The 216,648-nt window shown below is 52.7% G+C and carries 192 protein-coding genes, 4 pseudogenes and 1 other annotated feature (1 of these 197 cut by a window edge); of the genes and pseudogenes, 71 read left to right on the top strand and 125 right to left on the bottom strand.

From position 1 onward, the window contains the following. Positions 1 to 117 precede the first annotated feature (117 nt). The 6 genes from BMX45_RS11465 to BMX45_RS11440 all read left to right on the top strand — a co-directional run bounded on the left by BMX45_RS11465 (position 118) and on the right by BMX45_RS11440 (position 9,023). A complete protein-coding gene (locus tag BMX45_RS11465; RefSeq protein ID WP_090909789.1) occupies positions 118 to 969 on the top strand; it encodes a lipoate--protein ligase family protein in 852 nt (283 codons plus the stop codon). A gap of 776 nt (positions 970 to 1,745) precedes the next feature. Continuing rightward, on the top strand, positions 1,746 to 3,371 hold the full coding sequence (locus BMX45_RS11460; RefSeq protein WP_090909991.1) for a PhoX family protein: 1,626 nt from the start codon (positions 1,746 to 1,748) through the stop codon (positions 3,369 to 3,371). Positions 3,372 to 3,395: 24 nt separating this feature from the next. Then, positions 3,396 to 3,617 (top strand): twin-arginine translocase TatA/TatE family subunit, encoded by a 222-nt coding sequence (tatA, locus tag BMX45_RS11455; RefSeq protein WP_090909788.1) that lies wholly within the window; start codon positions 3,396 to 3,398, stop codon positions 3,615 to 3,617. After that, complete coding sequence (tatC, locus tag BMX45_RS11450; RefSeq protein WP_090909787.1) at positions 3,574 to 4,347, top strand: twin-arginine translocase subunit TatC; 774 nt, start codon at positions 3,574 to 3,576, stop codon at positions 4,345 to 4,347. Before tatA ends, tatC begins: the two co-directional genes overlap by 44 nt. 362 nt (positions 4,348 to 4,709) lie before the next feature. Then, positions 4,710 to 6,287, top strand: a complete 1,578-nt coding sequence (locus BMX45_RS11445) for an amidase (RefSeq protein ID WP_090909786.1) — start codon at positions 4,710 to 4,712, stop codon at positions 6,285 to 6,287. Positions 6,288 to 6,725: 438 nt separating this feature from the next. Next, complete coding sequence (locus tag BMX45_RS11440; protein ID WP_090909785.1) at positions 6,726 to 9,023, top strand: helix-turn-helix domain-containing protein; 2,298 nt, start codon at positions 6,726 to 6,728, stop codon at positions 9,021 to 9,023. 187 nt (positions 9,024 to 9,210) lie between these two features. Here the strand turns inward: BMX45_RS11440 and BMX45_RS11435 are convergent, their stop codons facing one another. The 8 genes from BMX45_RS11435 to BMX45_RS11400 form a co-directional block, all read right to left on the bottom strand. Continuing rightward, on the bottom strand, positions 9,211 to 10,257 hold the full coding sequence (locus BMX45_RS11435) for a glycoside hydrolase family 18 protein (protein ID WP_090909784.1): 1,047 nt from the start codon (positions 10,255 to 10,257) through the stop codon (positions 9,211 to 9,213). Continuing rightward, a complete protein-coding gene (locus tag BMX45_RS11430; protein WP_090909783.1) occupies positions 10,257 to 12,896 on the bottom strand; it encodes a transglutaminase domain-containing protein in 2,640 nt (879 codons plus the stop codon). The genes BMX45_RS11435 and BMX45_RS11430 overlap by 1 nt, the downstream gene beginning before the upstream one ends. A gap of 7 nt (positions 12,897 to 12,903) precedes the next feature. Next, entirely contained in the window at positions 12,904 to 13,929 is a 1,026-nt protein-coding gene (locus tag BMX45_RS11425; protein WP_090909782.1) for a carbohydrate-binding family 9-like protein, read from the bottom strand. A 65-nt stretch (positions 13,930 to 13,994) separates the two neighbouring features. Further along, positions 13,995 to 15,281: an alpha-L-fucosidase gene (locus BMX45_RS11420; RefSeq protein WP_090909781.1), complete on the bottom strand. Its 1,287-nt coding sequence runs from the start codon at positions 15,279 to 15,281 to the stop codon at positions 13,995 to 13,997. A 63-nt stretch (positions 15,282 to 15,344) separates the two neighbouring features. Next, positions 15,345 to 16,730: an alpha-L-fucosidase gene (locus BMX45_RS11415; protein ID WP_090909780.1), complete on the bottom strand. Its 1,386-nt coding sequence runs from the start codon at positions 16,728 to 16,730 to the stop codon at positions 15,345 to 15,347. Positions 16,731 to 16,874: 144 nt separating this feature from the next. Beyond that, a complete protein-coding gene (locus tag BMX45_RS11410) occupies positions 16,875 to 18,482 on the bottom strand; it encodes an extracellular solute-binding protein (protein WP_090909779.1) in 1,608 nt (535 codons plus the stop codon). Between the two features lie 43 nt (positions 18,483 to 18,525). Next, positions 18,526 to 19,434 carry a carbohydrate ABC transporter permease gene (locus BMX45_RS11405; RefSeq protein ID WP_009593009.1) on the bottom strand — a complete coding sequence of 303 codons (909 nt, stop codon included), beginning with the start codon at positions 19,432 to 19,434 and terminating at the stop codon, positions 18,526 to 18,528. A 15-nt stretch (positions 19,435 to 19,449) separates the two neighbouring features. Next, on the bottom strand, positions 19,450 to 20,421 hold the full coding sequence (locus tag BMX45_RS11400) for an ABC transporter permease (protein ID WP_009593016.1): 972 nt from the start codon (positions 20,419 to 20,421) through the stop codon (positions 19,450 to 19,452). A gap of 421 nt (positions 20,422 to 20,842) precedes the next feature. On the opposite strand from BMX45_RS11400, the gene BMX45_RS11395 reads away from it, so the two are divergent. Then, on the top strand, positions 20,843 to 21,877 hold the full coding sequence (locus tag BMX45_RS11395) for a glycoside hydrolase family 18 protein (RefSeq protein ID WP_090909778.1): 1,035 nt from the start codon (positions 20,843 to 20,845) through the stop codon (positions 21,875 to 21,877). 385 nt (positions 21,878 to 22,262) lie between these two features. Here the strand turns inward: BMX45_RS11395 and BMX45_RS11390 are convergent, their stop codons facing one another. Together BMX45_RS11390 and BMX45_RS11385 are read right to left on the bottom strand one after the other, a co-directional pair. Beyond that, positions 22,263 to 22,481 carry a DUF378 domain-containing protein gene (locus BMX45_RS11390; RefSeq protein WP_053491019.1) on the bottom strand — a complete coding sequence of 73 codons (219 nt, stop codon included), beginning with the start codon at positions 22,479 to 22,481 and terminating at the stop codon, positions 22,263 to 22,265. A gap of 169 nt (positions 22,482 to 22,650) precedes the next feature. Further along, positions 22,651 to 23,547, bottom strand: a complete 897-nt coding sequence (locus BMX45_RS11385) for a LysR family transcriptional regulator (RefSeq protein WP_036659317.1) — start codon at positions 23,545 to 23,547, stop codon at positions 22,651 to 22,653. A 158-nt stretch (positions 23,548 to 23,705) separates the two neighbouring features. Here BMX45_RS11385 and BMX45_RS11380 point away from each other — a divergent pair, with 158 nt between their 5' ends. Then, complete coding sequence (locus BMX45_RS11380) at positions 23,706 to 24,749, top strand: YeiH family protein (RefSeq protein ID WP_090909777.1); 1,044 nt, start codon at positions 23,706 to 23,708, stop codon at positions 24,747 to 24,749. 292 nt (positions 24,750 to 25,041) lie between these two features. Beyond that, the gene (locus BMX45_RS11375) at positions 25,042 to 26,511 is read left to right on the top strand and encodes an alpha-amylase (RefSeq protein ID WP_090909776.1); all 1,470 of its coding nucleotides are present in this window, start codon (positions 25,042 to 25,044) and stop codon (positions 26,509 to 26,511) included. Positions 26,512 to 26,644: 133 nt separating this feature from the next. On the opposite strand, the gene BMX45_RS11370 is transcribed toward BMX45_RS11375, so the two are convergent. Further along, on the bottom strand, positions 26,645 to 27,544 hold the full coding sequence (locus BMX45_RS11370) for an ABC transporter permease subunit (protein WP_015737878.1): 900 nt from the start codon (positions 27,542 to 27,544) through the stop codon (positions 26,645 to 26,647). A gap of 19 nt (positions 27,545 to 27,563) precedes the next feature. Next, positions 27,564 to 28,472, bottom strand: coding sequence for an ABC transporter permease subunit (locus BMX45_RS11365; protein WP_009593013.1), 909 nt, complete (start codon positions 28,470 to 28,472; stop codon positions 27,564 to 27,566). A 264-nt stretch (positions 28,473 to 28,736) separates the two neighbouring features. Here BMX45_RS11365 and BMX45_RS11360 point away from each other — a divergent pair, with 264 nt between their 5' ends. Then, positions 28,737 to 29,213 (top strand): glutathione peroxidase, encoded by a 477-nt coding sequence (locus BMX45_RS11360; RefSeq protein WP_009592987.1) that lies wholly within the window; start codon positions 28,737 to 28,739, stop codon positions 29,211 to 29,213. Between the two features lie 181 nt (positions 29,214 to 29,394). Here BMX45_RS11360 and BMX45_RS11355 read toward each other — a convergent pair whose 3' ends face one another. After that, positions 29,395 to 31,371 carry a glycoside hydrolase family 127 protein gene (locus BMX45_RS11355; RefSeq protein WP_090909775.1) on the bottom strand — a complete coding sequence of 659 codons (1,977 nt, stop codon included), beginning with the start codon at positions 31,369 to 31,371 and terminating at the stop codon, positions 29,395 to 29,397. A 139-nt stretch (positions 31,372 to 31,510) separates the two neighbouring features. Here BMX45_RS11355 and BMX45_RS11350 point away from each other — a divergent pair, with 139 nt between their 5' ends. Then, on the top strand, positions 31,511 to 32,335 hold the full coding sequence (locus BMX45_RS11350) for a helix-turn-helix transcriptional regulator (RefSeq protein WP_090909774.1): 825 nt from the start codon (positions 31,511 to 31,513) through the stop codon (positions 32,333 to 32,335). Positions 32,336 to 32,521: 186 nt separating this feature from the next. On the opposite strand, the gene BMX45_RS11345 is transcribed toward BMX45_RS11350, so the two are convergent. From BMX45_RS11345 to BMX45_RS11330, 4 genes are all read right to left on the bottom strand, one after another. Beyond that, positions 32,522 to 32,923: a VOC family protein gene (locus BMX45_RS11345; protein WP_090909773.1), complete on the bottom strand. Its 402-nt coding sequence runs from the start codon at positions 32,921 to 32,923 to the stop codon at positions 32,522 to 32,524. A gap of 29 nt (positions 32,924 to 32,952) precedes the next feature. Further along, the gene (locus BMX45_RS11340) at positions 32,953 to 33,450 is read right to left on the bottom strand and encodes an SRPBCC family protein (RefSeq protein ID WP_090909772.1); all 498 of its coding nucleotides are present in this window, start codon (positions 33,448 to 33,450) and stop codon (positions 32,953 to 32,955) included. A 98-nt stretch (positions 33,451 to 33,548) separates the two neighbouring features. Next, positions 33,549 to 33,893, bottom strand: a complete 345-nt coding sequence (locus BMX45_RS11335) for an ArsR/SmtB family transcription factor (protein WP_015737884.1) — start codon at positions 33,891 to 33,893, stop codon at positions 33,549 to 33,551. 158 nt (positions 33,894 to 34,051) lie between these two features. After that, positions 34,052 to 34,792, bottom strand: a complete 741-nt coding sequence (locus BMX45_RS11330; protein WP_090909771.1) for an HAD family hydrolase — start codon at positions 34,790 to 34,792, stop codon at positions 34,052 to 34,054. A 212-nt stretch (positions 34,793 to 35,004) separates the two neighbouring features. Here BMX45_RS11330 and BMX45_RS11325 point away from each other — a divergent pair, with 212 nt between their 5' ends. Then, positions 35,005 to 35,886, top strand: a complete 882-nt coding sequence (locus tag BMX45_RS11325) for a class I SAM-dependent methyltransferase (RefSeq protein ID WP_090909770.1) — start codon at positions 35,005 to 35,007, stop codon at positions 35,884 to 35,886. 129 nt (positions 35,887 to 36,015) lie between these two features. On the opposite strand, the gene BMX45_RS11320 is transcribed toward BMX45_RS11325, so the two are convergent. From BMX45_RS11320 to BMX45_RS11270, 11 genes are all read right to left on the bottom strand, one after another. Further along, entirely contained in the window at positions 36,016 to 37,050 is a 1,035-nt protein-coding gene (locus tag BMX45_RS11320) for a CdaR family transcriptional regulator (RefSeq protein ID WP_090909769.1), read from the bottom strand. Between the two features lie 184 nt (positions 37,051 to 37,234). Further along, the gene (locus tag BMX45_RS11315) at positions 37,235 to 38,383 is read right to left on the bottom strand and encodes a glycerate kinase family protein (protein WP_090909768.1); all 1,149 of its coding nucleotides are present in this window, start codon (positions 38,381 to 38,383) and stop codon (positions 37,235 to 37,237) included. Between the two features lie 48 nt (positions 38,384 to 38,431). Then, positions 38,432 to 39,727, bottom strand: a complete 1,296-nt coding sequence (locus BMX45_RS11310) for a GntP family permease (RefSeq protein ID WP_090909767.1) — start codon at positions 39,725 to 39,727, stop codon at positions 38,432 to 38,434. 208 nt (positions 39,728 to 39,935) lie between these two features. Then, on the bottom strand, positions 39,936 to 41,474 hold the full coding sequence (locus BMX45_RS11305) for a solute symporter family protein (protein WP_090909766.1): 1,539 nt from the start codon (positions 41,472 to 41,474) through the stop codon (positions 39,936 to 39,938). Between the two features lie 135 nt (positions 41,475 to 41,609). Beyond that, positions 41,610 to 43,121: a solute symporter family protein gene (locus BMX45_RS11300; protein WP_090909765.1), complete on the bottom strand. Its 1,512-nt coding sequence runs from the start codon at positions 43,119 to 43,121 to the stop codon at positions 41,610 to 41,612. A 5-nt stretch (positions 43,122 to 43,126) separates the two neighbouring features. Then, the gene (locus BMX45_RS11295; protein WP_009593006.1) at positions 43,127 to 43,426 is read right to left on the bottom strand and encodes a DUF485 domain-containing protein; all 300 of its coding nucleotides are present in this window, start codon (positions 43,424 to 43,426) and stop codon (positions 43,127 to 43,129) included. A 195-nt stretch (positions 43,427 to 43,621) separates the two neighbouring features. After that, a complete protein-coding gene (locus BMX45_RS11290) occupies positions 43,622 to 44,416 on the bottom strand; it encodes a LytR/AlgR family response regulator transcription factor (protein ID WP_090909764.1) in 795 nt (264 codons plus the stop codon). Further along, positions 44,403 to 46,169, bottom strand: a complete 1,767-nt coding sequence (locus BMX45_RS11285) for a LytS/YhcK type 5TM receptor domain-containing protein (protein WP_090909763.1) — start codon at positions 46,167 to 46,169, stop codon at positions 44,403 to 44,405. The genes BMX45_RS11290 and BMX45_RS11285 overlap by 14 nt, the downstream gene beginning before the upstream one ends. A 428-nt stretch (positions 46,170 to 46,597) precedes the next feature. Next, positions 46,598 to 47,044: a threonine/serine exporter family protein gene (locus tag BMX45_RS11280; RefSeq protein ID WP_090909762.1), complete on the bottom strand. Its 447-nt coding sequence runs from the start codon at positions 47,042 to 47,044 to the stop codon at positions 46,598 to 46,600. 23 nt (positions 47,045 to 47,067) lie between these two features. Further along, positions 47,068 to 47,823, bottom strand: a complete 756-nt coding sequence (locus BMX45_RS11275; protein WP_090909761.1) for a threonine/serine exporter family protein — start codon at positions 47,821 to 47,823, stop codon at positions 47,068 to 47,070. Between the two features lie 197 nt (positions 47,824 to 48,020). Next, the gene (locus BMX45_RS11270; RefSeq protein WP_090909760.1) at positions 48,021 to 49,004 is read right to left on the bottom strand and encodes an aldo/keto reductase; all 984 of its coding nucleotides are present in this window, start codon (positions 49,002 to 49,004) and stop codon (positions 48,021 to 48,023) included. A 219-nt stretch (positions 49,005 to 49,223) separates the two neighbouring features. Between BMX45_RS11270 and BMX45_RS11265 the strand changes: the two genes are divergently transcribed. From BMX45_RS11265 to BMX45_RS11245, 5 genes are all read left to right on the top strand, one after another. After that, positions 49,224 to 49,748: a PadR family transcriptional regulator gene (locus tag BMX45_RS11265; RefSeq protein ID WP_090909759.1), complete on the top strand. Its 525-nt coding sequence runs from the start codon at positions 49,224 to 49,226 to the stop codon at positions 49,746 to 49,748. A gap of 87 nt (positions 49,749 to 49,835) precedes the next feature. Beyond that, complete coding sequence (locus BMX45_RS11260; protein WP_090909758.1) at positions 49,836 to 50,561, top strand: ABC transporter ATP-binding protein; 726 nt, start codon at positions 49,836 to 49,838, stop codon at positions 50,559 to 50,561. A gap of 24 nt (positions 50,562 to 50,585) precedes the next feature. Continuing rightward, entirely contained in the window at positions 50,586 to 51,356 is a 771-nt protein-coding gene (locus BMX45_RS11255) for an ABC transporter permease (RefSeq protein ID WP_090909757.1), read from the top strand. Between the two features lie 330 nt (positions 51,357 to 51,686). Next, positions 51,687 to 52,988, top strand: coding sequence for a serine--tRNA ligase (gene serS / locus BMX45_RS11250; RefSeq protein ID WP_090909756.1), 1,302 nt, complete (start codon positions 51,687 to 51,689; stop codon positions 52,986 to 52,988). 788 nt (positions 52,989 to 53,776) lie between these two features. Continuing rightward, entirely contained in the window at positions 53,777 to 54,814 is a 1,038-nt protein-coding gene (locus tag BMX45_RS11245; protein WP_036659353.1) for an LLM class flavin-dependent oxidoreductase, read from the top strand. A 70-nt stretch (positions 54,815 to 54,884) separates the two neighbouring features. Here the strand turns inward: BMX45_RS11245 and BMX45_RS11240 are convergent, their stop codons facing one another. From BMX45_RS11240 to uxaC, 15 genes are all read right to left on the bottom strand, one after another. Continuing rightward, the gene (locus BMX45_RS11240; protein WP_015737901.1) at positions 54,885 to 55,643 is read right to left on the bottom strand and encodes an SDR family NAD(P)-dependent oxidoreductase; all 759 of its coding nucleotides are present in this window, start codon (positions 55,641 to 55,643) and stop codon (positions 54,885 to 54,887) included. A 106-nt stretch (positions 55,644 to 55,749) separates the two neighbouring features. Continuing rightward, positions 55,750 to 56,502, bottom strand: coding sequence for an SDR family NAD(P)-dependent oxidoreductase (locus BMX45_RS11235; RefSeq protein WP_090909755.1), 753 nt, complete (start codon positions 56,500 to 56,502; stop codon positions 55,750 to 55,752). Between the two features lie 29 nt (positions 56,503 to 56,531). Continuing rightward, positions 56,532 to 56,984, bottom strand: a complete 453-nt coding sequence (locus BMX45_RS11230; protein ID WP_254778037.1) for a MarR family winged helix-turn-helix transcriptional regulator — start codon at positions 56,982 to 56,984, stop codon at positions 56,532 to 56,534. Between the two features lie 436 nt (positions 56,985 to 57,420). Beyond that, positions 57,421 to 58,062 (bottom strand): NAD(P)/FAD-dependent oxidoreductase, encoded by a 642-nt coding sequence (locus BMX45_RS11225; protein ID WP_015737906.1) that lies wholly within the window; start codon positions 58,060 to 58,062, stop codon positions 57,421 to 57,423. 83 nt (positions 58,063 to 58,145) lie between these two features. After that, entirely contained in the window at positions 58,146 to 60,578 is a 2,433-nt protein-coding gene (locus BMX45_RS11220) for a heavy metal translocating P-type ATPase (protein ID WP_090909753.1), read from the bottom strand. A 36-nt stretch (positions 60,579 to 60,614) separates the two neighbouring features. Then, positions 60,615 to 60,815 (bottom strand): cation transporter, encoded by a 201-nt coding sequence (locus BMX45_RS11215; RefSeq protein ID WP_015737908.1) that lies wholly within the window; start codon positions 60,813 to 60,815, stop codon positions 60,615 to 60,617. Positions 60,816 to 61,100: 285 nt separating this feature from the next. Beyond that, positions 61,101 to 61,424, bottom strand: coding sequence for a metal-sensitive transcriptional regulator (locus BMX45_RS11210; protein WP_009592707.1), 324 nt, complete (start codon positions 61,422 to 61,424; stop codon positions 61,101 to 61,103). A gap of 245 nt (positions 61,425 to 61,669) precedes the next feature. Then, a complete protein-coding gene (locus BMX45_RS11205) occupies positions 61,670 to 63,748 on the bottom strand; it encodes an alpha-glucuronidase family glycosyl hydrolase (RefSeq protein ID WP_090909752.1) in 2,079 nt (692 codons plus the stop codon). A gap of 193 nt (positions 63,749 to 63,941) precedes the next feature. Beyond that, on the bottom strand, positions 63,942 to 64,958 hold the full coding sequence (locus BMX45_RS11200; protein ID WP_090909751.1) for an endo-1,4-beta-xylanase: 1,017 nt from the start codon (positions 64,956 to 64,958) through the stop codon (positions 63,942 to 63,944). 163 nt (positions 64,959 to 65,121) lie between these two features. Then, positions 65,122 to 66,057, bottom strand: coding sequence for a carbohydrate ABC transporter permease (locus tag BMX45_RS11195; protein ID WP_090909750.1), 936 nt, complete (start codon positions 66,055 to 66,057; stop codon positions 65,122 to 65,124). Between the two features lie 52 nt (positions 66,058 to 66,109). After that, entirely contained in the window at positions 66,110 to 66,973 is an 864-nt protein-coding gene (locus BMX45_RS11190) for an ABC transporter permease (protein WP_254778053.1), read from the bottom strand. Between the two features lie 269 nt (positions 66,974 to 67,242). Next, positions 67,243 to 68,928: an ABC transporter substrate-binding protein gene (locus BMX45_RS11185; protein WP_090909748.1), complete on the bottom strand. Its 1,686-nt coding sequence runs from the start codon at positions 68,926 to 68,928 to the stop codon at positions 67,243 to 67,245. Positions 68,929 to 69,163: 235 nt separating this feature from the next. Continuing rightward, positions 69,164 to 70,906 (bottom strand): sensor histidine kinase, encoded by a 1,743-nt coding sequence (locus tag BMX45_RS11180; protein ID WP_090909747.1) that lies wholly within the window; start codon positions 70,904 to 70,906, stop codon positions 69,164 to 69,166. Beyond that, positions 70,903 to 72,504, bottom strand: coding sequence for a response regulator transcription factor (locus BMX45_RS11175; protein ID WP_090909746.1), 1,602 nt, complete (start codon positions 72,502 to 72,504; stop codon positions 70,903 to 70,905). The genes BMX45_RS11180 and BMX45_RS11175 overlap by 4 nt, the downstream gene beginning before the upstream one ends. Before the next feature lie 112 nt (positions 72,505 to 72,616). Next, complete coding sequence (gene uxaC, locus BMX45_RS11170) at positions 72,617 to 74,020, bottom strand: glucuronate isomerase (protein ID WP_090909745.1); 1,404 nt, start codon at positions 74,018 to 74,020, stop codon at positions 72,617 to 72,619. An 87-nt stretch (positions 74,021 to 74,107) separates the two neighbouring features. On the opposite strand from uxaC, the gene BMX45_RS11165 reads away from it, so the two are divergent. From BMX45_RS11165 to BMX45_RS11155, 3 genes are all read left to right on the top strand, one after another. Further along, on the top strand, positions 74,108 to 74,785 hold the full coding sequence (locus tag BMX45_RS11165) for a GntR family transcriptional regulator (protein ID WP_009592701.1): 678 nt from the start codon (positions 74,108 to 74,110) through the stop codon (positions 74,783 to 74,785). An 89-nt stretch (positions 74,786 to 74,874) separates the two neighbouring features. Then, positions 74,875 to 75,972: a mannonate dehydratase gene (uxuA, locus tag BMX45_RS11160; protein WP_090909744.1), complete on the top strand. Its 1,098-nt coding sequence runs from the start codon at positions 74,875 to 74,877 to the stop codon at positions 75,970 to 75,972. Then, positions 75,969 to 76,904, top strand: coding sequence for an SDR family oxidoreductase (locus BMX45_RS11155; RefSeq protein ID WP_090909743.1), 936 nt, complete (start codon positions 75,969 to 75,971; stop codon positions 76,902 to 76,904). The genes uxuA and BMX45_RS11155 overlap by 4 nt, the downstream gene beginning before the upstream one ends. 12 nt (positions 76,905 to 76,916) lie before the next feature. On the opposite strand, the gene BMX45_RS32105 is transcribed toward BMX45_RS11155, so the two are convergent. From BMX45_RS32105 to BMX45_RS11135, 5 genes are all read right to left on the bottom strand, one after another. Then, positions 76,917 to 77,048, bottom strand: coding sequence for a hypothetical protein (locus BMX45_RS32105; RefSeq protein ID WP_302847888.1), 132 nt, complete (start codon positions 77,046 to 77,048; stop codon positions 76,917 to 76,919). A 31-nt stretch (positions 77,049 to 77,079) separates the two neighbouring features. After that, positions 77,080 to 78,396, bottom strand: a complete 1,317-nt coding sequence (locus BMX45_RS11150) for a 6-phospho-beta-glucosidase (RefSeq protein WP_090909742.1) — start codon at positions 78,394 to 78,396, stop codon at positions 77,080 to 77,082. 75 nt (positions 78,397 to 78,471) lie between these two features. After that, positions 78,472 to 79,455, bottom strand: coding sequence for an N-acetylglucosamine kinase (locus BMX45_RS11145; RefSeq protein WP_090909741.1), 984 nt, complete (start codon positions 79,453 to 79,455; stop codon positions 78,472 to 78,474). 109 nt (positions 79,456 to 79,564) lie between these two features. Next, the gene (locus BMX45_RS11140) at positions 79,565 to 80,461 is read right to left on the bottom strand and encodes an AraC family transcriptional regulator (RefSeq protein ID WP_090909740.1); all 897 of its coding nucleotides are present in this window, start codon (positions 80,459 to 80,461) and stop codon (positions 79,565 to 79,567) included. Between the two features lie 220 nt (positions 80,462 to 80,681). Then, positions 80,682 to 81,758: a branched-chain amino acid aminotransferase gene (locus BMX45_RS11135; RefSeq protein ID WP_090909739.1), complete on the bottom strand. Its 1,077-nt coding sequence runs from the start codon at positions 81,756 to 81,758 to the stop codon at positions 80,682 to 80,684. A 123-nt stretch (positions 81,759 to 81,881) separates the two neighbouring features. Here BMX45_RS11135 and BMX45_RS11130 point away from each other — a divergent pair, with 123 nt between their 5' ends. After that, positions 81,882 to 82,772, top strand: a complete 891-nt coding sequence (locus BMX45_RS11130) for a LysR family transcriptional regulator (protein WP_090909738.1) — start codon at positions 81,882 to 81,884, stop codon at positions 82,770 to 82,772. A gap of 60 nt (positions 82,773 to 82,832) precedes the next feature. Here BMX45_RS11130 and BMX45_RS11125 read toward each other — a convergent pair whose 3' ends face one another. From BMX45_RS11125 to rlmN, 7 genes are all read right to left on the bottom strand, one after another. After that, positions 82,833 to 83,651: a GNAT family N-acetyltransferase gene (locus BMX45_RS11125; protein ID WP_090909737.1), complete on the bottom strand. Its 819-nt coding sequence runs from the start codon at positions 83,649 to 83,651 to the stop codon at positions 82,833 to 82,835. Continuing rightward, positions 83,590 to 83,850, bottom strand: coding sequence for a hypothetical protein (locus BMX45_RS31595; RefSeq protein WP_217648113.1), 261 nt, complete (start codon positions 83,848 to 83,850; stop codon positions 83,590 to 83,592). The genes BMX45_RS11125 and BMX45_RS31595 overlap by 62 nt, the downstream gene beginning before the upstream one ends. Before the next feature lie 254 nt (positions 83,851 to 84,104). Next, positions 84,105 to 84,641, bottom strand: a complete 537-nt coding sequence (locus BMX45_RS11120) for a GNAT family N-acetyltransferase (RefSeq protein ID WP_090909736.1) — start codon at positions 84,639 to 84,641, stop codon at positions 84,105 to 84,107. A 297-nt stretch (positions 84,642 to 84,938) separates the two neighbouring features. Next, the gene (gene mphI, locus BMX45_RS11115; RefSeq protein WP_090909735.1) at positions 84,939 to 85,880 is read right to left on the bottom strand and encodes a macrolide 2'-phosphotransferase MphI; all 942 of its coding nucleotides are present in this window, start codon (positions 85,878 to 85,880) and stop codon (positions 84,939 to 84,941) included. 505 nt (positions 85,881 to 86,385) lie between these two features. Next, positions 86,386 to 86,679, bottom strand: coding sequence for a DUF6509 family protein (locus tag BMX45_RS11110; protein ID WP_090909734.1), 294 nt, complete (start codon positions 86,677 to 86,679; stop codon positions 86,386 to 86,388). Between the two features lie 122 nt (positions 86,680 to 86,801). Next, a complete protein-coding gene (locus tag BMX45_RS11105; protein ID WP_090909733.1) occupies positions 86,802 to 87,272 on the bottom strand; it encodes a DUF3052 domain-containing protein in 471 nt (156 codons plus the stop codon). Positions 87,273 to 87,422: 150 nt separating this feature from the next. Further along, complete coding sequence (rlmN, locus tag BMX45_RS11100; RefSeq protein ID WP_090909732.1) at positions 87,423 to 88,484, bottom strand: dual-specificity RNA methyltransferase RlmN; 1,062 nt, start codon at positions 88,482 to 88,484, stop codon at positions 87,423 to 87,425. 314 nt (positions 88,485 to 88,798) lie between these two features. On the opposite strand from rlmN, the gene BMX45_RS11095 reads away from it, so the two are divergent. Together BMX45_RS11095 and BMX45_RS11090 are read left to right on the top strand one after the other, a co-directional pair. Further along, entirely contained in the window at positions 88,799 to 90,280 is a 1,482-nt protein-coding gene (locus BMX45_RS11095; protein WP_090909731.1) for an FAD-dependent oxidoreductase, read from the top strand. A gap of 59 nt (positions 90,281 to 90,339) precedes the next feature. Further along, complete coding sequence (locus BMX45_RS11090; protein ID WP_090909730.1) at positions 90,340 to 90,945, top strand: TetR/AcrR family transcriptional regulator; 606 nt, start codon at positions 90,340 to 90,342, stop codon at positions 90,943 to 90,945. Positions 90,946 to 91,034: 89 nt separating this feature from the next. Here BMX45_RS11090 and BMX45_RS11085 read toward each other — a convergent pair whose 3' ends face one another. After that, complete coding sequence (locus BMX45_RS11085) at positions 91,035 to 91,994, bottom strand: metallophosphoesterase family protein (RefSeq protein ID WP_090909729.1); 960 nt, start codon at positions 91,992 to 91,994, stop codon at positions 91,035 to 91,037. 192 nt (positions 91,995 to 92,186) lie between these two features. Between BMX45_RS11085 and BMX45_RS11080 the strand changes: the two genes are divergently transcribed. Genes BMX45_RS11080 through BMX45_RS11070 form a run of 3 tightly spaced genes read left to right on the top strand, consistent with a single transcriptional unit; the run spans position 92,187 to position 94,674 of the window. Beyond that, a complete protein-coding gene (locus BMX45_RS11080) occupies positions 92,187 to 92,957 on the top strand; it encodes a DeoR/GlpR family DNA-binding transcription regulator (protein WP_090909728.1) in 771 nt (256 codons plus the stop codon). Positions 92,958 to 92,960: 3 nt separating this feature from the next. After that, positions 92,961 to 93,812 (top strand): DMT family transporter, encoded by an 852-nt coding sequence (locus tag BMX45_RS11075; RefSeq protein ID WP_090909727.1) that lies wholly within the window; start codon positions 92,961 to 92,963, stop codon positions 93,810 to 93,812. Positions 93,813 to 93,870: 58 nt separating this feature from the next. Continuing rightward, entirely contained in the window at positions 93,871 to 94,674 is an 804-nt protein-coding gene (locus BMX45_RS11070; protein WP_090909726.1) for an alkaline phosphatase family protein, read from the top strand. A gap of 21 nt (positions 94,675 to 94,695) precedes the next feature. Here the strand turns inward: BMX45_RS11070 and BMX45_RS11065 are convergent, their stop codons facing one another. Both BMX45_RS11065 and BMX45_RS11060 read right to left on the bottom strand, forming a co-directional pair. Beyond that, a complete protein-coding gene (locus BMX45_RS11065) occupies positions 94,696 to 95,226 on the bottom strand; it encodes a cysteine hydrolase family protein (RefSeq protein ID WP_090909725.1) in 531 nt (176 codons plus the stop codon). A 203-nt stretch (positions 95,227 to 95,429) separates the two neighbouring features. Next, positions 95,430 to 95,906, bottom strand: a complete 477-nt coding sequence (locus tag BMX45_RS11060; RefSeq protein ID WP_090909724.1) for a MarR family winged helix-turn-helix transcriptional regulator — start codon at positions 95,904 to 95,906, stop codon at positions 95,430 to 95,432. Positions 95,907 to 96,401: 495 nt separating this feature from the next. Here BMX45_RS11060 and BMX45_RS11055 point away from each other — a divergent pair, with 495 nt between their 5' ends. The 5 genes from BMX45_RS11055 to BMX45_RS11035 all read left to right on the top strand — a co-directional run bounded on the left by BMX45_RS11055 (position 96,402) and on the right by BMX45_RS11035 (position 103,958). Beyond that, on the top strand, positions 96,402 to 97,496 hold the full coding sequence (locus BMX45_RS11055; protein WP_090909723.1) for a GntR family transcriptional regulator: 1,095 nt from the start codon (positions 96,402 to 96,404) through the stop codon (positions 97,494 to 97,496). 35 nt (positions 97,497 to 97,531) lie between these two features. Continuing rightward, complete coding sequence (locus BMX45_RS11050) at positions 97,532 to 99,724, top strand: GH92 family glycosyl hydrolase (protein ID WP_090909722.1); 2,193 nt, start codon at positions 97,532 to 97,534, stop codon at positions 99,722 to 99,724. 227 nt (positions 99,725 to 99,951) lie between these two features. Continuing rightward, on the top strand, positions 99,952 to 101,616 hold the full coding sequence (locus tag BMX45_RS11045) for a spore germination protein (RefSeq protein WP_090909721.1): 1,665 nt from the start codon (positions 99,952 to 99,954) through the stop codon (positions 101,614 to 101,616). 30 nt (positions 101,617 to 101,646) lie between these two features. After that, the gene (locus BMX45_RS11040) at positions 101,647 to 102,756 is read left to right on the top strand and encodes a spore germination protein (protein WP_090909720.1); all 1,110 of its coding nucleotides are present in this window, start codon (positions 101,647 to 101,649) and stop codon (positions 102,754 to 102,756) included. Positions 102,757 to 102,773: 17 nt separating this feature from the next. Further along, the gene (locus BMX45_RS11035; RefSeq protein WP_254778036.1) at positions 102,774 to 103,958 is read left to right on the top strand and encodes a Ger(x)C family spore germination protein; all 1,185 of its coding nucleotides are present in this window, start codon (positions 102,774 to 102,776) and stop codon (positions 103,956 to 103,958) included. 45 nt (positions 103,959 to 104,003) lie between these two features. On the opposite strand, the gene BMX45_RS11030 is transcribed toward BMX45_RS11035, so the two are convergent. Continuing rightward, on the bottom strand, positions 104,004 to 105,419 hold the full coding sequence (locus BMX45_RS11030) for a hypothetical protein (RefSeq protein ID WP_090909718.1): 1,416 nt from the start codon (positions 105,417 to 105,419) through the stop codon (positions 104,004 to 104,006). Between BMX45_RS11030 and BMX45_RS32225 the strand changes: the two genes are divergently transcribed. Continuing rightward, complete coding sequence (locus tag BMX45_RS32225; RefSeq protein WP_090909990.1) at positions 105,408 to 105,782, top strand: DUF418 domain-containing protein; 375 nt, start codon at positions 105,408 to 105,410, stop codon at positions 105,780 to 105,782. The genes BMX45_RS11030 and BMX45_RS32225 overlap by 12 nt on opposite strands. A 98-nt stretch (positions 105,783 to 105,880) precedes the next feature. Here the strand turns inward: BMX45_RS32225 and BMX45_RS11020 are convergent, their stop codons facing one another. Next, entirely contained in the window at positions 105,881 to 107,233 is a 1,353-nt protein-coding gene (locus BMX45_RS11020) for an aminotransferase-like domain-containing protein (RefSeq protein WP_090909717.1), read from the bottom strand. A 130-nt stretch (positions 107,234 to 107,363) separates the two neighbouring features. Between BMX45_RS11020 and BMX45_RS11015 the strand changes: the two genes are divergently transcribed. Together BMX45_RS11015 and BMX45_RS11010 are read left to right on the top strand one after the other, a co-directional pair. Beyond that, positions 107,364 to 108,620, top strand: a complete 1,257-nt coding sequence (locus BMX45_RS11015) for an MFS transporter (RefSeq protein WP_090909716.1) — start codon at positions 107,364 to 107,366, stop codon at positions 108,618 to 108,620. 13 nt (positions 108,621 to 108,633) lie between these two features. Beyond that, a complete protein-coding gene (locus tag BMX45_RS11010; protein ID WP_090909715.1) occupies positions 108,634 to 109,239 on the top strand; it encodes a DJ-1/PfpI family protein in 606 nt (201 codons plus the stop codon). 72 nt (positions 109,240 to 109,311) lie between these two features. Here the strand turns inward: BMX45_RS11010 and BMX45_RS11005 are convergent, their stop codons facing one another. Both BMX45_RS11005 and BMX45_RS11000 read right to left on the bottom strand, forming a co-directional pair. Continuing rightward, entirely contained in the window at positions 109,312 to 110,118 is an 807-nt protein-coding gene (locus tag BMX45_RS11005) for a phosphotransferase family protein (RefSeq protein WP_254778035.1), read from the bottom strand. Positions 110,119 to 110,141: 23 nt separating this feature from the next. Beyond that, positions 110,142 to 110,546, bottom strand: a complete 405-nt coding sequence (locus BMX45_RS11000) for an SgcJ/EcaC family oxidoreductase (RefSeq protein WP_090909713.1) — start codon at positions 110,544 to 110,546, stop codon at positions 110,142 to 110,144. Between the two features lie 231 nt (positions 110,547 to 110,777). Between BMX45_RS11000 and BMX45_RS10995 the strand changes: the two genes are divergently transcribed. After that, positions 110,778 to 111,608, top strand: coding sequence for a MerR family transcriptional regulator (locus tag BMX45_RS10995; RefSeq protein ID WP_254778034.1), 831 nt, complete (start codon positions 110,778 to 110,780; stop codon positions 111,606 to 111,608). Between the two features lie 199 nt (positions 111,609 to 111,807). After that, a complete protein-coding gene (locus BMX45_RS10990) occupies positions 111,808 to 112,572 on the top strand; it encodes an SDR family oxidoreductase (RefSeq protein WP_090909711.1) in 765 nt (254 codons plus the stop codon). Between the two features lie 119 nt (positions 112,573 to 112,691). Here BMX45_RS10990 and BMX45_RS10985 read toward each other — a convergent pair. Then, positions 112,692 to 114,262 (bottom strand): annotated as a pseudogene (locus BMX45_RS10985) (sigma-70 family RNA polymerase sigma factor). Positions 114,263 to 114,332: 70 nt separating this feature from the next. Beyond that, positions 114,333 to 115,304: a hypothetical protein gene (locus BMX45_RS10980; RefSeq protein WP_090909710.1), complete on the bottom strand. Its 972-nt coding sequence runs from the start codon at positions 115,302 to 115,304 to the stop codon at positions 114,333 to 114,335. Between the two features lie 120 nt (positions 115,305 to 115,424). After that, positions 115,425 to 115,700, top strand: a binding site (T-box leader). Positions 115,701 to 115,750: 50 nt separating this feature from the next. Here BMX45_RS10980 and trpS point away from each other — a divergent pair. Next, positions 115,751 to 116,734: a tryptophan--tRNA ligase gene (trpS, locus tag BMX45_RS10975; protein ID WP_090909709.1), complete on the top strand. Its 984-nt coding sequence runs from the start codon at positions 115,751 to 115,753 to the stop codon at positions 116,732 to 116,734. Between the two features lie 73 nt (positions 116,735 to 116,807). Here the strand turns inward: trpS and BMX45_RS10970 are convergent, their stop codons facing one another. The 6 genes from BMX45_RS10970 to BMX45_RS10945 form a co-directional block, all read right to left on the bottom strand. Further along, on the bottom strand, positions 116,808 to 117,959 hold the full coding sequence (locus tag BMX45_RS10970) for an ABC transporter permease (RefSeq protein WP_090909708.1): 1,152 nt from the start codon (positions 117,957 to 117,959) through the stop codon (positions 116,808 to 116,810). After that, positions 117,959 to 119,077 (bottom strand): ABC transporter permease, encoded by a 1,119-nt coding sequence (locus tag BMX45_RS10965; RefSeq protein WP_090909707.1) that lies wholly within the window; start codon positions 119,075 to 119,077, stop codon positions 117,959 to 117,961. The genes BMX45_RS10970 and BMX45_RS10965 overlap by 1 nt, the downstream gene beginning before the upstream one ends. Positions 119,078 to 119,106: 29 nt before the next feature. Then, a complete protein-coding gene (locus BMX45_RS10960) occupies positions 119,107 to 120,042 on the bottom strand; it encodes an ABC transporter ATP-binding protein (RefSeq protein WP_090909706.1) in 936 nt (311 codons plus the stop codon). 208 nt (positions 120,043 to 120,250) lie between these two features. Next, positions 120,251 to 121,324, bottom strand: a complete 1,074-nt coding sequence (locus tag BMX45_RS10955) for a sensor histidine kinase (RefSeq protein ID WP_175495095.1) — start codon at positions 121,322 to 121,324, stop codon at positions 120,251 to 120,253. 47 nt (positions 121,325 to 121,371) lie between these two features. Further along, entirely contained in the window at positions 121,372 to 122,025 is a 654-nt protein-coding gene (locus BMX45_RS10950; protein WP_090909704.1) for a response regulator transcription factor, read from the bottom strand. A gap of 203 nt (positions 122,026 to 122,228) precedes the next feature. After that, positions 122,229 to 123,404: a YhgE/Pip domain-containing protein gene (locus BMX45_RS10945; RefSeq protein WP_090909703.1), complete on the bottom strand. Its 1,176-nt coding sequence runs from the start codon at positions 123,402 to 123,404 to the stop codon at positions 122,229 to 122,231. A 167-nt stretch (positions 123,405 to 123,571) separates the two neighbouring features. Here BMX45_RS10945 and BMX45_RS10940 point away from each other — a divergent pair, with 167 nt between their 5' ends. Next, positions 123,572 to 124,183, top strand: coding sequence for a TetR/AcrR family transcriptional regulator (locus BMX45_RS10940; RefSeq protein WP_090909702.1), 612 nt, complete (start codon positions 123,572 to 123,574; stop codon positions 124,181 to 124,183). Between the two features lie 78 nt (positions 124,184 to 124,261). On the opposite strand, the gene BMX45_RS10935 is transcribed toward BMX45_RS10940, so the two are convergent. After that, the gene (locus tag BMX45_RS10935) at positions 124,262 to 125,311 is read right to left on the bottom strand and encodes an NAD(P)/FAD-dependent oxidoreductase (protein ID WP_090909701.1); all 1,050 of its coding nucleotides are present in this window, start codon (positions 125,309 to 125,311) and stop codon (positions 124,262 to 124,264) included. A gap of 324 nt (positions 125,312 to 125,635) precedes the next feature. On the opposite strand from BMX45_RS10935, the gene BMX45_RS10930 reads away from it, so the two are divergent. Next, positions 125,636 to 126,511: an ABC transporter ATP-binding protein gene (locus BMX45_RS10930; RefSeq protein WP_090909700.1), complete on the top strand. Its 876-nt coding sequence runs from the start codon at positions 125,636 to 125,638 to the stop codon at positions 126,509 to 126,511. A 335-nt stretch (positions 126,512 to 126,846) separates the two neighbouring features. Here BMX45_RS10930 and BMX45_RS10925 read toward each other — a convergent pair whose 3' ends face one another. Both BMX45_RS10925 and BMX45_RS10920 read right to left on the bottom strand, forming a co-directional pair. Next, the gene (locus tag BMX45_RS10925) at positions 126,847 to 128,397 is read right to left on the bottom strand and encodes a BCCT family transporter (RefSeq protein ID WP_090909699.1); all 1,551 of its coding nucleotides are present in this window, start codon (positions 128,395 to 128,397) and stop codon (positions 126,847 to 126,849) included. A 127-nt stretch (positions 128,398 to 128,524) separates the two neighbouring features. Further along, positions 128,525 to 128,866, bottom strand: a complete 342-nt coding sequence (locus BMX45_RS10920) for a winged helix-turn-helix transcriptional regulator (RefSeq protein ID WP_090909698.1) — start codon at positions 128,864 to 128,866, stop codon at positions 128,525 to 128,527. A 123-nt stretch (positions 128,867 to 128,989) separates the two neighbouring features. Here BMX45_RS10920 and BMX45_RS10915 point away from each other — a divergent pair, with 123 nt between their 5' ends. Beyond that, positions 128,990 to 129,394 (top strand): YybH family protein, encoded by a 405-nt coding sequence (locus tag BMX45_RS10915; RefSeq protein WP_090909697.1) that lies wholly within the window; start codon positions 128,990 to 128,992, stop codon positions 129,392 to 129,394. Positions 129,395 to 129,480: 86 nt separating this feature from the next. Here BMX45_RS10915 and BMX45_RS10910 read toward each other — a convergent pair whose 3' ends face one another. From BMX45_RS10910 to BMX45_RS10890, 5 genes are all read right to left on the bottom strand, one after another. Further along, entirely contained in the window at positions 129,481 to 130,458 is a 978-nt protein-coding gene (locus BMX45_RS10910; protein ID WP_090909696.1) for a ring-cleaving dioxygenase, read from the bottom strand. A gap of 221 nt (positions 130,459 to 130,679) precedes the next feature. Continuing rightward, positions 130,680 to 131,198, bottom strand: a complete 519-nt coding sequence (gene def, locus BMX45_RS10905) for a peptide deformylase (RefSeq protein ID WP_090909695.1) — start codon at positions 131,196 to 131,198, stop codon at positions 130,680 to 130,682. Positions 131,199 to 131,202: 4 nt separating this feature from the next. Further along, positions 131,203 to 131,445 carry a helix-turn-helix domain-containing protein gene (locus BMX45_RS10900; protein WP_036659432.1) on the bottom strand — a complete coding sequence of 81 codons (243 nt, stop codon included), beginning with the start codon at positions 131,443 to 131,445 and terminating at the stop codon, positions 131,203 to 131,205. 152 nt (positions 131,446 to 131,597) lie between these two features. Further along, the gene (locus BMX45_RS10895; protein ID WP_090909694.1) at positions 131,598 to 132,548 is read right to left on the bottom strand and encodes a DMT family transporter; all 951 of its coding nucleotides are present in this window, start codon (positions 132,546 to 132,548) and stop codon (positions 131,598 to 131,600) included. Positions 132,549 to 132,818: 270 nt separating this feature from the next. Continuing rightward, complete coding sequence (locus BMX45_RS10890) at positions 132,819 to 134,330, bottom strand: copper amine oxidase N-terminal domain-containing protein (protein WP_254778033.1); 1,512 nt, start codon at positions 134,328 to 134,330, stop codon at positions 132,819 to 132,821. Between the two features lie 223 nt (positions 134,331 to 134,553). Between BMX45_RS10890 and BMX45_RS10885 the strand changes: the two genes are divergently transcribed. The 4 genes from BMX45_RS10885 to BMX45_RS10870 all read left to right on the top strand — a co-directional run bounded on the left by BMX45_RS10885 (position 134,554) and on the right by BMX45_RS10870 (position 139,041). Beyond that, positions 134,554 to 135,243 (top strand): response regulator transcription factor, encoded by a 690-nt coding sequence (locus BMX45_RS10885; protein ID WP_090909692.1) that lies wholly within the window; start codon positions 134,554 to 134,556, stop codon positions 135,241 to 135,243. Further along, entirely contained in the window at positions 135,240 to 136,244 is a 1,005-nt protein-coding gene (locus BMX45_RS10880; protein ID WP_090909691.1) for a sensor histidine kinase, read from the top strand. Before BMX45_RS10885 ends, BMX45_RS10880 begins: the two co-directional genes overlap by 4 nt. Positions 136,245 to 136,343: 99 nt before the next feature. Further along, a complete protein-coding gene (locus tag BMX45_RS10875; protein ID WP_090909690.1) occupies positions 136,344 to 137,105 on the top strand; it encodes an ABC transporter ATP-binding protein in 762 nt (253 codons plus the stop codon). Next, positions 137,095 to 139,041, top strand: coding sequence for an FtsX-like permease family protein (locus BMX45_RS10870; protein WP_090909689.1), 1,947 nt, complete (start codon positions 137,095 to 137,097; stop codon positions 139,039 to 139,041). The genes BMX45_RS10875 and BMX45_RS10870 overlap by 11 nt, the downstream gene beginning before the upstream one ends. A gap of 79 nt (positions 139,042 to 139,120) precedes the next feature. Here the strand turns inward: BMX45_RS10870 and BMX45_RS10865 are convergent, their stop codons facing one another. From BMX45_RS10865 to BMX45_RS31590, 8 genes are all read right to left on the bottom strand, one after another. Beyond that, complete coding sequence (locus tag BMX45_RS10865; RefSeq protein WP_090909688.1) at positions 139,121 to 139,606, bottom strand: DinB family protein; 486 nt, start codon at positions 139,604 to 139,606, stop codon at positions 139,121 to 139,123. A 138-nt stretch (positions 139,607 to 139,744) separates the two neighbouring features. Beyond that, a complete protein-coding gene (locus BMX45_RS10860; RefSeq protein ID WP_090909687.1) occupies positions 139,745 to 140,146 on the bottom strand; it encodes a hypothetical protein in 402 nt (133 codons plus the stop codon). A gap of 120 nt (positions 140,147 to 140,266) precedes the next feature. Then, the gene (locus BMX45_RS10855; RefSeq protein WP_090909686.1) at positions 140,267 to 141,499 is read right to left on the bottom strand and encodes an MFS transporter; all 1,233 of its coding nucleotides are present in this window, start codon (positions 141,497 to 141,499) and stop codon (positions 140,267 to 140,269) included. Continuing rightward, a complete protein-coding gene (locus BMX45_RS10850; protein ID WP_090909685.1) occupies positions 141,492 to 141,920 on the bottom strand; it encodes a MarR family winged helix-turn-helix transcriptional regulator in 429 nt (142 codons plus the stop codon). Before BMX45_RS10850 ends, BMX45_RS10855 begins: the two co-directional genes overlap by 8 nt. A gap of 308 nt (positions 141,921 to 142,228) precedes the next feature. Beyond that, the gene (locus BMX45_RS10845) at positions 142,229 to 143,563 is read right to left on the bottom strand and encodes a D-arabinono-1,4-lactone oxidase (RefSeq protein ID WP_090909684.1); all 1,335 of its coding nucleotides are present in this window, start codon (positions 143,561 to 143,563) and stop codon (positions 142,229 to 142,231) included. Then, the gene (locus tag BMX45_RS10840) at positions 143,560 to 144,747 is read right to left on the bottom strand and encodes an amino acid deaminase/aldolase (protein WP_090909683.1); all 1,188 of its coding nucleotides are present in this window, start codon (positions 144,745 to 144,747) and stop codon (positions 143,560 to 143,562) included. Before BMX45_RS10840 ends, BMX45_RS10845 begins: the two co-directional genes overlap by 4 nt. A 134-nt stretch (positions 144,748 to 144,881) precedes the next feature. Further along, the gene (locus BMX45_RS10835) at positions 144,882 to 146,150 is read right to left on the bottom strand and encodes a BclA C-terminal domain-containing protein (protein WP_254778032.1); all 1,269 of its coding nucleotides are present in this window, start codon (positions 146,148 to 146,150) and stop codon (positions 144,882 to 144,884) included. Positions 146,151 to 146,584: 434 nt separating this feature from the next. Continuing rightward, positions 146,585 to 146,800 carry a hypothetical protein gene (locus BMX45_RS31590; protein ID WP_217648112.1) on the bottom strand — a complete coding sequence of 72 codons (216 nt, stop codon included), beginning with the start codon at positions 146,798 to 146,800 and terminating at the stop codon, positions 146,585 to 146,587. Positions 146,801 to 146,820: 20 nt separating this feature from the next. Between BMX45_RS31590 and BMX45_RS10825 the strand changes: the two genes are divergently transcribed. Further along, positions 146,821 to 147,309, top strand: coding sequence for an RNA polymerase sigma factor (locus BMX45_RS10825; protein WP_090909682.1), 489 nt, complete (start codon positions 146,821 to 146,823; stop codon positions 147,307 to 147,309). Then, positions 147,306 to 148,010 (top strand): zf-HC2 domain-containing protein, encoded by a 705-nt coding sequence (locus BMX45_RS10820; protein WP_090909681.1) that lies wholly within the window; start codon positions 147,306 to 147,308, stop codon positions 148,008 to 148,010. The genes BMX45_RS10825 and BMX45_RS10820 overlap by 4 nt, the downstream gene beginning before the upstream one ends. Positions 148,011 to 148,074: 64 nt before the next feature. Here BMX45_RS10820 and BMX45_RS10815 read toward each other — a convergent pair whose 3' ends face one another. The 5 genes from BMX45_RS10815 to BMX45_RS10795 form a co-directional block, all read right to left on the bottom strand. Continuing rightward, positions 148,075 to 148,506: a hypothetical protein gene (locus BMX45_RS10815; protein ID WP_254778052.1), complete on the bottom strand. Its 432-nt coding sequence runs from the start codon at positions 148,504 to 148,506 to the stop codon at positions 148,075 to 148,077. A 101-nt stretch (positions 148,507 to 148,607) separates the two neighbouring features. Continuing rightward, positions 148,608 to 149,669: an LLM class flavin-dependent oxidoreductase gene (locus BMX45_RS10810; protein WP_090909679.1), complete on the bottom strand. Its 1,062-nt coding sequence runs from the start codon at positions 149,667 to 149,669 to the stop codon at positions 148,608 to 148,610. Positions 149,670 to 149,929: 260 nt separating this feature from the next. Beyond that, a complete protein-coding gene (locus BMX45_RS10805) occupies positions 149,930 to 150,439 on the bottom strand; it encodes an SRPBCC domain-containing protein (protein WP_090909678.1) in 510 nt (169 codons plus the stop codon). Positions 150,440 to 150,468: 29 nt separating this feature from the next. Next, positions 150,469 to 150,798 carry an ArsR/SmtB family transcription factor gene (locus BMX45_RS10800; RefSeq protein ID WP_090909677.1) on the bottom strand — a complete coding sequence of 110 codons (330 nt, stop codon included), beginning with the start codon at positions 150,796 to 150,798 and terminating at the stop codon, positions 150,469 to 150,471. A gap of 272 nt (positions 150,799 to 151,070) precedes the next feature. Continuing rightward, entirely contained in the window at positions 151,071 to 151,427 is a 357-nt protein-coding gene (locus BMX45_RS10795) for a nucleotide excision repair endonuclease (RefSeq protein ID WP_090909676.1), read from the bottom strand. Positions 151,428 to 151,589: 162 nt separating this feature from the next. On the opposite strand from BMX45_RS10795, the gene BMX45_RS10790 reads away from it, so the two are divergent. Together BMX45_RS10790 and BMX45_RS10780 are read left to right on the top strand one after the other, a co-directional pair. Beyond that, entirely contained in the window at positions 151,590 to 151,901 is a 312-nt protein-coding gene (locus tag BMX45_RS10790) for a hypothetical protein (RefSeq protein ID WP_009591136.1), read from the top strand. Between the two features lie 660 nt (positions 151,902 to 152,561). Continuing rightward, complete coding sequence (locus BMX45_RS10780; RefSeq protein ID WP_090909675.1) at positions 152,562 to 153,767, top strand: MFS transporter; 1,206 nt, start codon at positions 152,562 to 152,564, stop codon at positions 153,765 to 153,767. A gap of 118 nt (positions 153,768 to 153,885) precedes the next feature. Here the strand turns inward: BMX45_RS10780 and greA are convergent, their stop codons facing one another. The 5 genes from greA to BMX45_RS10755 form a co-directional block, all read right to left on the bottom strand. Then, entirely contained in the window at positions 153,886 to 154,362 is a 477-nt protein-coding gene (gene greA / locus BMX45_RS10775; protein ID WP_036671773.1) for a transcription elongation factor GreA, read from the bottom strand. A gap of 240 nt (positions 154,363 to 154,602) precedes the next feature. Then, positions 154,603 to 155,772, bottom strand: a complete 1,170-nt coding sequence (locus BMX45_RS10770) for a mannitol-1-phosphate 5-dehydrogenase (RefSeq protein ID WP_090909674.1) — start codon at positions 155,770 to 155,772, stop codon at positions 154,603 to 154,605. Further along, on the bottom strand, positions 155,769 to 156,209 hold the full coding sequence (locus tag BMX45_RS10765; RefSeq protein ID WP_009591149.1) for a PTS mannitol transporter subunit IIA: 441 nt from the start codon (positions 156,207 to 156,209) through the stop codon (positions 155,769 to 155,771). Before BMX45_RS10765 ends, BMX45_RS10770 begins: the two co-directional genes overlap by 4 nt. A gap of 16 nt (positions 156,210 to 156,225) precedes the next feature. Next, positions 156,226 to 158,310 (bottom strand): BglG family transcription antiterminator, encoded by a 2,085-nt coding sequence (locus BMX45_RS10760; RefSeq protein WP_254778031.1) that lies wholly within the window; start codon positions 158,308 to 158,310, stop codon positions 156,226 to 156,228. 57 nt (positions 158,311 to 158,367) lie between these two features. Further along, the gene (locus tag BMX45_RS10755; RefSeq protein WP_090909672.1) at positions 158,368 to 159,801 is read right to left on the bottom strand and encodes a PTS mannitol transporter subunit IIBC; all 1,434 of its coding nucleotides are present in this window, start codon (positions 159,799 to 159,801) and stop codon (positions 158,368 to 158,370) included. Between the two features lie 369 nt (positions 159,802 to 160,170). Between BMX45_RS10755 and BMX45_RS10750 the strand changes: the two genes are divergently transcribed. Together BMX45_RS10750 and BMX45_RS10745 are read left to right on the top strand one after the other, a co-directional pair. Continuing rightward, on the top strand, positions 160,171 to 160,620 hold the full coding sequence (locus BMX45_RS10750) for a hypothetical protein (RefSeq protein WP_090909671.1): 450 nt from the start codon (positions 160,171 to 160,173) through the stop codon (positions 160,618 to 160,620). Positions 160,621 to 160,757: 137 nt separating this feature from the next. Further along, positions 160,758 to 161,000, top strand: a complete 243-nt coding sequence (locus BMX45_RS10745; RefSeq protein WP_254778051.1) for a hypothetical protein — start codon at positions 160,758 to 160,760, stop codon at positions 160,998 to 161,000. Between the two features lie 105 nt (positions 161,001 to 161,105). Here the strand turns inward: BMX45_RS10745 and BMX45_RS10740 are convergent, their stop codons facing one another. Continuing rightward, positions 161,106 to 162,728, bottom strand: coding sequence for a glycoside hydrolase family 9 protein (locus tag BMX45_RS10740; protein WP_368087166.1), 1,623 nt, complete (start codon positions 162,726 to 162,728; stop codon positions 161,106 to 161,108). 200 nt (positions 162,729 to 162,928) lie between these two features. Further along, entirely contained in the window at positions 162,929 to 163,618 is a 690-nt protein-coding gene (locus tag BMX45_RS10735; protein ID WP_090909668.1) for an FHA domain-containing protein, read from the bottom strand. A 203-nt stretch (positions 163,619 to 163,821) separates the two neighbouring features. Here BMX45_RS10735 and BMX45_RS10730 point away from each other — a divergent pair, with 203 nt between their 5' ends. From BMX45_RS10730 to BMX45_RS10715, 4 genes are all read left to right on the top strand, one after another. Further along, positions 163,822 to 164,808 (top strand): glycerophosphodiester phosphodiesterase family protein, encoded by a 987-nt coding sequence (locus BMX45_RS10730; protein ID WP_090909667.1) that lies wholly within the window; start codon positions 163,822 to 163,824, stop codon positions 164,806 to 164,808. Positions 164,809 to 165,032: 224 nt separating this feature from the next. After that, on the top strand, positions 165,033 to 165,773 hold the full coding sequence (locus BMX45_RS10725) for a hypothetical protein (RefSeq protein WP_090909666.1): 741 nt from the start codon (positions 165,033 to 165,035) through the stop codon (positions 165,771 to 165,773). Positions 165,774 to 165,814: 41 nt separating this feature from the next. Continuing rightward, positions 165,815 to 167,095: a polysaccharide deacetylase family protein gene (locus tag BMX45_RS10720; protein WP_090909665.1), complete on the top strand. Its 1,281-nt coding sequence runs from the start codon at positions 165,815 to 165,817 to the stop codon at positions 167,093 to 167,095. Positions 167,096 to 167,276: 181 nt separating this feature from the next. Next, positions 167,277 to 168,005, top strand: coding sequence for a hypothetical protein (locus BMX45_RS10715; RefSeq protein ID WP_090909664.1), 729 nt, complete (start codon positions 167,277 to 167,279; stop codon positions 168,003 to 168,005). A 26-nt stretch (positions 168,006 to 168,031) separates the two neighbouring features. Here BMX45_RS10715 and BMX45_RS10710 read toward each other — a convergent pair whose 3' ends face one another. From BMX45_RS10710 to BMX45_RS10700, 3 genes are all read right to left on the bottom strand, one after another. Beyond that, complete coding sequence (locus BMX45_RS10710; RefSeq protein ID WP_090909663.1) at positions 168,032 to 168,745, bottom strand: sulfite exporter TauE/SafE family protein; 714 nt, start codon at positions 168,743 to 168,745, stop codon at positions 168,032 to 168,034. Positions 168,746 to 168,947: 202 nt separating this feature from the next. After that, a complete protein-coding gene (locus tag BMX45_RS10705; RefSeq protein WP_009591139.1) occupies positions 168,948 to 169,289 on the bottom strand; it encodes a zinc ribbon domain-containing protein YjdM in 342 nt (113 codons plus the stop codon). 84 nt (positions 169,290 to 169,373) lie between these two features. Then, complete coding sequence (locus BMX45_RS10700) at positions 169,374 to 169,967, bottom strand: TetR/AcrR family transcriptional regulator (protein ID WP_090909662.1); 594 nt, start codon at positions 169,965 to 169,967, stop codon at positions 169,374 to 169,376. 162 nt (positions 169,968 to 170,129) lie between these two features. On the opposite strand from BMX45_RS10700, the gene BMX45_RS10695 reads away from it, so the two are divergent. Together BMX45_RS10695 and BMX45_RS10690 are read left to right on the top strand one after the other, a co-directional pair. Then, complete coding sequence (locus BMX45_RS10695; protein ID WP_090909661.1) at positions 170,130 to 171,017, top strand: ABC transporter ATP-binding protein; 888 nt, start codon at positions 170,130 to 170,132, stop codon at positions 171,015 to 171,017. A 20-nt stretch (positions 171,018 to 171,037) separates the two neighbouring features. Further along, positions 171,038 to 171,823, top strand: a complete 786-nt coding sequence (locus BMX45_RS10690) for an ABC transporter permease subunit (protein ID WP_254778030.1) — start codon at positions 171,038 to 171,040, stop codon at positions 171,821 to 171,823. A 95-nt stretch (positions 171,824 to 171,918) separates the two neighbouring features. Here BMX45_RS10690 and BMX45_RS10685 read toward each other — a convergent pair whose 3' ends face one another. Together BMX45_RS10685 and BMX45_RS10680 are read right to left on the bottom strand one after the other, a co-directional pair. After that, complete coding sequence (locus tag BMX45_RS10685; protein WP_009591229.1) at positions 171,919 to 172,935, bottom strand: SDR family oxidoreductase; 1,017 nt, start codon at positions 172,933 to 172,935, stop codon at positions 171,919 to 171,921. 273 nt (positions 172,936 to 173,208) lie between these two features. Continuing rightward, entirely contained in the window at positions 173,209 to 173,709 is a 501-nt protein-coding gene (locus BMX45_RS10680) for a cupin domain-containing protein (protein ID WP_090909659.1), read from the bottom strand. A 263-nt stretch (positions 173,710 to 173,972) separates the two neighbouring features. Between BMX45_RS10680 and BMX45_RS10675 the strand changes: the two genes are divergently transcribed. Beyond that, positions 173,973 to 176,381, top strand: coding sequence for an S-layer homology domain-containing protein (locus BMX45_RS10675; RefSeq protein ID WP_090909658.1), 2,409 nt, complete (start codon positions 173,973 to 173,975; stop codon positions 176,379 to 176,381). Positions 176,382 to 176,386: 5 nt separating this feature from the next. After that, positions 176,387 to 177,265 (top strand): GNAT family N-acetyltransferase, encoded by an 879-nt coding sequence (locus BMX45_RS10670; protein WP_090909657.1) that lies wholly within the window; start codon positions 176,387 to 176,389, stop codon positions 177,263 to 177,265. A 40-nt stretch (positions 177,266 to 177,305) separates the two neighbouring features. On the opposite strand, the gene BMX45_RS10665 is transcribed toward BMX45_RS10670, so the two are convergent. The 4 genes and pseudogenes from BMX45_RS10665 to BMX45_RS10650 all read right to left on the bottom strand — a co-directional run bounded on the left by BMX45_RS10665 (position 177,306) and on the right by BMX45_RS10650 (position 180,481). Continuing rightward, on the bottom strand, positions 177,306 to 177,848 hold the full coding sequence (locus BMX45_RS10665; protein ID WP_090909656.1) for a DinB family protein: 543 nt from the start codon (positions 177,846 to 177,848) through the stop codon (positions 177,306 to 177,308). A gap of 61 nt (positions 177,849 to 177,909) precedes the next feature. Continuing rightward, positions 177,910 to 178,857 carry a helix-turn-helix transcriptional regulator gene (locus BMX45_RS10660; RefSeq protein WP_090909655.1) on the bottom strand — a complete coding sequence of 316 codons (948 nt, stop codon included), beginning with the start codon at positions 178,855 to 178,857 and terminating at the stop codon, positions 177,910 to 177,912. A 23-nt stretch (positions 178,858 to 178,880) separates the two neighbouring features. Beyond that, positions 178,881 to 179,629 (bottom strand): annotated as a pseudogene (locus BMX45_RS10655) (class I SAM-dependent methyltransferase). Positions 179,630 to 179,944: 315 nt separating this feature from the next. Next, a complete protein-coding gene (locus BMX45_RS10650) occupies positions 179,945 to 180,481 on the bottom strand; it encodes a C40 family peptidase (RefSeq protein WP_090909654.1) in 537 nt (178 codons plus the stop codon). Positions 180,482 to 180,588: 107 nt separating this feature from the next. Between BMX45_RS10650 and BMX45_RS10645 the strand changes: the two genes are divergently transcribed. The 4 genes and pseudogenes from BMX45_RS10645 to BMX45_RS10630 all read left to right on the top strand — a co-directional run bounded on the left by BMX45_RS10645 (position 180,589) and on the right by BMX45_RS10630 (position 185,766). Next, entirely contained in the window at positions 180,589 to 181,503 is a 915-nt protein-coding gene (locus BMX45_RS10645) for a phosphatidate cytidylyltransferase (RefSeq protein ID WP_090909653.1), read from the top strand. A gap of 618 nt (positions 181,504 to 182,121) precedes the next feature. Beyond that, positions 182,122 to 183,474, top strand: coding sequence for a glycosyltransferase family 2 protein (locus tag BMX45_RS10640; protein WP_090909652.1), 1,353 nt, complete (start codon positions 182,122 to 182,124; stop codon positions 183,472 to 183,474). 30 nt (positions 183,475 to 183,504) lie between these two features. Continuing rightward, positions 183,505 to 184,596 carry an acyltransferase gene (locus BMX45_RS10635; RefSeq protein ID WP_090909651.1) on the top strand — a complete coding sequence of 364 codons (1,092 nt, stop codon included), beginning with the start codon at positions 183,505 to 183,507 and terminating at the stop codon, positions 184,594 to 184,596. 6 nt (positions 184,597 to 184,602) lie between these two features. Further along, a pseudogene (locus tag BMX45_RS10630) lies at positions 184,603 to 185,766 on the top strand (glycoside hydrolase family 18 protein). A gap of 196 nt (positions 185,767 to 185,962) precedes the next feature. Here the strand turns inward: BMX45_RS10630 and BMX45_RS10625 are convergent. The 3 genes from BMX45_RS10625 to BMX45_RS31765 are packed head-to-tail and all read right to left on the bottom strand — an operon-like array spanning position 185,963 to position 187,292. Beyond that, positions 185,963 to 186,490, bottom strand: a complete 528-nt coding sequence (locus tag BMX45_RS10625; RefSeq protein ID WP_090909650.1) for a DinB family protein — start codon at positions 186,488 to 186,490, stop codon at positions 185,963 to 185,965. A gap of 46 nt (positions 186,491 to 186,536) precedes the next feature. Beyond that, positions 186,537 to 186,998: a hypothetical protein gene (locus tag BMX45_RS31770; RefSeq protein WP_254778029.1), complete on the bottom strand. Its 462-nt coding sequence runs from the start codon at positions 186,996 to 186,998 to the stop codon at positions 186,537 to 186,539. 9 nt (positions 186,999 to 187,007) lie between these two features. After that, positions 187,008 to 187,292: a VanZ family protein gene (locus tag BMX45_RS31765; protein ID WP_254778050.1), complete on the bottom strand. Its 285-nt coding sequence runs from the start codon at positions 187,290 to 187,292 to the stop codon at positions 187,008 to 187,010. Positions 187,293 to 187,954: 662 nt separating this feature from the next. On the opposite strand from BMX45_RS31765, the gene BMX45_RS10615 reads away from it, so the two are divergent. Together BMX45_RS10615 and BMX45_RS10610 are read left to right on the top strand one after the other, a co-directional pair. Beyond that, positions 187,955 to 188,356: a MerR family transcriptional regulator gene (locus BMX45_RS10615; RefSeq protein ID WP_090909649.1), complete on the top strand. Its 402-nt coding sequence runs from the start codon at positions 187,955 to 187,957 to the stop codon at positions 188,354 to 188,356. Between the two features lie 11 nt (positions 188,357 to 188,367). Continuing rightward, on the top strand, positions 188,368 to 189,216 hold the full coding sequence (locus tag BMX45_RS10610; RefSeq protein WP_090909648.1) for an SDR family NAD(P)-dependent oxidoreductase: 849 nt from the start codon (positions 188,368 to 188,370) through the stop codon (positions 189,214 to 189,216). A 49-nt stretch (positions 189,217 to 189,265) separates the two neighbouring features. Here BMX45_RS10610 and BMX45_RS10605 read toward each other — a convergent pair whose 3' ends face one another. From BMX45_RS10605 to BMX45_RS10590, 4 genes are all read right to left on the bottom strand, one after another. Beyond that, positions 189,266 to 190,255, bottom strand: a complete 990-nt coding sequence (locus BMX45_RS10605) for an aminoglycoside phosphotransferase family protein (protein WP_090909647.1) — start codon at positions 190,253 to 190,255, stop codon at positions 189,266 to 189,268. Between the two features lie 309 nt (positions 190,256 to 190,564). Continuing rightward, positions 190,565 to 192,043 carry a protein adenylyltransferase SelO gene (locus tag BMX45_RS10600; RefSeq protein WP_090909646.1) on the bottom strand — a complete coding sequence of 493 codons (1,479 nt, stop codon included), beginning with the start codon at positions 192,041 to 192,043 and terminating at the stop codon, positions 190,565 to 190,567. Positions 192,044 to 192,219: 176 nt separating this feature from the next. Continuing rightward, positions 192,220 to 192,960 carry a Bax inhibitor-1/YccA family protein gene (locus BMX45_RS10595; RefSeq protein WP_009591137.1) on the bottom strand — a complete coding sequence of 247 codons (741 nt, stop codon included), beginning with the start codon at positions 192,958 to 192,960 and terminating at the stop codon, positions 192,220 to 192,222. Between the two features lie 210 nt (positions 192,961 to 193,170). Continuing rightward, the gene (locus BMX45_RS10590) at positions 193,171 to 194,043 is read right to left on the bottom strand and encodes an SMI1/KNR4 family protein (protein ID WP_090909645.1); all 873 of its coding nucleotides are present in this window, start codon (positions 194,041 to 194,043) and stop codon (positions 193,171 to 193,173) included. A gap of 212 nt (positions 194,044 to 194,255) precedes the next feature. On the opposite strand from BMX45_RS10590, the pseudogene BMX45_RS10585 reads away from it, so the two are divergent. Then, positions 194,256 to 194,563, top strand: a pseudogene (locus BMX45_RS10585) (VOC family protein). Between the two features lie 85 nt (positions 194,564 to 194,648). On the opposite strand, the gene BMX45_RS10580 reads toward BMX45_RS10585, so the two are convergent. Beyond that, a complete protein-coding gene (locus tag BMX45_RS10580) occupies positions 194,649 to 196,748 on the bottom strand; it encodes a TerD family protein (RefSeq protein WP_090909644.1) in 2,100 nt (699 codons plus the stop codon). Positions 196,749 to 197,196: 448 nt separating this feature from the next. Here BMX45_RS10580 and BMX45_RS10575 point away from each other — a divergent pair, with 448 nt between their 5' ends. After that, complete coding sequence (locus BMX45_RS10575) at positions 197,197 to 197,592, top strand: hypothetical protein (RefSeq protein WP_254778028.1); 396 nt, start codon at positions 197,197 to 197,199, stop codon at positions 197,590 to 197,592. Between the two features lie 14 nt (positions 197,593 to 197,606). Here BMX45_RS10575 and BMX45_RS10570 read toward each other — a convergent pair whose 3' ends face one another. Continuing rightward, on the bottom strand, positions 197,607 to 198,686 hold the full coding sequence (locus BMX45_RS10570; RefSeq protein WP_090909987.1) for an ankyrin repeat domain-containing protein: 1,080 nt from the start codon (positions 198,684 to 198,686) through the stop codon (positions 197,607 to 197,609). A gap of 178 nt (positions 198,687 to 198,864) precedes the next feature. Beyond that, the gene (locus BMX45_RS10565) at positions 198,865 to 199,602 is read right to left on the bottom strand and encodes a hypothetical protein (protein ID WP_090909643.1); all 738 of its coding nucleotides are present in this window, start codon (positions 199,600 to 199,602) and stop codon (positions 198,865 to 198,867) included. 198 nt (positions 199,603 to 199,800) lie between these two features. On the opposite strand from BMX45_RS10565, the gene BMX45_RS10560 reads away from it, so the two are divergent. From BMX45_RS10560 to BMX45_RS10540, 5 genes are all read left to right on the top strand, one after another. Continuing rightward, entirely contained in the window at positions 199,801 to 200,937 is a 1,137-nt protein-coding gene (locus BMX45_RS10560; protein WP_090909642.1) for a DUF418 domain-containing protein, read from the top strand. A 19-nt stretch (positions 200,938 to 200,956) separates the two neighbouring features. After that, entirely contained in the window at positions 200,957 to 202,078 is a 1,122-nt protein-coding gene (locus BMX45_RS10555; RefSeq protein WP_090909641.1) for a sensor histidine kinase, read from the top strand. After that, positions 202,075 to 202,680 carry a response regulator transcription factor gene (locus tag BMX45_RS10550; RefSeq protein ID WP_090909640.1) on the top strand — a complete coding sequence of 202 codons (606 nt, stop codon included), beginning with the start codon at positions 202,075 to 202,077 and terminating at the stop codon, positions 202,678 to 202,680. Before BMX45_RS10555 ends, BMX45_RS10550 begins: the two co-directional genes overlap by 4 nt. Before the next feature lie 34 nt (positions 202,681 to 202,714). Then, positions 202,715 to 203,257, top strand: coding sequence for a hypothetical protein (locus BMX45_RS10545; protein ID WP_090909639.1), 543 nt, complete (start codon positions 202,715 to 202,717; stop codon positions 203,255 to 203,257). A gap of 160 nt (positions 203,258 to 203,417) precedes the next feature. After that, on the top strand, positions 203,418 to 204,923 hold the full coding sequence (locus tag BMX45_RS10540) for an alpha/beta hydrolase family protein (RefSeq protein ID WP_090909638.1): 1,506 nt from the start codon (positions 203,418 to 203,420) through the stop codon (positions 204,921 to 204,923). 36 nt (positions 204,924 to 204,959) lie between these two features. Here BMX45_RS10540 and BMX45_RS31760 read toward each other — a convergent pair whose 3' ends face one another. From BMX45_RS31760 to BMX45_RS10505, 8 genes are all read right to left on the bottom strand, one after another. Continuing rightward, positions 204,960 to 205,112: a hypothetical protein gene (locus BMX45_RS31760; protein WP_254778027.1), complete on the bottom strand. Its 153-nt coding sequence runs from the start codon at positions 205,110 to 205,112 to the stop codon at positions 204,960 to 204,962. A 137-nt stretch (positions 205,113 to 205,249) separates the two neighbouring features. After that, positions 205,250 to 205,426, bottom strand: a complete 177-nt coding sequence (locus BMX45_RS31755) for a hypothetical protein (RefSeq protein WP_254778026.1) — start codon at positions 205,424 to 205,426, stop codon at positions 205,250 to 205,252. Positions 205,427 to 205,461: 35 nt separating this feature from the next. Continuing rightward, a complete protein-coding gene (locus BMX45_RS10530) occupies positions 205,462 to 208,596 on the bottom strand; it encodes a hybrid sensor histidine kinase/response regulator (RefSeq protein WP_090909637.1) in 3,135 nt (1,044 codons plus the stop codon). A gap of 369 nt (positions 208,597 to 208,965) precedes the next feature. Next, complete coding sequence (locus tag BMX45_RS10525; protein ID WP_090909636.1) at positions 208,966 to 211,746, bottom strand: endo-beta-N-acetylglucosaminidase; 2,781 nt, start codon at positions 211,744 to 211,746, stop codon at positions 208,966 to 208,968. Positions 211,747 to 211,875: 129 nt separating this feature from the next. Continuing rightward, a complete protein-coding gene (locus BMX45_RS10520) occupies positions 211,876 to 213,399 on the bottom strand; it encodes an ABC transporter substrate-binding protein (RefSeq protein WP_090909635.1) in 1,524 nt (507 codons plus the stop codon). A gap of 117 nt (positions 213,400 to 213,516) precedes the next feature. Then, the gene (locus BMX45_RS10515; RefSeq protein ID WP_090909634.1) at positions 213,517 to 214,464 is read right to left on the bottom strand and encodes a carbohydrate ABC transporter permease; all 948 of its coding nucleotides are present in this window, start codon (positions 214,462 to 214,464) and stop codon (positions 213,517 to 213,519) included. Positions 214,465 to 214,485: 21 nt separating this feature from the next. After that, on the bottom strand, positions 214,486 to 215,415 hold the full coding sequence (locus BMX45_RS10510; RefSeq protein ID WP_090909633.1) for an ABC transporter permease: 930 nt from the start codon (positions 215,413 to 215,415) through the stop codon (positions 214,486 to 214,488). 273 nt (positions 215,416 to 215,688) lie between these two features. Further along, on the bottom strand, positions 215,689 to 216,648 hold the 3' portion of the coding sequence (locus BMX45_RS10505) for a response regulator transcription factor (protein ID WP_090909632.1). The gene runs 591 nt beyond the window's last position; the window shows 960 of its 1,551 coding nt (coding positions 592-1,551); its start codon lies beyond the right edge, outside the window — the gene reads right to left on this strand; its stop codon occupies positions 215,689 to 215,691.

The raw sequence follows: 216,648 nt of genomic DNA, 5'->3' as shown, positions 1-216,648 counted from the left end.
TTAGAGGAAGTTTTTCTTGCGATATCAGGAAGAACCTGAATTTGTGGTATGCTGTTCATGGAAAAAGATTTGATCGGGCTTTATTTACCCTATCCCTATTAAGGAGGCGCAACAAGCGTGAACATTCCGCTGATACTACCTGAAGACCAACCCGTCCTGCTGCTCGACCGGACCGATAATTTATCGCACCAGGACGTGCTGTATCATTTTGCGCTGGACGAGCTTTTATGCAGGCTGACCGGAGAGGGCGGGCCCGCCATCTGCCATCTGTGGCGGCATCCGCGCGCCTTTGTCATGGGCGTGCGCGACAGCCGCCTGCCCCAGGCGCTGCAAGGAGAGGCCCACCTTCGTTACCTCGGCTATGACACCGCCGTTCGCCATTCGGGCGGTGCCGCAGTGCCCTTGGACGCGGGCGTGGTGAACCTCTCCCTCATCCTTCCGTTTTCCTCCGCCGGACCGGCGCCTGATTTCCATCAAGACTTTGAAGTTATGGTGGAGCTGATCCGGGAAGCCCTCCGCGGTACGGGCCAAAACGTCGATACCGGCGAAATTGCCGGCGCCTTCTGCCCCGGTACGTTTGATCTCAGCATCGGCGGCCTCAAATTTTGCGGCATTGCCCAGCGGCGGCAGCGGAAAGCCTTCATTATCCAGGCTTTTATCATTGCCGAAGGTTCGGGCAGCGAACGCGCCCGGCTGGTTCGTTCCTTCTATGATATCGCCGCCGTAGGAGCAGATCCCAAGCAATATCCTTTAGTAGAAGCTGACAGCACGGCGAGCCTTGAGGAACTGACCAACATCGGCATCGGCTTCGACGCGGTGCATCAATTCACGGCAGCCGTTAAAGGGGTCATTCGAGGATGGCAGGCAGGCAAGGATTTGGCCGAAGCGGCTTCCAGGTTTACGATGCCTGGGGCTGAAGATATCCGCATTATGGCTGAACAGATGCATCAGCGGTATAACCTTAATTAATCATAATAAAGAACTATATAGGCTGATTAATCAGTCTATATAGTTCTTTATACTGAAAGGGGAATCCCCTTCTTATTATATCTTGATCCGCACTTAGCGTGGATCCTACGTCCTCAAAATGTTGCACCAGTTCAATATGATCCCGTACCTATAAACTCCGTTTGTATTATTACAGTACTGCCGGGAGCATGCAACAGTTCTTGCAGATATCCAAGAGACGAATAAGCAAACCTAATGGACACTAGATCCGTTATTTCGAAAAAACAGCAACTTTCCCCGTACTTCCGGACTCAGAATCCGCTATCTACTATAAATACCATGAAATACCATGATTAACAGCCATGTTCTATGCAATAACGGATCTGGTGTCCTCATTTAACCCCAAACCAACCAATCGAGATGTAATAGCGGAACCTCTGTCCTCAAATCATTACAACAGTCAACAAGCTCATTCAGCGCCTGGTATTCTGCGGACAAACAAACCTCACCCTATCGATACAATACGTCCATCCATTCGCGTCCTTCGATTCACTCTATCCGTTCGACACAGTAGGTTAATCGAATTCACCCTAAAGCCCAAATAACTGAATCTGTTCATTTTGGCACCATCAATTGGCAGCTAGGCCAAGTTCTTAAAACTAGAATCGTGTACCATACCTAGATTACTTTATTTTTACATTTCCACCATTCACCGATGATATTCCCATAACATTTCCCCTATAAACTTGTCCTGATGGCAATTTATACATTAGGGGTGGATAAGCTTGAGTAAAACGATGGACCGCAAAACGTTTCTGTCTTATCTGGGTACGGGCGCAACCGCATTGGCAGCTGCTTCCGCAGGCTTAGGCGTGCTGGAAGGAAAGGCTTCCGCCATGTCCGGAACCGCAAATCATCTGTTCGGATTCAAAACGAATCGGGTCAGCGGCTACTTCGAGCCAATCGAACCAACCAAAGCAGACCAGCTCGTCCTGCCTAAAAATTTTAAATATGATGTCATTGCGGCATTCGATGACGTAATCAATCCGGCTGGCGAAAAATTCGGCTCCGGGTGCGATTACAACGCATTTTTCCCGCTCAAGGGCTCCAATGTCCGCGGGCTCCTGGTCAACAATCATGAGTATTCCACCATCTTCTCGATCGGACCTGTGAAGGACGGGAAAATGACGGCGGATCAAATCCATAAAAACCTGTATTACCAAGGCATGTCGGTCATTGAGGTATACCGCGACGAGAAGGGCGTTTGGAAAATGGACACCACCTCCACCCATGCCCGCCGCATCAACGGCTTCAGCAAATTCGATATCACCGGCCCGGCCAAGGGCATCCCTGCCCTGAAGGGCGCCACGACGGCGACCGGCACGTTTGCCAACTGCTCCGGCGGCGTAACGCTGTGGAACACGGTTTTGTCCTGCGAAGAGAATTTCGAAGACACGGCGGCAGTCTCGAACCTGCCGGATACGCATTACGGCTGGGTCGTCGAGGTGGACCCGTTCGATAAATCCTTCTTGAAAAAGCATACCGCCCTCGGCAGATTCAATCATGAGAACACCGCCATGGGCCTTGCCGCAGACGGCAGGATCGTTGTCTATATGGGCGACGACAAGAAGGATGCCTGCGTCTATAAATTCATCAGCAAGCACAAATACGATAAAAGCAAAGGGCGCGCTAACTCTGCGCTTCTGGAAGACGGAACCCTGTACGTTGCCAACCTGAAATCGGGTAAGTGGCAGCCGGTCACCCTTGAAGCTGTAAACAAGGCCACTACAGAGGATAAAGAGCTCCAAGCCAAATTCAAGTCCCAAGGCGACGTGGTCACTTATTGCCAGGAAGCTGCGCGTCTTGTCGGCGGGACGCCGACGGACCGTCCGGAAGACATCGAAATCTCGCCGTTCGATAACACCGTGTTTGTCTGCCATACGAACAACGACAATCACGGCAACATCCATGGTCATATTACTCGTATCTTTGAAGCAGGCAACGATCTGGCCGCCATGGAGTTCGATTTCGAGATTTTTGCTGCCGGCGGACGCCAATCCGGATTCAGCTCACCTGACAACCTGGCGTTCGACTCGAACGGCGACCTGTGGGTCGTGACGGACATCTCCAGCAGCAGTCAGAACAAAGGCGTTCATAAATCCTTTATGAACAACGGACTGTTCGTGATTCCGACAAGCGGGCCGGAACAAGGAGTTGCGCTGCAATTCGCTTCCGGGCCGGTAGAGTCCGAGCTAACAGGCCCTTTCTTCACTCCCGACGAGCAGACGCTCTTCCTGTCCGTTCAACACCCGGGCGAGAATACGGAAGACCTCAGCAAACCAACCAGTACATGGCCTCACCGCTCCGGCGAAAAGATGGCACGCTGCGCGGTCGTGGCGATTAGCGGCTTCAAACTGGAATAATACCAATCGAAAGGAGCGAGGATCATGCCGTTTGGCAACATTGGAATCGGTGGTTTAATTCTTATTTTGATTATCGCACTCATCATATTCGGTCCCTCCAAGCTTCCCGAGCTCGGTCGCGCTTTCGGGCGAACTTTAAGCGAATTTAAGGGCGCAACCCGCGGCTTGATGAACGGAGACGACGAGAATGGGAAAAAAGACGATGCTCCGCAGACTGCTGCAGCGGTCGATAAGCAGCACGGCTAATCCGAACGACCAAAGCGCGATCGAGCATCTGGAGGAAATGCGGAAGCGCCTGATCCGCACGCTGATTGCGTTTCTGGTCGCAATGGTGGCCGCCTTCATCTACGTCGAGAAGATCTATCACTGGCTGGTACGCGGGATGGATGAGCAGCTCGTTCTGCTCGGTCCCTCCGAAGTGATGTGGGTGTATATGATCATTGCGGGCGTGGTGGCCGTCACCGTCACGCTTCCCATTGCCGCTTACCAAATATGGCGTTTCGTGCAGCCGGCGCTGCCGGACGGAACCCACCGCTCCGCCATGCTGCTCATTCCCGTCATCAGCGTGTTATTCATTACCGGCATCTGCTTCGGATACTTCGTGCTGTTCCCGATGGTGCTGCAGTTCATGCAGCGCATGGCCGAAGGGATATTCCAAACGATGTATACCGCGCAAAAATACTTCACGTTCATGATTCATATGACCGTACCGTTCGGATTTCTGTTCGAAATGCCCGCCATCGTCGTTTTTCTGACGAAGCTCGGCATCGTGAATCCCCACCGGCTGGCCAAGATGCGCAAATCAGCCTACTTCCTGCTCTGCATCGTGGCCGTGACCATTACGCCGCCGGATATCATGTCCGATCTGATCGTGATCGTCCCGCTGTTCCTGCTGTACGAAATCAGCGTTTCGATCTCCAGATTCATCTATCGCAAGCAGCTGCAGCTCGCTCAAGCGGAGGGCAGCGCAACCTAATCCACGTCCGTTTCCCCCGAAGTTGGACGGAACCTTCAAGAACCCGTGACTAGACAGCCTAAGCAAGCAGGTTGTCGTGACCACGGGTTCTATTTTGTGTAAGATTATCTTACATTATTTTTTATCGAAATCTCATAAAATGATTGACTCCTTCAAAAAAAACCATTAACTTTACTAATTAACAAAGAATTCAACACTACTTTGTCATTAAAATGTTATGGATCAGGAGGTGAAATGTTCTAAACCACTTAGAGATTGTCATATTTATGTTATCAATACTTACATTATAGCAATTCAGTTCCTTGATATTCTCTAAGATCGCATGGGAGATGCGAAAAAACGACGGATGGGGGAAATGATGAATGATGAAAAGACAAACCAAGATATTCAAACGCGTGTTGTCCATGGCGCTCCTGCTTGGATTGGCCATGAACAGCATAACCGCTGCGGCAGCTGAACGGTTTGCCTATGAGGAAATTACATTGAAGGAGCTTGAAAAGGGTTACGCGGAAGGAACGTTCAAGACCGAAGAGGTTGTGAAGGCCTACCTCGACCGGATCGGCGTCTATGAATCCAATTACAATGCGTTCACCATGATGAATGCGGGCGCGCTTCAGGAAGCCCGCGAGGTTGACCGGCGCCGGGCGGCCGGCGAGAAGCTCGGCCCCCTTGCAGGTGTGCCGATTGTCATCAAGGAAGCCGTCGACGTCGCCGGCTTCCCGTCCACCTTCGGCTGGGCCCCGCTTAGCAAAGAACTCGGCGGAATCGAGCTGATTCCGGAGAAGGACGCCCCCGTCGTTGCCCGCTTGAAGGCGGCAGGCGCCATTATATTGGGCAAGACCAATATCCCGGCATTCAGCTCCGACGGTACGCGCGCCAGCTCCAGCTGGGCTGGCGACACCTATAACGCCATCGACCGGAAGCTGGTCCCGGGCGCCAGCAGCTCCGGCACGGCGATGTCCATATCGGGCAACTTTGCCGTGCTCGGCATTGCCGAAGAAACCGGCGGATCGATCCAGAATCCGGCGGCGGCCCAAGCGCTGGTCGGCATCAAGCCAACCTTCGGATTGGTGCCGAATGCCGGGGTCGTGCCTCTCGCCGGAAGCACCAGGGACGTTGTCGGCCCGCATGCCCGTACGGTTCACGACGCCGCCGTCATGCTGGACATCATCGCAGGCTATACAGCCGAAGATGCCAAGACTGTTGCATCGATCGGCAACATTCCCAAGAAAGGCTACACCTCCAAGCTGAATCCGTTGGCCCTCAAGAACAAACGCATCGGTCTCTATGGCCCGGGGTGGCTTGGCGAAGAGCTGACGGCGGAGACCCAGAAACTATATGACCGGGCCGTGAAGGAACTGGAGAGTCAGGGAGCCATCGTGGTTACCGATCCGTTCGCCGATACGGAATTCGCCGAATTCGCCAAATCGTCAGGCTCCATCGGCATTGAATCGATCGTGTACGATATGGAGCAGTATCTGAAGCGCCTGGGTCCGAATGCCGCCATTCAGTCGGTGGATGAACTGATCGAGAAGACGGGCGAGACCCCATCGGCGCTCGCCAGGTACCCGGAAGCCTTGAAAAATCCTAGTGTCGTCCCTGATCTCTCAAAATTCACGGAAATCCGAACGAAGTATCTCCATATTTTTAACGACGTGCTGGATCAACACAAGCTGGATGCACTCGTCTTCCCTCAGATGTATAAGGAAACGCCGCTGCTTCACAGCGAAGACAAAATCGCCGACACTACCGTTCCCGAGATCAACATCGCGGGCGTTCCTCTCGTCACGGTGCCGGCTGGATATTACAAGAGCGGTTCTCCGTTCTCCATCGCCTTTGTCGGCAAAATGTGGAGCGAAGCCGACTTGCTCGGCATGGCCTACGACTACGAGCAGGCAACGAAGCATCGCGTCGCCCCAACGCTTGTCGCCAAGCCTTAATACCTGCCTGATCAGCATAGCCCAAATCAACCGGAGCCACAGCGGCTCCGGTTTTTTCAAGCAACTTAGGCAATGATAAGACATGCGCGTCCATAGAAGCCCGGCAACGGCCTATAAACATCCAATATCTTCGTTAATTACATTGCGATTTCGAATTTTTGGCATGTTTCCAATTAATTTTAGTCATGATCCATTGATTTATTAGTCAAGTTCTCCTAGTATTTTCATTAGGAACATCCGGCGGCTAATCGTGAAAGCTACAGCCTTGCCTTTATTTATGATAGCGCTATCAGACAATAGAAAAGATCAAACGTCTATCGACGTACCTTTGCAGATGATAGACTTATGCCCAGAGGCGTTTTTCTTGCGATTATCGAATGGTTCGGCTTCGCTGTAATTTTATCATTCCATAATCTTAAAATACCGGGAGGTGCAGATATGAAATGGAATCACTTCAAGTCCAAGCTTCTGCTTAAATACACACTGTCCTACATATCCATTTTCCTGATACCTCTTGTTATATTAACCATCATCATTTACCACAATGCCGTGGATACGCTCCGTTCCGAGATCGAGCAGACCAACGTCAATCAACTGACCCAAGCCAAAACCGTCATCGACGAACGCATGAAGGAATTGCAGGACATCGCATTTCGAATTGCCTACGACGAGCAGCTGACCCGCTATTGGACCCACCATCCGTACTACAGCCGGGAATCCATCGGGGCCTTGGTCAAATACAAAGCCACTAGCTCCATCATCGATGAACTATTCCTCTTCTTCCGCGGAGATAACAGCATTTACTCGTCTCAAGGCTTTGAGAACCTGAACGTCTTTACCGACCGCTACAAATTCAACAGCTGGAACGAAACAGAGATGGTCCGGGATTTAAACTCCGTCCAGATCCCGACCATGCGTCCGGCGGAACAGGTCGTGCAAGGGACCAAAACCCAGAATTCCATGCTGGCATACCTTGTGCCGATTGCACCCAACAATACGCCGGCTCACGGCACCGTCATGTACTTCATCCACGAATCCAATCTGACGGGATTGATCGACTCCATCCTCAGCGATTATCATGGGATGACTTATATTTTCGATAATTACGGACAAGTGCTGGCTGCCAATTACAAAGGCGAGACCATTACCGAGCAGGAGGTCAACGCGCTGTTCTCGCTTGAGCCGGGAACGCACAGCCTTTCGTTGAACCAAGAGCCCCATTCGGTTGTGTCCGTCAAATCCGACACGGGCTGGACTTATGTCACCGCGATGCCAAGCAACCAATTTTTCGGCCGCATCGTGCATATTCGCACTTTTATCGTCCTGGTATTCTCCTTCGTGGTGATGATGGGCACCATTCTGGCGATCATGCTGGCCCGCAGGCAATACCATCCGATTTCGGATTTGATGGAGTTCATTCGCTTGAAGAATGATCCCGAACCGTCCACCCCCAGCAACGAGCTGGAATGGATCAAGAAGACGCTGCATGATTACAGCCAGCGCGTCGACCTTCAAGAGCCCTATGCCCGAAATCATATACTGCTCATGCTGCTGAAGCACGGACATACCGGGGAGTTCCCCGCCGAGTATACGGAGAAGCTGGGCATCCGCTTCAGCCGATCCCACTATTTTGTCGTGACCATGGGCTGGGAGTCGCATGCCCTTCCCATCGGCGACAATCCGGAACGGCGGCCTGTCATGCAGCTGATGAATGATGTGGAGCTGACCGCTTTTTCCGCCTATGCTTATGGCGTGGAGCTGCCGCAGCCCGATCAGCTGGCCCTCATCGTCGGATTCGATGCGGAAACCGGCCATGAAGCGAGCCTTAACGCTCGCATGGAGCCCATTGCCCTGGCGCTGCAATCGATCGCGGCCGAGCACACGGGCGTCTCTCCGGCGATCGGGGTAGGCAACCGCTACAGCTATCCGGAACAGCTGAATCAGTCCTTCATCGAGGCAACGACTGCACTGGAAGCATCCATGCTGCATGGACAGGGGAGCAGCACCTTCTTTAACGCTCTTTCAGGCTCCGGTGCGCAGGATTCCTCCTTCTGGGTCCCTAAGGATGTGCTGCTGAAACTGGTACAAAGCTTGAAACAGGGCAGCTACGACGTGGCGGTTCAGATGGTTTCCACCGCATTGAATAACCTGAAGGCGGAAATGCCGTCCGTACCGCTGCTGCGCTGCATATGCTTTGATATTCTGAACACGATGCTGAAGACGGCTTCGGAGCTGGGCATCCATCATGTGGTCAACCAGTTGCCGCGCGTTACTTCCTATGACTCGCTGGAGGATTTGGAGAAGAAGCTGGCAGGCCTTGCCGCCGAAATCTGCGCCCATGTCGAGGCGAAGAGCGAGACGGAAGAAAGCTCCCTGATGGACGAAATCGTCGCTTACATCGATGCCAATTTCACGGATTATGACCTGAGTCTCGGCACGATTTCGTCCAAGTTCTCCATCTCCTCCTCGTATTTCAGCCGCTCCTTCAAAGAGAAGATCGGCATGAACTTTACGCAGTACATCTGGCAGAAGCGGATGGACGAGGTCATCCGGCAGCTGCTGCACACATCCGACCCGTTAAAGGATATCATTACGCGGGTCGGTTACCTGGATACACCGAACTTCATCCGCAAATTCAAGAAAGAGACGGGTTACACGCCGGGTCAATACCGCAAAATGCACAGTCCCAACGCCGCCGATTCCACGGACGACGACGACGAGGAGTGCATCGGGTAACGGTTTCGGATGTCGGCGTCGAGATGTGCATCGGAGAACGGGTTCAGACGATTGTATCAAGGAATGCGTCGAGTAACGGTTTCGCCGGATAAATGAAAACCTCCCTTGGGCCCTAGGGTCCAAGGGAGGTTTTCATATGTTTTAAGGCGTTATCAGCCAGCCAGCCATCGCGCAGCGCCGGCATCTTCTATTTCCCGGCCGGGATGCTCTGAAGTCCTTGATGCATGGCTGTCAGCAGGCGACGGGTCGGGTCGCATCCGTATTCCCAGAACATGATCCCGGCCAAACCTTGCTCCTTCACGTATTGGCATTTGCACCGAATCGATTCCTCATCGTCATAAGAAATCAGGCTGGAGCCGTTAAACAGATACGGCGCACAAGCCTCCTCATCCCAATAACGGATGTAGCCGTTCTTGTTGATGTACTCGGCAGCCAGCTCCGCGAACGCCGGACCATAACCGCCCGTGCTGCCGGCCATTTGGTGAAGGCCGTTGTTCCGGTCCGGCACTTCATTCCATACGCGGGAATAGAATGCGGCACCGATGACGATCTTCTCCTTCGGGACGCCGGCTTGGACGAACAGGTTCACGGAAGCGTCCGTGCTGATTCGGAACAGATCGCCGGTAGGCGTGTACAGATTCGTATGATGTCCGGTCAGGATCTGAAACCCGCCGCGCATGTCATAGGTCATCAACTGGACAAAATCCAGGTACTGCTGAACCTCCGCCATCTCCGTGCCGTCCACATAGTACTGGTCGGCCCCTGCAGCTATCGTAAGGAGGTAGTGACGCCCGTCTTGCGAGCCCTTGGCATCAAGAGCCTCCCGGATCGTCTTGAGCAGCAGGGTAAAGTTCCGTTTATCGTCCTTACTTGACGCTATGCCGGCCTCCCCGTAGCAAGGATATTCCCAGTCCAGATCGATCCCGTCAAAAGGGTATTCCTCCAGCACCCGTATGGCGGATGCGGCCATGCAAGCCCTTCCCCCTTCAGTTGAGGCGGCTTCCGAGAAACCGCCCGCACTCCAGCCGCCAACGGACAGCAGCACCGTAAGATCCGGGTGATCCCGTTTGATGTTCCGGACAACCTCGCCATTCTTCAGATGCTCGCTCGTGATCTCATCGTTCTTGACATGGCCGAAGGCCACGTTCAGATGCGTCAATTTCGCCAAATCCTCATGCGTCATGTCGGGAAGAGCCGAATCGACGGCGTATCCCGCCGCAATGTACTTCGTCATTACACTTCACTCCGATCCATTCTAGGGTGTGATATCGCGGCTGCAATCTGCAGCGCTTCTTTCCCGGTGCCGATCTTGTATCCCGAAGCCGCATAACGGATCTGGTCCTGGCCGTCCAGGACGAACAAATGAGGGTAACCGGCTTCATGCGCGGCAGGATCCGGGATGAAGCCCGATAAGGAAGCATAACCGGAATCCCGCACGAATACCGTGCGCGCCGGCAGCTTGGGATAGCCAGCCGGATCAAAGGAAGCCGTCCATTCCGCATCTCCGATTGCCAGCACGATCGGCAATCCCAGCTTGTCGAGCGGCTCAGCCAGCTCGCTCAGCTCGCGAAGCAGATGCTTGGTCGGCTCCCGCTCCGGTTCGATCCAGGCAGCGATGGCTCCCTCTGATCCCAACAGCCCCTTCAGAACGGCCCCGGTTCCATCCAGCCGGGTCAAAACGCCGCCCGTCTCGAGCTTGCCCAGCACGGGAATGTCGACCGCCGTTTCCCGATAAGTCAGCGCTACCTCCACGGTATCATCCGCTCGCACGGTAAAGTACGTGAAGCGCACGCTTACCGTTCCGTCCTTCAGCCGGACGCCCGAAGTCAAGCGGTAAGAACCCGGCTCCACCTCATACGGCCCATCGTAAACATCGGTCATGCCATAAGGGTATACCAGCGTCTTGTACACGCCATCTTCCAAGCGGGCGAAGGTAAAATTCTCGGCATAGGATGCGGCCGGCGCGTCCTTCGAAACCTCCGTATCCCTGAGGAGCTGCAGCATCCCCCAGCTCGATCCCTCCTGGTTCGGATGGGAAGCCAGACGGAATACGGCATCTTCCCAACCGCCATCACCTAGGAACTGCGGCTTCTGCTCGCTCGGATGCAGCCGGGCAGGAATTCCCAGACTGCGGCATACCGCCACGAACAGGATATCCAGCGACTGCTGGTCTCCTTTCATCAGGCTGTACGTGCCGGCCGGATTCCCCTTGCCCTTCAAGTTGGGAAGATCTTCATGATACGCATAGCCTTGCTCCAAATGGCCGGCAAGCTTCGATGGATTTTTCCTGAACGCTTCTGCCTCCGCGGCCGTAAAGGCATGGTCGAATACGCGTCGATACGGAACCAGCATTTCATAAGAGACCCGCGGGCACAGGATGTACTTCACGAAGGTATCCTCATCCCACGATCCGCGCCGGGAGATCGCGCCTATCAGATGATCATCCAGCGTTTGGCGGAAGGTATCAATCAAATCCTTTTCGTTCAGCGACTCCAGCAGCCGCAGCGGCCACTCGCCATATTCGCCCGATCGCTCCTCCAGGAAAGCGGCGATTTCGCGGCTGTTGCCCCTGGCCTTTTGCAGAACGTCCCACACCCGTGCGGGTGGCAGCCCTAGCGTCTTGGCCACCGCGAATGCCTTTTCCTCGCTCAGGAATGTCCCCTCGTAGTCGGTCCGGATCTTTGACCCTTCCTCCAGACGGCGGTTATGAGCCCGGATCATCTCTTCTGACAGCGCCGACGCGGCATCTCCTTCTCCTTCGGGCGGAGGAACCATATCGAAATCCACGATTCCTGCCGGCTGTTCGGATGAAGCAAGCACAAGCTCAATACGTTCGTTATCGTGGGCCTTATATAAGGTTTCGCTCCACTTGCCTTCGCTGACCGCTCGAATCAAGAGATCGCCATAACCCGTCTTGAAGGAGGCCGCTCCCCGTTCATCCGTCCTGATCTCGGCAATGGGATAAAATTCAGCCATATTGTACAGCTCAAACCGGACGCTTGCACCGGATACGGGCTCTCCCTGCTCGTTCCTCACGATCACGTCAAGGGTTCGGGCCGGCGCATAGTTCTCCAGCAAATTGATTTCCGTAAATCCCTTCTCATTCAGGGTAATATCCTCCGGCCCCGGGTAATCGGCAAAAATTCGCGTATTGATCAGCATGGCCCTGCGCGCCGGCGGACTGAACCACCCTTGGTTCAACCGGACTTCCGGTTCGCATGCCCCGATGTAATACCACTGGCCGTCCGCCCATGCTTCCACCCAGGCATGATTGCTGTCGCAATGGGCCCAGCGCGGCGTATACACCTGACGCGCGGGAATCCCGATGCTTCGCAGCGCGGCCACCGCCAGCGTAGACTCCTCGCCGCAGCGTCCGCGCGCATTCCGGATCATCGTCAGCGGCGAAATCGTTCGCAGATCGCTGCCGATGTAGGTAGCCTTCTCATGACACCAGTAATTGGCCTCCAGAATGGCGTCTGCCATCGATAACCGCGCGGTCCGTTCGGCCAGCTCGTTGTAAAGGATACCGCGGAAATCCTCAATATTTTCCGTATTGACCCGATATGGAAGCACAAAATGCAGGAACAGATGATCCGGCACACGCTCGCCCCAAGGCACGCGCTTACGGATGTCCAAGGCTTGGCGCACATGGCTTAAGAACAATGCACCATCGTAGTCGGCCAAGTCGTTCACCGGCATGTAAGCAAACAAATATTTCAAGGCCCAAGTCTCTTCTTCCGTCAGTTCCTGCTCAAATACGTGAAACAGCTGATCCTTGCGGGCCTCCGCAAAAACGATCTTCTCCTGAAACTTCTGCTCGATCCGCTCCAGCGTTTGCGAATCCAGCGAGAACACCATGGTTTGGCTGGTCATCCTCCACTCACTCCCTCCATAGCTTTCCGTCTTCCCGAATGCAGATCAGAGCCGTGCCGTCGGAAGAAGGCGCGCTCATCTGGAACAGGCTGCGGGTCGTTTCAATCACGGGTTGGATGCTCCACGAATCCTCGCCCATGAGCTCCTTCATTTCCCGCGCAAATTCACCGTGGGCTTCATAGTGATTACGCTGCCGGTAATAGAGCCTGCGCAGCTCCCATTTGATCCGCTCGTCTTCCGGGAGCGTGAATGCTTGATGCCCCTCCTCGCCGTCGGCGAATACGACATAACCCCACAGCTCCGGGTAATGCATATTGATGATGCCCATGGGCGACCACACCCAGTTGTCCTCCGGAAAAGGCTTGCCCGTCTCCGGATTCACCACCTTGCGATACTCCCCGCCTTGCACTTCGGTCTGCCATTCGACGCGCGAGAAGTTGACGCGCCAGAACTCGCCCGGCAACGGCGGGCGGCCGCCTTCGGCGCATTCCTTCAGACTGGTCCAAGGAATCGCGACCTCCACGCTCCATTTCCGGTTATCGGCGCCAGGTCGATTCAACTCCCCATCGATAAACACCGCTGTCTTGAGACCGCTGATATCCCAGCCGTTAACCGGCGGCCCGCCATCCCGGTACGGTTTCACCAGCAGCAGGTCCCATACCGTATTCAGTGCATTGATCTCGAATTCGTAATATTGATGGCTGTCCCCGTCCGGATCAATGAATATTTCAAAGTCATTATCATAGAAAATAACCGAATCGCGTTCCGTCAAGGTCGCCCAAATCTGATCCTCGATCAGCTCGGCGGCAAAATAAAAATAGTCGTCATCCCACAGCATTTTAACCCGGGTCCGTTTGGCCGGCTTCGGGCGTAGATCCCCTTCGATATCAACGAAATCGTCGGTCCATTCCGCCGCATCCCAGAATGCCTTATCCACGCGACCGTCCAGCACGAGCGGCTGCCCCGCACGCCTGCATATGTAATGCTTGGGAGCATACTCAATCCTCGGCTCCGGCACTCCACTTCTGTTCATGTCATTCTCTCCGCTTCGTGAGGGAGGCTAAGCGCCTATCAAGCGTTTATCTCCCCGTGATATGGTTAGTTATGGGTGACGACGGCTCCCGAGCCGCCGTACATCTCCAGCTCTTCGTCAAACTCCAGCTTAAGGACCGTCACCTGCTCATGCGTATCTTCCGGCGTCATCTTGATCCACGTCGTCCCCGGGATGTTGAACCAAGGCACGCCTCCATGGATTTCATGTTCAAGCTCTTTGCCTGAATGCAGCACGGTGATTTTCTTGATCGGATTGCACAGTCCCTTGATGCACACATTCTCCTTCGGGTCGTCATAAACAAATAAATACAATGTCTTTCGATCCTCGGAGATCGTGCTTCCTCCCAGATAATAGCGGGTCATAATGCCTTCGCCCGTTCCGAATACGGCCTCCTCATGAGTTCGGATCCAAGCTCCCAGCCCAAACAGAATGTCCTCCTGCCTTGGATCGATGGTGCCGTCCTCGCGGGGACCGATATCCAAGAGCATGTTGCCGCCCATGGAGATGCAGTCGCAGAACATCCGAATGATCTGGTTTAATGATTTGTATTTATGGTCTGTCGGCACGTAGCCCCATGAGGTGTTGATCGTGGTGCAGAATTCCCACGGTCCCTCCGGTCTCGTGATCGGAATGCCCTGTTCCGGCGTTTTATAATCGCCGTGGCCCTGAAGCCGCGAGTTGATGATGATATCCGGATTGAAGGATTGCAGATAATGCTTGAACTCCGGCAGATTCCACTGCTCGGCGCTGCGTTCCCAATCGCCGTCGAACCACAGCAGATCCACCTTCCCGTAATTCGTCAGGATTTCCCGCAGCTGATTGTTGTTGAACTCCAGGAATTTCTTCCACTTCTCCTGATCCTGAACGCCGTCCACGGGACTGGTGTGCGGATTGACGCCGCTGAGATCCTCCGGCACCCTGCCTCCTTCGAACACGCTCGGATAATCCGGATGCGACCAGTCGATCAGGGAGAAATACATGCCCAGGTGAATCCCCTTCTCCCTGATCGCTTCCGCATACTCCCGCACGATGTCCCGATTGGCCGGCGTCCGCTTGACCACATTGAGATCGCTGTACTGCGTATCCCACAGGGCGACGCCGTCATGGTGCTTCGTTGTCAGCACGGCATAACGGGCGCCGGATTTCTCGATCAAGTCCGCCCACTTCTCCGCATTGAATTTCGATGCCGTAAAACCGTCCAGCTGCTTCATGTACTCGTCGTACGTAATCCTCCCGTTATAGAAGGACCAGGATTCCGAGACCCCGTCCACGGCATAGATGCCGTAGTGAATGAAGATCCCCAGCTTGGCTTCTTCGAACCATTTCTGCATATCTGTCCACACCTCTTCTTGAAGTCGTTATACGTGAGAGAAATCGTTTATGCAGTCCGCCTCTTACCGAAACCGCAATACATGCGCGATCGGTGCCGTTCCCTGACGCTCCTGATCCGGAAGACGGACCGCGACACCATCGTCCGTGCGGCGATAATCCAGTGCCTCCTGACCCCCGACCAGATCAACGCGGCCGAACGCCTTCTGAATCGGAATGAACAGCTCCTCAGGGACGGCTTCTTGCTCATTTCGATACAGATAGAGCGCATAGGTCGTATCGTCTTTTTGGGTAAACTGGACCGCACCGGAGGAATACGGCTCGCAGACACGCGTTCCATAGATGGCCTCTCCGTAGACCTTCAGCCACGCGCCCATGCCCTTCATTCTTGAAATGGCCGTCTCGGACAGTCTTCCGTCCGGCTGCGGGCCTATGTTCAGCGCGAGATTTCCGCCTTTGGCCACGATCTCGACCAGCAGATGGATGAGCTGCCGAACCGATTTGTAACGATCTTCGTAACGGAAAGAGAAGGAGGTTCCCATCGTGATGCAGCTTTCCCAAGGCACGTGAAGAGCACGTTCAGGAAGGGTCTGCTCCGGCGTGATCAGATTCTCGTAAGGCCCGCCGACCGTCCGGTCCGCCGAGAGGAGCCAAGGCTGGATTTTGCGCGCCTTCTCCACCGCTTCGCCCAATCGGATATTCTGGTCCCGGTAATCGTTCACCCAGCCTGCATCGAGCCACAGCACATCAATCCGGCCGTAACGGGTCATCAATTCCATGATCTGCTCATGGGTAAACTGGACGAACTGTTCCCACAGCCACGGATATTTCTTCGGATCGTAGCTGGGTCCGCGAGACGTAAAGCTCCCCGCTTCCATTCCCGGTGCCCAGTAGTACGGCGTATGCCAATCGGCCTTGGAGAAATAGGCGGAAATGCCGAGCCCCTTGGCACGGAAGGCATCAAACAGCTCCTTCGTAATATCGGCGTATTTGTGCGTATGGAACGGACAGTCCGGCCCCGTGACGCGGTAGTCGGTGGTATGCGTATCCCACATGCAGAACCCGTCATGGTGCTTGGTCGTAAAATTCAAATATTTGAAGCCGTTCTCCGCTGCCAGGTCAGCCCACAGATCAGGCTGAAACCGAAGCGGGTTGAACGTCTTGTTCAGATCGAAATACTGCCGTTTAAGCTCCTCCGCATCGATATCCCAATCAATGCCATCGCGCGACCAGTCCGCGTCCTTATCGCTCAGCGCCCATGATTCGACCAGGCCCAACTGCGAATACGGCCCCCAATGCATCATCAGGCCCAGCTTCTGGTCCTTGAACCATTCCAGGCGCTCCAGGAGCAGCGGATCCTCCGGCTTGACCCACTTGTCCTCGCTGCTGAAATTATGTACGCCCTGCTCCACTACCGCTTGCTCTTCCTCTACCAGCTTGTTCTCCGACATGGTGCACCTCCATATTTCATTTGTGATAACGGTACTAGGAAGACCGTTTGAATAGACTTGCCTGCCCCTTAAAAACAATAGCCAACCCCCGGTCAAGAATCGACCGGGATACGTTGGCACTTTGTTGTTCAACTATGCATCTGATTATTGCTCGGCGTTCCAGCGGTCGTATGCGCCTTGATACAGCTCGACGAGACGGTCGCTGCCCATTTTCTTGACTTGTGCAACATACTTATCCCAGTTCTCAAGCGGCTCTTGGCCTGTCACGAATTTGGCTTCCATCTGTTTCACGTAGGTTTCCAAATCGGACAACAGCGCGGTAGCTTCGCTTTGCTCTTCATTCGTCAAGTAGACGTTAGGGAACGGCGATTTACCGATCGGCACAAGCTTTTCTTGGTTCTGCTGGTCGATCCACTCATCGAATTCGGTGCGAAGACCTTTCGTAACTTCCGGATCATTGACGCCAGGCGTCAGAATGCCGAAGTTCGGCGTGATTTTGCCGCGATATTCCTCACGGTCGCCGCCGCCTGGTACTGGGAGCCATTCCTTCACGCGGTTTGCCTCATCCTTGAATTTCCACAGGGTGCCTTCAGGTCCTTGGTTAAACAGCGTTGCGCCTTCATAGCTGTATAGGTAATCGATCCAGCGCATGGTGGCTTCCGGATTCGGGTTGCTGCTTGAAATGGCGAATGTGCCTCTTGCCGACATGCCAGGATGCATGCCATATACCGGAGAATCGGCGATTTCACTCTTCACCGGCGTCATGAGCGGATGCTCGCTGCTAGGCTCGCCGCCCAGGGTGAAGTACGCATGATAATCGTTAAACAAGGCCAGCTGGTTGTTTTCTCCCTTGGCTTTTTTCTGATCGCCCGTTTGCGAGAAAGTTTCATGATCCAGCAATTCTTCCTTCCACAGACGGTTCATGAACGTCAGGTAGCCCTTGTAGCCTTCTTCTTGGTAAGGATAGTGTACTTTCCCGTCCTTGTCGGAGTAGATGCCTTCGTTGTACATGCCCCAGAAGCCGAAGAAGTACATGCGCAGGTCATCCAGCTTCACCGAAGTCAGCGGAATCTCGTCCTGCTTACCGTTTCCGTTAGGATCTTCTTCCTTGACGCGCTTCAAGAACGTATATAATTCCTCGGTAGTCTTAGGTTCGGACATGTTTAACGCTTTTAGGAACTTGCCGTTGTACCACATCGGGCCTCTGTACCATACGGCGGCCTTGTCGACGAACGGCAGCGCATACATATGCCCGTCCGGGGTCGTAAAGGACTTGCGGACATCCGGATTCTCATCCAATATCTTTTTGATGTTTGGTGCATAGCCTTCGTCAATGTACTTCTCCAGCGGAATGAGGATGCCTTGGCTGCCGTAGGTTACCTGCTCAGCAGGCTTCAGATCAGCCGCGTAAAACATATCAGGCAAATCACCGCTCGCGAACACCAGATTCTTTTTCGTTTCAAAGCTGTCGATCGGCGAAAGCTGATACTCCAGCTTGATGCCCGATAATTTCTCCATTTCTTGCAGGACCGGCATCGTGTTCCAGTCCGCCACACCTGCGTCCTGTGACATGACCTTCAGCGTGATCGGTTCATCCACAATCGGAAATCCTTCTTTTTTGACACCTTCCGCGTTCGGCGTCCCGGGAGACGCCGTCCCTCCTTCTCCTTTGGAGGAACCGCAAGCAGCCAACAGTGATGCCGAGAGGGTGAGGCAGAGTAAAATGGATGATGCTTTACGAAGCTTTTTCATGACAACAACTCCCCTTTTTTGGTGTGGATTGTATGGTTTAAGATCAGCCCTTAACGGAACCAATCATAACACCCTGCACAAAGTAACGCTGAAGAAACGGATAGATAGCAATAACTGGCAGTGTTGCAACGATAATGACGGCATATTTGACCAGTGCGGCAATTTCCGCCTTGGTATTCATCGCCGCTGCCGAGGAGGCGTCGATCGCCCCGCCTCCCTGCGCCGCCATTTCCTGAAGCACCAGGATTTGACGCAGGAAGAGCTGCAGCGGATACTTCGCCGCATCGTTCAGATAAATCATCGCGCTGAAATAGCTGTTCCAGTGACCGACTCCGTAGAAGAGGGCCATGACCGCAATAATCGGCATCGAAAGCGGCAGAACGATTTTGATGAACAGCCGGAAGTTGGTACACCCGTCGATATGGGCCGCTTCCTGCAGCTCCTTCGGAATGGTGGATTGAAAGAATGTCCGAGACACGATAATATTCCAGATCGATGCTGCTCCGGGAAGAATCAGCGCCCACATGCTGTTCACCATGCCGAGATCCTTCACAAGCAGGTAGCTCGGAACCAGCCCGCCGCCAAAGAACATCGTAACCAGGAATATCGCCATGAAGAATCCTCTGCCCACAAAGTCCGACCGGCTGAGCGCATAGGCTGCCGGCAGCGTGACAATGAGGTTCACAATCGTGCCGATCACCGTATAAATAATCGTGTTCTTGTAGCCGATCCATATATTGGCGTTCTCAAAGACGCGGGCATATCCGTCGAAGGTGATCCCTTTCGGGATCAGCCACATTTCGCCTGAGCTTACGTACTTCGGATCGCTGATGGAGGCACTGACAATGTACAGCAGCGGGTACAGTACGATGATCAGTGCAATCGTCAGATAAATGTAGTTGCATAGCAGGAATATTTTATCCCCTTTGCTTTCCTTAACTGCGGATGACATGTGTTTCCCCTCCTTCTACCACAGGCTGTTTTCACTGGTGCGGCGTGCAATTTGGTTCACCGCGATCAGCAGTATCGCATTAATTACCGAGTTGAACAATCCGACGGCCGTGGAGAAGCTGTACTGGGCATCGACCAGACCGGACCGGTAGACGAAGGTCGAGATGACATCGGAAGAACTCATGTTCAGCGGATTTTGCAGCAGCAGGATTTTCTCGAATCCAACCCCTAAAATGCTGCCCATATTCAGAATCAACAGGATGGTGATCGTAGGTACGATCGCCGGAATATTGATGTGCAGAATGCGCTTGAAACGGCTCGCACCGTCCACGACGGCTGCCTCGTGCAGCTGCGGATCGACGCCCGACAATGCGGCTAGATAGATGATGGTACCCCAGCCCGCACTCTGCCACACGCCGGACAGCACGTATACGGTCTTAAACCACGCAGGGTCCGTCAAGAATTGCGGCGGCTGGAACCCGAGCATTTCCACAAAATTAACGATCATGCCCGACGAAGGGGACAAGAAGGTAATGATCATGCCGGACATAACGACGACGGATATAAAATGCGGCGCATACGTGACGGTCTGTACCGTACGCTTGAAGAATGAATCCTTCACTTCATTGAAGGCTAATGCCAGAATGATGGGAAGCGGGAAGCCGATCGCCAGCTCATACAAGCTGATGCTGAGGGTATTCCAGAGCAAGTCCCAGAAGTAATACGAGTTAAAGAAGCGTTCAAAATGGTCGAATCCGACCCACGGACTTCCCGTTATTCCCAATGTCGGGATGAAGTTTTTGAAGGCGATCTGGATCCCGTACATCGGGCCATAATGGAAAATGACAAAATACAGAAATGCCGGAGCTATAAACAGATACAGCTCCCAGTTTCGAATCATCCTCCTCCATAATGTATTTTTTTTACGATTCGGAATCGTATTCACCGATAAGTTTGGCGACAGGGCGGACTTACCACTTTGCTGCATCGGTTTCTCCCTCCTTCTCTAATGAAAAATCCGGCCATTTTTTCGGAAAAGCACCCCTGTTCAATGTATAAGAAAGAGCCTTCCTGACCACTCCTTAGCGTGCGGCTTTCGCCTGCTCCACAAATGTTAACGCTTACATCCCAAGTGTATGGATCGCGGCATCATCCGTAAATATGTCATTTTCAATTGTCCGGTTGCAACGGCACCATCCATTGGTATGACGGGCTTTTCACGTCCTTCCGAGTCTTGTCATTGTCGTTTTCGGGCAGGAAAACATGTGGTTTTTGACCCCTTCCCCTACGGTAAATTGTCATCTTCGCTAACGGGATGATCCTTGACAGATGTCATATCTGACCGTAAGTTGGAAAAATAAACCGTAAAAGCAAAACTGACATATTCTAAAAGAAATGAGGTATTACGCATGCAGCCATCATCCTGGATTTTAGCCGGCTACGCAGGGCGCAAAGTCTTATCCGAGATCACGGCCGAAGATGCCCGGCGGCTCACTCACTTGAACATCGCTTTTGCCCATATCCAAGAAGACAAGATTACGTATACCGACACGAACACCATTCACGAGATCCAACGCTTGAAAGCCGTCAATCCCGAATTAACCATCCTGTTGTCCGTTGGCGGCTGGGGCTCCGACGGATTCTCGAGAGCGGCAGCCACGTCAGAAGGTAGACACAGCGTGTGCGAATCGGCGATCAAGCTGCTGCAAGAGTTTCCCTTCGACGGCATTGACCTGGACTGGGAGTATCCATGCTACTCGATCGCCGGAACGGCGGCATCGCCAAACGACAAGGAAAACTTTACGCTGCTGCTGAAGGAGCTCCGGGAAACGCTGGATCAGTACGGGAGGGGCGAGACACACTACCTGTTGACCATCGCGGCCGGAGCCGATCAATATTATATCGACGGCACCGAAATCAATGACATCCACCCCTATCTCGACTTCATTCAGCTGATGACGTACGACATGCGCGGCGGATTCCAGACGCTGACGGGCCACCACACCAACCTGTACACCTCCACCGGCGATCTGTTCCGAATCAGCGTCGACGCATCGGTCCGTCTGTTTACCCTAGCCGGTGTGCCGCGCGAAAAAATCGTGATCGGGGCTGCATTCTACTCCAGGAAGTGGAACGATGTGCCGGACGTGAACAACGGATACCTCCAGGTCGCCCCCTCCCCCGGAGGTTACGGCCCGACCTATACCCAGCTCGCTGCCGAGTATTTTAGCAATCCTTCCTATAAGCGGTACTGGGACGATGAAGCCAAAGCGCCTTATTTGTTCGACGGCAGCAGCTTCATCACTTACGACGACGCCGAATCCCTGACCCATAAATGCAAATACATACAGGAGCAGGGGCTGGCCGGCATCATGTTCTGGGAATACAGCTGCGATGCGACGCATAGCCTGGTGGATGCCTTGTACAAAGCATTGCGCTCTTAAGCGAGGCTGAGCTAGCACGAGCTGCAGCAGATTCACTCCCTTCATCATGTCTTAGAATAGCTGATGATAGACGAGACTCACGTTATTTTATATAACATGCAGTTGACTTCATCTTCTTGCGCTGTAATGACTTGGCTTCATTCTATGGGTTCCTTCCGGATCCCGTAAATATGTCGTTTTTATCTATAACTATAGAGTACGAAAACCCTTATTTATACTGGGAAATTCATACTGCATATGTTGATTTTGCACCTCACATAAGCATGCCGCCACATGGACAGTTTCGAGTTTTGGACATCAAAAAAAGCCGGTCCCCAATAGGAACCGGCTTTTTGGCTTATGCAGACACGATCTTTTACGTTATGTTCATGTCACTAAATATAACCTACTTAGCTGTTGAACGATCGTCATTCGTAACATCACCGAAGAAGCGGATCGAGTACAGTGCACACAGACCGACAATCGTATAGATGATGCGGGAGCCTGCAGAGCTCTGCCCACCAAACAATGCAGCGACCAGGTCGTATTGAAACAGACCCACGAGCAGCCAGTTGATGCCTCCGATAATCAATAACAGCAATGCGATGGTATTAAATGTTCTCATCGTTTAACCCTCCTTACGCCCTTTTTTTCATGTCATTTCTTATATGGTTTATTCAAAAAGATTCTGGTAACTATTTTTAACAAACAATTGCATTTATAATCATAACCGGACAAAAAAACATCCCTAAGCGGGATGTCCTTGATACTCGATTCGAAATTGCCTCCTTCCCCTACACTTCCTTAGGAAACCCGCGCTGTTGACGCAGAAGCTCCAGAAAGATCTCAACGGCCTTGGTATGATAAGGCGTCTTCTGCGTAACCCATGAGAACTGGCGCGCCACCGGCTTGCCATCCGGTACCAGCATATGCAGCGTTCCAAGTCGAATCTCCTTGCGCACCGCCCACCTCGACAACAGCGTGACGCCAAGGCCTGCCTCCACGGATTCCTTGATCAGCTGGGTGCTTCCGAACTCCACGATATGCTTAGGATGAACATGATACCGGGAGAACATCCGCTCCGTTGCCTCGCGGGTGCCCGAACCGGCTTCCCTGACAATCCAGGTCTCATCCGCCAGCTCGGACAGCGGTACCTCCTGCAGATGGTCGTACCGCCCGTCACGGGGGACCATCACCACCATTTCATCCTCCGCGAAAGCCTCGATAAGCAGCTTCTCATCCTGATAGTCGCCCTCGACGATCCCGATATCCGCCTCATGTCGCAATATCATCTCCGCCACCTCCTTGGTGTTCCCGATCGTAATCGACGGGCGGATCAAGGGATAACGCTCCCTCATATAAGCGATCAAATGCGGCAGCATGTACTCCCCGAAGGTATAGCTGGAGCCGATGGACAGATGGCCGCTTGCCCGATGCATCAAATCGTCCACAAGGGCGTTCATGCGGGTGTACAGGCCCAAAATGTCCTTCGCATGATGGTATACGATCTCTCCCGCTTTCGTAAGCCGGACGTATTTATTGGTTCTCTCCAGCAGCTTGGTGCCAACGGAACGCTCCAACGCCTGGATATACTGGCTTACCGCCGGCTGTGTCATAAGCAGTTCCTCGGCCGCGCGGGTAAAATTCCCCTTGTCTACGACGGCTACGAATACTTCCAGTGCTTGATCCACGCTTTTAGCCCCCTTCAATTCTAGATCCACAAATGGTTATGCGTTATATTACCATAATTAATTACTTATGATGATTATCATAATGATTTATTTTTCTTATTCTAAGCAATGGGATACGATGGGTTCAGACCAACCGAACGAATCGGAGGTTATGTCTTATGGCTGAACCCGCATATTCCAAATCTCAAGAGCATGTCCATCGTCTGGTTCGATGGACGCAGCATTCGCTGCCCGCCACTGCTGGCGGCGTAGCCTTTACCTTTGTCATCGCCCTTATCGGTTACGGATTAGCCAGCGTGCCGGGCCTTGGCTATCTTGGCCAGCTTGCCTGGGCAATTCTGATCGCCGCTGTATACCGGCAGCTGCGCGGTTACCCGGAGAGACTGCGCACCGGGATCCAATTCACGGCCAAGCGTCTGCTGCGCCTAGCGATCATTCTATATGGCTTAAAGCTGAATATCGGCGTCGTATTCCAGCAAGGCTTGGGGTTAATGCTGAGAGATGTCATCAGCGTCGTGTTTGCGATCGGGCTTACGCTGCTGATTGCCAAATGGCTGAAGGCCGATATGTCCCTGTCCCTTCTGCTCGGTATTGGAACCGGTGTATGCGGCGCGGCGGCCATCGCCGCCGTGTCTCCGATCGTGAAAGCCAAGGAAAAGGACACCGCGCTTGGAGCAGGGCTTATCGCCTTTCTTGGAACCATCGTCGCGATCGGTTACACCCTCGTCCAGCCGCTGCTTCCTTTAACCGACACCCAATATGGCGTTTGGTCGGGCGTAAGTCTTCACGAAATCGCCCATGTGGCACTCGCAGCCGCGCCGGCAGGCGAAGAAGCCCTTGCGATCAGTCTGCTTGCCAAGCTTGGCCGCGTATTTCTGCTCGTGCCGCTCAGCATCGTGCTAATGGTCTGGATGAAGCGGACCGGACGTTTGCAGAGCCAAACGCGGATGGAGTTTCCCTGGTTCCTGCTTGGCTTCATCGCAGCGAGCTTGCTGGGAAGCTGGGAATTTACCGGACAACCGATCATTCCCCTGCCGATCAAGGATACGATATCCCAGGCAGCCTCCTTCATCCTTGCCATGGCGATGGTGGGACTTGGCCTGAATGTCCACTTGAAGGACATACGCGGCGCCTGGCGGCCGCTGCTGGCCATGGCCATTACCACCGTGCTGCTGATCCTGCTGACTTATGCCATGGCATAAGCAATCAGGTGACGGCCCAGCGCACGAAACGAAAAGCCATTCCCTGCTCGCGGGGATGGCTTTTTGGCGGTGAATGCCTCCAATCCCTTTCCATCCTTCGGGCTTTGGATTCAGACCGACTCAGGTTTTTCAGCATGGCCAGCCCCGTCTTTTTCTTTCCATTTTTGGGCAAAACTAAAAGGGCGGGATCTGCCCGATCCGAGGGGAGAGTTTAGCTCCCCCGCTTTCTTGGGTATTTGAGCTTAGTATGCAGTCATCTTGCAGAGCGATCAGGATAGAGGAGATGGAAGTAATGCAGCGAAATCATACGATTATGCAATTCTTCGAATGGCATGTGGCAGCCGACGGCTCCCACTGGAACCGGCTCAAGAACGCAGCGCCGGAGCTGAGCAAGGCAGGGATCGACGCGGTTTGGATTCCTCCGGCGACAAAGGCATCGTCCGCCGAGGACAATGGTTACGGCGTTTACGACCTGTATGATCTGGGAGAATTCGATCAGAAGGGAACGGTTCGCACGAAGTACGGAACCAAGCAGGAATTGACCGATGCCATCGCGGCCTGTCAGAAGAACGGAATCGCGGTTTATGTGGATCTGGTGATGAACCATAAGGCGGGCGCCGATGAGACCGAGCGTTTCCGGGTGGTACAGGTCGACGAGATGGATCGGACCAAGGATATATCGAAGCCGTTCGAGATTGAAGGATGGACCAAATTCACGTTCCCCGGCCGGGGGGACCAATACTCTGCCTTCCAATGGAACTTCACTCATTTCAACGGGACCGATTACGACGAAATCAACAAACGTTCCGGCATCTACCGCATCGTCGGCGAGAATAAATCGTGGAGCGACAAGGTGGACAATGAGTTCGGCAATTACGACTACCTGATGTTTGCCAACATTGATTACAGCCATCCGGATGTGCGCAAGGAAATGATTGCATGGGGAAAATGGCTGGTGGATACGCTGCAATGCAGCGGATTCCGGCTGGATGCGATCAAGCACATCAATCATGACTTCATCAAAGAATTTGCGGCAGCCATGAAAAAAAAGCGCGGCGATGATTTTTACATCGTGGGGGAGTTCTGGAACCCCGAGCTTCAGGACTGCCGGAATTTCCTGGATACCGTGGATTATAAAATCGATCTGTTCGACGTGTCTCTTCACTATAAACTCCAAGCGGCTTCGAAAGCCGGCCGCTCCTTCGATCTACGGACGATTTTCGACGATACGCTCGTGCAATCGCATCCGATGAATGCCGTTACGTTTGTGGACAATCACGATTCGCAGCCGCAGGAATCGCTGGAATCCTGGGTCGAGGATTGGTTCAAGCAGAGCGCTTATGCGTTGATCCTGCTGCGGAAGGACGGTTATCCTTCGGTCTTCTACGGCGATTATTACGGAATCGGCGGCGAGAACCCCATTCCCGGCAAACGGGAAGCGATTGATCCGCTGCTCTATGCCAGGGCGAATCGGGCGTACGGCGAGCAGGATGATTATTTTGACCACCCGAATACGATAGGCTGGGTCCGCCGCGGCATTCCGGAAATCGAATGTTCCGGCTGCGCGGTGGTCATCGCCAACGGGGAAGCCGGGGATAAGCGAATGTTTGTCGGCGAGCATCGCGCCGGAGAGGTATGGGTGGATCTGACCCGCACCCGGAAGGATCGCGTAACGATCGGCGAGGACGGCTTCGGGCTATTCCCGGTGAACGGCGGCAGCGTGTCCGTCTGGGCTCACCCGGATATCCCCGTAGAAGCGTGACAAACCGCATCAGGCATGGACATAAAAAGACCGGAAGAAATCGGCTTCCGCAGAAGCTTGCCTCCTTATGGGAAGCAGCTGCATAAGCTTTCATTCTTCCGGTTTTTTGGCGTTAACAGCCAGAGCCCTTCAATCAGCCCTTAACCTGAAAACGGCGGCGCAAACCCTCGCCTAACAGGTTGAACGTGATGATCAGCAGCATCATGGCAAACGCCGGATAGACCACGAATTGGAACTTCCCAAGCCAGATGTCTGCCCGATGCTTGGACAGAATCGTTGCCCAGTTATACCCGGTCTCCACGAATTCCATGACGTAATAATTAACTTCCTTCCACTCATGACCAAGGAAGATGTTCACGATCGCAAGCTGGCCGAGCAGGAGCATGACCTTTCCCATATCCAAACAGAAGTTGACGATCACTTCGGGGAACATGACCGGGATATAGTAATTCTTCGTCAAGGTCCTCGTGCGAAGACCTAAAGCGGTTCCAGCCTCCATATAGGGCTCGCTTGCCATCTTATGGGCCTGCTGCTGAATCGTGATGGCCACCCGCCCGGCTTCGACGCTAGCCAGAATCAGAATGGCCCAGCCCATCCGCTGCTGGGAGAAGAGAAAGAACGGAAGCGCAAGCAGCAGCGCGGATGCGAAGACCGGCGGCAAATAGGAGCACAACTGGTTCCAAAAGGTGATGAGCCGGTGGGTGAACCCCTTTTTCTTGCGGGCAATCAATCCCAGGGGCACCCCGATCGCATATCGGACAGCCGTAATGGCGAGCACCAGCAGGATCGTATCCTTGGCGGTCACAACCAGCTTGCTCAGGTTATCGACCCCTCGCTTGTCCGATCCAAGCCAATTCTTCGAGGAAGGCTTATAGGGCGGAAGGGTCAGCTTCTGCTTCCCGTCCTTCATGACCCATCTGGAGGGTTCCTTCTTCAAATCCTTATCAATGAAGGGCATATAAGGCCCCGCCAGCATAACGAAAACAAAGAAAGCAAGCAAAATACTGCCTATCCATAAAGGGAAATTCTTCAAGACGGCTCACCTCGTATCTTTATCGTGGATCAAAGTACTTGCGTGCCGAATGACTGATCCATTGGACGATCATGAACAGCACCATGAAGGAAAATGCGATATAAATAATGACACCCGGTTCATAATTGCCGCCGGTGCCGCTGAACGTATTGAAATCCAGTGCCAGAAACAATCTCCACGCCGCCCCTGGATAGTTGCGGTAATATTCCACCACGAGCAGGTTGGACAAGATGAAGACAAGCAGGCCCGGAAGATGGGTCAGGATGGTCGCGATGCCGTTGCGCAGCATATGTTTGTAGACAACCTTACGGTCGCTGAGACCTTTGGCTTTAGCCAGCAGTATGTACATCTTGCCTTCCTGTGCGAGCAGCGAGGCCGACGTGATTCGGGCAATGAAGAAAATCGGGTAAATCGAGACAAGCAGCGAAGGCAGCACGAAGGCCTCCCAGCCGTCTACCGCAAAATAACGGATGGCCGGAACATGCTTAATGAGCACCCATTGGGCGATCAGCATCAGGAAAAAATCCGGAATGGACTGGAACAGCCATGTCGTCCAGTGCCCCAGCGCGCTAAATTTGGTCTTGGATAATTTGTAGTCCAGGACTCCCTTCAGAATGCCGAACACGAATCCTATGAATAAAGCGGATACAATAACGAGCAGGCTTTTGCCGACAGCTCCGAAAGCAGCCGCTTCCGAAGACTGGCCGTTATATCGCGATTCCCCCAGCGTCCCGTTCTGAATCGCCGCTGCAAAATAATCCCGGATATGCGTTACATACTCACCCAGATCAAAGGAATAATTTGTCACCCATAAATTGCTGTCCAGCGACAGATTCAGATCCCTTGGCACCAGGACGATGAGGACGATGAACATAAAAGCCAGCAGGCTGGTCACCGTCGTTTTGAGCATTTGCGTTTTTAATCTCATACCGTCCTCCCACACATGATTTCAGTAGTACCCCTCTTGGTTCATTCGATTAAGCACTTATTCTACTACTATCATACATCTCCTAAATAAGTCCAGATGAAAATACAAAATTTTACTTTTGATATTTCCGCATCAGGTATTGAAATTCATATATGGCCATGTACCCGCACGCATAAACTGGATGTCGCCCTATCAAATTGCAATCCGCCGTAAAAGGATATACTCTGAACTTAATACATCTCATTGGAGGAGGTTTCTACGGCGATGTCGATCTATGAATATGAAGTAAAAACGATACGCGGCGAATCCCAAACGCTGGAATCTTATAAAGGCGACGTCATGCTGATCGTCAATACGGCGACCAAATGCGGCTTTGCCCCTCAATTCGACGGTCTGGAGAAGCTGCACCAAACCTACCGCGACCAGGGATTGGCCGTTCTCGGCTTCCCCAGCAGCCAATTCATGAATCAAGAGCTGGAGGAGGATGCTGCGATCGAAGAGGCCTGCAAGCTCAATCACGGCGTCACCTTCCCGCTGTTTTCCAAGATCGATGTGAACGGCACGAACGCTCATCCGCTTTACAAATATCTGACCAGCGAAGCCCCCGGCGCACTGGGCATCAAGGCGATCAAATGGAACTTCACCAAATTTCTGGTGGACCGCAGCGGCAAGGTGATCAAGCGCTTTGCCCCGACGGATACCCCAGAGAAGATGGAAGAGGATATCAAGAAGCTGTTGTAAACCGATGCAGGACAGGATCCATTCTCCGTTTGCTTGTCACCTAAAAAAGGGCTTGCCCGAGGTCCATCGACCTTTGGGCAAGCCCTTTATGTTATGATGCTTGGCATCGTCATGGTTATGGTATGCAGCATTATCCGGCTGTGCATCCAATCGCTATCCGGATAGGCCGTCTGTACGATCTTTATACCATGTGCGGCTGCTCGCGCACCCAGACGGCCATTTCATTCTCGCCGCGGTTGCCCCATAAATAATAGGGAATAGCCTTTAATAAGGCGGGAAGCATCTTTTTGGGAGAAGAACGATACAACTGCTCATCGCCCCAATCGTCAGACTCTTCAAGCCACCCGGCCCCTTCAATGACAACCGCTCCGCCGAGAAGATTCGGATCAAATCGCGAACGAAGCTCCGGATCGCCCGCGAGCGATAGCGAGGATACAGGCACTCCATGATCGACGCTTTCCAGGCAGTATACGAGCGGCCCGCGCTGAATCGCGGCCTTGCCGGCATTCCCCCGTATATTCGGATTGGCTCTGACCTGATGGATCTCCATGGAGAATGCCAACTCCACGATGTCTCCCGGCGCCCATACTCTCTTCACGCAGGCATAGCCGTCTTGAGTAATATCCTCCACGTTCATTTCTTGCCCGTTCACGCGCAAGCCGGCTTTGCCGCGCGACCAATCCGGAATGCGAAGCGCCACCGTCCACTCGACAGCCTGCTCAGGCTGAAGCGTAAACGTAACCTCCCCGTCCCATGGCAGCGCGCTGTTCTGCATTACCTTCACAGGCACGTCCCCGAACCGCACCTCCGCTTCGCCGCCGATGTACAGATGGGCATACAGCGTATCGTCATTCATCGTATACACGTATTCGCCCAGCGATGACAGCAGCCTTGCCACGTTCGGCGGGCAGCAGGCGCAGGCGAACCACCCCGGCCGAACCGGCTTCACATGGGCCTTGCCCGGATTATGGCGGCAGGCCGCAGGCCATACCTCAAGCGGGTTTACATAGAAGAAATGCCGCCCGTCCTGAGCCATGCTGCCAATGACCGTGTTAAACAGCGCGCGCTCCATCACGTCCGCATACTCCGATTTGGGCGACAGCTGCAGCATGCGCTGGGCAAAAAAGATCAGCCCAATGGATGCGCAGGTTTCCGAGTATACGGTATCGTTCGGCAGATCATAATCCGTCGTAAACGCCTCGCCGTGATGAGTGGACCCGATCCCTCCGGTAATGTACATCTGTTTATGGACCATGTTGCGCCACAAAGTATCGCAAGCCTCAAGCAGGGCCGGGTCCTTCGTTCTGGCGGCCAGATCCGCCATCGCCGTGTACATATATACGGCCCGGACCGAGTGCCCGACAGCCTCCTTCTGCTCCCTAACGGGCAGATGGCTCTGATGATAAGCCAAATGCGGGGCGTGCAGCACCGAGCGATAGAAGGATTTCTTCCCGCGCTGTTCCCACTCCTGGAGGAAGAAGTGGGGTTCCGTCCCGCGCTCATCGATGAAATATTGGCTCAGGCTCAAATATCTCGGCTCTTGAGTCACCTCATACAATTTCACCAGGGCCAGCTCAATCTCCTGATGGCCGTCAAACCCATGGATTTTCCCATCTTCGGGTCCAAAAACGGTATCGATATGATCCGCCAAGCGGCACACCACGTCCAGCAGCTTCCGCTTGCCCGTCGCCCTGTAGTGAGCAACTCCGGCTTCAATCATATGACCGGCACAGTACAGCTCATGGCAGTCCGTCAGATTGGTCCAGCGTTTCTCCGGCTCCTTCACCGTAAAATACGTATTCAGATAGCCATCCGGCTGCTGGGCGTCGGCAACCAGATCAATCAGCTCATCCACCTGTTCTTCCAGCTTCGGATCCCGATGAGTGGCCAGCGAATAAGCCGCGGCCTCAAGCCATTTGGCGACATCGCTGTCCTGAAACACCATGCCCCCGTATTCACCCTCGTCCCTGCCGGCAGCAATGCGAAAATTGGATACGCCATGGCTCGGCTCAATGCCCGGAATTCGATCATGCAGGGCCTCGTATTGGTAGGGAATCACCACTTCCCTTACCCGTTCTATGTAACTCGACCAGAAAGGGTCGGTCAGTTTCACTTGCTTAAGAGGTACGGCAGCTGAACGCGTAGTAAGAGTCATCATCTCGGATATACACTCCTTTTGGGGTTCGAATAGGATAAAGCCTCGACACTTCCCATTCTACGTTCTATGATAGGATGAAAACGATAACAGAATCGACCTAATTTCTTATACGATTTCACACTTCCTTGGAGGTGTTACCATGTCGGAACAAAGCGTGCTTTCCTTCCCTTCGCTGCCGCTGCCCTACTTCCTTGAATCCGGTAAAACGCACTACATGCCCGGCGAATCGCATCCGAACCGGAGAAACCTTGGCGTCTTCGACCTCATCCTCGTTCAACGCGGCTGCTTGTTTCTGGGCGAGGAGGACCTGCAGTGGGCACTGCGTGCCGGGGATATGGCCGTATTGATGCCGGACGCGCACCACTACGCTGTACAAGGATGCCGGGAGGAAACCTCCTTTTATTGGCTGCATTTTCAATCGGCGGCAACGAGCACAACCGATCATGCGTCGATCTCACACAATATCAAGCTGCCCAGGCAAGGCCATATCCCTTATCCGGAGCAAGCCTATCAGCTGTTCGATTCCTTGCACCTTCAGGCCACGGAGCCGAGATCTGCGGCATTTTGGCGCGAACAGACCCTGTTTATCGAGCTGCTGGAGCTGCTGGATCCGTCGCGGTCCGATCAGGAGCAATCACGGGTGCGCAAAGTCGCGGAGCAAGTGGAATCCTATATCAAAATGCATTACCGCGAACCCATCAGCAACGCACGTTTATCGTCTGACCTGCATTTCCACTACAACTACCTGACGCGCTGCATGAAGGCATCGCACGGCTTGACGCCAACGGAATACCTGCTGCAGTACCGCCTGGACCAGGCGAAGCGGCTGCTCCTGACCACCCAGTGGTCCATGGCTCGGATTGCGGAGCATGTGGGATTTCAATACCCGCCCTATTTCTCCCGCCGCTTCTCCGCCCGTTTCGGCCTGTCGCCGCTGCAATTCCGAAAGCAGTATACGGAATAAGCAGCATAAGCAGCGACATGGGTTTGGGGACTGTGTATCGCTATATTTTTCCGTCTGGGTTGACGGTGAGGGACAGCACGGCTATTGATCGAGAGCATCGAGCTGCGCAATGCCTTCCTTACAGCGCAGCGCAAAAAGGGACAGGCCCCTTCCGGGCCCGTCCCTAGATTAATCAACTGCTCAAGGCTACGCTTCGCTTGGCAGATTAAGCTGCCAGGATACGCCGAACTTGTCCGCGATCCAGCCGAACTTTTGGCTGAATCCATAGTTATCCAGCGGCATCATCGCACCTCCGCCATCGATCAAAGCACCGTACACCTTCTCGATCTCGGCTTCGGATTCGCAAGTCAGATAGATGGAGAAGGAAGGCGTGAACGTAAACTCATGCTTCACGTTGCTGTCGATGCACATGAACGTTTGTCCCTTCAACGAAAAGGCCGCATGCATGACGCTTCCCTCGGCTTCCGGCTGATTGGGTCCATAACGGGTAATGCTGATGATTTCGGAATCCTCAATAATGGAAATGTAATGGTTCATGGCTTCTTCTGCGTTGCCCTGAAACATTAAAAACGGGGTCACACTCTTCATCGATAACGCACGCTCCCTTATTCATCGCTTTAAGATGGGTAGTTTATCGTTCCTGTCTCTAACAGCTGCTTCAGCCCCTCAAACATATAACCCCAACCATGCTCGGTTTGGTCATGGTATTCGGTCAGCGCTTTTTCAATATCCTCTGCGGTCCAGTCTTCCTCATGCGGGACAACGATCTCCTGGGAGAACGTCATTTCGCATCCCGCTTCCACTGCTTTGAACTCCACCGTAATGCGGTCCACGGTGTCGCTGAACTGGGGCATCTTGAAGGTGAGCACCAGCTTGCGCGGCCGGTCTATGACCAGATACTCTCCAATGGCCCGGTACTCCTTGCCTTCCCTCACGTCAACAATCTCCCAGCTTCCGCCCACGCGCGGATCGTTGCGGGCGATTTTGTTCGTTGTTTCCATCGTAAACAACCATTTCCTCATCATGTCGGGATTTAACCAGGCATCAAATACTCTTTCCGGTGCTGCCTCAAATTGGCGTTTCATGATCAGCGTGGTAGTGAAGGCGTTATCCAATGTTAATCATCCTTCTCTTATCAAAAGTGGTATTGCGTCTATTTCCCTACGTTACTCATCGTTGTCCAGGATGTTCAGCGGTATTCCTAAGGATTCTTCTAGTGCTCCTCCCTCTTCGCTTTGTTCAGCTCGCGTTCAAGCGCATCAAATTGCCGGTTCCAGAATCGTTCGTAGAATTGCAGCCATTCCATCGCTCTTGACATGACGTTCGGATTCAGACGACAGGTATGCGTCCGTCCATGGATGGACCGTTCGAGCAGGCCGGAGCGCTCCAGTACCTTGATATGCTTGGAGGCTGCCGCAAGCGACATGTCAAACGGTTCAGCCAGCTCAGATACCGTCCGTTCCTGCGATGCGATCATGCGCACCATCTCTCTTCGGGTCGGGTCAGCCAGAGCATGGAAGATGTGATCCAGTTGTTCTTCATTATTTTGTTCAACCATATGGTTAACTATAATAGGCGAATCACACAAAGTCAACCATCCGGTTGAATATAGAACAAAAAAAGCCAAGCCCTTCGTTTAAAGAGCTTGACCATAGCCTTTCAAATAATGCTGCAGCAGTCCGCTTGGGCAGCAGATCAGGGGGACCGCCCATTTTTTTATCCGATAATCTCTTCCAACAGCCGCTTGAGCTCTTCGTAACTCGCAACGGTATGCTGCGGCCGATGCTCCGATTCCGGCCCGACGCTCCGGTGATTGAACCAAATTACATGCCAGCCTGCAGCCAGGGCTCCGACCACGTCATTGCGCCATGAATCCCCGACGTAATAAGAGTTCTCCGGCTTCGTCCCGGTCTGCCTGTTCACATGGTGGAAGATCCGCGGATCGGGCTTGTCCCAGCCGACGGCACCGGATACGAACAGCCGATCCTCCGGTATCAGGCCCCCCAGCTTCATCGCCGCGATTTTGTTCATCTGGTGTTCGGCCGGGCCATTGGTAATCAGGCCTACGACATGCCCGGCATCCGCCAGTTTCATCAGAAGCTCCCGGGCGCCCTCAAACATCGTGATGTTATACTGCAGGTCCAGGTAAGTCTGCTGTACCGCTTCGGCCTCCTCAAGAGTCAGTCGCACGCCGAATTCGGCCAATGCTAACTGGAACCGGCGTCTGCGCATATCCTCGACCGCATCCCCGTAAGCTGCCGTTCCTGCTCCTCCCAGCTCGACGGACAGCTTGTCGCTGTAATAGCGCATCCGATGGTAGGCGGCTTCATAAGGAAACGCCTCATCGGGACTGGCACTCTCCTGCACGGCCTCGCGAAAAGGCGCCAGATGGTCATACAATGTATCATCCACATCGAAGAAGATCCCCTTCGGTGCTGTTGGTGTCTTCATGTTCATCCCTCTTCCTCATTCGATTCCTCTATTGTACCCGCATCGGCACTACCCGGGTCAAGCCCGTCTGTCAATAAGTTCCTTTCCTATGATATGATGGCATTACAGCGGCAGAAAACGGCGATTGGAGCCTTCCTCCGTAATTGCGCAAGCCAAGAAAGCACCTTTTGTTATGCCTGATGCCTGATTCATTTACCCGGATAAGGAGATGAGTAACGATGACCAAGGATATGACCGAAGTGTGGAGCAAGGATTTTGTTCCGGAGGGAAACCGTGCCAGCAACGTGGATCGTTTTACCGGCTTTGAGGATACCTACGACCAGCATCGCCCCGAAGCCCCCCAGGAGGTTGTCGCCCTGCTGACAGGGTATTTGGAACGCAAGCCCTCTGTCGTCGTCGACTTGGGATGCGGAACGGGGCTTTCCTCCTTTGCATGGAAAGACGCGGCGGATCAAGTCATCGGGGTTGAGCCGAATGATGATATGCGGGGCAAAGCCGTCGCCAAATTGCAAACGCTGGAACAGGAAGCACGCAGCAGCGGCGCGGATATCGCCGACATCAAGTTCGTCTCCGGCTATTCCAACCAATTGGCGCTGAAGGATCAGTCCGCCGACATCATCACCTGTTCCCAATCCTTTCACTGGATGGACCCGGCCAGCACATTGAAGGAGGTTTCCCGCGTTCTGCGTGACGAAGGGATATTCGCGGTATATGATTGCGATTGGCCGCCGAGCCTGACCTGGAAGGTGGAGCAAGCCTATCATGAGCTGATTGAACGGGCAGAGGCCATCATCGACGACCATGTGGAGTCTCAGGACCAGGCCTATAAAGGAAATAAGAACGAGCATCTGAAGCATATCCGGGAAAGCGGGCTGTTCCGGTTCTCCAAAGAGATCGTGTTCCACCATATGGAGCCGTTCACCGCCGACCGGTATACCGGCCTTGCCGTCAGCCAAGGCGGCATCCAAACCGTATTCAAGCTAAAACCAAACGAATTGAACGACAACATCGCGCAGTTCCATGCGCTGGTCGAGGAGCATTTCCAGGGGCGGACGCTTCCCGTGATGCTCAGCTACCGCATGCGGCTTGGCATTAAATAAACAGAAGGGGCAGCCCAAGGTCTATCGACACTTGGAACTGCCCTTTTGAACGTGAAGAGCGAAGAATACGGGGTGGTAATCATCCACAAAAGATTGTGGAGATAAAAGCCGCCCATGCTTGAGCAGCCATCACCTTCTCCACATCAACCCGCACAGCAATTCGAACAGATCCAGCACATGGCGCGGATTTTTGCCGGTCAGCTGCTTGATCCGGTTTAAGCGGTAGTTCAAGGTGTTCCGGTGAATGTTGAGTCTTTTGACCGTGTTGTTATGATCACCGTTCTCGGCAATGTAGACCTGAAGCGTCTCTATCAGATCCAGCTTGTCTCCGCCCTGCTCCAGCAACGAATACAGCGAGGCATGAGCATCATCCGAAGTATGGGACAGGCCGATCAGAAACTTTAAATCCTTATAAAAATTCACTTTGCGATGGGGATCGATGTTCATTCCCAGCTCCAGGGCGGATACCGCCTGCTCCAGCGATGTAGATGCAAGTTCCTCCTGCTCCCCGATCCCCATGCGAAGGACTTCGTCCAGGTCGATCAGCTTGTCCAGAAGATTCCCGAATCTTAAGACATCCGTCATGAAAAATACGGTTTTGTCATTCTCCAAGTTCCAGCTTTGGGGGTACGCTTGCTGCAAATGGCGGAACGCCTTCTCGCCCATCGAGCTCTGCACTAACAGCACCCGGCATTTGCGCGTCAGGTCAAGCCCATAGGCTTCAGCACGCTCCATAAAAGGCTCATCATAAGGAGTCTTGCGATAGGATAACTCATGATAGAACTTCTCCCGGTTTTGACGTTGGTTTAACATCGCTTTGTTCTGCCGCTCCTGCTCGATCAATAACACAACGGTCACCTGGAGCAAATTGCTGAGCGGTCTCACCTCATCCGGATGACCTGTAATGCCAACAACGCCGATCACCTCATCATCCACCACAATGGGTTCGTTCACACCGGGCTTCATGCCGCCCCCGGCTTCATAAACCTCATAGATCCGTCCGGTTTGTATGGCTTTCTGTGCACCTGTGTGCAGCGTGCCGATCCGCGCGGGGTCCCCGCTGCCCATAATAATTCCGTTCTCATCCATCACGTTAATGTTGTAAGGAATGACGCGCATCATTTCTCTTGCGATATTTTCCGCCAAAGGTCGTGATAGTTTCATGCATGATGCCCCTCCTAACATGTCTGTCATGTGTTACCAATATGATGACATGGAAGACTCCATAGGAAAAATATCTTTTCCTATAGTGTGCACATCCGGCTGCCGATCCATATCCCGCCCGCAGAGAAAAAAGAAGCCGCCCCGGCAGGCCAGCTCCCTTGCATCCTCTTTAAGAAGGGTATGATTACTTGTTCAAAGAAGCCATGAGACGGACGATATTCTCGGATGTTCTCTCCACGTTCTGCACGCCGTTCGCCAGCGCCTCCGACAGCGTGGCAGCACCCGGCATGATGCCGAAAATCGCGTCCATTCCTTGATCATACAGCACATCGATCCCGTCACCAACCCGGCCGGCCAGAGCAACGACAGGCTTGCCATGCTTCTTCGCCACCCTCGCGACACCCAGCGGAGTTTTGCCATACTGCGTCTGGAAGTCCATTCCACCTTCGCCGGTCCACACCATATCCGCCTGACGTACTTTCTCTTCAAGTCCCGTATAGTCAACGACCATATCGATCCCTTTCTTCAGTGTCCCGTTCAGGAAGACCATCAGCCCGCCGCCAAGACCACCGGCCGCGCCGGCGCCTGGATAGTCTATGATATCCTTGCCCAGCTCTTGCTTCATTACCCCGGCGTAATTCCGGAGATTTCTGTCCAGCTGCTCGATCATCTCCGGCGTAGCGCCCTTCTGCGGTCCGAATACATGAGAGGCTCCCGTTTCGCCGCAGAGCGGGTTCGTCACGTCGCAGGCCACTTCGACCTCGACATCTTGAAGCCGCGGATCAAAGCCACTTAAGTCCAAGCGCGCAAGACGACCCAGCTCCCCTCCGCCAAAAGCAAGCTCCTTCCCTTCCGCATCCAGCAGCTTGCCGCCGAGCGCCTGAACCACCCCGGCACCGCCGTCATTCGTCGCGCTGCCGCCGATCCCGATCAGCAGCCGGCATACGCCGTGGTCAAGGCAAGCCTTGATCAGCTCGCCCGTCCCGTAGGTGGTGGTCACCAGCGGATTCCGCTGTGCGATCGGGACCAGATGAATTCCGCTGGCGCTGGCCATTTCCAGTACCCCGGTGCTGCCATCGCCTGAAATGCCGTAGGATGCGTCCACCTGATCGCCCAACGGACCCGTCACGGTGACGGTATGGACCGTACCGCCCGTAGCATCCACAAGGGATTGCATCGTACCTTCACCGCCGTCAGCCATGGGCACATGGATACACGTCACATTCGGGTTTCCCTTCTTGATGCCGCGTTCCATCGCTTCGCAGACTTCCTTGGCGGTCATGCTCTCTTTAAATGAATCGGGCGCGAGTACTATAACATAATCCTGCTTCATGGTTATCCCCTGCCTATTCTTATATATTTCACTCCATGGTACGATCTCTTAAAATATAAATCCGTACAATATCGTAGCGACAATGGCCATGGTCAATCCGACAATGCTTTCGTAAGGAATCAGCTTCATCCGTTCTTTAATGCTCATCTTCACCGATTCCGCGGTGACGTGGAAGAAGTTTCCGTGCGGCAAATGGTCAATGACCGTTGCCCCGGTGTGGACCATAACGGCTGCGGCGAGCGGTGCCGTTCCCATGGACAGGATGGCTTCACCAAACGAACCTGCGGCCACAATGGACGCCGTCGATGTGGATGCGGTTGCCGCTCCCATCAGAATACCGGCGAGAGGCGCCAGGAACGTACCCGATACGCCCATGACCTCAATGCCCTGCACCACAACGGCACTCAGATCGGATTTGGAGATAATTCCGGCAATGGCGCCGGCACCGATCAGGATAATCGCCGTACCCGTCATTTTATTCAGACCGGAGGTGGTATAGGCAATGATGTTCTTCGTCTGCCGCATGGCAATCAAACCGATGATGCCGGCAACCGGCAGAATGATCATGGAGTCAATCTTGATGGCCTGAAGTGCTTCGATGCCCAGTATGCTGCCCACCGGGTTCAGTGCGAGCAAGACAATGGCTACGACAGGGGCAACCATTGCCCGCCCGAAGCTCGGCTTGTCCTTCCTGCCCGTTTCCTCCGTCACTTGGTCGCTATCCGACACCATGACCCCTTTGTTCGTCAGCATCTGGGCCACGATGATCGTGACGATCAATCCGGCAACGGCCGGCAAAAAACCGTTAATCATGACTTGGGCAAGGTCGACGTCGAATCCCTTGGCTACTGCAATCGTATTCGGGTTCGGGGAGATGATGTTTCCCGCTTTGCCTCCCCCGACAAGCGCGAGCAGCAGGGCGGTTTTGGAAATGCCGATCTTCTTGCCGACGGACAAGGCAATCGGTGCCACGATAATAATGGCAACGGTTATGAATACCCCGACCGCCGTAATGATCATCGTTGCCAGAGCGATGGATAGAAGCGCTTTCTTCTCGCCCAGCTTGGCAACAATCGTCTCGGCAATGCGTTCGGCGGCCCCCGATTCGATCAAGATCCCGGCCAGCACGCCTGCGGCCAAGACCCGAACGACAGCCCCCATGACACTGTTAGTGCCCTCGATAATATACTGCACGGTCAGATCAATGGTAGCTCCGCCCAGCAGACCTCCAATGACAGCGCCTCCAAACAAGGCATAGACCGGGTTCACCTTTCTAAAAATCAAGACAATAGCGATAATCAGTCCGACAACGGCTCCGCCCCAATGTATAACTGTCCCATCCATGTTGTGAATGCCTCCTTAAGCAATATAGCTTGTGAACAATGATGTAATCAGGTCTTATGAAGCTATGATTGCGCTTACAGGATACAGTATAACCGGAATGTCGCATTCAATCCTATTGACGCCATAACGGTATTTATTGTGCACTTGCACAATGAACGGTACAGGGAAACGATCGTGGCCCAAACTAAAATTCATAGGTAATTAGCAGTTATCCCCATTCGCGGGAACGGTTTTCACCCGGCGCGACATGGGCAACGGCCTGCATATGCTCGAAATGGCCGCTCGAACCCCGTTTACGCGATAGCAGGGTGCCGACGATGCCGCCGGCGAACCCAATCGGAATGGAGACGATGCCCGGATGCTTAAGCGGGAAGATCGCTTCCGCTCGAATCCAGCCTGCCACTGGATCCATTACATTGGGCCCGACAGCCATGAGCAGCAAAGAAGACGAGAGGCCGGCCGTAATGCTCGATATGGCGCCTAGCGTATTAAATTTTCGCCAAAATAGCGTGAACAGCAGCACCGGCAGGTTAGCCGAGGCGGCAACCGCGAAAGCAAACGACACAAGGAACGCCACGTTTAGCGTCTGCGCCCCGAGCGCAAGCACGATCGAAGCCGCGCCAACGACGATGGCCGAAAGCTTGGCCACCCTCATCTGCTGCGCCTCGGTCGCCCGTCCGCTGCGGAAGATGCTGCTGTAGACGTCATGGGCAAACGCCGAGGAGGCCGTGAGCACAAGCCCGGAGATCACGGCCAGTATCGTTGCGAAGGCAACAGCGGATACAAAGGCCATTAAGAATTCGCCGCCCAGCTCGCTTGCGAGCAGCGGGGCCGCCAGCTCCACCCGGTCGGACAATATGGACCAATCAACGAAGGCAGCCGCTCCAAAGCCAAGAAAAATCGTCATGGCGTAAAAGACGCCGATCGTAAACGTCGCCGTTCTGACCGAAGCACGGACCGTACGCGGGTCCCTTACCGTGTAAAAGCGCGCAATAATATGCGGCAGTCCCGCAGTCCCTAACACCAGCGCCATATTAAACGACAGCATGTCCAGCGGGTGGTCAAACATGTTGCCCGCCATCAGAAACCGCTCCTGCAATGGGGTAGCCCTCTTCATGGATTCGAATAAACCGAGCAGATCCCAATCGAACCTTGCCAGCACGATGAGGCTCACGATAAAGGTGCTGCTCACCAGCAAAATGGATTTAACGATCTGCACCCAGGAAGTCGCGAGCATGCCGCCAAACGTGACGTAGACGGTCATTAAGCCGCCGACCAGCACGATGGCGAGCGACGTCTCCAGCCCGAACAGCAAATGGACGAGCCACCCGGCGCCGACGAGCTGGGCGATCATATAGAAGACGGTGATCATCATGTTATTGACCGCGATGCATCCGCGCAGCCGTTTCTCGCCGAACCGGACCGCCACCGCATCCGCCATCGTATACCTGCCCAGGTTATGAAGGGGCTCGGCTATGATGTACTGCACGATCACATAGGAGGCAAGGAAGCCTATCGAATAGAAGAAGCCGTCGAAGCCGTACACCGCAATGGAGCCCGCGATGCCAAGGAAGGACGCCGCGCTCATATAGTCGCCGGAAATGGCTAGGCCGTTCTGCAGCCCGCTGAGACGGTTGCCTGCGGCATAGAAATCGTTCGTGCTTGTTGTCCGCCTGGCGGCATAATACGTAATCATTAACGTGCCGACCACAATCGCCAGAAAAAAAACGATGCCGGATATGTTCACTTGCCTGCCTCCTTCCGCCATGGCCCCAAAATGTTGTTGCTTTTTATTTTACGATAAAATGGCAAAAAAAGGGCGACTTCCTTCGCTGTTAACCAGCGGAGTTCACCCTTTTTTCATAAGAAACCGTTGTTGGATTTACGCGCCCGTATTCGCTTTAACCAGCACTTCGGCATACTTCGCCTCATCCTTGGAAGAGGAGAGCAGCGTGCCGACATAGGCTGCCAGGAAACCAAGCGGAATGGAGACGATGCCCGGGTTGCTCATCGGGAAGATCGGATCGCCTACCAAAATCGCTTTGCCGGCCGGATCCCATATATTCGGGCTAAGGGCCACGAGAATCACCGTGCTGATCAAACCCGTCAGCATCCCTGTCACCGCGCCCGTCGTATTGAATCTCTTCCAGAACACGGTGAACAGAATGACCGGCAAATTCGCGCTGGCTGCAACGGCGAAGGCTAACGAGACCAGAAACGCCACGTTCATCTTCTGCGCGAACAACGCTAGCAGGATCGAGATGACGGATACGCCGATTGAAGCGTACCGTGCCATCTTCAGCTGCTCCTTCTCGGACGATTCGCCGCGGCGCACAATTTGGCCGTAGAAATCATGGGCGAAGGCCGATGCGGCGGACAGCACAAGCCCCGTCACTACCGCAAGGATCGTCGCGAAGGCAACCGCCGAGATGAGTGCGAACAAGAAGTCGCCGCCGATCGCTTTGGCCAGGAGCGGCGCAGCCATGTTGCCCGCTTTATCGACCTCGGTAATATCGGCCGCGCCTACGAAAGCGGCTGCCCCGAACCCGAGAAAGATCGTCATCACATAGAAGATGCCGATAATCCAGGTGGCGTACACCACGGAGCTGCGCGCCGTCTTCGCATCCTTAACGGTAAAGAAGCGGGTCAAAATATGCGGCAGACCTGCCGTGCCGAGTACCAGGGCAAGGTTGAGGGACAGCGTCTCGAGCGGGATTTTGTATTTATTCCCCGGGTTCAGGAAGGCCTCCTGCAGCGGGGTAGCCGTCTTCATATGGTGGAACATCTGGATCAGGCTGAAATCGAATTTGGCGAATACGATCAGCGAGATGATGAACGTGCCGGCCATGAGCAGCACGGCTTTCGAGATTTGAACCCAGCTTGTCGCATGCATGCCCCCGAAAACAACGTAGATGGTCATGAGCACGCCTACAATCAATACGGACGTGACATAGTCCAGGCCTAACAACAGCTTAATCAGCGCGCCCGCTCCAACCAGCTGCGCAATCATGTAGAAGATGGAGATGGAAATCGTGTTCAACGCTGCCACGCCCCGCACCTTCTTGTCGGAGAAACGGGCGGCAATCATGTCCGCCACCGTATACTTGCCGAGGTTCCGCAGCGGCTCGGCGACAAGGTACAGCACCACCAGGTAAGCCACGAGGAAACCGATGCTGTAGAAGAAGCCGTCAAAGCCGACTAACGCGATAGAGCCTGCAATCCCGAGGAAGGAGGCCGCAGACATATAGTCGCCGGCAATGGCTGTCCCGTTCTGCCAGCCCTTGAGTCCTCCGCCTGCCGTATAGAAATCGCTCGTGTTGGTCGTTTTCTTGGCAGCGTAATACGTAATGATCAGCGTAAGCAGTACAATTCCGCAAAACAACGCAATAGCCATGTCGATTACGCCCCCATATCCTTTTTGATATCGTCTACCATTCGGTCAAACTGGGCCGCCTTGCGGGAGTAGAGAATGCACAGAACCCATGTCATGACGAATTGGGCGAAGGCAAATACCCATGCCCACGTGATCGGGCCGATCGCCGGGTGATTCAACACGTCGGTGTACGAAGTAAGGATCGGCAGCGCAAAATAAAACAGAAGAAAAAAGACGGTCATCGGAATAATGAACCGTTTCTTGCGGGAGAGCAGCGTTTTGAATTTTTCGGAATGCCATACTTCGGTATAGCTTTTTTCTTCCATTGCCTTTCCCTCCATTAACGATCAGGATCTAGTGCGTCTTCCATCAATGAAAGCGCTTTAGAATGATTATATACGGGAGGATTGCCATCGACCACAGCTCCTGCGCGAAACGTCCGACAGGGTGCGCGAAAGGGCGGATATGCCGCCCGAACCGGGAGGCAGCCGCCATACTTGAGCGCTATTCTTCGTCCTTACTCAAGCCTCCCTAAGCAACCGGAACAAATCCCGTGCAGCCTCCCGGGACAATGGAATCATCGACCGCTGCTCATCCTTCAGCACGATGTTGTAAGCCCCGTTCTGCCAAGGGGAGAGCTCCGCGATCCAGTTCACGTTAACCAGGTAACTGCGATGAGGGCGAAAGAATGAGTAACCCGCAAGCTTCTCCTCCAGCTCCTGCAGGGTGCTTTTGCTCGTAATCCGCTGGCCTTCCGCCGTCCATACGCGAATGACGCGATCCTCGCGCACCGCGTACAGGATCGTCTCGGGATCAACCAGCACATGTTTATCCCCATCGTCGAACAGAAGTTTGCCGCGCATGCTGCGGGCGGCAGCCTCCATGGATGAATAGGGAGCAACCTGAAGAGCATCTTGAGCCTCCTGTTTCGGGAAGGCGTTCCCTTCCTGAATCCTGCTTCGAATTCGCTGCAGGGTTTCCTTCAATCGCATATGGCTGTAAGGCTTCAGCAGGTAATCGATCGCGTTCAGGCCAAACGCTTCAACGGCATACTCGTCGTAGGCCGTCGTAAACACAATCAAGGGCGAGATCGGGGAGGCCTTCAGCATGCGCGCCGCCTGCAACCCTTCCAGCTCCGGCATATGAACGTCGAGAAAGACGACATCCGGCTGCCGCAAGGGGACAAGCTCCAGCAGCTCCCGTCCGTTCGCGGCATGCGGAAGCAGCTCGATATCGGGCTCCTGTTCCAGCAGGTAAGCCAGCTCCTCCCTTGCCAATCGTTCGTCTTCCGCTATCATCGTCTTAATTCGCTTCACGGTACCGGCTCCCTTCCGACAAACTGCAGGGGATGCTGAAGGATATGCTGCAGCCGCCCTCTGCGAGATTCTCCACGATAAGTCTGGCCTCTTTGCCAAACATGCTGATTAAACGCTGATTGATATTGTAAATGCCGTTTCCCGTACCCTCGCTGCCGATGATCGGTTGATCGCCTAAGCTGTGCAGCACTTCCGGCGAAATGCCGATCCCGTTGTCCCGCAGTTGAACAACCGCCATATCACCGGCCCGGCTCAGGGTCAGCTGAATGACGCCTCCGCTCGCTTTGTCGCGCAGGCCGTGCTTGATGCTGTTCTCCACCAGCATTTGCAGCGTCGCCGGCGGAATCATAAGCTCGCCAAGCGCGGGATCGAGCTGGCACTCAAACGTGAACTGATCCTCGAACCGGATTTGAATAATATCCAGATAGGCATTCAACAGCTCCATCTCCTCGCGAATGGTCGTTCTGCGGGACGACATGACCTTGACGTTCAGGCGCATGAACGCCCCCAGCTGCATCGTGGCATGTCGTGCCAGCAGCGGATCGGTGCGGATCAACGAATGGATCGCGTTGAGTGTATTGAATAGAAAGTGCGGATTGATTTGCGCCTGCAGCAGCTTGAGTTCCGCCTCTTTCATTAAATGGCTCATCTTCTCGTGTGCGGTGGCCCCGAGCTGATAGGAAATCAGCTGTCCCAGCCCCTGGGCCATTACCAGCTCGACGCGCCGGATATCCTCCGGCCGCTTGAAGTAGAATTGAATGACGCCCACGACCTGGCCAGCCTCTATGATCGGGACAAGGATGGCGGCGCCGAGCGCCGGATGCCGGGGCTGGATCTCTTCCGCATTCTCGATGATCCGAAGCTCGCCGGTCGCGATGACGCTCTTGGTCAAGTCCGATTGGATCGCTTCTCCGGGATCAAGGGTACGGCTTGCTGTGCCGGCATGGGCCAGGAACCGCTCCGTATCGGTAATGGCGACGGCCGCTGTTTTCAGCTCTCGCAGCAGCAAGGCCGCCACGGCCTGAGCCGTACGGTACGTCAATCCCTGCTTCAGATGCGGGAGCGCCGATTCCGCGATATGGAATGCCTTCTCCGTCTCATACGCGGCTGCACGTTCCTCCTCGGTGAGCGCGACCCGCAGCATCGTCGTAAAGATTGCAATGGAGATGCTGTTCGTCAGCACCATCGGCAGGCCGATCAGGTTGACCAGTTCCACTGCACGATCCGGCTCATCCGCACAGATCAAAATCATCCCCATGAGCAGGATCGGAGCGAACATGCCGACGAATAACGCTTTCGCCGGCGAGATGACCCGCTCCTGCGAGAAGAATCGGGCCACGCCTCCCGCCAGCACTCCCGTTAACGGCACGGCGATTGCGCCTGCCAGCCCCGTGGCACCGCCGATATACAGGAGGTGGGCTCCTGCCAGAAGCCCGCCCCCGATGCCAACGCGGGGACCGCCGATCAGTCCGCCGATCACAACCCCGACCAGGGCGGAGTGGGCCAGGGCCTGCTCTCCGGTCAGCCGCATCAGCCAGAAGGAGGAGCTGGACTCGCCGTTCTCCACGACAACGCCCGCATAGGTCCCAAGGATGCCGAAGAGCCCGAACAGGCCGGAATAGATGAACATCCGCATGCCGGACATCTCTTTGCGGTCCAGCAATTGGCGGAACAGCGGAATTCTCGTCAGTATAAAAGTCAGGATGAGCAGCATGCCCATCCGTTCGAACAAATGCAGCGTCAGCTCCTGCATGGACATCCCTCTTTTTTTGATGGACTTCGAATCGAATCTTCATCTGACGTTCGGTAACGCTGTAGATACGGAATGAACACCTTTGAATACGGTTTCATTTTTGCAAGAAAGATTATATAGCATGGCGAGGATTTGGACAATAAAAAGGCATAACATGAAACTAATGTAAAAAAATGCACGAAGGAGAGGAGGATATCCACGCCTTGGCGAGCGCGTAAAAAACCGTATCCCGCAAAATGCGTACATACGGCTGGTTCATCAGTTCAATTACACACGCGCAGGTGCCCCTCCCCCGGATGACAACGAATCGGAGCATGGGCATGTTCCCGCCGGATCGAAGCGCATGCTTCGCATATAAACCGGGTCGTTTCAGGTGGCCGGGGTCCGGGTTTCAATGTTCAAGGTTACTGGTTTATCGGGTTATCAGACTATCGGGTTATCGACCATTTCCTTATGACCTGATTGGTCACCTCCGACAGCAGCAACCCCAGCGCGATGGCGCCTGAAATCATGAACGCTTGGGCCCCCAGCTGGACGGCCTGATCGAATTGATTCTGGGCCACATGGCGAAGGGCATTATAGGCGACACCGCCCGGTACGAGCGGAATAATCCCCGACACGCTGAACACGATGATGGGAGTCTTGTATTTTTTGGCGAAAAAATGACTGATCATCGTCACGCAAAAAGCCGCGACTACGGTGGCCGTCACCGGCTCAACCCTCATATCCTGAAACATGATGTAGAGCAGCCAGCCCACCATGCCGGCAAACCCGCACTGCAGCAATGCTTTTTTGGGTACGTTAAATATGATCCCGAAGGCCGCCGAAGCAACGAAACTCGTAATGAGCTGCTGTATATAAAAGGTTGCCACCATTATCCCTCCACCCTTCCCATCTCTTAGAATGACAAAGTAAACGCAATGCCCGCGCCGATGGCAAAGGACGTAACAAAAGCCTCCGCCCCTTTGGACAAGCCGGATATCAGATGCCCTGCCATCAGATCGCGGATGGCATTCGTGATCAGCAAGCCCGGTACAAGCGGCATCACGGAACTGATGATGATCGTATCCAGCTGTTGGCCGAATCCGAATCTGACCATCCAAACGGAGGTTATGCCGATGACGAGCGCACCCGAGAATTCGGCGAAGAACCGGACGGGAATGACCCGATGCATGAACACGAAGCAGGAGAAGCCCAGGCCGCCCGCAACGGCCGCCGGTACGAAATCCGGCCAGATGCCGCGAAACATGATGAGAAAGCACCCGCTTGCGATCGCTGACAGTAGAATCAGCACCCATGTCGGATAAATGGCCTGTTCATGCTCGATTCGCTCCAGGGCCCGGTAAGCCTCTTCCATTGTCAGCTCGCCGAGGCTGACGCTCCGGGACACGCTGTTGACCTGATCGATCTTATGGAGATTGGTTGTCCGATCCGAAATACGAATAAGCCGCGTAATATGCTGCGGCTCCTCCACCGAGAAGATAATGCCCGTCGGGGTCATATAGCTGTGGCTGTTCTCCACGCCGAAAGCCGCGGCGATCCGCATCATCGTATCCTCGACCCGATAGGTCTCCGCGCCGCTCTGCAGCATGATTTTGCCTGCTAACAAGCAGACCTTGATAATGTCATGCTCCCGCTTCAACAAATCATTCAAATCGACAATCCTCCTGCTGAACACATTCCGATTCAGAATCTTTGCCTATATTATAGTATCATTTCCATGATAAAGCATAGGATATGCTTTAAAGCAGCGCTGCAGCAGCTTCCGTTCGTTTGATTCCATCTCATCGCCCTAAACAAAAAGCCTCCCGATGACCGGGAGGCTTCTCTGCTATTATTCTCGAAATCGGCTTAATAGGCGCCGCGGATGTGCATGGCTACCTGCTCCTGATAGAAAAGCGCAAGGCGTTCTTTCTCCTCCATGCTGAACGAAGGCACGTCCAGCGTGCCCAGGTTGTCTTCGATCTGGCGGACGTTGCGGAAGCCGGGAATCACGGCAGTAACCTCCGGGCAATCCAGAATCCAGCGCATGGATGCACGAGCCATGTCGCCTCGGCCCTCGGCAATCCAGGCGAGCTCTCTGGCGAGCTCGACACCCTTTTCAAATCGGAGGCCGGCAAAAGTCTCGCCTACGTTAAACTGCTCGCCGTTGGCGTTGAAATTCCGATGATCCCCCTCGCTGAAGGTAGTGCTCTCCGTAAATTTTCCGGTTAGCAAACCGCTGGCGAGCGGCAAACGCACCAATATGCCGACGCCCGATGCTTTGGCCTTCGGGAGCAGCTGGGCCAGCGGCTTTTGGCGGAACAGATTGAAAATCACCTGCAATGACCTCACCCCCGGTACCCCAAGACAGAACAATCCTTCCTCCACCGTCTCCACGCTGACGCCGTAATGCCGGATTTTCCCCTCGGCCTGCAGCTTGTCCAGCACCTCAAACACCCGTCCGTCCTTCAACACCTCGAAGGGAGGGCAGTGAACCTGATAGAGATCAATCCGCTCCCGCTGCAGCCGCTTCAGACTGCCCTCGCAATAACGGCGGATCGACGCCTCGGAATAGGTCTGAAGATCATGAATATCACCGGCGCGGCAAAATTTGGTGGCCACATGCACGGTATCTTCTTTCCCTTTGGTTGCGCGCGCGAGCAAATCCTCGGCATGCCCGTCTCCATAAACGTCGGCCGTATCGAAGAAGTTTACGCCCTCGCCGATGGCGCGGCCCAATCCCTTCAAGGCTTCCTGATCATCGGTCTGCCCCCATGAGCCTCCGATCGCCCATGTGCCGAAGCTGACCTCGCTAATGTGAAGCTCCGTATTTCCCAATTGTCTGTAATTCATCGACGTTATAGCCTCCTCATCCAACTGCCATACTAGTTCACACTACTAGACTAAACGCTAAATCGCTTTCATTCAATCCATATGTCATATATCTATTTCATCGGAGATCGTTGACAAATGATTCCATCGTCTTTATAATTACTATCATCAAATAACCAACGTTGGATATCCAGTAATGGAATTCATAATTCCTCACACATCCTAAGGAAGTGACCTTATATGACCAACCTCATCCTGCTTTCATTCCTGCGCCAGCGTCCTATGCACGGATATGAAATCCAGCAGCTCATTCAGGCCAGCCGTATGGACCTGTGGACGAATATCCTGTCCGGTTCGATCTATTACGCGCTGAACAAGATGGAAAGCGACGGATTGATTGCAGCCACTGCCGAAGAGCGGACTGGCGCGAGACTCCGTAAAATCTACAGCATCACGGATGAAGGCGAGAAGCTATTCCAGCAGATGATCCGGGAGACGTTGACGCTTCCTCCCCACACCGTCAAATCCGACTTTTCGCTCGGTTTGGTCTGGATCGAGAACATTCCGAAGGAAGAAGCGGTGGAATTGCTGGAGCAGAATCTCAAACAAGTGGAGGAATCGCTGGCCCAGTGGCGTTCGGGTAAGGAAATCAAGGGCCAGTACGGCTTATCGAAGATTGCCCTTGCCACCTTCGATAATGCGATTTCGATCCTGGAACAGGACATCGCCTTTCTCCACAAGATCATTGCACTCGTTCAAGAATAAGCCTCAGCTTCAGCTGCGGCTTTCATTTTCGGCAAATATCCAACGTTGGATATATAATATTGGAAAAATAAGGAGCGTGCAACGAAAATGACGTTAACTACACTCATTCAAGCGAAGGGATTAAGAAAAACCTATGGGCAACGGACGGTCGTACAGGATGTCACTCTGAACATACGGGAAGGCGAAGTGCTGGCGATCATCGGGCCGAACGGCGCGGGGAAATCGACGACGCTGGATCTGGTGCTGGGTCTGCGCCGCCCTAATGCCGGCACGGTCACCTACTGGACATCCGATCCTTCGCCGCACATCGGGCTTCAGCTGCAGTCCACACCCTTCTTTCCCGGATTTACCGCCATGGAGAATCTGTGCATGTTCGCGGCTTTCTACGGCAAACGTCTCAGCGGCGCGGAGCTGATTCGGCACCTGGACCGATGCGGACTTGCGGAGGCTGCCAGGACCGATGCGCTCAGACTCTCCGGGGGGCAGCAGAAACGGCTCGCCATTGCCATGACGCTGGTCCACGACCCCAAGCTGCTGTTCCTCGACGAGCCCACAGCAGCGCTGGACCCGCGGGCCCGCCGGGATATCCGGAAACTGATCCGTTCCTTAGCGGATACCGGCACCTCCATCGTATTCACCTCGCATGACATGGAGGAGGTCCATAAACTCGCCACCCGGCTGGTTCTTATCTGCGGTGGAAAGGTGAAGGCCTCCGGCACGCCGGATGAGCTGCTCAGCCGTTACGGCACGGACAGCCTGGAACAGCTGTATATCCAATTGACCGATGAACTCGAAAATGGAGAATGCAAGTAAAAAGAAACCTTAGGAGGAATCGATATGCGTATGATTATGGCAACCATGCTGCGGAGCATGCTCCGCGACACCCACACCCTGGTTTGGAACATCGTTTTTCCAATCGCCATGCTGGTCGGATTGGGTCTTTACTTCCATGATGCGGCCTACTCCCACCGACTTCTCGCAGGCGTGCTGACGACCAACATCCTGTTCGGGGCCACTATGGTCACCGCTTTTAACGTCATGGCCCAGCGCAACCGGGGCATCTACAAGCTGCTGCGGGCGACGCCCTTTCGAACCGTCTCCTTCATTGCCGCAATGACAGGGGCACGAACCGTGCTGGCACTGCTCGTCAGCGCCTGCGTGATTCTCATGAGCCTGCTTCTGCTTGGGGTGAAGCTGAGTCTCACGGGACTGGCGCTGATGCTGCTCGTACTGCTGATCGGCACCGTGTGTTTTACCGCGCTCGGTTTTCTGGCCGCCAATCTGTCCAGGGACGAAGGCAATGTCAACATGATCTCGAACTTGATGAGCTTTCCGATGCTGCTGACCAGCGAGGCCTTCTATTCCTTGGAACATGCCCCAACATGGGTCGTCACCCTGGGGCAGCTGCAGCCGTTTCACCATCTGGTCGATGCCATGGCGATCGCTGTCCATCCACAGGGAGGTATCGCCGGAATATGGATGCCGCTCCTCATCCTGACCGGCTTTACGATCCTCATTCTCGGTGCGGCTGCGTGGACCTTCCGCTGGGACGTAGAGCAGCCTGTCAGTTGGAGGCAGGGATCCGCGAAGAAAGCGGCGTCGACGTGACCGGGTACAAAAATCCGGTTAACCCCTTGTATAAAAGACATCTCATGCGGTATACTGAACAACAATATCAGTATCAGGCCGATGATGAGCTTCCAACTCTGAGGTGTTCTCGTCAAGGGGATTAGATCTACACCCGATCAGCCGTCCCCCTAAGTTAACCGGACCCGCCCGTTACCGCGGAATCAAAGTGGATTGAACGCAGGCCGACATGTTCCTTGGTCAGGTTACGGTTCAATCAATTTGGGTGGCACCGCGAGCGCATAAGCGTCCCTCGTCCCATATGGACTAGGACGCTTTTTTTATTTTTTAGGGCAAAGGAGCGCGGTGATTATGTTAGATATGAAATGGATCCGGGAAAGCGCGGATCATCAGGAAGAATTGCAGCAGGTGGCTGACCGGAAAGGCATCGCCCTTTCGGTTGCCGAGCTTGTCCGGCTGGATGACCAGCGGCGTACGCTGCTGTTGGCCGTGGAAGCATTGCGCCAGCAGCGCAATGCGATCACGCAGGAGATCAGTGCCCTGGTGCGGCAAGGCAAACCGGATGAAGCGGAACGGCAAAAACAGCAGGTCAAAACCATCAACGAGGAACTAGACCAGCAGGAAACGTTATACCGGGAGGTTAACGAAGCTTATAGCGAGCTGCTTATACTCGTGCCGAATATCGTGTCGCCGGACACGCCTGTGGGAGCCTCGGATGAGGACAACGTGGAGATCAGACGAGTAGGCGAGCTCCCCGTATTTGATTATCAATTCAGGGACCATGTCACGCTCGGCGAAATGCACCGCATGATCGACATTCCCCGCGGCGTCAAAACCGCTGGCACGCGCAGCTACTACCTGACAGGCATCGGCGCAATGCTCCATCGGGCGGTTCAACAGCTGGCGGTGGATATGCTGGTCGCCAAGGGTTTCACCCTCATGGACGTGCCGTTAACCGTAAGGACGGAGGCCATGCAGAATACAGCCTTCTTCCCGCTCGGTCAGGATCAGGCCTTTCAAATTACGGAGCAAGATAAGTGGCTCGTCGGTACGTCGGAGGTGCCGTTGGTATCGTTCTACAGCGGTGAAGTCGTCGATGTAGCAGAGCCGATTCGCCTGGCAGCAGCGTCGCTCTGCTTCCGGAGCGAGGTTGGCTCGGGCGGCCGGGACGTCCACGGCCTCTATCGGGTGCACCAGTTCGCGAAGGTGGAGCAGGTCGTTCTCTGCGAAGCCAGCACGGAGGCCTCGGAGCTGCTTCTGCAAGAGATTACGGCCAATGCCGAGGAGCTGCTGCAGAAGCTCGAACTGCCTTACCGGGTCGTTGCCGTCTGTACCGGGGACATGTCGCAGAAAACATACAAACAATACGACATCGAGACATGGATGCCAAGCCGCGGAGCTTATGGGGAGACCCACTCGTCGTCGAATCTGCTAGACTTCCAGGCGCGACGCTCGAACATCCGCTACCGGGACGCGGAAGGCAAGCTGCGCTACTGCCACACCCTGAACAATACGGCTGTGGCTTCGCCGCGGATTCTCATCCCGCTGCTGGAGAACCATCAGCAGCCCGACGGTTCGATCCTCATTCCGAAGGCGCTCAGGCCTTACATGAACGGGATGGAGCGGATAGAACTACCGAACGGAACGGAATAAGGACACGATCAACTTAATTATCTAACGTTCAATAACGCAGCCATTGGATGGCTGCGTTATTTGGTTTTTTTGAATCATATTATGGGAGAAGCTGTGCATCGAAACTCCTTCATTAAAAATGCATGAATAAGCTTTAGCGATACTTAGACCAGCTTAAAAAGCATATACTATATGGATGAGCTGCATGCCGATTTCGAATCTGCAAGCTTTCGGCAAAGCTAGACCATTCGATCATCGCAAGAAAAATTTCCTCTAAAGGCGGTCTGGCTTCTCTGGGATTCTTCGATGTACATTTTTCTTTAGATTATCGAATATATACGCTTTCGGCAAAGCTGGACCATTCGATCATCGCAAGAAAAATTTCTGCTAAACGCGGTCTGGCTTCCGTGAAAGTACATCGATGTACATTTTTCTTTAGATTATCGAATCTACAAGCTTTCAGCAAAGCTAGACCTTTCGATCATCGCAAGAAAAATTTCCGCTAAACGCGGTCTGGCTTCTGTGAAAGTACATCGATGTACATTTTTCTTTAGATGATCGAATCTACAAGCTTTCAGCAAAGCGACCATTCGATCATCGCAAGAAAAATTTCCTCTAAAGGCGGTCTGGCTTCTCTGGGGATTCTTCGATGTACATTTTTCTTATGGATTAAGTAGGTATATAATGTTCGTTATATAGAGATACCATTTTTCGATAGATGGATTTCATGTCCGGCGTCCGTTCGACCGGGTGCCCGTCTCTATATAGAATACTTACCGTGCCGTGCACGAATAAGGAGGTCATTCCGTATGACAGAAGCAAATCTTGACCATACAGCGTCCAAAACGCTTCGCGATATCCCGATTTCCATCCTCGATCTGGCGCCGATTACAGCGGGCAGCACAGCTGCACAGTCGCTGCGGAATACGCTTGATCTGGCTCAGCATGCCGAGAAGTGGGGCTATAACCGCTACTGGCTTGCCGAACATCACAACATGCCGGGGATCGCCAGCTCGGCCACTTCGGTGGTCATAGGCCATGTGGCCGGAGGCACCAGCAAGATCCGCGTCGGATCCGGCGGCATTATGCTGCCGAACCATGCTCCGCTTGTCATTGCCGAGCAGTTCGGCACCCTCGAATCCTTGTATCCCGGCCGGATCGATCTAGGTCTTGGCCGTGCGCCGGGTTCGGATCAGCTAACCTCCCGGGCGCTCCGCCGCGGCCCGGGCAGCGACGGCCAGGACTTCCCGGACCGCCTCGGCGAGCTGCGGAATTACTTCCAGCCTACCTCCGGCTCGTCCATGCGCATCCGGGCGATTCCGGGGGAAGGCCTGCATGTTCCGATCTGGCTGCTCGGCTCCAGCGGTTTCAGTGCGCAGCTTGCGGGTCAGCTGGGGCTTCCGTTCTCTTTTGCTAGCCACTTTGCTCCGGACTATCTAATGGCTGCGCTCGATCTGTACCGGACCAGCTTCCGCCCTTCATCCGAGCTAAGCAAGCCGTATGCCATGATCGGCGTGAACGTGATCTGCGCGGACACGGATGAGGAAGCGCAGCGCCTGGCTACCTCGCCGTACCAGCAGTTCCTGAACATCATCCGGGGCCGCACCGGCCAGCTGAGTCCGCCGGTGGACAGCATGGATGATCTGTGGAACCTGCAGGAGCAGGCCATCGTGAAGCGCCAGCTCAGTTTTTCCGCCATCGGCAGTCCCGCAACCGTCCGCGCGCAGCTGGAGCAGTTCCAGCAGTCGACGGACGCGGACGAAATCATTGTCGCGGCCGCGATCTATGATCATCAAGCGCGCCTCCGTTCTTATGAGTTGCTGGCGGAAGTCGTCGGCATTAAATAAACGTCATGCCAAAAAGACCAGTCAAGCCCGGAATCCCGGTGCCTGACTGGTCTTTTTTTCAATCCGGATATTACAGCGTCAGCCCGCCATCAATCGTAACCAGCGAGCCTGTCATGTAGCTGGAGCCCGGGGAAGCCAGGAAGGCAACCACGTTTGCGATTTCGTCCGCCTCAGCCGGACGGCCCATCCGCATGTTGCCCACTTCCTCAGGCACGTAGCCGCCTTCCATGAAGGACTTGGCCACCGCTGCGGTCAGCGGCGTCTGAACGCCGCCCGGGCAGATGGCGTTCACGCGAATGCCCTGCTTCACGTATTCCAGTGCAGCTGCTTTGGTCAAGCCCACAACCGCATGCTTGCTTGCCGAATAAGCGGCGGCACTGTGTTCGCTGCGGATGCCCGCCGTGGAAGCCGTGTTCACGATATGTCCGCTGCCCTGTTCCTTCATGACCTTCAAAACATACTTCATGCCAAGGAAAGCGCCCTTCACATTCACGGACATTTGACGGTCAAATTCGTTCTCGTCGATATCGTCTAGCATGGAGAACTTCTGCACGATACCTGCATTATTGAAGAAGAAATCGATTCGGCCGTAAGCTTCAACCGCCTTGTTCACATAGTTCTGAACATCCTCGGTTTTTGTCACATCCGCCTGCACGAAGATTCCCTCTCCGCCTTGCTCCTTAATCAAACGCAGCGTCTCTTCGCCGGCTTCCTTGTTGAAATCCACGAGCACAACCGCGGCACCGTTTTCAGCCAATTTCAAGCTGGCGGCTCTGCCGATCCCGCTGGCCGCGCCGGTAATGACAGCAATCTGTTGGTTATCGGACATGAAACAACACCCCCCTTGATGAAAATAAATATAACGTCTGACTGAGCTTGTGTCCTTATGATTCAAAACATCGACAGTTTATGAACAAGCTGAATGAATGTCCGGCTTACTTCGCGAAATACCCGCCGTCGATCGGCAGCTCGACGCCTGTAATATAAGAGGACTCGTCGGATGCCAGGAACAGCACGCCGCGCGCGATATCTTCCGCTTTGCCGAGTCTTGGCAACGGCGTCTGGGATTGGAACCACTGCATCATTTTTTCGTCCTTGAAGAGATCCACGGTCATTGGCGTTTCGATGTAGCCCGGGTGAACCGAGTTGCAGCGGATGTTATGCTTCGCAAAGTCAACGGCCGTGGCTTTGGTCAGCATGCGTACCGCACCTTTGCTTGCCGTGTAAGGACCGGCGCCGCTTCCGCCCGTCAGGCCGGCAATGGAGGAGATGTTGACGATGGAACCGCCGCCGGCTTCGATCATGTGCGGAATGACATATTTTTGACCGAGGAATATGCTCGTGACGTTGATCGACATCGTCTTCTCCCAGCCTTCGACCGTCAAATCCATGAACGGCGTTGCATTGGAGACACCGGCATTGTTGACCAGAATGTCGATTTTGCCGAATTTTTGAACCGTCTCGTCCACGACGCGGACCCAATCTTCTTCGGAAGCAACGTTATGCTTGATTCCCAGCGCTTCGCCGCCGAGCGCTTGAATCTCAGCGACGACGTCTTTGATTTTGTCCTCCTGAAGGTCCGTAATCGCTACCTTGGCCCCCTCTTGCGCAAACAAAAGAGCGTCAGCTTTACCCATGCCTCCAGCCGCACCCGTAATAATCGCTACTTTATTGTCTAATCTCCCCATAAAAATACCTCCTAATGTTAGTCGTTGGATTAGCTGTCCATATGGGACTGCCCGATCTTAAGCTGCAAATGCTCGATCATCTTCTCATACGAAGCGATCAAGACATCCATCTCCTGATCCGAGAAATCCGACCATAAGCCTTCATTCAATTCACGGTACTTCGCAATCATCCGGGCTTCCACCTCGCGTCCCTGCTCCGTGATCCTAAGATAGACTTGACGCCTGTCCTCGCTCGACGCTACCCGTTCAATGTAACCCTTGCTCACCAGCTTGTTGCTCAAGTTGGTGACAGCCGACAGCGTAACATTCAGGGCATTGGCAAAATACGAGCTGGTCTGCTGCCCCTCATACGCCAAGGTCTGAAGCACGTAATACTGGGGGCCGGTCAAATCATTGTCCAGAATCTTGGCATAGTTCGCCACAAGCGTCATCATCTGACGGGCTACCATGTTAGATAAATGCTCCCGCTTATCCAGTTTCATCACCTCGATGCTTAACGAAGTCCCATACTTATATATTACGAAATTAAATAGTTAAAAGCTTTTAACAATTCAAATTGTATACCCTTTCACATCGCTCGTCAACCACGATAAAATGCCCGATTTGGTGGTTATTCCCACATTCACGCCCGATGAAAACCCGTCTATATTAAAAATGATTCAACTTGGCCGAGATGGGCAAAGATGCTGCTGCACTGCCAATCTGCCAAATAGAAAAAGAGCACCCGCAGGTGCTCTTGAAAGTATATCCATCGTTGCTTCGGCGTAACCCTCTAAACTACACATGTTACCTTGAAGAATAAAGAAGATGTCATGGTGGCGCCGAGCTGGACTCCGACGGATGGGAAGAACTCCAGTGCCAGCCTCCGCCAACAAAAAAAAGCACCACCCTGAGGTGATGCCTTTCATTGTCCTTCGTTCATCCGGCCGTATCCATCCGCGCTTCCAGCGTGGATTGGCGGAGATGATCCAGTGTCATGCGCTCAACGAAACGCGAGAACCTCTCTTTTTTCTTACCGTGCTCCTGATAGATGGCGATCAGCTTCAGGATGATCGGGGCCAGCTGATCCGGCGTTAAATCCGCATGCAGCTGCTTCGCCAGCGAAGCCTTCAAGCCTCTCGGCTCCCCGCCTACATAGATATCGTAGGTATTTCGCATCTTGATAACGGCAATATCCTTCAGCAGCGGCTCGCTAGTGCCGAGCGCGCAGCCTGCGTACCCGATCTTTAGCGGATTGGGTACGGGATGGTCGGCGATAGCTTCATCCAGCATCTTGGCAACATCCAGTCCCGAATCCTCCGCCCCCCGGCAAAAGTTGCAGGTAATCAGGCTCTTGGAGACGAAGCCGGCGGGATGTACCTCCAGTCCGGCGGCTTCCAGCTTCGCCTTGGCTTCCTCCACCCGCTCTTCATCCATCTCCACGTACAGCTGCTTGAAGGTTGTCATCTCGATGCGGGCATCATCGCCTACGATGGACCCCAATACGGCCAGCTGATCCGGGCGGAACAGCGTTCCGCCCACTTCAAAGCCGGGGGTCACAGCAAATTTTTGCATGGCCAAATGTCTACACTCCCATCAAGTCACCCTAATATCGTTTTCTTGCTTGGTTACCAACATACTCTATATAAAAGGCCTGCCTCCCGTTATACCTTCATCCGCTGCAGACGAAGGGCATTCAGCACGACCGATACGGAGCTAAGTGCCATGGCGGCCCCGGCCACCCAAGGCGCCAGAAGCCCAATGGCGGCAATCGGAATGCCGAGCGAGTTGTAGCCCAAGGCCCAGAACAGGTTCTGACGGATGTTGCTCATCGTCTTGCGGCTCATGTAAATGGCGTCCGGAATGCTGTTCAGGTCGCCCTTCATCAGCGTAACGTCGGCGGCTTCCATGGCCACATCCGTACCTGTGCCGATGGCCATGCCGATATCGGCAACCGCAAGGGCCGGCGCATCGTTAATGCCGTCGCCGACCATGGCGACCTTCTTGCCCTGCTGCTGGAGTTTCTTCACTTCATCCGCTTTGCCCTCCGGCAGTACCTCTGCAAGCACATGGTCAATGCCAACCTGTTTGGCAATGGCCTTAGCCGTGCGTTCGTTGTCGCCGGTAATCATGATCACTTCAATACCCATTTGCTTCAGCCTAGCAACGGCAGCCTTAGACGTCTCCTTGATGGTATCCGCTACGGCCACAAGACCGGCATATCGACCGTCTACCGCGGTAAGCATAGCGGTCTTACCCTCGGTTTCCAGCTCCGACATTCTGGCCAGGACCGCATCGACCGGCACGTTATGCAGTGCCATCAGCTTGCGAGTACCGACTAGAACTTCGTGTCCTTCCACGCTGGCCTGGATGCCGTAGCCTGGAATCGCCTCAAAATGCTCGGCAGTCGGAAGCTTCGTCCCTTTCGCCTCAATCCGGGCCACGATCGCTTCGGCAAGCGGATGCTCGGAGCTCTTCTCGGCAGCTCCGACCAAACGCAGGAACAGCTCCTGATCGATGTTATCAACTTCCACATCGGTCAGTTCAGGCTTGCCTTTCGTGACCGTTCCTGTTTTGTCCAGAATAATCGCGTCGATTTTGTGCGTGGACTCCAGATGCTCCCCGCCCTTGAACAGAACGCCCAGCTCTGCGGCACGGCCCGAACCCGCCATGATCGAGGTCGGCGTAGCCAGACCCAGCGCGCACGGACAAGCAATAACCAGGATTGCAATGGCAATTTCTAACGATTGCGCGAAATTACCAGGCGTTACCCAGAAGTACCATACGAGGAAAGCAACAACCGCAATGCCGACCACGATCGGAACGAAAATGCCGGAGATGACATCGGCCACCCGCTGAATCGGAGCTTTAGAGCCCTGCGCTTCCTCAACCACCTTGATAATTTGGGCTAGAGCGGTCTCTTTGCCCACCTTCGTTGCTTCAAGCGTCAAGCGTCCGTTCTTGTTAATCGTGGCGCCGATGACGGCATCGCCCGCTTTTTTCTCAACCGGAATGCTCTCACCGGTCAGCATCGACTCGTCTACCGCCGACGTGCCCTCCACGACTTTACCGTCCACCGGAATTTTCTCACCCGGCTTTACCAGTACGAAATCACCCACCAGGACCTGTTCCACCGGGATGGTCATCTCCTGACCGTCACGAACGACCAGCGCCGTTTTGGCTTGAAGACCCATCAGGGTTTTAATGGCCTCTGAGGTACGGCCTTTGGCCAGGGATTCGAACAGTTTCCCCATAATGACCAGCGTGATCAGCACCGCACTCGTTTCATAGTACATTTCAGGCCCATGGTGTGCGTTTGCTCCGGCAGCGGCCCAATCGATCGTTAAATACAGACTGTAGAAATAGGCTGCCGCGGTACCGAGTGCGACCAGAACGTCCATATTGGCGCTTTTGTTGCGGAGAGCCTTGTAGGCTCCCACATAGAACTGTTTCCCGATAAAAAACTGTACCGGCGTTGCCAGGATCAGCTGGAACCAAGGGTTCATGAACAGATCCGGCATCCAGATCCAGGAGGTGAAGGAGAAATGGCTCACCATGGCCCAGAGCAGCGGCAGCGACAGAATCGCCGACAGGAGCAGCTTCCGCTTTTGCTTGGTGATGGCCTCCTTGCGGTGACCTTCCTGATCAAGCGTCTCCTGTTTGGAAACCGCCTGATACCCAAGCTTCTCCACGCGCTGTTGAATATCGCTAAGGCTTACCTCGGCGGGATTGAATTCCACCCGGGCCGTCTCCAGTGCAAAATTGACGTTGGCCTGATTAACACCTGGCATCCGGCTAACCACTTTCTCGATTTTCGTAGCACAGGCCGCACAGTACATGCCAATCAGCTGCAGGTCCACCGTTTCCTTTGCTGTTCCGTAGCCCAGCTTTTCGATTTTCTCTTCCATCTGCTGGACGGTAACCACATTCGGATCAAATGTAACCGACGCTTTTTCCAGCGCAAAATTCACATTCGCTTCCTGGACGCCCTCCATTTTGCTAAGACCCTTCTCAATCCGATTCGCACAGGCGGCACATGTCATACCCGTTAACTGCAGCGACGTTTTCTTCTGTTCCATTGTTGCTTCTGCTCCCATCTTCTCCTCACCCCTCTTCATCCTCGTGCCGTTTGGTTAAACTACGTTATATCCTTGTTCCTCGATAATTTCTTTGATTTGATCCAAATTGACTTTGCCTGTGTCATATTTCACGGAGACCGTGCCTGCCTTCAAATCCACGTGCCCCTCGATGTTCTCATTCTTTAAAGCTCCTTCAATGGAATTCACGCAATGCATGCAGGACATGCCTTCTACTTTTATTGTTACCTGTTCCATAATCAATCTCTCCTTTAGGTATTGGATTTATTAGGGCTCTGTAACAGCCAAGCCCGAATGAGTTATCAAACTCGTTATTCTCATTTCTTGATGTTAGTATACCCCCCTACCCTATAATTAGTCAATGGGTTTTCTCATTTTTTTTGAAATACATGCCCGCGCTATGATTAAACCGGCATAACCGTGCGGTATTTCTCCACTTCAACAAACAATTGCTGCCACCTTCCCAAGGTGGCAGCTCCATGGATATTCATCGCAATCGGGTAGTCCCAGCAGGGACTTTCGTTACTTCATCAGCTTGTTCATGGTGGTTAACAGCTCGGTAATGACCTCATCGTCGCCTTCCTGGAGGCGCTCCACCACGCAGCTCTTCATATGATGCTCGAGCAGCAATTTGCTGACGCCGTTCAAGGCCGACTGGATCGAGGAGATCTGGTTTAACACATCGTCACAGTACGTATCCTTCTCAATTAAGCCCTTCACGCCGCGGATCTGCCCTTCAATCCGGTTCAACCGGCTGATGAGATTGCTTTTCGTTTTGTCAGAATGATGGCTCTTCCGTTCACCAGTTACTGCGCATGCATCATGTACATGGTTCTCGGTTGTCATACCCATTCCCCCCTTGATCACGTTACTTCTTCTTATTCTAACCCTAGTATATCATATAGCCCCCCACCCTATAAAGCCCAGCTTATGGAATGAGATTGCGGACATTTTGCCGTGGGGGCATGTCATCTACAGTATATGCTTGTACCCGCGATAATTTTCGGCCCATGAAAAAGGGTGCCCCATCAGGCCAGCAGCCTGATGGGGCACCCCCCTATATATCCGCATGCGGAAAAACCTGAGCTCCCTTAATAAATCGTCCGCCCCTGCGCATCCGGCACGCCGGATTTGCGGTAAAAATACGTATTGATCACGTCCCGCCAGTGCTTGGCATGCTCGGCCTGGTCAGCTAACCGTTCGGTGACTTGGGTTAAACGCTCCAGATCGACCTTGCCTTCCAGCGATGTCCAGGCTTTCAGGAGCCCGGCCGCAGCTTCCGCACCTTCGAAGTGCGTGTCATAGATATGCTGAATCACCGTTTTGCCGGATTTCAGCACATGCGAGTACGGCACATGATGAAAGAACAGCAGCAGCTCGTCAGGGCAATCCTCCAGCGAATCATATCGGGCCGCATTCGGCTCGAAATACTGTGCGGTGTACCCCGTGCCCGTCGCCACCGTGCGGTCCACCCCAATACCGTCCCGATCCGCGAAATGGTAGGTGCCCCACCTTGAATATTCATAACCGTCCACATCCGGTCCGTAATGCGTATGCGGCGTAATCATCCAGCCCACCCCGAGCGGCGACGTGTAGCTTTCATAGATCGGCCACGATTGCATCAGCATGCCGCACACCACGGCGACCACCGTCTCATCATTGCCGAAGGTCAGCCTCGTCCATTCCTCCGCGATCCCTTCGGCGGACATATCCGGATTCCAGACCAGCCGGCCGAATCCATACAGATTCGCCTGCGCCAAGGTGTGACCCGTCCAATTCTCATCATTCCCGATGTTGGAAACGGCGGCGATCCCGCTGTATTTCATGCCGTGCAGCGAACCGTCCACGATCTTCTTAACCTCGGACCCCGTTCCGTTCGCGTAGGTATCGAAATTCAGCACCTCTTTCCACTGCGGCACCAAATAGCATACGTGGCGCTGCTGTCCGGTATATTCCTGGGCGATCTGGAACTCCAGCACCTGATTGGTCTCTTTCATGCTGCCGAACAGCGGAGATACCGGCTCCCGTACTTGGAAGTCCATCGGTCCGTTCTTGATCTGCAGCAGCACATTGTCCTTAAACCGTCCGTCCAGCGGGGTAAAATGATCATAGGCCGCCCGCGCGCGGTCCGTGCTGCGGTCCCGCCAATCCTGCATGCAGTTGTAGACGAAGCAGCGCCAGATGACAAGCCCGCCATGCGGTTCCAGCGCTTCGGCCAGCATATTGGCGCCATCGGCGTGGTCTCTGCCATAGGCGAACGGGCCCGGACGGTGCTCCGAATCCGCCTTGACCACAAAGCCGCCGAAGTCCGGTATATGATCGTAGATCTCATCCGCCGTATCCTTCCACCACAGCCGAACCTCTTCGTTCAGCGGGTCCGACGTGGGTACGCCGCCGATATGCAGCGGGGCGGCGAAGTTTATGCTCAGGTACAGCGTGATGCCATATTCCCTGAAGATATCCGCAATCTTTGCAATCGTCGGCAAATATTCCGCGGTAATGAACTTCGTCTCGATTTCATGCACATTGACGTTATTAATGGAGATGGCATTCAGGCCCACGGAAGCTAACAGACGGGCGTAGTCTCTTACGCGATCCAGATTTTCGGTGAACCGTCCGTTTTCGTAAAAAATCGAGTTGCCCGCGTACCCCCGTTCAACCGAGCCGTCGGCATTATCCCATTGATTCATCATCCGCACTCCGTTCACAGGCTGCTCGGTTATGTTCAGACCGTTCAACGGCTGGTGGGATGCCAGCAATCTCAATAAATGAAACACCCCGTATAACACGCCTTTCCCGGATCCGCCGGTCAGGATCAGCTTCTCCTGCTGCCCATGGCCTGTATGCTCCAGCCGAAAACCCTCTGCGCCCAGCCGGGCTTTCCCCGCGCCCATCGAATCTTCCCCAATCTCTTCCGTGCCCTCTTCGGCGTCTGCCGCATGAATACGCACCTCGAGATAGGATGAAGCTTTAGCCTCGGATGTGATGGACGGTACGATGCCGAGCATGGATCGACATGCATTCCTCAGTTCCTGGATTGCAGCGTTTGCCACCCGCGACTGCTGCAGATCCGCAACCACGGTGCCTAACAGTCGGCTGTACGCGGCAGCAAGCTCCTCGTCCTTAATGGGCGCATACTGCAGCCACGCTTGATATAAAGTGCTGTTCAACGTAATTTCCCCCTTCTTGGGCCAAGGTTAACGTTTCTCCCCAGCATCTCACTGTTTTCGACTCCTGCTTCCTTAAGGACTAACATGCAGACGCCGGTCACAAGGACCGGCTAGATGACAAGCTGATGGCGTCTTCAGCCGCCTATATTATCGCTGTCGTTATCTAAAATGATGGGTTCAACCCCTAAAATCCTTACACTTTGACCATACGCTCCACCAAGCGATGAAACGACGGTTTCGGCTGATGCCGCTCATCGAACAGGAAAGGCCAATTCTTCCGCCCCCGTACCGGGAAATTGTCCAACCAGGTGTAATCGTCGGCAGCACCCCAGAAGGTCACGGACGTAATATAATCCCGGTATTCCTTCAATATGCCGAACATCGCCTCATACCGCTTCGCTTGAGCCTCCAGCAGCTCCTCCGGCGCCTCGGTCAGATCCTTCCGCCTGTCGTCGAACCGGAACATCGACACATCAAGCTCCGTGAGTTGAAGCTGCAGGCCGAGCGACGCGTACTTCTCGATCGCTGCCCGGATATCGTCAAGATCCGGATCGTACAGATTCCAGTGGGCCTGCAAGCCAACGCCGTGAACAGGAGTTCCTTGATCCAGCAAAGACTTGACCAGCGTGTAGATTTTGTCCCGTTTATTCGGGTGGGACTCATTGTAATCGTTATAGAACAAGAGGGCCGACGGATCGGCTTCATGCGCATACTCGAATGCCTTGGAGATAAAGTCGGGGCCGGCAATGTCAAGCCATTTGGACGGACGAAGAAGTTCGGCGCCTTCATCGGCGATTACCTCATTCACGACGTCCCAGGCGTAAATATCGTCCTTATACCGCTTCACGACCGTGTCGGTATGCGACTTTAGCCGTTCGTACAGCGTGGCTTTATCCACCAGGCCCCCGTTCTTGTCCTCGAACAGCCAGTCGGTCGTTTGGTTATGCCATACCAGCGTATGGCCGCGCATCTTCATGCCATGCTTGCGGGCGAAAGCGGCAAGCCGGTCCGCGTCCTCGAACGTGTACGTATCTTCCGCCGGGTGCACGCTGACAAACTTCATTTCATTTTCCGCCGTAATGCTGTTGAAATGGTACGCTAGCAATTCCTCCTGCGTTTCGATCGTCCTCGGGTTCACGGCCGCTCCGATGAGAAAGTCATCCGCGAACATTTCCTTAAGCCTGGGTTCACTTCGCTGCGTGTTGGACATATCCAATCCCTCCTTAGAATTAAAGATAATAGCAAGATTGATCGTTGATGATTGTGATGCGGCGGCATCCGTTGGTCGACGGACATCCAGACATGCCGCGGACCACGCACCGTGTGCACCATGGAGCAGTGCGCACGACGTACATCTTAGCGGTTCCCGCAGCTTAACCTTTCACCCCGCCAAGGGTCATCCCTTGCACGAAATATTTTTGCAGGAACGGGTACACCAGAATGATCGGCACGCTAGCCACAATGGTCATCGTCGCCCGAATGGAGGTCGGCGTGACCTGATTCGCGCCGCTTTCCGAGCTAGCAAACTGGCTTGCATAATCATTGCCCGAATTCAGCGAGGAGTTCGAATTCTGGAGTATTTTCATCAGCTCGTACTGCAGGGTGCTAAGCTCGCCGTACGAGGAGTTGTACAAGAACACGTCGAACCAGGAGTTCCATTGGGATACTGCCGTAAACAGCGATACCGTGGCAAGCACGGGCACGCACAGCGGAAGCACGATCTTCAGGAAGGTCGTGAATTCGCCGGCGCCGTCGATCCGGGCCGATTCCAGGATCCCCTCAGGCAATCCCTCGATGAAGGAGCGGATGACAATGACGTTGAATACGCTGATCAGGCCCGGAATGATGTACACCGAGAAGGTGCCCAGCATGCCCAATTCGCGAATCAGTAGGAAATTCGGAATCAAACCGCCGCTGAAATACATGGTCAAAATGAAGGCGATCGACACGAATTTTCGCAGCACGTATTCCGGGCGGCTGATCGTGTAAGCCACCATGGCACAGCAGAATACGGAAGTGATCGTACCGATCAGCGTACGCAGAACCGAGATGAAGGTAGCGTGGAATATCGTGGCTTCGTTAAATACATATTTATAATTCTCCCACGTGAAATCCCGCGGCCATAAATATATGCCGCCTTTCACCGAATCCGTCGCATTATTGAAGGAAACCGCGAGCGTATTGATGAACGGGTACAACGTGACAATCATGAGACAGATCATGAAGACTATATTAAAGGTATCGAATAACCGGTCCGCGGGAGACTTGAACCGGGCATGGGCTCGCGGTGCATCTGAAATCTTCGCCATATGAATCCTCCTGTACGTTTTCTGATAGAGAACGGTTCTCGCAAGCTTTCGCTTAGAACAATCGGTCTTCGCCCAGTCTCTTCGCGATATGGTTAGCCGTGAACAAGAGTATGAAGCTGACGACCGTCTTGAACATGCCAGCTGCAATCGAGAGCGAGAAGTTGCCCATCTGAATACCGTATTTCAGCACGAAAATATCCAGGTTCTCGGAATAATCCACGTTCATGCCGTTGCCAAGCAAGTATTGCGGTTCAAAACCGGATTCGAGCAGGTTGCCGATATTCATGATCAGCAGGATGATGAATACCGGTTTCAGACCCGGCAAGGTGATGTTCCAGATCCGTTGAAATCGCCCGGCGCCATCGATTTCCGCCGCCTCGTACTGCGAGGGATCGATCATCGTCATGGCCGCCAAATATATAATGGTGTTCCAGCCGACATTCTTCCATACTTCCGAAACACCGAGTATTCCCCAAAAATATTCCCCTTCCCCAAGCCATAGGATCGGTTCCTTAATAATCCCGATCCACATGAGGAGTTCATTGATAATCCCGCCGTCTGCGGACAAGGCCGTCGAAATAATGCTCGCAGCCACAACCCAAGAGATAAAATGGGGCAAATAACTGATCGTCTGCACAACCCGTTTGAACATCAAATTACGCAGTTCATTGAGCAGGATCGCTAAAACAATCGCCGTGACAAAACCTAAGACAAGGTTGATAAAACTCATGGCGAGCGTGTTGCGCATGACCCGGAGGAAGTGTTCGTCCTGAAACAGGAAGGTAAAATGCTGCAGGCCTACCCATTCCTGATTGAATATTTTCTTCGCCGGTTTAAAATCCTGAAACGCGATGGTCCAGCCCCACAGCGGCAGGTACTTAAAGACAAACAACCATATCAAAAAAGGAATCGACATGAAGACAAGCGCCTTCTGCTGCAGCAGCTTCCGGAAGAAGCTCTTTTCGCCTGATGGCCGTCTATGATTCAAACCAGTATCGTTCTTTCGTTGTTTATTGAAGAAACCTTTCGATACCGCCGGCGTTTCACTTAGCGCCGTGGTCTCTGCAGGTCCAATCGGGTTCGCCTTATCCACGGTTTCTTCTCCTTCCTACCCAGGCCCTAGAAGAGGAGGGACGGATCTCGGCCATTTCGGCGGTCCGCCCTTGTTCGCCTCTCCTTCATCTATTATTGTCCTTGGGCATTTGCGATTTTCTTGGCTACTTCCTCGGTGATCAGATCCTCGTATCCCTTCACGTCCAGCTTGCCGAACTCGCCCACGTATTCGTTCCAGATGCCGTCAAACTCCGCAGGGCTGGCAAGAACCAGTTTCGGGAAGTATTTGCGCTGCAAATCGCTTTTCTTCTGCGTGAAGATTTGGGCCGGCGAGCCCTGATCGATCGGAATGCTCCAAGCCGGGTACCATGGACGGTCGTCCGGTGCCGCAAACAATTGCGAGAAGGAATCGATGTCGTATGCTTCAAGCAATGTCTTGTCCGGTTCGGAGTAGGACATTTTGGCAACCTCAGGCTGGCGTCCCGCACCCACGGAATTACCGTCAGGAAGCGTAGATCCGTTGCCGTAACGAGGCCAGTTGTATTCAAAGTACTTGAAGCCGAACGACTCGCGGAAGGCTTCCGTATTGGTCTGTGCAATCTGCTCTTCCGTACGGTAGAAGCGGCCGTTCTCATCGACGGAATACGTCTCGTCCTTGATGCCCCAGTTCGACAGAATCTGGTTCTCGTCCGTCAGCAGGTTGTTGAAATACTTCACAATGCGTTCCGGATCCTTCGCGCTGACGGAGATCCCGACGCCGCGGTTGTTTACAAAGGATGGCGGATCCAGATACTGATCCTTGGTATTCTCATCGTATACGATCGGCAGCGCCATGTATTCGAGATCGTCGTTACCCGATTTATTGGCTGTTTCGCGCAGGTTGTTCATCGCTTGGCCTACCTGCCATCGATAATCGAAGAAGCCGAGCACCTTACCGGAAGTCAGTTTGGCAAGGTATTGATCATAGTTGTCCACGAAAGAGGATTTATCGAACAGGCCTTCCGCATTCAGCTTGTTCAGCTCTTGCAGGTACCGCTTCGTAATGTCGTCGTCCGCGTAATCATTCGCTACGTGAGTCTCCATGTCGATGATGATCCCGCCATCGTTCGGATAGCCGGCCAAATGCATCGGGGCATTGGTCAGAGCAAAAAATTTATCCTGCGTCGTCAGTGCCAGATAGCCGGTCAAGCCTTCCTCCGGATGTTTCTTCACGTAGTCGCGAATCAGGGCCAGGTACTCGTCGAAGGTCTTGATTTTCGGATAACCCGCTTCCTTCAGGACACGGCGTTGAATCCAAAATGCTCCTTGCTCGATATTCGGAGCCGACGTGTACTCTCCAACAACCGCGCTCAGCGGCAGGAAGTAGATGTTGCCGTCCTCGGCTTTCATTAGGTTGTAATAAGGCTCGTACACTCGCTTGATGTTAGGGCCGTACTTATCGATCAGGTCATTGAGCGGAATGAAGGCGCCCGCCCCGACCAGCTTATCGATTGAGCTCCCCGGCACAATCACATCGGGATAGTCGTTACTGGCAATGAAGGTTCCCACCTTGGTGTTCTCGTCTCCTACCAAATGCTCCATTTTAAAATTCACGCCGGTTTGGTCTTCGAACATTTTACCGATAGTGGTTTCGTTCGTATTTTTGTCTTTACCGGCTGCCGCGTTGAAATAGGTGAAGGTGACCTTCTCTTCTTTCTTCTCGCCTTCGCCGCCGGCTGCCGGTGTATTATCCGCTGCCTCTTTACTGCCGCCGCACGCTGCCAGAAGCGATACCATCATAACCACGGTCAGACAGCTCAGCCAAAATTTCTTGTTCATGCTCTTGACCTACCCCTTTCGGTCTCGTTAATTTGTAAGCACTTTCATTATAAGAGAGCTCTGTAGCGATTTTCACCCGTCAATCTTTAGGTGATACTTTGAAAACTATAGAACCGTATCCTTAGCCGTGAAAAATGGCAGCTCCGCAGCCTTCTCCCCTGCACTTCCGCCGACTAACGAACAAATCCTGCTAGGGTCACTCCGATTCGGAATGCCGCAGCAGGATTTGCCGTCCTTATGTTTCAATGGGAATGGACAGTTTGACCCGTGTGCCCTGTCCAGGCGAGCTGTCAATTTCAAACCGGAACCGGCTGCCGTAGTACAGCTTTAACCGGTAAATCACATTCTGAATGCCGATCCGCTCTCCCATCTCGTCCTCGGTCTCGAGATAACGGTAGATGCGTTCCACCTTCTCCGCGGGCATGCCTGCCCCGTTATCCTGAATGGTACAGATCAGGGATTGGCCCTCGCGCACAACCCGAACTTCAATGCGCCCCCCGTGCTTGAGCGGCTCGATGCCGTGAATGCTGGCATTCTCCACAAACGTGACGATGGCCATTTTCGGTATTTGCAGGTGACCCTCTTCGGCTGGAGCATGAACCGAATAATCGATTTTGTCGCCAAACCGGTATTTCTGGATTTCAAGGAAACAATGGATGAACTCCACTTCCTCCTTGAGCGTCACCATGTCTTTTTTCCAAACGAGCGAATTGCGGAAGATCTTCGCCATATTATGAATGATCCTTGCCGTCTCATCCTCATCCTTCATCAGGCTGCGCATGCGGATCGTCTCCAGGGCATTAAAGAGGAAGTGCGGATTAATCTGGCTCTGCAGCGCATTCAATTGCGCGTGCCGCCGCTGCAGCTCCAAATTCTTCTTCTGGATATCCGCCACGTACACGTCATTGATCAGGCTCTTGAGCTGCAAGGTCATCCGGTTGAATTCACCCGTCAGCTGACCGATCTCGTCACGTGCCTCAGCCTCTTGGATGGTGTCGTAATTCTGGTTCTTGACCTTCTTCATATGTTTGAGAATCCGTACAAGTCGTACGTTAAGGGAACGGCTGATCCAAACAATCACCAGGCTCGGAAGCAGAAAATTCAGGCAGGTCAGCACAATGACGAACCGCAAGGACTGATGCACGTCGCGCAGCACCACATCCTCCGGCGTCACCGCCATGATCGTCCAGGTGTTCAGATTGTTGGTCGTGAACGTATCGGTATGAAACTCCAGAAACCTGTCGCCATGCGCGATGCTGCTGTACGGTACAGCGCCCTGCGTGACATCGACCTTTGGGTCCGTAGTATATTCGATATTTCCTGCCCCGCTCAGCAGATACACTTTGCCCTGCACATTCAGATTGCTCATGATCTGCCGGATCGAAGGCATCCGCATATCGATCTTGAGATACTTGGTGTGGTCATCCTGGGAGCTGAAATAATTCATGCTCCGGATGATGCTGAAGCTGTCCAATTGGCCGTTCTTGCCCGTACGCATCACGATCGGCTGGGTTACGTTCTTGCCCGCGATCGCCTTGTACCAAGCCTCTTCCTTCACCTGGCCATCGATATAATTGATGCCGCCGGAATACAGCAGGGTCGGATTGTCGACATACACCGCAATTTCGCTGACCGAATTGTATACGGCGCTGCCCGAATTCAATATGCGACGGAGATAAGTATCATAAGCCTCGATATAATCGGCTGGATGATCGTACACCGTTTCCACGATCTCGTTCAATTGAACGTCCGTGTAGAAGACCGAGGAGATCTCCAAAGCGTCCTCGACTTCACGGCGGAACTCGTTCTTCATCTGTTCAAGCGCTACGGTGATATCCTGGATCCGCTGCTCCCTTACGCTGCCGGACGTCACATTGTAGAAGATGAGATTGGTAATCAGGATCGGCAAAAAGACGGCGAGGAAATAAAGCAGCAGCATCTTGTCCCGAAGACGGACATTATTCAGGCTCGGCTTCATGCATTCGTCCCTTCGGACGCGGCCTCCTTCATCAAGCGGTTCCGGTACTCGCTTGGCGTCATCCGCTCAATCTTCTCGAATTGCGTCACGAAATAGTCCGGATTGCCGAAGCCGACCCGCTCCGCCACCTCATAGATGCGCAGATCCGTCTGGCGCAGCAAGCGCTTGGCTTCGTTCACGCGCAGCTGGAGCAAAAAATCATTAAAATACATGCCGTACGCTTTTTTGAACAGCTGACCCAGATAAACCGGGTTCATGTAAAACTTCCCGGCGATGCCCTTCAGACTGATATTCTCATGATAATGGGCCTCGATATAAGCCCGGATCTTCTGGATTCCGCCCTTGTGCTGTTCCTTGCGCAGCTGTCCGATATAGTTCGCGCTCTCCATCGCAAAATCCGTGAACAATCGCTTCAGCCCCTGAAGCGACAAGTTGCGGTCATGCCACTCGGTCATCGGCTCGAGACTGGACAGCCGGCTTTGATCCCCGTCCATGCTGCTGAGCACACGAACCACGCCCAGCACGCATTGGTTGATCGCCGTCTTCACCGCTTCGGGAGCATACAGCTTCTCCTGGAAGGATTCGAACAGCGAACGAATCGTCTCCTCCAGCTTCTCGAAATGCAGCTCCTCGATCTGCTCCAGCAGCTGCTGATAAAGACGCTCCTCCAGCCCGATGTATTGCAGATCATGCACCGCGGCTTCTTCATGGATCACGATGCCGCTCTCATCATAGATATACTTGTATATTAGCGATTGCTTGGCCGTTTCGTAGGCATCCTGGACGAGGGACAGACGTGAAACTGGCCGGCCAAAATAGACGAAAATTCTTTCGTGCTTCGAATCGGCGAGCGATTGCTGAAGGCGCCTGGCAAATCCCCGCTGACACCCCTGGAACGATTGCAGGATGCTTCCCGGAACGATGATGCCGATGCGGTTGCGGTGCTCATGCAGATAGAAGGGCTGTTCTCCATTCGAGATCGCAAGAAGGGCCGTTTCCACCCTGTCCTTGAAGTCGCCTCCGTCGTTGTCGTTAGCCGAAGCCGGCGGATGGTCGTTCCGTTCGACAAAAACATAGAACAGACGGTCTTCCGGCCGGAGTTCAAGACGCCTCTCCCATTCCTGCAGCAGACGCTCATCCGCCTCCCCTATAATGAGCGATTCCATCAAGGCGCCCGACAACAGCTTCTCTTCCCGCGAGCGTGCCTCGCGGTCCGACTCCAGCCGTTCGCTGAGCCGGACCAGCGCCTGACTGAATTCCATCTCGTCAATCGGTTTCAGAATGAAATCATGCACCCCGTAGCGGACAGCCTGCTGGGCATAGTTGAAGTCATCGTATCCGCTTACAATAATGAAATACGGCTTCACGATATCGTCCGTGACAACGCGTCGGATCAGCTCGAGTCCATCCAGCACCGGCATGCGGATATCGGTGATGACCACATCCGGCCGAAGCCGTTCAATCAGTTCCAGCGCGTCTTCCCCGTTATCCGCCTCATCCACAATGTGAAAGCCGCAGGCTTCCCAATCAATCAGCTTCAGAAGCCCTTTGCGCGTAAACACCTCGTCATCCACCAATATCGCCCGGTTCCCTTGCACGGTATGTCCCCCTCGCCTTTTCGCGCACATCTGCCTGTAACAGATCTTCTATCTGTTCATCAGCAAACGCTTTCATATAGTAAATCTATTGTTCATGCTCTGCACGCAATTGTCAATGAATTTGAAAATATCGCTCGGCATTGTGGTAGCAAATATCCTGGATGATGGCACCGATATATTCATAATCCGCGGGCAGTTCCCCTTCCCTGATCCAATCGCCGAACAGGCGGCACAGCACTCTCCGGAAATATTCATGCCGCGGGAACGACATAAAGCTCCTGGAATCGGTCAGCATGCCCACAAAGGTGCTGATCAGCCCCATGGAAGACAGCGCGGTGAGCTGCTTCAGCATCCCTTCCTTCTGGTCGTGGAACCACCAAGCGGAACCGAGCTGAAGCTTGCCCTCGACACCGGCCGACTGGAAATTCCCGATCGTGGTAGCGATCATTTCGTAATGCGAGGAATACAGGCTGTACACAATGGTTTTCGGCAGCTGATCGTTCCTGTCGAGCCTGCTCAGGAATCCGTTCAGGCTTTCCGCCAGATGGAAATCGAGAATCGAGTCATACCCGCTGTCCTTGCCGATCTTCGCGAACATGCGCGCATTATTGTTTCGAATCGCCCCAATGTGCAGCTGCATGGTCCAGCCCTTGGCATGATACATTTCCCCCAGCTTGAGCAGGGTATAGGTGCGGTATTTCCGTTCCTCGAGCGGGGTTAAGCTGCCTCCGCCGATGGCTTTGCCATAAATGTCCGCAACTTCTTTAACGTCGGCCTGTTCATAAGGAAAAGCGCCAAAGCCGTGATCCGACAGGCGGCAGCCATGGTCATGGAAATATTGGATCCGCTCCTGCAGGGCATCCAGCAATCCCTGATAGGTATCCACGGCTATACCGGCCGTTGTTCCCAGCGTCCGTGCATAGGAGGGGAAGTCCGCGTTCGCGATATCCAGCGCCCGGTCCGGCCGGAATGCAGGGGCCACGACGGTCGACAATTCCCCCTGATTCCGAATGGCCTGGTGAAACTCCAGCGAATCGACGGGATCATCCGTCGTGCAGGCCACGTTGACCTTGAATTTTTCCAAAATTCCCCCTGCCCGCAAGGCAGGAGCCTTCAGCTGCTCATTGCAAGCGTCCCAGATCTCCTTGGCATTCTCCGCGGTCAACCGCTCTTGAATCCCGAAATAGCGGGTCAACTCCAGATGGGTCCAGTGATAAAGCGGATTGCCGACCAATCGCGGAACGCATTCCGCCCAGGCCATGAACTTCGCTTCAGGACTGGCGCTGCCTGTAATCAGCTCTTCGTCGACGCCAAGCCAGCGCATCGCCCTCCATTTGTAATGGTCCCCCTCCAGCCATAGCTCCGTCAGGTTATCGAACTGCCGGTTGATGGCAATATCCTTCGGGTTCAGATGGTTGTGGTAATCGAATATCGGCATCCCTTCCGCATAATCATAAAAGAGTTTCTTCGCGCTGTTGCTGTTCAGCAGCAGATTTTCCGTGTCCAAACGGCTCATATCGTTCCCCTCCGATTCTTATTTCGATTTTCAGTTCCATACTACCATACAAGTATGGTAGTATGGAATACATTAGGAGGTGATGCAGTGGTAGAATCTTTGCGATTACAGCCAGGATCGGCCGGACATATCGTGTACTCCCGGCTGAAGCAGCAGATTGTCAGTCTCGAGTTGCCCCCGGGAACGGCTCTGTCCGAGAAGGAGGTTTCCCTTTCCTTCGAAGTCAGCCGGACGCCGGTGCGGGAAAGCTTCGTCCGCTTGGCCCAGGAGGACCTTGTCGTCGTGCTTCCCCAGCGCGGCACGCGCGTCTCGCTCATCGATTCGGAGCTGGTCGAGGAAGCGCGCTTCATGCGCGAGCAGCTGGAGAAGGCCGTCGTCCGGCTTGCCTGCGAAAGCTTTCCCGAGGAGAAATTCGCCGAGCTGGAGCGAAATCTGTCCGAGCAGCGCGAGAGCATCGAGAAGCATGACGGCAAGCACATGTTTGAGCTGGATGAGGCCTTCCACCGTATTCTGTTCGAAGGCTGCCGCAAGGTCGGCACATGGAACGTGCTGCAGCAGATGAACGCTCATCTGAACCGGAGCCGGATGTTATGGCTGTCTGCCGATCCGAATTGGACTAACCTGTACGAGCAGCATCGGGAGATCGCTGACGCGATTTCGCGTCATGACGCCGATCATGCCGAACGTGAAATGCAGCAGCATCTGAGCCTGATTATCTCCAATCTGGCCGTGCTGAAAGAGAAGCATCCCGATTATTTTAAATAAGCCGTTACCCTCTTGGCGTTACACTCGTAACTGCAAAATTCCCAGCAGCTTTGCGTTAACTCCTTAAACTTGTAAAAGGCGGTGAAGAAATGCGGATGGTATTCAGATGGTTCGGCGAGGGCAACGATACGGTCTCGCTGGATCAGATTAGACAAATCCCCGGCGTGGAGGGCATTGTATGGGCACTTCACGATATTCCTGTCGGCGAAGAATGGCCGATGGAGCGAATTGAGGAAATTGCGGACCAAGCCAAAGCGTACGGGCTTCATATTGACGTCGTGGAAAGCGTGAATGTGCACGAGGACATCAAACTCGGCCTTCCCTCCCGGGATCAATACATAGCCAACTACATCCGGACGATTGAGAAATTGGGCCAGGTCGGCGTCAAAGTCATCTGCTACAATTTCATGCCGGTGTTCGATTGGGCTAGAACCGATCTTCATAAACAGACCCCCGATGGTTCGACGGCCCTCTTCTTCGAGAAGGCCAAAATCCACGGCATCGATCCAATGGAGCTGGTTCAGACGATCAACCGGAACAGCGCGCTTACCATGCCGGGCTGGGAGCCGGAGCGTTTGGCGCATCTGACCTCCCTGTTCGAAGCATACCGCGGCGTTACCGAGGAAGACCTGTGGCGCAACCTCGAATACTTCTTAAGCGCCGTCATCCCGGCTGCCGAGAAGAACGGCATCCGAATGGCCATTCACCCGGATGATCCGCCTTGGCCGATCTTCGGCCTGCCGCGGGTCATCACCAGCCAGGAAAATCTCCGGAGATTCCTGCAGCTGTACGATAGCCCGGCGAACAGCCTGACCCTGTGCAGCGGCTCGCTTGGCGCCAATCCGGACAATGACATCGTCTCCATGATCCATGAGTTCCACGACCGGATTCCGTTCGCGCATATCCGGAACGTACGCGTCTACGAGAACGGCGATTTCATCGAAACGTCCCATCGTACCGAGGACGGCACCGTCGATATTTCCGGCATTGTGCAGGCCTATCATGACAACGGTTTCACCGGATACGTAAGGCCCGATCACGGGCGGCATATCTGGGGCGAGCAGTGCCGTCCGGGTTACGGCCTGTATGACCGCGCCTTGGGTATTATGTATCTCTGGGGGCTGTGGGACGCTTACAGCCGGGAGCGCGCGGGAAGTCCAGCCGAGCTGAAGGAGGCCGTACAATGAGTGAGGCCAATATCCATGCAGCGGGTAGATCTGAACCCGGATCAAGAAGAGCCTCTGTTGAGTCCGCATCGCAAGCGACGCCATCCCTTCCCATTCATCCGTCATTAAACGGGAAGACGGTTGTCATTACGGGCGGCTCCGGCGTATTGTGCCGGGCGATGGCTCTTGAGCTGGGACGGCAAGGTGCCAAGGTGGCCGTCTTGAACCGTACGGCCGAGAAAGGGCAGCAGGTGGCCGATGAAATTACGGCTGCCGGCGGTACGGCGATTGCCGTTCCCTGCGATGTAACGGATGTGGAAAGCGTCCGGCAAGCGGAAAAAGCTGTGCGCGAGTCTTTCGGACCCTGCGATATCCTGATTAACGGAGCCGGCGGCAACCGGAAAGATGCGAATACAACCAACGAGATTTTCCGTCCGGAGGATGTGGGGCAGCCCGATGTGACAACCTTCTTCGGGTTAAGCGTGCCGGGCTTCCGCAGCGTGTTCGACTTGAACTTCATCGGTACGCTGATACCGACGCAAATCTTCGCGGAAGGGATGCTGGGACGTCCCGGGGCCGTCGTGCTGAATGTCTCGTCCATGAGCGCGCCCAGCCCGATGACCAAGGTGCCGGCTTACAGCGCAGCCAAAGCGGCCATTAACAACTTCACCCAGTGGCTGTCCGTTCATCTTGCGGAATCGGGCATTCGCGTGAACGCGATTGCGCCGGGCTTCTTCCTGACCGAGCAAAACCGCAATCTGCTGACTCATAGCGACGGTTCATTAACCGAGCGCTCTCATAAAATCATCTCCCATACCCCCATGAGAAGGTTTGGCGTGCCGGAGGATCTGCTGGGCACCCTGCTCTGGCTCGTGGACGATCAGACCTCCGGCTTCGTCACGGGAACGGTAATTCCCGTGGACGGCGGCTTCATGGCATATTCCGGCGTATAACGGATGGCAGCGCTAGCCGCGTGAATCGGTCTGCGGCACCGATCTTCGGACCGCGGCATACCGCTGCTGTCCGTCAGTTAGAGGATAAGCAGGGAAAACATAAAAAACGAGCTTCAGCGCCATGCTGAGGCTCGTTTTTTTCAAGTTTCCACTTTATGCTGCCCTGGATATCTTGTTATACCACGGCCTCCGGCTTAAAAAAAGCCGGCAAGTACTTTTTGTTCGCCTCCAGCATTTCATCGAGCAGCTGCTTCGCTACGGTCACGGACGGCACCAGCGGATGATGCACCAGCGCCTGCAGCGCAATGCCGCGATCACCAGTAATGGCGGCTTCGATCGTCAATTGTTCGTACACTTTCACCGCATGCATCAGCCCCTTCACATGGGAAGGAACCTTTTGCGGCGCCAGCGGTATTGGCCCTTGGCCCGTAACCACGCAGTTGATCTCTATGCTGGCATCCGCAGGCAGGAATTCGTAGATATTGCCATTGGAAACGTTCAGCGTCTGAATATCATGACGGTCATTATAAATGGACGTCATCAGGTTGACGGCCGCTTCGGAGTAGTAAGCGCCGCCACGCTGCTCCAGCTGCTTCGGCTTCACGGCCAAATTCTCGTCCTTGTAGAGCTCGAAGAGCTCCTCCTCTACCCGGCTGACCACGTCCGCTCGGGTTCCGTCCTTCTCCAGCGAAGCCTTCATGTCCGCAAACATCGTATCGGTCATGTAGAAATATTTAAGATAATACGTCGGAATCGCCCCAAGCGAACGGATAAAATCCGCGTCCCAGCCGAAGGTCGGCACATTCTTCGCCGTATACGATTTCCCGCCGTCCAGCAGCTCCGGCATTTTCTCTTCGCCGTTGACGATCGCCGACGTCACCCAGTGGAGATGGTTGATCCCGACAAACTCGGCCAGAACGTCCCTCTCCGACACGCCGTACTCCGCCGCCAGGAACTTCTGAAAGTTAATCGGGGAGTTGCACAGACCGACGGATTTGACCTTGCTGTGCTTCGCAACCGCCTCGGTGACGATGCCTGCCGGATTCGTGAAGTTCAGCATCCACGCATTCGGTGCCAGCTCTTCGATATCGCGGCAAATGTCCAGAATTACCGGAACCGTGCGCAGCGCCTTCAGCATGCCTCCCGGACCCGTCGTCTCCTGGCCGATGACGCCGTGTTTAATCGGAATATGCTCATCCTGCTTGCGTGCCGCCAGCAAGCCGACGCGCATCTGGGTCGTCACGAAATCGGCCCCCGCAATGGCCTGCCTCCGATCCAGCGTCAGGTGAACCTCAATCGGCAGACCCGATTCCTTGACCATGCGTTTGGCCAAATTGCCCACAATCTGCAGCTTATGCTTGCCCTCTTCAATATCAACGAACCATAGTTCGCGAATCGGCATTTGCTCATAATTGCGAATGAAACCTTCTACAATTTCCGGGGTATAGGAGGAACCTCCCCCGATGACCGCTATCTTCAATCCTGCTGCCACGTTAATCGCCTCCAAGGTATGATATCAATCCGTTTCGAGCCGGATCTATTACGCTCTATTACAACGATCTGCTGATCAGACTGTGGTTGCCTGCTCAAACGTAAATGCTTTCAGTTTGGCCTCCGTCTCAACATCAACGGCATGACCGTCGGCATCCATCGCGCACAGCAGCGCGCCGGAAACCGGATCGGATGTCAGCCTTACGCAGGATGCATGGGGTGCCCGGACCGCAACGATCCGTTCGATTGCATCCGTCAAGATCGAGCTGTTCGGCCTGTTCAGCACGCTGCCGATGTAGACGATGTCGAAGGCTTCGTCCGCCATGTCCAGCCGCCGGATCAGCGTGCATACCGCATTGGCCAGCTCTTCGCCTTCGTTCTCGAGAATCCAGGTAGCCACCTCGTCGCCCGCTTCAGCCGCCAGAAACAGCGTCTTGACCAGACTTGGCGGAACCTTCGTCCTGCCGTAGAGGACATCCTCGTACATCGGTTCGACGGACGTATATCCCATCTGCTCCAGAACGAGCGACGTCAACAAGGTTGCCGGTCCCCGCTCATCCCAGGCTCGAATAACCGCCCGGAAGGCCAGGGTTGCAAACCCTGATCCGCCCGCATATCCATCTCCGTACAAGAAACCGAAGCCGCCATACTGCAGCTCTTCCCCCGCACGGTTACGGGCGGCGCTGTTGAAGCCCGTACCGCAGATCAATGCGGCGCCATACGGGCGGCTCGTTCCTGCCCTCATCCCGATGATCGTATCGCATGCGATAGCATGCCTCGGATATCCGAGCGCCCCGATCATCGGGCGCAGGATCTCATAATCGGCTTCCCGATCGGCTCCGGCCAGGCCGAAATAGGCATAACTGATATCTTCCTTGGCAGCCCCAGCCTCTTGAAGCGCCCGGTTGCAGGCCTCCTCAATGTTACGGGCTGCATGCTCACGGTGAATCTGGTGATTGCCGTTGCCGGACGCTCCCTTGCCAAGGATATTCCCTTGTTCATCGCAGATGACGGCGTGCGTTTTGCTGCCGCCGGCATCCACACCCAGATACAAACTCATGGACTTCACTCCTACCCGCCTAACGGCGGCGTCATGTGGTGGTATATGTTTAAGATACCGCTTCCACAGGTTGCCATCTACTGTTATACGATCAAGGAGTGATACTATCTTACTGTTTCTTGGAACTCGTGGCGGAGGGGATCATGGGACTGCCTGCATAAGCTCGCTCCCGGATCTCGCTTGGCGAAGCCCCGACATGCTGCTTGAACAGACGATTGAAATTGGACAGATTCCGGAACCCGCAGGTTTCCGCGATCTCGATAATCTTCTGGTCCGTCGTCTCCAGCAGGTGCACGGCATGGGTCAAGCGCAGCTGGATCAAATAATGATGCGGTGAGGTTCCGACGGCCTGCTGGAACAGGGCGCTGAACCGGGAAGGGCTCAGATGCGTTAAATCCGACAGCTCCTGCAGCGTCCAGCCGTAGTCCAGATGAAGCTCCATCGTGCGCAGGACTTCTTTTAACGCGTGCATTCCCCTGCCCTTGATCGGCCTGTGCTCCTGAGCGGGAGATGACAGATGGCGGTTCGCCAAACTCAGGAAACGAATGAGATCCGAACGGATCAGGCTCATATAAGAAGTCCCCCGGGCTTCATACTCCTCCATCATGCGCCGAAGCAGCCGGGCCAGTTCATCGTGCACCGGAGATTGCCTGTCTACGTTTCCGAGCGAGCGGAAGGGAGCCATCAGGTCCGGATCGAACTTGAGATCGATGGCCAGCAGGGAAGGCTCGAACATAATGACGTCCATGACCAGGTTCTCGGTCTCATACGCGCGGTGCAGATCATTGCTGTTGATGAATATGATATCCCCCTGCCGAAACGGGAGCTTCATCCCGTTGATCAGAATAAAACCGGTTCCGCCTTGAATATAGTTAAGCTCCAACGCATGATGCCAATGCAGGCGCTGGGCTCCGGCGAATATGCCGTGCGTGGTCGACGCGGTAAACGGAAAAGCAGCGTTCGAAAAATCTATGGCGTCCGGAACGACGCTTTGCGGACGATTCACTTCAATTGCACCTCCATGCCTCGTAAATAACGTGTCAACGATGTACTCACATCGTAACATGAGCGCCTCTCTTAAGAAAAACATGGATCGACGTTTACGCTCAGATGATTAAACCGCAAGCTGCGGCGAGATAGAAGGTAAACCACGGAAGCTTTATTCTTGCCCGTGAAAAAAAAAGGACCCGCCCCCAGTATGCCTGGGGCGGATCCTTACAGGTGCATTAAGATAATGGAAGTTCAACCGTCCAGCCGAACGGATCCTCAACGGTTCCGAGCTGGATGCCCGTGATGGCATCATAAACGCGTTTGGAAAGCTCGCCGGTTGCTCCCTCGCCAATCACCAATTGCTCCTCCTGCCATTCCAGTGAACCGATCGGCGATATCACCGCTGCGGTGCCGGTGCCGAAAGCCTCGGTCAACAAGCCGCTGCGGTGAGCCTCCACGATTTCATCGATGGAAAGGGCACGCTCTTCCACGGGGATGTTCCAATGCTGCAACAGCTGGATGACCGAGTTCCGGGTAACCCCGTCCAGGATGCTTCCGTTCAGCGCCGGCGTTATCACCTTATCGCCGATCTTGAAGAACACGTTCATGCTGCCGACTTCCTCGATATATTTGCGGTGCACGCCATCGAGCCACAGCACCTGCGAATATCCCTTGAGGGTGGCTTCATCCTGCGCTTTCAAACCTGCCGCATAGTTGCCGGCCGTCTTGGCATTGCCCACGCCCCCGGCAACGGCACGCACGTATTTTGGCTCCACGTAAATGCTGACCGGATTGATGCCTTCCGCATAATACGAACCGACGACCGACAGGATGATCATGAACTTGTATTGCAGCGACGGCGCTACGCCGAGCACGGGCTCGGTTGCGATGACAAACGGACGGATATAAAGCGATGTGCCCGGCTTGGAAGGAATCCAGTCGCGATCCACGAGCACGAGCTGCTTGAGCGCTTCCATCACAAGCCCTTCGTCCAATGTCGGAATGCTCAGGCGCTGGTTGGACAGGTTCAGCCGCTGAATATTTTTGTTCGGGCGAAACATGAGGATCCGCTGATCTTCCGTCAGGTAAGCCTTCAGGCCTTCGAATACGGTCTGGCCATAGTGAAATACTTTGGCTGCAGGGTCAAGTTCGATCGGTTGGTATGGGACGACGCGCGGGTCGTGCCAGCCTTTGCCGGCGTCATAGTCCAGAATAAACATATGATCCGTAAATACCGTGCCGAAAGCCTGTTTATGATGGCTCGGCTTTTCCTTCGGGGTGGTCGTTAATTCCACGGATATCGCGTAAGTCATGTGCACACATCTCCTTATTTTGCAAACGTTATTAGTTGAATCATATCAATCGATGCCCTATATTAAAAATATCTGATTTATAGGGATATCATACCTTTAAGGTATGGAGAGGGGGTATGAAAAATGGACATTCGGCAGCTGCGATATTTCCTGACGATCGCCCAGGAAGGACAGATCACGCGGGCGGCTAAACAGCTTAACATGGAGCAGCCTCCATTAAGCCGTCAGCTGAAGCTGATGGAGGAAGAACTCGGCGTGCTGCTGTTTGAACGCAGCGGCAAGCAGCTTCAGCTCACCCACGCAGGCGAGCTGCTGCAGAGCAGGGCCGCCTCCCTGTTGAACCAGTTCAATGAAACGCTGACCGAGGTGAAGGAGATCCACGCGGGAGTCCGCGGCATGCTGTCCATCGGTGCCGTCGTCTCCTGCATTTCGCTGCTGCCTCAGCGCATCCAAATCTTCCGGCAGCAATATCCCGAGGTCACCTTCAAGATTCGGGAAGGCGACCACTCCCTGCTGGCCGATCAGCTCGACAAGCGCAATATCGAGCTCGCAGTGACCCGGCTTCCGTTCGAATCCAGCTTCGGGCCCGAGCGTTATGCCGTTCAGCCCCTGCCCTCCGACCCGTTCGTCGCGGTCATTCCAAGCAGCTGGGAGAGCATTGCCTCCCATTCGGAAATCTCGATGCGCGAGCTGGCGGAATATCCGTTCCTGTCCTTAAAAACCGATCAGACGATCGGGATGCATGAGCGGGTCATTCAAGAATTCAAACGCGGCGAACTTGAACCGCGCGTCATATGCGAATGCTCCAGCGTTGCCATTATCGTCGCTTTGGTAGCCGAAGGCATTGGCGCCACCATTTTGCCCGAGTCGGTCATGTCCTCCTTCGCGATTCCCAACATCCGGACGCTGTCCATTACAAGCGCTGATTTCCAATCGGACGTGGGCATTGTTTGGCTCAGGGATCATGTCCTGTCCAATCGGGCCCGACATTTTATAGCTACTTTTATAGAATAACACTTGTTGAGGCCCCTCGTCTTCCCCAGCTTTGTCCAGGCCTTGCCGATCGGGGCTTCGTTATCCATTGTGGACAAACTTGAGGTCGCTAATCGTCCCGCATCGGGTAAACCCGATATGTTGATACAGCCGATTGGAGTCCGGGTTGGCCTGGTCGGCGTACAGCACGGGAACCAATCCCTCCTGCAGCAGGATAGCTCCAAGGTCTGCAACCAATGCGCTGGCGTACCCTTTTTTTCGTTCCTCCTTGGGCGTGTACACTGCATTGATGCGGCCGTGCCTTGGCGACCGGTGCGCAATGTTGGCCATCGATACCGCGTGGCTTCCGGCCATCCATACATATAACCCGCCCTGCTGAATGAGTCGTTCGGCGGTCTCGACCTGGCTTGCCGCATTCGCTCGGACCCCATAAGCATCTTCCGAGAATCCGACCAGAAACCGGGCCACCTGCTGCGTATCTTTCACAGCGGCGCGTCTGATCCTCCCCTCTACGCCTAAAGGGCTCTTGACGATGGGGGCATGGTAAGACTCCATCGTCATCTGATGACGGTAGGCTCCATGGCGCTCCTCTGCGTAGCAGCTGGCAAACTGCTCAGCCACGCCCGGTTCTCCCGTTACGCCCGGCAGTGCTGCTTCCCCCAGCTCGCTGACCAGTTCTCGAAGCAGAAGCTGCCGCCGTTCCATGGTAACGTCCCGGGATATCCATAACCAGGCGTTCCCGCGGGGCGACTGCGCATAGATCATGCGTCCGTCCGGCGATTTCAGGCCTATACGCTGCGGCGACCCGGCAATGAGATGGATCAGGTTATACGTTACCTCATCCCGAATAAATTCCTCCCGGCACAGCGCCTCGTCCTGTGGCATCAGCTTCGTTAACATGATTCATCCCTCTCTCTTCCCATGACTTTTCCCTACCCGACCCAAGTGGTGGACCGATCGGCACGGATCCGCTGCCTTTTAGCGTCTCCGGCAGCCCAAAGAACACAAAAAAGCCCCGTCCCCTATAGGGACGGAGCCTTGTCTCCGCGTTACCACCCTGATTCGTGCCGGCTAGCCGGGCACGCGCTCTTGTCATCATCCAACAATGATGCCCCATGGTAACGGCTGGGTAAACCCGGATACGCCTCAACCTAAACGATCGGCGGATCTGCTCCGAGGTGATGGTCAATTCATCGCCGCTGACTGCTTCGCACCGCCCAGCAGTTCTCTGATTCAGCTTCCTTTGCGATCTTGGCGTCCTCATCCTAGCATGTTTCGAAAAATTTAACTCAGTTTATCCCGGCAGCATTCAGCTGTCAAGCCCTGTTCCAAATAGGATGCATGATTCCCGTCTTATTTGTTATTAAAACGGAAGACCAGCATATCCCCCTTCTCCGGATGGACGCCTTCATGCTCCGTATACCGTCCGCCCGTGTACGTGTTTAACGTTTTGCGCCAAAAAATCTGGGTGCTCATATTGCGCTCGGTCGGATTCGTCTGAAGCTCCCATGCGCCTTGGAACTGATCGAACACAAGCTCAGCCGCTCGTTGGGCTACACCTTGTCTTCGAAAAGTCCGAAGCACAAAAAAATCATTCAAATAGTACTGGATATTCGGCGATGGAATGTATGGCGTGGTCGCCACCAGGGCCAACCCTGCCGCAATGCCATCTACGGATATCAGATAAGGAAAAAGAACCGACGGCTGCTCCCACCACACATCGAGCTGTTTGCTCTGCTCGCTTAAGGTCGGCACATCCTCTTTTTCAAATACACCGAACCGGTTAGGACGGACCCCCCATATCTCAGCAATGTCATGCAAGTACAGCGGATATATGTTATGCAGAATAAATGACTGTTCCTTCGGGCATAAACGTACCTCAATATTCACGGTCAATCCCTCCTTAATGAATGATGTATGTAAGTTTAGTATGTCTAGGATAACATATTTACTCTTCCAAGAGGTTTACAGGTATGTAAATTGCGTTACGAAATGGAGTAAAATACGTTAAACCTACTCTTTATTTCACCACGATTTCATTATATGTCCTACGGCTCATCCAAAATTATGTTGAATTCTGTTATTTATATCATGCAAAGAGCCAACCGAATGTATGCGTCGGTTGGCTCTTTAATTTCTGCGGAATCAGGGTGGATCGGATCGAGCACCTCGCCCCTCCCCGTCCTCTTAATTCGAACCAGCTTGCTCCGTCAAGCCCAGCGCATTCCGCGCCATCGTCATATATTCCTCCTGACCCGTAAGGAGCGCGAACTGGGCGATCAGCACGGGATAAGCCGCGTGCTGCTCGACAATATGGTCGAACATGCGCGGCCATACCACTCCTCCCGCTTGTTCATACCGGTCCAACAGGACACGAAGATTAGGCTCGCCGTATATGGCGTAATACAGCACGAAATCTTTGGCGGGACTGGCTACCTCCGACTCCGTCCAATCCAGGAGCCCGGTAACCCGCACGCGCTCATCAATCAGAATATGCGGCGGATGAAGATCTCCGTGGATCAGCGCGGAATGCGTTGGCCAGTAGGAGTCGTCTCCCAGCCACTTCTGCCACCTCTCCCAGAGCGTTTCGGAAACGCCTAGGCGGCCCTTGATGTCGTCCATGTTTCGGGCAGTCTCCTCGCGAACTTCTTGGGGGCTTTTTACCCGAAGGCCTGCGGCTCGGGCTGCATCGTGGTCGATTCCGTGCAGGGCGACCAGTGCCTCAGCCAGGGAGTGAACGAACGTCTCGCCCGGATTCTCGGCATCCATATTAAATGCATACCCTTCCATGCTAACGGAAGCGGCAGGCTGCTCGCCGAGCAGCGGGTAGGCGATGAGCTCCGGCGTATATATGCGCCAATCCGGCACGTCGACCGGCAGATGGGACTGGACCAACTTCAGGACCCGCGCCTCATTATCCGCCCTGTCCAACACATCCGTTCTTCTCGGCTTACGCAGAACCCACCTTGCCCCGGTCTTGGCCTCCTCCGCAAATCCAACGAGAAAGTCCATCCCGGATTCATTCATCTCAATGCCTTCGGGATTCAAATCCACCCCGTGCTTACCGGCTACCTCCAGCATTTCTTGGATCACTTGCGCATAATCGTCATTAGGCTTTGCTATTGTCATAAGGAATCCATCCCTTCCATATTTCATTGATATCGTAATAGGCCGTCATCACAACAAAAAAAGCACAGGCAACGAGCTGCCTGTGCTGGGTAACCGAAACGGGACCTTACCGTCCACCGTTCCTGGAAATGCCTACTCGAATACACGTTCAAATACGGGAAGGTGAAGACACCTCTTATCCCGCACATGAAAAAACATGCACTCCTATAGACATATCATAAAAATGGGTTACGTAAAAATGACGGACCCATCCCGATTACCCTGCAACTGTGCAGGTCTCTTTAGCGCTATTTCATTAGCCGCGAAAAGATCTCAATCGGGAATAATCCAACATACGTAACCCTCCGTTCATCCTAAGTTGTGTATAACTTTACCAAAGCCACGAAATCTTTGCAAGACCTTCTTGAGCAGTTTGCTGCTTTTTAAGGTGACGCATAACACGCACGTTCACACGGGATGAGCCATGAAGCCCTCCATGGCGCTTTTCTAACCGCATCATCATGTCTTAAGCATCTTCCTGCAAATGCTCTCTGCAAAAAGTCGTGAGTTCTTCCTCTTCCTCGGGCTCCATATCAAAATCCAGATACTGATCCGTTGTGCGCTCATAGAAATCGTATTTGACGATACGCGAAGCGTCCTCATCATCCAGGTAGATCACTCGCAAGTAGACGCCATGCTCCGAATAGAGCTCGTCATCCTCCGGCACGTCCAAATCGCATACAAACTCAAAGCGTTTGCCGGTCAGGATTCCAAACGGGTCCTTCACCAGCTCGACGCTGTATTCTTTGATCGTTAACATATTCCCACCCTTTCTATCACTCTGCTTATTATACACAAGAGGGCGCCCATCCCTACAAGACAAAATGACCCTCGCGGGGGTCATTTTATCTGATTTGGGCTATAAAATATCACTGAAGCCGATCACTTGCCGTCCTCTTGGCCGGTCCGTTCCTTCCCCTTCGCGGTTGCGGCAAACGACCGGGTCATCGTCTTGATCAGCTCCGCTTTGCGGTAACGCAAGGCGGACCAATCCTCGTCGATGGCGATCTGCCGAACGGGCTCGTAGCCTTCGTCGGCAAGGATGCCCGTAACGCTCTCCCTGCTGCAATCGGAGTTCTTGTACGTCTTGGACGTCTTCTTAGGGTAACACAGCCAGAGCAGGCCGTTATCCGCCACGGAGCCGGCTGCAATCTCGGCCAGCCGCCGCAATTCTTCATTGCTTGTCCCGAAGGCCTGCACGAAGTCGTAAGGTGCTTGCACAGGCTCCGTATGAACATCTCCCTGCAGGGAACTGATGACCTCATGATAGGCCTGCGGTGCGTTAAGCATCAGAACCGGCTGGCCGAGGTCCTTGTACTGCAGCTTTTTGATGATTGGATGAATCTCCGGCATTTCTGCTCATTCCTCTCGCGATGGATTCGTATAGGCCACCTACCGGCCCCAATTTAAGAAGAGCATACCCCATACGAATGGACACGCCCTTACTTCTCGGCAACTTATGGTGCGTTGGTAATGCCTCCAAGAGATGCCGTTGTCTGCTTGTTACTGAGCCTTCTTGATCTGCTTGCTGCGCAGCTGTCCGCAGGCTGCGTCGATATCCGTGCCATGCTCCAGCCGCACGCTGCAGCTGATGCCCTGTTTCTTTAAGGTATCGTAAAATGCGGTGATCGATTCTTTGGTGCTGCGCTGGTACTGGCTGTGCTCATCCACCGGGTTGTACGGAATGAGGTTCACGTTCGCCAGATTGCGGCGCTCGCCCACGAGCTCGGCCAGCTCGAGCGCATGCTCCCGCTGATCGTTCACATCCTTCAGCAGAATGTACTCCAGGGTGATGCGGCGATTTGTCTTTTCCAAATAGTAATCAATCGCGGCCATCAGCTTCTCGATCGGAATCGCTTTGTTGATCTTCATGATGCGGGTCCGGATCTCGTCGTTCGGCGCATGCAGGGAAATGGCGAGGTTCACGCCCAAATCGCTGTCCGCGAACTCGACGATTTTGTTAGCCAGCCCGCTGGTCGATACCGTAATATGACGAGGGCCAATCGCAAGCCCTTTATGATCCTTGATCACGCGGATGAAATCCGACATGTTCTCATAATTGTCAAACGGCTCCCCGATCCCCATTACGACGAGATGGCTGACCCGTTCGCTGCTGCCTCTCTGATCCAAGTGAAGCTGAACCTGCATGACCTGCTCCACGATTTCCGCTGCGGACAAATCCCGGCTCTTCTTCAGCAACCCGCTGGCACAGAAGCTGCAGCCGATATTGCACCCGACCTGTGTGGTCACGCACACCGACAATCCGAATTTATGCCGCATCAATACGGTCTCGATCAGGTTGCCGTCCACCAGCTTGAACAGAAACTTAACCGTGCCGTCCAGAGATTCCTGCTTGGTATGCTCCTCCAAGGTCAGGATCGTATAATGTTCCTCGAGCAGCTGCAGACATTCCGGATGCACATCCGTCATATCGGAAAAAGACGTAACCCGCTTCCGATACAGCCATTCCCACACCTGCGTTGCCCGAAATTTCTTATGTCCACGCTCGCCTAGCCAAGCCGTCAACTGATCTAATGTTAATCCATAAATGGATGGTTTGTTCATTGATTGGTCCTCTTTCTATTCATAGTCCACTCCTTATTGTCCCAAAATTCCGAGGGGAACACAAGGGGAGTTATAGGCAATTCACGCTTCTTTGACATAAAACGTCATTGACATATCCAGGAAATCCCTTTATCTTATTATTGACTGATTTAATCAATCATATTTTAGGGAGACGAAAAGAACTCCAACTTCTCGTTAATTCTTAGGCGGTTCACTCCCGATCAGTCCGTCACCTTCGTCAAGTCAGAAAACCAGATGGTATTTTTTTCGTTTAGGATTGACTGACTAAATCAATCTACATTGGAGGTAGTCAAATGAATTCCAAAGGAAAAGCGCTGATTCTTGGCGGAGGCATAGCCGGACTATTCACTGCCAACGTGTTATCGAGGCATTATGAGGAGGTGGTCATCGCCGATCGGGATGAATTTCCGGCAGGTCCGGAGAATCGAGCCGGTACGCCGCAGGCTTATCATCCCCACCGTTTTCTTGAACGCGGCAAAATGATCGTTGAACGATGGTTCCCCGGCATTACCGAGGAACTGCTTCAGCAGGGTGCTCACCCCCGAGCGCAAAAGTCCGTTAAAATGACCAACCGTTTCGGCACGCTGGAACTGCCCGATGAGCCTAATGCGGGATGCAGCCGATCCCTACTGGAGTGGACCCTGCGCAGCAGAGTGGCTAAACTGCCAAACGTTACTCTCTTACCGAAACTGACGGCGCAACAATTGCTGTTTGACGCCGACAAGAAGGCCGTTACCGGCGTTGTGTTCCGGGACAGGAACGTCAAGGAGCCGGCACTCCTTCATATGAATGCGGATATCGTCGTGGATGCAAGCGGTCGCGGGTCCAAGCTGGCTGATTGGCTGCAGGACCTCGGTTATGCGATACCGGAGGCTGAACAGCTGCACATCTCTCTTGGCTACAGCACGCGGCATTATAAGGTGCCTGAGGAAATCCATGCGGCGTGGAGCACCATCGTGAACGAAGGAGACCCCGCCCTCGGCATCGGCACGGCCGTCTTCAATCCGATCGAGAATCAGCTCGCGGAAATCGTGCTGTATCGAGCGGGAGGAGCGTCTTATCCGACAACCGAAAGCGATCTGTACAATCAGGAAGCCCAAGATCTATTCGGACCCGGCATCGGAAACCTGCTCGAGCAGCTGGAGCCTGTCTCAAGTCCGCGAGGATACCGGATCGAAGAGTGCGTGAGACAGCATTTCGAGGAGATGGAGGACTGGCCCTCCGGTCTTCTAGTGCTTGGCGATGCCTTCTGCAGCTTCGATCCGATATTCGGCCAAGGCATGACGGTGGCGGCCATCCAGGCAGATACGCTGGACCGCTGCTTGCAGTCTAATCAGGAAGGAGTCCTGCTTGAACAGGGATTCGAACGTTCGGTCCTTCAGGAGATTCAATCCGCCATAGAACCTGCATGGTGGCTTAGTGCAGCGGCTGATCTAAGATGGGCAGGCGTGAAATACGAAGGCCGCTTGTCCGCCCAAGGGTTTTCTTTTGCCCAGAGGCTGTTCGACATATGCCAGGAACTGGCTTACAGCCATCACGATATGGCCGTATTTGAGCAGTACATGATGGTCACGGGCCTGCTCGCTTCGCCCCATGATTTGTTTAATGCTGAAAGCATCACCGCCATCGTGAATGCGGATCGTTCCGGACAGGGTAACGCTTGGCTCCATCAAGTGCTGGAAGAGGCCGGCGTGCCGCTGGAGGAGCTATTGGAGCAGATCATCCCCGCTTTCAATACGGAATTCCTGCCCTTAACCATGGGATTGCCCGAATAATCCAAATGCGTTATTGTGGATATCAGCAAGAGAATACCATGGTGAGGGATTGACAAGAAATGGCCCCGTTAAATGAAGAACAACTGCATCAAATACGCGACGAACGAAAAGAACAAATCATGCGAGCAGCCATCAAAGTATTCTCAAAAAGAGGTATTTTCGGAACCAAAATGAGCATGATCGCCGGCGAAGCCGGGGTCAGTCACGGCCTGCTTTATCATTACTTCAAATCCAAAGACGAGTTGTTCATTACGCTCGTACAATGGTCAATGGATGAGGCACGGCACGCGCTCTCCGACATCTATGACGTGCCTGGCACCCCTCTTGAGAAAATTACATTGCTGACCTCCATGATTCTTCAAGAGGACGATAATTCGCACTTCATGCTGATTCAGCAAGCACGCACCTCGGATGGTGTGCCGGAAGAGGCCAAACGGATTATCGAGAGCTATTCCATCCATGCCTTCGTGGATCAGCTCATGCCGCTGTTCGAAGCCGGACAGCAGGCAGGAGAGATCGCGGCTGGCGATCTGAGAGAACTGGCGGCCTGTTATTTATCCGTGCTGTCGGGATTAATGACGCTAAGGTCCCAGGAGGATCCGAGCTATGCGCCTCCTAGAGCGGAGCTGCTGCTGCGCATGCTTACGAACGGACAGGGAAAATAATGCAAACAAACACACCTCTCACGAGATGGCCGGGTTCATAACCGCCATGTTCATAAGAGGTGTGTTTGTTACTGCTGGCGTGTTGTGTATCAGTCAGACGTCCCGGGTTCATGCTTCTCCTGCTCCCGGATCTGCGAGCCGTCGCTCAGCGTGATCCAGGTGTCGAACTGCCGCTGTCCTTCATGCAGGCGAATGACCCTTGCCCCCCGGAGCATGCCTTCGCGGCCATATGTGCCATACCCGGTCGCTCTGCCGTAACAAAGGCGGATGCCGTGCAGTTCGCCCCAATAATCATTGATGTGATCATGTCCTGCGAACGTGCCCATCACATCCCCTCGCTCGAGCATCGCCGCGAACAGTCCGGTGTTCACCTCCGGACAACACACCTTCTCAAACTTGCTGCCATAACACGTCCTCCGATCCCACACCTCGCGATACTCCGGCAGCGGGATATGGAAAAAAGCCAATGAAGGCAGCGGGCTCCCCTGATGCTTGGCGCTGTATGCCCGGGACGCCATTTCATACCACCGGATCTGGTCGCGCCGGATCCAATCGTACCCCGGAACGGCAGGGTGTTCAGATTCTCTCCCTGAGTCGAAGAAGTACAAAACGGCCGCCGTCTCTTCCCCGTTACTTCCGTATAAAGGCAGCGTATAATTCCCTACGCCATGAATATCCGGCGAGCCGTGCTCTGCGCAATTATAAGCGTGCTGCATGGCGACATCCATTAGCTCTTCGCGCGTGATCTCACCCTCCGTATCGTGGTTCCCGAATACGAAGGCCCAGCGGATTCCGCGGGACTCCACCGCAGACACGGCATCCTTGAAGGCCTGCGCCGGATCCTGGCACTTTCTATAACCGGTGTCGGCTTCGCCGGAATAAATAAGATCACCCGTAAACACCACCAGATCGGGCTGCTCCAGGTCGAGCACCGTCTCCATGCAGCGCCGGCTCATCAGATCCTCCGGCTCCCCATTCTTCCAATGAATATCTGTAAACTGCACGATCTTGAAGGTATGATCGTCTCCGAATCGAAGAATCGGCTTCATCGCACATTGCCTCCTTTTACTTGGACATGTGGTTTTCATGTTGGTTGTTGTGGTTTTATGTGTATATTAGAGGAGGGAATGCCCCGAAGTCAATGATTTTTGTTGACATTGTCAATTATCCATCCTAATATAAGATAAAATCCACAACTTCGGTCATCATCAGTCATATATCACATGGAGGCGAATGCATTTATGTCCGTAACCTATGAGGAGCGCAGAGGGAAGATTTTGAATCAATTGGAGCTTGAAGGCAAGGTGAAAGTCCACGCCTTGGCAGAGCAGCTGGACGTATCCGCCGAAACGATCCGGAGGGATTTGGACCGGTTAGAGAAAGAGGGCCAGCTGCGCAAGGTTTACGGCGGCGCCGTCAAATCGCGTTCCGGGCATATCGAGCCGTCCTTCAACAGCCGTTCCCAGACATGCGCGGAAGAAAAAGCCGCGATCGGCAAACTCGCCGCCTCCCTTGTCAAGGATGGCGAAACCGTTCTGCTTGATAACGGGACGACCACGATTGAGGTCATGCGCTATCTTAAGGACCGGCCTCATGTTACGGTCATCACCCATTCGCTGCCTATATTGAACCTCGCGATGGAGATGTTTCAGGGGAGGATTATTTTTATCGGCGGAGATATGGACCGGGCCAAACAGGCGTCTACCGGACCTCTTACCGAAATGCTGCTGAAGCAGTTCAAGGTAAATAAAGCGTTTATCTCGGTTGGCGGGATCTCGTTAACCGATGGCATTACCGATTATGATCTGGACGAAGCATTCATCTCGCGAAACATGCTTGCGCGTGCGGAGGAAGGCATTGTTCTCGCGGACCATACAAAGCTTGGGGTAACCACGTTCTCGAAGCTCGCCAAGCTGGATGATATCTCCATGGTCATCACGGATCAAGGATGTTCACGGGAATGGATGGATAATCTGTCCGCCCGCGGCATCGAAGTGCTCATTGGACAATAGCCGATGGAGCTGCTGTCACTGCTGCTGGTGCTGTCTTCCGGACTGACCCATGCCCTTTGGAATCTGTTTACAAAGCGAAGCATTCATAAATCGGTATTTTTATGGTGCATCCACTCCGTCACGTTGGTCTTTCTGATGCCTTATTTTATCGTGGAGATGTCGGGGCTGCGGCTGGAACTGCCCGTTTACGGTCTGATGCTGCTGTCCATGACCATTCAAGGCTGCTATATTACGCTGCTTTCCAAAGCCTATACCCATGGCGACATGTCACAAGTGTATCCGTTCATGCGGGGGCTTGGCGCCATGTTGACTTCGCTGTGCAGCCTCGTGTTGTTTCATGAACAATTAAGCACGGCAGGCTACATGGGGCTGAGTCTTATCATTTTTTCGCTGTTTGCTTTATCGGGTTTGAGGCTCAGGGGCCAATCCAGCGTAAACCCCCAAGCCTTGCTATATGCTTGTCTGGTCGGGCTTTGCATTTCGGGATATACCCTGACCGACAAAGCCATTCTGGATGCAGGGGTCTCCCCCGTCTCGCTGATCCAGTTATCCAACATCAGTTACTTCGTCGCCCTGGTCATTCCCGTGGCGCTGTCCAGGCAGCTGAAACGGGAATGGTCGGTGAACTGGCGCACGATTCTGCTGGGCTCCATTCTGGCACCGGGTTCATACTTGCTGTTCCTGTTTGCCATGCGGTTCACCCCGCTTGCGCACATTGCGCCGGTCCGTGAAATCAGCACGGTGTTCGGCACCGTGCTGGGCATCATCGTGCTGCGCGAACAGCAAGGCTGGCGGCGAATCGTCATGTCAGCGTTTATCACGATAGGCATCATCACGATTGCCCTATGGGGGTAGGAACCGGCTAGCATGAATTCACGAAGATCAAAATGTTCATACCGAGGAGGATCTATCGATGGCTAACCGTGTCGTTATTCTTGGAATTGATGGAGCAGGCGGGTTCATTCAAAACGCGGATGCTCCGCATATTCACGCTCTGCTGAAGGCAGGAGCATACTCTTACGATGCTCAGACCGTATATCCGAGCATTAGTGCCGAATGTTGGGGCTCGTTGTTATACGGCGTAAAACCGGATCGACATGGTCTTGATAATGACCGGGCGATCCACGGCAGGATTCCGGAGGACTTCCCCTATGCCTCGCTGTTCAAGCTGGCTCGCCGGCAATGGCCGGCTGCCCCCTTGTCTGCATTCAGCTGCTGGGCACCGATCAACACGGGAATCATTGAGAATACGATTAACGTTCATATGGAATCCAAACCGGACCCCGAGCTGGCGGAGGCCATCGTCGATTATATTCATCAACAGCCCGATTTCAAACTGATGTTCATTCAGCTGGATCACCCCGACGGCGCCGGACACAAGCACGGATTCGCTACGGATCAGCAGCTGGAGCAAATTGCCGTAACCGATCAGTACGTAGGCATGATAGTCAAAGCACTCGAGGATCAGCGGCTGCTGGAAGACACCTGGATCCTTACGGTCACGGATCACGGCGGAGGAGGCGCACATCCTAACGATCACGGAAGTGATCACCCCATGGATATGACCATTACTTGGGGAATTACGGGCCCAGGCGTAAAGCCCGGCCTTATCGAAGCACCGATCAGCATCATGGACACGGCCGCTGTCATCGGTCAAGTCCTTGGACTGCCCGCTCAGGCTTGCTGGGAGGGAAAAGTGCCCGAAGGCATACTCTAACTTCAAATAAAAAGCCGGCGTTTACGCGCCGGCTTCTTCTGTACAAAGTGTTTCTTCCGTTGTCTTGATGTCCGCAAACCATCTTAGCGTTGCATTCACGTGATCGATGATCTGCTGCGCCGTTAACGCCGAATTGTTCCAGGTGCTGTGGGCATCGGACACCAGCGTGACATCATAGCCCAAACTGGATGCTCTCCGGCAGGTTGTATCCACGCATAATTCGCTCTGCATGCCCGCAAGGATTACATGCTCGATGCCCTGCTTCTTCAATTCCTCCTCAAGCGTCGTATGGTAAAAGGAATCCGGTCTCGTCTTCTGAATGACGGTATCCGACATCGCAGGCGTGATCTCAGGATTAATCTTCCACGCCTCCGAACCTGCCTTCAACCCTTCGTCATTATGCTGGATGTAAATAACAGGAATGCCGCCACTTCTGGCTTTTGCGATCAGCTGCTTGAGATTGTGAAGCAATCGCTCACCTTCGTACACCGGATCATTTACTTGAAACATCTCATTCTGCACATCAATGACCAACAGCGCGCTCTTCTTCAACTATAACAACCTCCCGTACAGATCATAATCATCCCTTTCCATTATAGAACGTTTGTTCCTGACTTGTATATCAAAATTTGTGTCTCATTCTTATGAAGGAGTACCCTTCCACGCAAAAAAGGAATCCGCTCTCAAGGGGACTCCTTATTATGGCTGATCGCCCATCCGGATATCGCTATAAGAGCAGTGATGGTTCCTCTCCGCTACTCTTCTTCGACGCGAATCCGAGGGTTTGCCGACTTCTTTAAGTTATACTGATGGAGCTTTCTCATGGTCTTGTAAAGCTGCTGCAGTTCTTGGTCATCCAGAACATCAAACATGGAGGTTTGAAAATCCGACAGCAGCGGGATAATTTCTTCCAGCAAGGCTTGTCCCTTCTCGGTTAGCGAGATGTACTTCACCTTCCAATCCTGCTTGCGTACAATCAGGCCCAGCTTCTCCAGCCGCTTCACCATGTGGGAAACGCCGCCGCCGCTGATGGACAGATATTCGGCCAGCTCCTGCTGAGATAGAGGTTGGTGGGCCATGACCTGGATCAGCACGTCGAATTGGGCAACGGTAATGCAGAAAGGCTGCAAGAACTCATTCGAGATGTGATTGCCGATCTGCTGAAACCGGGTGATCCGAATCCATGACAGCATGGCTAACCGGTTCTCCTGATGAAATCCCAATTGCTTCATTGATCCCATTGACCTCCTCTATCGTAATCACAGTCAATCTATCACTCAATTGATAAGCTGTCAAATCATGTGCATAAAGCTGATACCAGCCAGCATCAAGGCTGCCAAGATGCGATATGCCAAGGGTCAGCAGGATTATGGGAATAATAAATGTGCCGGAGCTGGTCCAACCCGCTGAATACGCACAGCTTCATACTTGATATATCAAATAGTCCTAATTATCGATCAAAAGACATACCATTTGATCGATATTTCAGTGCTCATCATCTCTATTTAGCGGATCGGCGGACGTTTCATTCCGAAGTAGAACCAGGGGGGATATCACTATAATAACAACCCTTCTTTAATAATTTATCTGACATATATCGGAAATCTCCCCTCCAGCCTTTCCGTATGTCCAAACATAACAACCGTATCTTCTTATTCAAATACATCTTTTAAACTTTGACATTCGCCCCACAAAATGATATATCAAATTTAGCGAGGTGATTTCATGTGGAACAAATTCCACTATATCAACATATCGTCAACACTCTAACAGCCAAGATTGAATCCGGGGAGCTTCAGGCTGGAGACCAGCTTCCGACCGAAGCCGAGATTTCGAAGGAATATAAGGTCAGCCGGATTACATCGAAGAGAGCGCTGAACGAACTGGAGAATGCCAAGCTGATTTACCGGATCCAGGGCAAGGGGAGCTTCGTGAGCGACGCTAGGGCTGATCACCGTCCATTGAGCAAGACTGGCAAAGAGATTCTGCTGATTCTCCCGTTCGCCCATAATCCGGGACTCGGCGACTACGAGAAAGGCATCAATGAATATCTCGCAACGACCGACTATAGCTTGAACATCCAGTCCAACACGATTGTCGGGCAGCGCAAGCTGTTGGAGTCTGCGCTTCAAAGCGCCCATTCCGGATTGATCCTATACCCGATAAGCAGCATCTCGGATCTTGGCATTCTGTATCAATATTACCTGGCAAAATACCCGCTTGTGACGATGGACAAGTGCATTGAAGGCATCCCCTTCCTGTCGGTCGTCTCCGATAACTTTGGCGGCGGATACCAAGCCTCCAAACATCTGATCGAGAACAATCACAAAAAAATCGCTTTTATCTCCTCCTTGAAGGTAGAGAATTCCTCTTCCATTCGGGAGCGGTACTTCGGTTACTTGAAGGCTCTGTATGATAACAGCCTGATCGATTACAGCGTCAATGACTTGACCGACCGTTACTTAACCCATGACAACGACAACGGCAGAGAATACTATATACAGTTTATTCAGTCCGTCGTGAACCAAGGAATTACGGGGATTGTGGCAGAGAATGACCTCATTGCGATCGAGATCATTCAAATCGCCAAGGAGTTGGGCTTGTCCGTTCCGGACGATTTCTCCGTGGTCGGTTTTGACGACATTCATCTCGCGAGCTTCGTTGAACCCAAGTTGACCACCATATCGCAGGACTTTGGACAGATGGGATATCAGGCTGCACGGAACCTCATATCCCTCATAGAGCACCCTCTGGAACACCCTCTTGAGAATGTGGTGATTCCCGTTCGGCTCATGGAACGCCAGACCGTGAAGAAGTTATAATCCGCCTATTCCTCAATAACAAAGGAGACTTTTACATGCTGAACTATGTCGATACCAGACAGGGCACCAACAATCAATATACCTTTTCCAACGGGAATGCACTCCCTTACACGGGTGTGCCGTTCGGTATGAACCACTATGTCGTGCAGACCAAAAACGAAGGAAGCTGGTTCTTCAACCCCAATGACCGTATCTTCCAAGGCATTCGCCTGACGCACCAGCCGAGTCCGTGGATGGGCGACTTCGCTCACTTCCTGATGACTCCGATCGCAGACGACAAAATCAGGGGCTCCGTCTTCACCTGCCAAAGCTCCTATCGGCCGGAGGAAGCGATATTCAAGCCTCATTATCTCAAAGTGAAGCAGCAGCGCTACAACATCACCACGGAGCTGGTGCCGAGCTGCTATGGAGCGTCGCTGCGCATCAAATACAATTCCGGGCAGCAGGCTGGCCTCGTGCTTAACGTCCATAACCAGAGCGAGTTTCAGGTGGATGCAGCCCAGCGCCGAATCACCGGCTACGTCAGCAACTTCGCAGACTGTCACGATAAAGAATTCCGCATGTACGTGGCCATGAGCTTCAGCAAGGACATGGATCTCTCTGCGACCGGTTACTACGACGCCGAAGGCCAGTTCTTCCCGGAGGTCGCTTTCGTCAATGCGGACCAGCATGTCGTCATTCGCTTCAAAGACTGTGAAAGGGGCACCTTGGATGTTAAGCTGGCGACTTCTTTTATCAGCCAGGAGCAAGCGGAGCTTAATCTGACGCGCGAGCTCGACACAACCTTGGACGAACAGAAAGAATTGGCGGCGGAAGCCTGGAATCATTACCTGAACAAAATCCGGGTCACTCACCCGAACGAGGAATATATGCGCACATTCTATACCTGCCTTTACCGTATGTTCTTGTTCCCGCAAAAATTCTATGAGCTTGATGCCAATATGGAGCCAGTTCATTACGACACAACGGCCCGATCCGTCAAGAAGGGCGTGCTCTATACCAATAACGGCTTCTGGGATACTTACAAAACCGTATATCCGCTCTATTCCATCATTGCGCCGAAGGAATATGAGGAAATGCTGGAAGGCTTCCTGAATTCTTATCGTGAGACCGGCTTCCTGCCAAAATGGCTGTCCCCCGATGAGCGCGGACTGATGCCAGGCACGCTTATTGACGCAGTCATCGCGGATGCGGCGGCTAAGGGACTGGCCCGGCATCTGCTGCCGGAACTGCTGGAGGCCATGCTGACCGCAGCCACCACGCAGAGCGGACAGAATTGCTATGGACGTCAAGGAACGCTGGACTACATCAAGTACGGTTACGTTCCGAGCAGCTATCATGAGAGCGTAAACCACACGCTGGATTACGCATACAGCGACTACTGCATCAGCCGCGTGGCCGATGTGTTGGGCAGGTCGGACATAGCCGCGCAGTACCGACAAAGCGCGCTCAACTATCGGAATATTTTTGATGAGGAGACCGGCTTCATGCGGGCCAAGGATCAGAACGGTCAGTTCCGTCCAAATTTCAACGACACGAGCTGGGGGCTTGATTATGCCGAGGGAAGCGCTTGGCAAACCAGCTTTGCCGTATTCCAGGATTTCCAAGGCTTGATCGAAGCATATGGTTCGAAAGAACGCTTTTTCGACAAAATTACCGAATTGTGCAACAAAGCGCCAGACTTCGACGTGAGGGGCTACGGCTTTGAAATTCATGAGATGAGCGAGATGGCCGCCATCGATTATGGTCAGCTGGCGATTTCCAACCAGCCGAGCTTCCATATTCCTTATCTGTTCAACTATGTAGGGCAGCCTGCATCATCCCAGGTGATCCTCAAACAGCTGATGTCGAACCTGTTCAACAGCGGCTTTGACGGCTTCCCGGGCGACGAGGATAACGGCAGCATGTCCGGATGGTATGTGTTCAGTTCCATGGGCTTCTATCCGGTATGTCCGGGCAGCAATGAATATGTGCTCGGCATCCCGCTGTTCGACAGCGTGAGCATTGAGCTGCCAAACGGCAAACAGATGTTGATTCATACCGACAACAACAATCCGCAGTCCAATTTCGTGGCGAACGTGCAATTGGAAGGACAGGATTACACCAAACTGTACATTACGCATGAGGATATTCTGGCAGGCAAAACCCTCGATTTCCGTCTTGGATTGGCTCCAAGCTACCGCCATTACAGTGCGGAGGAACTGCCGTTCTCGATATCGAAGAAGTAAGAGCTTCAGCTTAACTCGCATCATAAGGGCATCCCATCAGGTCAGCGGCCTGGGGGATGCCTTTTTTGGCGTATCCCGTTTACCAGCACAATTCGTCATCATAGGAAGGCAGACCCGTGGGTCCCCTTCTCTAATATTGAAAATACCGGAATTTTCAAGAGCGACTCGGGTAACAATACTCTTGGTTCACATTATACCTATTGTTATGGATCGCGGGGTGATGTTCGTTGTGGTCATTGATCGTATCTTATATTCCGAAGTGGACGATGTGGGCCCAGGCCTTTCTGCTCTGTCTTGTCCCCGTTCTGATGATGGTGTTCTCCAATTGGTGCCGAAAGGCTGTAAATTCGAGTTTTTCCCTGAAGCCGAATAAACCCGCTCCCCCCGTCAGGGAGGATGGCGTTTCTCCCCAAGCTCACATCATCGGGCTTTATGATGAGGATCTAACTTCAGTCCGCAAAGCAATCGGTGACAATGCGGATGTGGAGTTCAGGGAATTTACGATTCGGGGCACGGGGACCCGGGCAGTTATCGTATATGTGGACGGATTGCTGGACAGCGATCTTATCGACACCCATCTCATCAGGCCCCTTATGTTCGAAGGGGTCCCGGAAGCAGAGCTGGATAACTTTAATCAAAGCGATACCATTAAAGGCTATATCAGCAGTCAGATGCTTCCTGTTAGCGAAATTAAGCATACCCGTGGATTATTAGAGCTTGTACAAGCTGTTCTAGCAGGCACAACCGGCTTGATTATAGATGGAATGCAAGGAGCCTTTCTGGTTGGGTCTGCCAAGGGAAAGAGCCGGAATGTAGAAGAGCCTCTATCCGAAGCTCTCCTGCGGGGTCCTCGAATCGGATTTACCGAGAGATTGGCGGACAATACGGGCCTGCTAAGACTTCACGGGAAGAACGAAAGCCTTCAACTTACCCGTTTTGAGGTGGGAAGCCGGGTGAAAAAAGATCTGGTCATCGCTTATATGAAGGATATCGCGAATCCCCGTTTGGTCGATGAAGTTGTTACGAGAATCCAAAAGATGGAGATCGACGACCCTCTAGAATCGGGTTATATCGAACAATTAATCGAAGATAGCGTCATGAGTCCCTTTCAGCAAATACAAAACACCGAAAGACCCGATAGGGTGATCGGCGCTTTACTTGAGGGACGGGTAGCCATCCTGCTCGACGGCACGCCGTATGCCCTTATCGTGCCTGTCACGTTCAGTATGCTGCTGCAATCTCCGGAGGACTACTACGAAAGATGGATTTCGGGATCCTTTGTCCGCTTATTGCGCATTCTCTCGGCCATCATAGCGCTTCTAGCCCCGGCACTGTACATTTCGTTCATTTCGTTTCATCCCGGGCTTATTCCGACCAAGCTGGCATTGACGATCATCGGAACCAGGCAAGGCGTTCCTTTTCCCTCCATCATTGAAGCGCTCATCATGGAGATCGCCATTGAAATATTGCGAGAGGCCGGGATCAGGCTGCCGAAACCCATCGGACCCGCGATGGGCATCGTAGGCGGTTTGATCATCGGAGACGCTGCCGTAAAAGCCGGAATCGTCAGTCCATTCCTCGTCATTGTCGTGGCCGTGACCGCAATCTCCTCTTTCACGATCCCAGTCTACAGTGCCGGGATCACATTGCGCGTCCTCCGGTTTACCGCGATGTTATTTGCAGCCGTGCTCGGGCTGTTCGGAGTCGTGATGTTCTTCCTTCTCCTCTGCAGCCACTTAGTCCGACTGAAGAGCTTCGGCGTACCCTATGCAAGTCCGATGGTTCCGTACAGTATTAGCGACATGAAGGATTTCCTCATCCGATTTCCATTAAAGGTGATGAAGAAGCGTCCTTATATGCTCAAGCCGAATGAACCCGACCGCAGAAATTAATGAATTCAAGCATGAAACGAGGCCAAGACCATGAGCAGCTCCAATATCAACCCAAATGACCAGATTACCACTGCCCAGGCTGCCGTCATGATCATCAACTACATGCTGGGGGCCGGCGTCCTGACGCTTCCACGAACAACGGTAGAGGCCGCCAAAACGCCGGACGTGTGGATCTCCATTCTCATTTCGGCTTTCATTATCTTGCTGGCAGGATTCATCGTCATTGCATTATGCCGCCGATTTCAAGGAAAAACGTGGTTTCAATTTGTACCCGAAATTACCGGGAAAGGGCTGGCTTTCGTTTTGAGTCTGCTATTTATCGGTTATTTTGTTATCATTTCCGCATTTGAAATCAGGGTGATGGCCGAGGTAACCGGGTTATACCTGCTGGAGGGCACGCCCGTTTGGGCGATCATCATGACCTTTATGTGGATCGGTCTGTATTTAACCTTGGGGGGGATCAACTGCATCGCGAGGATGTATGAGATTATTCTCCCGATTACGCTTGTGTTCTTCGTCATTGCGATTTTGCTCAGCATTAAAATATTTGATATCAACAATTTAAGACCGGTGCTGGGCTCAGGGTTTATGCCTGTGCTGAAAGGGGTTAAACCGTCGCTGCTATCGTTTACGGGTTACGAGATCATGTTCGTTGCCATGGCATTCATGAACTCTCCCAAAAAAGGAACCAAAGCCATGATCGTAGGTATCACGGTCCCCATGGTCATCTATTTGATCACCGTCATCATGGTCATAGGCGGACTCTCTATCCACGGCGTGCAGAAGAGAACTTGGCCCACGTTGGACTTAATGCGAAGTTTCGAAATGCAGGGCTTGATATTCGAGCGCTTTGAATCCCTTCTGCTTGTCATCTGGATTATGCAAATATTTTCAACCTTTACGATCACGCATTACGCTGCATCAATCGGCTGGTCTCAGCTGTTGAAGAAAAACATACGGCCGATTCTCTTTATTCTGCTGCCTATAATCTTCCTCATCGCGATGATTCCGAAGGATGTAACGGAAACGTTCAAATTGGGAGATACCGTTGGCAACATATCCATCTATTTATTTGGCGCGCTTCCGCTCATTCTTCTGTTGATCAGCATCGCCCGTAAGAAGGGGGTGAAGCCGAATTGAACAGGCATATCAGGTATATGTCAATGTTGTCAGTCACCGTTTTGCTGCTTTTTACAACAGGATGCTGGAGCAGCAATGAGATTGAGGATCTCAGCGTTTACGTCGGGTTAGGGCTGGATGTAGCCAAAGAATCGAAGTTCGAACAGAATATCAATCAACAAGGGGCCTCCTATCCCAAAAGGAAAGTGCTGACGGCTACGGTTCAGATTGTGCCCCCCATTGCAGGGAAGAACGAGAAACAAAGCGGCTCCGCTCCATCATCGCCAAGCAAGGCCTATCTGAATGAACAATTAACGGGAGATTCCCTTATTCAGATCTTTCGCCAATTTTCACTGCGAAGAGACCGACCGCTAATCGGCCACCATCTTAAGGTCATCGTGATTTCAAGCGAACTCGCCCGCAAATACAGTCTTGAACAAGTGTTAGACTTTATACTCCGCGATAATGATATTCGCCCCAGCTGCCTAATCGTGGTAAGCCATCGGAGTGCGCTGGAAGCATTAAGTTCGACGGAGCCCGGGGAAATCCCGGCTTTCTACTTAACAGGGCTCGTGGATAATCGATATCGTTCCAATAAAATCCTCCCTCCGATGTCGCTGATCAAACTCGACAGCACGATGCAGTCCGGGAAAAGCTTTCTGTTACAGAATGTCGTTACTGCACAAAGCGAGCATAAATTTTCGGGAGCCGCCATATTTAACGGCAACACGAAAAAATGGATCGGTGAATTAAGTCAGTATGAGGTCGAAGGCATTTCCTGGATCAAGGAGGATGTGGTAGGAGGAGCGCTCAAAACCTATACGGCGGGAGATGGGCATTCCATCACCTATGAGCCCAAAAATTCCCACAGTTCGATTATTCCAAAAGTGCATGGAGACGACATCTCTTTTCATATTAAAATCCATTCGGAAGGCAGATTCATCGAGGATTGGAGTTTTCCGGAGATTCCCACTACCGAGCAATATATGAGAGAATTGGAGCAGCAGTTTGAAGAAGAGGCTCGTAAACAGATCGGGCAGGCGCTGGACAAAATGCAGCATGTCTATCACGTGGACGTTGGAGGCTTCGGCGAAAAACTTCGTATCAAACATCCAGGAGTATGGAGAAAGGTAAAGGATCATTGGGATGAGACGTTTAGTCATGTTCCTATAACGTACGAGGTCCATATGAAGATCACAGACTTTGGCTCCTCAATAGATTAAACGAGCGCTGACGATACAGTCAGCGCTCTTTATGTCTGCTTACATTTACACCAGAAACATCGCAACAACCGTGGTAACGGCAAGGCCCAGCAGCACCGGCTTCAGATTCCGTCTTGCCAGCTCGAACGGACTGACCCCGCAGATGGCGGCGGCCGGGATCAATGCCCATGGAATGAGTGTCCCGCCGCCTACCCAAATGGCGGCCACCTGCCCAAGCGCGGTCAGGGTAGCAGCCCCTGAGCCGATGGCCGTGGCAAACAGCTGCGCGATCGAGCCGGCGAGCGATATGCCGGAGAAGCCCGAACCGTCCAGACCCGTAATGGCACCGGTGATCGTCAACGTCACCGAACCCACGGCACCGTTCAGCGGTACCGCATTCGCAAGAGCAACCCCCAGGTCGTTCACGATCCCATGGGATGCTTCCGGAAGCACTTTACCGAACAGATCGCTGAACGCAGCATCCCCCAGATAGAAGAAAGCCGCAATGGGAATGACGGGACCGAACACCTTAAATCCGAACATGAAGCCCTCGATCAAATACGAGGTGACCTTCTCCAAGCCGCGGTTGCGATGAGCGACCAGCGCAATGATGCCGAGGATCAGGACGGCCGTGCCGCCTACCAGGGCCGTCGCGTCTCCGCCTTGCAGCTTCAAGATGAACATGGCCGCGACGTCTGCCGCGAACAGGAGCAGGATCGCAATGGCCAGCCATTTTTTCATGCCGGGAGAAACGGCTGCAACGGTATCATCCTCATCGGTACGCGTGGTCAGCGCGTCTCCCGTGCTTTTGATGGAGACCAATCCATCCCTCCAGCTGCCATTATGCTGATCTCTCTTCATCATCCAAAATGCCGCCACGGTCGTCACCAGCCCCATCACGACCACGAGCGGCACACTCGCGGCCATGACGCTGGATACAGGCAATCCGGCTGCATCGGCAGTCAATTTAGGCGCGCCTTGAATGATATAATCCCCCGATAGCGCGATGCCGTGCCCGAACAGATTCATCGCCACGGCTGCTCCCAGGGCAGGCAAGCCGACCCGGATGGCAACGGGAAGCAGGACCGCCCCGATTAACGCTACCGCCGGTGACGGCCAGAAGAAAAAGGAGGTGACCATCATGATGATGCCGATGCCCCAGTAAGCCATAGCCGGAGTACGGATAAAACGGGTTAACGGGGCCACCATCGTCTCGTTGATCCCCGTCTTGATCAAGACCCGGCTCATCGCCACGATAATGGAAATAATCATGATCGTGCCCATCAGCTCTTTGGTCGCGTAGATGAATGAATTGAAGACACCGGAGACCGAGCCGCTCAGCGTCTCCGTTGCCAGGATGCCCAGCGCGAATATTCCGGTAATGCAAACCAGCGTCGTATCGCGCCGCCGGATCAACAGCGTCATGATCAATACGATAAACGCCAGGTAAACCCAGTGAATCGCGGTTAGATGAATCCCCATATGAAGCCACGCCCTTTCCCAGGCAGCAGGTTTTGTGTGACTACATCTTATGCATGGGCCTGGGCAAGGGTTCATGCCCCGTACTTATCATACGCATACGGGCGCATGGCGCTTACCGACTACATTGGGCAAACCGTCTTTCCGGTAGGTATTCAGCGCTTCATGCTGAACACCACACCGACGACTTATGTTGTGTCCTCGCTCGTTTCCCTGGGGATTGTGTTCTTCCAGATCATAACCAGCCAACTGTCGATGCGTTGGTTCCAATACGGACCTTGGAATGGTTGTGGCGATGCGGTACCTATTGGACCCTCGTGCCGATTCGCAAACAAACAGGAGACCTATAGGTCCCCTGTTTGTTAGTTAGTCTTTGCCCGATGACGGAATCGATGATAATCTATAATTCCGAAAGCAGCCGTGCTTCTCCTCACGCTGCTGCCCAGCTTGATCCGCCATTCCTTCTACCTCATCCGTCGCTCTAAACGCCGTATTTCCTCCTCGATCACAATCATTCCTGCCTCGATCCGAGGTTTCTCCACCCCGATGATACATAACCGAATCCGGTCATTGCGCTGATTCTCCGGCAGCAGATGTTGATCCACGTTCGTAACCGAGATACCTCTCCGCAGCAAGCGATCCTGAAGTGCGGTTGCCTTTACATACTGGGGCAGCCGGATGGTGATGAACACGCCGGAGGAGGGGCATGTATAGTGAATGCCGCTGCCGAAGACACGGGCACATACCTCGATGGCATAGCGCATCTTCTCCCGGTAATGCTCCCGGATGCGGGCTGCATGGCGCTTGTACATGCCGCTCTTGATATAAAGTTCAAGCGCGCCTTGGGAGAGGATCGGCGACGATATGTCTGCGGCGTTTTTATGCCTAATAAATGGATCCAACAGCCGATCCGGAAGAAGGACGGCGCCCATTCGAATGCCCGGCAGGATCGTCTTCGAGAAGCTTTTGACATAGATGACATGGTCCGACTGATCCAGTGCGTACAACGGGTCTGCCTTCGAATCCTCCTCCAGGTCCGCCAGATAATCGTCCTCCACGATATAGACATCATGCTGCCGGGCGAGATCCGCGATACGCCTCTTCTGCTCCAGCGAATACGAGGTGCCTAACGGGTTGAGGAATCGCGGCACCGTGTAGAACAGCTTGATCTGGCCGCTGCGAAAATAAGACTCCAGCACCTTCAGGTCGATCCCATGCTCATCCCGATGGATGCCGATCACCGGACAGCCTGCAACGCGCGCCGCCGCCAAGAAACCGAAATACGTCGGCTGCTCCACCAGGACCGCCCGCCCCTGTCCCGGGAAAGGCATGCGCGTCAGGATCGAGAAGGCCTGCTGAGCCCCGGTCACCACGGCGATCTGATCAGGATTTGCAAATATTTGCTGCGCGTGAAAATACCTGCTCAGTTCGTTCCTTAACGAAAAGATCCCCTGTGGATCGGTGTAACCGAACAACTCCTCCTTGTATAAGGAGATCGCCTTACGCAGGCAGTGCTCCATCTCCTGAAACGGCAAAAAATCGCCCCGGGGCGTCGTTGAAGCGAAATCAATCGGCCCGCTTTCCGTCCGCGCAGAGGCTGGGCCCCTCCCCTCCACGAGATAGTAACCGCTCTTGGGCACCGGGTAGATGACATCATCGCGCTCCAAGGTCTGATACGCACGAACGACCGTATTGGGACTGCAGGAGAACATTTTGGCCAAGGCTCTGACCGATGGCAGCTTATGACCTGATCGGATATGCCCCCTCTCCACTTCACGGATCATATGGGCAACAATTTGTTCGTGCTTCGTGTCCATCCCGCTTATCCCCCTGTATTGATACAGTTGCTCTAAATTGTCCTGTTCATTTCCGACTGCATGATTAAAATTAGCTTATTGCAAGACGTAGCGGAAGTAAAGACTTGGGAGAGGGGTTGACGGGGTTGCGATGAAAAGAGACCGGGGTTATGCATGGGTCATTCTCATATTTCTATGGATGCTAGGGTTTGCTGCGGCCATCAGCCGGTTTGTCATGTCTTATTACCAGCAAGAAATGGCAAGGGATTTAAGCGTCGACCTCACCTTTATCAGCTTCACCTGGTCCGTTAACATTGCCGTTGCCGCCATCTGTTCTCCCCTCGGCGGATGGTTGACCGATCGATACGGTCCCAAAAAAATGATGCTCCTGAACGCCCTGTTTGGCGTGATGTCCATGCTGACCGTGCTTACGTTTCGTCATCCGGCGGGATTCTTCCTGGGGCTCGGGCTGCTCTCCGGCCTCTCCGGCATGGCTGCAAGTACAGGTTATGTCGTGGTCACAAGCTGGTTCAGCCGCCATAAAGCGAAGGCACTCATGATCATGACCAGCGCGAGCTCGCTCGGCCTGGCCATACTGACGCCTCTATTTGTCAGCAACCGAGACTGGCTCGATTGGACAACGGCATTCACTTTCACCTTATGGATCACGCTTGTATCCATACCGCTCACCTTGCTTATCATGAAAGAACGAAAGCGCGAAGAGCACGAAGCCGACCCCTCCGCTGCTGAATCGCCCCCATCGGCTGGGAGGCCACGGATCCTCCCGATCGCCAAGGAGATGGTAACCAGTCGCACCGTACTTCTGGTGGTCTTCGCTTTGTTCACATGCGGATTCAGCATGGGAACGGTTGAAATGCACCTGATGGCCATCCATCGCCATCATCAGATCAGTTCGGTAATGTTCACGTCCTCACTGAGTATTCTCGGTTTGCTTGAGCTGACAGGCGGGCTGCTGTTTGCCTTCCTCCTGGACCGGATGTCGAGGAGTTTGGCCTTGTCCTTCCTGTACGTATTTCGAATCGTGGCCTTTACGGTGCTGTATCTGCACTTCAGCGCCTCTCCGATCCTCTTCTCGGTCATCTTCGGAGCCAGCTATTTAGGCGCCATTCCGGGCGGTATTCTGGTAGCCGCCGAGGCCATGGGCCATCGCTCCGTTGGATTGCAGGCCGGAACGCTGCTTATTTTCCATCAGGCTGGCGCCGTTCTCGGCTCCTTCTCCGGCGGATTCCTGTATGACCTTACGAACAGCTACCAAGCGCTGATCGGGATCAACCTGATTTTCAGCGCTCTGTCGGCCATGGGCTATTACCGGATTCATCGTGCGTCGATTCGAAGGCGTTCCGTTCCAGGTCAGCCGGGCGGCGCCGGCTTTAAAAAATCACTATAGGCAGGTGTTCTTGATGAAAATGGCTTTCATTCTATTCCATGGCATGACGGCCCTGGACCTGATCGGCTTCACCGAAGTCATGACCCGGCTTGCCCGCATCCGTCCCGAAGCAGATATATCCTGGGATTATTGCGCGCTAATCACGCAAATCACCGATGATCGCGGATTGGGGTATGTCGTATCCCGGGTCAAACCGGATCTTTCGGAATACGATCTCGTCTTCGTGCCTGGCGGCTTTACCACGAGGGAGCTGAGATACGACCCCGATGTGCTGACTTGGCTGCAGACCGCCCGGGAAGCCAAACATCTCGTATCCGTCTGCACCGGATCGCTGCTTCTGGGCGCGGCCGGCTTGCTGGAGGGCAAGCGGGCTACCACCAACGCTTCGGCTTACGAGCTGTTGACACCCTACTGCAAGGAAGTTGTTCAAGCACGCATTGTACAGGACGGCCGTCTCTTTACAGGCAGCGGAGTGTCTTCGTCCATTGATCTCGGCCTTTATGTGCTCGAAAGGCTAACCGATGCAGCGACGGCTGAACGGGTCCAGACGGATATGAGCTACCCCTATTACCGGACGGGGACCTCATCCGCGGTATATGATGCGAAGATAGGCATGTGAATCCGGATGCGGCGACTGGGGAACTTACCCTATATATGGAAGCCGCTCTCCCTCGCAGGAATCACGATTTCATTAGGCATAAGCTCGGAGCCGGTCATCAATCAACCCGAGCAGCCAATCTCTTTCCCCGGGAACATTCTCTCTCAGCCTGGCCGCCGCTACGGGCAGCATCCACCGGTCGATATCCTCCAGCTTCGCACGGGATAATCGGCAGTACTCGTTCAGGTATACTTTCTGCCATAGCATGCGGGCCATCCGAAGCGGAAGCACCAAGATGCCCGGCTGATCGTCCGGGTAAAACGGCGATTGGAACATGAGCAATGTCCTGGCAACGTCGCATAGCGGGTTACCTACATGGGCGTTATTCCAGTCAATTGCCCGGCATCCGTTCTCCGCAACGATCACATTGTCCGGGTGAAAGTCGCCATGGCAGATGGAATCGCCTTCCGGAAAGGAATCCAGCACCTTGCATATGGCCTTCGCTTTTTCTTGCAGGATGCCGCTTGCATCGAGAATCGCGTGCTCCAGCTTTTCTTTTTGCGGCGGCAGCAGGCTGGTCGTGCAGCTGTGCGTCACATGTTGGAGTTGCGCCATATCCCGGGCGCACTTCGTTAGCTGAAACGGTGTCGATTGCACCTTACGCAGCATCGAAGGGCCCGTAATCCGTTCATACACCAGCCCCGTACGTCCATCAATATCCACCATGTCAAAGACGGAAGGGGCGGGAACCCCCGCTTCCGCAACGATGCGGCCCATCTCCGCCTCATATGTCACCCATTCCGGGCGATACCCTTCATAATACAGCTTTAGTGCCTGAGACTCTCCCCATTCATAGACCTCTGCACTCCTGCCTTTTCCAATCAGCGCACCCTTCTTCAAAAGCCCTTCCTCCATATCTTTAATCAGCTGGATTTTGAATTCGAACGCATCATCATCCGTCGAATCCAGCCTGGCTTCTGAATCCGGCAGTTATGAAACGCCGATATCTTCCATTCGCCGTTCACTTTGACCAGCACGTTGGTATTAATGGAAAAGCGGCCGGTGGGCGGCTTCTTATGGAATCTGAGCTGAACCGCTCCCGTAGCCTGGGCTATCGCAAGCTCCGGGGTCACGAAACGCAGCTGCGTCGGGGTTGGCCCCGCTACCAGCGTGGAGTCCCGGAGCACCCCGTCCCACAGCTTCTGATGTACCTCATCGATCTCTTGGCGGCCCTTCAGGTGCTGTCCGCTAAACGTCACGTAATCCGCATCCTCCGTAAAGCATTCCGCATAAGCCCGGCCATTCCCTTCTCCCCATGCCTTGGACAGCGAATCGAAATATCTCCTTTCTTGCTCTTAAGCGTGATCACGAATCTTCTTTGAACACATTGTACGATAATCCGGCCGAACTGAATTCCCGCCCCGGGATGAAAACAGACTCGGTCTTGGGACCGAGTTGTTCCTTAGTTCCGGCGAGTTGCGTTCTTTACGTAGGCAGGAGAGCGGGATATGATATCGTTATCCACGAGAGACCGAATCATAAAGGAGGTAGCAAACGGTATGATGAAGATCAGCGTTTTTGCCAAGGTCAGCGGCATTTCCATCAAAACATTGCGTTATTATGATGAGCTGGGCCTGTTAAGGCCGGCCCATGTTGATGAGCAAAGCGGATACCGTTACTATTCCGAGGAGCAGCTTCTGACCGTCAAGCGGATTGCCGCCTACAAGGAACAGGGGTTTACCTTGGAACAGCTCAAGCCTTTTTTTGCAGAGGATATAGGAACCGATGTCGTAAAGAACAAACTTGCGGATAAAATGACGGAGCTGCGACATGCGATGCAGACCCTCCAGCTGCAGCTGGATGAGGTGAACAGCAGAATGTCGCGCTTGGAGCCATCGGAAGCCGGTGATCCGGCAGGCTTCATCCGTATCCGGGAAGTCCCATCCCAGCTCGCCGCTTCGATTCGCGACCAAGTCCCCCGCAGCCAGCTATGTCTCTTGCTTGATGAGATTACGAAATATGCGACCTCTTATGGAGAAGAGGAAGCTAGCCAGTTAACCATCCTTTGGCATGATCACGGCAGCGAGAATGCCGACATCGCCGACATCGAAGTCGCAATCCCCATAACCAGGGACATACCTTTTAATGGCCGTGTTCGTGTGGACTACCTGCCGATGCTTCAATCCGCCGCATCTCTTGTACATCGTTGTGATCCGTACGGTTATAGCTGTCCTGTTGCACCCGAGCTCAAAGCATGGATTTCGTCCCAAGGCCTCGTTCAATCGGACCAGGAGCCGATCCGCGAAATCTATCTCACCTCGGATAAAGATATCTATGGCAAGAAGCGTCCCGCGGAATTGCTTATCCCCTTACAAGGTAACGCGTTGTAACTCATCCTTATCGTGATAGGCTGCCGGAGCGGGCCTTTGCCCAGCCTCTATCGCCTCCATCCGTACTTGCAGCAGCAGTAATCGCCATGTCTTTGTTGTTCATGAATAACTCTCGAAAAATTCTAAATCAACCTCTTGACTCTCCCCCTAACTGGAGAGTGTACAGTAGCTTTAAATCAAACAAGAGGAGTGGAGTTTCATGAAACGATTGGAAAACAAAGTTGCGTTGGTTACAGGCGGAAGCCGAGGAATCGGTAAAGGAATCGCCCTTCGGTTGGCGGAAGAAGGGGCACTGGTCGTTGTTCATTACGGAAACCGCCGGGATGCTGCGGATGAGGTTGTGCAGACCATACAGGTTCAAGGCGGGCAAGCTATCGCCTTAGGTGCTGGGCTGGGATCGGTAGATGGAGCCACGGGGCTTATTCATTCGCTGAAGGAGGAGCTGCTGCGTGTAACGGGGGACCAGCATTTTGATATTCTGGTGAATAACGCAGGCGTCGGAACCTCAAAGACCTTTGAAGAGACGACCGAGGAGAGCTTCGACGAGCTGTTTGCCGTTAATGTAAAAGCACCGTTCTTCCTGGTCCAACAGGCTCTGCCGCTCCTACGTGACGGCGGGCGCATCGTCAACATCTCCTCCGGTGTGACGCGTATCGCCTATCCGCATATTATGGCTTACAACATCACCAAGGGAGCCATCAATACGTTCACCTTGCACCTCGCCAAGCTGCTGGGTCCACGCGGGATCACGGTGAATGCGGTTCTTCCGGGCATCGTGGATACGGACGTGAATGCTGCATGGCTTCATACTCCGGAAGGGCATCAGCATGCCGCAGAGATGTCCGCGCTTGGCCGAATCGGTCAGCCGTCGGATATTGCGGACGTCGTAGCGTTTCTGTCATCAAGTGACGGGCGCTGGGTCACGGGACAGATGGTCGATGCAACCGGCGGCTCTCATCTGTAACTATGAAAAGAGCTATCCTTGCTTGGCATTAACGCCAGAAAGGATAGCTCTTTTGCTGTATTCTACTGTTAATCGGATTCGTCACTCTGCTCAATATCGCTCTTTTCCTATGTCTTCGGTTAATCGGATTCACTCCGCACAACCGACTTCCGCTCCGGGTTCCAGCGCCATGACGGATCCTTCCCCCTTACCTGCAAGCCTCCTACCCATTTATCGATCGTTGCGGCGCAGGCATAGTCGGTCTTACCGGCCAGCACCTCATGCCCCAAACTCGTCACTTGCAGCACCCGCTCTTGAAAATGGGGTACAGCCAGTTTGAAGTCAGGAAACAGTGCTGTACCATCGATAACCAGCAAGGAATCCGGCCCCTCAATCATCTTCGCCAGGTAATACCAGAATTCCAGGTCTCCCATTCCGAGTGTATGAAGCCGGTCACCTACATTGCGGAATAACTCGTACGGCGTATGGATTCCGCCCGCTACAGCCTCTAACGTCGTCTGCTCGATGATCCCGAGTCCATGGCTCACAGAGGGCAGCCGTGCCAGATGGGCCTCGAACGCATCCCTCGCAAAAGGCAGTGCCGAGGAATCGACCTCCAGCATGCGCTGATGTTTCTCCGGCAGATCCGAGGTATAGGCTTCCCACAACATGCTGCCCAGCATAAGCTCTTCGTCTCCAATCGCGTGCCATGTGCCCGACAAAGTCTCGAGCTGCTCTGTGCTAAGCTGCCCCAGCCCGCGAAAAAGCTCGATGCCCGGGTATGCGCCAATGCACAGCAGACTCAGCTTCGTATTCCCCAGTGACTGTTCCTTAAACCAATGCAGCAAGTAGGCCAGCATGGTCTGGTCAAACAGGTCATGCTCAAACCAGAGCACAACTTCGTCATATTTTCGAAAATCCTGGAGCTTCCTCTCCTGCGACTCGCAGGTCCCGATATATTCCTTCTGCGGAATCCCCAGCGCTTGCTCCAAATACTGAGCTCTTGTTCTCCGATGATCCGGCTCGTCCATCTTCGTATAGACCGGACCAAACGAATAAAGCTCCCTCCACACCAGAATATCTCCTTGAATGTTTCCTTGCTTCAGCTTATCCCCTACCGAATCCCCGTTAACGATATGCAGCATGCGTTTTCCTCCCTCATACAGATCGGTGAACACCGATACAAAGTCGGCTACGTACAGCGCGTTCTTCAGCTTCCGCCGGGCATCAAAGAGTCGCTTCTTCAAAGCCGGCAAGGAAACGTCCAAATATTGCGAGATCTCCCGAAGGCTGTAGCCTTGAAAATAATAAAGCTGCACGGCAATCCGCATGCCGGGTGGCAGGTCGGCGACCGTGGCATGCAGCTGGCGTACCATCTCTCTCTTTTCCACAACCGCCTCCAAGCTACGCTGTTCTCCAGCCGGCAGCTCAACCTCATGCAGCGGTAACGTCTGCAATTGCTTGCGGCGCAAGTCTCTGTAACACTGCCGCTCCACGATCACTTTGAACCATCCGGGAAAACGCCGGGAATCCTGCAGCTTATGCAGATTCGCAAAGGCCTCCGTAAACGCCTCCTGCACGGCGTCCTCCGCCAAATGAGGATCCTGCAGCTTATCGTAGGCCACGGCCAGCGCCATGCCGGTAAAATGCGGACCAGGCTTTCCTGGGCCTCCGTGCTTCCCCTCCGGGCTTCCTCAATCCACTGGATCACGCTCACTTCACCTCCCTCTCGGTGTCTCTATCCCTTAAGTGCCGATCTAAATGAAAAAGGTTACCCCTCCTCAGGAAATGATCGTCTGCACCGGATGGATAATATATCGAAAATTCTCCACGGCCTTCGCCGGGGCCTCCGAAACACGGTTCCAATGATGATAGAAACTAAATGGGAATTTAAATAGATGACCGAAGTCCCAGTCGATCGCAGCCCCGTCGATTCCCATCCAGTACTCCGGCTGATGAGGCAAATAGGCAGATCTTGCAGCCTCCAAAAGAGGCAGCCGATCCACCGGAGACACGATTCGGATCGGCTCTGCAGGATCCAGCCGGCTGCTGGCACGGAGCACCTTCACGATTTTGAGCAGACCCGGCAAGCCTCTGTGGAAATAATCATGATGGCCAAGATCGTACAAGATGTTTAAGGCATGCGAGTACGTCAGCATATGCCCCATCAAGTCATGATGGGCTTCTGCGCGGTAGATCACCGAATAAGAGGCCAGCTCGTTTAAAATGAAGGCCGACAGCTGATTGCCGTCCGTTATTTCATATATTCCGTCAAGTTCATCCAGGGTCAACCGTTTGACCTCGGCTGCAGAATATCCGATCCAGGACCTTCCCGGAATCGTCTTCGTGAAGGAGGCTATTAATTCCGCGATATCGGCTGCTTCATGCCGTAGACCGCCTCCAAGCTCGTGGAGTGCAGCCAGGCTTATTGCGGCATAGATCACATTGTGCCCGACCCAGTGCAGCCCATCAATCGTATCGTCAAGGGCCGCAAGAATCCTTGATTCGGCACTTTTCACACTCAAGCTTTCCCCTGTCACCGTTCCCGACTGCAAATACTTGGCGATCATCCTTTGGTTCTCCGCCGTAACGGCCTCCTCGACCTTCCCGGGCAAATGGTTTGCCTTGACAAAAAAATAACCCGCGATCGCGGCCGCTCCGTAATGAGCCTGCCAAATATCCCCTGTTAGCATTCTGCACTGCGACAGTATGGATAATCCGTCCCCAAGAATCGCTCTGTCCTTATCGCTCATCCTGACCCCCCGATTCCTCTTGACATTCACCTAACACTTGTGTGATGATACTCATCAAATCATCTTGTTCTCTCTTCACATTCGAACAGAGCTGCACAGATGAATTTAAGAACAACATACCACACGGCGATGAGAAGAAGTAGTAGCTTATCTCTTGAGTCCAAGCGAACCGGCGAATGGTGCGAGGCCCGGTACTCCGGAATAAGTGAATGGATCTTCTCGCTTCAACCCGAACCTCCGAGCTGTGCCGGAGCAGTAGGCCTTGACGGCTCTCCACCGTTACTTTGGGAGATATGGCAGGAATAATGGTGCATTTCACCATTTCCACGTCATGCTAAAGAGCGACCGGACGGTCGAATTTGGGTGGTACCGCGAAAGTTACACTTCGTCCCATTGAGGGATGAGGTGTTTTTGTGTTGTTCGCAAACAATCAGGAGGTGTTTTTTATGCAGCGATTATTGTCAGGCATCAAGCCGAGCGGAGATTTGAATATTGGCGGATATGGGGGTGCCCTCCGTCAATATGTGAAGCTGCAGCATAAGTATGAGTCCTATTTCTTCGTGCCGGATCTGCATGCGATCACGGTCTATCAGGATCCCATGGAGCTGCACCAGCGCACGCGGGACATTGCCGCGCTGTACATTGCGTCGGGCATTGACCCCGATAAAGCGACGATCTTTCTGCAATCCCAGGTCCCCGCTCATGTAGAGCTCGGGTGGTTGCTGGAGACGCAGGCGCATTTTGGTGAATTAAAGCGCATGACCCAATTCAAGGAGAAATCGGACGGAAAGGATACCGTGAGCTCCGCGTTGTTTACGTATCCGGTTCTGATGGCTGCCGATGTGCTGCTCTACCAGGCAACGCACGTGCCTGTCGGCGACGACCAGAAGCAGCATCTGGAGCTGACCCGCGATGTGGCCGAGCGCTTCAACAACCGGTATGGCCGCACGTTTGCGGTGCCTGAGCCGATCATTCAGGATATTGGCTCCCGCGTCATGGGGCTTGACGATCCGTCCAAGAAGATGAGCAAAAGCAACCCGAATAAGAACAGCTGCGTCCACATGATGGATACGCCGGAGGATATCCGCAAGAAGTTCTCCAGGGCCGTTACCGACTCCGATGGCCAGGTCCGGCATGACTGGGAGCAGAAGCCGGCGGTCAGCAATCTGATCGAGATTTATTCCGTATTCTCCGAGGAAGCCATCTCCGTCATCGAGAAACGGTATGAAGGCCAAGGATACGGTACGTTCAAGAAGGAATTAGCCGAAGTGGTCATCGAGAAACTTCAACCGATCCAGGAGAGGTTCCATGAAATCGTGAATTCCTCCGAGCTTGATCGCATTTTGATGGACGGAGCGCAGCGGGCTTCCGAAACCGCAGTCCCAACACTGCTTGCCGCCAAGAAAGCGATGGGATTGGTCACGTTCTGAAAGAACCGAGAGGGCGTCCCCTTGATTACTGATCCTTATCGGGAATCAGAACAAGGGACGCCTTGCTTATGTTTTATACATAACTCCGAGTATCCCGGTTCCGCCCGAACTTGTAGGTTGCAATCAGTGATAAGGCCAAGGCAAAAGCCAGCAGAATCGCCACGTTCAGAATCACGTCGTTCAGGCCGCTTCCTTGCTGAAGCTTGCCGAACGTATCGAGCAGCCAATACTGCGGCAGGAAATCGGCGATTCGCTGAATCGCTTCGGGCATCACGGAGAGCGGGAATACACACCCCGCCAGCAGCGATGTCGGCATGATCACCATCGTCTGGATTCCGTTCGCCATCATGGTGCTGTCCGAGAACGCGACAATGACCTGCGATAAACTAACCGCGACCAGAGCGAACAGCGACAGAATCAGAAACATCTGCCATAATGGAATGCCTGGCTCGATATGAAAGAACCGGGTCATGACGAACAAGGTGGCCGCAATCTGAATCATCATCAGAACGATGTTCACGATGGCATTCGAGAAGACGTAACTGCGGGCCGTAATAGGCGACGATAAGAGTCTATAGTACGTACGGTTCTCGCGATCCCGGATCGTCAACGCCGATAGATTCACGGCGGAGAATAACATGAACACAACCAAGTAACCGATCGTCCGGTTGGTCATATCATGATTGGCCGATTGATCCGCAACCATAGTCGTGGACAATTGAAACGTAGAACTGCGATAACCGCTGTATAATTCGTTAAATGCGGCGGCGTCGCCACCCGCTATAACCCCCATGGATGAAATATTCTGGACGTACGCGTTCAGATACGATTTGACATACCCCGTAACCTGGGCTCCCTTGATCGATTCGATCCGGACCGGCTCGGGCGTCCCCTGAATTACGCCTTTCGCAAACCCTTCGGGGAAGATCAGCACCGCATCCAGTTCACCCGACACAACCAAGTCATCCGCTTCCGATTCCCTAATGAACGATGCCTCGGTATGCTCCAATTGAGCAACAAAATCGATCGTATCTTGCGTGACTTTCTGTTCGAAATCGTGATTCACGATGCCAAGGGTAACGGAGGTATCGCCCGAGCCCTTGTAGATTAAGGTGGATAGCAGAATGCCGACAATGGGAAGCGCAATAACGAGCAGCAGATTTTTATAATCCTTCAACGAGGTCAATATCGTCTTTCGAATGAGCCAGAGCATATCCTTCAACATTACAGCCCCTCCCTTCTTCGCATCGAAATCATGGCTACGGCCAGCAGCAGGATGGAGAAAACGATATTCAGCATCATCGCATGCATGGCTGCCGACCCACTGCCTGAATAGATGAGCTGCAGCAGAGCTTCATTGGACCAATGCAAGGGAGAATACGTTGCAGCCTCCCTCATGATTCCCGTTGTGCTTGCAACCGGCGTATATCCTCCGCCAAAGAATGCAGCCAGTTGAATAATGACCATGATGACAGCTCCGGCTGCATTTCCCTTCAGCACATAACTGATGCCAAGCCCAAGGCTGAGCGCAAACAGGATCTCGGTGAACAACACCAGGAATACCATGAGGGAGTTCTCCCCCCAATAGGCATTGAACATATATTTACTGATCAGCACAACGATAATGACAAATACGGCATTGATTGCGAGCGTGCCCGTTATTTTTCCGGCAAAAATCTCGGCTTTCGTCACCGGTGAAGCCAATAGTCGCTGTGCGGTGTTTCGCTTTCGCTCACTATCGATGAGTCCGCCTGCCGTCAAGGCGCTGTACAGGATGATCATCGTGGTCACCGCAATCGAAAAATAATCAAGCGAACCCGGCTGCCTCGCTCCCTGAATGGAAGACTCCAGCACATAGCTCCCTCCATCATCAACAAGCGGCTTGCTCTCATATTCCGGATCGATCTTTGCGGCTTCCGCTGACAGCCGATACCGGTCGGCAAAGGCGGACAGCATCCCCTGCACAATCCCGTTCTCCATACTGTTGCGGCTGTTTCCATCATATCGGATGCCTTGGCCGTCTATTTCCACGTAACCGGTGTACCGGTTGTTTCTCACTTCCTGCCCTCCGTCCATGCCTTCCCTGACTTGCTCAAAGACGATGCCCGATGAGCGCTCCGCCTCCAGCATAAATGCCTGCCATTGCTCCGTAAGCGCGGGTTCTGCTCCGTCGTTATGGTATAACACCCGGATGTCTCCAATCGTGGTACTCCCGTTAAAAGCATTCGAAAGCGCCGTCCCCAGGATCAGAATGAGCAGCACCGGGGTTGCCAGCATGAATACCAGCATCTGTGGCTCCCGGACGATCTTCATCTCCTTCAGCGCGATTCTCAGTACGTTCATGTACTTCCACCTCCCTCTTCCTAGGTCCGCTAATCCCGAAGGCTCCGACCGGTCAGCGTCAGGAACACTGTTTCCAAATTCGGCTCGGACGCTTGAACGGAACGAATCTCAATGCCTTGCGCCATGAATTGCTGAATGATTTTATTCAGGTTATTGACTCCTGCGTCGGAGCTGATGTGCACGATATTCTCCTTCACTTCAACCGATTTGACGCCCGCAATCTCCTTCAACTTGTTCGCTTCAAGAGGGGCGGCCGTTTGCACTTCGATCCCGATATCCTTCTGGTCCGTAATAATGGCCTTCAGCTGTGCCTTCGTGCCCTCCGCTATGATCTTGCCGTGGTCGATAATGGCAATCCGAGTGCAGAGCTCCTCCACTTCCTCCATGTAATGGCTCGTGTACAGGATCGTGCTGCCCATCTCATTCAGCTTCCTGACCGAGTTCAGGATATAGTTCCTCGATTGGGGATCGATGCCGACGGTCGGCTCATCCATGATGATCAGCTTCGGTCTGTGGGCAATCGCGCAAGCGATATTCAGTCGTCTCTTCATGCCTCCGGAGAAGCTCTTCGGATACATCTTGTGTTTGTCGCTAAGTCCAACGAAGGCAAGCGCCTCTACGGCCCTGCTCCTAAGCTCCGACCCTCTCAGTCCATACAATCCGGCAAAAAAATGAACATTCTCATAGGCGGTCAGATCCTCATAAATCGCGACCTCTTGTGGAACCACGCCGATCTGCTGCTTCGCGAACCTTCGATGCTTCGTCAGATTCTTGCCCAGGATATGAACCTCTCCCTTGGTCATGGGCATGAGTGACGATATGATATTGATGGTTGTGCTCTTGCCTGCTCCGTTCGCGCCCAGGAAGCCGAAAATCTCGCCTTCCCGTATGTTCAACGACAGCTGGTCTACCGCTATGAAATCCCCAAACTTTTTCGTGAGCCCTTTGATCTCCAGCACGTTCATACGTTTTTCGCCTCCATATTCCATCCACGCATCAACCGGTGGACTTGATCTGTATGTATCGTACGAAAAAAGGATGCCCTTGCGATAGTGCACAAGTTCATCCTTACCCATGAGAATATTCATGTTGTTGACGATCCAAATCCTCACCCTTGTGGGGAATGTCTTGTTTGACCCGGTATCCCTAACCCGCCAAATGCGCTTACCAGCTTTAGCTATAAGGAATTAGAGTGGTCACCGAGAAGCCGCTCGAGCCATCCACGATCACGGTTCCATTCACGACCGCAGCGCGTTCCTCCATGCCTAAAATCCCAAGGCCCTTGATTACCTTCTGCATGCCCTTGCCGTTGTCGCTGACCTTGGCCTTGATCATGGTGCCCAGAACTTCGATATGCAACGAGACTGCTGTTGCATTCGCATACTTCATCGTATTGGTTAACGCTTCCTGGGTGTTATCCTGAATGATTTTCCACTGAAGCGGCGTAATTACATCCATATTGCCCTCATGCGTTAATACGGTTTTGATCGGATGCTGAGCGGAGAACTCCTCCAGAAATAAACGCATTCGGTTGATGCCGAGCTGCTCCGTCGGAGGCTTTACGTTCTTTAGAACCAGCCTGATGCTCTCAATGCCTTCTTTGGAGATGGATATGGCATTTTGCAGCAGCTCGGCGGACTTGTCCGGATTCGATGTCATCAAGCGCTTGGCCGCTTCCATCTGAATCAACGCTCCCGTCATGGAATGCCCGATCTTGTCATGAATTTCCTGAGACAGCCGATTTCGCTCTTCCAGCTTGAACATATATTCAAACTGCCGGATGTACTCATTATTTTCGCTCAGTCGCTGGGTCAACCGATCGAGTTCACGATGCATCTGCTCGTTCTGCTCCTGGTAGGATGCGGCCCGGTTTACAAAGGTTCTGAGCATCGTAAGATAAATATAGGATAGGACGGATGTAGAAACGTAGGTCATAACAAACCCCTGAGGCACGATAAGCGCTGGAACCAGCAGGGGGATCAGAATCATCCAGCTCCTGCGAACGTAAAGCGACAACAGCTCGTACAGATTCACGGGAAGCAGTATGAGGAGCAGCGGATGGATGTAGAACGAGGAAGCCGCGACAACAAGAATCGCAAGCAGCATGAGGTACGGCTGTATGCTTCGGCTCTTGAAAATATAGACGGATACATTCACGGACAGGTAGAGAAGAACGACAAGTATATACCATGGCGTTATCGCAAGATCAGAGGCATACGACTGGCTGATCACATACAGGAACAGCATGCTTTTGAACCCGATGACCCACAGTTCGGCATAGTTTCGGCGTTCGCTCACTTATTCACTTCTCCCGTCAGATAAAAAATCGCAATCTGGGTTCGATGCTCCAGACCTGTCTTGCTGAGAACCGAAGTGATGTGATTGGCAATCGTGCCTTCGGAAATAAACAGCTTCTTCGAGATTTCCTTGTTGGCCAGACCTTTGGCGATGAGCGCCATAATATCCAGTTCCCTTTCGGTGAATAGGCTTCGGTCGAACTTGTCTGCCTTGTCTGTCTTATCAGGCTTTCCGGGAGACAGCCCGGATTTGATTTTATCCAGTACGACGTCCTGGAGCACATGATGGCCGTGGTACACGGTTTTGATCGCATCGCGAATCCGTTCCGGGTCGTTATTCTTTAGCAGATAACCCTTGGCCCCATTCAGGATCGCATCGGTAATGTATTCATCGTCGTCGAAGGTCGTTAAGATCAGCGTCTTGGTCCTGGTACGCTCCGTGAGCTGTTTCGTGGCCTCAACGCCATTCAGGTTCGGCATCCGGACGTCCATCAGCGCCACATCCACTTCGTGCGCTTCGCAATAGGCGACCGCTTCTTGTCCGTCTTCGACGGTCGCCACCACGTCGAACTCATCAAACGTCGCCAGAATGATCTTCATGCCTTCCCTGATAAAAGAGTTATCATCCGCAATGATCACTTTAATCTTCAATTTACGCTCACGCTCCCTTATTCAGGATTATACAGGCTGCCATCCTGAAGAACGATAGTATTTTATTCACTTGAATAAAGGGAGAAACGTCCCGATGCTGCGACTTTGGCATGATCCCGTCCACATGAACCGATCAGCTTGAGCAAACTATAGAAAGCAGTGCAGGGATGAACCCCGCACTGCTTAGGCGCCAGCCTATTCTATTAAGAAGCGGCAATCGATTTTCCTTTGTCTGAACGTCTCCCTTTCTTGAATGTCGAGGCCAGCAACAGAACAAGAAAACCTCCGGCTATGAACCACATTACCGCAGAATGCGAAGAAGATGGCGCGTACCCGTCAAAATACATCACATCCCGGAGAGCGGAAGCGGCAAAACGCAGCGGAGTCCAGGAGTACAGCCAATCCTGCGTCGCCTGGGGCAGAAACTCCGGCGCCATATTGAGAAGCGGCATCGAGAAGAACATCAGGAGCACCAAGATGCCCATGGCCGGGAGCCCGATCCAGTTCAGCAATGTCGACTGAAGAAGGAAAAATGCGGACCCGGCCAGCCACAGCATCAGCCATACGCTGCCTCCGTTCGCAAGCTCCATGCCATACCAGGAGGAAGCCATCCATACCAGAAAACCGGAGGCCAGACCCGTCAGCAGCAAACCGGCAGCGCCTTGCAGCACAATTGCGATTCCCCTGCTGCCGGCATTCACTGCTTTCTGCAGCGCCTGGAACAGGAACACGCTAAGGATCAGGCAGCCGATCCATAGAATCTGTATCAGCATTCCCGGCGCATTGCCGCTTGCGTGGTTCGCACCTACAGGATGAACGACCTCTTCATGAACCTCGAACGGAATGAGCAGAGCCTGCGCGGTTGTGACCGGCAGCATATCCGTCTGCGAGCCGATCATGGTCAACGCCTGCTTGGAGAGCTCCGCTCCCGCCATCTTCATCGCTTGCCCGAGCATCTGTCTCACCGCAGTGGATGCCTGCGTGCTCATCCCCTCATTCGCCAGCACCTGCACCACAGCGGGCTTCGGAGCAGGCGACTGCAGCGTCAAGATGCCGGCGCTTAAGTCCTCAGGCAGCACAAGGGCGCCGTAATACTTCTGGCTGTCGAGTCCTTCCCGCGCTTCCGCTTCCGAATTCACAGTCTCCCAATGAATGGGCAGCTGCGAGTTTGCCTGCAGCATTCCTTTCATCATGTCACCGACAGCGAGGGTTTCGCCGCTTGGCAACTCAACCGGTTGATCCAAGGCAACAAGCGCAACGGGAAGCGACTTCGGCTTCGCTCCCGCGATCGACCCCATCATGGCTACGCCGAAGATGGCCAGCACCAGAAGGACAGCCAATGCGCCGATCCACAGCATTTTTTGTCTTAAGAACCCCATATCCACCACTCCTCGTTAATAAACAGACTGTTGATTAATAATCACAGCGTTAATTATAATGAAGGTAGTGATTTGTTCAATCATCAGCTTTCAGCGGAGTGTTCATTACTCATCAGAGTACGAGCCCTCTGTTGATTAAGTCTTCACATTCGTACTGGGGGGATTCCTTGACAAAAAAGACGGATCGCCGGCAAATCCGGACCAACCAGCTGCTGCGGCAAACCCTGTTTGAACTTATGCAGGAGAAACGGATAGATGCCATTACCGTGACCGATATCGCCAATCGCGCCAATATCAACCGCGGTACCTTCTACCTGCATTATCGGGATGTGCCGGATATGCTGGATAAGCTCAAAGAAGAGGTGCTCCAGAAGATTGAGAACATCGTGGTTCTTATCGATCCCAGGGATTCCAGAGACTATGCGGAAAAGGGAGAGCCTTATCCCGCGTCAGAACAAATATTCGAGGAGCTCATCCGGCATGCCGACTTCTTCAAGGCTATTGTCGGCCCGAATGGGGACATTTCCTTCGTTCGGCAATTCAGGGAGTTCATGAAGGAGCATATGTTTGCCAAGCATGCGTTCAGAATGCCCACAGGCGGGAATCAGATCATTCCGAGCGATTACCTGATCGCTTATATGATCTCCGCCAATATCGGCCTGGTCATACACTGGATCGAGTCCGGGATGAACAAGTCCGCAAGAGAGATGGGCATCATGATGACACAGCTGATCAATTACGGCCCGTTGATCACTTCAGGAATTATCCAAAAACAATAAGGGCACGCAAAAAAAGAGAAGCGGAGGTTCCCTCGCTTCTCTTCTATCGTTACATGCATGTATACGCATGCCCGTGTTCTAATTGATCAATTGCTTCACTAATTCGCGATTGCGCTCCTTGAATACCTCGTTATGCGAAGAGACCATCGCGTACTTCCTGGCATCCGGCTCAATGAACTGCTTCGCGCTGTTCACCGCGTTCGCGGCATCCTGGAAGGCGCCTGCAATCAGGTGCAGCTTCCCGTCAAAATGCAGGATGTCGCCGGCGGCATACAGTCCAGGTATGGAAGAATTACAGCTTGCGTTGCCTGCGATATAGTAGTCATCCACCCGGTGAATATCAAGGTTGCTGTTCTCCAGCAGCGACATATCCCGTTCATAGCCATGGTTAATGATGACCTCGTCTACGGCTAAATAGGAAACTTCCCCTGTCGCATTATTGGTCAATTCTACCCGCTCAATCACCTCATGATTATCCGAAGCAATGAGCTTCGTGATCGATGTATTCAGATGGCAGGTCGCCTTGCTGTTCATCAGCTGCTGGACCTGGGCTTCATGGCCTGACAATTCGTCCTTGCGATACGCCAGGTAGACCTTCTTCGCCACAGGCTCCAGCTCGTTCGCCCAATCTACGGCTGAATTCCCTCCGCCGGACACAATGACGGTTTTGCCCTTGAAATGCTGCAGGGACTTCACGGTGTAGTTCAGGTTCGACACTTCGAACCGCTCGGCTCCTTCAATCTCCAGCTTCTGCGGATTCAAGATGCCTCCGCCAACCGCCACGATGACCGTTTTGGACAGATGCACGCCGGAATTCGCCGTATGTAATTCGAACAGTCCTTCCTCATTGCGGGCGATCGATTCAACCTTCTCGTTTAACAGCACTTCGGGATTGAACGTCAGGCCTTGCTGAACCATTTGCTCGATCAGCTTCGCGCCTGGAATCGGCGTCAATCCGCCGACGTCCCATATCATTTTCTCCGGATATACGTGAACCTTTCCGCCAAGCATGGGCTGATATTCTATTATCTTGGTTTTCATGCCACGCAGTCCACTATAAAAAGCGGAATACAATCCCGCTGGTCCTCCGCCAATAACCGTTACATCAAATATCTCATTCCCACTCATGCGTTTCACTCCCGGTCTATAAATTAAAAGGCTGTTTGTGATCACCTTGTAACGTAAATGATTATCATTATCAATTAGTATACGTTGCCTTTACCCTTTTTACAATCAAACATTTAGAAAAAATTCATTTTGTCACAATTTCGCCTAGATATAGGCCTGTAGTATTCCACTGAACTATATATGGGTATTATTCGGCTGAAACATGAATATTATTTGAAGTTTCCATTAAGATATTTATTGACAACGGCGCGGCCTCACATTATATTTATGGATGAAATTGAGAATCATTATCGTTTGATAGCTAACTACTCTGGAGGTGAAATGATGATTCGCCTAAGTACAGATCGAATAAGCGTCGGTTATGGCGAGAATCTGATATTGAATCGTCTTAACGTAGATATTCCCGATAAAAGAATCACGACCATCATTGGGCCTAACGGCTGCGGCAAATCCACTCTTTTGAAGGCTGTTACCCGCATCATTCCTTATCAATCCGGGGCTGCCATTCTGGACGGGGAAGAAATCGCCAAGATGAACACCAAGCTTCTGGCGAAGAAGCTGGCCATTCTGCCCCAGACTCCGGAAGGTCCGGGCGGATTAACGGTGGGCGAACTCGTATCCTACGGGCGCTATCCCCATCAGCGCGGTTTTGGCCGCTTGACCAAGCAGGATATGGACGTCATCGACTGGGCACTCGAGGTTACCGGCACCCAGGATTATAAATACCGTTCGGTGGATGCCCTGTCCGGAGGACAGCGCCAGCGGGTATGGATTGCGATGGCACTCGCGCAGGAGACCGAAATGATCTTCCTCGACGAGCCGACCACGTATCTGGACATGGCGCATCAGCTGGAGATTCTGGAACTGCTCGAGAGGCTCAATATCGAACAAGAGCGGACCATCGTCATGGTTCTGCACGATTTGAACCAGGCTGCCCGATTCGCGGATTACATTATCGCAATGAAGGATGGAGATATCATTCAGGCCGGCGATCCGGAATCCGTCATTTCGCACGAAGTATTAAAGAAAGTATTCCATATCGACGCAGAGATCGGCCGCGATCCGCGCACGGCGAAGCCGATTTGCATCACTTACAATCTATTAAAAGGGGAAAAAGAGGACATACTCAAAACGGCGGAGCATAACGACAACTACGAAGAAACTGCTCACCCCGTTTATCGCACTGCTGTTCACTCTTAGCGTCTGCGGCAATCCCGGAACCATTACATATGAGTCCGAGAACGGCCCCGCTTGAGGTGCCCGCCAATTCGCCGCGCGTGAGATTGTGTTATCCTCCAACGCGGGCGATCTGCTTGCACTCGGGTCAACATGAAATCGCGGATACTTTATGCCGAACTTCCAAAGCTCTCATTGCACGCCCGCGGGTGTGATGGGGGCTTTTTCGATTCTGTGTTATATGGGTTTGGCTATGGCTGCTGTCATATCCGGGCTCATTTTCATAAAAATAAAGAGGACACCGCATGGGTGCCCTCTTGAATCCAATTCTTCCGACTTTGCTGTACCTCGCGCTCGTCTCACTTCTTCCCACGGTTTGCTGCCTCTTCGAGACGGCGAAACCGTTTCAGATCGGCTTTACGAATCGGAAGCGGCTCTCGGCTCAGCAGTTTCACTACCGCAACGATCATCAGAAGCAGCAGTACGGTGAACGGCAATGCCGCAATCAGCGAAGCGGTCTGTAAGGCTTCAAGGCCACCTGCATACAGCAGGACGCCGGCAATGGCTGCCATCAGCGTGCCCCACACGATTTTTGCCGTTTGGGGAGGGTTCAAGCTGCCATAAGTGGTCATGCTGGCTAATATATACGTTGCCGAATCCGCGGACGTTACCAGGAACGTCAGTATAAGTATAATCGCCAGCACGTTCATGACGGAAGCGAAAGGCAATTGGTTGAACAATTGGAACAGCGCCGACGTGACATCCGCGTTAACGGCTGCCGCTATCCCGGTGTTCTCGTGCAGGTCAAACCAGATGGCCGTTCCGCCGAACACGGCGATCCAGAGACAGGCAATGACCGGCGGTACAACCATCACGCCCACAATGAATTCGCGAACCGTTCTTCCCTTGGATACCCTCGCCACGAAGGCTCCCACATACGGCGACCAAGCAATGGCCCACGCCCAGTAGAATATCGTCCATTCCCGTACCCACGTGCCTTCCGCATAGGGTTGGAGCCTTAAACTGTACGAAACGAAATTCGTAATGTAGTCGCCAAGCGCTAATGTGAACGTCTCCAAGATGAATACGGAGGGTCCGCAGATAAACACAAACAATAAAAAAGCTAGCGCCATACCGAGGTTCAGGTTGCTTAAGTATTTAATCCCCTTGTCCAATCCCGTCGTCGACGAGATCATGTAAGCGACAAAAATAATCCCCAGCATCAATAACTGCAGCCCTACGCCATTGTTAATTCCCATAATGGTATTCAACCCGCCGCTCATTTGCAGAACGCCAAGTCCGATCGAAGTCGCGATACCCATGACCGTTGCTATGACCGCCAGGATATCAATCACATTCTTGACGCTGCGCTTTGAACCGGTAACAGGCTCCAGCGCGGTAGATACCAGCCCATCCTTCTGCTTACGGAACTGTAGAAACGCAATCACAAGCCCGACTAGGGCAAACACGGACCATTGACTTATCCCCCAGTGAAAAAAGGAATAGCCCATAGCCACGCGTGCCGCTTCGACGCCTTGTGCTTCGACGCCTCCGAAGGGCGTCTTAAAAAAGTGGCTCATGGGTTCGGCCACGCCCCAAAACACCAGCCCGACACCAAATCCTGCGGAGAACAGCATGCCGATCCAGGTGAAGAACGGATACTCGGGCTTCTCCTTATCTCCGCCAAGGCGAATGGTGCCGTATTTGCTGGCCGCAACCCAGATCAGAAATATGATAATCGCAAAGATCGAGAGCAAATAGAACCAGCCGAACGTATTCGTCGTAAATCTGTACAGATACCCTGCCACTTCACCAAAGGCCCCGGGTTTGACGGCTCCCAGTATAGACAACACGGCAATAATGACAGCAGATACCGAAAACACGATATTCTTCAGTAAACTTCCTTTCACAAGCTCCACCTCAGCAGATAAGTCATCGTTGTCCCATACAGTATTTGTATTTAAACCAAAATTGATGTACTTAATCGCTGAATGTGTGCTGCATCAGGTACTTATCCGATCAAAGCTATCGTTATCGTTATTTCCTGTTAGAATCTTGTTGAGATCCGATATACTGCTGGCCCAACATGACCATTTGCTCCAGCACCGCTTCAAACTGTCGACCAAACGCGGTTATCGAATATTCCACCTTAGGAGGCAGCTCATGAAAAACCGTCCGCTTCACAATGCCTTTCTCCTCCAACTCCCGTAATTGCAAGGTCAGCACGTGCCGCGATACTTCAGGTATTCTCCGGTGTAGCTCACCGAAACGGCGGGTTTCCTGAAACAGCTCATATAGTATTCGAGGCTTCCACTTTCCGCTAATCATATGCAGGCCGACTTCAGCCGGACACCCCAAACTCTCATCCTGATAGGGCATTTTGCTATTCCTCAACTCCCTTGGTCATGAATAGATGACTAGGTCACCATATTCTGCGTACTTACCATGGCTTTCTTTTTCAGATAGGCTATTGATTATCATCTTACAGAAAGAGGAAATACAATGAAACCATCAAATCCTTCAAACCCCGTCCGGAAGCCGGAAGATATGAATGCAGCCTTTGCGGACGCTTATAATAGCGGGGATATCGATCAGCTGCTGGCACTGTATGAACCGAACGGCGTTCATGTCCACCGAAACGGAAGCCTGGAAATCGGAATCCATTCCTTCCGCCTTACGTTGGAGGAACTGCTGCGGCTCAAAGGCACCATGGTCTCCACCAATGTATATTGTATTCCGTTTGAAAATATCGCTTTGCTGCGTGCCAGGTTCACCCTGCAAACGACCGACCCGGATGACCAACCGCTGGTGCTGCAAGGACATACCTCCGAGATCGTGAGACAACAGCCCGATGGAAGCTGGCTGTACATCGTGGACCATCCATTCGGTTCGGATACATGGGAATGACCGTAAGATCCGTTATTTCGGTGGTACAAAAAAAAGCAATCCGCCCTTGTCATGAACAAGCGGATTGCTTCTTGGGATTCATTGCATCATTCCTTCACGAATTCCTTCGTGCTGCGCACCGTATCGATCGGGCGAACCATGCTCTCGATCTGCTCGCGCTTCGGCTCCAGGAATGGAGGCAGGGACAATTTTTCGCCCAGCGTTTCATACGGCTCATCCCCCATGAAGCCCGGACCGTCGGTGGCAAACTCGAACAGAATTTGCGGCGCGACGCGTGCGTACAGGGACTGGAAGAAATAGCGGTCGACAAAGCCCGACGTATGGAATTGGAAGTCGTCCAGACGCTTGATCCAGTGCTCCAGCACCGAACGGTCCTCTACCCGGAAGGCCGCGTGGTGAACGGTACCGAAGCCCTGCTGGGCCCGCGGGAGCACGGCGTTGTACTCGACAACCACCTGCGCGCCATTGCCGCCTTCACCAACCTCAAACAGATGCAGCGAGCCTTCCTTGCCGATTTCCTTAAACTGAAGCACCTTCTCCATCACTTCTTTGAAGTGATCGAAATTGGACACCCGCACAAAGACCGGGCCAAGTCCTGTAATCGCATGTTCCAAGGGAATCGGCCCCTTCTGCCAAGGCGTTCCCGAAGCCACGCCTTCATTGTTCTCGTCGGAGATGAGTTGATATTGCTGATCGTCGAAATCAACAAAAGCGAGTGTTTTTTTGCCGAATAACTCTTGAATGCCTTGATGCTTCACGTCCATCCGATCAAATCGCTTGACCCAATATTCCAGCGCTGCATCGTTAGGAACACGGAACGAGGTTTTGTAGATCTCGTCCGTACCGTGTCTGCCCTTCGGAATACCCGGGAAGTCGAAGAAGGTCATATCCGTGCCTGCGCTGCCCTTGTCATCCGCAAAGAACAGGTGGTATGTCTGAATATCGTCCTGGTTCACCGTCTTCTTCACGAGCCGCATGCCCAGCACATAGGTGAAGAACTCGTAGTTCTTCTCGGCACTGCTCGTAATGGCTGTTACGTGGTGAATTCCTTTTAATCCGTTCATAGTTAAACGCCTCCGTCTTTTATATTGTAAAGTGTGTGTCGAATCTGCTTCGTTTATTATTTCGATTTAAAACATCTTTAATTTAAGATAATAATATCACGGCTTTCCTATTCCGTCAAGCATCAACATTCTCAGTCGTAAACCAATAAAAAACAGCCGGACATTAGATCCGGCCGTTCTATTCATTTCGCCTTGGTCTCTACATGTACATGGACGCGACGCTATGAGCCTGTATTGGATAATCCAATGACGGGCAGCAGCTCGATGCGTCGATGCGTCTCCTCATGATACAACCATCCATCCCGAACATGGTCCACGAACAAAATGCCGTTCAGGTGATCAATCTCATGCTGCATGCATCTGGCCAGATAATCCTCGCCCTTCAGGATTACCGTCTCGCCTTGCCGGTTCAATGTCTTCATCGTTACTTTGTCAGCTCTCTTCACGTATCCGTAGTAGCCCGGATAGGAGAGGCACGCTTCAGGGCCCATTTGTTCCCCGTCCATCTCCACGATTTCCGGATTAATCAGTTCGATCAGCCCTTCTCCGCAGTCCATGACAATAAGCCTTCGCAAAATGCCGATTTGCGGTGCGGCAAGGCCGGCGCGCCCATCGCTGTCGTACAGCGTCTCGACCATATCATCCAATATCTTTAATACTCTGGCATTCACGGAATCGACCGGCCGGGCCACCTTGCGCAGGATGGGATCGCCGAATGGCACAATAGGTTTTACCGTCATTCACTTAAGCCCCCTTAGTTTTGGAAGGAGGTGTATGCACCCATAAGTCACTTGGAGTACACTCTAAGGTTGTGCAAAGGGCATCTAACGTCTCTGCCTTCATCTGCCTGGGCTGGTTCGTCAGCAATGCGCTAATGGAAGCAGCCGACAGGCTGTAATCCGCCTTCTCTTTCATCAGCCGCGCCAAAGCCGCTCCCGACCATATCCCTCTCTCTGCCATCACGTTACGCAACATCCATTCGAGCAAAGGGTCACCCTCCCGTTCATCAAAATATTAGCTCACACCTAATTTTATAAGGTAGTGCCTAATATCTCAAGCCCATTTCTTTGGGGTTTGACAACAGTGGTGCTCTAGAGGTCCTGATGACCCTTCGCTTACACTTAATCTGAAGAGATATTTTAAGCAGGCTTGGATTCGTTCCGGGCCAGCTGTTTCTTAGCGTTCCCGGCTCTGCCTGCAAGGCTGGTCCCGATCACGCCGACAACGACGAGTGCTGCTCCGATGACATGATAGTAAGCCAGCTTTTCATTCAAGAAGGCGACGCCTCCAAAAATCGTGACCACGGTAGCCAGATTGTTAAAGATGCCCATCCGGGACGCCTCGATCTGGGACAAGGCATAGTTGGACAGGAGCGATGTTCCCAGGGAGGACAAGACGCCGAGATAAAGAACCGCCCATACGAAGGATGAGTGCATAAACGGGTCAAAATAATGGACGAGCGTCCTTTGTGCTGCATGCTGAGCGACCGACATCAGGTTAAACAGCACGAATCCGATCATCGACATGATGAAGGTGATATCCAGTACCGACTGCTTCTGCGTCATCCTGCGGGCCATCACGCTGTAAACGGCATTGGATAGCGCAGAGAGCAGAATCAGCACAATTCCGAGCGTGCTCGATTGCTCGAAGGACACGCCTTTCAACACAAAGATGGAGATGATCCCTGTCACCGACAACACGGTAAACAGCTTTTGTGCCCAGCTGGAGCCCTCCTTCAAGAACAGCGACGCCAAGAGCAGCGTAAAGATCGGTACGGTAGCGTGGATAATTCCGGCCTCGGCCGAACTGGTATAGACTAACCCGAAGGTTTGCAGCGTAAAGAACAGGAACGGATAGAATATGGCCAGCGGCACGATGGTCAGCAGCCGTTTCAGATCCATCGGGACCCTTCTGCGGGCAATGAGGAGGCCCAGCGACGCGGCTAAGAACGAAATGGTAAACCGATGCGCCAGCGTATCCAGCGGGTTAGCATGGACCAGCGCCAGCTTTACGAACATAAACGAAAAACCAATGATGGCCGTATATCCCAAAGCGGCGGCATAGGCACGGCTTGTATGCGTTAGATTCATGATATGTGTATCTCCTTCATCTTCTCTTTTTTATGTCCAACCGGGAGTTTCGGTGCATTTGTTACTTATCTTACGGCAGGAAGGACTTCGTTACGATTTGAAATAACGCTAACTGTACCGGTACAGTTAGCGCGATGAAGGAGGTAACAACAATAAGGCTGTTTCCCGTCATCCCAGGATGACGGGAAACAGCCCCGTTATATATACTTCAACTTACATTTTTTCATAACAGGCACCGGCATTGCCGACCCGTTATCGATATAAAAACCGTTAATCGCGTTCGACCGAAATCCAGCCATCGCCCTCGAGATGAAGCGTTGCGCCGAGCGCTTCGGCCATAAACCGGAGCGGAACGTAGGTAGATCCGTTGCTATGAACGAATGGCGCTTCCGGCAGCGTTACGCTTTTACCGCCAACGCTGGCTTTTTTGGAGCCTACGGTCACCACGATTTCTTCTCCCGTCAAATCATTGATGACTATAATTTTATTCGAGCCCTTGGTCCACTTCACTTCGGCATCCAGCTGATCTGCCAGGTAACGGAGCGGAACAAAGCTCTGATTGTTCTTCTTGATGGCGCCGTATCCAAAATCCTCGTTCGAGATATTCAAATACATCGACTTTTGCGTAATCTTCAAGTCATCCTTCAGCACGTTATAAATGAGGGAATCCTTCTCGAAGTTCCGCAGCACTTGACCCGGCGTCACAGATTCATTCAGGACGTCCAGCACGCCTTTGGACGTGTCGACCTTATTGGCTTTCACTGCGCCGCCGATATTCCAGACCTCGCCTTCGGAATACACCTTGAAGGCCTTCAATGGCAGGTCCTCGGATGCCGGAAGCGCGACGGTCAGCTCCAGCGCATTCTTTCGCGTATTCAGCTGCTCGTCGAAGTAATAGTCCAGTTTGAGGATCGTATCCTTGCCGAAGACGGTTTCGGATCCCGGAAGCTCCTCCAATAACTGCTCCTTCTGTTCATCATAGTTCTCCGTAAATTCGGTCAGTGCGCCATGCACCATCTCGTAGAGCGATGCGACGACCTCTTCCTTGGATTCCTGCGGCAGGAGTTCAACGTCTTCGCCGTATGCCTCGCCGATGCTGGTTATCATCGGATAAATGGCGTCATAAGCATCACCGATTACCTGCTTCAAGCCGGCTTCGTCTTTAAGCAGGCTTCCGGCGAAAGGCTTAACCATGTTCAAAATCTCTTCGCCCGTAAGCTCCATCTGAAGATGCGTCAGGTTCAAGCTCTCTCCGTTCACCTTCTCCTGGACCGGCTTCACCGAAACTTTGGACGGGTTCGGGAAATGCTTCAGCACAAGTCCTGCCGCCTTCTTCACGACATCTTGAATCGCCTGCTCATACTGGCTGGTGTCGGGCATTCCCGGAACGGGTGTATCCATCGACAGATAGAACGGCTGCTTCGCGCCGTCCAATTGAATCGCCATTCCCTTGGCATCCATGGACAGATGAAGCGGAACCTTCTTGTCCGAATACTGGACGCTGCCCTGAATGGACACCGTATTGCTATCCTCCACGATGGCATGGTCGATATTTAAGGATAATGAATTAATAAGATCAATCGCTTCTTTATCTTCAGACGATAGGGCCTTGTCCGCAGGCACCACCTCGAATCGAATACTTGCGCTGGATTCGCTGGATTTCGCATCAAGACTGGTCAGCATCGCCTTGTTGATATCCAGTCCCCCGACGGCCTGACATCCTGTCATAACGACCAACACGGCTGCAATAAGTACGGTCAACCATCTGAACTTCTTATACATTTTGATATTTGTCCCCTCCCAGGTCATAGGCTCATTTCTATTATGGGAAGGGAGGAAATGTTTGTAAATAGGTATTTAAGCCTCGTCATGTATGCACATGGGAAGGCGCCTCAAGATAGCATATATCGACTTTTTGCTATACACTGGGGAATGAAAATCATGACGGAACAGCGCACATTCATGAAGTGCGGTTTGAACAACCTTTTAAAGCGTGGTGAATCCCTTGTTTAAAATTATGCTGATCGAAGACGACGTGACCCTGTTCCATGAAGTGCAGGAGCGTCTCTCGCAATGGTCGTATGACGTTTATGGCGTCCGCGATTTCAGCGCCGTACTCCAGGAGTTCACGGCGATCCAGCCCGACCTGGTCATTATCGACATCCAGCTGCCGAAGTTTGACGGGTTTCATTGGTGCCGAATGATTCGCTCCCACTCCAACGTCCCGATTATATTCCTGTCTTCCCGGGATCATCCCACCGATATGGTGATGTCCATGCAGCTGGGGGCGGACGATTTCATTCAGAAGCCGTTTCACTTCGATGTCCTGATTGCCAAAATCCAAGCCACCCTGCGCCGGGTATACAATTACAACACCGAGCGGACCGAGCTGAGAACCTGGCGCGGGGCCACCGTCGAATTCGGCAAAAATACGATAAGCAGTCCTCAGGGCACGGCTGAACTGACAAAGAATGAAATGTTCATTCTGAAGATCCTCATGGAGCGGAAGAACCAGATCGTCAGCCGGGAGGACCTGATCAAGAGCCTTTGGGACAACGAGCATTTTGTCAGCGATAATACGTTAACGGTTAACGTGAATCGTCTTCGCAAGAAGCTGGAGCCCTTGGGACTTGACCCTTACATCGAAACCAAGGTGGGACAAGGTTATATCGCCACGGAAGAGGCCCACTCATGATGATGGCCTATATCCGGGAACGGCTAAGCTGGATTCTATTATTCGTGTTCTTGCAGCTGATGCTTCTGTTTATAGCCGCGGTGGACGCCCAAATCCCGTTCCTGCCCATCCTCTATATCGTGTTTCTGTCGACGCTGTTCTTCCTGGTGTTTCTGTTCGTCAGATACAACAGGGAAACCAAGTTCTACAAAAGTCTCCAGGCATGGGACGACACCTACGACTTAGCCGCCATCAGCGAGCCGGAGCGCCCCTTTGAAGCGATTGCCATGGACATGCTCTCCCTGCAGACCGAGCGTTTCAAGATGGAATCCTCCATGCGCCTAATGGAGATGCAAGGAGAGAAGGACGAGCTGTTATCCTGGATTCATGAAGTGAAAACGCCGCTCACCACGATGCAATTGATGATCGAACGCATGGAAGACGAAACGTTGAAAGCGCAGCTCCAGTATGAATGGCTCCGCATTCACCTGCTGCTTGACCAGCAGCTGCACCAGAAGCGCATCCCCTTTATTCAGAACGATCTGCTGATCGAGGTGTCCGCCCTGGAGCCGATCATCTTTCAGGAGATCCGCGGGCTCAAAACCTGGTGCATGCAAAAGGGCATCGGCTTTGACGTTTCCCTGCAGGCAGCGGAAGTGCTGAGCGATGCCAAATGGCTGGGCTTTATCATCCGCCAGCTGTTGACCAACGCGGTCAAATACAGCTCCGCTTCGGACATTCACATCGAGAGCGATCTCGTGGCCGACCATGTCAGACTCATCATTCGGGATGCCGGACGCGGCATTGATCCGAAGGACATGCCCCGGATTTTCGATAAAGGCTTCACGTCCACCACCTCGCATCAGGATAGTGCCGCAACCGGCATGGGGCTCTATCTGACGAAAAAAGTAGCCGAGGCCTTGATGATCCGAATCCAGGTAGAATCAAAGCCGGGCATCGGCACAACCTTTACCTTGATCTTTCCGAAACGGAATGATTTCGTAAGCATTACCGGCATGTGACAACAATGTCACATGCTTTTGCGCTTTGTTCGGCGAATCGAAGGAAAAGGGTCCTCGACTCCTTTATGATAAGGACAGACAACAAAGGAGTGAGTGAAATTGGCAATTCTTGAAGCAAACCAAATTCATAAAAGCTACGGCAACAAATTCAATAAACAGGAAGTGCTGAAGGGCATCGACGTCCGCGTGGATAAAGGCGAGTTCGTCAGCATTATGGGGGCTTCGGGCTCCGGGAAAACCACGTTGCTGAACGTGCTCTCCTCAATCGACAAAGTGAGCCTCGGCAGCATCAAAATCGAGGGCAAAGAGTTTACGGGCCTCAAGGAGAAGGAGCTGGCCGAGTTCCGCAAGCACCATCTGGGGTTTATTTTCCAGGAGTATAACCTGCTCGATACGCTGACCGTCAAGGAAAACGTCCTGCTGCCGCTCTCCATTAAGAAGGTATCCAAAAAAGAAGCCGATCAGAAATTCCAAAGAATCGCGACCGAGCTTGGCATCTACGAACTCAAGGATAAATATCCGAACCAAATCTCCGGGGGACAGAAGCAGCGGACCTCCGCGGCCCGCGCGTTCATCCACGATCCGAGCATTATTTTTGCGGATGAGCCGACGGGAGCGCTGGATTCCAAGTCCGCATCCGATCTGTTGAACAAGCTGAGCGAATTAAATCAGAAGATCGACTCAACGATCATCATGGTTACCCATGACCCCGTAGCGGCCAGCTATTGCACCCGGGTGGTCTTCATCAAGGACGGACAGATCTACACCCAGCTGAACAAGGGTGATCAATCCCGGCAGGCCTTCTTCAACGACATCATCAAGACTCAAGGCGTGCTAGGCGGTGTTCAGAATGAACATTAATTATCTGATCTACCGGAATTTGAAGAAGAATATCAAGAACTATTATCTGTATGTATTTGCGCTGATCTTCAGCGTGGGTCTGTACTTCGCGTTTGTCACGCTACAGTATGATCCCGCAATGGATGAAGCGAAAGGCTCCATTAAGGGAGCGGCTGCGCTTGGAGCCGCCTCCGTGCTGCTCGTCGCCATCGTGGCGATCTTCCTGCTATATGCCAACACGATTTTCATCAAACGGCGCAGCAAGGAAATCGGGCTGTTTCAGCTCATCGGACTGACCAAGGGCAAGATCTTCCGGATCCTCAGTGCAGAGAACCTGATTCTGTACTTCGGCTCCATGGTCATCGGCATCTTTGCCGGCTTCGCGGCTTCGCGCTTAATTCTGATGATCCTGTTCAAGGTGACCGGCGTAGACACCGAGGCAGCTCTCTCCTTCTCAACCGAGGCGCTCATCCAGACCGTGATTGTGTTTGCCGTCATTTATGTGCTGATCATGATCATGAATTATACGTTCATCAAAAGGCAGAGCATTCTATCCCTCTTCCGCGCGGTATCGACGACCGAGAACCAAATTAAGAAAATGTCCTTCGCCGAAATGCTGTTCGGCCTGCTCGGCATCGGACTGATACTTCTTGGCTACTATGTGTCGACCAAGCTGTTCAGCGGAGATTTCACCACCATGAACGAGCTGTTCATGGCCATGATCCTGATCCTGGGGGCGGTGATCATCGGGACTTATCTGTTCTATAAAGGGTCGGTCAGCTTTATATTCAACGCGATCCGGAAGAGCAAGGGCGGTTACTTGTCCCTGAATAATGTGCTGTCCCTGTCCTCCATCATGTTCCGCATGAAATCGAACGCGCTGCTGTTAACGATCATCACGACCGTGTCCGCACTCGCGATCGGACTGCTGTCTCTTAGCTATATTTCGTACTATTCCGCCGAGAAATCGGCCGAGCAGAGCGTGCCAAACCATTTTGCGGTAGCGGATCAGAAGGATTTGTCCGCCTTTATCGAGGCACTTACGGATGAAGATATCGAATTTAAGAAGACCGAACGGGATGTAATCCAGGTGAATGCGGACCTATCCGACATTATCGGGGCCAGCCTGGAGGTATCAGGACAAGTGGATTCCAGCTCCATGATCATCCCGGTAATCAGTGATGCCAGCGTAGGCAAGGATGTTTCCCCCGGTGAGACGTTGTTCACGGGATACAGTGACGCGATCCAGCAATTCATGGCGATACAGACCACAGGGGAAGTTGAACTCATAAGCCCTAAACAAAGCTTTAAGCAGAAGCTGATCGGCTTGGATAAGGAAGCCTACGTATCCTATTATTATGCAAGCGGCGGGCTCCCAACGGCAATTGTGGATCAGACCATATTCGATAAGCTGGTTCAGGATTTGGATCCGAAGATCCAGAAGAAGACGAATGTTTACCACGGCATCGATATTGTGGATCCAAACGCTGTGGATCAGGCCAATAAGATCTTTAAGAGCCTCGGCCTTAGCGAGAAAACCGGGAACCTCTCTCAGACGGAAATGGCTTTCAACCAGAAGAGCAATATGGGTTTGATGATGTTTATCGTGGGATTCCTGGGGCTCACCTTCCTGATTACTTCAGGATGCATCCTGTACTTTAAGCAGATGGACGAAGGTGAAGAGGAGAAGCCGAATTACACGATCCTTCGGAAACTGGGATTCACTCAAGGGAACCTGCTGACGGGGATTCAGATCAAGCAGCTGTTCAACTTCGGCATACCGCTGGTCGTCGGCTTGTCCCACAGTTACTTTGCCGTAAAATCCGGCTGGTTCTTCTTCGGAACCGAGCTGTGGCTGCCGATGGTTATGGTTATGCTCCTGTATACGGCGCTGTATTCCATATTCGGTTTGTTGTCGGTCATGTTCTATAAACGGGTAATTAAAGAAGCGTTGTAAACGAGGTGCATGGTTGGGCCCAGGGATGATTCGGGTACCATCCATGCATTTTTCATGTGCAGGCGTGAAAAACAGCGGATTACCATTCCAACGGGCTGCAGCTCTTCTGCAGCTTCCGGATATACACGATTTGACCGATATGATAAGCATTGTGCGTGGCCGCATTACTCACCAATTCCCACCACTTGGCCGGTTCCGGGAATCCGTTCACTTCCTGCTCAAGCTTGGACGCTGACAACAGCTCCTGCCATTGCAGCAAAACCTCAAGCAGCCGATCCCTTAACTCGGCAAAAGTCGCGTTATCCGGGATGATGAAGCTATTGTGGTTGTCTCCAATAGAAGGAACGGCATCTACTTGCGATTCGCGGTAACGCGTCTGCCACGTTTCGTTCCAATACAGCAGATGCTGTATGATCTCCGCGATGCTGTGGCAGCCATTGGCAGGCGTCCAGAACGCTTCGTCCTCCGTCAGTTGCACCACGGATTGCTGGAACGGGACGTACCAGCTGGGATCGTTCGCGTTCGCTAACAGCTGATTCAATAGAACATCATTTGCATGCGCCATGGGTCATTCACTCCTTCATGCGCCCGGTAATGGGCAGCATCACAAATCATGACTAATTTTACTATAGGATGAGGCCCTGTGATTCGCAAAAAATGATTAAAATCATTCTTTCTCGGCTCGCTACGTCTGGAATAACTTCTACCTCACATGGAATAAATCCAAATAATACTGCGCCGTTGGCGTGTCATTCTTGAAACGCAGCTCGATCTTCTCCCCGCTTCCCTTGCATAACCCCACCGTAATCTCAAAATAGCTTGCCCCGTGCACCGCATCAACCGGACTGGCCTGTTGGTTATCCTCTTTCATCGTGGTCCGCTCGTTAATCGATAGAATCCGTTCGCAGCCAAAGGCAGGATACGATTCCTTGTATATGTCCTGAAGGGACGATCGGATTACCGGGTATAGCTGCTGCAGCATGGCCTTCTCAAGCTGCTGCTCTCTAGGCTTGTCTTGCGGCCCTGCATAAGCTGTGCTGCTTCCCGAGCTTGATAGAAGGAGTCCGCCTGAGAGCAGCAGGCAGATGAAGAATCGTTGGTTCATACGCGTTCACCTTTTCGTTTTTTCTATATAGAGTCTCCTTTTCGATCCTATTTAGTCCGACTTGCAGCTTCGTACCCCTATACAAAAAAAGACTGCCCTACAAGGCAGTCTTTCACTGGTTTAAATCGTTGATGAATGCACGATCGCATGTCCGTCGTCCCCGTCGTTTTCTTTTTTCCCAACCAGGATATGATAGAGGACGATTCCCGCAGCTAGCAGGACCGCCATCGCGATATACATGCCCCGGAAACCGACAAGCGGCGTCAGGAAGCCAAGTATAAAGGGGCCGAACCCGATGCCCACGTCCACGAAAATATAAAAGGTCGATGTCGCAAGCCCGATCCGGTGCGCCGGCGAACGCTTAATGGCCAGGGCCTGAGCGCTGGACTGCGTCGTGCCGTAGCCCAGACCGACGAATACGGCCGAGAGCAGCAAGGTCAGGCCGTGATGGGCTTGGCTGAGCAGAACCATCCCGATCGCAAACGATAGAATGGCCGGGTACATCACCACATTGGCCCCTCTCTGGTCAAACCAGCGGCCCGTGAACGGTCTCGACAGAATGACCACAATCGCATAGACAATAAAGAAATAACTTGCCACTTGGGCCAGACTGATCTGCCCGGCAAAAATCATCAGGTACGTTAAAATGCTGGAATACCCGAACCCCATGACAAAGCTGACCAGCGAAATCGGCACCGCCTTCGGCTCAATAAAGTTGGATAGCTTTAATCCTTGCAGATCCTTCTTCTGCTCCGCGGTCAGTTTCAGTTTCGGTATGTTCATAAAGAAAGCCGCCAGCAGCGAAAGCACCCCTAGCGCGGCGCACAGCGTAAAGTTAGCCATCATCGAAGCATGCTCGTTAATCATCAGGCCGATAAAAGGGCCAATTGCCGAAGCGATAATAATGCTGACGCCATAGTAACCTGTACCCTCGCCTCTTCTCGAATTCGGAATCAGGCTGGCCGCAATCGTGCCTGTTGCCGTTGAGGCAAGGGCGAAGGCGATACCGTGAAAGAAACGGACAACGAGCAGCACGCTCAAGCTGTTTACGACGAAGTACAAACCGATGAGAACGCTGAAGGCGATCAGACCGGTAAACAACAGTTTTTTGCGGCCGACCCGCTCGATGATGCTGCCTCCGACCAACCGTCCAATCAATGCGCCGACGACAAAAATGCTGGATGCCAGGCCAGCCATTCCCGTCGATGCGTGAAACTCATTCTTTGCATATGAGGACATGATCACCACTAATAAGTAAAAACATAAAAAGAGCAGGAAATTGACGCCGAACACAATCAAAAAGTCCTTGCTCCACAATCGTTCTCGCGAGTCTGCTTGCTCCAAGTTAACCACCTTTTCTAATAATGTTGTCCCTGACCGTCTCCATCACGCGGATGACCGCCCTTTGATCCTCTTCAGAAACGCCTTCCATAATCTCCTGTTCATATTGGTCAAATATCTTGCGAATTTGCAGGAAGACGTCAGCTCCGGCCTTGGATAGCTGAATGCGCTTCTCCCGTTTATCCCGCACCGGGATTTGCTCCACATATTCCAGCTTGATCAGCGCGTTGACGGTTCGGGTGACGGTGGGCTTCTCCACGTACAGCATTCTGGACAGCTCCACCAAAGTCATCGACTGATAAAAATCCAGATAGTACATGATGGACCACTGGGCATAATACAGGTTGTAGTCTTCGAGCTTACGATTAAGCTCATTGACGAAAGGGCGATACAACGTAAAGTATTTATGAAAAAAGTGTCTGTGGGCGTCCATTCGAGACCTCCGTTTAAATTAGTTACCTTGGGTAACTATTTATTGATTATAAAGAAGATCCTTCTGCTTGTCCATCCGGAATGATTTCCAAATCCAAGTTCGAACTGATGCGGACGGCATACCGACGCTTATTCTCCCTGTTTAGGAATGGCTCTATTCACGTTTCTGCCGCTTATATTACAAGTAGCGGTGGACAAAAAAAATCGCCCTGGGGCGATGGAAGGTGGTGCTGCCATCTCAAGGGCGATTCGAACCAGGTATGCGATCTATGCGGCAATTTCAATTGGGTATCAAATCTGTTGCGAATTCTATCCAATATCACTGAACGAATCGGAAATCGGCCCGGATACATCAAGCAGTCTGCCCATATAATCGCTCAGCAGGATACCGTCCGGGTCCAGCTCTTGCCGAACCGCCCGGAATGCTTCCCACATGGGATACAGCTCCTTCAATTGAGCAGCCTGGAGATGATGCATTTTTCCCCAATGCGGCCTGCCGCCGTACCGCAGGAAGATGTTCTCCATCGCACTGAAGTAATCTTCATACGGCATGCCTTTGTACATATGGATCGCAATATAGGCGGAATCCCGGTCGTAGGCGGGGCTTAACCAAATATCATCGCCCTTGGCATAACGGCATTCTACGGGGAAATGCACATGGTACTTGTTTCGCGACATTTCTTCACGCATCTCTTCAATGACCGCATTCATCGACTCCGCGGGAATGTTATACTCCATTTCGTTGAAACGAACGAGCCGCCGGGTCGCGAATAACCGGTGGCTGTAATTCACTTTGCGACCCAGCGGAACCTGCGACGCCGAGAGACGGCTCACATACGGGCTTGCTTTGGGCAGCTTGCGGCACAGCTCCGAGATCAGACCAAAGAAGGTGTTCTCCACCATCACGTCGCTGATATAATCCTTGATCCGATGCTCCCTCACCTCTTGGTCCGTCTTGTTCATCAGCTTGATCTGGCACGGCTCTGCGTAAGGGAACCAATAAAACTCGAAATGACGGTTCTCCTCCGCCAATCGCGCCTGCTGTTTCAAGCATTCGCCGAGCGGTATTCTCCGGCTTTCATATTCGATTTTGTAAGCCGGCTCAAGCCTCAACGTCACTTGCAGGATAATGCCTAGCGTACCTAAGGATACCTGCAGCGCCTTGAACCAATCGGGGTGCGACTCCCCGCTGCACTCCAGCACCTCGCCCGTACCGGTGACCACCGTCATTCCGACAACCTGCGTGGATATATTCCCGAAGGCCCGGCCCGTACCATGCGTCCCTGTACTAATGGCGCCGGCAATGGACTGAACATCAATATCCCCCAGGTTCTCCTGTGCCAGCTCCTGCCGAAACAACAGCTCGCCCAACAGCTTCAGCTTCGTCCCTGCCCACACGGTGGCGGTTCGGGCTTCGGCGTCGACATGGACCAGGCCCTGCATCCTGTCCAAGGAGATCAGGCAGTCCTCGGATGCCGCAATGGGGGTAAAAGAGTGCCCTGAACCGACCACTCGCAGCCGCCTGCCCTCCTGCCGGCACATCCGGACCACTTTTTCGACTTCCGCTATGGAGGCAGGATACAACACCGTTCTTGGATTGGCTCGTACCGATCCCGACCAATTCGACCACTGGACCTGCTTCATAGAAAACACTCCCCCATTCCGCGATAGGTTGCATATTCGCCTACGATGCGGCCTTGCGAGACCGCATACAGCACCTTGAACCGTTCGCACAGCTCGCCGGCCTTCGCATGGCGGAAGAACACCGGGTCTCCCAGGCCAAGCTCCACATGGGCAGGCAGACGCAGCGGTGTCTGCACTTCCCCGGCCCCTTCAAGCGGGAACAGCTTCAATCCCGAAGGCAAGTAAGGTTTCGCAAGTTTATCCTTGTCTGCCGTACCCGATGCCGTGTAGCCGCCTCCCATGCAGGTCACGATCCCTGCCTTCGGGATGCGAACCACCTCTACGGCATAGGCCGCTGCCGGCTTATAACGGAACGAGGCATAATGATCGAACAGACCCGGCGCATAGAAGCCTGACCCGGCCGTAATTTCGGTTACCCAAGCTTCCTCCCGGGAGCTGTCCAAACTTCCGGTTCCCCCTGCATTCACGAAGCGGAGCCGAAGGTCCATGGCGGCAAGCCGCTCCACGGCTTCTTTCCTCCGCTTGGCCGCTTCAACGATGGAGCGGCTTTTCAGCCACCGGACCATGGTATTCTTCATATGCTTACCGGCTGCGTTATCCCCAACGCCTGCTACCTGCGCCTCGTACCCCATGATGCCGTCCAGGCGGAGCCATGGAGAGCGGATAATCTGCTCCACTATCGGGTACATGCCCTCCCACGAATGGACGGGCGATCGCCATACACCGAAGTGCAGACCCGGATATTGGACCGACATATCCACATCGATGCATAGTGGAATCACGGTCCGCTGTTGTTTGGCGAACTGTTCGATGTGCTCGACATGCTCCACGCTGTCCACCATGAAGGTAATCCTGCGACCTTCGCCGACCAGATTCACGATGGAGCGAACGGCTTCCGGCTGCCACTGCGGATATCCCAGCAGCAGATCGTCAAAGCCCTGTTCCGCCAGAAATACGGCCTCCGCTGCCGTATAACACATGATTCCTTGAAAGATCGGGTTCGTACGAAGGATACGGTTCAACACGTCCACGGAGCGGATGGACTTGCTGGCCAGCCGCACTTTCTTACCCCCAGCCGCTTGTGCAATCGCTTCGGCATTGTCGTCCAGCATGTCCAGATCCACCAAGGCGAACGGCTTCGGAATCTCCGCGAAAATCTCTTTATAATACTCGTATGTCGACACCCCTACATCAACACCTTCCCGTTTCCCTCACGCCTATGCCACATGATATTCTCGAAGGTAGCGGATTATCCTTCCGCACACCACTATCCGCGCAAATAAAAAGAGCCCAGCCTTTGTTTGGCTGGACCCGAATCTTAATCGGCTAATTTGATGAGGGTTAGGGAAGCGCCGTTGCCTTGTGCAAGGGTTGCAGCACCTAATGCACCATACAATTGAAGACTAAGCGCATCTCCTGCATCCAATCGCTCTATAAACTGGGCGTGGTAATGTGACTTGTACTTAATTGGAGCTTCGTCACTCTGTATGATAGAGACACCGTTTCGAGTAATCCTTGAGCCCGCAAGCAAATCTGATGCTAAATTAATCGTATAAGAAATATAATATGTCCCTGTTTCATGAACCGTAAACAATGTTGAACTTCCATCTGCCATGATTCCTGCTACTTTCGGATTGTCCGGCAGCGGAACCGGGGTCCCGCCGAGCAGTACTGGAATAACGCCTCCCGACGTATTCCCTGCGTATGCATAAGTTCCTGTGGAGCTCCCTCCTGCAGGTCCAACAGGCCCCGCTGGACCTGCGGGGCCTTGGGGGCCCGGGGATCCTTGTATCCCTTGCGGACCTTGGGGCCCTACCGGGCCGAGGTCGCCCTTATCGCCCTGGATTCCCTGAGGTCCAGGATCTCCTTTGTCCCCCTTATCGCCCTGCGGGCCTGCCGGGCCTTGTTCGCCCTGATCTCCTTTATCACCTTTCGGACCCGGGGCTCCCGCTGGACCTGGATCGCCCTTAGGCCCGGCTGGGCCAGCTGGTCCAGTTGGACCTTGGGAGCCCGAAGATCCTGAAGACCCGGACGGACCTTGCGGACCTTGGGGCCCTTGTGGGCCCGTTTCGCCAGGGTCGCCTTTTGGACCCTGCGGGCCTGCCGGACCCGGCTGCCCCTGCTCCTGAGTTCCCCCGCTACTGCCATACGCAATGCTAACCAGCTGCTTTTGTTGATTCCACTGCACCTTGGCCCCAAACACTTCAGCCAAAAAACGAAGCGGAACCATCACCCTGTTATCCAGCAGTCTGGCAGGCTGGTCCAGCTTCACTTTTGTGACGATAGTGTCGTTTCTCACCGTAGCTACATCACTGCCCAGAACCAGCTCGGCAGAGACATCGCCTCGAACGGCTGTGATCTTCTTTGCAGAAGCATCCCACCGAATGGACAGGCCCAATATTTCGGTTACATGCTTAATGGGCACCAGCACTTTGCCTTTAACCATAACCGGGGCAACATCCAAAGACCTGGTTATCCCGTTGACTTGCATCGTGATGCCTGCCGCTTGCGTGACGGGTGCGATCGCTAAACTCAAGGTGAGCATCATTGCTGCCGCAAAATAGAGCCGTTTTTTCTTCAACACCATTACCTCCTTATCGATCATGGAATAATTAATTTATCGGTCGAACCTACTCGCGAGTTAATATAAATAATTACACGAGCATCATGGTATTTCCTGTGTACGATCGCGGAATATTAAACATTTTTTGTTAATTCCGGCCTAAGTAAAAAAAGGATGAGGGATTCCCCCACCCTAAGTAAACTCCATTTACCATACGAATTTCATGTCCATTTCCTTCTGTATCTTCTCATTGCTCTTATCATAGCAGTTGGTCGTATAATGAGAAGGACCATTGTCCAGTTGAGAAGGGAACGCAAAAGAAACCCATGAAACGACTTCATGATACAGCATTTTTCGAGACGTTCCTGTCCAATCCCAGATTGAAGCCGTTAACGAATGCCTGTTCATCGGGCTGTCGTTTGATTATATTAGTCAGCATGAAAAGACGAACGCCCGCTTTACCTCCACCTTGCTTGGCACCACGCTCCGACGCTTGAATATGGGTAATGCATGCCTTCGCCCAAAGGGGGATCCTGGAACGAAACGGACAGACCCTCCGCATTCTGGACTGGAACGCGATGGAGACGGCCTCGAACGGCATCCGCTATGAGCAGATCGCCCAGCCGAAACTTTTTTCGCGGATTATTGTAACGAATCGGCCATGGCCCGGTCATATAGGCAAGGAGGTGAACAGGTGACCGATTTGCACCAGATCTACCATCAACACTTTCAAGACGTGTATCGGTTTCTGCTGTCGCTCAGCAGAGACGAGCATGTTGCGGAAGAACTCACGCAGGAGACGTTTTTCAAAGCGCTGAAGCATATCGATTCGTTTCAAGGCACATGCAAGCTGAGCGTGTGGCTATGCCAAATCGCTAAACATACATACTTCTCCTATCTTGATAAACAAAAGCGGTATAAGCCGGCCCCGCAGATCGACCACGGCAGCGGTCAGGATATTGCATGGCAAACCGTGGAAAGGGCTGAGGCTTTTCGCATCCATCAAATTCTGCACCGGATGGACGAGCCGTATAAAGAGGTGTTTACGCTGCGAGTGTTCGGGGAATTGTCTTTTGGCGAAATCAGCCGGCTGTTTGGAAAAACCGAGAGCTGGGCAAGAGTCACCTTCTTTCGAGCCAAGCAAAAAATCCAAAGCCTGTACAAGGAGGGGAATCAATCGTGAGCCGAATATCGTGCGAGATTATTCAGGATTTGCTGCCTTTGTACCATGATGATGTATGCAGCGCAGACACCAAAACCTTGGTAGAAGAGCATCTGGCAGATTGCCCGGCTTGCCGGGAGGTGCTGAGCTATATGAGCTCCCCGATGTCGCTGCCCACCCAAACGATGGAGCAAAACAAGGATGAGGGAGCCGGCTTGCGGCAAGTTGCGGCCCAGTGGTCGCGCACCAAATGGGTCTCGTTTACCAAAGGTCTATTGATCAGCTGCTTAGCAGTCGGTCTCTTGTTCCTGGCTTATGCGGGCCTGTTCGAATGGAACATTACAAGCGTGCCGACCCGCGTGATGCAGATATCCGATATCAGCCAGCTGAAGGATGGGCGCATTGCTTATCACGTGAAGATGACCGACGGCTATAATGTTAACCAAGCCAGCTACGATACGGATGAGGAAGGAAACTTCTATGTGACACCCAAGCGTCCCATCATCAAATCTAAAAAATTCGCGGATATGGGACTGTCCAATATGTACTATACGAACGATATTGAAGAACGAAATGCCTACGAGAAGAGCTTTGGCGACGGCGTTCAGATCAAGGCCCTATATTTAGGGACGCCGGATGACCGGGTTCTGATCTGGGAACAAGGCATGGAGCTGCCGCCGGCAAGCGAGTCCGTCGAGATGCAGTTCAGGAGCGACGAGTAAGTATATTTTTAATCAAAAGACCATCGGATGCCCTAATGGCTTTCCCATGGTCTTTTCTTGAACCTTAAGCCGAGCCGGCCGGATGATTACGCAGAACCTTCCACTCGATCCCGCCGTAGATCAAGCCGATTACCCCAAACAGAATGACTGCGGTGCTGACATGTAGTTCATATTCCTGTATGAATCGATCATCATAGATTTCGTAGAACAACACTGCCCCGGCCGCAGCCCACATCACGGCATACAGCAGGGCATACAGGATGAGTGAAGCTCTGAACCATTGAATCCTGCCCAAGAGCCACGATAAAGGGAGCACGATCACCGGATATAGAAGCGAGGATATCAGAATCGGAATGATCATCAGAACAAAACCCGCATTACGAAGGCCGAAATATTCCGTCGTCGTGATCTTGTATCCTTCGATATACTCCAAGCCTACGACAGCACCGGTAAACAGCAACATAAAGACAAACCACAGCACAAAATATCTGGCCACCCGCAAGATGTACACCGCCCCGTCCGTTTATGTCCTAGACGAATTCGTGCCGGAAAAAGTTACATGCGTCTTCATTTCATATCGCCAAAAAGTAATTCTGCTTACTCCGCAGGCTCCCCAGCGGCTTCCCAGCGGTCGATTTCCTTGCGGACCCGAGGGGCGACTTCGGTCCCCAGCAGTTCGATGGCTCTCATGACTTCGTCGTGAGGCATCGTTCCCACAGGCACATGCAGCATAAAACGGGTTATGCCCACATGCTTGCGCAGGTGAATGATCTTCTCGGCCACCGTCTCAGGATCCCCTACATACAGCGCACCTTCGAAACTCCGAGCCGCATCGAATCTTGCGCGGTCATAGAATCCCCAGCCCCGCTCCCGTCCCAGCACGTTCATGCTGGCTTGGGTTGAAGGGAAGAACTTGTCCGCTGCCAGCTCGGTTTCTTCCGCAATGAATCCGTGGGAATGCGAGCCGATCGGCAGCTTCGACACATCATGCCCGGCATGAGCTGCCGCTTCTTTATACAGCTTGACCAGCGGCGCAAACTGCAGGGGACTGCCGCCGATAATCGCCAGCACCAGCGGGAGGCCGAGCAGGCCTGCCCGCACGACCGATTCCGAATTGCCTCCGCTTCCGATCCACACCGGCAGCGGGTTCTGAACCGGACGAGGATAGACGCCCAAGTTATGGATCGCCGGGCGATGCTCGCCTTGCCAGGTGACTTTTTCCGACTCGCGGATTTTGAGCAGCAGCTCCAGCTTCTCTTCGAACAGCTCGTCATAATGACTCAGATCATAGCCGAATAACGGGAACGATTCGATGAACGAACCCCTGCCGGCCATAATCTCCGCGCGTCCGTTCGAGATCGCGTCCAAGGTGGCAAAATCCTGAAAGACCCGTACCGGATCCGCGGAAGACAGCACCGTCACCGCGCTGGTCAGCCGAATCCACTTCGTCTGCGACGCAGCCGCGGCAAGAACGACCGCAGGCGAAGACGCCGCATAATCCTTGCGATGATGCTCCCCTACGCCATACACATCCAATCCCACCTGATCGGCCAGGACGATTTCCTCAACCACCTCGCGCAGCCGCTGCGCATGGCTCATCACGTCGCCGGTCTTCACGTCCGGCCACGTCTCCACGAACGAGCTTACCCCAATCTCCATTATGATCTCCTCCTATTATCCTTTGCCGCGGTCAGAACCGCAGGCAAAGGTTATCGATGCTTCCCGCCTGGGGCAGTCCATATCGGTAATCATTTTGCAATTATCTTTATATTGAACTTTTGGTTCGGATTTTTCAAGTTACAAGTTAACTGATCACGTGAAATCGGTGGGTTCGATGCATAGGGAATCCAAAAACGGCCGGAATCCATACGGATTCCGGCCATTCATTTTACCTTTTTGACCTTGCATTGGAAAGGGGCTTATTGTTTCGATGTCAAGTATTCCTCCAGGCGATCCCAGGTTTGGGTAATGCCTTCTTCCATTCCCATATCCAATACCGATTGGAGCCCTTCCTCGGATTCATATACCCCTCGATTGATCAGCTTGGTCTTTCCATCCACTTCCTCAAACGTCATCGTCACCGTAGTTGCGGGCATTCCCTCCGCAATATTGCCTTCCGCATCCGAGAAATAGTCGATGTAGACGATTTTCTCGGGCTCCTCAATTTCCTGGTAGACCGATTTGCCCCAGGATTCCATGCCGTAGAAATCTCCTTGATTCTGATCCATGCACTTCATGCAGTAATGCCATTGGCCGCCAGGACGGAAATCCATGTTGGATACGGTAACTTCCCATCCGCGAGGTCCCCACCACTGCTTCAGATGCTCTCCATCGGTGAGCACCTTGAACACCAGCTCTCTTGGTGCATTAAATACGCGCTCCAGTACGATCACTTGACCTTCTACCCGTGTAATCATTTTGCTTGTCATTATATATTCCTCCTCGAATTAGATGGTGCTTACTCCTGTTTCTTCATATCCGATTGCAGCTTCTCCAAGTAATCATCCAAGTTGTCATACCGGTCGTTCCATATGCGGCGGTAATTATCAAGCCAACGGTCCAATTCCTGAAACGGCTCCGACCGCAGCATGTAATTCCGCCGGTTCGCGTCCGCCCTTACCTCGACCAGTCCGGCATCCAGCAGCACCTTCAAATGCTTCGAGGCTTGAGGTTGCCGAATATCAAGACGTTCGGCGATTTCCCCTACCGTAAGCGGCCCCTTCTGCAGGAGGTTTACGATACGAAAACGGCTTGGTTCGGCTAATGCGTTAAATGTTGTCAGTTCCATCTTGTCGTGATGACTGGTACAGACCCGCTGTTATAGCGTTTACGGTGATTGTCTGTCCTCTCTGCTCCCGTCACCATCATCACCTCTTTTTTTCGGCTTCTTTTTTTTTGCTGCCGTTCTTCTTGTTTTCAATATACCACAAAAGGAATATTCCTGTAAAGGAATATTTAAAACATTTTTTAATTATTCTATTCCAACGCAAAAAAAGCAACAAACGCGGCTCCTTACCTGACCTCGCTTATTGCTCCTCTACGCTTTACCGTTCGTATTCCTTATCGAAAGAACACCTTGTCCACATTGTATTTGGCCTTGAATTCATTAATGATATAGGTTTCGTATATCTCTCTGTGCACGGCGTCTTCAATGACGCAAACCTCGATGCTCGCCACTTCATTCCGATGCTCCTTGATCGGGGAGACGCTATCTTCAAAATGCTTCTTGATCCGCGGCCTCAGCTTTCTAGCTTTGCCAACGAACAGAAGCTCCCCCTTGCTGTTGTAGAACATGAAAATCCCGCCCCGGTCTCTCGGAATCAGATGAAAATCCGTAAATCCGTAAATATGACTCAGTTCCGGAGCATCCTGCTTGGTTATGGTGACGTCCGGCTGGGGCATGGTTATATTGATCATGGCTAACGTTCACTTCCTCTATTCATATATTGATCTAAATCGTATCACTGATCGGCTCATTTGCACATGCGGGAAATTCAACAACCCCTTAATCACCCTTCTCTGGGCATTTGCATAGGATGGGACTATGTATGACTAATTCACGATGGGGGTCTTTTCCATATGAGCATTCAATATCCCGGACACCAGGAACAAACCTTATATCAAGCTGAACCCAGCATGAAGCACAGCATCAAATCGGTTCGCGATCATATCCACCATCTATGCAAGCAGCATGCGAACCAGCTGGTTCGCGTCGAAACGCTTGACGGCGATGTTTTTGAAGGTACGATCATGCATTGCGAAAAAGGGATTCTGTACTTGAGCATGCCCGGATACGGAAACCAGCGCGGCTTCGGTCCCAGTTACTATAATAATGTAATCCTGCCCCTTGTCCTCTTCGAATTGCTTGTCATCACCTTGCTTTACATCTAGAAGAAGATCTAGGCTTACATCGTCATTCGGCAGCGTCCCACGTAATTCCAAACCTAATTACCCGATTAAGGAGTGAATTCATTATGGCATTTATGCCGCCGCAAGGACCCCAGGGACCGATGCAAGGGCCCACTTCCCCGCCCCCAACATCTGTCCCCCAACAGCCTTTGGCCAGTACCTTTGCAGTTGATCCTGGAGCGATCAGGGGCTGTTTGTTCAGAAATACCTATATTTGGCCGACACGTGGACCCGGTTTCTGGTTTTTCCCGACTTTTGTTGGCCGCACCTCGGTTGCCGGCTTCCGCTGGACGGGATGGATGTGGGTATATTCAGGGCTCGACTTAAGAAGTATCGAGTCGTTCACCTGTTTCTGATGCTTTTATATCAAAAGGAATGGGTCAATCCGCTCCCACAGGCACCTCTATAGCGCCTGCTTATTGGGAAGAGCGCCTGCAATGGCGCTCTTAAGCTCTTACATGACGGACAAGCTCCTGTTCATGGAAGAGTCTACCTTAACAGGATGCCCCTGTTTTGAGAAAAATAAAGTTCTTGATTATCCTCCCGCTACGTTAAATAATATGTAACAGTCCCTCTAAAACCGATAATGGAGATTGGGATTATATCTTTAACATACAGAGCAGAAAGGTTGACTTGAACACCATGGATATTTCGCAACATGCCACTGGGGAAAATAGCGGCAAAGAACCCTTTCCCATCTCTATACTGTCTCTCACCGTGGGTGCATTTGCCATTGGCATGACAGAGTTTGTCATTATGGGGATCCTCCCCAATGTAGCCGATGATCTGAATGTCAGCATCGCGTCTGCCGGGCAGCTGATTACGATGTATGCCCTCGGGGTAGCCGTAGGAGCCCCTATTCTGACCGTCCTTACTAACCAAATTCCGCAGAAAAAGCTGTTACTGCTGCTCATGGGTCTATTTATCCTGGGCAATGGCATCTCGGTCTTTGCTCCGAACTATGCCGTTCTGATGGGCGCCCGGATGCTGACCGCGCTGACGCACGGGACCTTCTTTGGCGTGGGCGCTGTCATCGCATCCAATCTGGTGCGGCCGGACAAGCGTGCCGGAGCGGTGTCCATCATGATGGCGGGATTAACGATAGCCAATATCATCGGGGTTCCGATCGGTACCTTCATCGGCCAAACGATGGGCTGGCGCGCTTCATTCGGCGCGATTGCCGTCATGGGCGTGTTGGCATTGATCGGCATCCTGATCTTCATACCGAAGATACGGCAGGAGCAAGCGACAAGCATCGTTCAGCAGATCACGGCCATCATTAGACCCCAGCTTCTTCTCTTCCTGCTGATCGGTGCGCTTGGCAATGCCGGCCTGTTCGCCGTCTTCACTTATATCGCGCCCCTGCTGATTGAGATCACGGGCTTTGCGGAACCCAGCGTCACCTGGATTCTGATCCTGTTCGGTATCGGCGTGACCGTAGGCAACATCGTAGGCGGCAGGCTGGCGGACTGGAAGCTGCTGCCCTCCATCCTGGGCGTTTACTTTGCGACGGCCGTCATTCTGACCATCCTCACGGTGACCATCCATCACCCGGTCACGGCTGTGCTGACCATCGTGCTGTGGGGAGCCGCCTCTTTCGCCGTTATGCCGGGAATGCAGGTGCGCGTGATGAGTCTGGCCCATTCCGCTCCTGCACTGGCCTCCACAGCGACCCATTCCGCGGGTAACCTCGGAAATGCAGCGGGCGCTTTTATCGGGGGATTGGTCATTACTCATCTAAGCTTGACGGCCCTGCCTTGGGTGGGCGCCGGATTGGTAGCGCTCGCCTTCATTCTGGGAGCAGCCTGCTATATGTATGAGCGCAAGGCCGTGACGGCTAATGCCTAAAGGGCTCCAACAGGCATGAAAAGCCGATCCCTTAACCGGGACGAGCATAAGAAAGGCGTAACCGGACATATGCACGGTTACGCCTTTTTGCATCTATATATACGTTGATCCATCGGTGCTACAACGCCTTGATCTCCAGCAATTCGTACTTCACGATGCCCATCGGCGCTTCCACGTGGACTTTATCGCCTACCGCTTTGCCCATCAGCGCTTTGCCGAGCGGGCTTTCATAAGAAACTTTATTGTTCGCCACATCCGCTTCAGCCGGGCCGACCACCTGATATTCAAGCCTCTCCGAAAACTCGATGTCATTCAGGACGACGTTCGAACCGACATTCACCGTCGTCGAGCTGATATCCTTAGCGTCGACAATCCGGGCGTTGTTAAGCGTTTTTTCCAGGATGATGATGCGCGTTTCCATAAACGCCTGGTCGTTCTTGGCCGAGTGGTACTCGCTGTTCTCCTTCAAGTCACCATAGCTGATCGCGAGCTTGATCCGTTCCGCTAATTCTTTGCGTTTTACATACTTGAGATCGTCAAGTTCCTCCTGGAGTTTGTCATAGCCCTCCTGGGTCAAGATCAGTTCTTCTGCCATGCTCATCACATCCATTTTGTAGTTTCTTACTTCTAGTGTACTCTTTATTTCGAAAATAAGCGAAAATTTTCTGAAATATTATGGATGGAATATTTGGTATTTAATACCTAATGGTAGTTTCGACCGATCAGCGCCAACGAAGCGAACAGATTCTAATGCATGTGAAACTGGCCGCTATGCATAAAGCCCCAGATGTCTCCGCGAGGAGAACCAGGGGCTTATGATCTTACTTTCAAATCATTATGCATTCGTTTCGAGCTCGGCCTTCAAGGCCTCATACTGCTCCATCAGCTCGCCCATGATGGGATGCTCTCCGGCAATGCCGGTATATTGGGAAGCCGTGTCGCTTACGCCGATATCCCGGACGGAGGCTTGCAGCTCCACGCTTTCCTGATCTTCCGGAACATCGAACAGCAGGGCCGCCGCCATGGATTTTGCCAGGCTCTTATACTCGAGTCCGCTCTCGAAAGCCAACATAGCCGGCGAAACCAGACGGTCGCCCGGGGACAGCTTCCGGATCGGGGAGCGGCCAACGCGGGACACCTCGTCGGTCAGCGCGGGATTGCGAAAACGCTCCAGGATGGTGTCAATGTACGCTTGGTGCTCGGAAGGATCGAAGCCGTGCTTGTGTATGAGCGCAGCTCCCGTTTCCTCGAGCACCGCGCGGACATGACCTGCCACCGCTTCGTCCTTCATGGCGTCCTGGATCGTCTCATAGCCTTTCAGAAAGCCTACATACGCAGCCGAGCAGTGTCCGGTATTCACCGTGAACAGCTTGCGTTCAATGTACGGCTCCAGCCGGTTCACATAGTGAATGCCTTCAACGGGGACATAATCCTCAAACATCTGCGAGCGATCCACCGCCCACTCATAGAACGGCTCCACCACGACCTTTAGACGGTCCTCATGCTGCTGCAGCGGCACGATCCGGTCTACGGCTGCATCCGGGAAAGCCACGAGCCGGTCAGCCTTACGCTTCGTCTCGTCATCAAGCTTCCCATAGACATGCTCTTTCAGCTGCGAGCTGCCGCCGATGGCGTTCTCGCATGCAATAATATGAAGCGGCGATGCCGAGCCCGTTTGCAGCCGAAGCTTCAGCCCCTCGGCAATGGTGCTGGCGATAAATTTCAGGATGTTGACGCCGACCGCCGTCGTGACGAGATCCGCTTCCGCTACCGCACGAGCGGCAGCCTCCGGTTCCGAGGCGCTATTGAGAGCGGTGATGCCTCTGACCACCGTGGTCTCCTGCTCTTCGCTGGCCAGGGTTACGGGATACTCCCCGCGCGCCTTCAGCTCTGATACCAGCTCTTCGTTTACGTCGACAAAACAAACCTCATAACCGGCCTGTGACAACAAGAGCCCTATAAAACCGCGTCCGATGTTGCCCGCTCCGAAATGGACTGCCTTCATGCGCCCATTCCTCCCTCGAAGATGGCCAGAATCTCCTCTTCGCTGGAAGCGTTCATGACCTTCTCGATGCTCTCGTCATCCGTGAAAATCATGGCCACATTCGTCAGAATCTCCATATGGTCGCCGCCGGCAGCCGCGATGCCGATGACGATGAACGCCGGCTCGTCTCCGCCGAAATCCACGCCTTCCGGGAAGCGGACGATCGACAACCCCGTGGAGATGACCATGCCTTTTGCTTCTTTCGTGCCATGGGGAATCGCAAGCCCCCCGCCCATGTAAGTGGACGCAATTTCTTCGCGTTCCAGCATTTTATCCACGTAATCGGCCGATACATGGCCTGCCTGTACCAGCAGGTTCCCTGCCATGCGAATGGCTTCGCTCTTGCTGTCAGCCTTTGCGTTCAGTACGACTTTATCTTTGGACAGTATGTTATTCATGTTAGTCTCCCTCTTTCTATGGTCTGTGATTGAAAAAAAGCTGAAGCTCTTCCGCCAAATAGGATCGAATCTCTTCCTCGCCGCCACGCTCCATCAGCTCGATCAGCTCGGAGCGAAGCAGCATGGCGCTGATTTCGCTGAGCACCTCCAGGCTCTCCTTCGGGAGCTGCTTCGGTGCCAGCATCAGCAGAATCACGTCCGCCTGGGCCCCATCCTCAAGCGGCGCTCGATGCGTAAGCCTGAACAGGGACAGCGAAGGCCAGGTGATATAGCGGCTTCGCGTATGGAATAAAGCCAGCGTCGTGTCGGGAATAAGCTGGGTACCCATCCGTTCGCGTTCAAGCAGGCGCTCCTTCACCATCTCCGCATCACGGACAGCCCCTTGCTCATATACCTTGGCCAAAGCCTCGTTCAAAGTGCCCTGCAAATCATTCTGAAGATTATCCAGATGGTAGACATGGAAACCTTCCAGAAGCGATACGATTTCGTTCATCAGGGCGGCCTGCATGCGGAGCTTCTCGAAAGATGCAGCTTTACGATCTCCCTCGATTCGGCTGACGGCAGCCCTGCTGCTGGCCGGCTCGAAGGATGTGCCCTGGATGAATCGAAGCAGCGCCTCTTTATCATCCGCCGTCAGCAGCGGGCTTAGTCTTACATATCGATCCTTCGGCAGCGGCAGATCAATGGTCGATATGATGAGATCGTATTGCTCCTTCGGGATCCGAGCCGCTTCATACCAAGATACGTTGCCGAGCACCTCGATCTGCGGCATCTCCTTATTCAGCCTTGTCCCGAGAAGCCTGGAGGAGCTGAGACCGCTGGAGCATACCAAGATGGCCTTCAGATGGTGTTCCGGCTGGTTCAGCCGTTCGCTCGATGCTCCAAAATGCATAACCAGAAACCCGATTTCTTCATCCGGGATGGTTAAATCCAGCTTCAGCTCGTCGACCGAGCGCCGGACGATCCCGAACAATTCCTCATAATCCTTCCGAATCGGACTGAGCAGCGGGTTTCGGATCCGGGTCCCTTCCCGAATCCGTTTCAGTGCAGCCCCGATGTGCTCCACCAGACCTGCCCGCAGCGTGCGGTCCTCCTGGAACGGAATGCCGGTGCGCCCCTGAACCCGTTCGATCAGGCGATGGGCGATCTCCACCATTTCCACGTCCGCATGAACCAGTTCGCTGACCTCGGACATGTTCTTCGCCGCCTCAAATAATTGGGCGATATAGATCATTTCAGATTCGCGGAAATTCATTTCCAGTGTCTCGCCGAGGCGACCAACAAAATCTCGCGCCTCCTCAATGGAAACAGAGGAAGGAGGGTATCCCGCGATATCGACAGCTTCCATGCCCCGTCCCCGCTTGATCCTGTTTACGGAAACCGATAACGCGATCAGCGTCGAAGTGTAGGCACTTTCGCTAAGATCCTCCGTCCAATCCCAATTCATATCCCACAAGGTTTTCTCTACATCCAGCAAAGCCGGTTTATCGATCATGGACAGCAGCCGGGCCGTCACCGGTTCCCGCGTGTCGCTGTATCCGTCACCGACAAGATCGGAATAATCCAGATATTCCTCGGCGAGCCTGCCAATCGCCCTTCGCCTTACGCCTTCCGCGCCATCGATTTCGATGCCGTAGCCCCGGCGCCGTATGAGTTTCAGGTTAAACCGCTTCATCCAGGGCTCCAGCTCATCCAGATCATTGCTCACAGTCGGAACGGTGACCTTCAAACTATGGGCCAAAGCAAACAATTTGATAGGCTCATCCGCCTCAAGCAAAGCGCACAGCATGAGGATTTTGCGTTCTTCCACGGAATAATCGGCCGGCTTCCCCGCAAGCAGGGATCGTCGCAGCAGGGACAACCCTTCGGGTTTCTCTTCTTCCAGCCGGATGCCCGTTCCCGACTTTTTGAGAAGAACAACGCCCGTACCTTGCAGGTCTTTCTCGATCTCCTCCATTTCCCGGTGAACCGTCCTGACGCTGACCCCAACGTCAGCGGCTATTTCTGCAGCCGTCATGCCATCGGTCCTGCTCATGAGGAGCAGAAGGATTTGTCGCTGGCGGGCAGTAATGTGTCCCAGATCCATGGCTCCCTTCTTCATGAAATGGAGACAACGCCGGCGTGATTACGCCAGCGTGTCATATGGTTCAAGCTTATGTTAGTCTTTGAGTCGTTCCACCAGCTCGTCATATTTCGGACTCTTCAGGAAGTTGTCGATCGAGATATGCTCGGCATTCGGATTCTTAGCGATGGCCCGCTCGGTGAGAGTCTTCTGGGTAATGACGATATCCGCGTCATCCGGGATTTCGCTTACCGCCGAATTCACAACGGTAATGTTGACGCCCGCTTGCTGCAGTTTCTTTCTTAGTACCGAGGCGCCCATCGCGCTGGAGCCCATGCCGGCATCGCAGGCGAACACGATTTTATTCACGTTCTCTTTGTCCAGATTGGCCACAGCCGCGGAAGCCGGAGCCACCTGGTCGTTCATGCCGCCGGTTTTCATTTCTTTCATCTTGGCGGATGCTTCTTCCAAATTCGGTTCTTCTTCTGTTTGTTTACCCGTTTTCAGCAGCAATACTGCTACGATAAAGGAAACAATCGTTGCAACAAGGACACCGGCCAGTACCGGAACCAGGCCGCCCTTAGGCGCCATGGCGAAATAAGCAAGGATACTGCCTGGCGATGCAGGTCCCACGAGTCCCGCTCCAAGAATCTGGAAGGTGAACGTTCCGGCAACGCCGCCCGCAATAGCGGCCAGAATGAGAACCGGCTTCATCAAAATATACGGGAAATAAATCTCATGGATACCGCCCAGGAAGTGAATCACAACCGCCCCCGGCGCGGAGGATCTGGCAGAACCGCGTCCGAAGAACCAAAAGGCGAGGAGAATGCCCAATCCAGGTCCCGGGTTCGATTCCAGCATATACAGAACGGATTGGCCGATCCGCGCCGATTCCTCCGTAGCGAGTGGACTGAAAATCCCGTGGTTGATCGCATTATTGAGGAACAAGACCTTCGCCGGTTCAATGATAATGTTAACCAGCGGCAACAGGTTGGCATCGACCAACACGTCAACGCCTGCTGAGAGCACCTTGGTAATGCCCTGTACAAGGGGACCAATACCGGTGTATGCCAGCAGCGTCAGCGCACCGCCGATAATACCCAGCGAGAAGTTGTTCACCAGCATTTCAAAGCCCGATCTGATTTTGCCGTCGATCAGCTTGTCGAACTGCTTCAAGACCCAAGCTGCCAGAGGACCGACAATCATGGCACCGAGGAACATCGGAATATCTGCTCCGACGATAACGCCGACCGTGGCAACCGCACCGATAACCGCGCCCCGTTTGCCGTGGATCATTTGTCCGCCCGTATAACCGATCAAGAGCGGGAGCAGGTAAGTGATCATCGGGCCAACCAGAGCTCCCAGCTTCTCGTTCGGGAACCAGCCGGTCGGGATGAACAGAGCCGTAATCAGGCCCCAAGCGATAAACGCGCCGATATTCGGCATCACCATGCCGCTAAGGAGCCGGCCGAGCTGCTGAACCCTTACGCGGATGCCGTTGGAAGCGTTTGTATTTGTCTCGTTGGACATCGTACTGACCTCCTAGTCATATTTGAAAATAAAGCTGAATGTTGTAATGTTGCTTTCATCTGACACCTCTATGTTAAGTCAGCCCGGCAAAAGGCTCAACGAAAGGAAAAGCGGGTTTCGTCAAGAATATTGTTGACAAATTTTAAATGGATCATGTCATCGTTATGAAAATGCAGTCCTGACGCGGTTTCATTCGTAGAACAAGCCCGCCCCTTGATCCTGTATATTCCAAGTTTCAAGCCGAAGCGGCTCAATTTCACGGATTGCGTACACCCTCGTCATAAGTTCACAACATGCCTTCGGTAAACTAAAACCATCTCGGCTAACATCGGGAATCTAAAATTCAAGGTTACGGAGGTAAATTGCGAGATGAACATACTAAGAAAAAATAATATCGGCCTGCCGATGCTCTCGATCATACTGCTGGCTTTGCTCGGCGTTCCCCGCGTCATTGCCCACGATCTGCAATGGGTCGATCCCCACGGGATCATCAATCGGCTGCTTGTCTTCATTCCCCCGATCGTCTGGATAATCTATGTACTAGGCAAGCGGCATCACGTTCAACATCTTTTTCTGCCCTTAATGGCCATCGGAGCCGTCTATGGGCTGTTTCTTGGCATCACACATCAGCTGTTATGGAATATGGCCTTCGAAACGCCGCCGGCTCTAGGGGGCAATCTGGCCGACCTCCCTGCAGCAGCCAACAGCTTTTTGACCAGAACCTTCGCCTTCATCAGCAGCATCGTGACCGGCACGGTCGTCGGCATCGTCTGCGGCATTGCTGCCACGGTGCTTCATCCGCTGGTGAAGGGAAAATGAAGAGGCTAGCATCCAAACCTATCATCTGCAGCTGCATAGAATAGATAGGAGATGATGCAGCGACAGCACGGTCATTTCCCACGTTTTTCATGAATGAAGGGGAGGTGTACACCTTGAGAACAACGTCATCGGGTCGAATGGAAAATCAGGTATACTCGAGCCGCGTCTTGAGATCAGAGTTTGACGGCAACTGGAGAACCGTGCTTTCGAAAAGCGGTTATGTCGTTTATATCGCTACTTCGAACCATGCCAAAGTCGAGGTGCTGCTGGCAGGCGGACTGACCAAGCTGCTGGTGTTTAGAAGAGGAGGAAAAGTTCTGGTTGGCGGGGGCGGAACAAGCCATTACAGCAAGCCTCACCGAGCGATCACGATAAATTAAGCCCAAACTTTACTCGACTCTTTGGAGATTGTATATCCGCAGTCCATTACAAAAAAAGAAACGTCAAGAATCTCTCGGCGTTTCTTTTTCTATGTAATGCTCTATCTATACAAAATGAGACAGCACGAACACGGCCGACGAGTTCCAATAAATAGCCACCTCATTGGTGGAATAGCTCTCCATCACATCGGCAAAAGAGGCTGCGGGCGCCCTGCCGGCCAAGTGCTCACGTGCATAATCGTCGTGTAGCCCCTTGTTCGGACCGCCGGAGACGAGGCCCGGAACCGGCTCCTCCACGCCGTCGCCTTCGGAAGGACGGTGATGCGGGTGCCGGATCGGTTTTGCCCCATATCCTGTAACGTAACTCGTCCCCATCACGTTCGCCCCGAATACATAGTGCACATGCTCGTGCACATGCCGCTCATAATCTTCGGAACCGGACAGTCTTCCCGCCACAAGCAGGAGCATCGCTTGGTTCATGACCAGCATATTGCTGCCCCAGATATATTGATCCGGCAGAAGCGAGAGGCCATAGCCGTCCCGATCGCTGACAGCAGCTAGCTCATCCGCACGCCGCAGCAGGCCCGCGATTAATTCTTGCGCCAGCTCGGGCTCTTCTTCCTGCTCCGACATCAGATAGGCAAACGTCCCGTAACCGCCCATGTCCGCCCATCCCAGCTCGTATTTTCCGAAAGAGTCCTGCTTGGCTAAAGCTTGGAAAGCCTCATGATATGGCGTCTCCCCCGTTGTACGGTATAACTCTGCCGCTGCCCAGTACCGTTCGTCCGCATCCTGGCCATCGCCATATTCGCCTGTAGCGATATCAGCCGGATTGCGGAAGCCCGGCTCTTCGGGATGCTCCTCCAGCCATGCCCAAGCCCGCACCGCTGCCTTCAGGCAGCTCGCGGCGAAGGCTTCATCATAGGGAGAATAGATCCGTGCCGACATGGCCATGATACCGGCAAAACATCCGGTTGCCGTTGCGGAGATCGGCGACAAGTACAGCGGGGCCGTATCGTCCTCCGGCATGACGTCACCCGCCGGAAACCGCAGCGTCGTGAGCTTATGGAACACGCCCCCCGATTCCTCATCCTGCATGCGCTGCAGCCAGTCCAGCTCATACCGGCATTCATGCAGCACATCCGGCATGCGGCCGTCGCTTTCCGGCAACGGCAGCGGCTGGGCAAACGCTTCGGGGTACAGCTCGAAGGCCAGCAGCAAGTCGGCGGCGGCTTTGGCGCCAGGCACGACGTACTTGCCATAATCCCCGGCATCATGCCATCCTCCGCAAGCATCCACCCGCCGCGATTCATGTCCATGAACGATGGCCGGCGTGAGATGGCAGGCTTCATGCTTCCAAGGCCCCGCATGCAGCTCATCCAAAGCCGTCCCGCACCGGAAGTAATAAAACGCTTTCAATATTGCTCGGTGGGCATCCTCGTATACATCGTCGGCAATGACAAAAGGTACCGACGACTGCCCATCCTCCGTCTCGATTCGATAGGTGCCGGGTGTTTCCCATGCCGTAAAATCCCCTCTGCTTACCGTCTGCCCGCTGGACGCATCCTCTATGGCAGGCGCCGTCTGCCCCTGCCATACGACCTCGCCATTTCGCGCATTGACGATGCGAAACCGTCCGCCCTGACCGGCAATGACGGCAATCTTGGCGTCCCGGCCCCGATAACCTAACTGGTTAACGGCAATGCCGTTTTGCTGCACGTACTCCATGTTCATCTGCTCTGCACATCCCTTTCGATTGTCGTTTCATTCGAAACTTCCATGCTATAACAGTTCGCTGGGGCCTGCCATTTCCCTCTTACAGCCATCGAATTTGTCCTGTTCATGCAAGCAGGCCCTTCCTGCATGGAGGAAGGGCCTGCTGTTTGTATGGTTCCTTAGATTTCATTGCGTTTTTGTTTTTGCGATCGTCATTCAGCCGTCGACTGCAAAATATAGCCTTTTCCCCGGATGCTCTCAATGGCCAGAATATCCCTCGTCTTCTTGCGGACCCGGTAGATCAGCGCATTCAGCTCCTCCGAGCTCACATCGGGCACTTCGTCCGTCCCGTAGCTTCGCTCGGGCCAAACGTATGCCTTGAGCTGCTCCTTGGACACGAACTGTCCTTGGTGATTGACGAGCAGCTCCATGCACTTGTACTCTTTTTCCGAAAAAACGTACACGTCCTCGCCGCATACCAGCTCCTGCTTGAAAGGGTTCAGCTTAAGCCCGCCGGAGCCCTCAACCGCCGCTAGCTGCTTGATCAGCGGGGTAATGTCCATCGTCTCATCCATGCTGAGGATGGAGAAGGACAGCACGATCAGATCTCCCGCAAGCACGATGGTATCTCCATGCTGAAGGGGGATTTCATCATGGGGAGCCAGCCGTGCCTGATTAACGAAGGTGCCATGCTTGCTGTTCAGATCCTTGATGCTGAACTTCCCGTTTCGATGCAGCAGCGCCGCATGCCGCCGGGACACAAAAATATTGTCAAACGCGATATCCGGATCAAAATGCTGGCCCTTGCGGCCAAGCACCGTGATCGGTTTGGTCAAAGCTATAACGTCTCCGCGCTCGTAGGGATTTCCCCGCTCCACCATCAAAAAGGAGGATTTGTCCATCATGCTCCCTCCTGTTCCCATATACTCGCTCATTTGTATTTGTTAGTTCGTTATTATGCAATTGTTATGTTCCAGCCATTGAGTATGCGCCCAAAATCACTAAGATTTAATGAAGAAGGATATAAATAAAGAACTTCGTTTAGAGAAAGAGAAAAATATCAATCTACTATTGCATATTGTATACGATTTTGGGGGATTGGATCATGCGAAAACTAAAAAGATGGAAGAAAATCATGCTGTTTTTTGTTGTGTTGCTCGTGTTTTTGTTCGTTAACAATTCATCCCTGCTCACCAAAGACCGTGACGGCAAGCCGCTGCTGCTGGCGCATCGCGGGCTTGGGCAGACCTTCACGATGGAAGGCATTGAAGCCGACACGTGTACCGCCTCCCGCATCTATGTGCCGGAGCACGCTTACCTGGAGAATACCATTCCGTCCATGAAAGCCGCCTTCGAGGCAGGCGCCGATATTGTGGAACTGGATATCAAACCGACCAAAGACGGCCAGTTCGCCGTGTTCCATGACTGGACGCTGGAATGCCGCACCAACGTGGAGGGCTCGGTCAAGGATTATACCATGGACGAGCTGAAAAACATAGACATCGGGTACGGCTACACGGCCGACCAAGGAGCGACTTATCCTTTTCGGGGAAAGGGAGTCGGGCTGATTCCGTCGTTAGACGAGGTGTTGGAGGCGTTCCCGGACGGCGCGTTTCTGATCCATATCAAAAGCACGGACCCTGAAGAAGGAAAACAACTGGCCGATTATCTGTCCGGTCTGCCGGTGAAGCGTCTCAGCCAGCTGACCGTTTACGGGGATGACCAGCCGATCCGCACGTTAAAATCGCAGCTCCCCTCGCTGCGCGTCATGTCCATGGATACGCTCAAAAGCTGTCTCGTATCCTACGCCGGGGCCGGCTGGAGCGGCTACCTTCCATCGGTTTGCCGCAACACCCAGCTCCATATACCAGAGAAATATGCCCGTTATTTATGGGGATGGCCGGATAAATTCCTAAACCGGATGGACAGCATCAATACACGGGTCATCCTCGTGGCCGGGGAAGGCGGCTGGTCGGAGGGCTTTGACTCCGTAGCGGATTTGGAAAGGCTGCCGGACGATTACAGCGGCGGGATTTGGACGAACCGGGTCGACGTTATCGCCCCGGAACTGACCATAAGGAAAAAGGAATAAGTCGAAGCATCGCGTTCGTTTCGAATCTTGATATAGGCGGGTCGAAAGGCCTCATATACCGGAAGATCCGCCCTCTAAAAAGCCCCCTCTCGTTTACGGGGCTTTTTTTTATTTTCATAGGGTCAAAGGGCAAAGTTTTTAGGGTGTTTTTACCGATGACTATTAATAGGGTCTTTTATCCTAAATTCATGCTGCATTCATTGAAATATATAGGAGTTGATATTTTGGCCAGGGAAACAGAAAAAAAGGGAATGGCCTGGTTTAAGAATGCCCGCTCGAACCAGAACCAATCTGAGAAGAACAGTGCCGAACACCAGGAAATTGCCGTAACCGTCGAAGAAGAGCCGGCATATTCCGCGGAGCCTGAACTGCACGCCGCGGAGAGCAGCAAGCATCTTTTCTCCAAGGACAACCAGGACAAAATCGGCCTTGACGTCATCGTTTCGATCGAGAACATGCTGAAGGAGCGGCAATTGCTGTCCTATAAGAACAAGGGGCTGGAGGATCAGCTATTTACCGCCAACGAAACGATCAACCGGTATAAGCATGAACAGATCAAGCGCGATCAGCTGGTCCAGGAGAAGAACAAGGAAATTCGCGAGCTGGAGAACGTACTGACCAACAAACAGATGAGTTACGACCAGCTATTGGAGGATTACAAGGAATACCAGCTGACATCGAAGCTGGCGTACGAGAAGCTCTCCAACCAGCTGGAGACCGAAACCGCCAAGTACAACAAGCTCTACGAAGAGTCTAACAACACCCAATATCAGAGCATGCTCAAGATCAACGCGCTTGAAGAGAAGGTGCGCGAGCTGGAGATTGCAAACCAGAAGTATGCGGAGCAGTACCAGAACATTCTGGACGATAAAGCCAAATTGATGCAGACCATCAATGATTTTACCGAGAAGATGTCCTTCTCCTTCTCGCCAAAAGCATCGGCTCCCCACACACCATCGGAATAAGCATAATCACTGCATGAACATCTAGAGAAAGGAGGGCCGTCATGTCTGACTCCTATGGAAAAGTCATTGAGCTGCTGGCGATCGAGACGGATACCGAGGCTTTCGCTCTGCGAATCAAGCTATCCTTCTCGGAATCGGCGGAGCTGTTGTGGTTAACCGATCATGAAACCATAGCGAATATAGCGACCGTGTCGGAATTTAACGGGGTTCACAAATACCGATTATCTTTACATACAACATGGGATGCCATCCAACAGCAATACATAGGCTCCATTACCCGTACATATCGTGACCATGGCAAGCGATTCTCATTTGCTTGCTCCGTTCACTTCAGGAACGAATTAGAGGCGATCAAGGCTATCCGACATTTGGACGATGTATCTACCCTGTCCTTCCTGTCTGCGCCTCTATCCGAACCGGGTCAGGCCGAAGAGGTGCAGACCGATGGAAATCGAAACGCCACGCGCTCTGCAAGGAAGCGGCATCGTCTTCCGCTTAAGCTGGCAAGCGCAACCTTGATGAGCTTGATTTTTGTCGTATTGCTAAGTTCATTTAATTACTCGTACCCGAGTGACATCCGGCATGGAGCTGCAATAACAGCCGCAGCAGAGGTCGAAACGGTCATCCAATTGCTGGCCGAGAACCGGAATGCGATGATCGCCAAACCTGTAGCCGCCTCCGTGGAGAAGGAAGCGGCTCGCAAACAGAAGAAGGAGATCAAGACTTCGGCTGCCCTTCCACGGCTGGAGCTTAAGGATTTCATCTCCTACAGCATCCCTAAAGGGTATGTCGCCCTTACGTTCGATGACGGGCCATCCAAGCACTCCATGGATATCATGAACGTCTTGAAGAAACACGAAGTTGGCGGGACGTTCTTCTTTGTCGGCACCAATGTGAAAAAACATCCGGACTACGTTAAGGCCATCCATGCCAACGGGTACTCCGTGGGCAGCCACTCGATGACCCATAGCCAGATGCCAAGCCTTACTTATGAAGAACAAAAGGCGGAACTGACCCGGGCGGCCAATCTCATCGAGCATATTACCGATGAGAAGCTGGTGCTCTTCCGTCCGCCTTACGGTGCCTTTGATGACCGGACCGAGGCGTTAAGCCGCCAGCAAGGCAATAAAGTGGTGCTCTGGAACCGGGATCCCGAGGATTGGCTGACCCGCGACGAGGATAAAATCCTGGACTATGTCCAGCACATCGAAGCTTCCGGCTCCATTATACTTCTGCATGAATCCCAGGCGGTCGTGGATGCGTTACCAAAAATCATTAAGAGCCTGCAGGATCAAGGACTAACCATCGTCAGTCTGCAATAATCGCTATACGCTTATACAAGAAAGGCTGTACCTTTGATGATTTGGAGCTTCCAACATCAGGTACAGCCTTTTTTAGTGAAGTATAACCGTTCCTACAGCCAGGGGGCTATTTCACCGCCGCCAGTCTTCCTTGAAGGCTTTAACCTGTTGAATATCGAAATAGTATGGTCGAGGTGAACCTATGACAAACCGGCTTTCAACGCGCAAGAAAGCCATTCTTGCGATCATCGTCGTTCTTGCCCTTGCCGGCATCGTCCTCTTAGCCTGCTGGATCATCCAGGACAAGGAGAACGGGTCTGCACTCCTTGCGGTTCGAACGGAAGGATACCTCGTCGATTATCATGATTTTGCACGGGATGAATCCGCCGCCGCGTTAAGCCTGGTCTACGTTGACTTATCGGCACTGCGCGAAATGCATAATAACGGAATCCTACCCTCCCGGGATTATGAACGATATCAAAACCTGCTCGCTCATATGCCTTCGGACGGCGTTTTCTATCCCAAAACCTATCAGATCAGCTCCGGCAAATATGAGTACGACGCATCGGTCAATCTGATCGACCAATTGATCGTTGGCGTCCATCTCGCCGAGATGAATCATCCGCCGACAGATCTTATAGCGTTCCTGAAGGGAGAATTCCGCCAGCATCAGCGGCTGGCAGGCCGCTACACCCGTGAAAGCCGCAAACCGGACGCGGATTACGAGTCGCCTGCCGTTTACGGTCTGGCCATCATTCTGGCGCTGCAAACCAATGACCTCCCATGGGCGCAGCAGCTGCATGAACGCATGCTCCAATTCCGGGATCAGGATCCCGCTTATCCGGGGGGATACGTATTTGACGGGAATACGCATGCTTTTGATAACCTGTTTCCCTTGCTGGCCGAGACGCTGTTCGAGCAGTCCAAATGATGATTCTGCCAGCTTCTTTGGCATGGCTACAAGCTGTCGATCAGCATATACACACCGGTAAAGATCAAAATGATATAGGTAAAGATCTGGAACACACGCTGGTTGATGACGTTGAATAAACGCTGTCCGATAAACAGCCCGATGAATACCAGCGGCAGCGCGATTCCGCTCGATACCCAGACCGTCTTGGATGTTCCCGCCACAATCACCTGAATGATCAAACTCAGGGAGTAGATGAACAAATAGAAGGCCAGGGTCGTCCCTCTCAGTTTGGCCTTCTGCGTATCGGTGCCCGAAAAATATAACAGCAGGGGCGGACCCGGCATGCCGATGCTCGTCGTTAGAGAACCTGAGAGTCCTCCCACCGCCAAGTCCCTGCCGCGGCTTTGGTTTATTCTAAACTTCAGCATCAGCATGACGGTCAGGGCCAATATGATCAGACCGACGCCCAGCTTCAGATAGACGATATCGATGAGCGAAAAAACAACGATGCCCAGAGGGAGACCAGCCGCGCTTCCGATCACCAATCGTTTCAGGATGCCGTAGTCGATGTCCTTGCGGATTTTGGCAATCAGGGCAGCCGATATGACAAGCGATAGAATCAGATTAATCTGAATGGCCTCGGCGGGCCGGAACAACAACAGCAGAGACGGCGTAGCCAGGATGGAGAACCCAAAACCGGTACTGGTCTGGAGAATCGACGCCACGAATATAATAACCGCAAACAGTATGATATCCACGCTGCACCTGCTTTCTTCACCTATTCCGGGGAGCTCCTATTACGAAGCAAGCCCATCCTGTCATTGTACCATAAGGCCATCACGAGACTGCTCCTCATTTGTTGCCGCCATAGGCTGCAAAAGCCCTGGTTAGACGAGAAAAACCCTCCTTGATGGAGGGTTTTTGCTGCTGCTATTCATGATGGAACCGTGCTAACACATCTTAACTCTTTTTAACGAATTCCGATTTCAATTTCATGGCCCCGAATCCTTCGATTTTGCAATCGATATCGTGGTCGCCGTCGACCAAACGTATATTTTTCACTTTCGTGCCTATTTTTAATACGGATGAGCTGCCTTTTACTTTAAGATCTTTGATTACCGTTACGGAATCGCCGTCGGCCAATACATTTCCGTTCGCGTCTTTAATGACCCTCGCATCTTCATCATGCTCCGCTTGGGACCCCGGGGTCCATTCATGAGCGCACTCGGGGCAAATCAGGAGGTTCCCATCCTCATACGTATATTCTGAATTACATTTCGGGCAATTCGGCAGAGTAGACATCGTTACGTTTCTCCATTCTTTTTTACAATAACTATACCCTATATTCGAAACAGATGTCCGCTATATACTTCCACCCCTGAAAGATTAAGCCTTCCCGCAGACGCCGTAGAAGAACATATGAACCATTCCCTCCAGGAAGCCGTCCATATCATCGCTTTGCTGGGCCATGGCCAGAATCGATTCATATTGATTCATGAACAACTGGATAAACGCCAGGACATGTTCCGTCGATACATCCGGCGAAATTTCGCCGCTGTCCTTGCCCTCCTGAATAATCTGTATGGTGAGCGGAATGGCTTTGTTCCTGTACTGCTCTTCCATATAACGGGATAGCTCTTCATCATCGATCAACAACTCTTTGATCAAGCCGGGCGGAAAATCGTTGTAGGATTCCTTCTCCAGAAAAATAATGTGCTCGATCTTCTCCTTCAACGAATGGCCTTCGCTCATGTATTGCTCGAAATCCCGGATCGCCTGATCAAAATAGTTTCGGAAAACCTCGCGAAGCAGCTCCTCCTTGCTTCCGAAGTAATTATAAATCGTCACCTGGGATACCTTGGCCGCTTTGGATATATCCGCAATTCGAATCCGCTTAAGCTCCAAAGTTCGCAGCAAGTCCAAGGTGGTTCTCATAATCTTCTCTTTGATCAGGTTCGCTCTTTTCTCAAAACCGTTCATATCCCTTCATCCTAACTCCATAATTATAGTTATGTAATTCATGAAATATAATCATAAATAAATTTCATTAAATTGTTGACGAGACCCTAAGCCAGGTATATTATAACATATGAAATATTCGAGCCATAATATTTCATTTCTTCAATATCCGGAGGTGGCGGTATGTTAACCGTTCAGCATTTGACGAAGACATTCTCCAACGGAAGGGGGATCTTCGATGTATCGTTCTCGGTAAAGCCGGGCGAGGTTTTTGGTTTCTTGGGGCCCAACGGTGCCGGGAAGTCGACCACGATCCGGCATATTATGGGCTTTATGAAGCCGGACCATGGATACGTCAAGGTGAATGGGCTCGATACCTGGATGGCGCAGGGAAAATTCCAAGCCGATGTCGGGTATCTGCCCGGGGAAATCTCCTTCATCGAAGGGATGACGGGTAAGACCTTTCTGGATTTTATAGCGGATATGCAGGGAATCCGTGATGTTTCCAAACGGAATCAATTGATCGATCGCCTGCAGTTCGATGTGCATACCCCGATCCGCAAAATGTCCAAAGGCATGAAGCAAAAGGTCGGAATCGTGGCCGCCTTCATGCATGATCCGAAGGTCATCATTCTGGATGAACCCACTTCTGGACTCGATCCGCTGATGCAGAAGGTTTTTATCGAAATCGTTCTCGAGGAAAAAGCGCGCGGCACGACATTCCTGATGTCTTCCCACAGTTTTCAGGAAATCGAGCGAACCTGCGACCGGGCCGCCATTATCAAGGACGGGGTCATCATTGCCGTCAAGGACATCCATGAACTGCAGTCCATGCAACGGAAGCTGTTTGAGGTCCACTTCGTGCATTCAGGCGATGCCGAGGCTTTCCGGAGCTCCAGTCTGCTGATCGAATCCCATGAAGAGCTTCGAGTGAGGGTGGCCGTCCAAGGCAATTACGATCAATTTATCCAAGAAGTTGGAAAATACCCCGTGCGCAATATCGATGTCTTCACCCAGAACCTTGAGGATATTTTCATGAATTATTATGATCGGAAGGTGATATCGAAATGAATGTCGCCTTATATAAACAGATGATGAAAGTAAACATGAAGGGCATGATGAACTACGCGTTCGGTTCCGCATTCTATATTCTGCTCATGTTCTGGTTATATCCCAGCATCGCCAAAAACACCAAAGCCATTGACGACTTGGTTGCGTCGATGCCGGAGGGCGTCGGCAAAGCCTTCGGGCTCAACGGTTTTGGTACGGCTGAAGCGTTCATCTCCGGGGAATACTACGGATTGATTCTGGTGCTCATCCTGGCGATCGTCTGCGTGCAGCTTACAACCCAACTGATGGCCAAATTGGTTGACCAGGGCTCGATGGCCTATTTGCTGTCCTCCCCGACCACCAGAGGGAAAGTGGCACTCACGCAAGGTCTTGTGATGACAAGCGGTCTCTTTCTCATCTTGGCGGTTACAACGCTGGCCGGATTTGCCGGAAGCACTTGGCTGCTTGGCGATTCCTATGAATTCAATACAGCCCGCTTCATCCAAATGAATGCGGCGGCGTTCCTGCTCTTTTTTGCCATCTCCGGCATCTGCTTTCTCGTATCGTCGCTGTGCAATGACGAGAAGAAGGCACGGGGCATCTCCGGGTTGATCACGTTTGGGTTCTTCAGCCTGGATTTGATCAGTAAATTCAGCGAGAAGATCGATTGGATGAGAAATCTCACCCTCTTCTCCCTCTATCAACCTGGTGAAATTGTAAACGGGACCGGAGAGTTCGTGCTAACCTCCCTCGTGTTAGCAGCCATCGGACTGATCGCATTCGGCCTGGCCATCGCGTTATTTCGAAAACGTGATTTGCCGCTGTGATCTCAATAGAAGATCATGATATCAAAACGGAGGGCACCCAGAACCGGGTGTTCTCCGTTTTATGTATCCCTTCCATATCTATCCTATCCTAAGCCTTACCCCGTAATGATCGACTTGGCCTTCTCCAGCGCGGAGATGACCTTATCGCACCACGCATCAAACTCTGCGTCCTCCCGCTGATGTTCCGGGTGGGCTAAAATATAGTCCACGGTCTGCTTGATCCCTTGATCGGCACGGATGGTTGCCACGAATTCAGGGACCAGCCGCTTCAGCTTGCTGTTATCGAACACCACCGTATTCGCTTTGTCTCCCAGTAACGACCCGCGGAAATCCTGCGTGCTGGTAGCATCCAGGAACTCGGAAGAGACATGCACCGCATTCAGCTGTACGCCAAGGGCATCTGCAATGATTTCATAAATTTGATTCCAGGTGAGCGACTCGTCAGAGGTAATATGCACCGACTCCCCGATGGCATGGATATTGCCCATCAGGCCGATGAAGCCTTTTGCAAAATCGCGGTTATGCGTCAGGGTCCACAGCGATGTCCCGTCTCCATGAATAAGGACCGGTTTATTCTCCAGCATGCGCTTCACGACCTGCCAGCTTCCCTGGCTGCCATGCACGCCGAGCGGAATGGACCGCTCATCGTACGTATGGCTTGGCCTTACAATGGTCACCGGGAAGCCATGCTCCCGATACTGCTTCATCAGATAATCCTCGCAGGCTATTTTGTTTCGGGAATACGCCCAGTATGGATTGGATAAAGGCGTCCCTTCCGTAATGCGATAATCGGATAGGGGTGTTTGATAGGCTGAAGCCGAGCTGATAAAGATGAACTGTTTGGTTTTTCCTGCAAATAGGCGGTAATCCCTCTCCAAATGGGCCGGCTCGAATGCAATAAAGTCAGCTACAGCATCAAAATCGAGATGCTCAATCAGTTTCGCTACTTGGTCTTCGTCATGAATATCGGCTTGCAAAATATGTGCGCCCTCGGGCAACGTGTCGTTTCGGTTCCCTCGATTGAGCAAGTATAACTCGCAACCTTGTTCCAGCAGCTGCTTCGTAATCGCCGTGCTGATCGTTCCGGTTCCTCCAATAAACAACGCTTTCATAAACTGCACCTCCGGTAGCAATAATGAGAAGACTGACTGCAACTTGACCTTCTATCCTTTACGATAGCATGGGCACGGGTGCATTACAATTTCCAAAAAGGGTTGAACCTCACAGGACTTTGAGCAGAGGGTAGAGCAGGAAGCATTATAGAGGTAGAGGTCGTGCGCGAACCGGCATGAGGCTAACATGCTGTTTTGTAACGCGCAGAAAGACTCCCGTATGCTTGCGGCAAGCGGGAGTCTTTTGGTTTCTAATAATGTCGCATGATTAGGTTATTTCACCCACTTATGCAGCAGAGGCCCTTCCTCTCCAAAGACAGGATCCGTATCCGGAACAGGCACGCTTTGGATTTCGTTGATCGCCTGGGCCCGATCCGTCGGGTTCCGCTCCCTCATGTTCGGCGTATTCCCTTCGGGATAGGCACCGATCACTTCGAAGTCGGGCGTACTGGTAAGCTTCATATGTGCAGTACCCGCCGGCAAGACGATCACGTCACCTGTAGCAAGCTCCAGCCGCTCCCCTGCATCCCCGCCCACAAGGACGGTCGCGCTTCCGGACCGCACGCCAAGGACTTCGTGCGTATTGCTGTGATAATGATGGTAATCGTATACGCCGCCTGACCAGCTGCCGCTCCAGTGATGCCGGTTAAAGGCTGCCTCCAACCCGCTCGGGTCATCCGCGAATACCCCATTGTACACAATGACGGGCAGGTCGGGATTGTTGGGAACCTCTCCATCATCATTCACGAAAAATGATCTGACATGTACTTCCACGGTCATCCGCTCCTTTCGACTCATTGTTCACTCGTGTACCAGTACCCGGGCCGAGCGTGTCTCAAACAATCTTCATGCAAGAAAATTTCCATATCCCCCGCCATAAATAGAAAGGAATCGACCCAGATTCTCTGTATTGTATTCACTAGTTCTTTAGTCCGGAAAAAATGATTGCCAACCCAGAACCTGGAACTATATTATAGAATCACGAATCCAGCGAAAGAGCCGGATTACGGTATACATCAAAACAAGGGGGAACATGCTTGAAACACAAATTAATCGTAAAAGTGATGACCACAGCAGCATTGCTGAGTGCTTGCGCCTTCCCTGCGCACGCAGCTCCGGCATCGCTTACGGACATCTCCAATTCTTATGCAAAGGATGCTATCCTGGAGCTTGTCGACAAAGGAATCATCAATGGGAAAGGCAATGGCACGTTTGATCCTACCGGTAAGATTTACAGGCAGGACTTCGCCATTATCTTGGCCAAGGCTTTGTCTCTGGACGTAACATCGGCGCCTCCGTCACCAACATTCAGCGACATACCCGCCACTCATTATTCTTACACATTTGTGGAGGCAGCCGTCAAAGCCGGCTTAATCAAAGGCCAGGGCAATGGGGAATTTGGCTTAGGAGAGAACCTGTCACGACAGGATATGGCCGTCCTGTTTATCCGGGCTCTCGGAATAGATGCAAGCGGAAAGGCTGCCGAACTGGGTAATTTGAATTTCAGGGATGCAGCCTCAATCTCAAACTATGCGAAGGATGCTGTTGCTGCAGCCGTTGAGCTGAAGCTGCTCAGTGGCCTAACGGACGGCTCGTTTAATCCTGCCGGCAGTGCGGACAGGCAATCGGTAGCCTTAGTAGCAAGCCGCTTCCTAAAAGCCAAGGACGAGCTCCCTCAAATTCCCGATACGACAACGGAACCAGGCAATCCAACACCTCCTCCAGCCACTGAAAAGCCTGTGCCACCGCCTTCTACCAATAACAATTCTGGCGGCGGCGGTGCTACCGCTCCAAGCAATCCCGGCACACCCAGCGAATCCGATACGATACCACCTACGGTGACCATGGTTTCAACCTCTCCGGTCATGGCTGATCTACACGTTATCGTCAGAAGCACCGAATCAGGCATCGTGTATCTTGTTCCCGCTTCAAAGACAGCCACTACCAAAGCCCAACTGGAATCGTTGGTGGCCGAGAAGCTCGCTAACAAGGCAATCGTAGCCTCCGCCAATGCGGAAACCGCCATCACAACAACCCATTTGGCCTTGGGCGACTATAAAGTCTATGCAGTGGATTCTTCAGGCAACGTATCTGCGGCTACCTCCACGATCGTGCTGCAGGCACGGGTGATGGAACAGCCTACCCTTTATTTTTCCGATCAGCGCACCCTTGTATTTGCCTATAACGAGAACTTGAATCCTCAGTTTGTTCCTGGTGTTGAGGACTTTTCCGTTTATACCGAGGATGGAACTCTAAAATTCCCGAAAGCCATAGAACATGTACGCATCATCGAGAATAAAGTGGAGATCGTGCTTGCTGAGACGTTGCAGCTCGGGAGATCCATAAAGGCAGCGTTTAACCCTCTTGATTCCGGTGCTTCAGTCCGCAGCCTCACGGGAAAAATTTCTCCTGTTGTAGGCCCCGCATCCGTTACCTATTTGCCGGACAACGTAAAGGAAATGCTGGACGATCTGATTGCGGAAGCCAACGCATTGATGGAAAGCGCCGAGATCGGAAACACGTTGGGCAAATATCCGCAAGAGGCGGTCGAAAGCCTTAACGGGGTGATTCAACTCGCATTATCCGCAGCTGAGAATCCGGATGCAACACCCCAGACTCTCGCAGAAGGTTATAACAGTCTGTCTTCCTTTATGGGAGTTTTCCGGAACCTTCAGGTTAAGCCGTTAACGATATCGCTCGCCCAAGACGCATCCTTTGTTCTGAACACCAAAACACAAGGCAGCCCTACCGTCGTTTCTGATTATACAAGCATGGATGATACCTATAATAAACGGAGCATCAAGAAACTGATCCAGATCAAACGTGACGGAAGCAACGCACAGATCGAGTATCAATACAACCAAGGCAAACCAGAAATGAGCATACTTCAGGATTATGAAGTTATCGGCCATATCGAGATCGAGTCCTCGGATCCATCCCTTGTACTGGTATCGGGCGAGTCTCAAAACGGAATAACAGTTAAACCGATCTTTGGCGCTCAGGAGAACTCCACGGCATCGCTTCGCTTTAAAGTCATCGAGAGCGGCAAGGAAACGGGCAGCGTTGAATTGCCTGTCACTTTCGACTTTACGCCGCCGACTGTGACCCAAGCCACCTATGACAGCAGTCAGGGAACATTCACCCTAATGTCAAATGAACTTGTCTATTCATATTATGAAACGGTTCCTTTGTCGATCCTTGTTGACTACTCAGGGAATAATGATTTTAGCAGCAACTCAAGTGATATTTTCCCATTAATCCTTGGGGAGGATTTCATGTACAACATCATGAACGACAGAAGCGGAATAAGCATATCCCTTACCCCTAAAGGAATAGCGAAACTGTCCACTCAGCTTCCAGGAGGAGCGTTCCGACTTACCATCAATGGGATGAGCGATTTTGCAATGAATTGGCAAATGCGGATCGAATACGTTCCTGCTCGATAATTGCGATGAAAACATCCATAGAGGTTCGCGTTTACCAGGGTTCATTGCCTTCAGAGTTCAGCTCGTTGGTCCCCCCTGAGCTGCGGGATTATCTGCGCGTACTGCCGCCGAACTGCAGCGCATTAGGAGCGATCGGCGGAGGCATGCCGCTTGGAATTGCGATTGCAAAGCGGAACGTAGCGGAATTGTCAGCCAGCCTGCAAGCACTTGTCATAACCGAACGCTGCCGACGGCAGGGAATTGGGCGCCAGCTGTACGGCATGCTCGAGTCGCTGCTGCGGCAGCAAGGGATACGTAGGATCAGGATCGAATACCTGGGTTCCAGCCATGTCCCTTCGTTGGAAGCTTCGTTTCATCAGTCATGCGGATTTCCCGAGCCTGTACCCGGTATCCATATATGGAACGGTTCCTTTGACATCCTGAAAGAACTGCCGCGGGTCCAGTCTCTGAAGCTGCCCGGCGATTACCTCGTTATTCCGTTTCACGAGCTTACGGGCAAGGAACGAGTGGAGATTGCCAGAGGAAACGGCGACTGGTATCCGCCCATCCTGGATCCTTTTGCCGAAGAAGAATTGATCGACCGGCAGCGGAGCCTGGCATTGCGGTATCGGGACGCGATCATAGGCTGGATGATATTGGAGCCATTCCATGCACAAGCCTTGCTCTTTAAAACGATGTTTGTGAGGCAGTCCCATCAACGAACAGGGCGCGGAATTGCGCTTCTGGCCGAGGCTAGCCGGCGAATTGTACGCGAAGGGCAATACAAAGATTGGATATTCTTCGTCGAAGCGGACAATGCGGCCATGGTCCGCTTCATGCAGCGGCGGATCCATCATCCGAATGTTCAAAAGGAGATACTATGGAGAACGGTCAAAACACTTTGACCGTTCTCTTGTTGTATTCGGACATCCGTAGCCTGACATGTCATCCTACCCGCTGCTCTAACGCCTGTTTCAACCGATTCAGCTGTCGAACATGATGACGATAATGCATTTCGATGAGCAAAAACCACTCTTGGGCATGCAATCCTCCGAACCTCGGATGGGGGACGGTATGCTGCAAGGATGCCTCACCAAGCTTCGGTTCGGTTTCTTTCACCCGATGGAGGACGACGTTCAAGCCTTGAATCAGCTGCTCCTTGTCTGTGGGCTGTTCCGGCGTGTAGTGCGGAGAAGGCGGAACCTGAATGCGGATGGGCGGAAAACTGCCCTGTTCGAATATCGCCGCTCCCACTTCCGTTTTTCCCGCCGGGGATGCTGCCGCATCTCCATTCATGTTCAAGCACTGGTCGATGTTGCGCAGATGCATATACAGTGCGGATTGAATCAAGTGCTGGTACATTTGCCCGATCGACCACTCGTCCTCCGCCGGCTTATATCTTAATTGCTCCACGCTGAATCCATCCAGCTCCAGCACATAAGCCTTCACCGTCTCTTCCAAGCGCTGCAATGCTTCCTTTGTATTCATATCAACAACTCCTTCATCGTCTTTGTACCGAATATACAAAAACGCTACTGACAACGTCATGTCAGTAGCGTTTAAACATCTTCTTCGCTTCGTCGCGTATTCGGTCTCGGAAGGATTGCGGTTCAAGCACAACGACATCCGATCCCCAGCCGAGCACCCAATGCAGGATCTCCTCCGGACGACGGACGCGAAAGCTCACAAGCAGTCCATCCTCGCATTCCTCTAAAGTCTCTATGTAATAGTTGCCGGTTTCCTTAACTCGATCCGCGATGCCATGACTTGCCAGAACCCGCACCAGCAGATTGCGGTCATCCCGTGGCCGATAATTCTCCAAATGAAAATCCGGCGGCATCTCAAAGCGCTCCTCAAGGATCGTCAGGTCCTTCATGCGGGACAACCGAAAATGACGAATGCCTTGCCGGAGGTCGCACCAGGCAATCAATGTCCATGAGCCTTGAAGAAAGGCCAGGCCATAAGGGGCCGCCGAGCGAAAGCTCTTTCGGTTGCCTTTGGAATCCGGCATGTTCTTCACGTAATGGAATTCTAGCTTCCGTTCCTCAAGTATGGCCCTACGAACCAATTCCAGATAATCCCTATCTTCTCCTAAAGCTGCCTTGCCGCCGGGAGCAAGGAGCCGCATGGTCTTTCGAACCCGGGCAGCGTCTGCGCGGACACCGTCCGGCAGAATGGACTCTATCTTCTTGCGGGAAGCCCTAGCCTTCTCGCCATAGTCTGCGTCAAAGCGCTGCTCGACGAAATCCGTTCCTACGAGCAGCGCCACGGCTTCCTCCGCCGTGAACATGATGGGCGGCAGGAAGTACCCCTCCATTAACGAGTATCCTTGCCCGGGGGCTCCGATCACGGGTACGCCTGCTTCGCTAAGAGCCTGAATATCCCGGTAAATGGTCCGGACGCTCGTTTCGAATAGGAGTGCCAAATCTTCGGCCCGCATAACCTTGCGCTGCTGCAGCTCAAGCAGGATGGCCAGTAATCGATCGGTTTTGTTCATTCTGTGTTTACCTCCGAAAGGATTTAAACCTCTCCCCAGTACACCTTCGTCTCGTAGTCAAAAAACACGCAGCCATCCTGCTCATTCCGTTCATAGATGGTTTGAAGCTCCTTCATCATCGGCTCGTAGTTCGGATGCCCGGGCAGGGGAGCATAAGAAGACGAGTGAAGGCGGCCGCATAAGCCTTCATAATCGAATATCTGCCGATTGAAGAATTTCGCCTCCTTCATATCTCCAGACCGGAAAAAGGCCGCCAGCGTTTCATGCCCATATTCTTCTGATCCACTTCTTTATAGTCAATGCCATAGGTAAGGAGCAATTGCTCATATGCCTCCAGGAACGGCGTTCCCTCCGTGAGCCTGGAATTCCATATCAGGGCAACCTTCCCGCCCGGCTTCAGGATCCGCCGAAACTCCGACTGGGCGGCATGACGGTCAAACCAGTGAAAAGCCTGGGCGCTCACGATATGATCCACCGATAGATCGGGCAGCCCCGTCTTTTCGGCCGAACCCGAAACCATGCGGAAGCCGGGCTCGCCGCCAAGGTCCGACTCGGCGGCTTCCCGCATCGCCTGATTGGGCTCCACGGCGGTCACATGATTCCCCCGTTTCAGCAGCAGCTTCGTGAATATCCCCGTCCCTGCGCCGATATCGGCGATCTCGCCATCCAGTCCCACCGTGTCATACAGATAATCCATGACCTCCTGCGGATAACTCGGGCGATACTTCGTGTACGAATCCACGCGATTCGAAAACCGTTCCTTGCTGTTCATCCTAAACCACGCTCCCATCCAAGATATAAGCGAATCCTGACTACGTCAGTCTATCGTTTCATTAGATGAAACTTTGTTTCGTTTTCGCAACTCCATTTTATAGCAAATGCTGTTTAATCTCCAGTACTTGCTGCTGGCGGGGTTCCCGCCCTTCTTCATAACGGGAACTGCAAAAAGCCCGGCCTCATCTGGATGAAGACTAAGCGGGCTTTTCCTTATTTCGTGGTCATTCGGATGGAACAAGCTGAATGTATTGGCAACCGTCCGCCGTACAGCTTGGCCATGCGCCGGATGCTCGACAATGCTTTGTGAAGTTCAAGGCTCATACTCGCTCAGCTTCCCTTGATATATCAACTGCAGGCGCTCGCTTTGGCGAAAATCGTCCGGCGTCACCAAGGCAGGCAGCTTATCCCATAACCTTACTCCGGAACGCTGCAGAATCTCGGCCACGAATTGCGAACAGAAGTAGGAATTGCTGAATTCGATCGGTTCCTTCAGGGCAATGCCCAGTACGCCCAATATGTTATAGAAATACTTTTTATCCTTTCGGATAAAAGCCTGCAGAACCCGCTTCATCTTCGCGATGTCGCGTTCGGATACCTGAAGCTCATAGATCACGCAGGTCGTGTTGGGGTACTTGCTGAACGTTCCCGTCTTCAAATCCTCCTTCACGAACCCGCCGTTCAGGGGATTGTTCGGATTCTTCCTCCCGAAACTATATAACTCCGACAGCTCCCGGTTAAAGGAGATCGAAGCATGATTATAAGGCGCTCTCGTATAGCCCTGAATGACTTTCGTAAAGAGCGTTCCGGTATTGGTAAGCAATATAAAGACCGATTGATCGTCTACCATTTACGAAATTTCCCCTTACCCGTATTGAATTATTCCTTCATAATAACATATGATTCTTTTAGTAGAACAAGAATCGTACCCCGTGACAAGTTGGTGATGACAGGCATATGGAAAGCTCGCTTTTAACCTTGATCCTTATATTCTCCGTCTTATCGATCATCCAGCTCCTGTATTACGTGATGAGTAAGACGCAACCGAATATCGACTATACCGAAGTAGGATTTCGCATCAAAACCTGGTGGGGCATGCTCGTCATCTTCTGTTTGGCGACCCTTTTAAATCCCGTCGTATCCCTGTTATCCCTTATGGTGCTGACCTTCTTTACGCTCAAAGAATATTTCTCGATGATCAAAACCCGGAAGGCCGACCGCCGTTTATTTTTGTGGGCTTATCTAACCATACCCGTCCAATTCTATTGGATCTATATCGAATGGTACGGGATGTTTATCGTGTTCATTCCAATCTATGTCTTCTTGGTGCTGCCGCTTCCGCGGTTGATCAACAAGGGCACCGTCGGATTTATGCGCAGCGTCAGCTCGACCCAGTGGGGACTCATGCTTATGGTATTCGGTCTCAGCCACCTGGCCTATTTTCAATTTGCCACGCCCCAGTATGGAGCTGGGCTCGTGCTGTTTCTCGTCGTCTTAACGCAGCTGAACGATGTGGTGCACACGATCGCTTCCCTCTATTTCGGTAAACGGAGAATCGTACCGACATCGAACCCGAATCTCACTTGGGAAGGCTTTGCGTGCGCATTTCTCGTTACCACCGGATGCTCCTATCTCATTTATCCCTATCTGACGCCGCTTAGCCCGACCTTCGGACTCTTATCCGGCATGCTGATCAGCCTCGCCGGTTTCTTCGGCAGCTTGACGGTTTCCGTGCTGAAGCGCGATTTATTAATCGGGGATGACGGACGATTCGATGCTTTGAAGAAAAGTTACCTGAGCCGCGTCGACAGCCTGACGTATACCTCGCCGATCTTTTTTCATTTCATCCGTTACTTTTACGATTTTATGTAGTTTCGGCTCTCACGCAAAAAACAGGTTAACAAGGTTCGGGGGCGTGAACCTCTATAAGCCATAACCATGCGAGCTTAGGCTCAACTTGGTTATGGCTTTTTTCATGAATACAATGTATTAAGGCGAATAACCTCATTCATGACATAAACTCCTCTATGCTCTTCCTTCTTTCTCTCCATTCTAAGGGACCCTATGTAAATATCAAGTCATTTTACCGAAGGTTTGTCGATTTAAGACGAGTTGTGCCGAAGTTAGACGAAATGGTGAACCGGCTTCTTGGACATAGATGCTTACTCGCTTTAGCCGCCTAAAATATAGAAAGACGAACCTATACAGAGACTGTTCTCGAAAAGCCTCTATGTATTCGTTTTCTTGATCCATGAAGCGGGTTTACATTTGTAGGACGATTGCGATAGTTTATTACATAAGATGTCATTTGTATTTATATGGAATTAGAGGTTATAAATGTATGATTTTATCCCTCTATGCCCGATTTTATCCCTTGACATCGAATGGACAGAAAAAGCGCTCGCCTAATCCGCAACTCATAGAGCAGGCCCAAGGCGCACCATACTGGTCTTCATTACAAAAAGACAGAGAAAGAGAGGAGTGAGGAGTTTGCAGTACTTTTTTTATGGATTAGCCGGCGTGTTTCTCGTGTTTCAGGCCCTCTACACATTCATACCCCTGCTATGCAGCAAGGTGAAGAAACTGAATTCCGATCTTGCCGAAAAATCAATCACGGTGCTCGTCCCCGCTTACAACGAAGAACTGACGATCCGAAATTGCATCGATGCCATGGCGGGCTTGCACTACAGCAACTATGAGATCATGATCATCAACGACGGCTCCAAGGACGGAACCTTATCCGCCCTAGACGGGCTCCTGGATTTGGAGCCGAGTGCCCGGACGGCCGACAGCAAGCTGAACTATAAGCCAATAAAAGGATTCTATCGTTCCAATCGGTACCGCCATATTTACGTTATCGATAAGATGAATGGCGGGAAAGCCGACTCGCTGAATGCTGGCATCGATTACGCCGTCTCCGACATCGTCATCACCCTGGATGCGGACAGCATGCTGGAAGCCGACTCGCTCAAGTATGTGAATCAATATTTTCACGATGACGATATCATTGCGCTGGGCGGTACGGTCAAAATCGTGCAGGGTGCCGTCCGGGACAGGAACGGTGCCGTCGTCGAAAAATTCCGCGGAAAAGGGCTCATCAAAAGCCAGATCATCAATTATACGCACGGCTTCTACGTCCGCAAGCTCACGCAATCATATTTTAATTCGATTGTAGTGATTTCAGGCGCCTTTGGCGCCTTCTATAAAGACGTCCTCGTTCATGTCGACGGCTTCCGCAGCACGGTGGGCGAGGATATCGACATTACGCTCAAAATTCACGAGTACATCAAAGCCAATCAATTGAAGAAAAAACTCGTCTACGCCCCGGAAGCGGTATGCTACACCGAGTGTCCGGAGAATCTTCCGAACTTCTATAAACAGCGCATTCGCTGGCAGAAGGCCTTCATTGACTGCATCCTAATCTATTGGTCCAGGCTGTCCCGGAAGTTCAGCGTCAGCGTGAGCCTGTTCTTTGCGATTGACGGATTTATGCTGGGGACGCTCTCGGCGTTTACCACGATATTTTATCTGGGGCAGACGCTGGTTGTGGGCGGGAACCTGTGGCATGCCATTATCTTTCTGCTGATGAGCGTGGTGATGAATGCCGCGCAGATCGTCATCTCCCTGTACTTATGCCGTAAATATGGCAGCACCTATGCGTTTAGCGATTACGTGAGGATGTTCCTGTTCAGCCAAGCGGAGCTGCTAACCTATCGGAATTTGCTGCTGTACATCAATATTGCGGGCACGTTCAAATATTTTGACAATGATGAGGGCTGGGGATTCGTGGAGCGCAAAGGCGTGGCCGCCATCAGCCAGAACATTGCCGCTGGATCGAACTAAATTATAGTACAAGGAGGCTGTCGAAACCGCATGGTTCCCAACAAACGAATTGTCTATGTCGATATTCTAAGAATTCTATCTATCGTAGCCGTCATTATCCTGCACTACACGGCGGAGGTGCTGACCAGCACGAATGATTTCCACTCCTCCTCATGGTGGATCAGCAACGGATTTAACTCCATCTCCCGCTTTGCCGTGCCGGTCTTCTTCATGATCAGCGGAGCGATGATTCTGCGGACAAAGATTACATCCTACCGTGAGTTCTATGCGAAGCGCGTCGTGCCGCTGCTCATCCCCCTCCTGACCTGGTCGCTCATCTACGGCTTGTACAATCAATACTATCTGATGCGAAGCAAGCTGAGTGCATACGAGTTCGTTATCGACTTCGGCTACCGGCTGCTGACCGACCGAAATTACGTCCATCTCTGGTTCCTGTACGCTATTATTGCCATCTATATGACGGTGCCGCTGATCAGCAAATTCATCCAATCGTGCAGCGAGAAGGATATGCGGTATTACCTGCTGCTCTGGTTCATCGTCAGCATCGCCTATCGTTTCATCTCGGATGCCGTCTTCCGCGCAACGGATCAATGCATCAACATTCCGATCATGAACATCCCGTTCTTCATGGGATTTCTGGGTTATTTCATCCTGGGGTACTATCTCTTACATTTCGAGCTGCCGATTAGAGCCAAAAACATCCTGTACAATCTGGGCATCGTCTCGTTTTTTATCACGCCGGTTGCCACCTACTTCGTATCGCTGCGCAGCGGCGTACTGGATGAGATGTTCTATGGCAATTACTCCATCACCACGTTCTTCATGGCTGTCGGGTTGTTTATCTTCTTCAAGGAGGAGGAAGCCCGAATCAGCGATAAAGTGAATCATAAAATCCAGAAATTGATCAGCTCACTCTCCCGGGCCAGCTTCAGCATCTACCTGATTCACCTGCTGGTTGAAATGATGTTATCCGGCCGAACCGAAATCGAGGCCACGTTCCTGGAAGCCTCCCTTAGTCTGATCGTGAATATCACCATTATCTTCGCCATCAGCTATATCACCGTCAAGGTGTTAAACCTAAGCAAAACGGCAACCTACATTCTATTTGGCGGGCGGGGTTAAATGACGATGAGAATAACGATATATACGAAAATATTCATTGTGGTGCTGCTTGCAGGCATGGGTCTTTACTTCTATCAGATCTCCGCGGCGGCGGACCGGAAAATCACGGCGGTCTACGTGGAGGCTTGACAGGATTACCGAAACATCAAGCTATCGGAGAAAGGCGTGGACATTGCGTTTATCGCTTTTGCGAAGATCAAGGGAACGGAGCTCTACTTCCATGAAGACAGCACGACCAACAACCAAATCAAAGAAAACATCAAGCAGTTGAAGGCGGCGAATCCGAAGACCCAAATGGTGCTGGCTGTAGGCGGCTACGGAGCCGACGGCTTCTCGGACGCTGCGCTGGACGGCAACCGGTACCTCTTCACCGAGAGCATCATCAACCTGGTCAAGGAGCTGGACCTGGACGGCGTGGATATCGACTGGGAGTATCCGGCGTTCCATGCCTGGAACACGCAGAAGGCACGGCCGGAGGATACGAAGAATTTTACCAGTCTGATGAAGGAGCTGCGGGAAAAGCTGTACAGGCTGCCTCACAAGAACAAGAAGTATCTGCTGACCTTCGCTTCCGGAACGCAGGACTGGTACTTCCAGAACGTCGAGGTCAAAAAAGTGGAGAAATACGTGGATTTCATCAACGTCATGACCTACGACCTGACAGGCAAGTGGTCGGACACCACGGGCTTTAACTCCAATCTGTACGCGGACAGCCAGGGGAAATCCAAACACTCCGTTGACGGCATCATCTCCATGTACCTGGACCACGACATCGACAGCAGGAAGCTGCTGCTCGGCATCCCTGCCTACTCGTACGGCTGGAAGAACGTGAAGGAAAACAAGGAGGCCAAGAACGGCCTCTTTGCTCCCGGGACGCCCATCGACATCGACAAGGTAAATCTGCATTATAAGCAGATCGAGAAAGCCTACCTGAACAAAAATGGCTTCAAGCGCTACTATGACAGCAAAGCCAAGGCTGCCTACCTCTATGACGGCCATACCTTCATCAGTTACGAGGATCAGGAGGCCTTGGAGGAGAAGGTGAGCTACATCCAAAGCAAGAATCTCGCGGGTGCGATGGTTTGGCAGTATTCCCAGGATGCGGAGGATGGCATCGTGAAATATTTGAGCGAGCATTTGAATAAGCGTCAGCAAGCCGCCAAACGGTAACATGCGGTGCCTGCCTAAAGCGGAGCTGCACCCCGTCTTGGGGGAGCGGTAGTTCTGGTAGCAACCAACTCTATACGTGAAAAAAGCCGGTGATCCTCGGAGTCGAATGCGGATTATCGGCTTTTTATATGTAGGCAAGACTCCTGTGGTGCTTACCCCCGGCTGTATAGAGGGTAGGGCCTGCCGATTGACATCATTATCGTCTCTTCAGAATTCCCAAGTACTCGATCCATGGCCCCACGTCATGCCGGTAACGCTCGGCCAAAACCCGCACAATTTGAGACGTATGCGTTAAATCGTGAACCACCCACGTCGACAGCAGCTCACTTAACTTCACCACGCCGAATGCCGGGTGCAGACCCGTCCGTTCGAAATCCGGCGCCGAATCCATCAGAACCTCCAGTTTAGCCAGATTTTGATCACGGATGGCCTGGAACGCCTGCAGTTTTTGATCGATGGATTGCTCAGCCGCCTCATTCAAGTGGGCGTAACGGTCAAAGGGCGGAAACGGCTTGCCCTCCCCTTCCTGCAGCAAAAACTCCAGCCGCGGTATCCAGTTGGTCCGCTCAGCTTCGATAAGGTGCTCGATTACCTCCACGGCATTCCAGGTGCCTTCCCCTTCATGGCTCCTAAGCCATCCATCCGATAAACCGGATAACATGTGCTCCAAGGTGACGGGGGTTCGTTCCAGAATCTCAACGGCTTCCTTGATATCAAAATTCATGCTCCCTCAGCTCCCATCTGTTCCGTATTCACCATGCCACTTCTGATCACTTTCCACCCGTGATTCTAACAGCCTCTATGCGACTGTATCGATTAAAGTAAGGAACGTTGTCCTTCTTGATCCATCGAATCACGATATGGCAGAAGATAAAGAACCATAACAGACCTGTAAGGAAAACCACCCCAATTGCAAAAAGGTTGGCTAGAAGATCTTCTCCCATATGATTCGAAAATATCTCCGATAAGGCTGAGCAAAATAAAGGCAAATAGACAATGGCGTAACGTCGGCTCAAGCTTCCTAGCCAATTCCCCTTTTCCGGAAGTAATCTCATGCGAACGATCTTAGAGCCCACCGTATTTCCCTTCCAAATCACAGGGATAACGACCATCAACACAAAGAAAACAATGGCAAAGACGATCTCGTCAACAAATAATCCTCGACTCTTCAGCAGCCCGAATATAAAGCCGGTTATCACTCTGGAAATCATAATATTTAGAAGAATTTCCATTAGTTGGGATCATCCGAAGGTTGCTTTTCTCTGGTTGTGAAAGAAGTGGCTTTGCTCACTAAGGGTTTCCCGCGATGGTATTAACACCAAAAACATGGGGGCGAGTATAAAGCCAAGTACAGTCCCAACCGTATTCGTCATCAAATCATCTACATCAAATATACGATAGGGGCATTCAAAAAAGCCAAACAAAGCGGTTCGTTGGGTTATTTCAAAGAACAGCGAAACACCAAAGCCAATAAGAGCAGCATGAAACCATTTTACTTTACCCTTGAAAAAATACCTCAGAAACACACCTAAGGGAAACAAAAGCAAAACATTAAAAAAACATTTGATAAAAGGCCCGCGTTGTTAACAAATGGAGATAACTTGAAGGGTTCGTCCAATGAAATCCGCTTTCACGCTGAATATCCCGGATAAATTGAAAAGGACGATATTGAATGAGAATCGTACCGGGATCCATTGAAGCACAATTATTGCGAGCACTGGGGAGTGGAAAAATCACTAAAAAGAAAGCACTTAATCCATAAAAGATAAAACTTAAGATAAGTAATGTTCTCCAAAAGCTAAAGTACCCATGTTTACGATACTGATAAACGGCCCAAGGAATCGTCAGAAAGGACGCTAATAATAAACATACGGAGATCGCAATGAAAATAGGCAATACATAAGCTTGCATTTCATTCTCCCTTTCTTGAAGCAACTAGAGAAATAGCAAATGAAAAGATAAATAATCTTTAGTCTTTTATATAAGCATTTCCATAAGATTGATCTGGCAATACGTTATGATCCATTTCATCAAAGGGCACAGAGACGTAAAAGATCTGTGAAGGTGGATGACCCAAATACAATAAGGGCCGCTCCATGAATAAAAAATGAGATATTGACTTGGTGTTAACACCAAGTTGTACGATAACGTTGCACCCCGTTACGAGCTGCAGAAAAGAGGTGACCTCATGGGAGAAACATTCTCCATCAAACAAGTGTCTGAACGAACCGGATTGACCGAGGATGCCATTCGCTATTACGAAAAAATCGCGCTCCTTCCCTCTCCCAAAAGAAAGGATAACGGCCATCGTGTCTATCACATAGAGGATGCCGAAATTATGGAGTTGATCACATGCCTGAAGAAGACAGGAATGTCGCTGGAGGATATGAAAGCCTACGTGCATCTTCCCTTTAAAGAAAATATTCAATCCGTTCCGGAGCTGAATGCCATGCTCCAGAATTACCGTCAAAAAATTACCGGTCAGATTTCGGACCTGCAGCGCATTCTGCGGTTCATCGATGACAAGTTGAACCAAAATCAGTCCCTGCTTAATCCCGACAAGGCGGCCAGCAAAGAATCTGAAGTATAGGAGATTTACACATGACTGAGAAAAGAATGAATAACGTCGCCTTGATCACGGGCGCAAGCTCCGGCATTGGCTTGGAGCTAACCAAGCGATTGTTGTCCGAAGGCTGGCAAGTCCTCGCTTTGATCCGTTCTGCCTTTCCAACGGACGATGCACGGATTCAAGATGTACTGCGATTGCGGCAGCTCAGAACGTACAAGGCTGATTTGTCGGTTTTCACGGATCTCCAAGCCTCGCTGGATCAGATCAAGAAACACGAGGGTCATATTGACTTGCTGTTTAATAACGCAGGCGTCTCCTTCGGCGAATTATCTTACTCCCAACAAGGGCGCGAGATGCATTTTGAAGTAAACTCTATCGTCCCTTATATCATCTTGATGGAACTGAAGGAGCTTCTTGGGAGGGGCAGCTTCAAGACGGTAATCAATACGTCTTCGAATGCGTTGTTGTATCTCAAACAGTTCGATCACCGTACCTTGGCGTCCCCTGTCGGGTTCAAGAAGCTGATTGGGCCTTATGCTGCGAGCAAATTAGCCTTATCGTTGTGGACTCAGGAGATCGCCACTTCGATGCAGGCAGAGGGCATTACGATCCGAAGCGTCTGTCCGGGAGGGAATAAAACAACCATGACCAAAAACGCCGGGATGCCAAAATTCATGATCCCGATCCGTAACCTGTTCTTCTCCCTTCCCAGTGAAGGAGCTTCACGTCTGTATGAAGCAGCGCTAGGTCAATCCCGACAATCGACGGGGGCATTTCTCAACAAGGGTAAAGCAACGCCTTTGAAATTCTCAAGCCAAGGTGCAGAGCTGCTTAGCACGATCGAGCTAATCTATAAGCAGGAGTTTGCAGCCAAGTCTTAGAACCTATGCAGCGGAGAGTCCGTGATGTTTTCAGTCGATCCCAAGAAGGCTAGTTATCGAGCTGCCATTCCTCCATGAATCGTAGGGTGTTCCGCGCATGATATTCAGCCAAATTTGAAGCAAAGACCTGATCCGGAAATCCTCGGTGAAGAAGCTTCAAGCCGCCCGAGGTTAATGAGATATAGTGATGCAGACGGTAAAATAGCATCCGATTCGGATCAAGCCCGTTTTGTTGGAAATACCGATAATGCTTCCCGAATCGCAGCTCCAGAAATGTATGCTCATGCTCGATGTCGAAGAATTGCGCACCTTCAATATCAATGAGATAGGGCTCTAAACGGTCTGTGACCAGGACATGGTCGGGTCCCAACTCGCCGTGGATAAAGCCATATCGCTTGCGTGAATCTATTCTGGATTCCAGTTCATGCAGCACAGTGAGCAGTCTGTTGTGATTCTTCCGGATACTCTCGTTATGCAGGACGATGTAGGACAGCTGTTCCTTGGCATTTTCCAGCTGTACAAGATGGCATCGCTCCCGTTGGTTCCCGCTTTGATCGGGCTTTCCGTAACTCTGCCTGTGGTTTGCATGCATGCGTTCGATCATGCTGCCTATCCGTTCCAGGACCTCATCCCGGGCCCGTTGATCCGGATCTTGGAAGTAAGCTTCTGCCTTCTGTCCTTCAATACATTCAACAAGAGCATAGTCAAACGGGTAACGGTCCTGTCTCGTGTGAAGATCATATAGAGCAGGCGTAGAAATACCATGATTCCTTAACCATCGGTTATTGGTTTCGAACGAATGACCGCCAAAGGATCGTTCATGCACACGCTCGTTCGCTATTTCTTCCTGAAAATAATTCTTCGTCAAATCCCACACATACAGCACGCAGGCAAATCCATTGCGACAGTGAATTTTATAGACCACCTTTTGCGCTCCGCCATGCATCTTCGTTACATCCGCCACAATATATCCGGTACCCAAAACCTTCCCGACATACTCCTGTACATCTGTTTCATCGAGGTGACAAGTCCCACTCATGAAACCACGCCCCATTCCATTGTTTTTGCCGGCTCCCCCACTCTATGGCATTTCCGGGCAAAAATATAGACTATTTCTTTCGGCTCTGCTATGATGTTGAATTAGGTCTTGAATAAAACAGCCTTACGATTTATAGCCCTTGGACGCTTGGTCCAGGGGTTTTTTTGATGTGTTTTGTATATAAAAAAAGACCAAGCAAGGTCTTTCTTGCTCGGTCTTCTTAAGGGATCTCGCATTCGTTTCCCGTGGTACACGATGATCAACTATCCAGCCATCATCTTCGGGACGTTCCACGGGTGGCAAGCTCCCTTACGTGCCGCAGAAGGTTCGGTAAGGGCGGGAACGCTCGGGCACGATCGCATATTCCGCCTGTTCCGGGGAATGCGCGTATGGATTAGACAGAACGTTCAGCAGTTCTTTCATCACGCTGTAGTCCCCTTCGTTCTCCGCGGCTTCCAGCGCTTCCTCCACCCGATGGTTCCGCGGAATGACCGCAGGATTGCTGCTGCGCATCAGCTGATGGGATTGGTCCCTGGATTCCTGCTGGCGGCCAAGTCTTGCTTGCCAGCGCTCGTACCAGGAAGCTACTTCCGGCGTGCCGTTTAGAGGCGTGTCCTCCAGTCTGTCAAACGTTAACGCACGGAAGGTATTGGTATAGTCTGCCTGATGATTTTTCATCATCTTAAGCAGGTCTTCAATTAGAGATTCGTCCTCCTCCTCTTCATGGAAGATCCCCAGCTTGGCTCTCATGCCTGCAAGCCACTGCTCGTGATACAGATCGGTGAAGGACCCGATCGCACCCTCGGCCAGCTTGATTGCCTGCTCTTCCTCTTCATGGAGCAGCGGAAGCAAGGCTTCCGCCAATCTTGCGAGATTCCAAGCTGCAATATACGGTTGGTTGACATAGGCATAGCGGCCTTGAGAGTCGATGGAGCTGAATACCGTATTCGGGTCAAAGGCATCCATGAAGGCGCAAGGCCCATAATCTATCGTTTCGCCGCTGAGAGTCATATTATCGGTATTCATCACCCCGTGGATAAAACCGACAAGCTGCCATTTGGCGATCAGGACCGCCTGACGCTGGATGACCTCCCGAAGCAACACCAGATAACGGTTGGCACCGTCTCCAAGGTCTGCCTTCGGGTAATGCCGCTTTAGAGTGTAATCGGCCAGAGCCCGTAAATCCTCGGTTGTCCCCGCTCCCCTAACGTATTGAAACGTCCCCACCCTCACGTGACTTGCAGCCACGCGGGTCAGGATGGCGCCCGGCAAATCTCTTTCACGGGTGACAGGCTGGCCGGTCGCCACAACCGCCAGGCTGCGGGTAGTCGGAATGCCCAGCGCGTGCATGGCTTCGCTGATAATATACTCGCGCAGCATCGGACCCAGGGCAGCCCGGCCATCGCCTCCCCGGGAATACGGCGTCCGGCCCGAGCCCTTGAGCTGAATATCCATGCGATCCTTCTGCGGCGTGATTTGTTCACCCAACAGAATCGCACGGCCGTCGCCCAGCATCGTAAAATATCCGAATTGGTGCCCGGCATATGCCTGGGCGAGCGGCTCGGCCCCCTCGGGTATCTCGTTGCCAGCAAGCATTGCCGCTCCTTCCGCGCTTTGCAGGGCATCGGCGTCCAATCCCAACGATGCTGCCAGCGGTTCGTTTAGAACAATCAGCTCCGGCGAGCGCACAGGCGTGGGATCTTGCTTGGTAAAAAAAGATTCCGGCAATTTCGCGTAACTATTGTCAAAATTCCATCCTATATCGTTCAAAGCTTTCCGGTTGGTCATGGGATCTCCTTCTTCATGCAGTTTGATAATGACGGTATCTACCTATTATTTAAACACAAGTCGCTCTTTGTAGGGTTTACTGAAGGAAATTTATTATTCTGCTGGTTAATTGCTGCATTCATAAAAAAATCGCCATCGAGAATCCCTCGACAGCGATGTTTGGTTCAAACGCATCCTTAGTCCCGATTCGCCAGCTTCGCCAGCAACCGGATAATTTCGATGTACAGCCAGACGAGTGTTACCAGCAAACCAAACGAGCCGTACCACTCCATATACTTAGGTGCTCCGTGCTGAGCGCCCTCTTCGATAAAGTTAAAATCCAGCACGAAATTCAGTGCGGCGATGATGATGATCACAACGGAAATTCCGATACCGATCGGGGTGCTGTCATGCAGGTAAGGAACGGCTACGCCGAACAGGCCGAGAACCATGCTAAACAGGTAGACAAGCGCAATGCCGATCGTTGCCGCGATAATCCCCTTTTTGAAGCCTGGCGTGGCCCGGATCAAACCTGTCTTATACGCGAGCAGCATGCCCAGGAATATGCACATCGTCAGTAAAGCCGCCTGCAACGTGATGCCATAGTACAAATATTCGTAATGCGCGGATAATGCACCCAGGAAGAAGCCCTCCAGGATCGCATAGATCGGCGCCAGATACGGTGCTGCCTTCGGCACAAAGCTGATGATCAGCGCCAGGACAAAACCGCCGATCGCTCCGCCGATCATGAACGGGAATACCTCATACCCGTTAAAAAACATAACCCAAGAAATGACCGCTGCCCCGATCAGCAGCGCGAGCAGCATGAACGATTTGTTCACCGTCCCGCCAATCGTCATCGTTTCTTGATTGTTGTAATACCCACTCTTCTCGAAGGTATCTTCGTTGAGTGTCGGATTTCCACTGCGCCCTATCAAATAAATTGCCTCCCTAACTGTCTGTTTTATATCCATTTTAACATAGGTTGGAATATTTTAGGATACGCAAAATATTGCATTACGGACGAATCCAACCGAACTAGAAACTAGCTATGATGACGATAACGGTATGCAAAAAGAAAAAGCATCTCCTGCAGGGGATGCTTTTTTTGTTAGAAGCGAGATCATGGATCGTGAATTCGCCTTGCCTTACTCCAATCCATTAATGAAGGCCTCGAAGTTCGCGGCAAGACGGGTGATCTTGTAATCGCTGGCCTTGTCCACATGAATAACCTCCGGCTCCCCATCGTTCCCCGATGAACGGTAATCCAGCATCACGACCTCGGACGGGGACGGACAGTCGCAGATCACCACGCCAATCTCAGGATACCCGCCGTTCTCGATCATAAAGCGGCTGCCCAGGCTTCCGCACAAGGATTTTTTCTTGTCTCGTCCGATTCCCAGAATACCTGATATTTCAATAAAATCCTGTGCTCCATCCTCTATAGGGAATTTCCGGTTTCGGGGAATCCCCCCGTTATGTACTTTCATGGCTTGAATATAAGATGCCGGCAGCTTGAAGACCAGCGCTTCCTCCACGGATTCGATCAGCTCGTCTGTAGGCGGAGCAGAAACGTATTTATCGGCCTCAGGGGCGCCGTCATCCCAGAAATTCAGTACGTCAGGATCCGTATAAGACACGGCGGCACTGGACTTCTCTGCTGGCTTCGGAGCCGTTTTGTTCCGGATCCATTCCAGAAACTCCAGCGTATCCTCATCTCCAGGTTCTAAATGATCGGCCACTTCAAACGCTCTCCGAGCATCTTCGTATCGGTCCAAATAGTAATACGCGAGCCCAATGCGGTAATGCCACAGCGGATCGTCCTTGCCCTCTTCCTGAATGGACAGAAATTGCTCAACCGCCTCTTCGTAGCGTTCGAGATTGTTCAGCGCCCGGCCCAAATGGCTGATCAGCGCATAATCCCGCTCTTCTTCCGGGATCTCCGAAATCGCATCTACGATTTCTTCAAATTCGTCCTCTTCATGCCACTCTTCCAGCTGCTCCAAAAGCTCCTCATTCATCGTTCATGCCTCCCACTCTATTCATCCTTTCTGAAATTATACCATTCCAGCATAGCCCTCTCCAGCATGGAAGAGCCAGTAAAGATCGCAATAATTCAAATGAAATACTCCCATGCTTAGAAAAAAACAAAACACTGACATAAAGACGTCAGTCATCACCGCTCATAATAGCCATAAAACCATTCTTAATCGTGTTAGGAGGAGAATAAATGATGCACACAAACCAAACATTGCGGGGATTTGCGACCATCAGTTACTGGGCAGATGATATGGAAGCGGCAAAGGCTTGGTATTCCGACCTGCTGGGTATTACGCCATACTTCGAAAGGACAGGTCCCGACGGGAAACTGGCTTACGCCGAAAATTTCGGATTGGGGACTACCGGCACGAGCTTGGTCTCATCGATCGCCGGTTTGCCCCTGGTCAGCCGGCATCCGTCACCGATCCATTCGGCAACATACTTGGCATCATGTACAATGCTCATTACCTAGAGATACTGAATTCCAGAATCCAGGGGTAACCAGAAACATGCTTCTTCACTCTTCGATCCAGCAAAAAAGGGAGCAGCCTAAGCTGCTCCTAATCAAAACGGCATCCGCATGAACTTACACAACATAATCCGCCATAATATGCTCGATATCGAACGGGGTCACACCATGTTCCACCGAGAAGATCGTTTCCGCCTGTTCCGCATGATCTACAAACTCTCCTCTTGCCTTGGCATGCAGCATGAACAGATCATACAGATCGGGCTTCCGCAGGGCTGTCATGGCTTTGCCCATCAAGACCATCCCCTTCTGATTCCCCTCCACATTGTTGTAGTAGTGTGGATGTCTGGTTAGGGACAGATCGGTCCAGATGACCGTACGCTCCACCAGGTCCAGGATGACGGGAATAGCGATCTGCGTATCGGCGGCGACATCGATTTTATTAGCCACCGTCGAGGGCTCGAATATTTCACCCGAACCGGGTTTCTTCCGCATCATCCAGCCCACGAAGCACTCCGGCAGGTTGCAGTACGGTTGCTCTGTATACGAATGAAGAGTCGCCACAATATAACGTCCGCCGTATTGGACGATCGATGGAATATGCAGATCAATGAATTCGCATGCTCCTTGAGGAGCTGACACGATATCCCCGCTGTGCACGGCCCTGTAATGGGAAGACCGCAGATTCGTATAAGAAATATGCTCGACGTACTGCCAGTTGTCATCATACATGACGGCGGACAGGTCAATATCCACGCGGCCCGTAGGCTCACCGTTCACGCGTCCTTCCTTCCACCAGTTGAAGAAACGGATGGTATCCCCTTCCGTCATCGGCACGCGGCTTCCCCGAACCAACGTATGCAGGGCTTTGCTTGCCGATCTCTGCGAGAACGGCACATGATAGTCCTTCAATCGCTTATCGACATAGGCCTTCCCCAAGGGCGGCAGCGCGGCGAACCGCTGGACCAACGCCTGCTCGCATACCTGCATGATGTCTCGACATGCCGCTTCATCGATCTCAGGAAGCGTATGGGATACGGCAAAGGCTTTAGCCACATTTCCTTTCGGGAAAAAGACGCGCAGCTCTTGAGGTTCGCAGCGGCGGGCAAAATGATTCTTCACTTGCAGCAAGACAGGCGTCGATACTTGATTCGCCACCTCGCCAAACGCCAGAACGACATACTCCGTATGTTCGGTGGAGCGCAGCAACTGATCCAATCTGCGGGCAAATTCGCCCGGACGCTGCATCAACAAATCGATCAAGTTCCAGACCTGATCGTACTGAAATGCAAGCTCGACACTCCCGTTATAGGTGGTAAAGGGCTTGTGATTCCGCAAAATATCAAAAGCTTCCTCGCAGCGTCTATACCGGTGTTTATATTCGGAAGGATGGAGGATTTCGCCCAAACGAATCCAGCGACCCTTAAATCTGAGCATATCCTCCGTTATCGGATGGCAGCGTTCCAGCAACCCCAGTAGCAGCCGTCTCTCGCGCCGCTTAAATTTCCGAAACCGGGTGGCTTCCGCCAGACTGACATCTCCGCCTGACCAAGCCACCGCTAGACGAAGGACATCGGTCGCGGTTTTGAAATAACGCCCGATCCGCTCGACATCCCCCTTGTCATGCTTCATTAACGCAGCTGCCACGAATCCCGCATTCTCCTTGAACGGAATCTCGGGAGGGAGAATGACATCCAGTTCCTCGGGGTCGACAAGCTCAATAACGGCCTCTATATCCTGTTTATCCGTTGGGGAGATGGAGCCTTTAGCTTGGATCAGCTGTCGTATCATGGCATAGAAATCCGCCTTGCTTCCCAGATCAATGGTTTTCACGTTGACTTCATCCTGCAGCGGAGGTCTTTCCTCATGCTCATATACAGGCAGATCCCAAGTCAGATCATGATAGATGGCATTCAAGTACAGCTCCGCATCGTCCTCCTCCATCACCTGCACCGGAAACGCGGGATACATCGGCTCATAGTTTACATGTGCGCCTACCATCACCCGTAAATCGTCAATCAGCGGTTGATAAAGCGCTTCGAACTGCTCTTTGGATAAGGCTCGCACGGCGTGCAGCAATGGATACGAGAACGTATACCCAAGCTGCTCGATATTCTTCACGGCCGTCGCCAGATAAGCTTTTGGGATACGATCCGATTCATTCTCTGCATCAACCATCCATTTGTTCGCTCTTCGTAAATAAATCGAGTTCATCATATCAAGAGTCCAGGAAAGCCATATCCCTAATGTCATTGAAAGAATTATAGAAGGAAGGAATATGATAGCCTGGACGCCTCCTCTCTTGAATCAAACTCCCTCAGGAAAGCTGCGACCCTAGGTTCGCCAATTGAAATAGAAGGAAGGATCGCAATAGCCTGAAGGCCAAAGGTTGAAGTCCATGACCTCAAACCTTTGATGAACCCATCATCCCATACCTTGCAGTCGGCCAACAGGGCGAAAGTATTACGACTGTGGAAAATTAGGAATGATTTCACTCTTCTCATGATGAAAAAGCGACCGCCGCTGGTCGCGGCAATCGCTTCTCTGGTAAGTGTTATTTATTTTCATGGGACTAGAACAAAAAAAGCGAAACCCCTAGACTTATCTTTTTTGCTAAAATAAACTTAAAATGGAAGCCGTACGATTTTCGAATTCCCGATCATGATTGGAAAGCGAGGTGCAGCCATTGACGACCCTTATTGTGATCATCGTCATTTTCTCACTGATCACGCCGTCCTTCTTCATCGCGAAATTCACCAAGGAATTACGGGCGAACAACAACCGAAACGTGCAGCGCAAGACGATTCTCGCGAGCGGTACGCCCGCTCAAGCACAGATTAACTCGATCCGGCAAACGAATGTGCAGGTTGACGATCAACCTGAAGTGTTGCTGGACCTAAGCGTCACGAAACCGGATGGCGGGACGATCCATACCGTCGTAAGAACCGTTATCCCGATCATAAGCATCCCCACGTTCCAACGAGGCAATATCATCGAAGTAAGGCATATGACCATAGACAATGAGTTGAAATTCGAGGTCGTAGGCGCCTATATACCTTGACCCTGAATTCTCGATTACAGCTCTCCCTCAAGAAAACGGATGAGATACGATTCAGGCTGCGCAAGGAACTCAGTAAAGCTGCATAGATCGGCGTACGTCTGATGCTCCACATCATAACAGCCAATCAGGCCCTTTTTCTTCGGATTCCATACGAGCTGCAGATCGGAGTAATTGTCAATGTCGGGAGACAGGCGCAGAAGCTGCTGGCGCCCGACCTTCATCTCGATCGTGTCGGTCAATGCAAAGAAGTCGATATACCCGATTTCATATTCATTCTCCGGCAGCTCAAGCCGCAGCTGGTCTCCTGTCAGAAAACGGACCAATTCATCGGTCAATTTATACTTCTTCAGCGCATACTTCTTGTTCTCTAAGCTATGAAACTCGGCCGGCTCCAGCGATTTCAAGTAGTCGGCCAGGACCGTATCCTTATTGCTGACCGCAATCGTATACGGCCGCTCGCCGTCCTTTTCCGCCAACGTCACGTCAGCGCCGCGCTCAATCAGATGCTTGACCATGCGCTGATTCCCCATCCGCGTGGCCACGGTTAGCGGAGTCGCTTGATAAGGATAGACCATATCGGGCTGATTATAATTGATGTCCGCCCCATGATCGAGTAGATAATCGAGTGTCTTATAATCATGGTCGGACACGGCTTGGCGCAGCACCGCGCTGCCATGCAGCTTGAGATCCAATCCCAGCTCATGAATGAGCGGGATGTTTTTTTTGTTGCCGTAATAGGCCTGTTCATATGCGCCGGACCCGGTTTGATTGAGTTTGTCCAGCTCGGCGCCCTGCGCTGCGATATAACGAACGATATCTTCCTTGCCGTACCGCACCGCTCGCAAAAAAGCCGGATTATGATGTACATTCAGGTTAACGCCGTGCTCGACCAGCAGCTTCACCACATCCGCTCGCTGCGAGATCAGCGCCAGATCGAGCGGGCTTACCGTCGTATACTTGCTTAGTTCGATGCCCTCCTCGATATCCCAGCCTGCGGTTATTGCCTCCTGCAAAGCCGGAATGTTCCCTTGGTAGATGTGCATCGCAATCTCCGGCAGTTCCTCGAATTTGCCGATATCTTTCAGAACGATCATCGATATTCCTCCCAGCGTAAAACCTGTGTATGTATGCGGGGCTTTTCCTGCTGCGATGTTATCGGGATTAACGTCTGTAGGCTCATGGCCATTCATGTGGAGATACATATATTCCACTTCTTCCAGCGGCATTTGCAGCGTTCGGCTGATTTCATAGAGGCGATGTCTTGCGCCAATGTTATGATATCCTTTCGCACCCTTTCGACAGGAGCCATGCCTCTATATCGGCAAATGCCTGCCCTGCATCCTGTTCATAGAAGACGGCTACCTCTTGCTGATAAGCATAATTGAATCGTACATATCCGCCCAGTTCCCGGTAGAACAAGCTGCATGTGTATTCGTTTTCCACGCACAAATCCGGCGGAAAGGACGCTTGACACATACCGGCCAGCTCGGGCAGCGAAGGCTGATCCTCCCCTGGCGGCAAACGCAAAAAGAGATGGCTCCGCGTACCCGTCCACGGTTCGTAATAGACGGCTCCCTCTTGGCTGCTTCCATACATCTGACGGTATATTTCATCCAGCACCGCGGCGTACAGGCCTTCATCGTTCCGCTCCCGTGACTGCAGCAAGATTGCTTGTATATGCTCCGCATGCCGAGGCAGCCAGAGCAACTGAGCCGTCTGGGGATGCACCGCCAGAAAATCACCGTCCACCGTTGTGCCTATAGCGATACACTCTGCAATCTGCGGCTCCGTAATGGGACTGTTATCGTCATGCTCCCATAACCCGTACTCGGCAAAAGGCTGCAGCACCTCCCTATCCGGCTGCTGGACATTCATCCACCCGCGGTAAGTCCCTTCGCCGAATCGCTGCATAAACCGGAAGTAGCCCGGCGGATAAACCCCCTCTTCCTCTCTTCCAAGCACTTGACTTTGGCCATCCGACAGCGGCCTCGGTCCCGATACGATGTACATGATCACTCCTCCTGTTTTCTTCTATTATTCCACAATTTTCAAGCCATGACGAGAACCCCATCCGACTTCTTCCGTTCGTTCTCCCTGCTTTTATGACACGTGTCATACGGATCTCTTTACAGGTGTGAATGTTGCGCCAGGGAGATCGTACCTACAATAGAAAGACAAGAGAACCTAGAAGAAAGAAGGAATGGAAGAATGGAACAACGAACGGGCAGAATTCGCCTGCTGGATATTTTGCGGGGCTTCGCGATCCTGGGAACGCTCGGGACGAATATTTGGATCTTCGCGCATGCGGGGGATCTACGCTACATTACCACCTTTGATCACTCCGGCTGGTGGGGAGCGGACGATCTTCTCCGGATGATCATCTTGTTTCTGGTAAACGGGAAGCTGCTCGGACTGCTGACGATCATGTTCGGGGTCGGTCTGGAAATGAAGTACCGGCAGGCCAAGCGCAAAGGAAAGCCGTGGCCTGGCGTTTATTTATGGGCCGTTCTGTTTTTAATCCTCGAAGGCCTGCTGCATTTTATATTAGTCATGGAGTATGACATCTTGATGAGTTACGGGATTACCGCCATCATTGCAGCCTTTATCGTAAAGGGCGGCGACCGGCTCATCGCCCGCACGATGAATGTAATCGGCAGTATCTTTGCCATCGCGATCCTGGCCCTTGCGGGACTCATGCTGGCAAGCGGGGCCAGCGTATCGCTAGGCAGCTTTGACGATGTCGCTGCTCTCTATCAGGAAGGCACTTGGATCGAGCAGGTCCGGTACCGGCTGGCGAATTTCCTCCCGTTGCGAGCGGAGGCCATCCTCGTCATCCCGACGAACGTGTTTCTGTTCCTGCTAGGGGTTCGCTTTATGCGCTCAGGCGTATTCGCCCCGGACGACAACGGCAAAAGACTGCGAAAAAGGCTATTCAAGCTGGGTATATATGTCGGCGTGCCGCTCAACCTGCTCATATTCGTTCCCGGCGGCGCTTTCGATCTGCCGGTGCGCTATTTATTCGCTCCACTTATGTCTATGGGGTATATAGCAATCATTGCGAGAATGATACAATATACGAAATGGGAATGGCTTTGGTGCCGTCTGGAGAACGTCGGAAAAATGTCACTGAGCTGCTATGTGCTCCAGAACATCATCGCATCCACCATCTTTTACGGCTGGGGGTTGGGGCTTGCCGGCAAGCTGAATTCAGCGGCCATTATCGCCATCTGGCTGGTTATCTCCGCATTTCTGCTGGGCATGGCGTCCCTATGGCTCCGCCGCTTTAAGCTGGGGCCCATGGAGACCGCCCGCAAACAGGCGATAGGTTTCTTCGAATCAAGATAGCCGAAATTGGGGGCTCGATATGTTCTACAAGTTGTACCCGAGGGATCAGATCAAAAGTTATTTGCTCATCGATATCATATTGACCGTATTCTTATGCTACCAGGTGTTTCGTTCGGATACGGCGCTGGGACTGTGGGGCAGCCTTTTGCTGCTCCTGCTGTTCCTTGTTTCATTCTATGTCGCATTATGGCGTCGGGGCGGCTGGCTGCTGGCTGCCGTGCTGGCGGGCCTGTTCGCTGTAGGCGTACTCGGGGTGTATACGGGGCCGAGCACCCTGCTGTTCGGGATCATTTTTGCCGATTTGCTGGGCCGGTCCAAGTCCAAGGTACATATCGCCATCGGCTGTGCGGCCATTGCCCTATCATTCCTGCTCGTGTTCGTTTTCCGAAAGGAACCGCTGCTCGAAACGTCCAGTGCCATTTACCTTCCGATCATGATCATTCAGTCGGTGTATCCGCTCGTCATCTACATTAAGGAGAAAGCGAAAAGCCTGCAGGGGGAGCTGGATGAAGCCAATGAGCAGATCGCAAAGTATATTCAGCAGGAGGAGCGACAGCGAATCGCCAGGGATCTTCACGATACCTTGGGGCAGACCCTCATGATGATCAAAATGAAAAGCGAGCTGGCAACGAAATGGGTGGATAAGGATCCAAGTCAGGCCAAACGGGAGTTAAGCGAGATTCTGGATACCTCCAGAACCGCCCTCAAGCAGGTGAGGGAGCTGGTATCCGATATGAAGTTCATCTCGCTGGCAAGCGAGCTGGAGCATTCGGCCAAGCTGCTGCATACGGCAGGAATTGCGCTGACGATCGAGAATCCGGAGAAGCCCCCGCTGTTATCCAGCGTGGAAGAAACGATGCTGGCGCTCTGCGTCCGGGAAGCCATGACCAATATTATCAAGCATAGCCGGGCCAAGCGTTGCACCGTCAAGCTGGAAACGAAGAATAATGCCTTCGTGATCCATATCGCGGATGACGGCGTGGGGCTTGCGGGCCACGGCGGCGGAAACGGCCTTCCGTCGATCATGGAGCGGATGAAGACGCTAGGCGGGTCCTCCGCCATCGACCCGTTGCCTCAGGGGGGCACCAAGGTATCCCTGAAACTCCCGCTTCGCCGGCATGAAAAGGAGGACGCATCATGATTCGAATCGTCATTGCAGAAGATCAGCAAATGCTTCGCGGCGCATTCGCTTCACTGCTCAATTTCGAAGACGACATCGAGGTGGTGGCCGAGGTGCCGGACGGGCAGCGCGCCTGGGACGCGATTCGGCAGCACCAGCCGGATGTGTGCCTGCTCGACATCGAGATGCCTCATATTAACGGCCTGGAATTGGCCGAGTCCATACGTCAAGCAGGCCTATCCTGCAAAATCATGATCGTCACGACCTTCGCACGTCCCGGTTATTTGCAAAAAGCGATGGATGCGCAGGTGGAGGGCTATCTGTTAAAGGACGAGCCCATCGATTTCTTGATTGAGGCCATCCGGCGGGTCATGAAGGGAGAGCGGGTCGTGAGCACCGACTTGGCGGCCGCGCTCTTCATGAAGGAGGAGAATCCGCTCAGCGAACGGGAAATCGAAATGCTCCGGTTAACCAAGGAAGGCATGACTACCGGCGACATCAGCAAAGCCTTGTTTCTGACAAGGGGAACCGTGCGCAACTACCTGTCCTCCGCCATCCAGAAGCTGGAGGCGGATTCCCGGCAGCAGGCCGTCACGATCGCGGAAGATAAAGGGTGGCTGTAAACTCCCCGGGATACATATGTAGGAGGTGAAGGAGATGAACGCTTTGACCCATACGACAGCCAGCGTGCCGTGGCAGCGGTTGACGACAGCCTATGGAAGAGGCACGGATATTCCTCGGCTATTGGAAACACGACAATATAAAGAATTGGCCAGCCTGATCGAGCACCAAGGCACCCTGTGGCAGACGACACCATGGGCCCTGCTTATGCTCCTGCGGGAGCTTGCCAAACAGAAACCGGAGCAGGTCTCTTCAGAGGAAATGGAATTATACTTATCCGTAGCTTCAGCCATAACCGTGGAATATATGGATTCGGTACAAACGATTGAAACGATGGATAAGCTGCTGGACGAAAGATACTTATGGCCGGAAGACGACAAAGAAGACGATTTGCGATGGGAAGAAGAGGAGCCCTCCGGTTATGAAGCGGAAACCTTCATCAGTTATTATTACTTCAGTTATGTGCTGCTGCAGGAAGCGGCTCCTGTTTTCAGAGCGATTATGAAAGGCAGCGATCAGCATGCCGACTCCATTTCGGAGCTGCTGGCACTGCTTGAGCCGAAAGATGCCGATATGTAGAAACATGCAGGTTTGGCAAAAAGCGCGAGCCTCCGGTACCGACACCGGAGAATCCTGCATAGGACAGCGCGGATTTAAACCTTTTTTAAACGAAATCATCCGCTCGTTTTAACCTTGATCCGTTATCATACAAATAATTGCGATAACAAGGAGCGTGCGTATGAGAGTTCTGGAAATGTTGTGGGTTGCAGCCTGCGTTGCGATGCTGATAATACTGTTGAGCCGTAACACAATAAATCGGAAGGCTGGCGCGATCGTCGGCATCGCTGGCGGTTTGCTGTTCGCCGTGCAGCTGCTGGTTGAGGGATACAGGTGGCAGATGATTCCGGCCTACATCGTCACCGCTTTGCTCTTTGTGTTGGTTCTGTTCAGACGTAAAAAGGTCAAGAAACCGCTGCGGTGCACGATATGGGGCCTTTCGGTCGTTTTGCTGGGCGGATCGATTGCCTTATCGGCACTGCTGCCGGTTTTCCATTTACCGAAGCCCTCGGGCGAGTTCAGGGTGGGGACGGATACGTTCCATTTCATTGATGCGGACCGTGAAGAAACGTTTACCGAACAAAAAGGCGACAAACGTGAGCTTATCGTTCAGGTATGGTATCCGGCCGCGGCGTCTGGCCAAGGCGCCGAGAAAGCTACGGTGTTTCCTAAGGATAAAAGGCTCTTTCACACCTATATGCAAGCATATTCCGAATATCTGGGCCTTCCCGCGGCCGCGTTAGACTATTGGAAATACAGCCGGGCCAACGCTAACGGCCATGCCGATTTGCGGCTGGCGAAGAATCCGTATCCGGTGGTGCTGTTGTCGCACGGCATGGGGGTCGGCAGAATTTTGCATTCGTCCCAGGCTGAACATCTTGCCAGCCACGGCTATATCGTATTTGCCATCGATCATACGTACAGCACGGCCGCCACCGCATTTCCCGATGGGCGCGTAACCGGTTTTCTTACGGAACAATCCCAGGAGCGATTATTCGAGGACAGCCGCACTATTTTGAAGGTGTGGAATGAGGATATAGCCTTTGTCACGGATCAGTTGGAGAGGCTTCAATCAGGCGCCGTCGCCAGCAAGTTTAAAGGAGCCTTAGATCTGGACAACATCGGCATGATGGGCCATTCCTTCGGCGGGGCTGCAGCCTTTGAAGCCGTTTATTCCAACCCGCGGATCAAAGCCGGTGTGAATATGGACGGAACGCTATTCATAACGACGGACCGGGACGACATGGAGAAACCGTTTATGTTCATGGAATCGGAGGATTTTATGGAGGTGAACGAACAGCAGGCGAAGTATCGCCAAACCCCGGCTACGGAAGCCGAGCTCCAAGCACTGGGGTTAACGCGAGAACAATTCGACATGATTCTGGCGAATCGGGAATTGGAGCTGAAGCTGATGGATCGCTTATCTCAACAGGGACTAGGACGGACCCTTTATATCGAAGGCGCAGGACACTATAATTTCACCGATCTTCAGCTGTACTCTCCGCTTACCCGCCTGACCGGCATGACCGGAAGCATGAATGGATCAAGGGGAGCCGAGATCGTCAACCGCTACGTGCTGGAATTCTTTAATCAGCATTTGCGCGGAATGGAGAGTAAGCTTCTAACCGGTCCCTCGGAGGAATACCCGGAAGTGAAGTATCCGGACCGGGTGTTTCTGGAAGGCTAGATTGCCTTACGCTCTATACGTGCCTGACATGTCCTTCTAGTTGTTCATAACCAGCCCATATTTCTTAACGACCCACGAGTCAATCCGATCATTCACCGCTTGTTGACTTATGCGAACAGCCGGCTTCTGCTCTTGCATAGCGTTTGCGGCTTGTACCGAGAAACGAAGCGGCTTGGTCATTTTTTTCATGGATGCTGCAGTCCCCGATAGGGGAATGAGACACCTTCATTTCTGACAAAGAATCCGGAGCTTTCATCCCCCGCAGCAATCGAAATAGAATAGACAAAGAAAGGGTGGTAATCGGGCCGTTCTTGCGCCGTATAATACTAATAATAGGTACGATACGCCTCAGTCACCTGATCCAGATCATGCTGGGTCATGGCATGATTCGTACGGTGAAATTTGGCTTGTTTTTGCTCAAATCGTGCCAACATTTGGTTGAATTCTTCCGGCATTATTAAAAATTTCAGTTTATAAAATCCGCTGTTTTTCAATCTCTCCATTCATCTCACCGCCTGATATCGTTTTATCCCGAGGTTTAGATGCGTGCATGAAAAGTAACCCGGGTTCCTTCGCCTAACCTGCTCTGAATATGAAGCCCTGTTCCGAAGTGCCGCTTTAATCGCTGGTCCGTATTGATCAATCCGACCCCGGACTGATGATTTGCTGTTCTCTCTAGGATTCGCTGCAATTGAGCTTCATCCATTCCGATCCCATCGTCCTGAACGGTTATCTCGGCATGCGTGGCATGGACGGAAATTCGAATATGTATGGTTCCCCCATAAGTGCGCTTCATGACACCATGCCTTATCGCATTTTCGACCAAGGGCTGGATCGAAAGGAACGGAATTTGCAAGGCTCCGCAGTCGTCTACCTCCCAAACCACCTGCAGCCGCTCTTCAAACCGAACCTGCTCGATATAAAGATACGAGCGCACCAGACTCAGCTCCTCCTCGATCGGTACAAGTCCAGCCGTGTCTTGGAATCTGAATTTATATCTCAGAAAGTTGCTGAACTCCTCAAGCAGATTCCGCATCTTGTCCAAATCAACGTCGCTTAGGGCCGTCACCGCATTTAAAGCATTGAATAAAAAATGAGGCTGGATTTGCGCTTGCAGCCATGCCGCTTCCAGTCGGAGCTGCTCCCGGACCGTTTGTTTAATCGTCGTTAAGGCCTCAATCCTCGACCTGATTTCCAAGGCCTCCACCGGCTTGGTCACATAATCGTTGGCCCCCGCCAGAAACCCGCTTTGGATGTCTTTCGGTTGGCTTCTTGCAGTAAGCAGCAGCACAGGGAGCTCCGTGAGCGTAAACCGCTCGCGAATCCTCCGCGTCAGCTCATACCCGGACATCTGCGGCATCATAATATCGGAGATGACCAAATCCCACGCCTTCGCATCCAGTAGAGCCAACGCTTCCTTACCGCTTGTTGCCATCGTCACCTCGTATTCGTCCGGCGGCAGTATAGCTTCAAGCACCTGAAGGTTGACCGGGTCGTCGTCAATGATGAGCAAGAGCGGTCGGTTACTTCTCCTTTCGGGTAGAGCTCCTTGTATCGCGGCTGGCGGGAAGATCTCCTCTTTATGCAAACCAGTCCCAATGGCATCCTGGATCGGCATGGACGGCAATGTCGGCGGTCCGTTAGAGTTAGGATCATGCTGCTCTTCCTCTGTATCGAGCCCTGCCAGCTTTAACGAAAACGTAAATCTCGAGCCTTCCCCTGGAACGGAGGCCACTTCAAGCGTACCCCGATGAAGCTCAATGAGCTGCTTGCTTATGCTTAGACCTAACCCAAAGCCGCCTTCGATCATGGTCTCGCTGGCGCTCGCCTGCTCATACGGAAGGAATAAGCGCTTCAGCATGGCTTCGTCCATTCCGATCCCCGTATCGGTAATCGCGATATAGGCTCTGTCGTCCTCTGTAAAAGCTTGAATCGAAATGTACCCTTCATTCGTATATTTTACGGCATTATGCAGCAGATTGAACACGACTTGAATCATCCGGTTCTCGTCCGCCAAGACGGGAGGGAAATCATCCGGGATCTGATTGACGATGCTGACCGACTTCACTTCCGCATTAAATTGCAGCATATCCATCACCCCCGTCACGATGGGCTGGATCGATACGGCTTTTTTCTGCAGCCGCGGATTGCCATCCCGCAGACTCATGACGTCCATCAAATCGTTTAATATTAGTGTTAGACGACGTCCGACGGTCAGAATCGTTTCAAGCTCTTTCACACTCCTGTCCTGCAGCAAAGGCCGTTCCCGGTTCAACACGGATTGCGACATGTTAAGCATGCTGTGCAGCGGATTTTTGAACTCATGGGACGTGTTCGCCAGGAATTGATCCTTATGGTCATTCACTCTTTGCAAGGTTGCGGCAATCTCTTTCGTGTTCGCATGCATTTTGAAGTAACCCTTAAACCATACAGCGGCCAAGCATCCCATCGAAAGGATCAGGTCAAACGGATAATGGGCAACACTTAAGGCGCTTTCCCGCAAGAACAACGCCCACAGGAAATGATGGACCAACGCAACCATGGAAAAAAGCATCAGCAAATGGTCTTTAATGCCCTTCATTATGGTTTTGGTGATTGCAATGATCGTGATGACGGCCGTTACGCAGCCGAGCAGAAAATAAACCGGGAAAAGCATGATCACCTGAGGCGGAGCCAAGAACAAGGTAATGCCGGCAGTTCCTAAGATCGTGACGGCATAAACGGGATGCACCCTGTTCCAATAAGAGAGTTCGCGATGATTCGTGCATTCCAGCAACGCATAGCATCCAATCATAAAGGCGGCATTGGACAACCGAAAATCCCAATCGCTGCTGATGTATATAAATTGATGGAACAGCTTCTCATCCGTGCTCAATATGCTCGAAAGGGTTACGCAGAGGGTCAGCAAGGAAAAATACAGCAGCCTCTTTTCCCTATTCCCCAGTACAAATAAAATGAGTGCATAAACGGAATGCATAAGGAAGATAACAGCTCCCAGTGTTTGCATCGAAACCGAGAGTTTCATTTCTTTGGCCACGGCTTCCTCTGAACCCAATTTAATGGACCTGGCTATCCCGCTGCTTCGGCTATCCACATAATTGGCCGCCTGAATCACTAATTCGATGACGCCGTTGCCGTCCGCCGTAAAGCTTGCAGAGTACGGCAGGTTCTTCGCGGTATAGGCTTCCTTCGTGTCCGCGACCCGCCCGGATTTGGCAAGCAAACGGCCATTGACATAGAATTCGGATGACGAACGTACGCTAGGCACGCGAATGCTATAATTCAGCTTCTCCTCGGGATTCACTAGAATACGCAGGCGATAGGAAGCAAATCCATATGGAGACGCTTTGCCATTACCATGCAGAGCTTGATTCCATCCCCCCGGAACCGCAATCAGCTTCGGCTTCGGCCCGCCTGATGCATCCTGCCCGCTCCCATCCAGCAGCCACTGCATGGGATAAAACTCCCACTCTCCGTCAAGCAACAGAATGCCGCCTTCTTCGGCATCCCATTCCCGCAAATCGAGATGCCCCTTATTTATCGTCACCTGCTGTTGATCAGGGAACACTTCCAACCACAGCAGGCGCATGCTCGATAGAATCACTATGAGTAATCCTATTAACCATAAAATGCGGCTCTTTTTTATTTGGTGACTTGGTAGGCTCTTTGCCAAGAGATATTCCACTCCCAATCCATTTTATTGTAAGCGTAGCTCCATTATTTACAATTGCAAACCCAAATGAAAGAACAACCATTGATGACTACCATGCCATCAATGGTTGTTTGCGTTACTCATTATTTATCGATCAGACCGGTCACTTTCAGCATTCTTGCTATCAATGCCGTTACCTCAGCTCGCGTCATTTGCGCAGCAGCATCCATATAGTGTCCTACATCAGATTAACAACCCCATCTATACAAAATCTATACACGACACGCTGGCTCAGGGCCTAGACGGCGATTCTATGACGGATCGGGACGATATAAATAACAAAAAAGAGTGTTCCCCAATGAAGGGAAACACTCTTTCTAGTCATCCGTATTATTTCAAGCCCAGCACTTCAACATCGTAGATCCGTGCAGCCGTATCCCCGCCCTGTGTCGCCTTCTCGATCTGAAGACGCACGTACCGTGCGGAGGTAAGTTCGATGGCATGGCTGCTGATCCCTTGCGTGTTGTCTGTGACCGAGACGGCATCCTTCCACTCCTTGCCGTCCGAGCTTACTTGAATGGAGAAGGCCCGCGTGTTGAATGCGGCCGGCTCGCCTCCGGCTTCCGCGTGCTTGATCACGAATTCGCTGACCTTGTGCTCGGCCCCCAAGTCTACCGTCAGCCAGTGCGGCCCGTCTCCGACGGCACACCATTTGGTGGCGGCATTGCCGTCCACTGCAAATGGCGGCGCTTCCTTCTCGTTAACGAAGCTGGATGCGGACGCGCTTTTGCCAAGAGCAAGGTTGCCGACGCCGTTCTCGGCTTCCCGGGTTACCGTGATGAGCTTCTTCTGGATCCGATCCTCGCCAACGCTATTTTTAGCGGTCAGCGTGACCTCGTACGTTCCTTCCTCGGGATAGGTCACTTTAGGATGCTGGTCCGTGCTGGACGCCGGCTGCCCGCCAGGGAAGCTCCAGCTCCAGGACTCCGTCACTTCCGAGGAAAGATCCGTGAATTGCACCGTTTCTCCCGGCGCAATCAGGGTTTTATCCGCTTTGAAGGCTGCCGTCGGCTTCGGATATTCCGGCCAATCGAAGCTGGCGGATGCCGCTTTTCCTTGCTGGTAGTGGCGGTTTACCGGAATCACAACCATTTTGGTTGCCTCCTCCTTAAGCGAACGCTTCATTTCCGGCACGTAATAAACGGTATTTCCCGTCATGCCCAACAGTTCGTACTTGCCGTCCGAATGGATGCGGTAAACCTGATAGTACAGAACGTCTTCATTCTGTTTCGGCGCTTCCCACGACAAGCGCGCATCACCATATATTCCATCGCGGAAATCATTCTCAATCACCCTCAAATCGGTTACCGCGTGCGGTTTCTTCGCCTTGTCGTTCACTTGCGTAACCGCCAGGCGGCCGATGTTGGCCCGATAATCCGCCTGATCTGCAGCGGACTCGAATTGAAGCGAGATTCCGGCAATCGTGCGGCCTTTATACTTGTTCAGCTTGACGCTTCCCTGCTTCCAATCCTGATTCGCCCCCGTAGCGGTCCACTTGCCAGGCTCGAAAAATTCGTACCGATCCGGCGCATCGGAGAATGCCAAACCGATCTTCACCTTGGCGTTCTTGGCATTGTCGGCATACACGAGCGATACTTCCGTGGTCGCTTCCACCGGGATATTCGCCTTATACAGCTTCAGATGGGTGGAGGAGCCTTGGCTTACGGCACCCGCCACTTGAAGCGAGCTGCCGCCGTAATAGGACTTGCCGAAATCAAATCCTGGTTTCAGGGCCTCACCTTGGCCGTTAGTCTCCGTGATCCATCGCCAGGTCGGCAAAATATCCTGCAGGCTCCGGTTGCTCCAATCGCGGCTTCGCATCACTTTGCCGTCCACCGCAAACAAATGGCCGTTGCCCGTATTGAAATGGGTGACGAATTCGGAGTCGGTCAGCACGGTTTTTGCAACGACATCATGGGCAATCCCTCTCCAGGCAAGCGGATCGGTCCCTGCAGGCTGTGACGTGTTCGCTGGATTCATTCCGGGTCCCACCCAGAAAATCTGCTCCTTATTCATGTACTCCTCATGGGTTTCGGAGCTGTTGAACGCCCAATCCGGACGGTAAATGCCCAGGGAGGTCGTGGCCTTCTTCCCTTCCGGGAACAGAACCGGCCAATTGAACCTGCCTTCGTAGCCCTTCGCCTCTACGTCAATGCCGGCATATAGATCATACGGACTGCGGCCAAGCTCCGCCGCTTTGGCCGGGGAGTTCAAGAACGGTGTAATGTAATCGTATTGGCCGTTCTTCTCGTCTTTGAACTGCCAGCGGAAATCGATGAACATATTGTCGGAAACCCGCTGATTTCCCTGTTGGAAGAACATTTCGTTCTTATCCGTCAAAGCCCCCTGCCACTTCACCGGTCCCTCCTCGATCATGGAATCGTACCAGATCACTTCCATGCCGGGCGCTTGGTTCTGCTGCAAGTAAGTCAGAAACTCAGCCATCTTCGCGGCATCTTCCGGCGTTCCGCCCTGCGTTTCCTGATTGATGAACCAGCCGTCAAATCCATAGTACGTCGCTACCTCGATCAGCTTATCCGCAACCGGGAAAGAACCGTCCTCCCGCTGCTTTAACAGATCATGCAGCCACTGGATTTTGCCTCCGTGCTCGGTTTGCGGCAAGAAAACGGTTCCAAAAACAGGGACCCCATTCTTGTGGGCCGCATCGATGACGTCGCTGCTTGGCGGAACGATTAATCCTTCGCCTGCGGAGCCGCCCCACATGACCAGCTTGTCGATATACTGCCAATTGCTGAACGTATAGGTATGGAATTTCTCCGAGCCTTGGGAAGGAGCTCCGCTTGTGCTCGGATACATGGAAGCGATCGATAGCACCTTCACTTCTTCCTTGGCATTGCCGTTTACTTTGCTTCCTTGGATGCGCTGATCCTCCAACTTCACCGTTCCCCGGTTAAAACGGGCATCCGGGTCCTTGGACGGCGACCATTCCAGCAGCGTGTTCGGATACCAATACGACGAATGCGGCTGGGCCGCTTCAGCTTCTCCGGCAAAGCCCGTCAGGGATGCGGCAAGCAAAGCCGTGCTCATCCAGGCCGCCATTCTGCGCTTCCACTGGGTTCTTGCGTAATAATCCGGTTTGATTCGTTTCATGGGAAAACCTCCTATTATTCGAAGATCATTTCGCTTACGCACATTGGAGCCTTTTTCGGTGAAGAAAGAAAGGACAGAGAGAAACGGCCGTAAGGAACAGCCGCTTCTACCCTTCATACCCTTTACGGATTACTTGTTTTGAGCCTTCCACTCATCGAACTGCTTTTGAGCTTCGGCGATCACTTTGTCGATGCCGGCATCCTGGAACTTTTGTTTAGCTTTCGGCAGATATTCGTCAGGATCGACAGAACCGGTGTACAGCGCCGGAATAAATTCTTTGGCTACGTTCGTGATGGCCGCGACCTCCGTTTTGACCGGAGCCGTGTCGAAATTAAAGCCGAACGTAGGCGCTACTACAGCAGAGGTGTTGAATTTCTCGAATGCTTCCCATTTGTCCTTCGGCTCGCCTTCGTGAAGGTACGTCAGGAACATGTTGCCAAGCGCGAAACCAGGCATCGCGTAGTTCTCCTGCATAGCAGGCATATCCTCGATATACGGCTCTTCAAGCTTCTTGTAGTGCGTTCCTTCCAAGCCGTATTGAATCATGTTCCGGAGTTTCACGTCCGTGTTCAGCAGGTTCAGGAACATCATCGCCCGCTCCGAATTTTTGGAGTAAGAAGAAATGGCCATCATCGAACCTGCTGCGGAGCTGGTGTAAATGACAGGATCATGCATCGGTCTGGTCACGATGTCATAACCCGCGTTTCTGGACCAGCCAAGCTCTGCGTATGGCTGCGTAATTTCGCGGTCCACGAGCCATTTGCCGGTTTTGATGTTGTCGATGCCGTCCAGCGTTGCAATGTCCTCGCGCACATAGCCCGCTTTATAGTATTTGCGCATGGTCGTCAGCGCCGATTTCAATTCAGGCGAATCCAGCAAATTCACGAATTTAAAGTCCTCGGTGTCCAGATACATGCCGATCGGAATTTCATCGCCGAGCGGGTAGTCAAACGGCATGTACGGTTTAAAGCCTTTCGGTACGGCAAGCGGCGTAATTTCCGCAGGCTCGTTCTCTTTAATCGTTTGGAGAAGCGGTTCCAGATCTTCAAGCGTGGTCACCTTGGAAATGTCCAGGTTGTACTTGTCCAGATACTTTTTGTTGAAGCGCCATACAAATTGCTGTGCCAGTTCCTTGTTGGCCGGGATGCCATAGTTGACGCCGTTAACCTTCGTTCCTTCCAGGAAACGGGGATCCAGTACTTCCTTAATGCCTTTTCCGTACTGATCAAGCAGTTCGTTCAGCGGCTTAAACGCGCCTTTTGCTGCATTTGGAAGGTAATCGAACGCCCACGAGCTGGTGAAGGCGATGTCGTAATTCTCGCCGGAGCTCGTAATCACCTGCATCCGCTGGCTGTAATCGCCCCAGTCGATCATGCTGATTTCGATCGTTGCATTGATTTTTTCCGTCAAATATTTATTGATTTCCTCTTGAACCATAGGCAGGTCTTTCTGGTTTGGCCCAATCATGTACATTTTCAGTTTGACCGGGTCCAGTTTGGAGGCATCGATGGTGCCGTCGCTTTGGACAGCCGCCTCTTCCTTCGCTGGTTCACTTGGCTTACTGCCGCCTTCCTTGCTGCCGCAGGCCGACAGTACAACGGTCAGCAGAAGCACGAGAGCAAGGGACAGTAAAGAAATCTTCTTCTTAAACATGAGTTTTTCCCCCTGTGTCACTTAATGGTTATTGCTATATTGATACCGCTTACACACCCGAGACATGAAAGCCGGATTTCTCCGGCAGTGTGCGCTTGCGGGTTCAACCTTATGAAATTATCCTTTGACCGAGCCTACGGTCAGACCCTGGACAAAATACCGCTGGAAGAACGGATACGCCATGACGATTGGCAGCGTGGCCAATACGACCATCGCCATCCTAACCGTCTCCGTCGGCAGGCCGGCGGCCACATCGAACGAGCCGATATTCTGCGCATTCTTCGTCAGGAAGTCCATGTTCTTCTCGATCTGCATGAGCATGAACTGCAGCGGTGGCGTCGCCTGCGGATTGTTATAATACAGCAAGGCGTTAAACCAGTCGTTCCAGTAGCCCAATGAGCTGAACAAGCCGATGGTGGCGATCCCCGGCAGCGAGACCGGCAGGACGATACGGATAAAGGTCAGAAATTCGCCGGCGCCATCGATTTTGGCGGACTCGATAATCTCATCTGGAATCGTCGTTTGAAAAAAGGTCCTCATGACGATAATGGAGAACGCGCTCAAGGATAGTGGAAAGATCAGCGCCCAGATCGTGTTCTGCAGATGCAGGAACTGGGTCATCACGATATAACCCGGTACCATGCCTCCCGAGAACAACATGGTGAAGAATGCCAGAAAGCTGAAAAACCCTCTAAATTCAAAGTTTCGGCGGGACAAGGCATACGCATAGGTCGTAACCAGCGCCAGACTCACCAGCGTTCCCAGCACTGTGACCAGGAGCGTCAAGCCGAATGAGGACAGCAATTCGCTTCCGGTTTTGAAAATATACTCGTACGCGGCCGTGCTGAACTGGCTCGGCAGCAGCCTAAAGCCTTCCAGGACCAGCGTCTTTTCGTCCGTCAGGGAAATAATGATAACAAATAGGAACGGAAAGATACAGGAGAACGAGAAGAGCCCGATCACGATATTGAAAATCGTATTCCACAAAGGGGAGATGGCATTATAGTCTCTCTTCCTGGAACGCTTGGCCGACTGGCGGGCGGTTTGCGTTGATAGCTGCGACATTGAAGTTACACCTCCCTCGGATTAGAAGATCGCATGATCTTTTTCGATTTTTCGAACGATATAATTGGCAACCAGAATCAGAACCAGTCCGACAAACGATTGGTACAAACCTGCTGCCGTGCTCATGCCGATGTCTCCCATGTTGATCAGACCGCGGTAGACGAAGGTATCGATGACGTTCGTAACCGGGTACAGCGCCCCCGAATCCTTCGGAAGCTGATAGAACAATCCGAAATCGGAACGGAAGATGCCGCCGATCGCCAGTATGGTCAGGATGATCATGAGCGGCTTCAGCAGCGGAATGGTGATGTACCGCACCTGCTTCCACTTGCTGGCGCCGTCGATGACGGCCGCTTCATAATAAGACTTGTCGATCCCTGTGATAGCCGCAAGATAAATAACGCTGTTGTAGCCTACACCTTTCCAGATGCCGACAAAAATGATGATGAAGGGCCAATACTTCGCTTCCGAATACCAGCTGATCGGCTCTCCTCCGAAATAGGTAATGATTTGGTTCAGCGTTCCTTTGTCCACGCTCAGAAAGGTGAACGCAAAATAACTGATGATGACCCACGACAAAAAATGCGGCAGAAACATGCCGGTCTGATATACCTTGGCCGTCCGCTTGTTGACAAGCTCGCTTAGCATGATTGCAAATCCGACCGCAATGACCAGGCCCAGAATGATAAAGGCGAGGTTATAAAGAATCGTATTTCTCGTAATGATATAGGCATCATTGGTCGTAAACAGATACTCGAAGTTTTTGAATCCTACCCATTCGCTGTTGAACACGCTGGCGAAGAAACCGTCCGGGTTTATGCGGAAATCCTTAAACGCGAGCACGGTACCAAACATGGGCAAGTATGCAAAGATCAGAAACCAAATGGTTCCGGGCAGTATCATCAGCAGCATGAACCGGTTGCGTATAACCTTTTTGATGAACCCCGACATGGGCACTCCTCCTCTTCCCTGTTAAATGCAAGTGATGCGACCGAGGCTTTAAAATCTCCCATGATCGTTGTCAATGCGGCTTTATCTCCAAGAGCCGGCCGTTATCTTCTCACTCGTCCTTTAACTACTTTTATTGTGCCAAGTAAGCGCTACCGCCCTCAAGTTGAAAAATACTAGAACGGGATGGATAAATTAAAGAATCCTCCACAAACAACAAGAAAAACAGGCCAAAGCGGATTCGCCTTGAGCCTGTCGCAAAGAGAAACGTTGGTGTTAGATCCGATACATGGACCTCATCTCGGTTGGAGATACGCCCGTATATTTTTTGAACTGCCGGTAAAAGTACGAGCTATCCGTGTAACCTACGCTGAAAGCGATATCCGCCGTCTTCTGATCGGTATGCAGCAGGAGCTGCGTCGCTTTCTCGATGCGGTACTGGTTCAAATAATCCGAAAAGCTTGCGCCGACCTCCTGCTGAAAGAGCTGCCCCAAATAATTCGGATGCATCTGCAACCGCTGGCTCAGCGTCTTCAAGGATAGCTCTTCCGGATAATGGTGCTGCACCTGTTCGACAAGGAACGATACATGGAGGCTGTACCCCTGTTCCGCTTCCTGCAGGCGCTGGAGGCTGCGCTCGACGATGCGCCATACATGGCTTCGGAGCCCCTGGAGCGTATTGATCCGGTGCATTGGCGTGAACACCTCGCTGTAGTCGGGGCTTTTCTCCACATCCTTTGCCGCTATCATCAGTTGAACTGCCGCATTCATGCAGGCTCCCCTGGGTACCGTCTGCGCCCCGCTGCCGCCGTCAAGAACGGATTCGATGTAGGCCTGCAAGGACGAAACATCGCCTTCGATCAGCAGCTTCGCAAAAGCATCAGGGCGAACCGACGGTGAAGATGCCGGATCGGACTCCGGTTCCGCAGACGGATGGTACAAGGTCTCTTCATCTCCTGCAATCAGGCAGGCGTTGAAATGGCCTTTCGCTAGCCTGTAGCTCTCCTGAATATCTTTAAAATCATGGACAGCCGCATGACCTTCGGCGCACCACATGCGCAAGCCGGTCAACTGCCGCAGCTTGGCCATGGCTCCTCGCATCCCCTCCCGCGCAGCATCCTTCCGCTCCTTCATCGAGGCCGTCAAAACAACGATGTCGTCATCCGCATCGGGAAAACAAATGACCTCATGATCTCCCCCAAGCTCCTCCGAAAGAGCCTGGCAGCATTCATCCGC

The organism is Paenibacillus sp. cl141a (assembly GCF_900109305.1).
GTDB classification, from domain to species: Bacteria; Bacillota; Bacilli; order Paenibacillales; family Paenibacillaceae; genus Paenibacillus_AQ; species Paenibacillus_AQ lautus_A.
This window is presented reverse-complemented; position numbering and strand designations above follow the sequence as displayed.

What these genes read in the sequence shown, in the direction of transcription:
- BMX45_RS11380 (WP_090909777.1), top strand. Translation starts at nt 23,706, where the DNA reads ATGGCTGAACCCGCATATTCCAAATCTCAAGAGCATGTCCATCGTCTG.
- BMX45_RS10970 (WP_090909708.1), bottom strand. Translation starts at nt 117,959, where the DNA reads ATGTTGAAGGATATGCTCTGGCTCATTCGAAAGACGATATTGACCTCG.
- BMX45_RS11445 (WP_090909786.1), top strand. Translation starts at nt 4,710, where the DNA reads ATGATGAAAAGACAAACCAAGATATTCAAACGCGTGTTGTCCATGGCG.
- BMX45_RS11420 (WP_090909781.1), bottom strand. Translation starts at nt 15,281, where the DNA reads ATGCAGAAATGGTTCGAAGAAGCCAAGCTGGGGATCTTCATTCACTAC.
- BMX45_RS10515 (WP_090909634.1), bottom strand. Translation starts at nt 214,464, where the DNA reads ATGTCGCAGCTATCAACGCAAACCGCCCGCCAGTCGGCCAAGCGTTCC.
- BMX45_RS10800 (WP_090909677.1), bottom strand. Translation starts at nt 150,798, where the DNA reads ATGGAACTGACAACATTTAACGCATTAGCCGAACCAAGCCGTTTTCGT.
- BMX45_RS10660 (WP_090909655.1), bottom strand. Translation starts at nt 178,857, where the DNA reads ATGAACAAAACCGATCGATTACTGGCCATCCTGCTTGAGCTGCAGCAG.
- BMX45_RS11220 (WP_090909753.1), bottom strand. Translation starts at nt 60,578, where the DNA reads ATGGGAGCAGAAGCAACAATGGAACAGAAGAAAACGTCGCTGCAGTTA.
- BMX45_RS11050 (WP_090909722.1), top strand. Translation starts at nt 97,532, where the DNA reads ATGCTGAACTATGTCGATACCAGACAGGGCACCAACAATCAATATACC.
- BMX45_RS10550 (WP_090909640.1), top strand. Translation starts at nt 202,075, where the DNA reads ATGATTCGAATCGTCATTGCAGAAGATCAGCAAATGCTTCGCGGCGCA.
- BMX45_RS11320 (WP_090909769.1), bottom strand. Translation starts at nt 37,050, where the DNA reads ATGAAACTATCACGACCTTTGGCGGAAAATATCGCAAGAGAAATGATG.
- BMX45_RS10740 (WP_368087166.1), bottom strand. Translation starts at nt 162,728, where the DNA reads ATGGAGTACGTGCAGCAAAACGGCATTGCCGTTAACCAGTTAGGTTAT.
- BMX45_RS10755 (WP_090909672.1), bottom strand. Translation starts at nt 159,801, where the DNA reads ATGTCCAACGAGACAAATACAAACGCTTCCAACGGCATCCGCGTAAGG.
- BMX45_RS10920 (WP_090909698.1), bottom strand. Translation starts at nt 128,866, where the DNA reads ATGCCCTATCAGGATGAGAGTTTGGGGTGTCCGGCTGAAGTCGGCCTG.
- BMX45_RS10600 (WP_090909646.1), bottom strand. Translation starts at nt 192,043, where the DNA reads ATGACCAACCGGAAAGCTTTGAACGATATAGGATGGAATTTTGACAAT.
- BMX45_RS11015 (WP_090909716.1), top strand. Translation starts at nt 107,364, where the DNA reads ATGAAAAGAGACCGGGGTTATGCATGGGTCATTCTCATATTTCTATGG.
- BMX45_RS11350 (WP_090909774.1), top strand. Translation starts at nt 31,511, where the DNA reads ATGTCGGAACAAAGCGTGCTTTCCTTCCCTTCGCTGCCGCTGCCCTAC.
- BMX45_RS10645 (WP_090909653.1), top strand. Translation starts at nt 180,589, where the DNA reads ATGGAAAGCTCGCTTTTAACCTTGATCCTTATATTCTCCGTCTTATCG.
- BMX45_RS11295 (WP_009593006.1), bottom strand. Translation starts at nt 43,426, where the DNA reads ATGGAAGAAAAAAGCTATACCGAAGTATGGCATTCCGAAAAATTCAAA.
- BMX45_RS11145 (WP_090909741.1), bottom strand. Translation starts at nt 79,455, where the DNA reads ATGAGTTTGTATCTGGGTGTGGATGCCGGCGGCAGCAAAACGCACGCC.
- BMX45_RS11430 (WP_090909783.1), bottom strand. Translation starts at nt 12,896, where the DNA reads ATGACCAGCCAAACCATGGTGTTCTCGCTGGATTCGCAAACGCTGGAG.
- BMX45_RS31595 (WP_217648113.1), bottom strand. Translation starts at nt 83,850, where the DNA reads ATGATGACAAGAGCGCGTGCCCGGCTAGCCGGCACGAATCAGGGTGGT.
- BMX45_RS11390 (WP_053491019.1), bottom strand. Translation starts at nt 22,481, where the DNA reads ATGAGAACATTTAATACCATCGCATTGCTGTTATTGATTATCGGAGGC.
- BMX45_RS11410 (WP_090909779.1), bottom strand. Translation starts at nt 18,482, where the DNA reads ATGAAAAAGCTTCGTAAAGCATCATCCATTTTACTCTGCCTCACCCTC.
- BMX45_RS11020 (WP_090909717.1), bottom strand. Translation starts at nt 107,233, where the DNA reads ATGGACACGAAGCACGAACAAATTGTTGCCCATATGATCCGTGAAGTG.
- def (WP_090909695.1), bottom strand. Translation starts at nt 131,198, where the DNA reads ATGACGGTAAAACCTATTGTGCCATTCGGCGATCCCATCCTGCGCAAG.
- BMX45_RS10635 (WP_090909651.1), top strand. Translation starts at nt 183,505, where the DNA reads ATGGTTCCCAACAAACGAATTGTCTATGTCGATATTCTAAGAATTCTA.
- BMX45_RS10835 (WP_254778032.1), bottom strand. Translation starts at nt 146,150, where the DNA reads ATGGTGTTGAAGAAAAAACGGCTCTATTTTGCGGCAGCAATGATGCTC.
- BMX45_RS10915 (WP_090909697.1), top strand. Translation starts at nt 128,990, where the DNA reads ATGAAACCATCAAATCCTTCAAACCCCGTCCGGAAGCCGGAAGATATG.
- BMX45_RS11265 (WP_090909759.1), top strand. Translation starts at nt 49,224, where the DNA reads ATGACCAACCTCATCCTGCTTTCATTCCTGCGCCAGCGTCCTATGCAC.
- BMX45_RS10870 (WP_090909689.1), top strand. Translation starts at nt 137,095, where the DNA reads ATGAACATTAATTATCTGATCTACCGGAATTTGAAGAAGAATATCAAG.
- BMX45_RS10945 (WP_090909703.1), bottom strand. Translation starts at nt 123,404, where the DNA reads ATGGGGTTCTTAAGACAAAAAATGCTGTGGATCGGCGCATTGGCTGTC.
- BMX45_RS10650 (WP_090909654.1), bottom strand. Translation starts at nt 180,481, where the DNA reads ATGGTAGACGATCAATCGGTCTTTATATTGCTTACCAATACCGGAACG.
- BMX45_RS11240 (WP_015737901.1), bottom strand. Translation starts at nt 55,643, where the DNA reads ATGTCCGATAACCAACAGATTGCTGTCATTACCGGCGCGGCCAGCGGG.
- BMX45_RS11365 (WP_009593013.1), bottom strand. Translation starts at nt 28,472, where the DNA reads ATGAGATTAAAAACGCAAATGCTCAAAACGACGGTGACCAGCCTGCTG.
- BMX45_RS11195 (WP_090909750.1), bottom strand. Translation starts at nt 66,057, where the DNA reads ATGGCGAAGATTTCAGATGCACCGCGAGCCCATGCCCGGTTCAAGTCT.
- BMX45_RS10845 (WP_090909684.1), bottom strand. Translation starts at nt 143,563, where the DNA reads ATGAAGCAGGTCCAGTGGTCGAATTGGTCGGGATCGGTACGAGCCAAT.
- BMX45_RS10605 (WP_090909647.1), bottom strand. Translation starts at nt 190,255, where the DNA reads ATGAGTGGGACTTGTCACCTCGATGAAACAGATGTACAGGAGTATGTC.
- BMX45_RS11210 (WP_009592707.1), bottom strand. Translation starts at nt 61,424, where the DNA reads ATGACAACCGAGAACCATGTACATGATGCATGCGCAGTAACTGGTGAA.
- BMX45_RS10770 (WP_090909674.1), bottom strand. Translation starts at nt 155,772, where the DNA reads ATGAAGGCAGTCCATTTCGGAGCGGGCAACATCGGACGCGGTTTTATA.
- BMX45_RS11280 (WP_090909762.1), bottom strand. Translation starts at nt 47,044, where the DNA reads ATGGTGGCAACCTTTTATATACAGCAGCTCATTACGAGTTTCGTTGCT.
- BMX45_RS10860 (WP_090909687.1), bottom strand. Translation starts at nt 140,146, where the DNA reads ATGAACCAACGATTCTTCATCTGCCTGCTGCTCTCAGGCGGACTCCTT.
- BMX45_RS10570 (WP_090909987.1), bottom strand. Translation starts at nt 198,686, where the DNA reads ATGATCGTTCTGAAAGATATCGGCAAATTCGAGGAACTGCCGGAGATT.
- BMX45_RS11435 (WP_090909784.1), bottom strand. Translation starts at nt 10,257, where the DNA reads ATGACGAAGTACATTGCGGCGGGATACGCCGTCGATTCGGCTCTTCCC.
- BMX45_RS11395 (WP_090909778.1), top strand. Translation starts at nt 20,843, where the DNA reads ATGCAGCCATCATCCTGGATTTTAGCCGGCTACGCAGGGCGCAAAGTC.
- BMX45_RS11075 (WP_090909727.1), top strand. Translation starts at nt 92,961, where the DNA reads ATGGAGCTGCTGTCACTGCTGCTGGTGCTGTCTTCCGGACTGACCCAT.
- BMX45_RS11155 (WP_090909743.1), top strand. Translation starts at nt 75,969, where the DNA reads ATGAGTGAGGCCAATATCCATGCAGCGGGTAGATCTGAACCCGGATCA.
- serS (WP_090909756.1), top strand. Translation starts at nt 51,687, where the DNA reads ATGTTAGATATGAAATGGATCCGGGAAAGCGCGGATCATCAGGAAGAA.
- BMX45_RS10750 (WP_090909671.1), top strand. Translation starts at nt 160,171, where the DNA reads ATGAACATACTAAGAAAAAATAATATCGGCCTGCCGATGCTCTCGATC.
- trpS (WP_090909709.1), top strand. Translation starts at nt 115,751, where the DNA reads ATGCAGCGATTATTGTCAGGCATCAAGCCGAGCGGAGATTTGAATATT.
- BMX45_RS11270 (WP_090909760.1), bottom strand. Translation starts at nt 49,004, where the DNA reads ATGAATTACAGACAATTGGGAAATACGGAGCTTCACATTAGCGAGGTC.
- tatC (WP_090909787.1), top strand. Translation starts at nt 3,574, where the DNA reads ATGCTCCGCAGACTGCTGCAGCGGTCGATAAGCAGCACGGCTAATCCG.
- BMX45_RS11315 (WP_090909768.1), bottom strand. Translation starts at nt 38,383, where the DNA reads ATGAAGCAGGATTATGTTATAGTACTCGCGCCCGATTCATTTAAAGAG.
- BMX45_RS11080 (WP_090909728.1), top strand. Translation starts at nt 92,187, where the DNA reads ATGTCCGTAACCTATGAGGAGCGCAGAGGGAAGATTTTGAATCAATTG.
- BMX45_RS11360 (WP_009592987.1), top strand. Translation starts at nt 28,737, where the DNA reads ATGTCGATCTATGAATATGAAGTAAAAACGATACGCGGCGAATCCCAA.
- BMX45_RS11460 (WP_090909991.1), top strand. Translation starts at nt 1,746, where the DNA reads ATGGACCGCAAAACGTTTCTGTCTTATCTGGGTACGGGCGCAACCGCA.
- BMX45_RS10565 (WP_090909643.1), bottom strand. Translation starts at nt 199,602, where the DNA reads ATGTACATCGTATCGGGACCGAGGCCGCTGTCGGATGGCCAAAGTCAA.
- BMX45_RS11035 (WP_254778036.1), top strand. Translation starts at nt 102,774, where the DNA reads ATGTCAATGTTGTCAGTCACCGTTTTGCTGCTTTTTACAACAGGATGC.
- BMX45_RS10615 (WP_090909649.1), top strand. Translation starts at nt 187,955, where the DNA reads ATGGGAGAAACATTCTCCATCAAACAAGTGTCTGAACGAACCGGATTG.
- BMX45_RS11285 (WP_090909763.1), bottom strand. Translation starts at nt 46,169, where the DNA reads ATGCAGGAGCTGACGCTGCATTTGTTCGAACGGATGGGCATGCTGCTC.
- BMX45_RS11335 (WP_015737884.1), bottom strand. Translation starts at nt 33,893, where the DNA reads ATGGTTGAACAAAATAATGAAGAACAACTGGATCACATCTTCCATGCT.
- BMX45_RS11345 (WP_090909773.1), bottom strand. Translation starts at nt 32,923, where the DNA reads ATGAAGAGTGTGACCCCGTTTTTAATGTTTCAGGGCAACGCAGAAGAA.
- BMX45_RS10555 (WP_090909641.1), top strand. Translation starts at nt 200,957, where the DNA reads ATGTTCTACAAGTTGTACCCGAGGGATCAGATCAAAAGTTATTTGCTC.
- BMX45_RS11110 (WP_090909734.1), bottom strand. Translation starts at nt 86,679, where the DNA reads ATGTTAACGATCAAAGAATACAGCGTCGAGCTGGTGAAGGACCCGTTT.
- BMX45_RS31755 (WP_254778026.1), bottom strand. Translation starts at nt 205,426, where the DNA reads ATGGAGAGATTGAAAAACAGCGGATTTTATAAACTGAAATTTTTAATA.
- BMX45_RS11330 (WP_090909771.1), bottom strand. Translation starts at nt 34,792, where the DNA reads ATGAACATGAAGACACCAACAGCACCGAAGGGGATCTTCTTCGATGTG.
- BMX45_RS10960 (WP_090909706.1), bottom strand. Translation starts at nt 120,042, where the DNA reads ATGAACGTGCTGGAGATCAAAGGGCTCACGAAAAAGTTTGGGGATTTC.
- BMX45_RS11090 (WP_090909730.1), top strand. Translation starts at nt 90,340, where the DNA reads ATGGCCCCGTTAAATGAAGAACAACTGCATCAAATACGCGACGAACGA.
- BMX45_RS11415 (WP_090909780.1), bottom strand. Translation starts at nt 16,730, where the DNA reads ATGTCGGAGAACAAGCTGGTAGAGGAAGAGCAAGCGGTAGTGGAGCAG.
- BMX45_RS10705 (WP_009591139.1), bottom strand. Translation starts at nt 169,289, where the DNA reads ATGTCTACTCTGCCGAATTGCCCGAAATGTAATTCAGAATATACGTAT.
- BMX45_RS11180 (WP_090909747.1), bottom strand. Translation starts at nt 70,906, where the DNA reads ATGAAGCCGAGCCTGAATAATGTCCGTCTTCGGGACAAGATGCTGCTG.
- BMX45_RS10665 (WP_090909656.1), bottom strand. Translation starts at nt 177,848, where the DNA reads ATGAATACAAAGGAAGCATTGCAGCGCTTGGAAGAGACGGTGAAGGCT.
- BMX45_RS11030 (WP_090909718.1), bottom strand. Translation starts at nt 105,419, where the DNA reads ATGGGGATTCATCTAACCGCGATTCACTGGGTTTACCTGGCGTTTATC.
- BMX45_RS10580 (WP_090909644.1), bottom strand. Translation starts at nt 196,748, where the DNA reads ATGATGAACTCGATTTATTTACGAAGAGCGAACAAATGGATGGTTGAT.
- BMX45_RS11105 (WP_090909733.1), bottom strand. Translation starts at nt 87,272, where the DNA reads ATGCCGGAGATTCATCCAATCATCAAAAAGCTGCAGTACAAGGACCTC.
- uxuA (WP_090909744.1), top strand. Translation starts at nt 74,875, where the DNA reads ATGCGGATGGTATTCAGATGGTTCGGCGAGGGCAACGATACGGTCTCG.
- BMX45_RS11405 (WP_009593009.1), bottom strand. Translation starts at nt 19,434, where the DNA reads ATGTCATCCGCAGTTAAGGAAAGCAAAGGGGATAAAATATTCCTGCTA.
- BMX45_RS11040 (WP_090909720.1), top strand. Translation starts at nt 101,647, where the DNA reads ATGAGCAGCTCCAATATCAACCCAAATGACCAGATTACCACTGCCCAG.
- BMX45_RS10690 (WP_254778030.1), top strand. Translation starts at nt 171,038, where the DNA reads ATGATGAAAGTAAACATGAAGGGCATGATGAACTACGCGTTCGGTTCC.
- uxaC (WP_090909745.1), bottom strand. Translation starts at nt 74,020, where the DNA reads ATGAGCCGTTTGGACACGGAAAATCTGCTGCTGAACAGCAACAGCGCG.
- BMX45_RS10745 (WP_254778051.1), top strand. Translation starts at nt 160,758, where the DNA reads ATGGAAAATCAGGTATACTCGAGCCGCGTCTTGAGATCAGAGTTTGAC.
- BMX45_RS11425 (WP_090909782.1), bottom strand. Translation starts at nt 13,929, where the DNA reads ATGAACAGAAGTGGAGTGCCGGAGCCGAGGATTGAGTATGCTCCCAAG.
- BMX45_RS11260 (WP_090909758.1), top strand. Translation starts at nt 49,836, where the DNA reads ATGACGTTAACTACACTCATTCAAGCGAAGGGATTAAGAAAAACCTAT.
- BMX45_RS11325 (WP_090909770.1), top strand. Translation starts at nt 35,005, where the DNA reads ATGACCAAGGATATGACCGAAGTGTGGAGCAAGGATTTTGTTCCGGAG.
- BMX45_RS11255 (WP_090909757.1), top strand. Translation starts at nt 50,586, where the DNA reads ATGCGTATGATTATGGCAACCATGCTGCGGAGCATGCTCCGCGACACC.
- BMX45_RS10695 (WP_090909661.1), top strand. Translation starts at nt 170,130, where the DNA reads ATGTTAACCGTTCAGCATTTGACGAAGACATTCTCCAACGGAAGGGGG.
- BMX45_RS10590 (WP_090909645.1), bottom strand. Translation starts at nt 194,043, where the DNA reads ATGAATGAGGAGCTTTTGGAGCAGCTGGAAGAGTGGCATGAAGAGGAC.
- BMX45_RS10780 (WP_090909675.1), top strand. Translation starts at nt 152,562, where the DNA reads ATGGATATTTCGCAACATGCCACTGGGGAAAATAGCGGCAAAGAACCC.
- BMX45_RS10890 (WP_254778033.1), bottom strand. Translation starts at nt 134,330, where the DNA reads ATGTATAAGAAGTTCAGATGGTTGACCGTACTTATTGCAGCCGTGTTG.
- BMX45_RS10700 (WP_090909662.1), bottom strand. Translation starts at nt 169,967, where the DNA reads ATGAACGGTTTTGAGAAAAGAGCGAACCTGATCAAAGAGAAGATTATG.
- BMX45_RS11215 (WP_015737908.1), bottom strand. Translation starts at nt 60,815, where the DNA reads ATGGAACAGGTAACAATAAAAGTAGAAGGCATGTCCTGCATGCATTGC.
- BMX45_RS10625 (WP_090909650.1), bottom strand. Translation starts at nt 186,490, where the DNA reads ATGAATTTTGATATCAAGGAAGCCGTTGAGATTCTGGAACGAACCCCC.
- BMX45_RS11245 (WP_036659353.1), top strand. Translation starts at nt 53,777, where the DNA reads ATGACAGAAGCAAATCTTGACCATACAGCGTCCAAAACGCTTCGCGAT.
- BMX45_RS11130 (WP_090909738.1), top strand. Translation starts at nt 81,882, where the DNA reads ATGGACATTCGGCAGCTGCGATATTTCCTGACGATCGCCCAGGAAGGA.
- mphI (WP_090909735.1), bottom strand. Translation starts at nt 85,880, where the DNA reads ATGACAATAGCAAAGCCTAATGACGATTATGCGCAAGTGATCCAAGAA.
- BMX45_RS11095 (WP_090909731.1), top strand. Translation starts at nt 88,799, where the DNA reads ATGAATTCCAAAGGAAAAGCGCTGATTCTTGGCGGAGGCATAGCCGGA.
- BMX45_RS10910 (WP_090909696.1), bottom strand. Translation starts at nt 130,458, where the DNA reads ATGAACGGATTAAAAGGAATTCACCACGTAACAGCCATTACGAGCAGT.
- BMX45_RS10990 (WP_090909711.1), top strand. Translation starts at nt 111,808, where the DNA reads ATGAAACGATTGGAAAACAAAGTTGCGTTGGTTACAGGCGGAAGCCGA.
- BMX45_RS31590 (WP_217648112.1), bottom strand. Translation starts at nt 146,800, where the DNA reads ATGACCGGGCCATGGCCGATTCGTTACAATAATCCGCGAAAAAAGTTT.
- BMX45_RS11185 (WP_090909748.1), bottom strand. Translation starts at nt 68,928, where the DNA reads ATGAACAAGAAATTTTGGCTGAGCTGTCTGACCGTGGTTATGATGGTA.
- BMX45_RS10935 (WP_090909701.1), bottom strand. Translation starts at nt 125,311, where the DNA reads ATGAGTGGGAATGAGATATTTGATGTAACGGTTATTGGCGGAGGACCA.
- BMX45_RS10525 (WP_090909636.1), bottom strand. Translation starts at nt 211,746, where the DNA reads ATGAAACGAATCAAACCGGATTATTACGCAAGAACCCAGTGGAAGCGC.
- BMX45_RS10795 (WP_090909676.1), bottom strand. Translation starts at nt 151,427, where the DNA reads ATGATCAATATAACCATGCCCCAGCCGGACGTCACCATAACCAAGCAG.
- BMX45_RS11230 (WP_254778037.1), bottom strand. Translation starts at nt 56,984, where the DNA reads ATGAAACTGGATAAGCGGGAGCATTTATCTAACATGGTAGCCCGTCAG.
- BMX45_RS10545 (WP_090909639.1), top strand. Translation starts at nt 202,715, where the DNA reads ATGAACGCTTTGACCCATACGACAGCCAGCGTGCCGTGGCAGCGGTTG.
- BMX45_RS11060 (WP_090909724.1), bottom strand. Translation starts at nt 95,906, where the DNA reads ATGAAGCAATTGGGATTTCATCAGGAGAACCGGTTAGCCATGCTGTCA.
- BMX45_RS11300 (WP_090909765.1), bottom strand. Translation starts at nt 43,121, where the DNA reads ATGGCTATTGCGTTGTTTTGCGGAATTGTACTGCTTACGCTGATCATT.
- BMX45_RS11310 (WP_090909767.1), bottom strand. Translation starts at nt 39,727, where the DNA reads ATGGATGGGACAGTTATACATTGGGGCGGAGCCGTTGTCGGACTGATT.
- BMX45_RS10980 (WP_090909710.1), bottom strand. Translation starts at nt 115,304, where the DNA reads ATGAGCGATAAGGACAGAGCGATTCTTGGGGACGGATTATCCATACTG.
- BMX45_RS10715 (WP_090909664.1), top strand. Translation starts at nt 167,277, where the DNA reads ATGACAAACCGGCTTTCAACGCGCAAGAAAGCCATTCTTGCGATCATC.
- BMX45_RS10760 (WP_254778031.1), bottom strand. Translation starts at nt 158,310, where the DNA reads ATGAAGAAGGGAGCCATGGATCTGGGACACATTACTGCCCGCCAGCGA.
- BMX45_RS10805 (WP_090909678.1), bottom strand. Translation starts at nt 150,439, where the DNA reads ATGACAAGCAAAATGATTACACGGGTAGAAGGTCAAGTGATCGTACTG.
- BMX45_RS10930 (WP_090909700.1), top strand. Translation starts at nt 125,636, where the DNA reads ATGATTCGCCTAAGTACAGATCGAATAAGCGTCGGTTATGGCGAGAAT.
- BMX45_RS10720 (WP_090909665.1), top strand. Translation starts at nt 165,815, where the DNA reads ATGTCTGACTCCTATGGAAAAGTCATTGAGCTGCTGGCGATCGAGACG.
- BMX45_RS11085 (WP_090909729.1), bottom strand. Translation starts at nt 91,994, where the DNA reads ATGAAGCCGATTCTTCGATTCGGAGACGATCATACCTTCAAGATCGTG.
- BMX45_RS10995 (WP_254778034.1), top strand. Translation starts at nt 110,778, where the DNA reads ATGATGAAGATCAGCGTTTTTGCCAAGGTCAGCGGCATTTCCATCAAA.
- BMX45_RS32225 (WP_090909990.1), top strand. Translation starts at nt 105,408, where the DNA reads ATGAATCCCCATATGAAGCCACGCCCTTTCCCAGGCAGCAGGTTTTGT.
- BMX45_RS10955 (WP_175495095.1), bottom strand. Translation starts at nt 121,324, where the DNA reads ATGCTGTTCCTGTATGTGATCAGCCAGTCGTATGCCTCTGATCTTGCG.
- BMX45_RS10810 (WP_090909679.1), bottom strand. Translation starts at nt 149,669, where the DNA reads ATGGAGATTGGGGTAAGCTCGTTCGTGGAGACGTGGCCGGACGTGAAG.
- BMX45_RS10850 (WP_090909685.1), bottom strand. Translation starts at nt 141,920, where the DNA reads ATGGACGCCCACAGACACTTTTTTCATAAATACTTTACGTTGTATCGC.
- greA (WP_036671773.1), bottom strand. Translation starts at nt 154,362, where the DNA reads ATGGCAGAAGAACTGATCTTGACCCAGGAGGGCTATGACAAACTCCAG.
- BMX45_RS10730 (WP_090909667.1), top strand. Translation starts at nt 163,822, where the DNA reads ATGCGAAAACTAAAAAGATGGAAGAAAATCATGCTGTTTTTTGTTGTG.
- BMX45_RS31760 (WP_254778027.1), bottom strand. Translation starts at nt 205,112, where the DNA reads ATGAAAAAAATGACCAAGCCGCTTCGTTTCTCGGTACAAGCCGCAAAC.
- BMX45_RS11190 (WP_254778053.1), bottom strand. Translation starts at nt 66,973, where the DNA reads ATGTCGATTCCTTTTTTGATATGGTTGTTTGTCTTTAAGTACCTGCCG.
- BMX45_RS10765 (WP_009591149.1), bottom strand. Translation starts at nt 156,209, where the DNA reads ATGAATAACATACTGTCCAAAGATAAAGTCGTACTGAACGCAAAGGCT.
- rlmN (WP_090909732.1), bottom strand. Translation starts at nt 88,484, where the DNA reads ATGAACAAACCATCCATTTATGGATTAACATTAGATCAGTTGACGGCT.
- BMX45_RS31770 (WP_254778029.1), bottom strand. Translation starts at nt 186,998, where the DNA reads ATGGAAATTCTTCTAAATATTATGATTTCCAGAGTGATAACCGGCTTT.
- BMX45_RS11235 (WP_090909755.1), bottom strand. Translation starts at nt 56,502, where the DNA reads ATGGGGAGATTAGACAATAAAGTAGCGATTATTACGGGTGCGGCTGGA.
- BMX45_RS10880 (WP_090909691.1), top strand. Translation starts at nt 135,240, where the DNA reads ATGATGATGGCCTATATCCGGGAACGGCTAAGCTGGATTCTATTATTC.
- BMX45_RS10735 (WP_090909668.1), bottom strand. Translation starts at nt 163,618, where the DNA reads ATGGACAAATCCTCCTTTTTGATGGTGGAGCGGGGAAATCCCTACGAG.
- BMX45_RS11135 (WP_090909739.1), bottom strand. Translation starts at nt 81,758, where the DNA reads ATGACTTACGCGATATCCGTGGAATTAACGACCACCCCGAAGGAAAAG.
- BMX45_RS11010 (WP_090909715.1), top strand. Translation starts at nt 108,634, where the DNA reads ATGAAAATGGCTTTCATTCTATTCCATGGCATGACGGCCCTGGACCTG.
- BMX45_RS11375 (WP_090909776.1), top strand. Translation starts at nt 25,042, where the DNA reads ATGCAGCGAAATCATACGATTATGCAATTCTTCGAATGGCATGTGGCA.
- tatA (WP_090909788.1), top strand. Translation starts at nt 3,396, where the DNA reads ATGCCGTTTGGCAACATTGGAATCGGTGGTTTAATTCTTATTTTGATT.
- BMX45_RS10560 (WP_090909642.1), top strand. Translation starts at nt 199,801, where the DNA reads ATGGAACAACGAACGGGCAGAATTCGCCTGCTGGATATTTTGCGGGGC.
- BMX45_RS11200 (WP_090909751.1), bottom strand. Translation starts at nt 64,958, where the DNA reads ATGTCCAACACGCAGCGAAGTGAACCCAGGCTTAAGGAAATGTTCGCG.
- BMX45_RS11070 (WP_090909726.1), top strand. Translation starts at nt 93,871, where the DNA reads ATGGCTAACCGTGTCGTTATTCTTGGAATTGATGGAGCAGGCGGGTTC.
- BMX45_RS10895 (WP_090909694.1), bottom strand. Translation starts at nt 132,548, where the DNA reads ATGAATCTAACGCATACAAGCCGTGCCTATGCCGCCGCTTTGGGATAT.
- BMX45_RS10540 (WP_090909638.1), top strand. Translation starts at nt 203,418, where the DNA reads ATGAGAGTTCTGGAAATGTTGTGGGTTGCAGCCTGCGTTGCGATGCTG.
- BMX45_RS11355 (WP_090909775.1), bottom strand. Translation starts at nt 31,371, where the DNA reads ATGATGACTCTTACTACGCGTTCAGCTGCCGTACCTCTTAAGCAAGTG.
- BMX45_RS10610 (WP_090909648.1), top strand. Translation starts at nt 188,368, where the DNA reads ATGACTGAGAAAAGAATGAATAACGTCGCCTTGATCACGGGCGCAAGC.
- BMX45_RS10790 (WP_009591136.1), top strand. Translation starts at nt 151,590, where the DNA reads ATGAGCATTCAATATCCCGGACACCAGGAACAAACCTTATATCAAGCT.
- BMX45_RS10685 (WP_009591229.1), bottom strand. Translation starts at nt 172,935, where the DNA reads ATGAAAGCGTTGTTTATTGGAGGAACCGGAACGATCAGCACGGCGATT.
- BMX45_RS10670 (WP_090909657.1), top strand. Translation starts at nt 176,387, where the DNA reads ATGAAAACATCCATAGAGGTTCGCGTTTACCAGGGTTCATTGCCTTCA.
- BMX45_RS10865 (WP_090909688.1), bottom strand. Translation starts at nt 139,606, where the DNA reads ATGGCGCATGCAAATGATGTTCTATTGAATCAGCTGTTAGCGAACGCG.
- BMX45_RS11400 (WP_009593016.1), bottom strand. Translation starts at nt 20,421, where the DNA reads ATGCAGCAAAGTGGTAAGTCCGCCCTGTCGCCAAACTTATCGGTGAAT.
- BMX45_RS11440 (WP_090909785.1), top strand. Translation starts at nt 6,726, where the DNA reads ATGAAATGGAATCACTTCAAGTCCAAGCTTCTGCTTAAATACACACTG.
- BMX45_RS10510 (WP_090909633.1), bottom strand. Translation starts at nt 215,415, where the DNA reads ATGTCGGGGTTCATCAAAAAGGTTATACGCAACCGGTTCATGCTGCTG.
- BMX45_RS10965 (WP_090909707.1), bottom strand. Translation starts at nt 119,077, where the DNA reads ATGAACGTACTGAGAATCGCGCTGAAGGAGATGAAGATCGTCCGGGAG.
- BMX45_RS11125 (WP_090909737.1), bottom strand. Translation starts at nt 83,651, where the DNA reads ATGTTAACGAAGCTGATGCCACAGGACGAGGCGCTGTGCCGGGAGGAA.
- BMX45_RS10520 (WP_090909635.1), bottom strand. Translation starts at nt 213,399, where the DNA reads ATGTTTAAGAAGAAGATTTCTTTACTGTCCCTTGCTCTCGTGCTTCTG.